Annotated in this window: 190 protein-coding genes, 3 tRNA genes, 8 pseudogenes and 1 riboswitch (2 of these 202 cut by a window edge); of the genes and pseudogenes, 91 read left to right on the forward strand and 110 right to left on the reverse strand. The window is 70.6% G+C overall.

Annotation, left to right across the window (positions count from 1 at the left end):
* From O7595_RS15715 to O7595_RS15725, 3 genes are all read left to right on the forward strand, one after another.
* Positions 1 to 10, forward strand: partial view of a DoxX family protein gene (locus O7595_RS15715; protein ID WP_269729310.1) — the end only. The gene continues 524 nt to the left of window position 1, outside the view; the window shows 10 of its 534 coding nt (coding positions 525–534); the start codon falls outside the window, past its left edge; its stop codon occupies positions 8 to 10.
* Positions 11 to 131: 121 nt separating this feature from the next.
* A complete protein-coding gene (locus tag O7595_RS15720) occupies positions 132 to 1,298 on the forward strand; it encodes a magnesium and cobalt transport protein CorA (protein WP_269729311.1) in 1,167 nt (388 codons plus the stop codon).
* Between the two features lie 108 nt (positions 1,299 to 1,406).
* Entirely contained in the window at positions 1,407 to 2,147 is a 741-nt protein-coding gene (locus tag O7595_RS15725) for a PP2C family protein-serine/threonine phosphatase (RefSeq protein ID WP_269729312.1), read from the forward strand.
* 123 nt (positions 2,148 to 2,270) lie between these two features.
* Here the strand turns inward: O7595_RS15725 and O7595_RS15730 are convergent, their stop codons facing one another.
* Both O7595_RS15730 and O7595_RS15735 read right to left on the reverse strand, forming a co-directional pair.
* The gene (locus O7595_RS15730; protein ID WP_269729313.1) at positions 2,271 to 2,792 is read right to left on the reverse strand and encodes a hypothetical protein; all 522 of its coding nucleotides are present in this window, start codon (positions 2,790 to 2,792) and stop codon (positions 2,271 to 2,273) included.
* Between the two features lie 236 nt (positions 2,793 to 3,028).
* A complete protein-coding gene (locus O7595_RS15735) occupies positions 3,029 to 3,442 on the reverse strand; it encodes an STAS domain-containing protein (RefSeq protein WP_269729314.1) in 414 nt (137 codons plus the stop codon).
* A 382-nt stretch (positions 3,443 to 3,824) separates the two neighbouring features.
* Here O7595_RS15735 and O7595_RS15740 point away from each other — a divergent pair, with 382 nt between their 5' ends.
* The 4 genes from O7595_RS15740 (at position 3,825) to O7595_RS15755 (ending at position 7,650) form a co-directional block, all read left to right on the forward strand.
* Positions 3,825 to 4,067: a hypothetical protein gene (locus tag O7595_RS15740; protein WP_269729315.1), complete on the forward strand. Its 243-nt coding sequence runs from the start codon at positions 3,825 to 3,827 to the stop codon at positions 4,065 to 4,067.
* Between the two features lie 239 nt (positions 4,068 to 4,306).
* A complete protein-coding gene (locus O7595_RS15745) occupies positions 4,307 to 5,107 on the forward strand; it encodes a hypothetical protein (RefSeq protein ID WP_269729316.1) in 801 nt (266 codons plus the stop codon).
* A gap of 58 nt (positions 5,108 to 5,165) precedes the next feature.
* Entirely contained in the window at positions 5,166 to 6,287 is a 1,122-nt protein-coding gene (locus O7595_RS15750; RefSeq protein WP_269729317.1) for a sulfite oxidase, read from the forward strand.
* A gap of 79 nt (positions 6,288 to 6,366) precedes the next feature.
* The gene (locus O7595_RS15755; protein ID WP_269729318.1) at positions 6,367 to 7,650 is read left to right on the forward strand and encodes a phosphoribosyltransferase family protein; all 1,284 of its coding nucleotides are present in this window, start codon (positions 6,367 to 6,369) and stop codon (positions 7,648 to 7,650) included.
* A 215-nt stretch (positions 7,651 to 7,865) separates the two neighbouring features.
* On the opposite strand, the pseudogene O7595_RS33860 reads toward O7595_RS15755, so the two are convergent.
* The 4 genes and pseudogenes from O7595_RS33860 to O7595_RS33870 all read right to left on the reverse strand — a co-directional run.
* Positions 7,866 to 7,913, reverse strand: a pseudogene (locus O7595_RS33860) (hypothetical protein); the annotation flags it as partial.
* A gap of 38 nt (positions 7,914 to 7,951) precedes the next feature.
* A complete protein-coding gene (locus O7595_RS33865) occupies positions 7,952 to 8,086 on the reverse strand; it encodes a hypothetical protein (protein ID WP_443071632.1) in 135 nt (44 codons plus the stop codon).
* Between the two features lie 88 nt (positions 8,087 to 8,174).
* Positions 8,175 to 9,365: a thiolase family protein gene (locus tag O7595_RS15765; RefSeq protein WP_269729319.1), complete on the reverse strand. Its 1,191-nt coding sequence runs from the start codon at positions 9,363 to 9,365 to the stop codon at positions 8,175 to 8,177.
* A gap of 6 nt (positions 9,366 to 9,371) precedes the next feature.
* Complete coding sequence (locus O7595_RS33870) at positions 9,372 to 9,872, reverse strand: CoA-transferase (RefSeq protein WP_443071633.1); 501 nt, start codon at positions 9,870 to 9,872, stop codon at positions 9,372 to 9,374.
* Positions 9,873 to 9,975: 103 nt separating this feature from the next.
* On the opposite strand from O7595_RS33870, the gene O7595_RS15775 reads away from it, so the two are divergent.
* Entirely contained in the window at positions 9,976 to 11,613 is a 1,638-nt protein-coding gene (locus O7595_RS15775; RefSeq protein ID WP_269729320.1) for an IclR family transcriptional regulator domain-containing protein, read from the forward strand.
* A 16-nt stretch (positions 11,614 to 11,629) separates the two neighbouring features.
* Here the strand turns inward: O7595_RS15775 and O7595_RS15780 are convergent, their stop codons facing one another.
* The 5 genes from O7595_RS15780 to O7595_RS15800 form a co-directional block, all read right to left on the reverse strand.
* Positions 11,630 to 12,268, reverse strand: a complete 639-nt coding sequence (locus tag O7595_RS15780) for a vitamin K epoxide reductase family protein (protein ID WP_332328171.1) — start codon at positions 12,266 to 12,268, stop codon at positions 11,630 to 11,632.
* A 376-nt stretch (positions 12,269 to 12,644) separates the two neighbouring features.
* Positions 12,645 to 13,148, reverse strand: coding sequence for a DUF5949 family protein (locus O7595_RS15785; protein WP_269729321.1), 504 nt, complete (start codon positions 13,146 to 13,148; stop codon positions 12,645 to 12,647).
* A 214-nt stretch (positions 13,149 to 13,362) separates the two neighbouring features.
* Positions 13,363 to 13,650, reverse strand: coding sequence for a hypothetical protein (locus O7595_RS15790; RefSeq protein ID WP_269729322.1), 288 nt, complete (start codon positions 13,648 to 13,650; stop codon positions 13,363 to 13,365).
* Positions 13,651 to 13,978: 328 nt separating this feature from the next.
* Positions 13,979 to 14,218, reverse strand: coding sequence for a chaplin (locus tag O7595_RS15795; RefSeq protein ID WP_269729323.1), 240 nt, complete (start codon positions 14,216 to 14,218; stop codon positions 13,979 to 13,981).
* A 167-nt stretch (positions 14,219 to 14,385) separates the two neighbouring features.
* Complete coding sequence (locus tag O7595_RS15800; RefSeq protein ID WP_093653916.1) at positions 14,386 to 14,625, reverse strand: chaplin; 240 nt, start codon at positions 14,623 to 14,625, stop codon at positions 14,386 to 14,388.
* A 298-nt stretch (positions 14,626 to 14,923) separates the two neighbouring features.
* On the opposite strand from O7595_RS15800, the gene O7595_RS15805 reads away from it, so the two are divergent.
* Positions 14,924 to 16,177, forward strand: a complete 1,254-nt coding sequence (locus O7595_RS15805; protein WP_443071634.1) for a glycosyltransferase family 4 protein — start codon at positions 14,924 to 14,926, stop codon at positions 16,175 to 16,177.
* Between the two features lie 173 nt (positions 16,178 to 16,350).
* Here the strand turns inward: O7595_RS15805 and O7595_RS15810 are convergent, their stop codons facing one another.
* The 3 genes from O7595_RS15810 to O7595_RS15820 form a co-directional block, all read right to left on the reverse strand.
* On the reverse strand, positions 16,351 to 17,169 hold the full coding sequence (locus O7595_RS15810; RefSeq protein WP_269729324.1) for a chaplin: 819 nt from the start codon (positions 17,167 to 17,169) through the stop codon (positions 16,351 to 16,353).
* Between the two features lie 112 nt (positions 17,170 to 17,281).
* Entirely contained in the window at positions 17,282 to 17,515 is a 234-nt protein-coding gene (locus O7595_RS15815; protein ID WP_269729325.1) for a chaplin, read from the reverse strand.
* A 176-nt stretch (positions 17,516 to 17,691) separates the two neighbouring features.
* On the reverse strand, positions 17,692 to 18,102 hold the full coding sequence (locus tag O7595_RS15820) for a rodlin (protein WP_027734391.1): 411 nt from the start codon (positions 18,100 to 18,102) through the stop codon (positions 17,692 to 17,694).
* Between the two features lie 331 nt (positions 18,103 to 18,433).
* Between O7595_RS15820 and O7595_RS15825 the strand changes: the two genes are divergently transcribed.
* Complete coding sequence (locus O7595_RS15825; RefSeq protein ID WP_269729326.1) at positions 18,434 to 18,844, forward strand: rodlin; 411 nt, start codon at positions 18,434 to 18,436, stop codon at positions 18,842 to 18,844.
* A 139-nt stretch (positions 18,845 to 18,983) separates the two neighbouring features.
* Here the strand turns inward: O7595_RS15825 and O7595_RS15830 are convergent, their stop codons facing one another.
* Positions 18,984 to 19,226 (reverse strand): hypothetical protein, encoded by a 243-nt coding sequence (locus O7595_RS15830; protein ID WP_269729327.1) that lies wholly within the window; start codon positions 19,224 to 19,226, stop codon positions 18,984 to 18,986.
* A gap of 201 nt (positions 19,227 to 19,427) precedes the next feature.
* On the opposite strand from O7595_RS15830, the gene O7595_RS15835 reads away from it, so the two are divergent.
* On the forward strand, positions 19,428 to 19,835 hold the full coding sequence (locus O7595_RS15835) for a rodlin (protein WP_269729328.1): 408 nt from the start codon (positions 19,428 to 19,430) through the stop codon (positions 19,833 to 19,835).
* A gap of 128 nt (positions 19,836 to 19,963) precedes the next feature.
* Here O7595_RS15835 and O7595_RS15840 read toward each other — a convergent pair whose 3' ends face one another.
* The 4 genes from O7595_RS15840 to cobN all read right to left on the reverse strand — a co-directional run bounded on the left by O7595_RS15840 (position 19,964) and on the right by cobN (position 27,616).
* Positions 19,964 to 21,124 (reverse strand): methyltransferase, encoded by a 1,161-nt coding sequence (locus O7595_RS15840; RefSeq protein WP_269729329.1) that lies wholly within the window; start codon positions 21,122 to 21,124, stop codon positions 19,964 to 19,966.
* Positions 21,125 to 21,136: 12 nt separating this feature from the next.
* A complete protein-coding gene (locus tag O7595_RS15845) occupies positions 21,137 to 21,709 on the reverse strand; it encodes a DM13 domain-containing protein (RefSeq protein WP_269729330.1) in 573 nt (190 codons plus the stop codon).
* A 58-nt stretch (positions 21,710 to 21,767) separates the two neighbouring features.
* Entirely contained in the window at positions 21,768 to 23,753 is a 1,986-nt protein-coding gene (locus O7595_RS15850; RefSeq protein WP_269729331.1) for a TerD family protein, read from the reverse strand.
* Positions 23,754 to 23,977: 224 nt separating this feature from the next.
* Positions 23,978 to 27,616 (reverse strand): cobaltochelatase subunit CobN, encoded by a 3,639-nt coding sequence (gene cobN / locus O7595_RS15855; protein WP_269729332.1) that lies wholly within the window; start codon positions 27,614 to 27,616, stop codon positions 23,978 to 23,980.
* Between the two features lie 37 nt (positions 27,617 to 27,653).
* Positions 27,654 to 27,790, reverse strand: a riboswitch (cobalamin riboswitch).
* 57 nt (positions 27,791 to 27,847) lie between these two features.
* Between cobN and O7595_RS15860 the strand changes: the two genes are divergently transcribed.
* From O7595_RS15860 to O7595_RS15870, 3 genes are read left to right on the forward strand one after another with little or no spacing between them, the layout of a single operon-like run.
* Positions 27,848 to 29,164, forward strand: coding sequence for a hypothetical protein (locus tag O7595_RS15860; protein ID WP_269729333.1), 1,317 nt, complete (start codon positions 27,848 to 27,850; stop codon positions 29,162 to 29,164).
* Positions 29,161 to 29,802, forward strand: a complete 642-nt coding sequence (locus O7595_RS15865; protein WP_269729334.1) for a precorrin-8X methylmutase — start codon at positions 29,161 to 29,163, stop codon at positions 29,800 to 29,802. The genes O7595_RS15860 and O7595_RS15865 overlap by 4 nt, the downstream gene beginning before the upstream one ends.
* Positions 29,799 to 31,340, forward strand: coding sequence for a precorrin-2 C(20)-methyltransferase (locus O7595_RS15870; protein WP_269729335.1), 1,542 nt, complete (start codon positions 29,799 to 29,801; stop codon positions 31,338 to 31,340). Before O7595_RS15865 ends, O7595_RS15870 begins: the two co-directional genes overlap by 4 nt.
* A 316-nt stretch (positions 31,341 to 31,656) precedes the next feature.
* Here the strand turns inward: O7595_RS15870 and O7595_RS15875 are convergent, their stop codons facing one another.
* Positions 31,657 to 32,784 carry a cobalt-precorrin-5B (C(1))-methyltransferase gene (locus O7595_RS15875; RefSeq protein WP_269729336.1) on the reverse strand — a complete coding sequence of 376 codons (1,128 nt, stop codon included), beginning with the start codon at positions 32,782 to 32,784 and terminating at the stop codon, positions 31,657 to 31,659.
* Positions 32,785 to 32,795: 11 nt separating this feature from the next.
* Here O7595_RS15875 and O7595_RS15880 point away from each other — a divergent pair, with 11 nt between their 5' ends.
* Positions 32,796 to 33,542 carry a cobalt-precorrin-6A reductase gene (locus O7595_RS15880; protein WP_269729337.1) on the forward strand — a complete coding sequence of 249 codons (747 nt, stop codon included), beginning with the start codon at positions 32,796 to 32,798 and terminating at the stop codon, positions 33,540 to 33,542.
* A gap of 16 nt (positions 33,543 to 33,558) precedes the next feature.
* Here the strand turns inward: O7595_RS15880 and cobM are convergent, their stop codons facing one another.
* Positions 33,559 to 34,308 carry a precorrin-4 C(11)-methyltransferase gene (gene cobM / locus O7595_RS15885; protein WP_269729338.1) on the reverse strand — a complete coding sequence of 250 codons (750 nt, stop codon included), beginning with the start codon at positions 34,306 to 34,308 and terminating at the stop codon, positions 33,559 to 33,561.
* Positions 34,305 to 35,549, reverse strand: a complete 1,245-nt coding sequence (gene cbiE, locus O7595_RS15890; RefSeq protein WP_269729339.1) for a precorrin-6y C5,15-methyltransferase (decarboxylating) subunit CbiE — start codon at positions 35,547 to 35,549, stop codon at positions 34,305 to 34,307. Before cbiE ends, cobM begins: the two co-directional genes overlap by 4 nt.
* 171 nt (positions 35,550 to 35,720) lie before the next feature.
* On the opposite strand from cbiE, the gene O7595_RS15895 reads away from it, so the two are divergent.
* Positions 35,721 to 36,224 carry a cation:proton antiporter regulatory subunit gene (locus O7595_RS15895; protein ID WP_269729340.1) on the forward strand — a complete coding sequence of 168 codons (504 nt, stop codon included), beginning with the start codon at positions 35,721 to 35,723 and terminating at the stop codon, positions 36,222 to 36,224.
* 2 nt (positions 36,225 to 36,226) lie between these two features.
* Positions 36,227 to 37,468, forward strand: a complete 1,242-nt coding sequence (locus O7595_RS15900) for a cation:proton antiporter (protein ID WP_269729341.1) — start codon at positions 36,227 to 36,229, stop codon at positions 37,466 to 37,468.
* Positions 37,469 to 37,614: 146 nt separating this feature from the next.
* Here O7595_RS15900 and O7595_RS15905 read toward each other — a convergent pair whose 3' ends face one another.
* Positions 37,615 to 37,767: a DUF6126 family protein gene (locus O7595_RS15905; RefSeq protein WP_269729342.1), complete on the reverse strand. Its 153-nt coding sequence runs from the start codon at positions 37,765 to 37,767 to the stop codon at positions 37,615 to 37,617.
* Between the two features lie 137 nt (positions 37,768 to 37,904).
* Here O7595_RS15905 and O7595_RS15910 point away from each other — a divergent pair, with 137 nt between their 5' ends.
* The 3 genes from O7595_RS15910 to O7595_RS15920 all read left to right on the forward strand — a co-directional run bounded on the left by O7595_RS15910 (position 37,905) and on the right by O7595_RS15920 (position 43,951).
* Positions 37,905 to 39,044 (forward strand): LLM class flavin-dependent oxidoreductase, encoded by a 1,140-nt coding sequence (locus O7595_RS15910; RefSeq protein ID WP_269729343.1) that lies wholly within the window; start codon positions 37,905 to 37,907, stop codon positions 39,042 to 39,044.
* Positions 39,045 to 39,046: 2 nt separating this feature from the next.
* A complete protein-coding gene (locus O7595_RS15915) occupies positions 39,047 to 39,670 on the forward strand; it encodes an FMN reductase (protein WP_269729344.1) in 624 nt (207 codons plus the stop codon).
* A gap of 531 nt (positions 39,671 to 40,201) precedes the next feature.
* Entirely contained in the window at positions 40,202 to 43,951 is a 3,750-nt protein-coding gene (locus tag O7595_RS15920) for an AAA family ATPase (protein ID WP_269729345.1), read from the forward strand.
* Between the two features lie 155 nt (positions 43,952 to 44,106).
* On the opposite strand, the gene O7595_RS15925 is transcribed toward O7595_RS15920, so the two are convergent.
* From O7595_RS15925 to O7595_RS15940, 4 genes are all read right to left on the reverse strand, one after another.
* Positions 44,107 to 44,961: an ABC transporter permease gene (locus tag O7595_RS15925; RefSeq protein WP_269729346.1), complete on the reverse strand. Its 855-nt coding sequence runs from the start codon at positions 44,959 to 44,961 to the stop codon at positions 44,107 to 44,109.
* A complete protein-coding gene (locus O7595_RS15930; RefSeq protein WP_269729347.1) occupies positions 44,958 to 45,944 on the reverse strand; it encodes an ATP-binding cassette domain-containing protein in 987 nt (328 codons plus the stop codon). The genes O7595_RS15925 and O7595_RS15930 overlap by 4 nt, the downstream gene beginning before the upstream one ends.
* A 148-nt stretch (positions 45,945 to 46,092) precedes the next feature.
* On the reverse strand, positions 46,093 to 46,659 hold the full coding sequence (locus O7595_RS15935) for an NADPH-dependent FMN reductase (RefSeq protein WP_269732507.1): 567 nt from the start codon (positions 46,657 to 46,659) through the stop codon (positions 46,093 to 46,095).
* 310 nt (positions 46,660 to 46,969) lie between these two features.
* Positions 46,970 to 47,347, reverse strand: coding sequence for a hypothetical protein (locus O7595_RS15940; RefSeq protein ID WP_269729348.1), 378 nt, complete (start codon positions 47,345 to 47,347; stop codon positions 46,970 to 46,972).
* A 355-nt stretch (positions 47,348 to 47,702) separates the two neighbouring features.
* Here O7595_RS15940 and O7595_RS15945 point away from each other — a divergent pair, with 355 nt between their 5' ends.
* On the forward strand, positions 47,703 to 48,125 hold the full coding sequence (locus O7595_RS15945) for a DUF7144 family membrane protein (protein ID WP_269729349.1): 423 nt from the start codon (positions 47,703 to 47,705) through the stop codon (positions 48,123 to 48,125).
* 336 nt (positions 48,126 to 48,461) lie between these two features.
* Here the strand turns inward: O7595_RS15945 and O7595_RS15950 are convergent, their stop codons facing one another.
* Positions 48,462 to 49,289: an MBL fold metallo-hydrolase gene (locus tag O7595_RS15950; RefSeq protein ID WP_269729350.1), complete on the reverse strand. Its 828-nt coding sequence runs from the start codon at positions 49,287 to 49,289 to the stop codon at positions 48,462 to 48,464.
* Positions 49,290 to 49,572: 283 nt separating this feature from the next.
* On the opposite strand from O7595_RS15950, the gene O7595_RS15955 reads away from it, so the two are divergent.
* The 4 genes from O7595_RS15955 to O7595_RS15970 all read left to right on the forward strand — a co-directional run bounded on the left by O7595_RS15955 (position 49,573) and on the right by O7595_RS15970 (position 53,897).
* A complete protein-coding gene (locus tag O7595_RS15955) occupies positions 49,573 to 50,259 on the forward strand; it encodes a TetR/AcrR family transcriptional regulator C-terminal domain-containing protein (protein WP_269729351.1) in 687 nt (228 codons plus the stop codon).
* Between the two features lie 149 nt (positions 50,260 to 50,408).
* Complete coding sequence (locus O7595_RS15960) at positions 50,409 to 50,867, forward strand: hypothetical protein (RefSeq protein ID WP_269729352.1); 459 nt, start codon at positions 50,409 to 50,411, stop codon at positions 50,865 to 50,867.
* Between the two features lie 109 nt (positions 50,868 to 50,976).
* Positions 50,977 to 51,942 (forward strand): endonuclease/exonuclease/phosphatase family protein, encoded by a 966-nt coding sequence (locus tag O7595_RS15965; protein WP_269729353.1) that lies wholly within the window; start codon positions 50,977 to 50,979, stop codon positions 51,940 to 51,942.
* A 41-nt stretch (positions 51,943 to 51,983) separates the two neighbouring features.
* Positions 51,984 to 53,897 carry an FUSC family protein gene (locus tag O7595_RS15970; RefSeq protein ID WP_269732508.1) on the forward strand — a complete coding sequence of 638 codons (1,914 nt, stop codon included), beginning with the start codon at positions 51,984 to 51,986 and terminating at the stop codon, positions 53,895 to 53,897.
* Between the two features lie 188 nt (positions 53,898 to 54,085).
* Here the strand turns inward: O7595_RS15970 and O7595_RS15975 are convergent, their stop codons facing one another.
* Complete coding sequence (locus tag O7595_RS15975) at positions 54,086 to 54,496, reverse strand: RNA-binding S4 domain-containing protein (protein ID WP_269729354.1); 411 nt, start codon at positions 54,494 to 54,496, stop codon at positions 54,086 to 54,088.
* A gap of 119 nt (positions 54,497 to 54,615) precedes the next feature.
* On the opposite strand from O7595_RS15975, the gene O7595_RS15980 reads away from it, so the two are divergent.
* Together O7595_RS15980 and O7595_RS15985 are read left to right on the forward strand one after the other, a co-directional pair.
* Positions 54,616 to 56,091, forward strand: coding sequence for an APC family permease (locus O7595_RS15980; protein WP_269729355.1), 1,476 nt, complete (start codon positions 54,616 to 54,618; stop codon positions 56,089 to 56,091).
* 21 nt (positions 56,092 to 56,112) lie between these two features.
* A complete protein-coding gene (locus O7595_RS15985; protein ID WP_269729356.1) occupies positions 56,113 to 57,075 on the forward strand; it encodes a hypothetical protein in 963 nt (320 codons plus the stop codon).
* A gap of 91 nt (positions 57,076 to 57,166) precedes the next feature.
* Here the strand turns inward: O7595_RS15985 and O7595_RS15990 are convergent, their stop codons facing one another.
* Positions 57,167 to 59,236: a PhoX family protein gene (locus tag O7595_RS15990; protein ID WP_269729357.1), complete on the reverse strand. Its 2,070-nt coding sequence runs from the start codon at positions 59,234 to 59,236 to the stop codon at positions 57,167 to 57,169.
* 316 nt (positions 59,237 to 59,552) lie between these two features.
* Between O7595_RS15990 and O7595_RS15995 the strand changes: the two genes are divergently transcribed.
* Together O7595_RS15995 and metG are read left to right on the forward strand one after the other, a co-directional pair.
* Positions 59,553 to 61,610, forward strand: a complete 2,058-nt coding sequence (locus O7595_RS15995) for a VWA domain-containing protein (protein ID WP_269729358.1) — start codon at positions 59,553 to 59,555, stop codon at positions 61,608 to 61,610.
* 243 nt (positions 61,611 to 61,853) lie between these two features.
* Positions 61,854 to 63,509 (forward strand): methionine--tRNA ligase, encoded by a 1,656-nt coding sequence (gene metG / locus O7595_RS16000; RefSeq protein WP_269729359.1) that lies wholly within the window; start codon positions 61,854 to 61,856, stop codon positions 63,507 to 63,509.
* 426 nt (positions 63,510 to 63,935) lie between these two features.
* Here the strand turns inward: metG and O7595_RS16005 are convergent, their stop codons facing one another.
* On the reverse strand, positions 63,936 to 64,730 hold the full coding sequence (locus O7595_RS16005; protein ID WP_269729360.1) for a hypothetical protein: 795 nt from the start codon (positions 64,728 to 64,730) through the stop codon (positions 63,936 to 63,938).
* Positions 64,731 to 65,094: 364 nt separating this feature from the next.
* Positions 65,095 to 66,915: an aspartate--tRNA ligase gene (aspS, locus tag O7595_RS16010; RefSeq protein ID WP_269729361.1), complete on the reverse strand. Its 1,821-nt coding sequence runs from the start codon at positions 66,913 to 66,915 to the stop codon at positions 65,095 to 65,097.
* 188 nt (positions 66,916 to 67,103) lie between these two features.
* Here aspS and O7595_RS16015 point away from each other — a divergent pair, with 188 nt between their 5' ends.
* Positions 67,104 to 69,293 carry an ATP-binding SpoIIE family protein phosphatase gene (locus tag O7595_RS16015; protein WP_269729362.1) on the forward strand — a complete coding sequence of 730 codons (2,190 nt, stop codon included), beginning with the start codon at positions 67,104 to 67,106 and terminating at the stop codon, positions 69,291 to 69,293.
* On the opposite strand, the gene O7595_RS16020 is transcribed toward O7595_RS16015, so the two are convergent.
* The 6 genes from O7595_RS16020 to O7595_RS16045 form a co-directional block, all read right to left on the reverse strand.
* Positions 69,215 to 70,321: an AI-2E family transporter gene (locus tag O7595_RS16020; protein ID WP_269729363.1), complete on the reverse strand. Its 1,107-nt coding sequence runs from the start codon at positions 70,319 to 70,321 to the stop codon at positions 69,215 to 69,217. The two genes, O7595_RS16015 and O7595_RS16020, sit on opposite strands and share 79 nt — an antisense overlap.
* A gap of 211 nt (positions 70,322 to 70,532) precedes the next feature.
* Positions 70,533 to 71,975, reverse strand: a complete 1,443-nt coding sequence (locus tag O7595_RS16025; RefSeq protein ID WP_269729364.1) for a right-handed parallel beta-helix repeat-containing protein — start codon at positions 71,973 to 71,975, stop codon at positions 70,533 to 70,535.
* A 234-nt stretch (positions 71,976 to 72,209) separates the two neighbouring features.
* Entirely contained in the window at positions 72,210 to 73,166 is a 957-nt protein-coding gene (locus O7595_RS16030) for a pirin family protein (protein ID WP_269729365.1), read from the reverse strand.
* Positions 73,167 to 73,380: 214 nt separating this feature from the next.
* Entirely contained in the window at positions 73,381 to 73,878 is a 498-nt protein-coding gene (locus tag O7595_RS16035) for an SseB family protein (protein WP_093653707.1), read from the reverse strand.
* A gap of 54 nt (positions 73,879 to 73,932) precedes the next feature.
* Positions 73,933 to 74,148 (reverse strand): DUF397 domain-containing protein, encoded by a 216-nt coding sequence (locus O7595_RS16040; protein WP_269729366.1) that lies wholly within the window; start codon positions 74,146 to 74,148, stop codon positions 73,933 to 73,935.
* The gene (locus tag O7595_RS16045; protein ID WP_269729367.1) at positions 74,129 to 74,980 is read right to left on the reverse strand and encodes a helix-turn-helix domain-containing protein; all 852 of its coding nucleotides are present in this window, start codon (positions 74,978 to 74,980) and stop codon (positions 74,129 to 74,131) included. Before O7595_RS16045 ends, O7595_RS16040 begins: the two co-directional genes overlap by 20 nt.
* A 157-nt stretch (positions 74,981 to 75,137) precedes the next feature.
* Here O7595_RS16045 and O7595_RS16050 point away from each other — a divergent pair, with 157 nt between their 5' ends.
* The 5 genes and pseudogenes from O7595_RS16050 (at position 75,138) to O7595_RS16070 (ending at position 79,439) form a co-directional block, all read left to right on the forward strand.
* Positions 75,138 to 75,293 (forward strand): hypothetical protein, encoded by a 156-nt coding sequence (locus tag O7595_RS16050; protein WP_269729368.1) that lies wholly within the window; start codon positions 75,138 to 75,140, stop codon positions 75,291 to 75,293.
* On the forward strand, positions 75,290 to 75,724 hold the full coding sequence (locus tag O7595_RS16055; protein WP_269729369.1) for an ATP-binding protein: 435 nt from the start codon (positions 75,290 to 75,292) through the stop codon (positions 75,722 to 75,724). Before O7595_RS16050 ends, O7595_RS16055 begins: the two co-directional genes overlap by 4 nt.
* Positions 75,725 to 75,798: 74 nt before the next feature.
* Positions 75,799 to 77,626: pseudogene (locus O7595_RS16060) on the forward strand (acyl-CoA dehydrogenase).
* A 156-nt stretch (positions 77,627 to 77,782) separates the two neighbouring features.
* A complete protein-coding gene (locus O7595_RS16065; protein ID WP_269729370.1) occupies positions 77,783 to 79,096 on the forward strand; it encodes a M18 family aminopeptidase in 1,314 nt (437 codons plus the stop codon).
* A gap of 112 nt (positions 79,097 to 79,208) precedes the next feature.
* On the forward strand, positions 79,209 to 79,439 hold the full coding sequence (locus tag O7595_RS16070) for a DUF6458 family protein (protein WP_269729371.1): 231 nt from the start codon (positions 79,209 to 79,211) through the stop codon (positions 79,437 to 79,439).
* Between the two features lie 241 nt (positions 79,440 to 79,680).
* On the opposite strand, the gene O7595_RS16075 is transcribed toward O7595_RS16070, so the two are convergent.
* Together O7595_RS16075 and O7595_RS16080 are read right to left on the reverse strand one after the other, a co-directional pair.
* Entirely contained in the window at positions 79,681 to 81,474 is a 1,794-nt protein-coding gene (locus O7595_RS16075) for an NHL domain-containing thioredoxin family protein (protein ID WP_269729372.1), read from the reverse strand.
* A gap of 117 nt (positions 81,475 to 81,591) precedes the next feature.
* On the reverse strand, positions 81,592 to 82,395 hold the full coding sequence (locus O7595_RS16080; RefSeq protein ID WP_269729373.1) for a carbon-nitrogen family hydrolase: 804 nt from the start codon (positions 82,393 to 82,395) through the stop codon (positions 81,592 to 81,594).
* Between the two features lie 165 nt (positions 82,396 to 82,560).
* On the opposite strand from O7595_RS16080, the gene O7595_RS16085 reads away from it, so the two are divergent.
* Positions 82,561 to 83,385 (forward strand): maleylpyruvate isomerase family mycothiol-dependent enzyme, encoded by an 825-nt coding sequence (locus tag O7595_RS16085; protein ID WP_269729374.1) that lies wholly within the window; start codon positions 82,561 to 82,563, stop codon positions 83,383 to 83,385.
* Between the two features lie 150 nt (positions 83,386 to 83,535).
* Here the strand turns inward: O7595_RS16085 and O7595_RS16090 are convergent, their stop codons facing one another.
* On the reverse strand, positions 83,536 to 84,834 hold the full coding sequence (locus O7595_RS16090; protein ID WP_269729375.1) for an MFS transporter: 1,299 nt from the start codon (positions 84,832 to 84,834) through the stop codon (positions 83,536 to 83,538).
* Positions 84,831 to 85,484 (reverse strand): GntR family transcriptional regulator, encoded by a 654-nt coding sequence (locus tag O7595_RS16095; RefSeq protein WP_269729376.1) that lies wholly within the window; start codon positions 85,482 to 85,484, stop codon positions 84,831 to 84,833. Before O7595_RS16095 ends, O7595_RS16090 begins: the two co-directional genes overlap by 4 nt.
* Before the next feature lie 286 nt (positions 85,485 to 85,770).
* Here O7595_RS16095 and O7595_RS16100 point away from each other — a divergent pair, with 286 nt between their 5' ends.
* Positions 85,771 to 86,694 (forward strand): D-alanyl-D-alanine carboxypeptidase family protein, encoded by a 924-nt coding sequence (locus O7595_RS16100; RefSeq protein ID WP_269732509.1) that lies wholly within the window; start codon positions 85,771 to 85,773, stop codon positions 86,692 to 86,694.
* A 90-nt stretch (positions 86,695 to 86,784) separates the two neighbouring features.
* Here O7595_RS16100 and O7595_RS16105 read toward each other — a convergent pair whose 3' ends face one another.
* The 3 genes from O7595_RS16105 to pdhA (O7595_RS16115) are packed head-to-tail and all read right to left on the reverse strand — an operon-like array spanning position 86,785 to position 90,378.
* On the reverse strand, positions 86,785 to 88,221 hold the full coding sequence (locus O7595_RS16105; protein ID WP_269729377.1) for a dihydrolipoamide acetyltransferase family protein: 1,437 nt from the start codon (positions 88,219 to 88,221) through the stop codon (positions 86,785 to 86,787).
* 10 nt (positions 88,222 to 88,231) lie between these two features.
* Positions 88,232 to 89,212: an alpha-ketoacid dehydrogenase subunit beta gene (locus O7595_RS16110; RefSeq protein ID WP_269729378.1), complete on the reverse strand. Its 981-nt coding sequence runs from the start codon at positions 89,210 to 89,212 to the stop codon at positions 88,232 to 88,234.
* Positions 89,213 to 89,214: 2 nt separating this feature from the next.
* Positions 89,215 to 90,378: a pyruvate dehydrogenase (acetyl-transferring) E1 component subunit alpha gene (gene pdhA, locus O7595_RS16115; protein WP_269729379.1), complete on the reverse strand. Its 1,164-nt coding sequence runs from the start codon at positions 90,376 to 90,378 to the stop codon at positions 89,215 to 89,217.
* Positions 90,379 to 90,700: 322 nt separating this feature from the next.
* Between pdhA (O7595_RS16115) and O7595_RS16120 the strand changes: the two genes are divergently transcribed.
* Both O7595_RS16120 and O7595_RS16125 read left to right on the forward strand, forming a co-directional pair.
* Entirely contained in the window at positions 90,701 to 91,360 is a 660-nt protein-coding gene (locus O7595_RS16120; RefSeq protein WP_269729380.1) for a response regulator, read from the forward strand.
* Between the two features lie 276 nt (positions 91,361 to 91,636).
* Positions 91,637 to 92,716: a phosphotransferase gene (locus O7595_RS16125; protein ID WP_269729381.1), complete on the forward strand. Its 1,080-nt coding sequence runs from the start codon at positions 91,637 to 91,639 to the stop codon at positions 92,714 to 92,716.
* Between the two features lie 30 nt (positions 92,717 to 92,746).
* Here O7595_RS16125 and O7595_RS16130 read toward each other — a convergent pair whose 3' ends face one another.
* Positions 92,747 to 94,366 (reverse strand): protein kinase domain-containing protein, encoded by a 1,620-nt coding sequence (locus tag O7595_RS16130; protein WP_269729382.1) that lies wholly within the window; start codon positions 94,364 to 94,366, stop codon positions 92,747 to 92,749.
* A 309-nt stretch (positions 94,367 to 94,675) separates the two neighbouring features.
* Between O7595_RS16130 and O7595_RS16135 the strand changes: the two genes are divergently transcribed.
* The 6 genes from O7595_RS16135 (at position 94,676) to O7595_RS16160 (ending at position 102,704) form a co-directional block, all read left to right on the forward strand.
* Positions 94,676 to 96,298, forward strand: coding sequence for a protein kinase domain-containing protein (locus O7595_RS16135; protein WP_269729383.1), 1,623 nt, complete (start codon positions 94,676 to 94,678; stop codon positions 96,296 to 96,298).
* A gap of 224 nt (positions 96,299 to 96,522) precedes the next feature.
* Positions 96,523 to 97,428 carry a hypothetical protein gene (locus O7595_RS16140; protein ID WP_269729384.1) on the forward strand — a complete coding sequence of 302 codons (906 nt, stop codon included), beginning with the start codon at positions 96,523 to 96,525 and terminating at the stop codon, positions 97,426 to 97,428.
* A gap of 186 nt (positions 97,429 to 97,614) precedes the next feature.
* Positions 97,615 to 98,229: a PadR family transcriptional regulator gene (locus O7595_RS16145; RefSeq protein WP_269729385.1), complete on the forward strand. Its 615-nt coding sequence runs from the start codon at positions 97,615 to 97,617 to the stop codon at positions 98,227 to 98,229.
* Between the two features lie 220 nt (positions 98,230 to 98,449).
* Positions 98,450 to 99,199, forward strand: a complete 750-nt coding sequence (locus tag O7595_RS16150) for an ABC transporter ATP-binding protein (RefSeq protein ID WP_269729386.1) — start codon at positions 98,450 to 98,452, stop codon at positions 99,197 to 99,199.
* Entirely contained in the window at positions 99,196 to 102,057 is a 2,862-nt protein-coding gene (locus O7595_RS16155) for an ABC transporter permease (protein ID WP_269729387.1), read from the forward strand. The genes O7595_RS16150 and O7595_RS16155 overlap by 4 nt, the downstream gene beginning before the upstream one ends.
* A 107-nt stretch (positions 102,058 to 102,164) precedes the next feature.
* A complete protein-coding gene (locus O7595_RS16160; protein WP_269729388.1) occupies positions 102,165 to 102,704 on the forward strand; it encodes a bacterial proteasome activator family protein in 540 nt (179 codons plus the stop codon).
* A gap of 123 nt (positions 102,705 to 102,827) precedes the next feature.
* Here O7595_RS16160 and O7595_RS16165 read toward each other — a convergent pair whose 3' ends face one another.
* The 7 genes from O7595_RS16165 to pdhA (O7595_RS16195) all read right to left on the reverse strand — a co-directional run bounded on the left by O7595_RS16165 (position 102,828) and on the right by pdhA (O7595_RS16195) (position 111,138).
* Positions 102,828 to 103,820 (reverse strand): NAD(P)H-quinone oxidoreductase, encoded by a 993-nt coding sequence (locus O7595_RS16165; RefSeq protein WP_269729389.1) that lies wholly within the window; start codon positions 103,818 to 103,820, stop codon positions 102,828 to 102,830.
* Positions 103,821 to 103,830: 10 nt separating this feature from the next.
* Entirely contained in the window at positions 103,831 to 104,907 is a 1,077-nt protein-coding gene (locus O7595_RS16170) for a potassium channel family protein (RefSeq protein WP_269732510.1), read from the reverse strand.
* A gap of 20 nt (positions 104,908 to 104,927) precedes the next feature.
* The gene (locus tag O7595_RS16175; protein ID WP_269729390.1) at positions 104,928 to 106,424 is read right to left on the reverse strand and encodes a molybdopterin molybdotransferase MoeA; all 1,497 of its coding nucleotides are present in this window, start codon (positions 106,422 to 106,424) and stop codon (positions 104,928 to 104,930) included.
* Entirely contained in the window at positions 106,421 to 107,356 is a 936-nt protein-coding gene (locus O7595_RS16180; protein ID WP_269729391.1) for an NTP transferase domain-containing protein, read from the reverse strand. The genes O7595_RS16175 and O7595_RS16180 overlap by 4 nt, the downstream gene beginning before the upstream one ends.
* Positions 107,357 to 107,432: 76 nt before the next feature.
* Complete coding sequence (locus tag O7595_RS16185; RefSeq protein ID WP_269729392.1) at positions 107,433 to 108,968, reverse strand: dihydrolipoamide acetyltransferase family protein; 1,536 nt, start codon at positions 108,966 to 108,968, stop codon at positions 107,433 to 107,435.
* Positions 108,968 to 109,981: an alpha-ketoacid dehydrogenase subunit beta gene (locus O7595_RS16190; protein WP_269729393.1), complete on the reverse strand. Its 1,014-nt coding sequence runs from the start codon at positions 109,979 to 109,981 to the stop codon at positions 108,968 to 108,970. The genes O7595_RS16185 and O7595_RS16190 overlap by 1 nt, the downstream gene beginning before the upstream one ends.
* A complete protein-coding gene (gene pdhA / locus O7595_RS16195) occupies positions 109,978 to 111,138 on the reverse strand; it encodes a pyruvate dehydrogenase (acetyl-transferring) E1 component subunit alpha (protein ID WP_269732511.1) in 1,161 nt (386 codons plus the stop codon). Before pdhA (O7595_RS16195) ends, O7595_RS16190 begins: the two co-directional genes overlap by 4 nt.
* Positions 111,139 to 111,352: 214 nt before the next feature.
* Here pdhA (O7595_RS16195) and O7595_RS16200 point away from each other — a divergent pair, with 214 nt between their 5' ends.
* Entirely contained in the window at positions 111,353 to 111,868 is a 516-nt protein-coding gene (locus O7595_RS16200; protein WP_269732512.1) for an Lrp/AsnC family transcriptional regulator, read from the forward strand.
* A 179-nt stretch (positions 111,869 to 112,047) separates the two neighbouring features.
* Here the strand turns inward: O7595_RS16200 and O7595_RS16205 are convergent, their stop codons facing one another.
* Both O7595_RS16205 and O7595_RS16210 read right to left on the reverse strand, forming a co-directional pair.
* Positions 112,048 to 112,641: a TetR/AcrR family transcriptional regulator gene (locus O7595_RS16205; RefSeq protein ID WP_269729394.1), complete on the reverse strand. Its 594-nt coding sequence runs from the start codon at positions 112,639 to 112,641 to the stop codon at positions 112,048 to 112,050.
* A complete protein-coding gene (locus O7595_RS16210; protein ID WP_269729395.1) occupies positions 112,638 to 114,188 on the reverse strand; it encodes a 3-hydroxyacyl-CoA dehydrogenase in 1,551 nt (516 codons plus the stop codon). Before O7595_RS16210 ends, O7595_RS16205 begins: the two co-directional genes overlap by 4 nt.
* Before the next feature lie 124 nt (positions 114,189 to 114,312).
* Here O7595_RS16210 and paaN point away from each other — a divergent pair, with 124 nt between their 5' ends.
* Positions 114,313 to 115,974 (forward strand): phenylacetic acid degradation protein PaaN, encoded by a 1,662-nt coding sequence (gene paaN / locus O7595_RS16215; RefSeq protein WP_269729396.1) that lies wholly within the window; start codon positions 114,313 to 114,315, stop codon positions 115,972 to 115,974.
* Between the two features lie 75 nt (positions 115,975 to 116,049).
* Here the strand turns inward: paaN and O7595_RS16220 are convergent.
* The 5 genes and pseudogenes from O7595_RS16220 to O7595_RS16240 all read right to left on the reverse strand — a co-directional run.
* Positions 116,050 to 116,241, reverse strand: a pseudogene (locus O7595_RS16220) (hypothetical protein); the annotation flags it as partial.
* 7 nt (positions 116,242 to 116,248) lie between these two features.
* The gene (locus O7595_RS16225) at positions 116,249 to 117,031 is read right to left on the reverse strand and encodes a TrmH family RNA methyltransferase (protein ID WP_269729397.1); all 783 of its coding nucleotides are present in this window, start codon (positions 117,029 to 117,031) and stop codon (positions 116,249 to 116,251) included.
* 233 nt (positions 117,032 to 117,264) lie between these two features.
* Positions 117,265 to 117,486 (reverse strand): annotated as a pseudogene (locus O7595_RS16230) (rRNA methyltransferase); the annotation flags it as partial.
* A gap of 10 nt (positions 117,487 to 117,496) precedes the next feature.
* Complete coding sequence (locus O7595_RS16235) at positions 117,497 to 118,693, reverse strand: HTTM domain-containing protein (RefSeq protein WP_269729398.1); 1,197 nt, start codon at positions 118,691 to 118,693, stop codon at positions 117,497 to 117,499.
* Positions 118,690 to 119,580, reverse strand: a complete 891-nt coding sequence (locus tag O7595_RS16240) for a DUF5819 family protein (protein WP_269729399.1) — start codon at positions 119,578 to 119,580, stop codon at positions 118,690 to 118,692. Before O7595_RS16240 ends, O7595_RS16235 begins: the two co-directional genes overlap by 4 nt.
* A gap of 111 nt (positions 119,581 to 119,691) precedes the next feature.
* On the opposite strand from O7595_RS16240, the gene paaA reads away from it, so the two are divergent.
* From paaA to O7595_RS16270, 6 genes are all read left to right on the forward strand, one after another.
* A complete protein-coding gene (gene paaA, locus O7595_RS16245; RefSeq protein WP_269729400.1) occupies positions 119,692 to 120,726 on the forward strand; it encodes a 1,2-phenylacetyl-CoA epoxidase subunit PaaA in 1,035 nt (344 codons plus the stop codon).
* Entirely contained in the window at positions 120,723 to 121,013 is a 291-nt protein-coding gene (paaB, locus tag O7595_RS16250) for a 1,2-phenylacetyl-CoA epoxidase subunit PaaB (RefSeq protein WP_266380441.1), read from the forward strand. The genes paaA and paaB overlap by 4 nt, the downstream gene beginning before the upstream one ends.
* Entirely contained in the window at positions 121,010 to 121,711 is a 702-nt protein-coding gene (paaC, locus tag O7595_RS16255; RefSeq protein ID WP_269729401.1) for a 1,2-phenylacetyl-CoA epoxidase subunit PaaC, read from the forward strand. The genes paaB and paaC overlap by 4 nt, the downstream gene beginning before the upstream one ends.
* Positions 121,705 to 122,205, forward strand: a complete 501-nt coding sequence (gene paaD, locus O7595_RS16260; protein ID WP_269729402.1) for a 1,2-phenylacetyl-CoA epoxidase subunit PaaD — start codon at positions 121,705 to 121,707, stop codon at positions 122,203 to 122,205. The genes paaC and paaD overlap by 7 nt, the downstream gene beginning before the upstream one ends.
* Positions 122,206 to 123,258 (forward strand): 2Fe-2S iron-sulfur cluster-binding protein, encoded by a 1,053-nt coding sequence (locus O7595_RS16265; RefSeq protein WP_269729403.1) that lies wholly within the window; start codon positions 122,206 to 122,208, stop codon positions 123,256 to 123,258.
* 78 nt (positions 123,259 to 123,336) lie between these two features.
* Entirely contained in the window at positions 123,337 to 124,494 is a 1,158-nt protein-coding gene (locus O7595_RS16270; protein WP_269729404.1) for an acyl-CoA dehydrogenase family protein, read from the forward strand.
* A 104-nt stretch (positions 124,495 to 124,598) separates the two neighbouring features.
* Here O7595_RS16270 and O7595_RS16275 read toward each other — a convergent pair whose 3' ends face one another.
* The 4 genes from O7595_RS16275 to O7595_RS16290 all read right to left on the reverse strand — a co-directional run bounded on the left by O7595_RS16275 (position 124,599) and on the right by O7595_RS16290 (position 128,020).
* Entirely contained in the window at positions 124,599 to 124,943 is a 345-nt protein-coding gene (locus tag O7595_RS16275) for a rhodanese-like domain-containing protein (RefSeq protein ID WP_269729405.1), read from the reverse strand.
* Positions 124,944 to 125,027: 84 nt separating this feature from the next.
* On the reverse strand, positions 125,028 to 125,951 hold the full coding sequence (locus O7595_RS16280; protein ID WP_269729406.1) for a J domain-containing protein: 924 nt from the start codon (positions 125,949 to 125,951) through the stop codon (positions 125,028 to 125,030).
* A 58-nt stretch (positions 125,952 to 126,009) separates the two neighbouring features.
* Positions 126,010 to 127,449 carry a DUF2252 domain-containing protein gene (locus O7595_RS16285; protein ID WP_269729407.1) on the reverse strand — a complete coding sequence of 480 codons (1,440 nt, stop codon included), beginning with the start codon at positions 127,447 to 127,449 and terminating at the stop codon, positions 126,010 to 126,012.
* Between the two features lie 217 nt (positions 127,450 to 127,666).
* On the reverse strand, positions 127,667 to 128,020 hold the full coding sequence (locus O7595_RS16290; protein WP_269729408.1) for a winged helix-turn-helix transcriptional regulator: 354 nt from the start codon (positions 128,018 to 128,020) through the stop codon (positions 127,667 to 127,669).
* A 132-nt stretch (positions 128,021 to 128,152) separates the two neighbouring features.
* Here O7595_RS16290 and O7595_RS16295 point away from each other — a divergent pair, with 132 nt between their 5' ends.
* The gene (locus O7595_RS16295; protein ID WP_269732513.1) at positions 128,153 to 128,767 is read left to right on the forward strand and encodes an FMN-dependent NADH-azoreductase; all 615 of its coding nucleotides are present in this window, start codon (positions 128,153 to 128,155) and stop codon (positions 128,765 to 128,767) included.
* Between the two features lie 125 nt (positions 128,768 to 128,892).
* Here O7595_RS16295 and O7595_RS16300 read toward each other — a convergent pair whose 3' ends face one another.
* The 3 genes and pseudogenes from O7595_RS16300 to O7595_RS16310 all read right to left on the reverse strand — a co-directional run bounded on the left by O7595_RS16300 (position 128,893) and on the right by O7595_RS16310 (position 133,255).
* Positions 128,893 to 129,552 carry a response regulator gene (locus tag O7595_RS16300; RefSeq protein WP_269729409.1) on the reverse strand — a complete coding sequence of 220 codons (660 nt, stop codon included), beginning with the start codon at positions 129,550 to 129,552 and terminating at the stop codon, positions 128,893 to 128,895.
* Between the two features lie 39 nt (positions 129,553 to 129,591).
* On the reverse strand, positions 129,592 to 131,274 hold the full coding sequence (locus tag O7595_RS16305; RefSeq protein WP_269732514.1) for a sensor histidine kinase: 1,683 nt from the start codon (positions 131,272 to 131,274) through the stop codon (positions 129,592 to 129,594).
* 401 nt (positions 131,275 to 131,675) lie between these two features.
* Positions 131,676 to 133,255 (reverse strand): annotated as a pseudogene (locus O7595_RS16310) (alpha/beta fold hydrolase).
* A 470-nt stretch (positions 133,256 to 133,725) separates the two neighbouring features.
* On the opposite strand from O7595_RS16310, the gene O7595_RS16315 reads away from it, so the two are divergent.
* Both O7595_RS16315 and O7595_RS16320 read left to right on the forward strand, forming a co-directional pair.
* Positions 133,726 to 134,232: a hypothetical protein gene (locus O7595_RS16315; RefSeq protein ID WP_269729410.1), complete on the forward strand. Its 507-nt coding sequence runs from the start codon at positions 133,726 to 133,728 to the stop codon at positions 134,230 to 134,232.
* Between the two features lie 34 nt (positions 134,233 to 134,266).
* Positions 134,267 to 134,632: a hypothetical protein gene (locus tag O7595_RS16320; RefSeq protein WP_269729411.1), complete on the forward strand. Its 366-nt coding sequence runs from the start codon at positions 134,267 to 134,269 to the stop codon at positions 134,630 to 134,632.
* A gap of 367 nt (positions 134,633 to 134,999) precedes the next feature.
* On the opposite strand, the gene O7595_RS33655 is transcribed toward O7595_RS16320, so the two are convergent.
* The 6 genes and pseudogenes from O7595_RS33655 to O7595_RS16345 all read right to left on the reverse strand — a co-directional run bounded on the left by O7595_RS33655 (position 135,000) and on the right by O7595_RS16345 (position 144,879).
* Positions 135,000 to 135,206 (reverse strand): hypothetical protein, encoded by a 207-nt coding sequence (locus tag O7595_RS33655; RefSeq protein WP_332328178.1) that lies wholly within the window; start codon positions 135,204 to 135,206, stop codon positions 135,000 to 135,002.
* An 85-nt stretch (positions 135,207 to 135,291) separates the two neighbouring features.
* Complete coding sequence (locus tag O7595_RS16325; protein WP_269729412.1) at positions 135,292 to 137,193, reverse strand: ATP-binding cassette domain-containing protein; 1,902 nt, start codon at positions 137,191 to 137,193, stop codon at positions 135,292 to 135,294.
* An 89-nt stretch (positions 137,194 to 137,282) separates the two neighbouring features.
* Entirely contained in the window at positions 137,283 to 138,467 is a 1,185-nt protein-coding gene (locus tag O7595_RS16330) for a thiopeptide-type bacteriocin biosynthesis protein (RefSeq protein WP_332328179.1), read from the reverse strand.
* Positions 138,468 to 138,484: 17 nt separating this feature from the next.
* Entirely contained in the window at positions 138,485 to 139,765 is a 1,281-nt protein-coding gene (locus O7595_RS16335; RefSeq protein ID WP_269729414.1) for a lanthionine synthetase C family protein, read from the reverse strand.
* Positions 139,762 to 142,935: a lantibiotic dehydratase gene (locus O7595_RS16340; RefSeq protein ID WP_269729415.1), complete on the reverse strand. Its 3,174-nt coding sequence runs from the start codon at positions 142,933 to 142,935 to the stop codon at positions 139,762 to 139,764. The genes O7595_RS16335 and O7595_RS16340 overlap by 4 nt, the downstream gene beginning before the upstream one ends.
* Before the next feature lie 568 nt (positions 142,936 to 143,503).
* Positions 143,504 to 144,879: pseudogene (locus O7595_RS16345) on the reverse strand (IS1380 family transposase).
* Between the two features lie 836 nt (positions 144,880 to 145,715).
* On the opposite strand from O7595_RS16345, the gene O7595_RS16350 reads away from it, so the two are divergent.
* From O7595_RS16350 to O7595_RS16370, 5 genes are all read left to right on the forward strand, one after another.
* The gene (locus O7595_RS16350; RefSeq protein ID WP_269729416.1) at positions 145,716 to 146,585 is read left to right on the forward strand and encodes a DUF4129 domain-containing protein; all 870 of its coding nucleotides are present in this window, start codon (positions 145,716 to 145,718) and stop codon (positions 146,583 to 146,585) included.
* A complete protein-coding gene (locus O7595_RS16355; protein ID WP_269729417.1) occupies positions 146,582 to 147,118 on the forward strand; it encodes a hypothetical protein in 537 nt (178 codons plus the stop codon). The genes O7595_RS16350 and O7595_RS16355 overlap by 4 nt, the downstream gene beginning before the upstream one ends.
* Before the next feature lie 65 nt (positions 147,119 to 147,183).
* Entirely contained in the window at positions 147,184 to 148,191 is a 1,008-nt protein-coding gene (locus O7595_RS16360; protein WP_269729418.1) for an AAA family ATPase, read from the forward strand.
* Positions 148,188 to 149,534, forward strand: a complete 1,347-nt coding sequence (locus tag O7595_RS16365) for a DUF58 domain-containing protein (RefSeq protein ID WP_269729419.1) — start codon at positions 148,188 to 148,190, stop codon at positions 149,532 to 149,534. Before O7595_RS16360 ends, O7595_RS16365 begins: the two co-directional genes overlap by 4 nt.
* Positions 149,531 to 150,133: a hypothetical protein gene (locus O7595_RS16370; RefSeq protein WP_269729420.1), complete on the forward strand. Its 603-nt coding sequence runs from the start codon at positions 149,531 to 149,533 to the stop codon at positions 150,131 to 150,133. Before O7595_RS16365 ends, O7595_RS16370 begins: the two co-directional genes overlap by 4 nt.
* Before the next feature lie 133 nt (positions 150,134 to 150,266).
* Here O7595_RS16370 and O7595_RS16375 read toward each other — a convergent pair whose 3' ends face one another.
* On the reverse strand, positions 150,267 to 151,286 hold the full coding sequence (locus O7595_RS16375; RefSeq protein WP_269729421.1) for a hypothetical protein: 1,020 nt from the start codon (positions 151,284 to 151,286) through the stop codon (positions 150,267 to 150,269).
* A gap of 138 nt (positions 151,287 to 151,424) precedes the next feature.
* On the opposite strand from O7595_RS16375, the gene O7595_RS16380 reads away from it, so the two are divergent.
* Together O7595_RS16380 and O7595_RS16385 are read left to right on the forward strand one after the other, a co-directional pair.
* A complete protein-coding gene (locus O7595_RS16380) occupies positions 151,425 to 151,730 on the forward strand; it encodes a helix-turn-helix domain-containing protein (RefSeq protein WP_269729422.1) in 306 nt (101 codons plus the stop codon).
* Positions 151,731 to 151,788: 58 nt separating this feature from the next.
* On the forward strand, positions 151,789 to 152,247 hold the full coding sequence (locus O7595_RS16385) for an ImmA/IrrE family metallo-endopeptidase (protein WP_269729423.1): 459 nt from the start codon (positions 151,789 to 151,791) through the stop codon (positions 152,245 to 152,247).
* A gap of 78 nt (positions 152,248 to 152,325) precedes the next feature.
* Here O7595_RS16385 and O7595_RS16390 read toward each other — a convergent pair whose 3' ends face one another.
* The 4 genes from O7595_RS16390 to O7595_RS16405 all read right to left on the reverse strand — a co-directional run bounded on the left by O7595_RS16390 (position 152,326) and on the right by O7595_RS16405 (position 160,610).
* Positions 152,326 to 155,604, reverse strand: a complete 3,279-nt coding sequence (locus O7595_RS16390; RefSeq protein ID WP_269729424.1) for a type I restriction endonuclease subunit R — start codon at positions 155,602 to 155,604, stop codon at positions 152,326 to 152,328.
* On the reverse strand, positions 155,601 to 156,662 hold the full coding sequence (locus O7595_RS16395) for a restriction endonuclease subunit S (protein WP_332328180.1): 1,062 nt from the start codon (positions 156,660 to 156,662) through the stop codon (positions 155,601 to 155,603). Before O7595_RS16395 ends, O7595_RS16390 begins: the two co-directional genes overlap by 4 nt.
* Before the next feature lie 160 nt (positions 156,663 to 156,822).
* Complete coding sequence (locus O7595_RS16400; RefSeq protein ID WP_269729426.1) at positions 156,823 to 158,445, reverse strand: class I SAM-dependent DNA methyltransferase; 1,623 nt, start codon at positions 158,443 to 158,445, stop codon at positions 156,823 to 156,825.
* Positions 158,446 to 158,462: 17 nt separating this feature from the next.
* Positions 158,463 to 160,610: a hypothetical protein gene (locus O7595_RS16405; RefSeq protein WP_269729427.1), complete on the reverse strand. Its 2,148-nt coding sequence runs from the start codon at positions 160,608 to 160,610 to the stop codon at positions 158,463 to 158,465.
* Between the two features lie 230 nt (positions 160,611 to 160,840).
* Here O7595_RS16405 and O7595_RS16410 point away from each other — a divergent pair, with 230 nt between their 5' ends.
* From O7595_RS16410 to O7595_RS16440, 7 genes and pseudogenes are all read left to right on the forward strand, one after another.
* Positions 160,841 to 161,452 carry a hypothetical protein gene (locus tag O7595_RS16410; RefSeq protein WP_269729428.1) on the forward strand — a complete coding sequence of 204 codons (612 nt, stop codon included), beginning with the start codon at positions 160,841 to 160,843 and terminating at the stop codon, positions 161,450 to 161,452.
* A gap of 106 nt (positions 161,453 to 161,558) precedes the next feature.
* On the forward strand, positions 161,559 to 162,233 hold the full coding sequence (locus tag O7595_RS16415) for a hypothetical protein (protein WP_269729429.1): 675 nt from the start codon (positions 161,559 to 161,561) through the stop codon (positions 162,231 to 162,233).
* A gap of 16 nt (positions 162,234 to 162,249) precedes the next feature.
* Positions 162,250 to 162,876 carry a hypothetical protein gene (locus O7595_RS16420; protein WP_269729430.1) on the forward strand — a complete coding sequence of 209 codons (627 nt, stop codon included), beginning with the start codon at positions 162,250 to 162,252 and terminating at the stop codon, positions 162,874 to 162,876.
* A 439-nt stretch (positions 162,877 to 163,315) separates the two neighbouring features.
* Positions 163,316 to 165,781, forward strand: coding sequence for an AAA family ATPase (locus tag O7595_RS16425; protein WP_269729431.1), 2,466 nt, complete (start codon positions 163,316 to 163,318; stop codon positions 165,779 to 165,781).
* Complete coding sequence (locus tag O7595_RS16430; RefSeq protein WP_269729432.1) at positions 165,781 to 166,152, forward strand: hypothetical protein; 372 nt, start codon at positions 165,781 to 165,783, stop codon at positions 166,150 to 166,152. Before O7595_RS16425 ends, O7595_RS16430 begins: the two co-directional genes overlap by 1 nt.
* A 95-nt stretch (positions 166,153 to 166,247) precedes the next feature.
* Positions 166,248 to 169,655 (forward strand): HelD family protein, encoded by a 3,408-nt coding sequence (locus tag O7595_RS16435; RefSeq protein ID WP_269729433.1) that lies wholly within the window; start codon positions 166,248 to 166,250, stop codon positions 169,653 to 169,655.
* Between the two features lie 90 nt (positions 169,656 to 169,745).
* Positions 169,746 to 169,898: pseudogene (locus O7595_RS16440) on the forward strand (IS5/IS1182 family transposase); the annotation flags it as partial.
* A gap of 470 nt (positions 169,899 to 170,368) precedes the next feature.
* Here the strand turns inward: O7595_RS16440 and O7595_RS16445 are convergent.
* A tRNA-Leu gene (locus tag O7595_RS16445) sits at positions 170,369 to 170,455 on the reverse strand.
* 575 nt (positions 170,456 to 171,030) lie between these two features.
* On the opposite strand from O7595_RS16445, the gene O7595_RS16450 reads away from it, so the two are divergent.
* From O7595_RS16450 to pknB, 6 genes are all read left to right on the forward strand, one after another.
* Positions 171,031 to 171,891, forward strand: a complete 861-nt coding sequence (locus tag O7595_RS16450) for an FhaA domain-containing protein (RefSeq protein WP_269729434.1) — start codon at positions 171,031 to 171,033, stop codon at positions 171,889 to 171,891.
* Between the two features lie 10 nt (positions 171,892 to 171,901).
* Positions 171,902 to 172,414 (forward strand): FHA domain-containing protein FhaB/FipA, encoded by a 513-nt coding sequence (locus O7595_RS16455; RefSeq protein WP_138054173.1) that lies wholly within the window; start codon positions 171,902 to 171,904, stop codon positions 172,412 to 172,414.
* Between the two features lie 159 nt (positions 172,415 to 172,573).
* Positions 172,574 to 174,073, forward strand: a complete 1,500-nt coding sequence (locus O7595_RS16460) for a PP2C family protein-serine/threonine phosphatase (protein WP_269729435.1) — start codon at positions 172,574 to 172,576, stop codon at positions 174,071 to 174,073.
* A gap of 27 nt (positions 174,074 to 174,100) precedes the next feature.
* Positions 174,101 to 175,528: an FtsW/RodA/SpoVE family cell cycle protein gene (locus tag O7595_RS16465; RefSeq protein ID WP_269729436.1), complete on the forward strand. Its 1,428-nt coding sequence runs from the start codon at positions 174,101 to 174,103 to the stop codon at positions 175,526 to 175,528.
* Positions 175,525 to 176,988: a peptidoglycan D,D-transpeptidase FtsI family protein gene (locus O7595_RS16470; protein WP_269729437.1), complete on the forward strand. Its 1,464-nt coding sequence runs from the start codon at positions 175,525 to 175,527 to the stop codon at positions 176,986 to 176,988. The genes O7595_RS16465 and O7595_RS16470 overlap by 4 nt, the downstream gene beginning before the upstream one ends.
* Before the next feature lie 181 nt (positions 176,989 to 177,169).
* Positions 177,170 to 179,164 (forward strand): Stk1 family PASTA domain-containing Ser/Thr kinase, encoded by a 1,995-nt coding sequence (gene pknB, locus O7595_RS16475; protein WP_269729438.1) that lies wholly within the window; start codon positions 177,170 to 177,172, stop codon positions 179,162 to 179,164.
* A gap of 653 nt (positions 179,165 to 179,817) precedes the next feature.
* Here the strand turns inward: pknB and O7595_RS16480 are convergent.
* Genes O7595_RS16480 through O7595_RS16505 form a run of 6 tightly spaced genes read right to left on the reverse strand, consistent with a single transcriptional unit; the run spans position 179,818 to position 184,098 of the window.
* Entirely contained in the window at positions 179,818 to 180,498 is a 681-nt protein-coding gene (locus O7595_RS16480; protein WP_269729439.1) for a class E sortase, read from the reverse strand.
* A 57-nt stretch (positions 180,499 to 180,555) separates the two neighbouring features.
* Complete coding sequence (locus O7595_RS16485; protein ID WP_269729440.1) at positions 180,556 to 181,737, reverse strand: class E sortase; 1,182 nt, start codon at positions 181,735 to 181,737, stop codon at positions 180,556 to 180,558.
* Entirely contained in the window at positions 181,734 to 182,372 is a 639-nt protein-coding gene (locus tag O7595_RS16490) for an aminodeoxychorismate/anthranilate synthase component II (RefSeq protein ID WP_269729441.1), read from the reverse strand. The genes O7595_RS16485 and O7595_RS16490 overlap by 4 nt, the downstream gene beginning before the upstream one ends.
* Entirely contained in the window at positions 182,369 to 182,530 is a 162-nt protein-coding gene (locus tag O7595_RS16495) for a hypothetical protein (protein ID WP_269729442.1), read from the reverse strand. The genes O7595_RS16490 and O7595_RS16495 overlap by 4 nt, the downstream gene beginning before the upstream one ends.
* 56 nt (positions 182,531 to 182,586) lie before the next feature.
* Positions 182,587 to 183,312, reverse strand: coding sequence for a class E sortase (locus O7595_RS16500; protein WP_269729443.1), 726 nt, complete (start codon positions 183,310 to 183,312; stop codon positions 182,587 to 182,589).
* A gap of 18 nt (positions 183,313 to 183,330) precedes the next feature.
* Positions 183,331 to 184,098, reverse strand: a complete 768-nt coding sequence (locus O7595_RS16505) for a DUF881 domain-containing protein (RefSeq protein WP_269729444.1) — start codon at positions 184,096 to 184,098, stop codon at positions 183,331 to 183,333.
* 141 nt (positions 184,099 to 184,239) lie between these two features.
* Between O7595_RS16505 and crgA the strand changes: the two genes are divergently transcribed.
* Positions 184,240 to 184,497 carry a cell division protein CrgA gene (gene crgA, locus O7595_RS16510; RefSeq protein WP_138054182.1) on the forward strand — a complete coding sequence of 86 codons (258 nt, stop codon included), beginning with the start codon at positions 184,240 to 184,242 and terminating at the stop codon, positions 184,495 to 184,497.
* A gap of 284 nt (positions 184,498 to 184,781) precedes the next feature.
* Here the strand turns inward: crgA and O7595_RS16515 are convergent, their stop codons facing one another.
* Both O7595_RS16515 and O7595_RS16520 read right to left on the reverse strand, forming a co-directional pair.
* Positions 184,782 to 185,681, reverse strand: a complete 900-nt coding sequence (locus O7595_RS16515; protein WP_269729445.1) for a rhomboid family intramembrane serine protease — start codon at positions 185,679 to 185,681, stop codon at positions 184,782 to 184,784.
* A 131-nt stretch (positions 185,682 to 185,812) separates the two neighbouring features.
* The gene (locus O7595_RS16520) at positions 185,813 to 186,346 is read right to left on the reverse strand and encodes a peptidylprolyl isomerase (RefSeq protein ID WP_269729446.1); all 534 of its coding nucleotides are present in this window, start codon (positions 186,344 to 186,346) and stop codon (positions 185,813 to 185,815) included.
* A 207-nt stretch (positions 186,347 to 186,553) separates the two neighbouring features.
* Between O7595_RS16520 and O7595_RS16525 the strand changes: the two genes are divergently transcribed.
* Positions 186,554 to 187,246, forward strand: a complete 693-nt coding sequence (locus O7595_RS16525) for a DUF5324 family protein (RefSeq protein ID WP_269729447.1) — start codon at positions 186,554 to 186,556, stop codon at positions 187,244 to 187,246.
* 405 nt (positions 187,247 to 187,651) lie between these two features.
* Here O7595_RS16525 and O7595_RS16530 read toward each other — a convergent pair whose 3' ends face one another.
* Positions 187,652 to 188,158 (reverse strand): DUF6344 domain-containing protein, encoded by a 507-nt coding sequence (locus O7595_RS16530; RefSeq protein WP_269729448.1) that lies wholly within the window; start codon positions 188,156 to 188,158, stop codon positions 187,652 to 187,654.
* A 515-nt stretch (positions 188,159 to 188,673) separates the two neighbouring features.
* Positions 188,674 to 188,746: transfer RNA gene (locus O7595_RS16535), tRNA-Ala, on the reverse strand.
* Between the two features lie 141 nt (positions 188,747 to 188,887).
* Between O7595_RS16535 and O7595_RS16540 the strand changes: the two genes are divergently transcribed.
* Both O7595_RS16540 and O7595_RS16545 read left to right on the forward strand, forming a co-directional pair.
* On the forward strand, positions 188,888 to 189,436 hold the full coding sequence (locus tag O7595_RS16540) for a helix-turn-helix domain-containing protein (RefSeq protein ID WP_269729449.1): 549 nt from the start codon (positions 188,888 to 188,890) through the stop codon (positions 189,434 to 189,436).
* An 85-nt stretch (positions 189,437 to 189,521) separates the two neighbouring features.
* On the forward strand, positions 189,522 to 191,060 hold the full coding sequence (locus O7595_RS16545) for a serine/threonine protein kinase (protein ID WP_269729450.1): 1,539 nt from the start codon (positions 189,522 to 189,524) through the stop codon (positions 191,058 to 191,060).
* A gap of 67 nt (positions 191,061 to 191,127) precedes the next feature.
* Here O7595_RS16545 and O7595_RS16550 read toward each other — a convergent pair whose 3' ends face one another.
* From O7595_RS16550 to dnaA, 11 genes are all read right to left on the reverse strand, one after another.
* Positions 191,128 to 192,639 carry a hypothetical protein gene (locus O7595_RS16550; protein WP_269729451.1) on the reverse strand — a complete coding sequence of 504 codons (1,512 nt, stop codon included), beginning with the start codon at positions 192,637 to 192,639 and terminating at the stop codon, positions 191,128 to 191,130.
* 362 nt (positions 192,640 to 193,001) lie between these two features.
* Positions 193,002 to 193,136, reverse strand: coding sequence for a DLW-39 family protein (locus tag O7595_RS16555; RefSeq protein WP_003958712.1), 135 nt, complete (start codon positions 193,134 to 193,136; stop codon positions 193,002 to 193,004).
* Between the two features lie 539 nt (positions 193,137 to 193,675).
* Positions 193,676 to 193,752 (reverse strand) — tRNA-Ile (locus O7595_RS16560).
* Positions 193,753 to 193,835: 83 nt separating this feature from the next.
* Complete coding sequence (locus O7595_RS16565) at positions 193,836 to 194,519, reverse strand: DUF3566 domain-containing protein (RefSeq protein WP_443071639.1); 684 nt, start codon at positions 194,517 to 194,519, stop codon at positions 193,836 to 193,838.
* A 3-nt stretch (positions 194,520 to 194,522) separates the two neighbouring features.
* Positions 194,523 to 197,177 (reverse strand): DNA gyrase subunit A, encoded by a 2,655-nt coding sequence (gyrA, locus tag O7595_RS16570; RefSeq protein ID WP_269729453.1) that lies wholly within the window; start codon positions 197,175 to 197,177, stop codon positions 194,523 to 194,525.
* 41 nt (positions 197,178 to 197,218) lie between these two features.
* Positions 197,219 to 199,294, reverse strand: a complete 2,076-nt coding sequence (gyrB, locus tag O7595_RS16575; protein ID WP_269729454.1) for a DNA topoisomerase (ATP-hydrolyzing) subunit B — start codon at positions 199,292 to 199,294, stop codon at positions 197,219 to 197,221.
* 683 nt (positions 199,295 to 199,977) lie between these two features.
* Positions 199,978 to 200,556, reverse strand: coding sequence for a DUF721 domain-containing protein (locus tag O7595_RS16580; RefSeq protein ID WP_269729455.1), 579 nt, complete (start codon positions 200,554 to 200,556; stop codon positions 199,978 to 199,980).
* Positions 200,553 to 201,677: a DNA replication/repair protein RecF gene (gene recF / locus O7595_RS16585; RefSeq protein ID WP_269732515.1), complete on the reverse strand. Its 1,125-nt coding sequence runs from the start codon at positions 201,675 to 201,677 to the stop codon at positions 200,553 to 200,555. Before recF ends, O7595_RS16580 begins: the two co-directional genes overlap by 4 nt.
* Before the next feature lie 71 nt (positions 201,678 to 201,748).
* Positions 201,749 to 202,624 carry a phosphogluconate dehydrogenase (NAD(+)-dependent, decarboxylating) gene (gene gnd, locus O7595_RS16590; protein WP_269729456.1) on the reverse strand — a complete coding sequence of 292 codons (876 nt, stop codon included), beginning with the start codon at positions 202,622 to 202,624 and terminating at the stop codon, positions 201,749 to 201,751.
* Positions 202,625 to 202,767: 143 nt separating this feature from the next.
* Positions 202,768 to 203,898: a DNA polymerase III subunit beta gene (gene dnaN / locus O7595_RS16595; RefSeq protein ID WP_269732516.1), complete on the reverse strand. Its 1,131-nt coding sequence runs from the start codon at positions 203,896 to 203,898 to the stop codon at positions 202,768 to 202,770.
* A 1,123-nt stretch (positions 203,899 to 205,021) separates the two neighbouring features.
* Entirely contained in the window at positions 205,022 to 206,806 is a 1,785-nt protein-coding gene (dnaA, locus tag O7595_RS16600; RefSeq protein WP_269729457.1) for a chromosomal replication initiator protein DnaA, read from the reverse strand.
* Positions 206,807 to 207,189: 383 nt separating this feature from the next.
* Between dnaA and rpmH the strand changes: the two genes are divergently transcribed.
* From rpmH to O7595_RS16645, 9 genes are all read left to right on the forward strand, one after another.
* Complete coding sequence (gene rpmH, locus O7595_RS16605; protein ID WP_003956500.1) at positions 207,190 to 207,327, forward strand: 50S ribosomal protein L34; 138 nt, start codon at positions 207,190 to 207,192, stop codon at positions 207,325 to 207,327.
* 20 nt (positions 207,328 to 207,347) lie between these two features.
* Positions 207,348 to 207,719, forward strand: a complete 372-nt coding sequence (gene rnpA / locus O7595_RS16610) for a ribonuclease P protein component (RefSeq protein WP_269729458.1) — start codon at positions 207,348 to 207,350, stop codon at positions 207,717 to 207,719.
* Positions 207,716 to 208,042 (forward strand): membrane protein insertion efficiency factor YidD, encoded by a 327-nt coding sequence (gene yidD / locus O7595_RS16615; protein WP_109295069.1) that lies wholly within the window; start codon positions 207,716 to 207,718, stop codon positions 208,040 to 208,042. Before rnpA ends, yidD begins: the two co-directional genes overlap by 4 nt.
* Positions 208,043 to 208,045: 3 nt before the next feature.
* Positions 208,046 to 209,278: a membrane protein insertase YidC gene (gene yidC, locus O7595_RS16620; protein WP_269729459.1), complete on the forward strand. Its 1,233-nt coding sequence runs from the start codon at positions 208,046 to 208,048 to the stop codon at positions 209,276 to 209,278.
* A gap of 14 nt (positions 209,279 to 209,292) precedes the next feature.
* Complete coding sequence (locus tag O7595_RS16625) at positions 209,293 to 209,805, forward strand: Jag family protein (RefSeq protein WP_269729460.1); 513 nt, start codon at positions 209,293 to 209,295, stop codon at positions 209,803 to 209,805.
* 104 nt (positions 209,806 to 209,909) lie between these two features.
* On the forward strand, positions 209,910 to 210,626 hold the full coding sequence (gene rsmG, locus O7595_RS16630; protein WP_269729461.1) for a 16S rRNA (guanine(527)-N(7))-methyltransferase RsmG: 717 nt from the start codon (positions 209,910 to 209,912) through the stop codon (positions 210,624 to 210,626).
* Positions 210,627 to 210,886: 260 nt separating this feature from the next.
* Entirely contained in the window at positions 210,887 to 211,963 is a 1,077-nt protein-coding gene (locus tag O7595_RS16635; protein WP_269732517.1) for a ParA family protein, read from the forward strand.
* The gene (locus tag O7595_RS16640) at positions 211,960 to 213,039 is read left to right on the forward strand and encodes a ParB/RepB/Spo0J family partition protein (RefSeq protein ID WP_269729462.1); all 1,080 of its coding nucleotides are present in this window, start codon (positions 211,960 to 211,962) and stop codon (positions 213,037 to 213,039) included. Before O7595_RS16635 ends, O7595_RS16640 begins: the two co-directional genes overlap by 4 nt.
* Before the next feature lie 301 nt (positions 213,040 to 213,340).
* Complete coding sequence (locus O7595_RS16645; protein WP_269729463.1) at positions 213,341 to 213,958, forward strand: GNAT family N-acetyltransferase; 618 nt, start codon at positions 213,341 to 213,343, stop codon at positions 213,956 to 213,958.
* 89 nt (positions 213,959 to 214,047) lie between these two features.
* Here O7595_RS16645 and trxA read toward each other — a convergent pair whose 3' ends face one another.
* The 7 genes and pseudogenes from trxA to O7595_RS16680 form a co-directional block, all read right to left on the reverse strand.
* A complete protein-coding gene (gene trxA, locus O7595_RS16650; RefSeq protein ID WP_093655607.1) occupies positions 214,048 to 214,389 on the reverse strand; it encodes a thioredoxin in 342 nt (113 codons plus the stop codon).
* Between the two features lie 43 nt (positions 214,390 to 214,432).
* Complete coding sequence (gene trxB, locus O7595_RS16655) at positions 214,433 to 215,395, reverse strand: thioredoxin-disulfide reductase (protein ID WP_269729464.1); 963 nt, start codon at positions 215,393 to 215,395, stop codon at positions 214,433 to 214,435.
* 120 nt (positions 215,396 to 215,515) lie between these two features.
* The gene (locus tag O7595_RS16660) at positions 215,516 to 216,433 is read right to left on the reverse strand and encodes a hypothetical protein (protein WP_269729465.1); all 918 of its coding nucleotides are present in this window, start codon (positions 216,431 to 216,433) and stop codon (positions 215,516 to 215,518) included.
* Positions 216,430 to 217,134, reverse strand: coding sequence for an RNA polymerase sigma factor SigM (gene sigM / locus O7595_RS16665; RefSeq protein ID WP_269729466.1), 705 nt, complete (start codon positions 217,132 to 217,134; stop codon positions 216,430 to 216,432). Before sigM ends, O7595_RS16660 begins: the two co-directional genes overlap by 4 nt.
* Before the next feature lie 31 nt (positions 217,135 to 217,165).
* Positions 217,166 to 218,890 carry a protein kinase family protein gene (locus O7595_RS16670; protein ID WP_269729467.1) on the reverse strand — a complete coding sequence of 575 codons (1,725 nt, stop codon included), beginning with the start codon at positions 218,888 to 218,890 and terminating at the stop codon, positions 217,166 to 217,168.
* Between the two features lie 121 nt (positions 218,891 to 219,011).
* A pseudogene (gene murJ / locus O7595_RS16675) lies at positions 219,012 to 221,226 on the reverse strand (murein biosynthesis integral membrane protein MurJ).
* A 43-nt stretch (positions 221,227 to 221,269) separates the two neighbouring features.
* Positions 221,270 to 223,591 (reverse strand): DUF6049 family protein, encoded by a 2,322-nt coding sequence (locus O7595_RS16680; RefSeq protein WP_269732518.1) that lies wholly within the window; start codon positions 223,589 to 223,591, stop codon positions 221,270 to 221,272.
* 181 nt (positions 223,592 to 223,772) lie between these two features.
* Between O7595_RS16680 and O7595_RS16685 the strand changes: the two genes are divergently transcribed.
* Positions 223,773 to 225,239: a CCA tRNA nucleotidyltransferase gene (locus O7595_RS16685; protein ID WP_269729468.1), complete on the forward strand. Its 1,467-nt coding sequence runs from the start codon at positions 223,773 to 223,775 to the stop codon at positions 225,237 to 225,239.
* A 105-nt stretch (positions 225,240 to 225,344) separates the two neighbouring features.
* Here the strand turns inward: O7595_RS16685 and O7595_RS16690 are convergent, their stop codons facing one another.
* From O7595_RS16690 to O7595_RS16700, 3 genes are all read right to left on the reverse strand, one after another.
* Positions 225,345 to 226,613: an MFS transporter gene (locus O7595_RS16690; RefSeq protein ID WP_269729469.1), complete on the reverse strand. Its 1,269-nt coding sequence runs from the start codon at positions 226,611 to 226,613 to the stop codon at positions 225,345 to 225,347.
* A gap of 96 nt (positions 226,614 to 226,709) precedes the next feature.
* Complete coding sequence (locus tag O7595_RS16695; RefSeq protein WP_269729470.1) at positions 226,710 to 227,792, reverse strand: inositol-3-phosphate synthase; 1,083 nt, start codon at positions 227,790 to 227,792, stop codon at positions 226,710 to 226,712.
* Positions 227,793 to 227,844: 52 nt separating this feature from the next.
* A complete protein-coding gene (locus O7595_RS16700) occupies positions 227,845 to 228,564 on the reverse strand; it encodes a PadR family transcriptional regulator (protein WP_269729471.1) in 720 nt (239 codons plus the stop codon).
* A gap of 361 nt (positions 228,565 to 228,925) precedes the next feature.
* On the opposite strand from O7595_RS16700, the gene O7595_RS16705 reads away from it, so the two are divergent.
* A protein-coding gene (locus O7595_RS16705; RefSeq protein ID WP_269729472.1) for a transglycosylase domain-containing protein crosses the window boundary here: on the forward strand, positions 228,926 to 230,686 show its 5' portion. It continues 966 nt past the right edge of the window; 1,761 of the gene's 2,727 nt are visible here — the first part of the coding sequence; its start codon is at positions 228,926 to 228,928; its stop codon lies beyond the right edge, outside the window.

A 230,686-nucleotide genomic window follows, 5' to 3' on the forward strand; every position in this document is an offset into this window, starting at 1 on the left:
GCTGAAGTAGCCGGGCGGCCCCCGGTCGGACCGCAGTGATCGCGGCCGCGGCGATCGCGAAATAATCTGTTCCGTGCCGGTTTGTTCGGCAGTACGGCGATCGAGCGACCCCGCCAGACGAGGTGCAGGCGATGTCCGACAGGCGTCCACGCGCGGTACGGGCGGGCAGGTGGCCGCTCCGGGGCTCCGGTCACGGCCGGCAGCCGGCCGACCCCGCCCCCGAGCACTCCATGGACCCGCGGGCGGAGCACGAGTCGCAGGAGCCGGCACCGCTGGAACGCAGCATCGTGGACGCGGCGCTCTACCGCGACGGGCGCCGGATGGAGACGCCCACCTCGCTGGCGGAGATCTACCACCGCCTCCCCGGAGAGCCGGGCACGATGGCCTGGATCGGGCTGTTCCGGCCCTCCCCCGCCCAGCTGTGGGAGGCGGCGGAGCAGTTCGGGCTGCACGAACTGGCCGTCGAGGACGCCATCGTCGCCCACCAACGCCCCAAGCTGGAGCGGTACGGGAAGACGCTCTTCGTCGTGCTGCGCCCGGCCCGGTACCTGGACGAGGCCGAGGAGGTGGACTTCGGCGAGATCCACGTCTTCGTCGGCCCCGAGTTCGTCCTCACCGTGCGGCACAGCCAGACCCCGGACCTCGCGGTCGTGCGCAGCCGGCTGGAGGCCGACCCGGATCTGCTGGCCCTCGGCCCCGAGGCGGTGCTGTACGCCATCCTGGACGCGGTCGTCGACGGCTACGCCCCGGTGATCGCGGGCCTCCAGCACGACATCGACGAGATCGAGACCGAGGTCTTCCGCGGCGACCCGAAGGTCTCCCGGCGGATCTACGAGCTGTCCCGCGAGGTCGTGGACTTCCAGCGGGCCACCCGACCGCTGCTGGCCATCATGAACGGGCTCCAGGCCGGCTTCCAGAAGTACGGCACGAACGAGGAGCTCCAGCGCTACCTCCGGGACGTGGCGGACCACGCCACCACCGTCGCCGAGCGGGTCAACGGCTTCCGGCAGGCGCTCGGCGACATCCTCACCGTCAACACCACCCTCGTCTCGCAGGCGCAGAACGAGGAGATGAAGATGCTCGCGGAGGCCGGCCACGCCCAGAACAACGAGATCAAGAAGATCTCCAGCTGGGCCGCCATCCTCTTCGCGCCCACCCTCATCGGCACCGTCTACGGGATGAACTTCGTCCACATGCCCGAGCTCGACTGGCGCTTCGGCTACCCGTTCGCCCTCGCGCTGATGCTGCTGGTGTGCATCAGCCTGTACCTCGTCTTCAAGCGCCGTGACTGGCTCTGACCCGACCGCATCCGGCCGCCCGGCGCCCGCCGCCGGACCCCGCGGAGGCCTTCGCGTCACAATGGGTGGTGAGGACATGCCGTCCACAGCGGTGAGGCGGGACCGAGGATGCCCTACATAGCCGTGACCGCCCTGAGCGACGTCGGGCTGATCCGCGAGCACAACGAGGACAGTCTCGTCGCCGGCCCCTGGACCCTGTGCGGCACCGTGACGGAGAACCCGCAGACGCTGCTCTTCCCGCTGGGCACCCCGCTCGTCGCCGCCGTCGCCGACGGGCTCGGCGGGCAGCCAGCCGGTGAGGTGGCCAGCGCGCTCGTCGTACGGCAGCTCGCCGCGCTCGGCCCCGCACTGGACGACGAGGACGCCGTCAACGAGGCGCTGAACATGTGCAACCACATGGTGTACTCGGCCGCCGACGACAACCCCGACCTGCTCACGATGGGCACCACGATCGCGGGCGTCGTCGTCCTGCGCGGCTCGGTGACGGTGTTCAACGTCGGCGACAGCAAGGTCTACGCCGCGGCCGAGGACGGACTGCGGCAGCTGAGCGTGGACGACAGCCCACCGGCGGCACCGGGACGGCGTGTCACGACGGCCGTCACCCAGACACTCGGCGGCGGTCCCTCCTACACCCCCGTCACGCCCCATGTCACGACCACCTCGCTGTCCCCGGGCGGCCGCTGCCTGGTGTGCACCGACGGGCTGACGGACCCGGTGCCGGACGAGGAACTCCACGCCCTGCTGCGGGTGCACGACGACGGCAGGGCCGCCTATGAACTGTGGAAGGCCGCCATCGAGGCGGGTGGACCGGACAACATCACGCTGGCGCTGGTCCGCATCGGCGAGTAGCGGCGGCCCACGCGCGGTCGGCCGCCGCCCGGAAACGGACGGTGCCCCGGAGCCGAGGCTCCGGGGCACCGTCCTCGTGCGCGGGTGGGGCGTGCATCCGGTGCCTCACCGCGTCACGCGGGACTACTCCACGTCGTGGCAGACCGCGAAGGCGGTGATCGTGCCGCCTGCGACGACGACCTCCGCGGACGCCCTCCATCCGGTGGCGGGGCCCGTGCCGACGAACACCGGCGCGCTGTCCTCGACCTCGATCGAGGTGAGGTCGCTGGTGTCGAAGCCACCGCCGATGGCGATGTCGTTGCCGAGGCAGAGGGCCGTCGACTCGACGTCCGTGCCGACGATGTCGCTGGTCGCGACCAGGCCGGTCACGACGTAGGTGTCGAGCTCACCCTCGGGGCCGGCCGGCCCGGGAGGGCCCTGCGGACCCTGCGGGCCACGCTCGCCACGCTCGCCGCGCTCACCACGGCGGTCGTCGTCGAAGCTCATCACCAGGGCGCCTGAGCCCGGCAGCGCGACGCTCTGCCCGGAGGGCAGTGTGTCGGCCACGGCAGCGGTGCTCGGGACGACACTGAGCAGGGCGGCGACGGCGCCGGCCGAGACCAGCGTGGCGGTCTTCGTGCGGGAACTACGGATTGTACGGCTCACCAGAGAACCTTCCTCGCGGAACTTGGAGTGACCGAACCACCGGCGTGCACGCACTCGGCAGTGCGCTTCGTCCGCCTGAGCGTCACGCAGTGCGTGGCCACGGGCCACAGTCTTCACTCTCCGCGATCGAGGCATTACCGATCGGCACGTGTCGCGGGCGCAATCACCCGTGCGGCTGCGAAACCCGGCAGCCCCCGTACTCAATTCGGACCTCTCGCGTTTCGCGCGCGCCCGCGTCAGCACTCCATCAGGTCCAGTGCGTGCTTGACCGAGAGGGCACAGAGAAAGAGCCGCCGGGAAATCTCGGCGGCAATCAGATCGCGTACCGGAGAGGACGGGTGGACCAGGACGATGTTCCGCTCGTGGCGCTTCCAGGAAAGAAGGAGATCCAGCAACTCGTTGTCGCACTCGGTGATTTCCGCGCAGTCGACGACGAGCCGCGAGTACCCGGACTTCACGGCGACGGTCAGCATCAGCCGCAGGGGGTAGACGCTCTCGCGGTCGACCACTCCCCGGAGGGCGATGACCAGTGTGCGGTCGATGGTCCGGCAGTAGGAGATGGCCGGTGGGTCGTTCCGCCGCCCGGGAGTGCCGCAGGGGCCAGGGTCCGCGGTATCCGAATGCACCGCGACCGACTCTGCGACTGTCATGCTGCTGTACCCCTTCGCGGTGTGCCGCCCGAATGCCGCTCTACAACTACCGTAAAAGTGCCGGGAACTGCACCCGGGGAGCGATCCATACGGGTGACGGCAACCGGTTCCAGCAGGCCGGCGGAGATCTGCTTTCCTTATCAACTGGCATCTCCGGTGCACCGGCCGGGTCGCGCCCCGGGCGCCGACGTGTCCATCGGCGCGGGAAATCGTTTTGTCGTCGATGAATTCTTCCAACGCTTCGCCGCCTCCCGGGTCTTCGGACCCCCTGGCCCCACCGGCCCCCCACGCCGGAGTCCTGGCGTGGGAGCGCCGTCCCGGTTCCGGGCGGTCCGGCCCCCGTCACCGCGGCGCGGACGAACTCGCCCAGACACCGGTGTACGTGCAACTGGTGTCCGAGTGGCGGGCGCGCGGGGCGATGCTGCCGGGCGCACGCGATCCGCAGTGGGACCGGCTCGTCTCCCTCCGCGCGTTCGAGGAGGACACCCGGCGCACGCTCCGCATGCTCCGGCTGGAGCGGGATCCGCCGCCGCTGCTGCCCGACACGGAGGCGCGGCCGACCGCCGGGGACACCGACCACCCGTCCGTACCGGGCGCGGTCGCGCACCTCCCGGGGCCCCGCTGAGGGCCGTCCCGCGAACCCCGGCCCGGACCAGCCGGCCCGGCTCCGCCCGCCGGCACCACCCGTCCTCGTGGCTACGACCCTGAATCGTGAAAACTTGAGCCATTGGAGCTCATCGTGTGAATTCTCGGGAGAGCGCGAGTCCAGGACCCGGGCGAAGCGTTTGTGCGTATGTGGAACCGCGAGAGTTGTGGGAAAGAAATACAGTCCTTGCGAATGCCTTCTGCACCAGCGACGACCGGGTGCGGCTGGCCCAGAGCGCACTCGACGAGGCCCAGGCCGACCGTACGAGGATGCTGGCCGCATTCGCGGTGGTCGTCGGCGACGACGGCACCGTCGCCGGCATGATGGGCCTGCCGGAACGAGAGGTCAGGGTTGCCCGCAGGACCGTCGGCCGGGAAGGCGCGCGTACCGTCGCGGCCAATCTACTGACACGAATGTCGGATCAGTCCGCCGATATGGGCGGGGAACCCGTGCAGACGGCCGGGGAGACCACGGCGTCTTTTCCCCGGGCGGAGCCGGCCGCGGTGCCGGTCTCGGCTCCGCCCGTGTCCCCGTACACCACCGCACAGCCGTCCCAGCAGACCGGTACCTATTCGGTTCCAGTGGTCGAGGAACAGATCTGGGCCGAACCCGTCCCGCCCGTCCAACCCGTCCAGCCCGTTCCGTCCACGCAGCCCGCAAGTCCCGTCTGGTCTCCCTCGATGGATTCCGTTCTGGTGTGGAGCTGGCACTCCGGGCTGGATCTCCAGGTCGTCGCGAACGAACTCGGTCTGGAACTGCGAACGGTTCTCCAGCGCGTACAGACCCTCGCCGCGGACGGCCAGCTCGTGAAAGCCGACCAGGTCGCGCCGCGGGACTACTCGAGTGGCTCACGGGACCACTCGGTCCCGTCGAGGGACTACGCGAACGGTTCGAGGGAGTACGCGACCGGTTCGAGGGAGTACTCGGGCCGGCACCGGCGGCACGAGGAGCCGATGGAGTTCTCCGACACCGGATCGTTCGGACTGGGCGGACTTTTCTCCAGCGCTTCCTGGTCCTGAGCGCCCACTGGCGCTCGCGCGTGCTGCCGCCCGACGGCGGGCGGCGCACGATGGAGGCATGGACCGCGACCTCGCGGCCGTCAGCCTTCCCGGGCGGGTCGCCGGCCCCGACGAGGGGATCAGCCCCGAGGAGCTGGCCCTCGCCGCCCGCAACCACGGAATGCCGCTGGAGGCACTCCGGTACGGGCTGACGCCCCCGGGGCTGCACTACGTCCTCGTCCACTACGACATACCCGCCGCCGAGGCCGCCGACTGGCGGATCGGCGTCGGCGGGCTGGTGCGGACACCGCTGCGGCTGGACGTGGCGGACCTCAGGTCGTACCCGTCCGTCACGCTGCGCGTCACGATGGAGTGCGCGGGGAACGGGCGGGCCCGGCTCACCCCCCGGCCGGTGAGCCAGCCGTGGCTGGTGGAGGCGGTGGGCACCGCGGAGTGGACCGGCGTACCGCTGCGCACCCTGCTGCGGGAGGCCCGAGTGGAGCCCGGCGCCGTCGAGGCGGTGTTCACCGGCGCCGACCACGGCGTGGAGCGCGGTGTCGAACAGGACTACCGCCGCAGCCTGCCGCTGAGCGTGGCCATGGGAGACGACCCGGAGGTGCTGGTCGCCTACGCGATGAACGGCGGTCCGCTGCCGCCGCAGCACGGCCACCCCGTGCGGCTCGTCGTCCCCGGCTGGTACGGCATGGCCCAGGTGAAGTGGCTGTGCGACATCAACCTGACCGACACCCCCTTCACCGGCTTCCAGCAGTCCGTCGCGTACCGCTACCGACAGTCCGCGGACGAGCCCGGCGAGCCGGTCACCCGCATCGCCCCGCGCGCCCTGATGATCCCGCCGGGCTTCCCCGACTTCATGTCCCGCACCAGGGTGCTGCGCCCCGGCCGGACCGGGCTGGAGGGCCGTGCCTGGTCCGGCCACGCGCCGGTCGTGCGGGTGGAGGTCAGCACCGACGACGGGCGGAGCTGGCACGACGCGGCGCTCGACGTCCCGGAGGGCGGCACCTGGGCCTGGCGCCACTGGCACACGGCCTGGACGGCGACCCCCGGCAGCCATGTGCTCGTCGCGCGCGCCACCGACGCCGACGGCCGCACCCAGCCCCTCGACCAGCCGTGGAACCGGGGCGGCTTCGGGAACAACCTGGTGCAGCGGATCCCCGTCGTGTGCCTGCCGGAGGGTGCCTGAGGCGCGCTCCGGCCCGACTTGCGAAGCGGCCCCCCATGGGGTTGGTTCGAAGGAGAACCCCTGTTGGGGGTGAGCCACTGTGCTGTTCACCGATCGCGTCGACGCGGGGCAGCGCCTCGCCGGGGCACTCGGGCATCTTCGGGAGGCCGATCCCGTCGTGCTCGGGCTGCCGAGGGGCGGAGTACCGGTGGCCTTCCAGGTGGCGCGGGCACTGGGCGCGCCGCTGGACGTGATCGTCGTACGCAAGCTGGGCGTGCCGTACCACCGGGAGCTGGGGTTCGGCGCCATCGGCGAGGGCGGCATCCGGGTCATCAGCGACGACATCGTCCGCCGGGGCCATGTCTCCGAGAAGGACGTCGCGTCGGTGGAACGGGCCGAGGCCGCCGAACTGACCCGGCAGGCCGAGCGGTTCAGGGCCGACCGGCCGCGCGTCGACATCAGGGGCCGGACCGTGATCGTCGTGGACGACGGGATCGCGACCGGGGCCACGGCCGCCGCGGCCTGCGAGGTCGTCCGTGCGCAGGGAGCGGCTCGGGTGGTGCTCGCCGCCCCCGTCGCGCCCCCGGACGCGGTGTCCTGGCTGCGTACCGAGGCGGACGAGGTGGTGTGCCTGTCGACACCGAGGGCGTTCTCGGCCGTGGGTGAGTGGTACCAGGACTTCTCGCAGACGCCGGACGAGGAGGTCGTCGCGCTGCTGGCGCAGTCGGCAGCAGACCCGCCGAGCGCCGCCAAGACCGAGGACGTCGAGGTGGAGGTGGGCACCGTGCGGCTCGCCGGGGAACTCGCCCTGCCGGAGGACGCCGCCGCAGTGGTGATGTTCGCCCACGGCTCCGGGAGCAGCCGGCACAGCCCGCGCAACCGGACCGTGGCGGCGGCCCTGAACACCGCAGGTCTCGGCACCCTGCTGTTCGACCTGCTCACCGAGCCGGAGGCCGCCGACCGCAGGAACGTCTTCGACATCGAGGTGCTGGCCGACCGGCTCTCTGGGGCCACCGCGTGGCTGCGCACCCGCACTCCCGTCCCCATCGGCTACTTCGGTGCGTCGACCGGTGCCGCCGCGGCGCTCTGGGCGGCGTCGAGCGCAGGTCCCGAGGTCGGTGCCGTCGTCTCGCGCGGCGGCCGTCCCGACCTGGCCGGGTCACGGCTGCCAGGGGTGCGCGCCCCGACATTGCTGATCGTCGGGGGGCGTGACACGACCGTCCTCGACCTCAACCGCCAGGCGCAGTCGGCGCTGCGCTGCGAGTGCCGTCTGGTGGTCGTCCCGGGTGCGACGCATCTCTTCGAGGAGCCGGGGGCGCTCGACGAGGTGTCCGATCTGGCCCGCGACTGGTTCAGGCTGCACATGACCCCGCGGGAGCCGTAGGGCCGCGATCGCCCCGGCGCCCGCTTCCCCGTTCTTCGACGTGCCTCGACGTGCCTCGACGCGCTTCGACTCCAGGCGTCCGCCCGCCGGACGGAACCGTCCGGCGAGCCGGTCTCCCGCCACCGCACCCCGGCCCGGGCCGGCACGATCGCATCGGCGGCCGGATTGAGCCCCTTGGCCCCGACCGGCAGGACGATGTGCGTCGCGTCGCCCGCCAGGAAGACCCGGACGTAGCGCATCGGCTCGGTGAGATGGCTGCGCATCGGAAGCACCGCCTTGGACGTGACCGCCCGCGCTCCAGTTACCGGCCGGCGACCGGGCGGTCGCTCCCGGCGCCCTCGACGGAGGTCGCCTCGGCGCCGAACAGGAGCGGGCCGCCGTCGGCGAGCCGAGGGGCGATCAGGTCCTTCACCACCTTCGTCTGCGCGTACGCCATGGCACTCCGGCCCCCGGTGAGGGAGGACAGGTCGAGGCGATGGGCGCGGGGGCCGAAGCGGAGTTCGACGGCCCCCGATCCGGTCCCGTCACCTCTCCAGGACCAGGGCCAGCCCCTGCCCGACGCCGATGCACAGCGCCGCGAGGCCCGTACCCGAGCCCGCGGCCGCGAGCTGGTGGGCGACGGCCCCGGTGAGCCGGGCGCCGGAGGCGCCGAGCGGATGGCCGATGGCGATGGCACCGCCGCGCGGGTTGACGCGGGCCGCATCGAGGTCCGGCCACTGGCGCAGACAGGCCAGCGCCTGCGCGGCGAACGCCTCGTTGAGCTCCACCGTCTGCAGCTCGCCGAACTCGCGGCCGGCCTTCTTCAGCGCACGCCGGGCGGCCTCGACCGGGCCCGCGCCGAAGTACTGCGGCTCGATACCGGTGACGGCCGAGGCGCCGACGCGGGCGAGCGGCTCCCGGCCGGTGGCGCGCAGCCCGTCCTCGTCCACGAGCAGCAGCGCGGCGGCGCCGTCGTTGAGCGGCGAGGAGTTGCCCGCGGTGACGGTGCCGTCCTCGCGGAAGACCGGCTTCAGCGCGGCCAGGGCCTCGGTGGAGGTGGTGTCACGGATGCACTCGTCCCGGGTCAGGTCCACTCCGTCGACGGGGACCACCTCGCCGTCGTACAGCCCGTCGGCCCAGGCGCGGGCGGCGTTGCGGTGGCTGGCGAGGGCGAACGCGTCCTGTTCGTCGCGACCGATGCCGTACCGGTCGGCCAGCAGCTCGGCGCCCTCGCCGAGGCCCACCGTCCACTCCTGCGGCATCCGCGGATTGACCATCCGCCAACCCAGCGTGGTCGAGTGCAGCTGCTGGTGGGCGGCGGGGAAGCCGCGCTCGGGCTTCTGCAGCACCCAGGGCGCGCGGCTCATGGACTCGACGCCGCCCGCGACGGCGATGGACGCGTCGCCGACGGCGACGGCGCGCGCGGCCTGGATGACGGCCTCCATGCCGGAGCCGCACAACCGGTTGACGGTCGTGCCGGGCACGGTGACCGGCAGGCCGGCGAGCAGCACGGCCATCCGCGCCACGTCCCGGTTGTCCTCGCCCGCGCCGTTGGCGTCGCCGAAGAAGACGTCGTCGATCCGTGCCGGGTCGAGCTCGGGCGTACGGGAGACGAGGGCGCCGAGCACCCCGGCGGCCAGGTCGTCGGGCCGCACCCCGGCGAGGGCGCCCCCGTACTTGCCGATGGGGGTGCGGACGGCGTCCACGACGTAGACGTCACGGAGGCGGTCGGTCATGACGGCTCAGCTCCTGTCTTGTCTCGTACCTCGTCGGGGATGACCCCGGGGGCGGTCTCGACGAGTGCGAACCCGGCGGCGTTGGTGTCCGGCGCCCCGAGGTCGGTGAAGACCCGGTGCACACCTCCGGCCCGTGAGGGGGAGCGTGCAGGCACGGACGAGTTCCGGGGAGCCGTCCTCGGCGGTGCGGTCGGTGCGGACCACGACCCGGTGGGCGCCGTGGACGAGGTCCGTCGCGCCTCCCGCTCCCCTGACCGTTCCTCCGGGGACGGCCCGGTCGGCGAGGTCCCCCCGCTCGGAGACCTGCACGGCTCCCAGCACCACGGTGTCGTGGCGGTCCCCGCGGGCGACCCGCACCAGGGGGAAGTCGGTGGTGATGCCGTGCTCGAGGGCGTGGTCGCGGTCGTCGAAGGCGCCGACCTCCTCGGGCGGCGACGCGACGGCGAGCGACGCACGGTCCGCGGCGTCGCCCACCGCCTCGGCGGCGGACCGCTTGACTCTGTCCATGGAGACTTCCACTCGATCCGTTCGCCATATGAACTAGAGTTCATCTTCGGCTCGCCATGAGTCTGCGTGCACCCGGCACACGTGTCAACGCCCTGGAGAACCGATGCCAGCCGCTCCCCCCGCAGAGGCCGTGGCTCCGCTGATGCGCGGTATCGCCGTGCTGCGCGCACTCAGCGACGCGGGCGGCCGGATGGACCTCAGCGACCTCGCGCGCTCCACGGGGCTGGCCCGCTCGACCGCCGACCGCGTCGCGGCGACGCTGGCGCGGATGGGGTACGTACGCCTCCGGGCCCATGAGGTCCGGCTCGCCCCACGGCTCATGGAACTGGGGAACGCCTACCTCGCCGCGCTGTCCCTGCCGCGCCGGCTCGGCCCACTCGCCGAGCGTCTCGCCGACGAGCTCGACGAACCGGTCTCGCTCGCCGTCCCCGACCGCGACGGCATCCGCCTCGTCCACCAGACCGCCCGGCGGCGAGCCATGTCGCCCACCTTCCGGATCGGCGACCTGCTGCCGTACGAACGCACCGCCGCGGGAGCGGTGTTCGCGGCCGGATGGACGGACGGCACATGGGCAGCCCGAAGCGGTGACGCCCCCGGAGCCGAGGACGGAGCCCCGCCCGACGGGGCCGGAAGGACCGCCGACGCGGAGGAGGCGTTCCGGCGACGGGCAGCACGCTCCGGCGAGGCCGGCTGGGCCGTGGACGACCAGCTCATCGAGCCGGGACTGGTCGCCATCGCCCTGCCCGTGCACGACCGCGAGGGCTCCGTCGTCTGCGCGGTGAGCGTGGTCGGCCACACCAGCCGGCACACCGCGGACTCCCTCGGCCGCGCCGTGCTGCCCGTGGTGCGGGAGACGGTCGCCGCGATGGAGGAGGAGTTGCGCCGGGACCGCCCGGCCTCGCGGGCACCCTCGCCGAACGGCCTCGCTCACTGGACCACGGCCTCCAAGCAGGAACTCGGCGCTGAGTTCGTGGAGTCGCTGGCCAGGGGGCTCACCGTGATCACCGCCTTCGGCGAGGGCCGTCCCGAACTGTCCCTCACCGCAGTGGCCGAGGCCACCGGCCTGGCCCGGGCCACCGCCCGCCGTGCGCTCATCACCCTGGAACACCTCGGCTACGTCGGCTCGGGGGACCGCGTCTTCCGGCTCACTCCGCGCGTGCTGTCCCTCGGCCTCCCCGCACTGTCCCGGACGACGCTCCCCGACGTCGCCGTACCGCACATGGCCGAACTGGTGCGTCGCGTGCACGACTCCGCGTCCCTCGCGGTTCTCGACGGGGACGACATCCGCTACACCGCGCGCGTCGCCACCGAGCGGATCACGAGCGTCGACATCACCATCGGCACCCGCTTCCCCGCGTACGCCGCCTCCATGGGGCGGGTCCTGCTGGCCGGGCTCCCCGCCGGGGAGCGTGCGGACCGTCTCGCCCGCACCGCACTGCGCCCGCTCACCTCACGTACCGTCACCGAACCGCCGCGCCTGCTCGGGCTCCTCGACCGCGTCCACGACGAGGGGTTCGCGCTGGTCGACGAGGAGCTGGAGGAGGGGCTCCGTTCGCTGGCCGTCCCCGTGCGGGACCACACGGGCCGCACCGTCGCCGCGCTGAACGTCGCCATGCACACGGCCCGCCGCACGACCGGCGAGTGCCTCACCGAGGTCCTCCCCGCTCTCCGGGCCACGGCCGCCGCGATCGAGTCCGACCTCCACATCGCGGGTCGATTCGCCCGCGTCCCCGAGGTCTGACCACCGCCCGGCGGACTCAGCCGGTCCAGAAGTCCCACCAGCGAGTGAGCACCAGCATGCCGATGATCCCCGTCCACGCGGCCGGCGGCAGCCAGCCGAACTCCCGCAGCCCGTCCCGCAGCCCGGCCGGCGCCGGCAGCATCCGGTGCCCGACGGTGTGCCGCGTCACCCGGCAGAACAGGACGATCGTGGCGACCCACGCGAGACAGCACCACAGGCAGAGGGCACCGATCCGGTACAGCGACTGGAACTGCAGCCAGGTGCAGAAGGCGACCCCGAAGAGCGCTCCCCCGTTGAGCGCGAGCCAGAACCAGCGCCGGTACCGGGCCCCCGCCAGCAGCCCGGCGCCCACCGCGATCACCACGGCGTACGAGACGAGCCCCAGCATCGGGTTGGGGAAGCCGAAGACGGCCGCCTGCTCGCTCTTCATGATGCTCCCGCACGACACGACGGGGTTGAGGCTGCACCCGGGGGTGAAGCCCGGGTCCTCCAGCAGCCGGAACTTGTCGAGCGTGATGGCCCAGGAGGCGAGCAGCCCCGCCGCGCCCGTGACCACGAGCATCAGGGCGAAGCCCCGGCTCGCGCCCACCCCGGTCGCGGGGGCGTCCGGTGCCGTCACGGGACGCGCGACGCGCCTTCTGGCTCGTGTCCCCATGTCTCTCCAGACTCCCTCTCCGGCCGGATCCGTCCGGCTGATTCCCCGGCCCTCCGTCACCTGGGCCGATGCGCACACGCAGTAATCGCCGCCCCGCTCGACACGACGGATCGTCAGATGCGGACTAGCGTCGCGGGTGTCCACAACCCCCTCTGACAGGAGGCCACCGTGAAGCTGACGCTTCCTCACCCGGCGGCGGCCGCCGCCGCGGGCACCGGAATACGACTCAGGCTCGCCGGGACAGCCCGGGCGGACGCGCACCGCGCGCCCTCCCGCCCGGCGAGCGGTGTCCGGCAGCTCTGACCAGCAAGGTGTGAACCAGGCCCGGCCGGCGGTCGTACCGCCGTTGCCGGGCCTCTTGCCGCCCGGTGACGGCTCAGCCACGCAGCTGACGGACCGGCAGCAGGCAGTGCGCCGCTGTCGACAGCACGGACTCGTCACCGACGAACTCCCGGAGCCTGTCCTCGGTGACCGGAACCCCCGGCGCGGCGTCCGGCCAGGGCCGCGTCGCGAAGATGAAGTACACGTGCCCCCGGTCCCGTACCGCGGCCAGCCACTCCTGCGGCACCGTGCACTGCGCGGTGAGGTGAGGCATCGTCAGCACGGCCTGGCCCGCCTCCACCAGCAACGTGACGGGAAACCCGGCGGACTCGGCGGCGTCCACGAACTCGGTCCCGACCGGCAGACCCACGTCGTCGAGCAGCTGCCGGGCCGCGGCCTCGGCCCCCTCCGGTCCGCCGTCGCCGTCGCCGAGTGCGTAGGCCAGCAGGAAGGGCATGTCGCGCTCGTCGTCGGGGTGCTCCCCGCTCCAGGCGATGACGACGAGGGTGCCCAGTCGGGCCGGGCGGAAGGCGCGTACCGCGCCGCGGGTTGAGGTCACGTTCGGGACCATAGCGACTTAGCCGAACCCTTCGGGCACCCATGTCACACGCGCGGGGGAGCCCACCGCCGGATTAGCCCGAAGGGGTCGCACTCGCTCAACCGTGCGCAGACCCGCCGCGGCCGGCGGACCGGCGGCGGCAGGGCCCGGGAGGCGGGGAAGGCCCGGCGGAATCCTTCCGCCGGGCCTTCCGGGACCGTACCGGGGACGCCGCTCAGGCGCCCAGGGGGAGCCCACCGAGGAGCTGCTGCGGGGCGCCCGCCTTGCTCCTGTTCAGGTCGTCGGCGGTGCCCTGGACCGTGTTCAGCAGCGAGCCGTCCCGCTCCGTGTCCAGCGTCCTGTTCGTGAGGGGCTCCACGGCACCCGTGGTCTCGCTCGCGACGGTACCCAGCGCGCCGTTCAGACTGGTCGGAGCGAGCTCGGAAGCGGCGAAAGCCGGGGCCGAGGCACCCGCGGCGACCAGCGAACCGGCGACGACCGCAGCGACCTTCATGGGCTTCATCAGTGAATATCTCCTTCGGCAACGCGTGTCGCGCGCACAAGTGGCGGAGGCTTGGGGCACATTGCGGATGCCCGGCATGCCCTGTCGTGCTTTTCTGTGCTGTTACGTCTTCTGTAACGATCCGTCACCCGGGCCGGAAACCCCGAGAACCGGGGATTCTCCCGGCCCACCCGAATGAAGCTCCCCGTTCGGATGTTCCTATCGGAGTCCTCTCGCCGGTCACGGGCGGGGACGGCGGCCGGTCCGGGCCCCGTGAACGCACCCGGCACGAGAAGGCCGCCCTTCCCGCCGCGGCGGGAAGGGCGGCCCGAGGCGCCCGTGCAGGCGATCAGTCGTTGACGCAGGCGTTGCCGAAGGCCGGGTTCAGCAGACCGACGACGTCGGCGGTGTTGCCGCAGACGTTGACCGGAACGTGGACCGGAACCTGGGCCAAGTTGCCGGAGAGCACGCCCGGCGAGTTCGCCGCTGCGGCCTCCGCGCCGCTGTCGGCGGCGGCGATGCCGGTGGAACCCGCAACAGCGGCGGCGGCGAGGGTGGACAGGACGAAAGCCTTCGCGGTACGCGACATGGAGAAGCACTCCTTGGTCAAAATGTTCAGTGGCCGTGCGTGACTGCCCGGTCCGATGGTTCAACGGCAGCGAGGTCTGCCAGGTTGTGCGGCCGAAGGAGTGAACAACCGGTCGGCGCACAGGGTTGCGGGCGTCCAGCGGCGTGCCCGCCGGACGCCCGCACGCGTCAGTCGTTGGCGCAGACGTTGCCGAAGGCCGGGTTCAGCAGACCGACGACGTCGACGGTGTTGCCGCAGACGCCCACCGGGACGTGGACCGGAACCTGGGCCACGTTGCCGGACGCGACGCCGGGCGAGCCCTCGGCGGCACCGGCCGCGCCGCTGTCCGCGACGGCCATGCCCGCACCGCCCATGATCAGGGCGACGCCCGTGCCCGCAAACACGACCGACTTCGCGATTCGCTTCATTATTTCTTCCTTCCGGGGGGTTAGTGATGCGGCGCAAGCAACAACGAGGGCACCCGAAGTCCGGACACGGAGGAACGCCAAAAGGATTAATCCGCACCCTGACGTTCCGGTCCGGACAGGGAAAGAACGGTCCGGCGCCGGAATGAATTAGGGCTAGAGTCACCTCTCGCGCCGGCTCCGCGAAGAGCGCACGAAGCCGCCCCCCACCGGCCCGCTCATGTGAATAGCCTTGGATATGAATCGGAATCGACGATCCGCGCAGCATGCTGAGTCCCGGCAGCAGCCGGATCACCTTCCGATGCCCCGTGCACCGGAATTCCCGCCGGCCCTTCCGTCCGGAGAGGGCCCCGACCCGGTCCGGCGCACCGTCCAGCGCCCGCCGTCCGGCCCGGGCTCGGCCCCGCGTGCGGGCCGGACGGTCGTGCTCCACGTCGTCCAGCAGGCCGACGGCGGGATGGCCCGGGTCGTCCTGGACCTGGTGGCCCATCAGGTCCGCGGAGGAATCCCGGTGGCGGTGGCCTGCCCGGGCGGCGGCATGCTCGCGGACGCCGTGCTCGCGCTCGGTGCCGGTGTCCACCGGTGGCGTGCCGGCAAGAGGGCCGGCCCACTGCTGCCCCGCGAGGTGGGGCAACTCTCGAGGATCGTCGCCGTGGCGGGCCCACGGCTGGTGCACGCCCACGGGCCCAAGGCCGGGCTCGCCGCCCGGCTCGCGCTGCGCGGCCGGATCCCCACCGTCTTCCAGCCGCACGTCTGGTCGTTCGGTCAGGCCGGCGGCGTCCTGGCCGGTCCAGCCCGCCGCTGGGAGCGTTACGGGGCCCGCTGGGCGGACCGGATCGTCTGCGTCAGCGAGACGGAGCGGCGCAGAGGCGCGGCGGCCGGCGTCGAGGCGCTGTGGACCGTCGTCCCCAACGGCGTGGACACCGAGCGGTTCCGGCCCGCCGCGGACGGAGCGCGGCGGAACCTTCCGCCGCTGGTCGCCGACCTGCCCGCGTCCGCGCCGCTCGTGGTGTGCGTGGGACGGCTGTGCCGGCAGAAGGGGCAGGACGTGTTGCTGGCGGCATGGGAGCAGGTCCTGCGCAGACTGCCGAACGCCCGCCTCGTGCTGGTCGGGGACGGCCCCGGGGCCGACGCCCTGCACGCGTCGGCCCCGGCGTCCGTCCGGTTCGCGGGCGACCAGCCGGACTCCGCGCCCTGGTACCGGGCGGCTGACCTGGTCGTCGTCCCGTCGCGCTGGGAGGGCATGGCCCTGACGCCCCTGGAGGCGATGGCCTGCGGCCGGCCGGTCGTGGTCACGGATGTCGCGGGAACACGGGAGAGCCTGCCCCCGGGGCACGCGCTGTTCTGCACGACGCCCCCGCAGGATCCGTACGCCCTGGCCACGGCCGTGGGCGACCTGCTGCTCAACGGCCCGCTGCGCAGGACGCTCGGTCGCCAGGGCCGCCAGCACGTCCTCGCCGCACACGACGTACGGCACAGCGCCTCCGCGATCGCGAACGTCTACCGCGAGGTGTCGGCCGCCCGGCCCGCGGTCGGCGGCACGACGGGAGACTGACGACCGCGCTCGAGCACCCCGGCCCGTAGGCGGGGCCGTTCCCGGAACGCGTCCGCCCGGCGAGGGCCCGCCCCGGGCCCGTCGTCGGCCGGACGGTCCGTCCGGACGCGAAACGGCCGGGAGGGTCCGATGAGGGGACTCTCCCGGCCGGGTTCACACGGGGGCGCGGCCGTTCAGCGACGCGCGGCGGCCGTCCCGCGGCGGTACAGCAGGGCGCCGCCGGCCAGCAGACCGACCGCGGCGGCACCGGCCGCCAGCGTGCCGGCGTTGCCGCCGGTCTGGGCCAGCTGCTCCGTCGTCGAGGAGTCGACGACCCGGTCGTCGACCGGGGTGTCCACCACGGGGACCAGGACCTCGGGCACCTCGGGGATCTCGGGCACCTCGGGCACCTCGGGGATCTCGGGGGTGACCGGGATCTCCGGCGTCTCGGGCGTCTCGGGGGACTCCGGCGTGACCGGGGTCTCGGGCACCTCCGGCGACTCCGGCGTGACCGGGGTCTCGGGCACCTCCGGCGACTCCGGCGTGACCGGGGTCTCGGGCACCTCCGGCGTCAGCGGCGTCTCGGCCGTGCCGTTGCCGCAGTTGTTGCCGCCCGCCGGGTTCAGGGCGCCGATGACGTCGATGGTGTTCCCGCAGGCGTTGACCGGGATGTCCACCGGCACCTGGACGTTGTTGCCGGAGGCGACGCCCGGGGAGCCCACAGCGGCACCGTCCGCGGACGCGCCCGCGGATCCGGCCGCGCCCTCGTCGGAGGCGTTGACGCAGGCGTTGCCGAACGCGGGGTTGAGGACCCCGACCACGTTCAGGGAATTCCCGCAGACGTTGACCGGCACGTGCACGGGGGCCTGGACGTTGTTGCCCGACAGTACGCCGGGCGAGTTCGCGGCCTCGGCGTCGGCCTGGGAGTCGGCGCTGGCGTACACACTGGTCAAGGACAGAATCCCGGTGGCCGCCGCGGCCGTCAGAATTCCCTTGCTGATGACCTGTCGCATGTTGTTGTTCTTCCCGCTTTCGCTTCGCGAGCCGATCCCGGGGCGGTGCCGCAGGGCACGCCCCAGGACCGACGGAAAACGACCCTTCAGGGCTGTATGCGAGGACTGGATGTCAGTCGTTCACACAGAGGTTGCCGAACGCAGGGTTCAGCACGGCAATGAGATTGACGGAGTTGCCGCAGGCATTCACCGGAATGTGTACCGGAATCTGGATGACGTTCCCGGAGAGCACTCCCGGCGAGCCGGCCGCGACACCGGTCGCACCGGAGTCCGCGAGCGCGGGCGAAGCCATTCCCATGGCCATCACGAGTCCCGCCAGCACCGTCGTGGTCCTTCTGAACTTCATATCGGATTCCTTCTGTTCGGCGGTCGGAGTGAGTGCCGTGGAAATGCACGGGCAATGCCACGACGCTCTGCCAACGAGCCGTGCCGACCGAAGAAACCCTTCTGCGGCCCGGGACCCCGCTCAATTCACTCGAATGCCCGGACGGCCGAACCCGACGACCGGGCCGGAACGGGTGCTCAGCCGTTGCCCTCGCCGTTGCCCGAGAGCACCGGGATGTCGGAGAGGATGTGCGACAGGGCCTCGTCGCCCTTGGCCTGGGTCGAGTTCTCCGTGCACTGCTGGGCCTGCGGGCTCGACAGGACGTTGAGGTCCTGGACGCCGACCGGCACCAGACCGACGAGCGAACCGGCGTTGGCCTTGGCGGGCAGGCCCACGCAGGGCTTGTTCAGCGAACCCTGGACCAGGGCGAGCTGCGGGCTCTGGGCGCCGTAGGTGGCCGAGTTGCCGAACACCTGCGAGGCACCGACGCCACTGGCGGACGTCGTACCGGTGTCGTCGCCGATGGCCAGGGCCTGGGGGGCGGCGGCGGCCGAGGCACCGATTACGGAGGCCGTGACCGCAGCCGCAGCCATAACCTTCTTGATCATCACTTGCTTGCCTTTCTGCAGGAACACTCCAGCTCGTCTGCGCACCGACTCAAACTGGACGGAGGACGTTTGGTTGCGGGGCTTCACCCGAACAGCCCTCATGACGCGTCGTTCGCGACGCGCGCCCGAAGGCCGCCGGCGGGTGAGGGAACCGCCTGGCCGGAGGGCACGCGGACCGCCGTCGGCACCGTCCTTTGGAGTGAAGCGGAGGAACCAAGTCCGCTGGTCCGAGTTGGTCAGGAGGCTCCGGGAAACGGGCACCTCAGTCCCCTCTCAGAACCCCGGGAACCCGGAACCCCAAGGACCCTGAACCCAGGAAAGGGATCAACTCGTGCTGAAGAAGGCTATGGCGGCTGCGGCCGTCACCGCGTCGGTCGTCGGCGCCTCGGCCGCGGCGGCGCCGCAGGCCCTGGCCGTCGGCAATGACACGGGCACCACGTCGGCCAGTGGTGTCGGCGCGTCGCAGGTGTTCGGCAACTCCGCCACGTACGGCAACATGAGCCCGCAGATGGCACTCGTCCAGGGTTCGCTGAACAAGCCCTGCGTGGGCCTGCCCGCCAAGCTGAACGCCGGTTCGCTCGTCGGTCTGGTGCCGGTCGGCGTCCAGGACCTCAACGTCCTGTCGAGCCCGCAGGCCCAGCAGTGCACGGAGAACTCGACCCAGGCCAAGGGCGACGAGGCCCTGTCGCACATCCTCTCCGACATCCCGGTGCTCTCGGCCAACGGTCAGAGCAACGGCTGACCCTCGGCCACGCCGACCGGGCCGGGCCGTTCGCGGTGCTCCGCGGCGGCCCGGCCCGTTCGCGTGGGCGCCCGGAGCCCTGTCGGAGGCCGTGTCGCCGCGCCGACGTACCGCGCCCGCCGGTGGGAGCGGCGGCCGCTCACCAGCGGGGCCAGGACCAGGAGACGAGGTCGGACCACTCACGGTCATGGACGCCGGGAACGGCCCTCCCCTGGGCGTACCAACTGGCCATGAGAGACGCGTAGATGGGCTCCACCGAGCGGTCCGCGACCGGCCGGGCCGCCGGCCTCACCCGGTCCACCGGCTCCCTCGCGCCTTCCGGTTCCCTGCGGCTCGCCGGAATCAGCCCCTGCCGTTCCCAACGGCCCTTGTGCTCCGCCATGCCCCCAATATCCCTTACCGCCCGGGCTCGTTGGTGCGAAAGAACCGAACGTCCCGAACAGCGCCCTCCGCGCTGGGCCGATCGGGTTACAGGCCGCAACCGGGGCGCGCAGGCCGGTGTTGATCACTGCGTCCATCATTCACCGGTGGAGTGCGCATCCCGACGCCCCGAACATCGCGAACCTCCCCGAAGGGAATCACCATGAAGAAGCTGTGGGCAGCAGCAGCCGTGACCGCGTCCGTGGCCGGAGCCGCGCTGACCGCCGCCCCGCAGGCAATGGCCATCGGCGACGACGGCGGCACCACGTCGCTGAGCGGCAACGACGCCGCGCAGGTCTACGGCAACTCGGCCACCTACGGCGCCCAGAGCCCGCAGCTCAGCGCCGTTCAGGGTTCGCTGAACAAGCTGTGCGTGGGCCTGCCCGCCAAGCTGAACGCCGGTTCGCTCGTCGGTCTGGTGCCGGTCGGCGTCCAGGACCTCAGCGTCCTGGCCAACCCGCAGGACCAGCAGTGCGCCGAGAACTCGACCCAGGCCAAGGGCGACGAGCCGCTGTCGCACGTCCTGGACGACGTCCCGGTGCTCTCCGGCAACGGCGTCAACAACCACTGATCCCGTACACGCCACGGTTCAGGGCCCAGGGGCCCGGCTCGGCCGACCGCTACTCGCGGTTCGGCGGGCCGGGCCCCCGCGCGTAGGTCCCGGACCGGCTCCCGGCCTCCGGCTCGGCGTCCCGCCCGTCAGCCGCGCTTCACCGCGCGCAGTACCACGAACTTCGGATTGCTCGCGACGGTCTCGCAGTTCCCGAAGATCCGGCGCAGTTTGACGTGGTAGCCGAGGTGCCGGTTGCCGATCACCCACAGCTCGCCGCCGGGGCGCAGGGCCCTGCGGGCGCCGGTGAACATGCGCCACGAGGTGCTGTCGGTCAGCGCCCGGTGGGTGTGGAAGGGGGGGTTGTTCAACACCAGGTCGACGGACTCGCGCTCGGTCCCGGACAGCCCGTCGCCGACGGCGAAGGCGGCACCGGCGGACGGCCCGGTGTTCGCCCGGAAGGTGGCCTCGGCCGAGGCGACGGCCTGGAACGACTCGTCCGTGAACACCACCTCGGCCTCCGGGTTGGCGACCGCCACGGCCGTACCGACCACGCCGTTGCCGCAGCCCAGGTCCACGACGCGGAGCGGACCGCGGCGGTCGGGGAGGTGTTCGAGGAAGAAGCGGGTGCCGATGTCCAGGCGGTCGGCGCAGAAGATCCCCGCGTGATTGGTCACCGGGCGTCCCGACATGACGCCGATGCCGGCCGGAAGCGTGTAGCTGCGGGGCCAGGGGGCGTCCGGGACGGCCGCGGGTCCGGTGCGGTCCGGTTCGGGGGCGCAGTGGATGAGCCTGGCCTTCTTGACCGCCAGTGATGTGCGGGTGGGGCCGATGATCCGCTCGAAGAGCTTCAGCGTGGAGGTGTGGATCTCCGTCACCATGCCCGTGCCGACCACGAGCGTGTCGGCGGTCAGCCGGGGCGCGAGCCGCTGGAGCTGGTCCTCGAGCAGCGCGAGGCTCTTGGGGACGCGGACCAGCAGTACGTCGATCCGGTCCGGCGGGGTGTCCTGGGTCGACAGCAGCCGTACGCCGTCGGCCTCGGCGGCGGAGCGGTTGCGGACGAGATTGGCGCGGGTCGCCCGCTGGGTGAGAAAGGAGTCGGTGATCTGCACGGGCCGGTGCGCCGCGAGTGCCGTGACCAGCGCTCCCCAGCGGTCGCCCACCACGACCACGGTGCCGCCGAGCGTCTCGCCCTCCAGGTGGCGCAGCAGGTACTCGTCCGAGGCGTCCCAGGCGCGGAGCCGGTCACGGGGGTCCTCGGGGAAGCGGGTGAGCCCGAGGTCGCCCCATGACGTGGTGAAGATGTTCATCGTGCTCTCAGGCTACGCGGCCGCCTTGCCGAGCTCCGCGGCGCCGAAGGAGACGTCGAAGCGGTCGCACCAGATGGTGACGCTGGTCAGGCGGTTGAGATCGGCGTCGGCGGGCAGCGCGTAGTTCTGGTCGCCCTTGTTGCCCTTCAGCTTGCCGAGGCTGACGTACTGCCCGTCGTCGAAGACGTGCCAGCCGTCCTTGCCCTCCTTCACCGGCGCGTCGGTGAGCCAGACGCGCAGGTCGGGGCCGCTGCTGGTGTCCAGGCCCTCGATCCGGAGGGTGCGGGAGCCGTCCGCGAGCCGGACGATCTTCACACTGCCGTTCGTGGCGTGCTCATGGCTAATGAAGCTTCCCGTGGCCAGCACCTCCGGCGCGGACGCGGCCGGCGGCGCCGTGTCCGCGGACGCCCCCGGTCCGTCCGGCGAGGCCGGTGCGGCCGGGGCGGCCGCGGGCAGTTCCTCGCGCACGGTCTCGTCCACCCAGAGCTTCCAGGGCTGGAACCAATACAGCCCGGCGACGGCCACCACCGCGACCACCACCAGCCCCACGATCACCACGGGTCTGCGTACCACCGATGTCCTCATGGCTCCATTCAAGTCGCACAGGACCGCGAAAGGAACGTTCCCGGTGGTGACGGAAGTCTTACGCCCGCCGACCGCTCCGCCGGTCGAGCTGGGTCACCACGCCGGCGTGGAAGCGGTCGACGGCCCGGTCGACGCTGCGGATGAACCCGGATTCCGCGTTGCCGCGGGTGTTGCCCATGCTCTTGAACAGCGAGAGCCGGAAGCCGGTGATCTGCGCGTCGTCCCGGGGGAGGATGTCGCCCGGCTCCGGACGCAGGCGTTCCAGGGTGCCGCGCGGGCCTCCCGCCGATCCGTCGGTCAGCGTCTCGACATGGAGGTCGGCGGGGGCCTCGGCCAACTGCCGCACGAGCCGCTTCGCCCATGTCAGTGGGTACCCCTGCTCGGGCGCCGGGATCTCGATGGACGTACGGAGTTTCCCGGTCCGCAGATCAGCGGTGATCGCCATGATGCCGGGAGTCCCCTCGATGCGCAGTTCGGCGGTGAGCCGTCCCTCCGTGCAGAGGTCGTCCGCGAGCCCCGCACGGCGGAAATCGGGGTCGGTGCCGCGCTTCGCGCGCTGCACGGGCAGGACCTTCTGGCCGAGTTCACCGCCGAGCCGGAGACAGACCTGCCGTATCAGCCTCTCCCAGTTCTCGACGACCTCCACGGCGCGCCGGTCGCCCTGGCACAGGGTCTCCTCGTCGATGCCCCGTCGTACGGGGACCCAGGCGGGCCCCATGTTCTGGAAGCCGTGGCAACCGGAGTTCTCGTGCTGGAGGTAGTGCAGCAGCTCCTGAAGGAGCCAGGCGTGGGCGGCGTTGCCCACGCCCTCGTGCCGGATCAGCATCTGCGCCTGGTGGGCGACCTCGGCCCAGGAGAGGTGCCACAGCGCGACCTTGTTCCTGCGACGCCCGTCGATCTTCACGTCGACGAGTGGCCGGCCCTCCAGGGCCACGTCGTTCGTGAGCGTGATCACGGCCTCGTAGCCGCGACGTGCGGCGATGTCGACGTAGTCCTGGACCTGGTCCGGCTTCAGGGCGTTGCCGTTGGTCTTCGTCTCGATGAGCGCCGTCCACAGCTTGCCCGCACGTTCCATCCGGATCACCCCGTCCGGCCTCCGGGGTGTGTCGCCGTGCGGCAGTGAGACCTCCGTGAACGTCTCCGCCCGCCCGGCGGGTGCGCCGAAGCCGGCCGTGAGCCGCCGGCCGAACTCCGGAACCTGGGACATCACCGACAACAGGACGGAGGTGGCGCGCATTTCGCGCTCACGGTCGCTCTTCAGCACGGAAACGGGGAACAGACGAGCGGTCCTCCAGGAGTCGTTCTCGGCGAGGGACTTCCTCGCCGCCTTCGGCAGGGTGACCTTCTTCCTGACCGTGCGGGTCCGGTGTCCGGAGGGCTTGCCGGCGGTGGTCTCCCGGGCCGGCTGCCCGGTCCGGGGCAGCGCCGTCTCCGGCGCGGGCTCCTGCGCGGTGGGCGCCGACGCGGCCTCCGTGGCGTCGTCCCGCCCGTCGTCCGTGTCGTCCTCGATCGCGATCCCGAAGTCGGTGGCGAGCCCGGCCAGTCCGGAGGCGTACCCCTGACCGACGGCACGGAACTTCCAGCTCTCGCCGCGCCGGTAGAGCTCCCCGAAGATGAGCGCGCTCACGTCGCCGGCGTCCGGGACGGCATAGCTCAGCAGCCGTTCGCCGGTGCGGTCGGCGAGGGTGAGCCGGAGCCCGTCGAGCTCGCTGAACCGGGCGCCCTCGTAGCGGCTCGCAGTCACCACGATCCGGTCGACGTCCGCGGGGATCGCGGCCAGATCGAGGGTGATGCGGTCCTCGTCGCCCTCCTCCGCCGGGATCTTGCCCAGTAGCTGGACGGAACCGTCCGCGGCCGTGGGGTTGTTGTAGAAGAAGAAGTCCGCGTCGCTGCGGACCTTGCCGTCCGCCCCGAGCAGCAGCACCGACACGTCGGCGTCACCGTCACCGGCCGGGCTGCTCCATCTCAGGCTGACGATGACCGCCTGGGCCTCGTCGCCGAGAGCAGCCAGATCGATGTTGGCTCCGCTGACCATCTCACGCATGAGGCCCCCCTGATGCACGCTGCTTCCGGCTCACCGGGCAGCCCGAAAGACACGCGGGGTGACCCACCTCACACCCCGGCACGTGAGTGAACCCTAGCGCTCCGTACAGGGAATTCGGGGTGTCCCAGACAAAAACGGAAGCACTCCGGCCGTCGCCGGTCCGGTCCGGACATCGCCGGGCGGTGGCCGGGTACGGCCGGAGTGCTTCCGCGGTGGGGCCCCGGTCAGCCGTCGCCCTCCAGGTCGCCCTCCGTCTCGAGGAAGACCTGGCGCAGGGCGTCGACGACCACCGGGTCGGGCTTCTCCCACATACCGCGGGACTCCGCCTCCAGCAGTCGTTCCGCGATGCCGTGGAGGGCCCAGGGGTTGGCCTGCTGGAGGAACTCGCGGTTCTCCGGGTCCAGGACGTACGCCTGGGCGAGCTTGTCGTACATCCAGTCGGCGACCACGCCCGTCGTGGCGTCGTAGCCGAACAAGTAGTCCACTGTGGCGGCGAGTTCGAAGGCGCCCTTGTAGCCGTGGCGGCGCATCGCCTCGATCCACCTGGGATTGACCACGCGGGCCCGGAAGACGCGGGAGGTCTCCTCGACGAGGGTGCGGGTGCGGACCGTCTCCGGGCGGGTGGAGTCGCCGATGTACGCCTCCGGCGCGGTGCCGCGCAAGGCGCGCACGGTGGCGACCATGCCGCCGTGGTACTGGAAGTAGTCGTCGGAGTCGGCGATGTCGTGCTCACGGGTGTCGGTGTTCTTCGCCGCGACCGCGATCCGCTTGTACGCCGTCTCCATCTCCTCCCGCGCCGCCCGGCCTTCGAGGCCGCGGCCGTAGGCGTAGCCACCCCACACCGTGTAGACCTCGGCGAGGTCGGCGTCGGTGCGCCAGTCGCGGGAGTCGATCAGCTGCAGCAGTCCGGCGCCGTACGTGCCCGGGCGGGAGCCGAAGATACGGGTGGTGGCGCGCCGTTCGTCACCGTGCTCGGCGAGGTCGGCCTGGGCGTGGGCGCGTACGAAGTTGTCGTCGGCGGGCTCGTCGAGCGAGGCGGCCAGCCGGACCGCGTCGTCGAGGAGGCCGATCACGTGCGGGAACGCGTCGCGGAAGAAGCCCGAGATGCGCAGGGTGACGTCGATGCGGGGGCGACCGAGCTCGGCGAGCGGGACCGGTTCGAGGCCGTTGACGCGGCGGGAGGCGTCGTCCCAGACGGGGCGGACGCCGAGCAGCGCCAGCGCCTCGGCCACGTCGTCGCCGGCGGTGCGCATCGCGCTCGTGCCCCACAGGGACAGTCCGACGGACGTCGGCCAGGAGCCGTTGTCCGTGCGGTAGCGCTCCAGGAGGGATTCGGCGAGGGCCTGACCGGTCTCCCAGGCGAGGCGGGAGGGCACGGCCTTGGGGTCGACGGAGTAGAAGTTCCGGCCCGTCGGTAGGACGTTGACCAGGCCGCGCAGCGGCGAGCCGGACGGTCCGGCCGGGACGAAGCCGCCGTTCAGCGCGTGGACGGCGTGGTCGAGTTCGTCGGTGGTGGCGGCGAGGCGCGGGACGACCTCCCGGGCGGCGAAGTCGAGGATGTCGGCGACGGCCCCGCCGTGGCCCTCGGCCACGGCGGCGACGGCGGCCGGGTCCCAGCCGGCGTCCTCCATCGCCTCGACCAGGGCGCGGGCCCTGGCCTCGGCCTCGTCGGCGGTGGTCCGGGTCGCGGCGGACTCGTCGAGGCCGAGCGCCTCGCGCAGTCCGGGCAGGGCGGTCGTGCCGCCCCAGATCTGCCGGGCACGCAGGATCGACAGGACGAGGTTGACCCGCTCGGGGCCGGTGGGCGCGCTGCCGAGGACGTGCAGTCCGTCGCGGATCTGGGCGTCCTTGACCTCGCAGAGCCAGCCGTCGACGTGCAGCAGGAAGTCGTCGAAGCCGTCGTCGTCGGGGCGGTCCTGCATCCCGAGGTCGTGGTCGAGCTTCGCCGCTTGGATCAGGGTCCAGATCTGGGCGCGGATCGCGGGCAGCTTCGCCGGGTCCATGGCGGAGATCTGGGCGTACTCGTCGAGCAGTTGCTCCAGGCGCGCGATGTCGCCGTAGGAGTCGGCGCGGGCCATCGGCGGGACGAGGTGGTCGACGAGGGTGGCGTGGACGCGGCGCTTGGCCTGGGTGCCTTCTCCCGGGTCGTTGACCAGGAACGGGTACACCAGCGGCAGGTCGCCGAGCGCGGCGTCGGGCGCGCAGGCCGCGGACAGCCCGGCGTTCTTGCCGGGCAGCCACTCCAGGTTGCCGTGCTTGCCGAGGTGGACCATCGCGTCCGCGCCGAACCCTCCCCCAGAGCCTTCGGCCTGGGAGGCACCCCCATTCGACTGCGGGGACGCGATCCAGCGGTAGGCGGCGAGGTAGTGGTGCGAGGGCGGCAGATCGGGGTCGTGGTAGATCGCGATCGGGTTCTCGCCGAATCCGCGTGGCGGCTGGATGACGATCAGCAGGTTGCCGCGGCGCAGGGCGGCCAGGACGATGTCGCCCTCCGGGTTGCGGGAGCGGTCCAGGAACATCTCGCCGGGCGCCGGGCCCCAGTGCTCCTCGACGTGCTCGCGCAGTTCCTGCGGCAGGGTCGCGTACCAGCGCTTGTAGTCGGCGGCCGGGATGCGGACCGGGTTCCGGGCGAGCTGCTCCTCCGTGAGCCAGTCCTGGTCGTGGCCGCCGGCCTCGATGAGCGCGCGGATCAGTTCGTCGCCGTCGCCGGACGCCAGGCCGGGGATCTCCTCGGTACCGAAGTCGTAGCCCTCGTCGCGGAGCCGGCGCAGCAGCGCCACGGCGGAGGCCGGGGTGTCGAGGCCGACGGCGTTGCCGATGCGGGAGTGCTTCGTCGGGTACGCGGAGAGGACGAGCGCGAGGCGCTTCTCGGCGTTGGGGATGTGCCGCAGCCGGGCGTGGCGCACGGCGATGCCCGCGACGCGGGCGGCGCGCTCGGGGTCGGCGACGTACGCCGGGAGGCCGTCCTCGTCGATCTCCTTGAACGAGAACGGCACGGTGATGAGGCGACCGTCGAACTCGGGGACGGCGACCTGGCCAGCGGCGTCCAGCGGGGACAGCCCTTCGTCGCTCTCCTCCCAGGCGCTGCGCGGCCCGGTCAGGCACAGGGCCTGCAGCACGGGCACGTCGAGCGAGGCGAGCGCGCCCGCGTCCCACGCCTCGTCGTTCCCTCCGGCCTGGGCCTCGGCGGGTCGGGTGCCGCCGGCGGCGAGGACGGTGGTGACGACGGCGTCGGCGTCGCGGAGCCGTTCCAGCAGCTCCGGCTCGGGGGCGCGCAGCGAGGCGACGTAGAGCGGGAGGGCCCGGCCGCCGGCGTCCTCGACGGCGTCGCACAGGGCGCCGACGAAGGCGGTGTTGCCGCTCATGTGGTGGGCCCGGTAGTAGAGCACGGCGACGACCGGGCCGCTGTCGCGACGCGGGGTGCGCTCCAGCTCGCCCCACGTGGGGGCGGGCGCGGGCGGTGCGAAGCCGTGGCCGGTGAGCAGGACGGTGTCCGACAGGAACCGGGCGAGCTGCTCCAGGTTGTCCGGGCCGCCGTGGGCGAGGTAGGCGTGGGCCTCGGCCGCGATGCCGATGGGGACGGTGGACGTCTCCATCAGCTGGGCGTCCGGGGCCTGTTCGCCGGTGAGGACGACCACCGGCCGGCCCTGCGCCGACAGCGCGTCGAGGCCCTCCTGCCAGGCGCGGACACCGCCGAGGAGGCGCACGACGACCAGATCGATGCCGTCGAGGAGCTCGGGGAGCCGGTCGAGTGGGAGGCGGGAGGGGTTCCCGAAGCGGTACCGGACCGGGCCCTCGGCGGCGCGGGCGCTGAGCAGGTCGGTGTCGGAGGTCGACAGCAGCAGGATCGTCGCGTGCGTCATCGCGTGCGCAGGCCTTCCTCGGGGTTTCCGCGCCCCGGGTGGTCGTGGTCGGCGGGAGTTCCTGACTCACCGGACCCCGTCGCCGGGACCCGGTTCACAGTGGCGGGACCGCGCCGGATTCCCACCGGGCTTCCTCCCTAGGGCCCTGGGACCCTGTGCCGTTCTGCATAGTAGAGGCTGCGGCCCGCCGGCAGGGCGGCCACCTGGAAGGACGTGGGTATGCTCGCCGCCATGCCGCCCACACCCACAACACCCCCGGACCGGGGCGAACCCCGCATACGGGACCGGAGTGACGCCTGCCCGGGCGCGCTGCGGCTGCATGCGGCGGACGACGGGCGGCTGGCCCGACTCCGCCTTCCCGGCGGTTTGCTGACCGAGCATCAGCTGCGTGTGCTGGCCACCGCGGCCGAGCGACTGGGCGACGGGGCTCTGAGCGTCACCTCCCGGGGGAACGCCGAGCTGCGCGGCCTGGCGGACGGCTGCGGGGCGGAACTGGCGGAACTGCTGCGTGACGCCGGGCTGCTGCCCGCCGAGGCCCATGAGCGGGTGCGCAACGTCGTGGCCTCGCCGCTGGCCGGACTGGACGGACTCGGCAGCGCCGACGTGCAGTTGTGGGCCCGGGAGCTGGACGCCCTGCTGTGCGCGAGCGACCGGGCGGCGAGGCTCTCGGGCCGGTTCCTGTTCGCCCTGGACGACGGCCGGGGCGATGTCGCCGGACTCGGCGCGGATGTGACGTTGCTCGCAGGGACGGACGGGCGCGCGGTGCTGCGGGTCGGGCGCCACGCCTTCCGTGTACGTGCCACCGACGCCGCACGCGCGGCGCTCGCCGCGGCGGAGGCGTTCCTGACCGCGGCCGCCGGGGCGGGCACGGGCGCGTGGCGCGTGCGGGAGCTGCCGGAGGGGCAGGACATCGACGTGGACGGGTGGCTGGTGCGAGCGGGGGTGGCGGCGGAACCGCTCCCCCTCCTCACCGGAACGGAATGCTCCACCCCGGATCCGGCCCCGGGCCCGCCTGTGGATCGGCCCGAGGGGCCCGGCACCGGACCGCTGCCCGGTGTCGTGGAGGGACCGGACGGCTGGACCGTGTCCGTCGCCGCTCCACTCGGTCGGCTCACCGTCGCGCAACTGCGGCAGCTGCTGCCGGCGCCCGCGGACGAGGTGCGGCTGACCCCGTGGCGCGGGGTCGTCGTGCCGGGGTTCGCGGACCGCGGCACGGCGCGGGCGCGGCTCGACACCCTCGGGCGGGCGGGTCTCGTCACCGGCACCGACTCGCCCTGGTGGGGGGTGGGCGCGTGCACCGGCCGGCCCGGATGCGCCAAGTCCCTGGCCGACGTGCGGGCCGACGTGACCCCCGGCCGGGGCGGCCTGCCCGTGTACTGGTCGGGCTGCGAGCGGCGCTGCGGCCGTCCGCAGGGGGAGTACGTGGACGTCGTGGCCACCGGGGACGGCGCGTACCGGGTGACCGCGCACGGCACTTCCGTACCCGTGCCGTCCCGCGCCGAGCTCGAAGGCACCATCGCCACAGCCCGAACCCGTACGACGAAATGAGCGACAAGACCGTGTTCGACTACGAGAAGGACGGCGCGGAGATCTACCGCCAGTCCTTTGCCACGATCCGCGCAGAGGCCGCGCTCGACGCGCTCCCGGCCGACGTCGGCCAGGTCGCGGTGCGGATGATCCACGCCTGCGGCATGGTCGACCTCGTCCGCGACCTCGCGTACTCGCCCGGGGTGGTGGCCCGGGCCCGAGAGGCGCTGCGCTCAGGGGCCCCGATCCTGTGCGACGCGCAGATGGTCGCCAGCGGCGTCACCCGCAAGCGGCTGCCCGCGGGCAACGAGGTGATCTGCACGCTGTCCGAGCCGTCCGTGCCGGAACTGGCCGCACGGCTCGGCACGACCCGCAGCGCCGCCGCGCTCGAACTGTGGCGGGACCGCCTCGAAGGCTCCGTGGTCGCCGTCGGCAACGCCCCCACCGCGCTCTTCCGGCTGCTGGAGATGATCGACGAGGGAGCGCCCCGCCCGGCCGCCGTCATCGGCGTGCCGGTGGGCTTCATAGGCGCGGCCGAGTCCAAGGACGCCCTCGCCGCGCACGGGGGTGGTCCGGAGTACCTGGTGGTGCGCGGCCGGCGCGGCGGCAGCGCCATGGCCGCGGCCGCGATCAACGCGATGGCGAGTGAGGCGGAGTGAGCACACAGCGGACCGGAAGGCTGTACGGCGTCGGGCTCGGCCCCGGGGACCCGTCGCTGATGACGCTCCGGGCGGCCCGGGTCGTCGCGGAGGCGGACGTCGTGGCGTACCACTGCGCCCGGCACGGCCGTTCCATCGCCCGCTCGATCGTGGCGGAGCACCTGCGCCCCGACCACATCGAGGAGCGGCTGATGTACCCGATCACCGTCGAGACCACCGACCACCCCGGCGGCTACCGGGGGGCGCTCGACGACTTCTACGAGGAGGCCGCGGCCACGCTCGCGGCGCATCTCGACGCCGGGCGGACGGTGGCCGTGCTCGCGGAGGGCGATCCGCTCTTCTACGGCTCCTACCAGCACATGCACAAGCGGCTCGCCCATCGGTACCCGACCGAGGTGATCCCCGGCGTGACCTCGGTGAGCGCGGCGGCCGCGCGGCTCGGGGAGCCGCTGTGCGAGGCGGAGGAGGTGCTGACGATCGTCCCGGGCACACTGCCCGAGGAGGAGCTGGCGGCCCGTCTCGCCGCCACCGACTCGGCGGTGGTGATGAAGCTCGGCCGGACCTTCCCCGCCGTGCGGCGGGCACTGGAGCGGGCGGGCCGGCTGGAGGACGCGCGCTACGTGGAGCGGGCCACGATGGCCGGCGAGCGCACGGAGCGGCTGGCGGAGGTGGACCCGGAGTCGGTGCCGTACTTCTCGGTGGCGGTGCTGCCGAGCCGGATCGACGAGGTGCGGCCGGAGGCGCGGCCCCGGGGCGAGGTCGTCGTCGTGGGCACCGGACCGGCCGGGCCGCTGTGGCTGACGCCCGAGACCCGCGGCGCGCTCGCCGCCGCCGACGACCTGGTCGGCTACACGACCTATCTGGACCGGGTGCCGGTGCGGGCGGGGCAGCGCCGCCACGGCTCGGACAACAAGGTGGAGTCCGAGCGGGCGGAGTTCGCCCTCGACCTCGCCCGGCGCGGCCGCCGGGTGGCCGTGGTGTCGGGCGGCGACCCCGGGATCTTCGCCATGGCCACGGCCGTGCTGGAGGTCGCGGCGCAGGAGCCGTACGCGGACGTGCCCGTGCGCGTGCTGCCGGGCCTCACCGCGGCGAATGCCGCCGCGGCGCGCGCCGGGGCACCGTTGGGGCACGACTACGCCACCATCTCCCTCTCCGACCGGCTGAAGCCGTGGGAGGTCATCGCGGAGCGGCTGACGGTGGCGGCCCGTGCCGATCTCGTCCTGGCCCTCTACAACCCCGGTTCACGCAGCCGGACCTGGCAGGTCGCCAAGGCCCGTGAACTGCTGCTCGGCCACCGCGCTCCGGACACCCCGGTCGTCGTCGCGCGCGATGTGGGCGGTCCGGAGGAGAGCGTGCGGATCGTGCGGCTCGGCGAACTCGACCCGTCGGTGGTGGACATGAGGACCCTGCTGCTGGTCGGCTCGTCGCAGACCCGTACGGTGCGCCGCGGTTCGGGCGAGGAGATCGTCTGGACCCCGCGGACGTACCCGGATCCGGACACCGCACACGTACCCGTGGACGACTCGGCACTGGAGTGAGACCGCGCCGGGCGAGGTCCGGCGGGGGAACGGGATTCGAAGGCGGCGGAGGCTCGGGGCCGGTTCGGGTCCGGGCCCAGGTCCGGTACCGCCCGGTGCCGGTCCGCCGGTACCGCCCGGGTCCGCCGGTCCGGCGCGGTGCGGGTCCGCCCTTCCGGTACGGGTCCGCCGGTACGGCGCGGTCCGGTGCGGTCCGGTGCGGTGCGGGTCCGGTTCGACCGGGGGTGGGGCCGGGCGCGGGCGGCGTACCCGGACGGGGTGAGCGGGCTCCTTCGGCGTCGGTACCCCTGGAGTTCGCCGTCCGGGGCCCTTGGTGTCAGGGGCCCTTCGGCGCCGAGCGGCCGACCACCGTGCCCGCGCGGTCGACGCATACCACGTCCACCGTGACCGGTGCGCCCCGCAGCACCTCCAGTGCCTGGTCACGGGCGGTCACTGCCACGAGATCGCCCAGCGGGACCGCGCGGGCCGCGCACGACCGCAACGCCGCGAGACCGGTGTTGGCGGCGGCGACCTCGGCCGCCAGCATCTCGTCCGCCCCACCCCGGCGGGCCAGCTCCGCGAGGAAGCCCTTGTCCACCTGGGAGCGGGCCGAGTGCAGATCCATGTGCCCCGCCGCCAGTTTGGACAGCTTCGCGAAGCCGCCGCAGACGGTGAGCCGGTCGACGGGGTGCCTGCGGACGTACTTGAGCACCGCGCCCGCGAAGTCGCCCATGTCGAGCAGCGCGTCCTCGGGAAGCCCGTACAGGGCGACGACCGTCTTCTCCGAGGTCGAGCCCGTGCACCCGGCGAGATGGGTGCGGCCCGCCGCCCTGGCCACGTCCACACCGCGGCGGATCGAGTCGATCCACGCCGAGCAGGAGTAGGGCACGACGACGCCGGTCGTGCCGAGGACGGACAGCCCGCCGAGAATGCCGAGCCGCGGGTTCCAGGTGGAGCGCGCGATCTCCTCGCCGTGGTCCACGGAGACCGTGATCTCGACGTCGCCCGAGCCGCCGTACCGGGCGGCGGCCTCCGTGACGTGCTCCCGCATCAGCTGCCGGGGCACCGGGTTGATCGCCGGCTCTCCGACGTCCAGTGGCAGCCCGGGGCGGGTGACGGTACCGACGCCCGGTCCGGCACGGAACACCACTCCCGAACCGGCGGGCAGGATCCGCACGGTCGCACGGATCAGCGCGCCGTGCGTGACGTCCGGGTCGTCACCGGCGTCCTTCACCACGCCCGCCGTCGCGTGCCCGTCCGCCAGTTCCTCCACGGCCAGCGCGAAGGCGGGCCTCTGGCCCTTGGGCAGCGTGATCGTCACCGGGTCCGGGAAGTCCCCGGTGAGCAGCGCGGTGTACGCGGCGGTCGTCGCGGCTGTGGCGCAGGCCCCGGTGGTCCAGCCGGGCCGGAGACCGGTGTGCTTGAGTTGGGCGCTGCGTCCGCCCACGGGCGCCGGTTCACCCATGGAGGTCCCCCGTGCACGTCCTGGTCCTCGGCGGTACGACGGAGGCGCGCGCCCTCGCCGAGTCGCTGCACGCGCGGGGGGAGCGGGTGACCACGTCGCTCGCGGGACGGGTCGCGGCGCCGAGACTGCCGCGGGGCGAGGTGCGGATCGGCGGCTTCGGCGGGGCGGAGGGCCTCGCCGCCTGGCTGCGCGAGCACCAGGTGGACGTGCTCATCGACGCCACCCATCCTTTCGCCGGGACGATCAGTTTCAACGCGGCGCACGCCGCGGACCAGGCCCATGTTCCCCTGCTCGCGCTGAGGCGGCCCGGGTGGGTCCCGGTGGCGGGCGACGACTGGCATCCGGTCGACTCCCTCTCGCAGGCGGCCGAGAGGCTGCCCTCCCTGGGGCGCCGGGTCTTCCTGACGACGGGCCGCATGGGTCTGGCGTCCTTCGCGCACCTGGACGACCTGTGGTTCCTGGTCCGCTCCGTCGACCCGCCCGAGCAGCCGCATCCCGCGCGGATGCGGGTGCTCCTCGACCGCGGCCCCTTCACCCTCGAGGGCGAACGGGCGCTGCTCGCCGACCACGCCGTCGACGTCCTGGTGACCAAGGACAGCGGCGCCGCCGCGACCTCGCCCAAGCTCACCGCGGCCCGCGAGGCGGGCCTCCCGGTCGTCGTGGTCCGCCGGCCGGCCGTGCCCGAGGACGTCCCCGCGGCGACGGGGGTGGCGGAGGCGCTGGCGTGGGTGACGGCACTGGGGCCGCTGCCGGGGTAGGCGGGCCGGTGTGCCGTCAGCAGACGTGCCGGTCCCGCGCCGGGTCGTACAGGTGGCTGTCACGGAACTGGGAGGCTGCCAGGGTGCGGCCCACCAGGATGACCGCCGTCTTCGTGACGCCCGCCTCCTTCGTCAGCCCGGCGATCTCGTCGAGCGTGCCCCGGAGGACCAGCTCGTCCGGGCGGCTGGCCATGGCCACCACCGCGGCGGGGCAGTCGGGTCCGTAGTGCGGCAGCAGTTCGTCGACCAGGCGGTCGACGTAGCGGGCGGCGAGGTGCAGGACGAGCAGTGCGCCGCTGCGGCCCAGGGTGGCCAGGTCCTCTCCGTCGGGCATGGGGGTCGCCTGCTGGGCGACGCGGGTCAGGATGACCGTCTGGCCGACCGTCGGTACGGTCAGCTCCCGCTTCAGCGCGGCCGCCGCGGCCGCGAACGCCGGAACGCCGGGAACGACCTCGTACGGAATGCCCGCCGCGTCGAGCCGCCGCATCTGCTCCGCCACCGCGCTGAACACGGACGGGTCGCCCGAGTGCAGCCGGGCCACGTCGTGCCCCTCCGCGTGGGCGCGGACGAACTCCTCGGTGATCGCGTCCAGATCGAGGTCCGCCGTGTCCACGAGGCGCGCGTCCGGCGGGCATTCGGCGAGGAGCTCGGCCGGGACGAGCGAGCCCGCGTAGAGGCAGACCCGGCACGAAGCCAGCGTCCGCGCGCCGCGCAGGGTGATCAGATCGGCCGCACCGGGTCCGGCGCCGATGAAGTAGACGGTCATGAGGATTCTCCCGCGGGGGATTTGGTGACGGACCATTGCGTGACGGGCATCGCCTGCCGCCAGCCGGTGAACCCGCCCACCGGTACGGCGTGCGCCACGGCGAGCCGCACCAGCTCGCCGCCGTGCCGACGGTAGCGCTCCGCCAGCAGCGCCTCCGACTCGAGCGTCACGGTGTTCGCGACCAGCCGTCCGCCCTCCGGCAGCGCGTCCCAGCAGGCGTCGAGCAGTCCCGGCGCGGTGAGCCCGCCGCCGATGAACACCGCGTCGGGGACGGGCAGTCCGGCCAGACCGTCCGGCGCCGCCGCCGTGACGACCCGCAGTCCGGGCACGCCGAGCCTCTCCGCGTTGCGCTCGATGCGCCGTGCCCGTTCCGCGTCCCGCTCGACGGTGACCGCCCGGCACGAGCGGTGCGTACGCATCCACTCGATCCCGATCGAGCCGGAGCCGCCGCCGACGTCCCACAGCAGTTCGCCCGGCGCGGGCGCGAGCGCGGCCAGCGTCGCGGCGCGCACATGGCGCTTGGTCAGCTGGCCGTCGTTCTCGTACGCCTCGTCGGGCAATCCGGGCACGGCGCCGAGCCGGGGCCCGCCGGGCTCGCGGACGCAGTCCACGGCGACGACGTTCAGGGGGTCGCCGGGCGGCCGGTCCCAGCCGGAGGCGGTACCGGCGACCAGGCGCTCCCGCCCGGAGCCGAGTTGCTCCAGCACCCGCAGCCGGCTGGGGCCGAAGCCCCTCGCGGCCAGCAGTTCGGCCACCTCCGCCGGAGTCGTGGCGCCGGCGCTCAGCACCAGCAGCCGCCGGCCGTGGTGGAGCGCGGCGCCGAGCCCCGCGACGGGCCTGCCGACCGTCGTGACCACCTCGGTCTCCTCGACCGGCCAGCCGAGGCGGGCACAGGCGTACGAGACGGAGGACGGGTGCGGCAGTACGCGAAGTGCGTCAGGGCCGGCGATCTCGGAGAGGGTGCGGCCGATGCCGTAGAACATGGGGTCGCCGCTCGCGAGGACGGCGAGGCGCCGGCCGGCGTGCTCGGCGAGAAGCGCGGGCACGGCGGGGCGCAGCGGCGACGGCCACGCCACGCGCTCGCCCGCGCATTCGTGGGCGGGCAGCAGGGCGAGCTGGCGTGCGCCGCCGACGAGCACGTCGGCGGCGCACAGCGCGGCGCGGGAGGTATCGGGCAGTCCGTCCCAGCCGTCGGCACCGATCCCGACGACGGACACGGCGGGGCGGGGGTCGGGCGTCACGGACGGGACTCTACTGTCCGCGCAGGTGGTCTCCGGTTCGCGGGGGGACGGGACACCGGTCACCGGCGCGCGGAGCCCCCAAGATCACGTAATACTGAAGTGGAGAACGAGCCCCTGGTCCCGGCCCCGCCACGCGCGCCTCATCGTCCGACTCGGCTCCGGGAGGCAGCCATGGCCACTCGACGCACTCCCCTGCCGGGCGTCGGTACGCAGTACGACATCACCTCGGAGAGCGGTCACCACCTCTCGCTGGTCGTCCACCAGGACGGCCGACGGTTCCTCGGCTTCTACTCCGCGGACGATCCCGACGAGTGGGCGGCTTCCGTGCCGCTGACGCCCGAGGAGGCCGGCGGGCTCGCCCGGCTGCTGGACCCGACCCCCGTCGAGGGCGTGCGCACCGACGGCCTCGACCTGGTGACCGAGCACATCCCGGTCCCGGCCCGCTCCCCGTACTCCGGACGGCCGCTCGGTGACACCCGGGCCCGTACCCGCACGGGCGCCTCGATCGTCGCCGTCCGGCGCCCGAGCAGTGTGCACCCCTCGCCGGGGCCGGGCTTCCGGCTGATGATCGGTGACACGCTCGTCGTCGTCGGCACCAGGGAGGGCGTGGACGCGCTCGCCGGGATCATCGAGGGCTCCGGGGACGAACCGGACGCCTCCGGAGCCGGAGGCTGACCGTGCACGGCACGACGATGCTCCTCGTCGAACTCGGCGCGATCATCCTCACCCTGGGGCTGATCGGCCGGTTCGCCGGACGCCTCGGCCTGTCCCCGATCCCCCTCTATCTGCTCGCCGGTCTCGCCTTCGGCACGGGCGGGTTGCTGCCGCTCAGCGCCAGCGGGGGCTTCATCGCCGTCGGCGCCGAGATCGGCGTCATCCTGCTGCTCCTGCTGCTGGGCCTGGAGTACAGCGCCTCCGAACTGGTGACGAGCCTGCGCACCCAGTACCCCTCGGGCCTGGTGGACTTCCTGCTCAACGCCCCGCCGGGCGCGGCGGCCGCGCTCCTGCTCGGCTGGGGGCCGGTGGGGGCGGTGGCGCTGGCCGGCGTCACCTGGATCTCGTCGTCGGGCGTGATCGCGAAGATCCTCACGGACCTGGGACGGCTGGGCAACCGCGAGACCCCGGTGATCCTCGGCGTCCTGGTCATCGAGGACCTGTCGATGGCGGTCTACTTGCCCCTGCTGACCGCGCTGCTCGCGGGACTCGGCCTGGCCGGCGGCAGCATCACCCTGCTGATCGCCGTCGGCACGGTCTCCCTGGTCCTCTTCCTGGCGGTCCGCCACGGCCGGCACCTCAGCCGGGCGGTCTCCTCCGACGACCCGGAGATGCTCCTGCTGGTGGTACTGGGCCTCACCCTGCTGGTCGCGGGTGCGGCGCAGGAGCTGCAGGTGTCGGCGGCGGTGGGCGCGTTCCTGGTGGGCATCGCCCTGTCGGGTGAGGTCGCGGAGGGGGCGAGACGCCTGCTCAGCCCGCTCCGCGATCTCTTCGCGGCGGTGTTCTTCGTCTTCTTCGGGCTGTCGACCGACCCGACGGCGATCCCGCCGGTGCTGCTGCCGGCACTGCTGCTCGCCGTGGCCACCAGCCTGACCAAGATCGCGACCGGCTGGTACGCGGCCGGCCGCGCCGGCATCGGCCCGCGCGGCCGTCTCCGGGCGGGCGGCACCCTCGTCCCCCGTGGGGAGTTCTCCATCGTCATCGCCGGACTGGTGGCCTCAACCGAGCCGCGCGTCGTGCCGCTTGCCACCGCGTACGTGCTGATCCTGGTGATCCTGGGCCCGCTCGCGGCCCGCTGGACCGAGCCCGCGGTCCACACCGTCCGGTCCTGGCTCCGCCACAGCCCGCGGCCAAGGCCGCCGGGGGGCGCGGAGCGTGCGGCGTCCGTGACGGACGGAGCGGTGGCGCCGGCGGCGGGCGGCTGATCGTCTCCGGCCCCTCGCACGCGCGGTCCGGTCGTCTCGAACGCCGGCCTCTGAGCCGGTGCTCCGCGCGGCGCCACGGTACGCGGCGGGGCACGGTGGGCGGTGAGCACGGTGGGCGACCTCGGCGCCGGCCTACGGGGCGCCGATCACTTCTGGGCGTTCTGCCCCACATGGAAGAGCAGCCAGACGAAGCCCGCGAAGGCATGTGTGGCGAAGACGTACACGAAGACGCGCAGTGCGACGCCGCGCTCCTTCCAGCGCTCGCTCTCACGCTCGCTCTCACGCGCGGTCTCGCTCATCGGCGGTATCCTCCCGGACCCGGACCCGTGCACGGTGCTCCGGGGACTCCAGCGTACGGGCGGAATAGTTCCGGGACGGCGTCCGTTCCAGGTGGCAGTTTAATGTTCAACCAAACGGCTCCTGGAGGCGACGCCCGATGCAGTTCGGAATCTTCACCGTCGGTGACGTGACCACCGATCCGACCGACGGTCGCACCCCGACCGAGAACGAGCGGATCAAGGCGATGGTCGCCATCGCGCTGAAGGCCGAGGAGGTCGGTCTCGACGTCTTCGCGACGGGCGAGCACCACAACCCGCCGTTCGTGCCGTCGTCCCCGACCACGATGCTGGGGCACATCGCGGCGCGCACCGAGAACCTGATCCTGTCCACCTCGACGACGCTGATCACCACCAACGACCCGGTGAAGATCGCCGAGGACTACGCGATGCTCCAACACCTGGCGGACGGCCGCGTCGACCTGATGATGGGCCGCGGCAACACCGGACCGGTCTATCCCTGGTTCGGGCAGGACATCCGCCAGGGCATACCGCTCGCCATCGAGAACTACGCCCTCCTCCACAAGCTGTGGAGGGAGGACGTCGTCGACTGGGAGGGCAAGTTCCGTACGCCGCTGCAGGGCTTCACGTCCACGCCGCGGCCGTTGGACGGTGTCCCGCCGTTCGTGTGGCACGGCTCGATCCGCTCGCCGGAGATCGCCGAGCAGGCCGCGTTCTACGGCGACGGTTTCTTCCACAACAACATCTTCTGGCCGGCGGAGCACACCAGGCGGATGGTCGCGCTCTACCGGAAGCGGTACGCGCACTACGGACACGGCACCCCGGAGCAGGCCGTCGTGGGTCTCGGCGGACAGGTGTTCATGCGCGGGAACTCCCAGGACGCGGTCAGGGAGTTCCGCCCGTACTTCGACAACGCGCCCGTCTACGGGCACGGCCCGTCGCTGGAGGACTTCACCGATCAGACGCCGCTGACCGTCGGCTCCCCGCAGCAGGTCATCGAGCGGACCCTCGGCTTCCGTGAGGTCGTCGGCGACTACCAGCGCCAGCTGTTCCTGATGGACCACGCGGGACTTCCGCTGAAGACCGTCCTGGAGCAGCTCGACATCCTCGGCGAGGAGGTCGTCCCGGTACTGCGCAAGGAGTTCGCCGGCCTGCGGCCCGCCGGAGTGCCGGACGCCCCGGTCCACCCGGCCGTGGCCGCCGCCCGCGGCACCGGCGACGACGCAGTCACCGCCTACCGCACCGGCGGATACGACACCGGCAGCGGCGAGGAGGACTGACCATGGCGCAACTGAAGCTCGTCGCCGTGTCGGCGGGGCTGAGCAGTCCCTCGTCCACCCGGCTGCTGGCCGACCGGCTGGCCGAGGCGGCCCGGCATCGGCTGGCGGAGCAGGACCGGAAGGTGGAGGTCGAGGTCGTCGAGCTGCGCGATCTGGCCACCGCCATAGCCAACAACCTGGTGACCGGCTTCCCCTCGCCGACGCTGGGCGCGGCCGTCGACGCGGTGACGAGGGCGGACGGTGTGATCGCCGTGTCGCCGGTCTTCACGGCCTCGTACAGCGGACTCTTCAAGTCGTTCTTCGACCTGGTGGACCCGCGGGCGCTGACCGGCAAGCCCGTCCTCGTCGCGGCGACCGGTGGCACCGCACGGCACTCCCTCGTCCTCGACCACGCCATGCGGCCGCTCTTCGCCTATCTGCGGGCGCTGGTCGTTCCGACAGCCGTGTACGCGGCGTCGGAGGACTGGGGCTCCAGTGGCGACGAGTACACCGAGGGGCTGCCCACCCGGATCCGCAGGGCCGGCCGGGAGCTGGCCGAGCTGATGGCCGACCGGCCCGCCCACGAGGAGGGGGCGGACGAGCTGGCGGAGCTCGAGCGGCAGCTCGCGGACCTCCGCTTCGACTGACCGGCGCGGTCCGCGTTCGGCGACTCCGACGGCGAACGACGGGCCCGAGGCGACGGGCACGGGGACGAGGCGACGCACGGGGGACGGCGGACGACGCACGGCGGACGGCGGACGCAAGGCGACGGGCACGGGGACGAGGCGACGCACGGCGGACGGCGGACGCAAGGCGACGGGCACGGGGACGAGGCGACGGACGGCGGCGATCGCACCGGACGATCCGGCCGGGCGGTCCCGCCGGGCAATCCGGCCGACGGGCCGCTCCGGGGTCCGGGCCGGGTCGTGGTCCGGGCCGGGTCGTGGTCCGCGTCGGCCGCGGCGAGCTGTCCCCGGCGGGGACGCGCGGGCGTCGGGTGGTTCAACCAGCCGTCGATCACCGCAGAACCGTCGAGACGGCGCCCGTCGGCGGCCGGTTCGGTCGGTGGCCCCGCCGTGCCGGAAGGATCGGACCCGACGCATCCCACGCGGCCCCCGAGGGTCCCGAGGGGCCGCCGCCGAAGCCGAGTGTCAGTGCCGCCTCCTATCGTTTCCGCCATGAGTCCCGCACTCATCGGGCGTGAGCACCCCGTGGGCGTCCTCCGGGCCGAGATCGGCCGGGCGACGGACAGCCACGGGGGTCTTGTCCTGGTCACGGGTGAGGCGGGCATCGGCAAGACGACCCTCGTGACCCAGGCCGCCCAGGAGGCCCGGCGGCACGGGGCGCTGGTGCTCGGCGGATCGTGCTGGGACTCCGACAGCGCACCCGGGTACTGGCCGTGGGTCCAGGTGGTCCGGGCACTGCGCCGGGCCGTCGGCGAGGAGGAGTGGGCGCGGGTCGAGGAGGCGGCGGGCGGACGCCTGACCGTCCTCCTGGGGGAGACCTCCGGCTCCCGCGGCCGCCCGGGCGACGCCGCGCGTGGCGGCGACGGGCCCGAGGAGCGGTTCGCGGCGGACGGGGACAAGGAGCCGTTCGCCGTGTACGACGCGGTGACGACCGCGCTGGTCACCGTCTCGCAGAGCCGTCCCGTCGTGGTCGTGCTCGACGATCTGCACTGGTCGGACCCCGCGTCGCTGAAGCTGCTCGAATTCGCGGCGCAGCACGCCTGGTTCGAGCGGCTGCTGCTCGTCGGCACGTACCGGGACGTCGAGTTGGAGACACCCGGCCACCCGCTCCAGCAGCTGATGCTGCCGCTCGCCTCACGGGCGACGACGCTGACGCTCACCGGCCTGGAGCGCGACGAGGTGGGGGTGTTGATGGCCGTCACCGCCGGTCGCGAACCGGAGCCCGCGCTCGTCGCGGAGGTGCACCGGCGCACCGGCGGCAATCCGTTCTTCGTGGAGCAGACCGCCCGGCTGTGGCACAGCGGCAGCCCGGTCACCGCCGTGGCGCCCGGCGTGCGGGTGGCGGTGCGGCGGCGGCTGGGCCTGCTGCCGGGACCCGTCGGCGCGCTGCTGACCACGGCCGCGGTGCTGGGGCGCGACTTCCACCGGCAGGTGCTGGCCCTGGTGGCCGGGGCGCCGGTCGCGCATGTGGACCGGCTGCTGGACCGGGCGGTGGCGGCCAGGCTGGTCACGGCCCGGGAGTCGGGGAGGTTCACGTTCTCCCACGACCTGGTGCGGGAGACGCTGTACGACGCGCTGGACGAGTCCGAGGCGCGGGCCCGCCACGCAGCGGTCGTCCGGGCGCTGGGCGAGACGGCCGGGCTGCCGCAGCAGGTGCGGATCCTGCCCGGCGACCTCGCGGGTCACGCCTACCTGGCGGGCGACGAACTGGCGCCCGGGCGCCGCATCGAACTGCTGGTGGAGGCGGCCCGCGACGCCGGCGGCCGGCTGGCCTCGGAGGAGGCGGTGGGCCACTACCGCCGGGCCCTGGAGATCGCGGAGTCGGCGGCGGAACACGCGACGTCCGGGGCGTCGGCCGGTGCCGTCGGGCACGGCCGGTCCGGCGGGCGGGCTCCCGCGGCGCCTCCCGGAACCGCGCACGCGGAGCGGGGCGGATCGGCAGAGGCGGCGGCCACGGCACCCGGCGGGAACACCCCGCCGCGTACGGACCCGCTCGGTGCCGGACGAGCGGCCGCCGGCGACGGCGACCGCACCGGCCGCGCGGACCGGCCGGAGGCAGGCGATGCCGGCGCGGCGAGGGCGCTCCGACGGCGGGCCGCACTGGTGGCCCTGGACCTCGGCGGGGAGCTGCACCACAGTCGCGAGGACGCCGAGGCCTGGGTGGCCTTCGACAGGGCGGCGGCGCTCGCGGCCACGCTGGACGACGGCGAGCTGCTCGCCCGGGTCGCCATGACCCTGTACTCGCACACCGCCCTGGCTGACGGCCCCACCCGCACCCGCAGCACGGCGCTGCTGCGCGCTGCGTACCGCGCGCTGACCGGCGGCGGGTCCGACCCCGGCCGGCCGGACCCCGACAGGCTGCCTCCCGAGCTGATCGCCCAGGAACTCGCGGGGCTGACCACGACCCTCGCCCGGCGCGGCGAGGACGACGACGCCCTCGCCTTCTCGCTCTGGGCCAGGCACGACTCCATCTGGGGGCTCGGCACGTCCGAGGAGCGGCTCGCCCTCACGGACGAGATGGCGGCGGTGGCGCGCCGCACGAGGAACCGGGACATGGAGTTCCACGCCACCTCGATGCGCTGGGTCACCTTGCTGGAACTGGACGACCCCCGCTATCTGGACCAGCTCCGGATCGCCCGGGCCGTCGCCGAGCGGATGGGTGTGCGCCGCACGGATCTCGGCCTCGCCGTGGACCGGTGCCTCGTCGCAGCGTTCAACGGTCGCTTCGACGAGGCCGAGACGCATCTCGCGCAGGTCACCGACCTGGGCCACGAGCATCCCCCCTTCACCTTCATGGCGCTGCACATCGTGTGGGGGCTGCGGCTGCTCCAGGGGCGGTTCGCGCAGGCGGAGGAGGTCCTGGAGCGGCTCGCCCCGGCCGGGCACCCGTATCCGGGGCTGCTGCGGGGCATCACGGCCGCGGAGGTCGGCGACCGGGCCCGTACGCTCCGGGCGGTGGCCGAGCTGGACGCTCTGCCCGAGCCGTTCCCGCGGATCTTCGAGCCGCTGTGGATCCGTCTGCGGGCGCAGGCAGCCGCCCTGTCGGGCGACGAGGAGCTCATCGCGTCGGCGCGGAGCGCCCTGGAGGGATACCGCGGCCATTGGGTCGTGTCGCTGTACGGCTGTGACATCAGCGGTCCCGTCGATCTGTGGCTCGGTCTGCTCGATGCCGCCGCCGGCCGCTGGGACGAGGCCGTCGGGGAGCTCGACTCGGCGGTCGCCTCGGCGGACCGGCTCAGCGCCCGACCGTGGGCGTTGCGTGCGAGATCGGCCCTGGTCGGGGCCTTGCGCTGCCGTGCCTCGGAGCCGGACCTGGCCCGGGTGGGGGAGCTCGAAGCCAGGGTGGCCGAGGAGGCGAAGTCCCTCGGCGTGGAGGCGCCCTTCGCAGCCCCGACGGCCCGGGCGTCGTCCGGGTGGTCGCGGCCGGGGAAGCCGGGTGCCGAAGCGCCGGGCGGCGCACCGGGCGAACGGCCCGTGGCGCGGGCACAGTCCGGGCCGCACGACCTGCCGACCCGCCCCGACGCGTCGCAGGGCGGGCGGTCCCAGCGGCCCGGGGCGCCCGCGCGGGCCGGGACGCCACAGGCACCGCGGTCCCCCGAGTCCTCCAGGTCGGGGCAGTCGGCCCGGCCCGCGGCGTTCTCCCCGGCGCACCGACCAGTACGGGAGCCGCGCTCCGGAGCCCCGGGGCAGTGCGCGCAGGGCGTGTTCCGCCGCGAGGGACCGGTCTGGCTGCTGGTCTGGGAGGGCCGCACGGTCCATGTCCCCGACGCCAAGGGCCTGCGCGACCTCGCGGCTCTGCTGGCGGTGCCGGGCACCGATGTCCCGGCCGTCCGGCTCCTCGCCGCGGGGTCCGGCGAAACCGCCTTCGCCGCGCGGAGTTTCGGCGGTGATCCGGTGCTGGACGAGGAGGCCAGGACCCAGTACCGGCGGCGCCTGGAACAGCTCGACGACGCCATAGACCGTGCGACGGCCTCGGGCGACGACGAACGCGCCGCCGCTTACGACCGCGAACGTGCGGCGCTCCTCGACGAACTCCGCAGCGCCGCCGGGCTGGGCGGACGCAGCCGCCGGCTCGGCGACGAGGCCGAACGGGCCCGGAAGGCGGTCACGGCCCGCATCCGCGACACGCTCCGCAAACTCGGCGCCACGCACCCGGAATTGGCCGCCCACCTGTGTGCGTCCGTCTCCACGGGATCCGCGTGCGCGTACCGGCCGGGGCAGCAGGTCCGATGGCGGCTCTGAGCCGCGCCTCCCCGGCAGACCGTCCACGGCCCGCCCGCCCGTGTCCCATGTCCGGACGGAGCTCGTGTGTCACCGGCGGAAAGCGCTGGGGTCCGGGCTCCCGGCACCGGCCGGCCGCCGTGCAGCAGCCACCGGCACCGGGCACCGGCTCGGGCTCAGCGGCGGTTGTACAGGCGCATGGTGATGGCGCCGAAACCGACCACGAACAGCGCTGCCCAGCCCAGGGTCCAGGCGATGTCGGCGGTCGGCCAATTGCCCGCCATCAGCTCCCGCACCGCCGTCGCCAGATGGGTGACCGGGCTGTTGTTGACGAACGCCTGCAGCCAGCCCGGCATCGTCCTCGGCTCGACGAAGACATTGCTCAGGAAGGTCAGCGGGAAGATCACCATCATGCTGACGCCCATGACGGACTTCTCCGTGCGCAGCAGCAGCCCGAACATGGTCCAGATCCAGGAGAAGGCGAAGGAGAACAGCAGCAGCAGGGCCACGCCGAGCAGGACTCCGACCGGTCCGCCCTCCGGCCGATAGCCGATGATCATGCCGACCGTCAGCATCACGGCAGAGGCCATGACATAGCGGACGGCGTCGCCGAGGAGATAGCCGACCATCGGCGCGGGACGCCAGATCGGCAGCGTGCGGAAGCGGTCGAAGACGCCCTTGTCGATGTCGGTGTTGAGGGCGACGCCCGTGTACATCGTGATCATCACGACGCTCATCACCAGGATGCCGGGGAGCAGGAACTGGATGTACGCGTCGACCGACCCGGCCAGCGCCCCTCCGAAGAGGTACGTGTACATCAGCACCATCATGATCGGGAACGCCGTGACGTCGAAGAGCTGTTCCGGCACGTGCTTGATCTTGAGCATGGCGCGCCAGCCGAAGGTCACGGAGGCCGCGAGGGCGCTCGGCCGCGCCGGACGCTCCCCGGCGACGAGCAGGGCCGCCAGGGACTCCGTCTTCGGCGCGGTGAAGGTGAGGTCCTCTGTTTCCCGGGTCACTGCGGTGCTCATGCGACGGCTTCCTTCTCGGTGACGGGCTTGCGGTCGGTGAGGGCGAGGAAGACCTCGTCCAGGCTGGGCTGGCCCAGCGCGAAGTTGTCGACGGTGATCCCCTCGCGGGCCAGTTCGGCCAGGGCTCGGGCGGCCTGCTCCGCCGCGCCGAGCTCCGTGCCGTGGCCGTTGACCCGGGCCGTCAGGGCTACGGGGTCGGTCTCGAGCTGGACCGAGGCGTTCAGCGCGACGGTCAGGACGCGCTCGGCGTCCGGGCGCCGGTCGGCGTCGCGCAGCCGCACATGAACGGCTCCGGCGCCGACGGACGCCTTCAGTTCCCCCTTGGTGCCCTCGGCGACCACCCGGCCGTGGTCGATGACGGCGACCCGGGAGGCCAGTTGGTCGGCCTCGTCCAGGTACTGCGTGGTGAGCAGGACGGTCGTGCCCTGGGCGACGACGGCCCGCACGATGTCCCAGACCTGGTTGCGGCTGCGCGGGTCGAGACCGGTGGTCGGCTCGTCCAGGAACAGCAGGTCCGGCGTGTTGAGGATGGACGCGGCGATGTCGATGCGGCGCCGCATTCCGCCCGAGTACTTCTTCACCTGGCGGCCGGCGGCTTCCGTCAGCCCGAACGCTTCGAGCAGCTGCCCCGCCCGTTCGCGGGACGCCCGCTTCCCGTGGCCGAGGAGCCGGCCCAGCAGGATCAGGTTCTCCGTGCCGGTCAGGTCCTCGTCCACCGAGGCGTACTGCCCGGTGAGGCTGACCCTGCCGCGCACCGTGTCGGCGTCCTTCAGCACGTCGCTGCCGAAGACCAGCGCCTCGCCGCCGTCCGGCCTGAGGAGGGTGGCCAGCATCTTCACCGTGGTCGTCTTGCCGGCGCCGTTCGGCCCCAGGAGGCCGTAGACGGTGCCGGCGGGCACACGGAGATCGACGCCGTCGACGGCCCGGTTGTCGCCGAACACCTTCACCAGGCCGTTCGTCTCAATGGCCAGATCTGTACTCATCGTCGAGTTCCTTCGGTTCCTTCGCTGTGGCGGTCGCGGTCTGGGGCCGCGGATTGGTCGTAATGGCGGGACGGCAGGGACGGTCGGGAGGCAGGGACGGTCGATTCGGTGAGCGTTCGGGTCGGTGGGTCGTGGTCCGGTTGGGGGCTCAGGAGATGTACGGCCGGGTGGCACGCGCGTCGCGGAGCGCGAGGCCCCACCAGGCGAGCTGGTCGAGCATCGGTCCCACGGACCTGTCCTGGTCCGGCTCGAACAGGTCGTCCAGGAGGTTCAGACCGACGCCGTTGCGCAAACTCACCGCATGCAGCTCGGTGAAAACGGAACGCAGCTGCTCGACCGCGTACAGTCCGCGCGAACCGTGGCCGTAGCTCACGAAGGCGACCGGCTTGGCCCGCCACTCGTCGTACGCGTAGTCGATGGCCTGCTTCAGCGAAGCCGGGAACGAGCGGTTGTACTCCGGCGTGACGACGACGAACGCGTCGGCGCGTGCGACCTCGTCGGTGAACTCCCTGATCCCGGTGGTGGCCCGGTCCGGGTAGTGGGCCGGGAAGTCGTAGTCGATCAGGTCGACGACGGAGAGCTCCAGATCGTCTCGCGGGGCCGCCCGCTCGGCGAACCACCGTCCCACGGCCTCACCGACCCGGCCCTCGCGCGTACTTCCGATGATGACGGCGACGCGCAGCGGTGCCTCCGGCTCCGGGTCGCGAGGCTGCATGTCGCGAGCCTCCCCGCCCTCCGCTTCCCGGTGCTCCCCACCCCGGTGCCGGGTCTCCGGAGCCCGGCCGTTGCGTCCGCCGAGGTCCCCACCGCCCTGGCCCCGATCCCGGTCCCGGTGCTCGCGCCGGTCCTGGTGCCGGTCCTGGTCCTGGTCCTGGTCCTGGTCGTGCACGAGGCGCCTCCTCCCGTCTCCCCGGGGCCCCGGCCGTCCTCCCCGGTCCCACCCCATGGGCGCGAGAACGCGGGGCGCGGCCGCCAGATCGGATCTGGCGGCCGCGCCCCGCGAGGTGCCCCAGGACGAGGGGAGATCAGTCCTCGTGCACGTAGAAGGTGTAGAACATCACGCAGAACGTGGCCGCCGCGATGATCACGGACAGGACGACCGACGTGAGGATGCTGTCGCCGGACAGGCTGTTGAGGTAGCCGACCGAGCAGCCGACGAGCGCCGCGTACGCCACCGCGCGCAGCTCCCGCGGAAGGCTGTGCTGGTAGCGGCCCAGCGCGTAGCAGAGCCCGGCGATCGCCAGGCAGGAGATCAGCCCGATCGCGAACTGTGCGCCCGCGGACTCTCCGGACATGCGGGCGATGAAGGACGTGTAGAGGCCGTAGATCACGCCGATCACGGCCGGCAACACGATGCCGAGGGTGGTGCCGTGGTGCCGCTCGGGCACCGCCGCGTGGACCATGGCAGGGCTCCTTCCGCTGCCCCCGATTCCCCTTCCCACCAGCGCACACCCGGCCGGCGGGTGCGGCAAGTGGATCAGGCGGGAGCGCGGCGGACCCGGGACCGGGCACGGATCAGGCGGGAGCCCCGGAGGACCCGCGACCCGGGACCGGGCGGCGGCACGGCGCCGCCCCGGGCGAACAGGCGGGGACGGACCGGGCGGCCGTCCGGGCGACCACGTGCCCGTCCCCGGGCGGGCGTCCCGGCCCCGGCGCCGCACGGCGCGGGGCACCCCGCCCGGTTCCGCCGCCCGCGTGCGTACCGCGAACGGCTCAACAGAAATGTCCGCGATCGACCGTGCGGCCCATGCTGACGCCATGAGCCAACACACTGCACGGAGCACGCCCGGAGCGGGTCCGGACGCCGGCTGGGCGGCGGGGGGCACGCTCTTCGCCGGCGTCCTGATGATGGTCACGGGCATCATCAGCATCTTCGAGGGGATCGCCGGGATCGTCGAGGACGAGGTCTACGCCCGGGTCGGCAGCTACGTCTTCTCGTGGGACCTCACCGCCTGGGGCTGGGTCCATCTGGTCCTCGGGATCCTGGTGGCGGTCACCGGCTGGGGGATCCTCAAGAACATGGAGTGGTCGCGCTATCTGGGCGTCGCCCTGGCGTCGCTGAACATCATCGTCCAGTTCCTGTTCCTGCCCTACCAGCCGGTGTGGGCGATCTTCTCGATGGCCGTCTCGGTGTTCATCATCTGGGCGCTGGTGACCACGGAGTCGCGCACCGCGGCCTGACCGGGCGATCCGTCCGTGGGCGGCTCTCCTCTGCACGAGCCCCCGCAAGGACTGCGGAGTCCGGCTTCCCGCACCGCGCACCGGGGGCCTGTCGTGCCCCGGTGGCGCTCGCCGGCCGCCGGGCGGGCACGGTACGAACACGCCGAGGGGGCTCGAACGCTCCGAGAGCCCCCTCGGCGTCCCCCCGCGTGTCCGCGCCCGGGGCACGGGCGCTTCCGCGGACCGGCCGGCGGTCAGGAGCCGGTGCGCGAGGGCGAGCCGGGGCGTGGTGGCCCGCTGGGTGCCCTGCTCCAGCCGGTCGTGGGCCGTCCACTGCCCGGGAGTCCCGCCCGGCTCTCAGCCTCCGTTCGCCATCAGCTCGAACTCGAACGGGTCGTGCGACGAGAAGATCCGCACGAGACGTGGATGGGCCCGGCGCAGCCGCATCAGCCGCTCCAACTGGCCCAGGCGCATCTCGTGGTCGTCGGCGACGAGCCGCTGGTGCAGCGCGAGCGGCCGGGGGCAGCGCGGTCGACGCAGGTCGATCTCGCCGTGGAAGAAATAGGCGTCGCCCGCGTGCAGCAGCCAGCGGTCCGGCTCCTGGACCGCCACCGCGCTGTGGCCGCGGGTGTGACCGGGCAGCGGCACCAGCAGGATGTCGGGGGCGCGCAGCACCCGGGAGGCCGAAAAGCCCATCCAGTCCGAGTCGGCGTGGTCGTGGACGACCCAGTCGACGCCGTGCGCCCACTGGGCGGGCAGGTAGCGGTTCGCCTCGAGGCGGGTGTCGCGCCGCATGGCCGCGCGGTACTCGTCGGCCATCACGTGGACCCGGGCGTGCGGGAAGTCCGCGAGGCCGCCGGCATGGTCCAGGTCGAGATGGGTGATAACGATGTCCTTCACGTCGTACGGGTCGTAGCCCAGCGCCCGGACCTGGTGGACGGCCGTGCGCGACAGGTCCAGCTCCGGCCGCATCGTGCGGCGGAAGAGAGTGCCGAGCCGCCGGGGATCGGAGACCTCCGCGGCGCCGAGGCCGGTGTCGACGAGGACGAGCCCGCTCCCGGTCGCGATCAGGAGGCAGTGCGCCACGAGCGGGCCACCGCCCAGGGGGCGCATCGGCGCGCAGTCGAGGTGGTGGATGGTGATGGCCGAGCGCCGCTGACGGGTCGGGGTCGTACGCACAGACATCTGTGCCTCCTGCTCACAGGGGGATACCCGGCGCGAGGCGGCCGGGCTGGGAGAGGATGGTGGCTGTGCTGTTGTGCTCGGCGGACCGTTCGCTCGTGGCTCCGGTCCCGGAAGGCGCTCATACGGACGGCCGCGTCGTGCGCGGCCGTTCCGTCTTGCATCTCGCCCTGCCTCCACAGCAGTTGCGCCACTTACACCGTAAGTACGAGACAGGAGCGAAGCACTTACGCTGTAAGTCGTCAAGCGTTACCGCACGTAGCCACCCGAAAGAGGAGCCTCGTCCATGGCCCGAGGAGCACGACCTGAAGTCCCCGGCCCTCGCGAGCCGTTGAGTCGGGACCGGATCGTCGGGGCGGCACTGGTGATCATCGACGAGGAGGGCGTGGAGGCGCTGTCCATGCGCCGTATCGCGGCCCGCCTCGGCGTCCAGGCCATGTCCCTCTACAACCATGTGCGGAGCAAGGACGACATCCTGGACGGGGTGACCGATTTCATCACCACCGACATGCGGATGCCGCGCCGGGTGACGGGTGGCTGGGAGGAGGGCATCCGCGACATCGCGTACGGCTTCCGCAGGGCGTCCCTGCGGCACCCGCGGGCCTGCGAACTGGTGCTGATGCGGCAGTTGTCCACCCCCACCGCGCTCGCGCCGGTGGACACGATGATCGCGATGATGCTCGACCACGGCTTCGACGCGGAGATCGCGGTGCACGTGCTGCGGCTGTTCATCTCCTTCCAGGTCGGCACCCTCCTGCAGGAGGTCCGCAGCGCACCGGGATCGGGCCGCGAGGGCCGGGGTCCGGACGAGAGACTGGCCACCCGCACCGCCTACTTCGCGGGCTCCGGCTTCCCCGCCGTCGCGAAGGTCGCACCGATCCTGGCCGTGAACGACCACGAGGCCGAGTTCGCCTTCGGCGTCGAACTGCTCATCTCGGCACTGCGCGGACTGGCTCCGGTGGCGCAGGACTGACACGGCCGGCCGGCGCCGCGGGGCCACGGCCCGCCCACCCGTCCCAAGGCTCGGCGGGCCCCGCGCGGGCGCAGGCTGGAGCAGCGGTCCGGTCTCCGCACCGGTCCACCGAGTGGCCGAACCCTGGCCGGGGGCGCACCCTGGTGCGTATGAGATCGAGCCATGGCACACGGAACGCCGTCATGGCCGCCGCGGCCGCCGTCGCGCTCGCGGCCGGGATGACCGGCTGTGCGAACGACAGTGGCGAGACGCCGAAGTCGGTGGCGTCCAAGGCGGGTGAGGCCGTCGAGTCGGCAACTGCGGCAGCGGCCTCCGAGATGGCGAAGATCAAAGGCGGTCTGAACGCGAAGGCCGACGTGAAGGCCGGGCCCACGGAGGCCGTGAACAACCGCCTTTCCAACGAGATCACCGCGACGAACCCCACCGACGCGGCCGCCGACTACACGGTCCTGGTCAACTGGAAGGACAGCAGCGGGAATCTGCTGGACGCGACCGTCGTGTCGATCGACGCGGTTCCGCCCGGCGGCACGAAGTCGGCGACGGCGCAGACCCATCGGGACCTGTCCGGTACGCCGCCGGCCGAGATCGGGCAGGCGCTACGGCACTGAGGGGCCGGCACGGCGGCCCCGCCACGAGCCCGGCCCCCGTGGGCCGACCGGGCGGGCGGGCCGCCGGTCCCGTGCCGAACTCTGCCGGGCCGTGGGCCGTTGGCCGGTCATGGAGCCGGGAATCGCAGTGCGGCGCGCCGCCGCGTGGACCGCGGGAGCGCTGCTCGCCGTGGTGTCGGTGGTCGTCGGCTGCCGGGCGCTCGACGTCGACGGCCCGACGCCCGTGCCGCAGTTGCTCGCGTTCCTGCCGTGGCTGCTGCCGCCGGCCGGACTCGCCCTGCTGATGGCCGCGTTCACCCGTCGTCCGGTGCTCCTGGCCTGGGCGCTGGTCGCGCTCGCCGTCACGGGCTGGTTCGTGCGGCCCTACGGACCCGAGCCCGGGCCGCCGCGCGGGCCCGTCGTCGCCCGGCTCGACGTACTCACCGCCAACGTGGGGTTCGGGCGGGCCACCCCGGACCTGATCGACGCCGTCCGGCGAGAGCGCCCCGACCTCGTCTTCGTCCAGGAATGCGACCGCGTCTGCTCCGCCGCGCTCGCGTCGGGCCTCCCGCGCCGGGACTACCCGTACCGCCGGATCGTGGAGGGCGATCTCGCGGCGGGCTCCGCCATCCTCTCCGTGCATCCGCTCAGCGGCACCGCCGGGATCCCGGGCGCGCTCGCCATGCCGGGCGCCGAGGCGCCCATCGGCGGGCGCACGGTCGGGCTGCAGCTCGCCCATCCGCTGCCGCCCGTCCCCGGCGGTCTCGGCGCCTGGCGGGCGGGCCTGGACCGGGTACGGGCCTGGGCGTCCGGCAACCGGGGGACCCCGGCCATCCTCGCGGGCGACTTCAACGCCGGACAGGACCACGCCGCTTTCCGCCGAGTCCTCGACGCGGGCGGGCTGCACGACAGCGCCCGGCTCGGCGGCGCCTTCCGCACCCCGTCCTGGCCGGCCGCCGCACCCCGGCCGCTGGGCACACAGATCGACCATGTGCTGGTGAGCGATGATTTCGGCGTACGCGGCGCACGGTTCCTCGACCTCCGAGGAACGGACCACCGCGCGCTGCTCGTCGCTCTCGACCTGCACAAGGGGTGACCGTGAAGGAGCGAGTACGGCTGACGCCGCCGACGTGGCTGGTGTCGGGGCTGCGCCCGCAGCCCACACCGGTCAACCGGGCGGCGGTCGTCCGCGCCGCCGTGGCGCTGTCGGCTCCGTTGGCCGTGGGCTTCGCCGTGGACCGGCCGGTGCACGGGGCGCTGGTGTCGATGGGCGCGCTCTCGGGAGTCATCGGCGACACCGCCGACGCCTACCGGATGCGGATCTTCAACATCGCCGTGCCCCAGGCTTTCGGCGCCGTCGGCGTCACGCTCGGCACGCTGGTGTACGCCCAGGGGTGGCTCACCGTCGCCGTCCTCACGACGGTGGCCCTCGTCTCCGGAATGATCTCGTCGATCGGTGCGGTCGCCTCGGCCTCGGGACTGCTGCTGCTGCTCAACGCGGTCATCGGGTCGGGGCTGCCGCTGCCCCGGCCCTGGTGGACGGCACCACTACTCCTCGGGCTCGGCGGTCTGCTCGTGCTCGCGCTGGCCCTGCTCGGCTGGCCGCTGCGCGGGGGCGCGCCCGAGCGGTCGGCGGTCGCCCGCGCCTACCGGGCGGTCGCGGACCTGCTGGCGGCGGCCGGCGGGAGCACGTACGACGAGCGCCGCCGGGCCGTCACGCAGTCGCTCGACGACTCGTACGACCTGATCCTCGCCCGCCGCGCCCGCGACCACGGCCGCAATCCCACGCTGGTCCGGCTGCTGGCGCAGCTCAACGCCCTGGTCCCGGTGGTCGAGGCGGCGCCCGCCGCGCACCAGCGGGGCCACCCGCTGCCCACCGCGATCCCCGCGGCGGTACGGACGCTCGCGGACGCCGTCGAACGTGGCCGCACGGGCCCGTACGAGCCGCACCTGCCGCTGCCCGCCACACCCACCGAGCGGGCGGTCGACCACGCCCTGCGGCACGCGACGACCGTCGTCCTGGGGCCGGAACCCGATCCCCACCACGTGGACGACCGCCTCGGCCGGCCCGCCGCGCTCGGGACCCGTGTCCGCCGCACGGCGCGCGATGTGCTGTTCTCCGAGGCGTCCTGGCGCTACGGACTGCGGCTCGCGCTCTGCATCGGCCTCGCCCAGGCGCTGGTCTCGATCGTGGAACTGGACCGGTCCTACTGGGTCGCCCTCACCGTCACCTTCGTCATGAAGCCGGACTTCGGCTCGGTCTTCTCCCGCGCTGTGGGACGCGGACTGGGGACGGTGGCGGGCCTGGTGGTCGCGGCCGCCGTACTGGCCGAGGTGCCGCGCGGCTGGTGGGACGTGCCCGTCATGTTCCTCCTCGGCGGCCTCATCCCCGCGTTCTCGGCGAAGGGGTACGCCTTCCAGACGGCGGCGATCACCCCGGTGATCCTGCTGCTGTCCGACCTGCTCAACCGCCAGGGGATCGGGCTGGTAAGGGCACGGCTCGTGGACAGCCTGATCGGCTGTGCGATCGCGCTGGTCGCGGGGTACCTGTTGTGGCCGGAGAGCTGGCACAGCCGCATCGGGGACCGGCTCGCGGACTCGGTCGACCAGGCCGCGAACCATGTGGCGCTGGCGTTCGGCACCGATGCCGAACGGGGCGAGCGGGCACGGTCCCGGCGCCGGCTGTACCGGGACCTGTCGGCCGTGCGCTCGGAGTTCCAGCGGGCGCTCACCGAGCCGCCGCCCACGGGCACGCGCGCGGCGGCGTGGTGGCCGCTCGTCGTCGCCGTCGAGCGGATCGCGGACGCGACGACCGCGGCCCGGGTCCGGGTGGACCACGGCGCCCCGCCGCCCACGCGGAGCGAGGTCGACGAGGTCGTACGGCACCTGCGCGAACTCGCCGGGGACATCCGCTCCCGGGGGGAACCCGCCGCGGTGCGGGCGCCGCTGGAGGGCGACGAGTCCGGCGTCCTCGAACCGCTGCGCCAGGAGGTGACTGCGGCCCGCACGATCGCGTCGCCGTCCCCGGCGTCCGGTACGCAGGGGCCGTGACGGCGGGGACGGACGGTCCGGACGGGAGGCCCCGGTACGTGGCGGTGCCACGGCGCCCGGGCGAGGCGCACCGTGCCCAGGGGCCGGACCTACGGGACCGTCCTCGGCACCGCCCCCGCAAACCCTCACTCCACCGGACACAGACCGGACCCGGCACCGACCGGCGGCGTCCCCGTCCCCCGTCCTCGTCACCGGGACGGGTGGCCGCGGCCGTGGAGGCGCTCCATCTCCCGCCGGTCGCGCTTCGTCGGCCGGCCCGCGCCCCGGTCCCGCACGCCCGTCGGTGCGGTGAGTTCCCGTGGCGGGGGCGGCGGGCTGTTGTCCACGTAGCACTGCACCGCGGCGGGCGCCCCGACCCGCTTGCGGATGATGCGGGAGACCACCACGATCCGCTCCCGTCCCGCGTGGAGGAGGCGCACCTCGTCCCCGGCCTTCAGCGCGTGCGCGGGCTTGACGCGCTCCCCGTTGACCCGGACATGGCCTCCACGGCAGGCGGTGGCCGCCTGCGAGCGGGTCTTGGTCAGCCGCACGGACCAGATCCAGCTGTCGACCCGCACCGTCCCTTCCGCGGCCCCCGGGGCCCCCGCGTCATCCGCCATACCACCGAGGGTACGGCGGACGACTACGATGCGCTCCGTCCCCCCGTCGCGGAACCACCCCTTCAGCGCGGCCGAGACCCTGATCCATCGCCACATGCCCTGCCATACAAGGACATTCGATGAGCAGCAACCCCGGCAGAGGGCTCCAGCCCAACGTCCTCGGTACGTTCGACACCATCGTGATGGCGGTCGCCGGCAGCGCCCCCGCCTACTCGCTCGCCGCGACCACCGCCGTCCTGGTGGGCGCCGTGGGCCTGGCCGCTCCCGCCGCCCTGCTGTACTGCGCGATACCCATGCTGGGCATCGTCCTGGCCTTCGGCCGCCTCGGCCGGATCGACGTCAACGCCGGAGCCGGCTACTCATGGGTGGGCCGCACGCTCCACCCGTTCCTCGGCTTCCTCTCCGGCTGGGCCCTGGTCGTCTCCGCGACGATCTTCATGGTGGCCGGCTCCCTGCCGGCCGGTGCGATGACCCTCGCGCTCTTCGACCCGGGCCTCGCCGACGACAGCGGGCCGGCGGCGCTGGTGGGCGCCTGCTGGTTCCTGGTGATGCTGCTGGTGGTCCTCGGCGGGGCACGGCTGACCGTGCGGGCACAGCTGCTGATGACCGGCGTCGAGGTGCTGCTGCTGGTGCTGTTCCTGCTGGCCGCGCTCCTGCACAAGGGTTCAGCGGCCGCCTTCGACTGGTCCTGGCTGGGCTTCTCTCACTTCGACGGTGCCTCCGGTTTCGCCTCGGGCGCGCTCATCGCCGCGTTCTACTACTGGGGCTGGGACGTCACCAGCAACCTCAGCGAGGAGACGCGCGACAGCCGCAGGACCGCCGGTGTCGCGAGCCTCGTCGGCGTCGGCGTGGTGCTGTTGTTCTTCGTGGCGTTCACGGTCGCCGTCAACGTCATCCTCACGTCGGAGCAGAGCCGGGCGGGCGGCGGCAACGTCCTCGGCGTGCTGGGCGACGAGATCTGGCCCGGCGTGGGCGGCAAGCTGCTGATCGTCGCGGTGATGCTGTCGACGGTGGCCACCCTGGAGACCACCCTGATCCAGGTCACCCGCTCGCTGTTCGCGATGGGCCGGGACCGCACGATGCCCCCCGCCCTCGGCGCCGTGCACGAGCGCTGGAACACCCCCTGGGTCGCGATCGCCGTGGTGGGGGCGGTCGCGCTGGTGATGCTCTTCGCCGCGACGGCACTCGGCTCGGTCGGCGACGTCCTCTCCGACGCCGTCAACGCGATCTCCCTCCAGATCGCGGTGTACTACGGCCTCGCGGGTATCGCCGCCGTCGCCGCGTACCGCGGCATGGTGCTGACGTCGGTGAAGGACTTCCTGCTCGGCGGGGCGTGGCCGCTGCTCGGCTCGGCCTTCATGTTCTGGATCTTCTTCGAGTCGCTGAGCGAGCTGAGCACCGCCTCGATCGTGATCGGCCTCGGCGGGCTGGCGGCCGGGGTGGTCCCGATGCTCTGGTACTGGCGGCGGGGCAGCACGTACTACCGGCCCGCGAAGCTGGACGCGGCACGGGTCATCGAGGCGGAGTTCGCGTACTCCGGGGCCGCCTCCGCCCGGCACGACGGACCTCGCGACGCCATGGCGACGGACTTCTGACCGCGGAAGGCAGGCTGGGACATGGTTGCCGACCGCCGCCGTTTCGAGCCGGTCCTCGACCCGGACTTCGGTGACCGCGCGCTGACGGAGGCCCGCCACGACATCGTGATCGGGCGCTGGCAGGGGGTGCGCGACCTGCTGCACGCCACCGGGCCCGACTGGCCGCGCCGTACCCACCGGCTGCGGCAGCTCTCGCACGCCGCGGCGGGGTCCTCGGCCGTCGAGGCCTGGTGGGCGGCCGAACCGGAGAACCCGGACGCGGCCGTGCTGCGCGCCGCGACCGCGGTGGTCCGGGTCTTCGACGACGCCATCGCGCGGGGCCGGGGCACCTCCGTGGACCGCGACCGGATCGACGTGGCGGTGATGGCCTGCATCGGTGCCGCCGAGGCGGCCCCCTCGGACCCGATGCCCTGGGTGTCGTTGCTGACGGTGGCCCGGCTCTACGACGGCGGTGTCGGACGGCGTCAACTGCGTTCCTGGTGGGACGAGTTGCGACGGCGCGACCCGGACAACATCGAGGGCCACGTGCAGTTGCTGCGCTACTGGTCGGCACGCTGGCACGGCACGCACGGCTCGATGTACGACATCGCCCGCGACGCGGCGGGCGCGGCCCCGCCCGGCTCCCCGCTTCCGGTGCTCGTGCAGATCGCCAGGGTGGAGGAGTTCCGTTACGTGGCGGAGGGCTCCCGCGGCCGGGCCCCGGTCCGCGACTTCGGCCAGCACTGGAAGCACGAGCTCGCGGTGACCGAGGTGCGGCGCACCTGGGAACGCTGGATCGGCGCCCGGCCGCCGGGCCCGGTCCTCCCCGAGGAGGTGGGCGAGCTCAACCATCTGACGCACGCCGCCTGTTACGCGGGCGAGACGGACGTGGCGCGCCGGCTGTTCGAGATGCTGGGCACCCGGGCGGCACGGGTCCCCTGGTCGTACACGGGCGATCCCGCCGAGCAGTTCGCCCGGTTCCGCGCGGCGACCGCCTCGGACTGACGCCCCGGCCGGCGCGCAGTGCCGCCGCGGACGGGCGCGGCCTCCCCCGTGGGCCCGGCGGGAGCGGCCGGGCCCACGGGGCTCACCGGGGTCAGACGCCGATGCCGCGGCCGTCCTTGCGGTAGACGGCGACGACCGACGGGCGCACGAGGCGGCCCGGTCCGTCGGGCCACACCGAGGCGGGCTTCTCGACGGTCGCCCCGTCGACCTCTCCCGGATGCTGGACCGCCACGATCACCCGGCGGTCCTGGATGATCGGACCGCAGGTCTCGGCACCCTTCGGCACCGTGAGGAACTGCCTCAGCTCACCCCGGCGCTCACCGGTGGTCGCGACCCCGAACAGTCCGTCGTGCGAGCCGAGCTGGGCGCCGTCGGTGGAGATCCACAGGTTGCCGTGCGGGTCGAAGGCCACGTTGTCCGGGCAGGAGATCGGGCTGACCTTCTCCTTCGGATAGCCGGCGAAATACGTGGCCGGGTCCTCCGGGTCTCCCGCGACCAGGAACAGCCGCCAGGCGAAGCCGTCGGAGGACGGGTCGTCCCAGTGCTCGGCGAGTTCCAGGATCTGGCCGTGCTTGTTGAGGTTGCGGGGGTTGGCCTCGTCCGCGCCCGGCTTGCCGGTCTTGCCCCGGTCGCTGTTGTTGGTCAGTGCGACGTACACGCGGCCTGTGCGCGGGCTCGGCTCGACGTCCTCGGGGCGGTCCATCTTGGTGGCGCCGACCTTGTCGCCGGCGAGGCGGGTGAAGACGTACACCTCCTCGGCGGTCATGCCCGGGACGTGCGAGACGTCACCGGTGGCCAGCGGGATCCACACGCCGCTGCCGTCGAACTCGCCGTCGTTCGGGAGCTTGCCGGTGCCGTCGATGTCCTGGGGGGAGTCGCCGGTGAGTTTCGCGACGTACAGCGTGCCCTCGTCCAGCAGCGTGAGGTTGTGCGCGCGGGCGGCACGGCTGTCGCCCTTCTTCATCCGCTTCGACGAGACGAACTTGTAGAAGTAGTCGAATCGCTCGTCGTCGCCCATGTAGACCACCGGGCGGCCGTCCCGGGTCAGCCGGGGCTGCGCGGCCTCGTGCTTGAAGCGGCCGAGGGCCGTGCGCTTGCGGGGCGTGGAGTCCGGGTCGTACGGGTCGAGCTCGACGACCCAGCCGAAGCGGTGCGACTCATTGGGCTCCCGGGCCGCGTCGAAGCGCTTGTCGAAGCGCTCCCACTTGCGCTCGGTGGCACCGGTGGTGAGGCCGTAGCGCTTGTCGGTGGCGCTGGTGCCGTTGGCGAAGTACTGGTTGAAGTTCTCCTCGCCGTGGAGCGTGGTGCCCCAGGGGGTCGTGCCGCCCGCGCAGTTGTTGAGCGTGCCGAGGACCTTGGTGCCGGTCGGGTCGGCGGACGTCTTGAGCAGGTCGCTGCCCGCGGCGGGGCCCGTGAGGCGGAACTCGCTCGTGGCCGTCAGACGGCGGTTGAGCCAGTGGCGGGTGACGGGCGTGAGCTTGCCGCTCCTGCGCTCCTCCTGGACGACGACCACGGACAGGCCGTGCGCGGCCCAGGCGATCTCGACCTGCTCGCGGGTCGGGTTGGCGGCGTCGTAGCCCTTGAACATCAGCTGCTCGTCCGTGTACTCGTGGTTGGCCACGAGCACCTGGCGGCCGTGCTCGCGCAGCGGCAGCAGGCTGAGGAAGTCGTTGTTGTAGCCGAACTGGCCGGCCTGCGCCCTGGCCGTCTGCCGGTCGGCGTCGAACGCGGGCGCGCCGCGCAGGATCGGCTCGCCCCAGCGGATCACCACGTTCTGGGCGTAGCCCTCGGGAACGGTCACCTTGTCGGCGGTGTTGGGCTCGACCGGCGTGAAGCGCAGACCGCGGGCGCCGTCGCGTGTGCCGCCTCCGTGCCCGCCGCCGTGGCGGGCGTCACCGGCGGCGGGCACGGCGGCGGCCTGCGCGGACGGTGCGTTCTGCGCGACGACGGCACCACCGGCGGCGGTGGCGACGGTCACGACCGCGGCGGTACGCATCATCGAACGCCGCGACAGCGTCCCGGCGATGACATCACCGGCGTACTCGTTGTCGCTGGTGTTCGGCACCTCGTGGAAGCAGGCGTCACCGCAGCGGTACCGGCAGGTGAGAGCGGAACGACCGCCCGGGTGGTTCGAGCTCAGGAGCGGCAGCATTCTGCGCACGTCTTCCCCTATCCCCTCGGCGCCCCGCGCCGACATCGTGTCGGAATGTCTCCGGCCGCGACGGTAGGGGCACATGTGTGCAGTGCGGCGGCAGCCAGGTGAACGCGGGATGAATCCGGAGCGACCGGGGCGCTCTTGACGCGGGAGGGGCTTGCGCCCGTACGGAAGAGGCGGCCGCTAACCTTACGTGTCCGCGCTGGCCGGAGCTGCGGCGTTGCCACAGACGAGCCGGACAATGCCGGAAAATGCGGACATTGATCGCACCCAATTCACGCGAAAGGCCTCGCTCATGGGCATTCGGAGCTTGCTGCGAAAGGTGTTTGGACGCGAGCGTACGGAGTCGTCCTCACCGGCCTCCACGACGACCCCGACCGTCCCCGCCTCCGTCCCGCCCCAGGCCGAGGCCCCCAACCCGCAGGACCGTGCGGCGGATCTGGTGGCGGCGGCGTTCGACACTCCCCCGGGCACGCGCCCGACGATCCCCCCGGCCCGGACGCCGTCCACGCCGGATGCCGCCGCGGCGGGCGAGAATGCGCCGGACGCGGCCGCGGGGACGGAACCGGCCGATACGGCCGGACGGGACAAGCCCGCCGAGGACGGTGCCACCGCGATCGCCCCGGCTGCGGGGACCGAGGACGCTCCGGCCGCCGGGACGGCTTCCGCCTCGGCGGAAGCGCCCGCGGCGGAAGCGGCGGAAGCGGAGACGAAGCCGACCACCGAGGACGCGGACGGCGCGGTGCCCGAGACCGCACCGGCCGATGCGGCCGTCTCCGCCGGGGCCGGGGCCGCGACGTCCGGGACCGCAGTGGACGAACCCGCTCCTGCCTCCGGCGCGAGCACGGACGCGGAGGAGGCCGAACCGCTCGCGGGTGGGGCGACCGCCGAGACCGAACCGGCGGCCGGGACGGCTACGCACGCCGACGCCGCGGTCGCGAAGCCCGCGAAGCCCGCGAAGGAAGACACGGCCGAGGCCGAAGCCGCAGCGGACGCGAGCGACGCCGAGGGGCCCGCCACCGAGGCGGACACCGCTACCGACACGGCGAAGGCGGAGCCCGCCACCGCGGCCGACAGCAAGGCGGACACCACCGCGGCCGACACCGCTCCCACGACGCCGGAGCCCGTCGCCGCCGACGACGACGGCGCCGAGACGGCCCCTGCCTCCGACGGGGCCGCGGCCGAGGAGCCGGCCGCCGACGCGGACCCGGCCCCCGCCGCGGACGCGACCGTCGAGGCCGAGGCGAAGTCAGCCCACGCGACCGTCGAGGCCAAGCCCGAAGCCGCGAACTCCACCGTCGAGCCGAAGCCCTCGGTCGACGTCGCCGCCCCTGAGCCGGTCGCCACCGCGGCCGACCCCGAGCCCGAGCTCGCCGCCGACCCCGAGCCCCAGGCCACCGCCGAGGCGGGGACCACCGCGACGGCCGCCGACCCCGAGCCCCAGGCCGCCGCCCAGGCCGCCGCCGAGGCGGGGACCACCGCCGAGCCCGAGCGCGAGTCCCAGGCCGCCGCCGACCCCGAAACCGACGCCGCCGAGAAGCCCGTCCCCTCACCCACCGACGCCGGGAAGAACCCCGGGTCGATCGCCCCCGAGCCGACCCCGGAGCCCGAAGCCGAGCCCGAGCCGATCGCCGCCGAGGCGGGGACCACCGCGACCCCCCTCACCAGCGGCGACACCGCCGCCACCGGCAAGCCCGCCTTCTCCCTCGCGCGCGTCAAGGCGCGGGCCGCGGCGCTCGTCGGCGCCTACAAGGCGGCCGGGGCGGCGCTCAAGGAGGCGGGGGCGGCCGGGGCACGGGCGAAGGTGTACCTCGTGCTGGACCGGTCCGGGTCGATGCGGCCGTACTACAAGGACGGCAGCGCACAGCAGCTCGGCGAGCAGACCCTCGCGCTCGCCGCCCACCTCGACGAGGACGCGTCCGTCCACGTCGTGTTCTTCTCGACGGACGTCGACGGCACCGGCGAGCTGACGCTCGCCGAGCACGAAGGCCGCGTCGACGAACTGCACGCGGGCCTCGGGCACATGGGACGTACCAGCTACCACCGGGCCGTCGAGGAGGTCGTCGCGCACTTCGAGAAGTCCGGCGCCGACGGCCCCGCGCTCGTCGTCTTCCAGACCGACGGCGCGCCCGACGCCAAGCAGCCCGCGAGGCAGGCGTTGGCGGAGGCGGCCGGAAAGCCGCTGTTCTGGCAGTTCGTGGCGTTCGGCGAGTACGACGCCAAGGGCTTCGACTTCCTGCGCAAGCTCGATGCCGACGCCTCCGTGGAGAACGCCGCGTTCTTCCACGCGGGCCCGGACCCCCGCGAGCTCACCGACGAGGAGCTCTACGAGGGTCTGCTCGGCGCGTTCCCGAAGTGGCTGGACCGCCGCGGCGGCTGATCGCGTCGACCCGACCGGTGCGGCCGTCCGGCCGCACCGGTCGGGTGGCGGGACTCCACGCCCGAGACGCGGCCCGGTCGAAGGCCCGGACCCCCGAGCCCCGGCTCCGCCCGTACCGTCCCGCTGCGGCGCCTTCCGCACTGCCCGCGGGGGCCCGGTCCGGTGGGCGCCCGCCCGCCCGGATCGGGTGGACGCGATTCATGCGTGTGAGTCGATCTTCCGGCGGCCGTTAGGATTTCGACCATGGCGGCCACTGGATCCGAGAAGCAGGGGACGAGCGAAGGCGTGAAGGCCTTCTACGTATCGACCCCCATCTACTACGTCAACGACGCTCCTCACCTGGGCCACGCCTACACGACCGTCGCAGGCGACGTGCTCACGCGCTGGCACCGTCAGCGCGGCGAGAAGGTGTGGTACCTCACCGGCACGGACGAGCACGGTCAGAAGATCATGCGCACCGCGGAGGCGAACGGCGTCACCCCGCAGGAATGGTGCGACAAGCTCGTGGAGGAAGCGTGGAAGCCCCTCTGGGAGCACCTGGAGATCGCGAACGACGACTTCATCCGCACGACCGAGCGCCGGCACACCGACCGCGTCCAGGAGTTCGTGCAGGACCTGTACGACAAGGGCGAGATCTACAAGGGCGGGTACGAAGGCCCGTACTGCGTGGGCTGTGAGGAGTACAAGCTCCCCGGCGAGCTGCTGGACGGCGAGGGGGACTTCGCCGGCGAGAAGCTGTGCCCCGTGCACAAGAAGCCGGTGGAGATCCTCAAGGAGGAGAACTACTTCTTCAAACTGAGCGAGTACGGTCCGAGGCTGCTGGAGCTCTACGAGGCCAACCCCGGCTTCATCCAGCCCGAGTCCGCCCGCAACGAGGTCGTGAACTTCGTCAAGCAGGGGCTGCAGGACCTGTCGATCTCCCGGTCGACGTTCGACTGGGGCATCCCGATCCCGTGGGACGAGAAGCACGTCATCTACGTGTGGGTCGACGCCCTGCTGAACTACGCGACGGCGGTCGGCTACAACGAGAACCCGGCGAAGTTCGCGGACACGTTCCCCGCGAACGTCCACCTCGTCGGCAAGGACATCCTCCGCTTCCACGCGATCATCTGGCCCGCGATGCTGATGGCGCAGGGCCTTCCGGTGCCCGGCAGGGTCGCGGCCAACGGCTGGCTGATGGTCGGCGGCGAGAAGATGTCGAAGTCGAACCTGACCGGCATCAAGCCCCAGGACCTGACCTCGCACTTCGGCGTGGACGCGTACCGCTGGTACTTCCTGCGCGCGATCGCGTTCGGCCAGGACGGCTCGTTCTCGTGGGAGGACTTCTCCGCCCGCTACACGAGCGAGCTCGCCAACGACTACGGCAACCTGGCGTCGCGGGTCGCCGCGATGGTGGGCAAGTACTTCGGCGGCTCGCTGCCCGGGGCCACCGCGAACGGCGAGGCCGAGAAGGCGATCCAGGAGGGCCTGGCGAAGGCCGTGGCCGAGGCCGACCGCAGGATCGGCGAGGAGCTGGACTTCCAGGGCGGCATCCTGGCGGTCTTCGACTTCGTGAAGCAGGTCAACGGCTACATCACGGAGCAGGAGCCGTGGAAGGTCGCCAAGACTGCATTTGATCATGCTGCTGGCGCAGCGGGCTCCGAGGAGGGCCGCGCCCGCCTCGCGACCATCCTCTACACGGCGGCCGAGTCGTTGCGGGCCGTGGCCGTGCTGCTGAACCCGGTCATGCCGGACACCTCGCAGAAGCTGTGGGACTCCCTGGGCGCGGAGGCGTCGCTGGGCGCCCTGGCCGGTCAGCGGGTCCAGGACGCCGCGGAGTGGGGCGGGCTGCCGGCCGGCTCGACGGTGACGAAGGGCGCGGTGCTCTTCCCGCGTCTCGAGGAGCCCAACAAGGCCTGAGCAGCCCGGGGGTGCCCGCGGAGCCGACGCCTCCGGTGCGCACGCGCACCCGACCGGCCCCGCCGGAAACCGGCCGCGGCACGTCCGAGCGCATGGCAGGGCCGGGGAGACACGGTTTCCCCGGCCCTGCCGCGTGTCCGCCCTGCCTCGTGTCCGCTGCCGCGTAACCGCCCGGCAGCGGGGCGACGGGCCGACGCGCAACGAGGCCGAACCCCGGCGTGCGGTGCGCAGCGGGGCCGACGCGCACCGAGCGACACCCCAGCCGCCGACGCGCAACGGGGCCGACACACCCCCAGCCGCCGACACGCAACGCTGCGGACGGCCCGGCGGGCGACGCACAACGAGGCCGACACTCCAGCGGGCGGCGCGCCCACCGGCTGTGCCCACCGTTCTGCGGCCGGGGGCCGCCGCCGGCCCGCCGGCCGCTCAGCGCGCCAGTGAGGCGCTGTCGCCCATCACGACCACCGGCCGCTTGTCCGGATCCAGCCGGCGCAGCAGGTCGGCCATCCGGTCCAGTCCGAGCGAGACGCAGCCCTGGGTCGGTCCGTCGTGGTCGACGTGGATCCAGACGCCCCCACCCCGGTCCCAGCCCAGGGGTCGCCGCTCGTCGAGCGGGGTCAGTCCGGACTCCCGGTTGTAGTTGATCGCGACGACGTAGTCGAAGGAACCCCGCAGGGTCTCGCCCCGGAATCCGGTGCCGATGGCCACGAACTCCTCGGACTGGTGGTACGGGAGTTTCGTGCCCGGGTCGGGCAGCCGGCCGCCGGCGTCGGTGAGCCCGAAGACGCCGATCGGCGAGCGGTGGTCCCCGGCCCAGTGCTCGTCGGTCCATCCCTTCAGGGCGTTGTGCGCGGGCCACGGGCCGGCGACGGCCCTCCAGCGCCCGTTCTCGTCGCGCTCGTAGAGCGTGGCCGTGGACTCGCTGGAGTTCGTCGATCTCCCGCTCACCAGGAACGCCTGGTCGGTGGCGTCGGGAACGAGCTCACTGGTCCTGGGCCCGAGTCCGGGGAGCCCGGCGGTTCCCGCACGGTCGGCGGCGGGCGGGCCGGGGTGTGGTGCCGCGGGGGAACCGGCCGGGCCGGCGTGCGGCGCTCCGGCGTGCGGCGCCGCGGGGAGGGGGCCGGCGACGGGGGGCGGCGCCGAGGGCTTCGCGCAGCCCCCGAGCAGCAGTCCCGCGGCCAGCAGTGGCAGCGCTGCTCTGGTCAGTACGGTGCTGAGCACTCCGCGATGTCCTCTCGTGATCCTCGTGCGGTGCGAGCGGCCGGACGGTCCGGGCGATTCACACGGCGCGTGCGGTCCGGGCGGCCCCTGCGGCGCGTCCCGCGCCCGGTGGCCGGCTCCCGGTGGGCCGTCGACGGCTCCACGCGTGCATTCCCGCCGGCGTGCCGCCCGTCGTCGGCGCGGCGCCGTGAACGACTCGGAAGGAGCACGAAAACAACGCGGAAGGGCCCGGAACCCGAGGACGCCGTGGGGCGTCCCCGATGGTTCCGGGCCCTTCCGCGATCACTGCCGCGCCGGCGCCGTCGTGCGGCGGGCCCGCTCGGCGGGCCCGTCCCTCACCGGGCGGACGGGTGCGGCACCGACCTCACTTGGTGGGCTTGTACGGCGTCGGCTTCGCCGGCCCCTTGTAGATGCCGATGTGCAGCTCCTTCAGACGCGCTTCCTCGACCTCCGCGGGGGCGCCCATCAGCAGGTCCTGCGCGTTCTGGTTCAGCGGGAACGCGATGGTCTCGCGGATGTTCGGCTCGTCGGCCAGCAGCATCACGATGCGGTCGACGCCCGGGGCGATGCCGCCGTGCGGCGGGGCGCCGTACTGGAAGGCGCGGAGCATTCCGGAGAACTCGCGCTCGACGGTCTCACGGTCGTAGCCCGCGATCTCGAAGGCCTTGAACATGATGTCGGGCTCGTGGTTCCGGATGGCGCCGGAGGACAGCTCTACGCCGTTGCAGACGATGTCGTACTGCCAGCCGAGGACGTCCAGCGGGTCCTGCGTCTCCAGTGCCTCCAGACCGCCCTGCGGCATGGAGAAGGGGTTGTGCGAGAAGTCGAGCTTCCCGGTCTCCGGGTCCTTCTCGTACATCGGGAAGTCGACGATCCAGCAGAACCGGAAGACGTTCTCCTCGAAGTGACCGGAGCGGCGCGCGGCCTCGACCCGCACCGCACCCATGATCTTGGAGACCTCGTCGAACTCGCCGGCGCCGAAGAACACCGCGTGTCCGGTCTTGAGGCCCAGACGCTCGGTGAGGACCTTGACGTTCTCCTCGGTGAGGAACTTGGCGATCGGGCCGGAGAGCGTGGGGGTACCTCCCAGGCCCTCGGGGCCGTGGGGGCCTTCGTCACCGACGCGGACCCAGGCCAGGCCCTTGGCGCCCTGCTCCACGGCGTACTCGCCGAGCTGGTCGAAGAACTTCCGCGGCTGGTCCTGGACGGCCGGCACCGGAAGGGCGCGGACGTGCTTGCCCGCGAAGGCCTTGAACTCGGAGCCCTCGAAGACGTCGGTGATGTCGACGAGCTCCAGCTGCGCCCGCAGGTCCGGCTTGTCGGAGCCGTACTTGAGCATCGCCTCACGGAACGGGATCCGCGGGAACGGCGAGGTGACGTGGCGGCCACCGCCGAACTCCTCGAAGAGCTCCGTCATCAGCCTCTCGACGGGGCGGAAGACGTCCTCCTGCTCGACGAAGCTCATCTCGATGTCGAGCTGGTAGAACTCGCCGGGCGAGCGGTCCGCGCGGGCGTCCTCGTCGCGGAAGCAGGGCGCGATCTGGAAGTAGCGGTCGAAGCCCGCGATCATCAGCAGCTGCTTGAACTGCTGCGGCGCCTGCGGCAGCGCGTAGAACTTGCCGGGGTTCAGCCGGGACGGCACCAGGAAGTCACGGGCGCCCTCGGGGGAGGTCGCCGTGAGGATCGGGGTGGCCATCTCGTTGAAGCCGAGCGCGGTCATCTTGTGCCGGATGGCGGAGATGACGGCGGTGCGCAGCATGATGTTGCGGTGCATGCGCTCGCGGCGCAGGTCCAGGAAGCGGTACTCCAGGCGCCGCTCCTCGTTGACGCCGTCGTCCGTGTTGATCGTGAAGGGCACCTGGGCCGAGGAGCCGAGCACCTCGACGTCGGTGACCTCGATCTCGATCTCGCCGGTCGGCAGGTCCGGGTTGACGTTGTCCGTGCCACGGGCGGATACCTTGCCGTCCACGCGGACGACGGACTCCTTGCTGAGGTGGCTCAGGGCCTCGTTGGCCGGGGTGCCGGGGCGGGCGACGAGCTGGACCAGACCGTAGTGGTCGCGCAGATCGATGAAGAGGATGCCACCCAGGTCTCGGCGATTGTGCAGCCAGCCGCTCAGCCGGACGTCGGTGCCGACGTCAGAGGCGCGGAGCTCGCCGCAGGTGTGGGACCTGTACCGATGCATCGTCGTTCATCCAGTCTTCGCGGTGGGGGATGTGGGCGGACCCACCCAGGTTACCGCCCGGCCCGTGGTCGCCCTCCCGGATTACGGCGCGGTGCCGGGCGTCCCGGCGGCACCACGGATCCACGGTGACCGGCCGGCCCCTCCGACCCAGCGGGTGTGGGCCGGAGCAACCTGAATACAGTAGGAAAATGCGCACCGAGGACGTCCTGGCCGCGACGGCGACCGGCCTGTGGAGCTGGGACAACACGGCCGGGACCGTGAGCCTCGACGCGGAGGCCGCCCGGCTGCTCGGGCTGCCCGGCGGGGGCGGCACGTACACCACCTCGGCCGTGCGCTCGCGTCTGCACCCCGTCGACTGGAACGAGGTCAGCGGCATCATCGGGCTCGCCGTGGCCGAGGGGACCCTCGCCGAGTCCCGGGTGCGGGTCGTCGACGTGGAGGGACGGGTGCTGCGCACCGTGCGCAGCCGGTCCAGGCCGGTGGTCGAGGGCGACGGCTACCACCTGTTCGGCACGATCCAGGAGGTCCCGGAGCCGCAGCCGGGCACGAGCGCGCACACCCCGGTCACCGGCGACTGGCGGCGCTCCCGCGAGGCGTTCCTGCTGGACGCGGGACGGGCGCTGGCCGAGGCCCGGTCCACCGCCGAGGTGCTGCGGGTCGCCGCGTCGCTGTCGATGCCGGGCTTCTCCCCCGACGGGCTCGCCGTCTTCGGCGTCACGGCGGACCGGCTCAAGGTCCTCGGGCACCACGGCTACGACGAGCACGAGGCCGGGCCGCTCGCCGACATGCCGCTCGACACCGAGTACCCGGCCGCCGAGGTCATCCGCACGGGGCGGGCCCTCTACGTGCCGACGCCGGAGGACTACCGGCGCCGTTACCCCACGATGTGGCCGCTGATCGAGGTCTACGGCAGGCAGTCGTGGGCCTTCCTTCCGCTGATCGTCGCGGGTCGCACGATGGGCACCTGGATGGCCGCGTTCAGCCATCCCGTCGCCTTCACGCCCGACGAACGCTCGGTCCTGACCACGGTCGCCCGGATGCTGGCGCAGGCGCTGGCCCGCGCCGGGGTGGCCGAGAGCGAACGGGAGCTGTCGCGGGGACTCCAGCGCTCGATGATGCCGTCGCTGGGACCGGGCATCCCGGGCATGTCGGTGGCGGCCCGGTACGTGCCGACCGGCGGCGGCCTCCAGGTGGGCGGCGACTGGTACGACCTGATCCCGCTGCCCGGCGGCTCCCGTGCCGACGGGGCGGGCGGTGGGAGGATCGCCCTGGTCATCGGCGACGTCCAGGGCCATGACGTACGGGCGGCCGGGCTGATGGGGCAGCTGCGGACCGCCCTGCGCGCGTACGCCTCCGAGGGCCACCGCCCCGACGCGGTGCTGGCCCGGGCGTCGCGCTTCCTGGCCGGGCTGCACTCCTACACGGAGAGCGAGGTGTACGACGACGGCGACCCCGTGGGCGGCCACACCGCCCCGCGCTTCGCGACCTGCCTCTATCTGGAGTGCGACCCGGCGACCGGCACGATCGAGATCGCCCGGGCGGGGCACCCCGATCCGGCGATCAGGATGGCCGACGGCACGGTGATCCTGCGGCCCACGGCCGGCGGTCTGCCGCTGGGCATCGACCCGGACTCCGACTACCCGACGACGCAGATCGTGCTGGAGCCCGGCGAGACGATCATGATCTGCACGGACGGGCTGCTGGAGACCGGCGGGCACGACCTGGACAGCGGGTGGGCACGGGTCCGGTCCGTGCTGGAGGAGCACCGGGACGAGGCAGGCTCGCTGGAGAAGCTCGCGGACGCGCTGGTGCAGGCAGTGCACGGGCCTGCCTCGCACCACACCATCGGTCCGCTGTCGGACCGCCGCGAGGACGACATCGCGGTCGTGCTGCTCTCCCGGCACGGCAGGCCCGCACGCCGGGCCCCGCGGCGCACGGTCCTGACCGTCCGCCAGGCCGAGCCCGAGCGGATCTCGTTGGCGCGGCGGCAGATGCGGGACCTGCTGTACGACTGGGCCGACGACGAGCAGATCGACTCGGCGGTGCTGATGGTCTCCGAGATGGTCACCAATGTGCTCGTGCACACGGACGGGGACGCGCTGATGGTGGCGGAGGCGGCCGGGGAGCACGGTTGCCGGCGGTTGCGGGTGGAGGTCTCGGACACCAGCGACGAACTGCCGCACAAGCGGCGCCCGGGCGAGCTGGCCTCGTCCGGCCGGGGCCTGGTGCTGATGGAGATGCTCGCCGACGTCTGGGGCGTGGACCCGAGGGGCGAGGGCAAGTCGATCTGGTTCGAGCTCTACGAGCCCGGGCCGGAGGAAGGGCCCCCGGAGGCGGTGCCGCCGGGTCCCTGCGTCGGCTCGCCCACGGCCTCGTAGCGGCTGCGCAGCTCCCCGACGATCCCGAACGCGGCCGCCGTCAGCGGCACGGCCAGCAGCATCCCGAGGATCCCGGCGATGCCCGCGCCCGCGGTGATCGCCAGCATCACGACGGCCGGATGCATCTGGACGGTGCGGCTCTGGATCATCGGCTGCAGCACATGGCCCTCCAGCACCTGTACGGCGAGGACGACACCGAGCGCCCAGAGCGCGATCACGAAGCCCCGGTCGGCGAGCGCCACGAGCACGGCCATCGATCCGGAGATGAAGGCCCCCAGATAGGGGATGTAGGCGAAGACGAAGACGAGCGCGCCCAGTCCGACCGCCCCGGGCACCCGCAGGATCAGCAGGCCCACGGTGATGCAGACGGCGTCGATCAGGGCGATGAACGTGGTGCCGCGCATGAAGCCCTCGACCGCCCCGAAGGCCCGCCGCCCCATCGCCTCCGCCATGTCGCCGGTCGACCGCGGCACGAGGGAGCGCAGGGTGGACACCGCGCGGTCGGAATCGCGGAGGAAGAAGAAGATCAGCAGCAGGGCGAGGACCGCGATGGCGATCATCTCGCCCACGACGCTGATCCCGGAGATCACCCCGGACGCGGCCGTGCCGCCGAACTTGGAGAGCAGCTCCCTGGAGTTGGTCGCCAGGTCGTCGAGCGAGGTACCCGCGGCGCCGAAGTGCCTGGCGAGATCCGCCGCGGCCCGCCTGAGGGAGGCGATGATCTGGTCCCCGGACTCGATCAGCGCGTTCACGACGATGTACATCGCCCCGCCGACCACCGCGACGACGGCCGCACAGGTGATCCCGGCGGCGAGGGAACGCTGCACCTTCATCCTGACCAGGCGCCGGTGCAGCGGACCGAGCAGCGCGGTGCCCAGCAGCGCGAGCAGCAGGGGCGTGACGGCGGTCTTGAACTCGACGACCAGCCACACGCCGACGGCGGCGACCCCCGCGACGAGCAGGGCGACGGCGCACCAAGCGGCGAGACGCTGCACGGTCCGGGGGAGAAGGGTCTGCGGCGGCGGCACGGCTCCAGCCGATCACGCCCGGCGCGACCCGTCCCGTCCGTGGGGTCCGGACGGGTGACGGCTCGTCAGAGGAGGAGCGGCGCTCGTCGCGAAGGGGGAGCGGCCCGCCGCCCGGTCCGCCGGACCCGGGCGGACGGTATCGGTCGCCGCCCGCCGGAGCGGACGTCGGAGGGGCCGAGGATCACGTCCCGTGGACGGCCGGGCGCCGGGCTCAGCCGGTGCAGCCGGGTACGGCTCCGGGCGGGGCGCAGTTGTCGGGGGTGTTGTCGGTGACCGCGGTCTGGTCGAGGGTGACGGTGCTGCCGGGCTCTTCGTAGATGCCGCCGCCGCTGGTGGCCTCGTTCCTGGTGACCTTGGAGCCGGTCAGGGTCGCGGTGCCGTCGCCGTTGTACAGGCCGCCGCCGAAGGCACCGGCAGTGTTGTTCCTGATGGAGGTCTTCTCGATCTCGAGGGTGGCGAAGTTCGCGATGCCGCCGCCGCCCACGTCACCGGGAGCCGTGTTCCCGCTGACGCGGCTGTCGCGGAGGGTGAGGTCGCCGCCGTTGAGGATGCCGGCGCCGAGCGGTGAGATGTCGGCGAGTGTGTTGTTGCTGACGTGGGTGGACTGCAGGGTGGTGGTGCCGCCGTTGTTGAAGATGCCTGCGCCCAGGATGATGCCGGTGTTGCCGTTGATCTCGCTTCGCCAGAAGGTCGTGACGGTGCCTTCGCCGGCGAGGATCGCGATGCCCGCGCCGGTGATCGCGCCGGTGTTCCGGTTCACCTGGCTGCGGATGAACGTCGCGGGGGCGTCTTCGGCGAAGATTCCGCCCCCCACCTCGTTGCGGGACGTGTTCTCGTTGACGGTGCTGTCGGTGAGGGAGAGGCTGCTTCTCTCGGCGTGGATGCCGCCCCCGTCGTCGCCGGTGTTGCCGTTCACGCTGCTCCGCTTGAGAGACAGCGTCGTCCCGTCGGTGAAGATGCCCCCGCCGTGGTCGGTCGCGGTGTTGCCGTCCACATGGCTGGAGGTTGCGGTGACGTCGGCGCCGCTCTCGGCGTAGACCGCGCCGCCACTGTCGGCGGCGTTGTTGCCGGTGAGGGTGGTGCACTTCAGGGTCAGGCCGCGGTCGTCGTCGACGAGGACGGCGCCGCCGTCGTCGGTGCTGCTGCCGCCGCGGACGGTCAGGCCCGAGCCGCTCCGGCAGTCCCGGTCCCGGTCGTCCCGGTCCCGGTCGCGGTCGACGCCGCCGAGGGCCGAGGCGGCGCTCACGCCGTCGCCGCGGCCCTTCCCGCGGGCGGTGCCGTCGAGAGTGAGGGCGCCTGCCGGGCCGGTGACCTCGAAGACGCGGAACTGGGGAGCGGTGGCGGCCCGTTCGATGACCGTGTCCTCGCCGCCCTTGAGCGTGACGGGGGTGGTGATGAGCGGCAGGCCGTTGGGGTCGCCGCTGGGACCGGTGTTGTCCACTGCCGTGAGCGTATAGGTGCACCTGGGAGCCAGCCGGACGGTGCCGCCGCCCGCGGCGTTGGCGGCGTCGACGGCCGCCTTCAGGGCCTCGACGTCACAGGCGATGGCATCGGAGGGTCTGGACGGGTCGGCCTGCGCGGACAGTGCCGGGACGAAGGCGAGGCCGAGGGCCAGGGCAGCGCGGACGCCGCCCGCTCTCGAAACGGATCTCATGGCAGCTCCATCGGTGTGGGGACCAGCACCGTAGGCGCCACGTCCCGGCCCCGCTCCCAACACACCACAGGAGCGAGGCGGCACCACACCGATGCCCCACCGCAGCACCCGGGCGGTCGGGGCGCTCGCGGAGGCGGTCCGGACCGACGGGTGCCGCCGCGCCCGCCCCACCGGGGCCCCGGGGCAGGCGGCGTCGACCGCACGCCCGCCGGGTCGCGAACCCGGGCCCGGGAGTCACATCCCGTGGACGGCCGGGACGGTGCCGAGGCGGCCCTTCTGGAAGTCGTCGAACGCCTGCTGGAGCTCCTCGCGGGTGTTCATGACGAACGGCCCGTAGTGCGCCATGGGCTCCCGGATCGGCCGCCCGCCGAGCAGCACGACCTCCAGGTCCGGGGTGTGTGAGTCCTGCTTCTCGTCCGCACGGACGGTCAGCGAGCCGCCGGCACCGAAGACCGCGGTCTGGCCCAGATGGATCGGACGACGCTCGGCACCGACCGAGCCCTTGCCCGCCAGCACATACGCCAGCCCGTTGAAGTCCTCCCGCCACGGCAGTGTGACCTCCGCACCCGGCGCCACCGTCGCATGGATCATCGTGATCGGCGTGTGCGTGATGCCGGGACCGGCATGCCCGTCCAGCTCACCGGCGATCACTCGCAGCAGCGCGCCGCCGTCGGGCGTGGTCAGCAGCTGGACGTTGCCGCCGCGGATGTCCTGGTAGCGCGGAGGCATCATCTTGTCCTTGGCCGGCAGGTTCACCCACAGCTGGAGGCCGTGGAACAGACCGCCGGACACGACCAGGTGCTCCGGCGGCGCCTCGATGTGCAGCAGGCCCGCGCCCGCCGTCATCCACTGCGTGTCCCCATTGGTGATGGTGCCGCCACCGCCCTGGGAGTCCTGGTGGTCGAAGATCCCGTCGATGATGTACGTGACGGTCTCGAAGCCGCGGTGCGGGTGCCAGGGGGTGCCCTTCGGCTCGCCCGGCGCGTACTCCACCTCGCCCATCTGGTCCATCATGATGAACGGGTCGAGGTGCTTGTAGTTGATCCCGGCGAACGCGCGGCGCACCGGGAAACCCTCCCCCTCGTATCCCTGGGGCGCCGTGGTCACGGCGAGCACGGGCCGCTGGACGGCGCCGTCGGCCGCGGTGACGCGCGGCAGGGTCAGGGGGTTTTCGACGGTCACTGCAGGCATGGGGGGACCTCCTTGTGCGTCCAGGTTAGTTGAATCCTGAACTTCTCGCCACCCCCAACACGGATCCCTCCGGACGCATTCCCGGAGACCCCGCCCTGGACGGGCTCCGCGCCGCCCGGAGAAGGCCCCACGCACGGTGCCCCCCGCACACAGACGACCGGCGAGCACCTCGGAGGATGCTCGCCGGTCGTCGGACGGAGAGAGGCTGCGGGGACTACCCGTACATGCGCCGCATCGCGAAGTCGACCATCTGCTCGACGGCCTTGGCGTCGAAGACCATCCGGTGCTCGCCCTCCATGTCGAGGACGAAGCCGTACCCGGTGGGCAGCAGGTCGATCACCTCGGCACCGGTGATCACGAAGTACTTGGACTCCTTGCCCGCGTAGCGGCGCAGCTCCTTGAGCGAGCTGAACATCGGGATCACCGGCTGCTGTGTGTTGTGCAGCGCCAGGAAGCCGGGATTGTCCCCACGCGGGCAGTACACCTTCGACGTCGCGAAGACCTGCTGGAAGTCCTCCGCGGAGAGCGACCCCGTCGTGAAGGCCCGCACCGCGTCCGCGAGCGAAGGGGGTGACGGCTCGGGGTACAGCGGCTGCTCACCGTAGCCCGCTCCGGGCATCCCGGCACCGGGCATGCCCGCGCCCGACATCGGCTGCTGCGGCGGGGGGCCGTAGTGCTGCTGACCGCCGGGGGTCTGGTCGTAGCCGTACATGGGCGCAAGCCTACCGAGGCTCCGCCGGGAGCGGGTCCGGCCGCCGGTCCCGCCTCAGCGGCCGAGCCCCCCGGTCCTGATCGCGCCCACGAAGGACGACCACGCGCCGGCACCGACCGCGAGGACGGGACCGTGGGGCGTCTTCGAGTCGCGGACGGGGACGACGCGGGAGAAGCCTTCGGCGACTTCCAGGCACTCGCCGCCCGTTCCGTTGCTGTAGCTGCTCTTGCGCCAGCGAACGTTGCTCAAGTCAACGTGTGTTTTTGCCATTTCGGAAGTCCTCTGCCGCAGCCTCGACCATGGCCAGGGACGCCTCAGGCGGCAGTGCGGCGGCCCTCAGCAGATCGTACGACTGCCGGTACTGCTTCACGAGCCGTGGATAGTCGACGAGTTGACCGCTGTGGAGGCTCTCCAGATAGACCACGGGGGGCGCGTCCGGGAACGTCATGATCCTTGTCATTCCCATCATGAACGGATGGGCGGACGTGGTTTCCGGGACGATCTGCAGAATGGACCGGGTCTCTCTGATCGTCGTCGCCAAGTGTGACAGCAAAACCGTCATCTCCCGGGGCGCGAGGACGGGCCGGCGGATCACCGACTCGTCGAGGACCGCCCAGAGCGACGGCGGCGAAGCCTGGCCGAAGAGCGTCGCACGTGTTACGCGGGCAGCGACCTTCTCCTCCACCACCTCCTCCGGCGCCCGTGGCATGGCGGCCCGGACGATGGCGCGTGCGTACGCCTCCGTCTGCAGCAGCCCCGGCACCAGCATCGGGGCCCAGTCCTCGATCGTCTCGGCGAACCGCTCCATCTCGGCCACGTCAGCGAAGTACTCCGCGTGCCCGGACTGCTTGGCCTTCCGCGCGTCTTCACAGCGGCGCTGGAAAAAGCCGTCCGTGCCCAGCCGCTCGTCCACGTGCCGGGCGAGGTCCGCGGGCATCCGCCGCTCGCCGCGCTCGATCTGGCTGAGGAACGGCACGCCGCGGAAACTGCCGTCGGCCAGCTGCTCCAGCGTGAGCCCCGCCTCCTCCCGCTTGTACCGCAGCTCGGCGCCGTAGAAGGACGGGACGCCCACCGAAGCGTCGGGGTCCTTGCGAGGGGGCACGACTCACCACCGCCAATTTGCCAGTCACGCAGCGCAACCCGAAGTGCTTTCCACGGTACGCACGGCGACGCCACTGTGTGAGGCGTTCGTCACAGACCGCACGGAAGGTGTACGCAGTGCCCGTTGCCCATCCCACGAGTCCGACGCCACGGAGTGCGTGGCGCAGTTGCGCGCCGCGCTCGCCGAGCACGGCATCACGCTGCCCTCGCTCGGCAGCGACCACCGGACCCCGCCGCTCGTCACCCTCGGCAACTGCAACACGGCCACGGCCCGCGCCCTCGCCGCCGCGCTCCGCGGGGCGGCCGGGCGGTGAGGCGGCTGGATGTCACGCTCCTCGCGGCTCCGGACGAGGTCCCGGCGCTCCGCCGGACCGTGCGAGGGCACGTGGGGGCCGAGTGGCCGGAACTCCAGCTGTGCGTCAGCGAGCTGGTGACGAACGTGATCGCCCACCTCGGGGAGGGCACGCCCGTGACGGTGAGCGTCTCCGTCGCGGACGACGGCCGGACGCGGGTCGCGGTCACCGATCCGTACCCGCTGCGGTGGCCCGTCCCGCGCCCGGCCGAAGGCGATGACGAGTCCGGACGCGGCCTCGCACTGCTGGACGCGGTCAGTATGCGCTGGGGTGTGGACCGGGGCCCGGACGGCAAGACAGTCTGGTGCGAGCCGGCGGGCCCGGAAGTGCCGTGGGATGCGGGCCGCGTCACAGATGTCCGTGAGGGGTTGCTTCTTATTACCGACGGGTAGCATCATCGTGGCTACTTGCTGGTAGATGTACGAGGAACCCTGCCTCCTCCCCGATCCGTTACGGAGCCGTCGCCATGGGGCACTACAAGTCGAATCTCCGCGACATCGAGTTCAACCTCTTCGAGGTCCTCGGGCGCGACAAGCTGTACGGCACCGGCCCGTTCGCGGAGATGGACGTCGAGACCGCCAAGAGCATCCTCGACGAGATCGCCCGCCTCGCGGAGAACGACCTCGCCGAGTCCTTCGCCGACGCCGACCGCAACCCGCCGGTCTTCGACCCCGAGACCAACACCGCCCCGGTGCCGGCGAGCTTCAAGAAGAGCTACAAGGCCTTCATGGACTCCGAGTACTGGCGCCTCGGCCTCCCCGAGGAGATCGGTGGCACCACCGCGCCGCGCTCCCTCGTCTGGTCCTACGCCGAACTGCTCCTCGGCTCGAACCCGGCGATATGGATGTACTCCTCGGGCCCGGCGTTCGCCGGCATCCTCCACGACGAGGGCAACGAGGCCCAGAAGAAGATCGCCCAGATCGCGGTCGAGAAGCAGTGGGGCTCCACCATGGTCCTCACCGAGCCCGACGCGGGCTCGGACGTGGGCGCCGGACGCACCAAGGCGATCCAGCAGGACGACGGCTCCTGGCACATCGAGGGCGTGAAGCGCTTCATCACCTCCGGTGAGCACGACATGGAGGAGAACATCCTCCACTACGTCCTCGCCCGCCCCGAGGGCCACGGCCCGGGCACCAAGGGCCTGTCCCTCTTCCTCGTGCCGAAGTTCCACTTCGACTGGGAGACCGGTGAGCTGGGCGAGCGCAACGGCGTCTACGCCACCAACGTCGAGCACAAGATGGGCCTCAAGGCGTCCAACACGTGCGAGATGACCTTCGGCGACAAGCACCCCGCCAAGGGCTGGCTGATCGGCGACAAGCACGACGGCATCCGCCAGATGTTCATGATCATCGAGTTCGCCCGCATGATGGTCGGCACGAAGGCGATCTCCACGCTGTCGACGGGCTACCTCAACGCGCTGGAGTACGCCAAGGAGCGCGTCCAGGGTCCCGACCTGGCGAACTTCATGGACAAGACCGCGCCCAAGGTCACCATCACCCACCACCCCGACGTGCGCCGCTCGCTGATGACGCAGAAGGCGTACGCGGAGGGCATGCGCTCCCTCGTCCTCTACACCGCCGCGGTGCAGGACGAGATCGCGTTCAAGGAGGCCGCGGGCGAGGACGCCAAGTCCCTGCACGGCCTGAACGACCTGCTGCTGCCGATCGTGAAGGGCTACGGCTCCGAGAAGGCGTACGAGCAGCTCGCCCAGTCGCTGCAGATCTTCGGCGGCTCCGGGTACCTGCAGGAGTACCCGATCGAGCAGTACATCCGCGACGCCAAGATCGACACCCTCTACGAGGGCACCACCGCGATCCAGGGCCAGGACTACTTCTTCCGGAAGATCGTCCGCGACCAGGGCGCGTCGCTGAACCTGCTGGCCGAGGAGATCAAGAAGTTCCTCGCGGTCGGCACCGGCGGCGACGAGCTGGCCGGCGCCCGCGACGCCCTCTCCAAGGGCCGCCGTGGACCTGGAGGCGATCGTCGGCCGGATGCTCACCGACCTCACCGCCACCGGCGAGGACGTCAAGAACATCTACAAGGTCGGCCTCAACACCACGCGCCTGCTGCTCGCCTCCGGCGACGTCGTCGTCGGCTACCTGCTGCTGCGCGGTGCGGCCGTCGCCGCCGAGAAGCTGGAGACCGCCTCCGCCAAGGACAAGGCGTTCTACCAGGGCAAGATCGCGGCCGCGAAGTTCTTCGCCGCCAACGTCCTGCCCGGCGTCTCGCTCGCCCGCGAGATCGCCGAGGGCGTCGACAACGACCTGATGGAACTGGACGAGGCGGCCTTCTAGTCCGCGCTCGCACCACACCGCCGCGAAGGCCCGCTCCCGTCCCGTCCCGGAGCGGGCCTTCCGCCGTACCGTGGCCCCCACCCCCGTACCGCGCGCGGAAGCCCCGTCCCACCGGGCGTACCGGGCCCTCGGGGAACGCTCGTTAAGGTGAACACCATGAGCAGCCGTGCAGCCTCCCCGTCACACGCCGCCTTCGACCGCGGCCACACCGAGGACATGATGTCCTTCCTGACGGCGAGCCCCTCGCCCTACCACGCCGTGGCGAACGCCGCCGAGCGGCTGGACAAGGCCGGATTCCGGCAGGTCGAGGAGACCGACGCCTGGGACGGGACCAGCGGCGGCAAGTACGTGCTCCGGGGCGGCGCGATCATCGCCTGGTACGTGCCGGAGGGCGCACCGGCCCACACCCCCTTCCGCATCGTCGGCGCCCACACCGACTCCCCCAACCTCCGAGTCAAGCCCGAGCCGGACATGGGAGCGCACGGCTGGCGGCAGATCGCCGTGGAGATCTACGGCGGACCGCTGCTCAACTCCTGGCTCGACCGCGACCTCGGCCTCGCCGGCCGGCTCACGCTGCGGGACGGCTCCACCCGCCTGGTCAACGTCGACCGCCCCCTGCTGCGCGTGCCCCAGCTCGCCATCCACATGGACCGCTCGATCTACGAGAAGGGGCTGCAGCTCGACAAGCAGAAGCACATGCAGCCCATCTGGGGCCTCGGCGACACCGTCAGGGAGGGCGACCTGATCTCCTTCCTGGAGGAGGAGAGCGGACTCGCGCCCGGCGAGGTCACCGGCTGGGACCTGATGACCCACGCCCTGGAGGCCCCCGCGTTCCTCGGCCGCCACCGCGAACTCGTCGCCGGTCCACGGATGGACAACCTCCTCTCCGTGCACGCCGGCACCGCGGCGCTCGCCGCCGTCTCCGGCCGGGACGGTCTGGCGTACATCCCCGTCCTCGCCGCCTTCGACCACGAGGAGAACGGCTCCCAGGCCGACACCGGCGCCGACGGCCCTCTCCTCGGATCGGTGCTGGAGCGCTCGGTGTTCGCCCGGGGTGGCACCTACGAGGACCGCGCCCGGGCCTTCGCCGGCACGGTCTGCCTCTCCTCCGACACCGGCCACGCCGTGCACCCCAACTACGCGGAGCGCCACGACCCCACGCACCACCCCCGCCCCAACCGTGGCCCCATCCTGAAGGTCAACGTCAACCAGCGGTACGCGACGGACGGCAGCGGCCGGGCCGTGTTCGCCGCCGCCTGCGAACGCGCCGGCGTGGAGTGGCAGACGTTCGTCTCCAACAACGCGATGCCGTGCGGCACCACGATCGGGCCGATCACCGCCGCCCGCCACGGGATCCGCACCGTCGACATCGGCGTCGCGATCCTCTCGATGCACAGCGCCCGCGAACTCTGCGGCGCGGACGACCCGTACCTGCTGGCCAACGCACTGCTGGCGTTCCTCGAAGGCTGACCCCGCGCGGCCCTTCCGCCGGGTGCCGCGCGGACGTCGTGCCGGCTTTCCCGCGTAGGTGTCGCCCGCCGGGGTACCCGGAGGTCCTACATCGACACAGGAGGCGGAGATCATGGGCCTGGGAGGCTGCATCCTGCTGATCGGCGCGGGGGCGATACTCACCTTCGCGACCGACTGGCAGACCGAGAGCGTCAACCTCGACCTGGTCGGGCTGATCATGATGGCGGTCGGCATCATCGGCGTCGCCACCTTCACGAGCATCGCGCGCCGCCGCCGGGCGGTCGTCCCCCCGGTCGCCCCGACCGTGGTGGAGGAGCCCCGGCACAGCGGCTACGAGCGCTGACGCGCCGACGGCCCGATCCGGTCGGCGGCGGCACGCCCGGCGCCGACCACGCCCCGGGGCCGGTGTCCGTCGGCATCCGCCGGCGCCGACATCCGCGGAACACCGTGCCGGGCACGGTGTTCCGCATGGTTCTCCTGGGACGGGGAACGGCCCTCGTGCACCGTCGCGGTCCGTCCCGGAAGAAGCGCGCCGCCGTACCCGACGCGGCGACCGCCGTCGTCGTCACGCTCGCCGGGAACGGCTACGCGTCGTCCATGCCCGCGAGCACCAGCGGCAGCCGGGCCACCCCGTCCCGCGTCACCCGGACCGGAACACCCCAGTCCTGCTGGTGCACATGGCACGCCGGGTACGGGTTCGCGGGATCGTCGTCGCACGAGGCCGCCATCGCCGACACATGCAGCACGCCCTCCGTCACCGCCGGATTCAGCTCCAGCTCCCGGCAGAGGTCGGTGCCCGCGCCCTCGCCCCCGGCCAGCAGCTCCGGCGGGGTCGACGACACCAGCAGCCGGGTCGACGGGCCGTAACGGGTGTCGAGCTTCTGCCCCTCGGGAGCCTGGAAGACCACGTCGAGCCGCAGCGCCCCCGGCGCCACCTCGGTGGCCGCACGCTGCGTGCGGTGCGCCACGGCCTCGACGCGGACCGCCTCCTCGGGCAGCCGCAGCCGCGTCAGCCGGTGCCGCGCCGACTCCACGACGACGATCTCCTCGCCGTCCAGGACCGCGCCGGACGGCTCGCGCAGATCGGTCGCGAGAGTCGTCACCTCGTCCGTCGCCGGGTCGTAGCGGCGGAGGGCGTGGTTGTACGTGTCGGACACCGCCACCGAGCCGTCCGGCAGCGCGGTGACGCCCAACGGGTGCTGGAGCAGGGCCTGTTCGGCGGCCCCGTCGCGGTGGCCGAAGTCGAAGAGGCCCGTGCCGACGGCGGTGCGCACGATGCCGTCGGTGCCGATCCAACGCAGCGCGGACGTCTCCGAGTCCGCGATCCACAGCCGGTCCCCGGCCGCGGCCAGCCCGGACGGCTGCGCGAACCACGCCTCGGCCGCCGGCCCGTCCACCAGGCCCTCGTTGGTCGTGCCCGCGGCGACCCCGACCGTGCCGGTCTCCGGGTCGTACGTCCACAGCTGGTGGACGCCGGCCATCGCGATCCACACCTTGCCCTGCCACCAGGCCACGTCCCACGGCGAGGACAGGTCCACCTCCAGCGCCGGCCCCGACGTCGGCGACCCCTGCCACCACTGCCGCCCCGTCCCCGCGACCCGCTCGATCACGCCGGTCCCGGGGTCGAACGTCCGCAGCGCGTGGTTCACGGTGTCGGCGACGACCACCTTCCCCGACGGCAGCAGCGCGAGCCCCTGCGGCTCCCGGAAGTCGCCGTCGCCGATCCGGCGTACGACGGTCTCCCCGTCCGCCTCCAGCTCGACGAGCTGGTGCCGCGTCGAGTCGGAGACCAGGAAGCGCCCGGAGGGCAGCCGCACGGCCTTCCCCGGGAAACGCAGATCCGTGGCGACCGGCTCCGGCGGCACGTACGGCCCGTCCCCGCGCCGCAGCGTCCCCTTCGCCTCGTGCTCGATCTCCAACTGCTCCACGAGGCGCTCGATCGCGTGCGCGTGGCCCTCACCGGCGTGCTGGGCGACGACGTACCCCTCGGGATCGATCACCACGAGCGTGGGCCAGGCCCGTACCGCGTACTGCTTCCAGGTCGCGAGCTCGGGGTCGTCGAGGACGGGGTGGTGCACCTCGTACCGCTCGACGGCGTCGACGACGGCCCGGTGCTCGGCCTCGTGAGCGAACTTCGGCGAGTGGACACCGATGATCACCGTGGTGTCGCGGTGCTTCTCCTCGAGCTCGCGCAGCTCGTCCAGGACGTGCAGACAGTTGATGCAGCAGAACGTCCAAAAGTCGAGGATCAATGTGCGACCTCGGACGTCGGCGAGCTTCAGATCCTTCCCACCGGTGTTGATCCAACCGCCCTTGCCGATCAGCTCGGGGGCACGGACACGGGCACGGCGGCGGGGCGCGGGGGCAGCGGCGTTCATGCGTTCAAGGGTGCCACTTGTGGAGTGACCGGCTCCGGCCGGTCCGGGGCAGGCCGGAGGGTGCCGCCCCTCCCGGAACGGCGGCCGCGGCGGGGCGGGAGGGACGGCTCCGGAGCGTCAGGCCCTGGGCCCCGCCGGCGGTGCCAGGCCCAGGCGGCGGTCCTTGAGGGCCGGGAACTGGTCACGGGTCGCGGCGGGCTTCTTCGGGTCGAGGTCGGCCGTGAGGACCTCCTCCCCGCCGCCCGCCTCGGCGAGGACCTCGCCCCAGGGGTCGACGACGATGCTGTGGCCCGCCTGCTCCGTGCCCGCGTGGGTACCGGCGGTGCCGCAGGCGAGGACGTACGCCTGGTTCTCGACCGCCCGGGCCCGCGCCAGGAGGGACCAGTGGGCACGGCGCCGCTCCGGCCAGCCGGCGGGGACGACCAGGACGTCGGCGCCGGCGTCGACCAGGCCGCGGAAGAGCTCGGGGAAGCGCAGGTCGTAGCAGGTGCCGAGGCCGAGGGTGACCTCGGGGAGCCGTACCGTCACCAGGTCCTCGCCCGCGGCCATCATCACGGCCTCGCCCGTGTCGAACCCGAAGCGGTGGATCTTCCGGTAGACCCCCGCGAGGCGGCCCTCGGGGGAGAGGACGAGCGCGGTGTTGAAGAGGCGCCCGTCGGGGGCCCGTTCGACGACGGACCCGGCGTGCAGCCAGACGCCCGCGTCGGCGGCCGCCTGCGCCATGACCTGGCGCGTGGGTCCGTCCAGCGTCTCGGCCTCAGCCTCGAAGGACTCGTACGCGAAGGCCCCTACGGGCCAGAGTTCGGGGAGGACGACGAGGTCGGATCCGCGCTGCTCCCGGACCAGTTCGGCCGCTCGGCTGCGGCGTGAATCCACCGATTCGTCCCGGTCTACTGCGATCTGGATGAGTGAGGCGCGCACACTACCACCGTCCTGGCATTCGAGCCGTCAACACGGGCCTACGATCGTCACACGAAAGCACTGCCGGGGTGCCCAAGGGCAGCGTACTGTTCTCTCCCGGGGGTCACCCCCAGGACCCCCGGCAGCCGCCTGCACCCAGCCCGCGCACGACCGCCGAGGGGTTCCGTGACCGTCCATCCCAGTCTCCAGACCTACGCCGACGCCTGGGCCCACTCCGTCGAAGCCATATCCGAGCTGGTGCAGCCGCTCGCCGAGGGCGACTGGAACCGTGCGACGCCGTGCCCCGGCTGGTCGGTGCGCGACATCGTGTCGCACGTGATCGGCATGGAGTGCGAGATGCTCGGTGATCCCCGGCCGATCCACACACTGCCGCGCGATCTCTACCATGTCCGCAGCGAGTTCGCCCGCTACATGGAGATGCAGGTCGATGTGCGCCGCCACCATACGGCTCCGGAGATGACCTCCGAGCTCGAGTACACGATCATCCGGCGGAACCGGCAGTTGCGGAACGAGAACCGTGCGCCCGACACGATGGTGCGCGCCCCGCTGGGCGCGGAGCAGACGCTGGAACTGGCCTACCGTATGCGGGCGTTCGACATCTGGGTGCACGAACAGGACCTGCGCGCCGCGCTGAACAGGCCGGGCAACCTCGACTCCCCCGGCGCACTCGTCGCCCGCGACAACTTCCTCGCGGTGCTGCCGAGGGTCGTCGCCAAGGACGCCGGCGCCCCGCCGCATTCGGCGGTGGTCTTCGACGTGCACGGTCCGGTGGAGTTCCTGCGGACGGTGCGGGTCGACGCGGACGGACGCGGCACCATCGACGGCGCGCCCTCGCTGGGCCCGGCCGCGACGCTGGCGCTGGACTGGGAGACGTACGTCCGGCTGGCGGCGGGCCGGGTCAGGCCCGCGGCCGTCGCCGACCGGATCAAGATCGAGGGGGACGCCGACCTCGCGTGGGCGATCCTGGACTCGTTCGCGGTGACGCCCTAGCGGGTGGTGTTCCCGGGCCCGCCGTGCCCGGGCCGCCGTTCGGCGGTGCCCCGGGCAGCCGTGACCGGTGACCGGGCCGCCGTTCGGCGGTGCCCGTCGCGGGGCGCCTTGGACGGCGGGTCGCGCACGCCCCGGCGTGACCACTGCGCCTCACACCGGGACGTGCACCGCCTCGACCCGGCTCGACACCAGCCGCTCCCGCTCCCGTCGCACCGTGCGCGCCCGCAGTCTCAGGATCTGCGTCACGCCCAGCGCCTCGAGGACGAAGACGGAGGAGAACGCGATCCGGTAGTCGCCGCCGGTCGCGTCCAGCAGTACGCCCACCGCCAGCAGCGTGGTCATGGAGGCCACGAAACCGCCCATGTTGACGATGCCGGACGCCGTCCCCTGGCGTTCCGGCGGATTGGCGGGCCGGGCGAAGTCGAAGCCGATCATCGACGCGGGTCCGCATGCGCCGAGGACCGCGCACAGGGTGATGAGCAGCCACATCGGGGCCGGGCCGGGGTGGGCGAGGACGGCGGCCCACAGCGTGGCGGTCGCCCCGACCGTGCCGACGGCGAGCGGCGCCCGTGCGGCGTGGTGCCGGGCGATGACCTGGCCGTAGACCAGTCCCACCACCATGTTGGAGACGACCACGAGGGTGAGCAGCCCGCCCGCGGTCTCCCGGGGGAGCCGCTGGGCCTCGACGAGGAACGGCAGCCCCCACAGCAGCAGGAACACCATCGCGGGGAACTGGGTGGTGAAGTGCACCCACAACCCGAGACGGGTACCGGGCTCGCGCCAGGAGAGGGCGATCTGCCGGCGGACGAAGGCCGCCCCGGCGTGCTCGGCGGGTGGCCGCTCCCAGCCCTCGGGGTGGTCCTTGAGGAAGAGGACGAGCAGGACGAGGACGACCGCTCCGGCCGCGGCGCTGCCCGCGAACGTCGCGGTCCAGCCGAGGCCGTCCAGCATCCGGGAGACCACGATCGTGGAGACCAGGTTGCCCGCCATGCCGAACAGCGCCGCGACCTGGGCGACGAACGGTCCCCGCCGGGCGGGGAACCAGCGGGAGCCGAGTCGCAACACGCTGATGAAGGTCATCGCGTCGCCGCAGCCGAGGAGGGCGCGTGCGCCGAGGGCCGTGCCGTACGAGGGGGAGAGGGCGAAGCCGAGCTGTCCCGCGGTGAAGAGGACGACGCCGATGGTCAGCACCTTCTTGGTGCCGAGCCGGTCGACCATGAGGCCGACGGGTATCTGCATGCCGGCGTAGACGAGCAGTTGGAGTATGGAGAAGGTCGACAGCGCGGACGCGTTGACGTCGAAGCGGTCGGCGGCGTCGAGTCCGGCGACGCCCAGCGACGTACGGAAGATGACGGCGACGAAGTAGACGGCGACGCCGATGCCCCAGACGAGGGCGGCCCGGCGTCCGCCCGGGGGATCGCCGGGCAGTGCGGCGGACTCCCGGCTCATCGCTCCTCACCCCGGACCAGCACCTTGACCCAGCCCAGGTGCTGGTGCACACAGGACGCGGCCCGCTCGGTGTCACCGGCCCTGATGGCGTCCAGCATCTCGGCGTGCTCGGCGATGTTCTTGGCGATGCGGTCGGGGTGCGAGTGCATGACGGCGACCCCCATCCGCAGCTGGCGGTCGCGCAGCTGGTCGTAGAGGCGGGAGAGGATCTCGTTCCCGGCGTGCCGGACGATCTCCGCGTGGAAGCAGCGGTCGGTGACGGCCACCTCGGCGAGGTCGCCGGACTCGGCGCGCCGCTTCTGCTCCTCGAGCAGTTCCTCCAGGCGCTCGATCAGCCGGGGCGGGGCGGGTACGGCCCGGCGGACGGCGAACTCCTCGACCAGCAGCCGGGTTTCGACGACGTCGGCGATCTCCTGTGCGGAGACGGCGAGGACGAGCGCGCCCTTCTTCGGGTAGAGCTTGAGGAGCCCTTCCATCTCCAGCTTGAGGAGCGCCTCGCGGACGGGAGTGCGGGACACCCCGACGGCCTCGGCGAGTTCGCCCTCGGTGAGGAGGGTGCCGCCCTCGTAGCGTCGTTCGAGGACGGCCTGCTTGATGTGGGTGTAGACGCGGTCGGCGGCGGGGGGCTGTTTCACGGGGGCGGCGGGCATGCGCACAGCATAGATACAACAGGTGTGCATCAGCTGCAGGTGTCCGCCATTCAGGACGGCGCGACGGAGGGGACCGGACGCGCCGGCCGGAGCGTGCACCGGCCCGGGAAAAGGGTCGGGGCGACCTGGCCGAGACGCGTGCCACAGCCGTGCATCCATTCACGCCCCTCAGGTGTCTTATATCGGGATCGTTCTTTCTCCGGATCCCCAACTGACTGTGAAAGCCAGGCTTTCGACGCATACGCGACTATTCGGAGCGTTTCCTTTGAAAACCAGCCACAAGGGCCTGCGCCGCGCCGCCACCGTCGCTCTCGCGGGTGGTCTGCTGCTGACGGCCTCGCCCCTGGCCGCCCCGGCACAGGCGGCCACGCCGATCCCGTCCATCACCGCCAAGGGCGGATTCCTGCTGGACCAGGCGGACGGCAAGCCCGTGTACGGCAAGGCCAACAACACGCGCCGCCAGATGGCGAGCACGACGAAGCTGGTGACGGCCATCACGGTCCTCACCATCCCGGGCGTCGACCTGAACAAGAAGGTCACGGTCAAGGCGGAGTACCGCAACTACGTCACCCGCGAGGGCGCCAGCACCGCGGACCTGCGCACCGGTGACAAGCTGACCGTCCGCCAGCTGCTGTCCGGGCTGATGCTGCCGTCCGGCTGCGACGCCGCGTACGCCCTCGCCGACACCTTCGGCACGGGTACGACGACCTCGGCCCGCACGAAGTCCTTCATCGGCAAGATGAACGCCAAGGCCAAGCAGCTCGGTCTGGTCAACACCAAGTTCGACTCGTTCGACGGCATCTCCACGACCGGGAACAACTACACGACCCCTTGGGACCTGGCGAAGCTGGCCCGTCACGCGATGAGCAGCTCCGTCTTCCGCGACGTCGTCAAGCCCACGTCGTACAAGGCCCCGGCCACGACCAGCACCGGCGGCACCCGCACCTACACCTGGTACAACACCAACAAGCTGCTGGGCTCCTACAACGGCGCCATCGGAGTGAAGACCGGCACGGGCACGGCGGCGGGCCCCTGCCTCGTCTTCGCCGCGACGCGCAACGGCAAGACCTACACCGGTGTCGTCCTGGCCTCGTCCACCGGCGACAACCGCTTCAAGGACGCGGCGAAGCTGCTCGACTTCGGCTTCGCCTCCACCAGCGCCCGCTCGATGGAGCTGCGTTCGCTCCCGGCCGGCGCCCAGCGCGACTGATCGACGCGCTCACCGACCGACGGGAAGGTCCCGGGACGCGGCGGCGTCCCGGGACCTTCCTCGTGCGGTGTCGCGTGGTGTACCGGCCGATCAGGCCCAGGTGATGAGCCTCTTCGGCTGCTCCAGCACGGCGGCGACGTCCGCCAGGACCTTGGAGCCCAGTTCGCCGTCGACGAGTCGGTGGTCGAAGGAGAGCGCGAGCGTGGTGACCTGGCGGGGCTTGATCTTGCCCTTGTGGACCCAGGGCTGCAGCTTGATCGCGCCGACCGCGAGGATGGCCGACTCCCCGGGGTTGAGGATCGGCGTGCCGGTGTCGACCCCGAAGACGCCCACGTTGGTGATCGTCACCGTGCCGCCCTGCATGGCGGCCGGGGTCGTCTTCCCTTCACGGGCCGTGGACACCAGCTCGCCGAGGGCCCCGGCGAGCTGCGGCAGGGTCTTGTCGTGCGCGTCCTTGATGTTCGGCACGATCAGACCGCGCGGGGTGGCCGCGGCGATGCCCAGGTTGACGTAGTGCTTGAGGACGATCTCCTGGTTCGCCTCGTCCCAGGCGGCGTTGACCTCCGGGTTGCGCTTGATCGCGACCAGCAGCGCCTTGGCGATGAGCAGCAGGGGGTTCACCCGCAGCCCGGCCATGTCCTTGTCGGACTTCAGCTCCTCGACCAGCTTCATCGTGCGCGTGACGTCGACCGTGATGAACTCGGTGACGTGCGGCGCGGTGAAGGCGGAGCCGACCATCGCCGAGGCGGTGGCCTTCCGGACGCCCTTGATCGGGATCCGGGTCTCGCGGGCGCCGGCCGCCGGCGCCCCCGCGGGCGCCGTCGCGGTCTCGGCGACCACGGGCTCGGGTGCCGCGGCGGGCGCGGGTGCCTCGGCCGGGGCCACGGCAGCACGGACGTCGTCGCGGGTGATGATCCCGTCGGGACCGCTCGGCACGACCGTGGCGAGGTCCACCCCGAGGTCCTTGGCCAGCTTGCGGACCGGGGGCTTGGCCAGCGGGCGGGGCGCGGCGGGCGCCGCCGTCCCGTGACCGTTCAGCTCGGCCTGCACGGCAGCCGCGGCCCGCGCGCCCGGCTCGGCCTGCCCGGGCACCGAAGTGCCCTTGCGCGGACGGCGCTTGGTGGAGGACTCGGCCACGCCGTAGCCGACCAGCACGGGCCGGCGGCCGGTGGGCTCGTCCTTCGCCTCGGCCTCCGGCTCGGCGGCCGCGACCGCGGGCTCGGTGGCCGCCGGCGGCGGTGCCTCGACCGGTCCGGAGCCCGGCGCCACGTCCACGGTGATGATCGCGGTGCCGACGTCCACGGTGGTGCCCTCGTCGAACCGGAGCTCGTGCACCACTCCGTCGTACGGGATGGGCAGCTCCACCGCGGCCTTGGCGGTCTCGACCTCGCACACGACCTGGCCGTCGGTGACGGCGTCGCCCGGCTGGACGTACCACTTGAGGATCTCGGCCTCGGTGAGTCCCTCGCCCACGTCGGGCATCTTGAACTCCCGGAAGCGGGCGGAAGCGTCAGTCATCGTCGTCACGACCCTCTCCTCAGTACGCCAGCGAGCGGTCGACGGCGTCGAGCACCCGGTCCAGTCCCGGAAGGTACTCCTCCTCCAGCCGGGCCGGCGGGTACGGAGCGTGGAATCCTCCGACCCGCAGGACCGGCGCCTCCAGGTGGTAGAAGCACCGCTCCGTGATGCGGGCGGCGATCTCCGCGCCCGAGCCGTAGAACACCGGGGCCTCGTGGACGACGACCAGCCGGCCCGTCCTCTCCACCGACCGCTGCACGGCGTCGAAGTCGATCGGGGACATCGAGCGCAGGTCCAGGACCTCGACCGACTTGCCCTCCTCCTCGGCGGCCGCGGCGGCCTCCAGGCAGACCTTCACCATCGGGCCGTAGGCGGCGAGGGTGATGTCCGTGCCGGCGCGGGCGACGCGGGCGGCGTGCAGCGGGTCCGGGATGGACTCGGTGTCGACCTCGCCCTTGTCCCAGTAGCGCCGCTTGGGCTCGAAGAAGATCACCGGGTCGTCGCTCTGGATGGCCTGCTGGAGCATCCAGTAGCCGTCGGCCGCGTTCGAGGGGGAGACGACCTTGAGACCGGCCACGTGGGCGAACAGCGCCTCGGGCGACTCGGAGTGGTGCTCGACCGCGCCGATGCCGCCGCCGTAGGGGATGCGGACGACGACCGGCAGCTTGACCTTGCCGAGCGCGCGGGCGTGCATCTTCGCGAGCTGCGTGACGATCTGGTCGTACGCGGGGAACACGAAGCCGTCGAACTGGATCTCGACGACGGGACGGTAGCCGCGCAGGGCGAGACCGATCGCGGTGCCGACGATGCCGGACTCGGCGAGCGGGGTGTCGATGACCCGCTCCTCGCCGAAGTCCTTCTGGAGCCCGTCGGTGATGCGGAAGACTCCGCCGAGCTTGCCGACGTCCTCGCCCATGACGAGGACCTTGGGGTCGGTGTCGAGAGCCTTGCGCAGCGACTCGTTGAGCGCCTTGGCAAGCGACATCTTCTCTACGGCCATGGCTACTTGACCTCCTGCGCGTCGGCGAACGACGCCTGGTACGCGGCGAACTGCGCGCGCTCCTCGTCGACGAGGGCGTGCCCGTCGGCGTAGACGTGGTCGAACATCGCCATGTCGTCCGGGTCGGGCATGGCGCGCACCGCCTCGCGGACGCGCTTGGCGAGCGCGTCGCTCTCCGCGTCGAGCTCGGTGAAGAAGGCCTCGTCGGCGTGGCCCTGCGCGGCCAGGTACTTCCGGAGCCGCAGGATCGGGTCCTTGGCCTCCCAGGCCACCCGCTCGTCGTCGTGGCGGTAGCGGGTCGGGTCGTCGGAGGTGGTGTGGGCGCCCATGCGGTACGTGAACGCCTCGACCAGCGTCGGGCCCTCGCCCCGGCGGGCGCGCTCCAGCGCGGACCGGGTCACGGCCAGGCACGCGAGCACGTCGTTGCCGTCGACGCGGACACCGGGGAAGCCGTAGCCCTGGGCGCGCTGGTAGAGCGGCACCCGGGTCTGGCGCTCGGTGGGCTCGGAGATCGCCCACTGGTTGTTCTGGCAGAAGAACACGACCGGGGCGTTGTAGACCGCGGAGAAGGTGAACGACTCCGCCACGTCGCCCTGGCTGGAGGCGCCGTCGCCGAAGTACGCGATCACCGCGGAGTCGGCGCCGTCCTTGGCGACCCCCATCGCGTAGCCGGTGGCGTGCAGCGTCTGCGAGCCGATGACGATGGTGTACAGGTGGAAGTTGTTGCTGTTCGGGTCCCAGCCGCCGTGGTTCACACCGCGGAACATCCCGAGCAGGTTCGTCGGGTCGACCCCGCGGCACCAGGCGACGCCGTGCTCGCGGTAGGTCGGGAAGACGTAGTCGTCGTCGCGCAGGGCGCGGCCGGAGCCGATCTGGGCGGCCTCCTGGCCGAGCAGCGAGGCCCACAGGCCCAGCTCGCCCTGGCGCTGCAGCGCCGTGGCCTCGGCGTCGAAACGTCGGGTGAGGACCATGTCCCGGTAGAGCCCGCGGAGCTCGTCGGGGCCGAGATCGGCGACATGGCGGTCGTAGTCCGGGTGCTCGACCCGCTCACCCTCGGGCGTCAGCAGTTGTACGAGCTGGGGCTCGGAACCCGTTGGCTTCTTCGCTGCGCTGACGCGCTTACTGCTGCGGCGCGGTTTGCGCGCGGCAGTGTTCTCCACGGTCACGTGCGTGCTCCTCCGTCTGTCCGGCTCCCGGGGTCCGCCGGGGTCCAGTGCGGCTCGCCTGTGTCCCTACGGTGCACGGGGTGGGTGCGGCTCGGCCGGGAACAGGCGTGACAGGTGCCCCGGCGAGCGCCTGCCAAAGGCACGTTACCCAGTGGGGCGCATTCCTGCGAAACCCCATTTGACCTGCGATTTTGCTTGGATTTCCAAGTAAATCGAGAAATACGGGAACAACCACTGGTCACAGCCTTGCCGGCTGCCGGAACACGGGCACGTTATCCCGGTCACCCCGGCATGGGAAGAGTGAGTATGTGAGACTTGGGCCGTGCACGAAGAAGGAAAAATCACCGTATTCCTGGTGGACGACCACGAGGTCGTGCGTCGCGGCGTGTACGAACTGCTCTCCGCCGAGGACGACATCGAGGTCGTCGGCGAGGCCGGTACGGCGGCAGATGCCCTGGTCAGGATCCCTGCGGTGCGCCCCGATGTGGCGATCCTCGATGTGCGCCTGCCCGACGGAAGCGGGGTAGAGGTCTGCCGGGAGGTCCGTTCGCAGAACGAGGACATCAAATGTCTGATGCTCACCTCGTACGCGGACGACGAGGCACTCTTCGACGCGATCATGGCGGGGGCCTCGGGCTACGTCCTCAAGGCGATCCGCGGCGCCGAGCTGCTGACGGCGGTGCGGGACGTGGCGGCGGGCAGGTCCCTGCTCGACCCGGCTGCCACCGCGCGCGTCCTGGAGCGGCTGCGGGACGGGAACGCCCCCAAGACCGACGACAGACTGGCGAGCCTGACCGATCAGGAGCGCAGGATCCTGGACCTGATCGGCGAGGGCCTGACCAACCGGGCCATCGGCGAACGGCTGCACCTGGCGGAGAAGACCATCAAGAACTACGTCTCCGGCCTGCTCGCGAAGCTGGGCATGGAACGGCGCTCCCAGGCCGCCGCGTATGTGGCACGGCTCCAGGCCGAACGGCACTGAGGCGCTCGCACACCCCGGGGCACGGGATTCCACCCGGTCGGCGCGAAGCCGTCCGGGTGAGGTGTGTCCGAAGGCCGGGAGAGCGCCTGCGGACCGGTTCGTCGGCGGTCGCACAGCCGACCCTCGTCCGGTGGCCGTCCCCCGGGCCCGGCCACCGCGTCCGCCCCGTGCGCGCCCGGCCCACGGGCGCCCACGCTCCGCCTCGTCACGGTGCGCACCCTGGACCGCCCCGGGCAGCGACATCGGCGACACGCTGGGTGATCTAACATCTGACGGGTGCCGCGCTCATCTGCTATTGCCCCACCCCCCCTTGCTCTTGCCCCACCCCCCATCGGCCCACCCCCTCTCAACGCGCTGCTGCGCCGGTACGAGGACGCCGGTGAACCCCTCTCCTGCGAACCCGTCACCCAGGGCCTGCTGAACCGCGGCTACCGGCTCTCCACCACACGCGGCGCCTACTTCCTCAAGCAGCACGTCGACGAGCCGACCGCCGACCGCGAGACCATCGCCCGCCAGCACCGGGCGGTCCGCCGCCTGCAGTCGCTCGGCGTTCCCGTCGCGCCGCCCGTGGCCGACGGGTCCGGCGACACGGTGGCCGTGATCGGCGGCCGCTGCTACGCCCTGCACCCCTGGGTGGACGGCCGTCACCGCCGCGGGGCCCAGCTCACCACCCTCGAGTCCCGCCGGCTGGGCGCCCTCCTCGGCCTGGTCCACACCGGCCTGGAGCGGGTCATGGACGTGGAGCCGGGCGGGCGCCGGACCACGGTGCGGCCGCACGAGAGCGCGGACCCCGAGGAGACCTTCGCCCTCATCGACGCCCTGCTGGAGCTGGCCCGCGCCCATCGCCCCAGGGACAGCTTCGACGCCCTCGCCGAGCACCGGCTGCTGGAGCGCCGCGCCCTGCTGGAAGGCCATGCGCACCGGCGGCCGCCCCCGGCCGCGGCCGGGGGCTGGGTGCACGGCGACTTCCACCCGCTCAACCTGCTGTACCGGGGCGACCACCGGGGTGCGGAGCCGGCCGCGATCGTCGACTGGGACCGGCTGGGCGTCCAGCCGCGGGCCGAGGAGGCCGTGAGGGCCGCGGCGATCTTCTTCGTCCGGCCCTCGGGCCGGCTGGAACTGGGGAAGGTGCGGGCCTACGCGCGCGCCTACCGGCGGGCGGCCGGGGCCGACGCGACGGAACTCGCCGCCGCCGTGCACCGGGTGTGGTGGGAGCGGCTCAACGACTTCTGGATACTGCGCTGGCGCTACCAGCTGCACGATCGAAGGGCCGACCCGCAGTTCCCTGCGGTGTCGGCCCTGGCGGTGTGGTGGACGCGGGAGTACGAGGCGGTGTGCGAGGCCTTCGCCGGCTGACGGCGCCGGCCGGGCGGGCCGCCCTCCGGGTCAGGTGCCGGTGTTTCCGGTGGTGGTGCCGGTGGACGTCCCCTCGGTCGCTCCGTCCGTCGTGCCCGTGGTGGTGCCGGTGGACGTCCCCTCGCTCGTGCCCTCCGTCGTGCCCTCCGTCGTGCCCTCGCTGGTGTTGCCCTCCGTCGTCCCGTCCGTCGTGCCCTCGCTGGTGTTGCCCTCCGTCGTCCCGTCCGTGGTGCCCTCGGTGTCCGACGGGGTGTCGCTCGGGTCGTGGCTCGGGCTCTGCGGCTGCGACGGCGGCGGTTCCTGCTGGGAAGGACGGTCACTCGGCGGCCATCCGCCCTGGTTGCCGTTCGTGCCCTGGTCCGGCTCCTCTTCCTCCTCGGACTGCTCCTCCGAGGGGGTCGGCGAAAGGTCGGACTCGGTCGGGGTGTTGGAGACCTTCTGGTCGTCCTTCGGCTGCGTGCCCGGGTTGCCCGCCCGGTCCAGCGCGAAGGCCACACCGGCCACGACCGCGATCACCGCGAGCGCGACGAACAGCCACACCTTGCCCTTGCCGCCCCTGCCGCCGCCGGGCCCGGCGGCGTACGCGCCGTCCTCCGGATTGCGCGGCGGGAGGAGCGGGCCCTTCGAGGTCTCCCCGTGGTGCGGATGCCCCATGACCGCCGTCGCGCCCATGCCCTGCGCCGGAGTGTGGCCGCCCTCGTGCATCTCGACCGGGCCGGTGTTCCAGGCACCCGTGTGGCTGCCCTGCTGCTGCAGCATCTGCAGCCCGTACTGCACGAGCGCCCGCATCTCCTCGGCGCTCTGGAACCGGTCGTCGGGGTCCTTGGCCAGCGCGCGCATCGCGAGCCCGTCCAGCTCCGGCGGGGCCACGTCGGAGACCTCGGAGGGGGGCACCGGCATGTCCTGAACGTGCTGGTAGACGACGGACAACGGTGTCTCGCCGGTGAACGGCGGGCGCAGCGCGAGCAGTTCGTAGAGCAGACAGCCCGTGGCGTACAGGTCCGAGCGGTGGTCGACGGCCTTGCCGAGCGCCTGCTCCGGCGAGAGGTACTGGGGCGTGCCCATGACCATGCCGGTCTGGGTCATCGTCGTCGAAGCGCCGTGCAGCGCACGGGCGATGCCGAAGTCCATCACCTTGACCGCGCCGCCGTTGGTGATGATGACGTTCGCCGGCTTGATGTCGCGGTGGACGATGCCGTGCTGGTGCGAGTACGCGAGTGCCTCGAGGACGCCGGAGACGATGATGAGCGCCTGCTCCGGCGGCGGCGCCTCGGCGTTGATCAGCAGATCGCGGATGGTGTGGCCCTCGACCAGCTCCATCACGATGTACGGCACGGACTGGCCGTCCACGACGTCCTCGCCGGAGTCGTACACGGCCACGATGGCATGGTGGTTGAGGCCCGCGACGGACTGGGCCTCACGCGTGAAGCGCGCCTTGGACACCGGGTCCTCGGCCAGATCGGCCCGGAGCAGTTTCACGGCGACGGTGCGACCGAGGCGGACGTCCTCCGCCGCGAACACCTCGGCCATACCGCCCCGGCCGAGACGGTGGGTCAGCCGGTACCGGCCGTCGCCGACGAGCCCGCCGACGCCCCAGGAGTCAGCAGCATCCGACACTCCGCCGCCATGTGGTCCGGATTCGGGTGCCATCAGTCCTCGCCGTCGTGTCTTGCCGCGCCGCGCGCTGCGCGCGAGCGGCGTCTCTCGCTGGTTCGACACGTCACGCTACAGGCTTCCGGCGACACGCCGGTCCGAGATGGACCGGTCGTCGGACCCGTTCCCGGTGCGCCGGAGCACACACGTCCGGTTCCTGTAACGCTTGCGAGACGCTTCTTGTGCGTACGGTCACGGAACGGGCACCCGGCTTGACGTGTCACTGCCCTCGGGCAGACTTGCCACGTAATCCGGATCACCGCGGCCACCGCTCCACGGTGTGCGTGCCTAGGGGGAAGCACAGTCATGAGCCAGGACGGCGCACAGCGCGGCCGCTACGCGGGCGGTTCGGTAGCGGGCGGCCGGTACCAGCTTCGCGACCTGCTCGGCGAAGGCGGGATGGCGTCGGTGTACCTCGCGTACGACAGCGCGCTGGACCGGCAGGTCGCCATCAAGACGCTCCACACCGAACTCGGCCGGGAACAGTCCTTCCGCGAGCGTTTCCGGCGCGAGGCCCAGGCCGTCGCCAAGCTGTCCCACACGAACGTCGTCTCCGTCTTCGACACCGGTGAGGACGAGCTCAACGGCGCGCTGATGCCGTACATCGTCATGGAGTACGTGGAAGGCAAGCCGCTCGGCTCCGTCCTCCAGGAGGACATCCGGCAGTTCGGCGCGATGCCGGCCGACAAGGCGCTCAAGGTCACCGCCGACGTGCTGGCGGCGCTGGAGACCAGCCATGAGATGGGCCTGGTCCACCGGGACATCAAGCCGGGCAACGTGATGATGACGAAGCGCGGCGTCGTCAAGGTCATGGACTTCGGTATCGCCCGCGCCATGCAGTCGGGCGTCACGTCGATGACGCAGACCGGAATGGTCGTCGGCACTCCGCAGTACCTGTCTCCCGAGCAGGCCCTCGGACGCGGCGTCGACGCCCGCTCCGACCTGTACTCGGTCGGCATCATGCTCTTCCAGTTGCTGACGGGCCGGTTGCCGTTCGACGCGGACTCTCCGCTGGCGATCGCCTACGCGCACGTCCAGGAGGAGCCGGTCGCCCCGTCCTCCATCAACCGCTCGGTGACCCCGGCGATGGACGCCCTGGTCGCACGGGCTCTGAAGAAGAACCCGAACGAGCGTTTCCCGAGCGCCGCCGCCATGCGCGACGAGTGCCTGCGGGTCGCGGGCGCGGGCCAGACGCACGCCCCGGTGATCGTGCAGGGCGCTCCGACGACGAACAGCGGCTCGGGCGTCGCGTCCGCGGTGTTCCCGCCGGTGGACCAGTCCGCCCCGGCCCCGGGCCCGCACAGCGTCCAGCAGCCCTACCAGCCCGGCCCCTACGGCCCGTCGACGCCGGCCCCCGGACCGGTGCACGGCCCCGCCCCGGGCTACGGCTATCCGCAGCAGGCCCCGGCCTACCAGACCACGGCCCCGGTGCCCCCGGCGTACCAGCTCTCCCCCCGGCAGGCCGGCGCCCCCGCACCGTCCGGCGGCGGCAGGCGGGGCATGCCGCTGATCGTCGGCTCGATCGTGGTGGCGCTCCTCGCGGTCGGCGGAGTGATCACGGCGCTCGCCCTGAACGGCGGCGACGACGAGGGCGGAGGCGGCGCCGACCCGTCGGTCTCGGAGTCGGCGGTCGCGGGCCACAAGCCCCCGGAGCGCAACCGCACGATGGACACGGACGAGTGCACGGACGCGCAGGAGGACAGCGACGACCCGGCGAAGGTCCGGGCGCCCAGCTTCACCTACAAGGACGTGATCTCCGTCAAGTCGTGCCTGCAGGCCGCGGGCTGGAAGTTCAAGGTCACGGAGAAGGACGACCCCCAGTTCGCCGAGGACCAGGTCATCGACCAGTTCCCGACGGAGGGCACCGCGGTGGTGCCGGGCAACCAGACCTTCGAGTTGACGGTCGGCACGGGGAACCCGGGGTATTAGGGACCGCGACGAGCGACCACACGACGAGGCGGGCTTCTGCCCCGAGAGCGAACCGCCCCGGGTGTGAACGGCCCGGCACACGTCGGGAGTGAGCGGCCGGGCATGCGTTCGTGCCGGTCCGCTCTCCGCCGGACGGTCCGGTTCCGCCCGGGATGCCGGAAGTTCCCGGCCATGTGACGCTGAGTCCGAAACCTCGGCGACCCGGCTCGGGAGGGGGTCACCCCGTGACTCCGAAGCTCCGCACGCACTGCGCGACGACTCTCGCGGCACTGGTGCTCGCCCTGCCCGTGGCGACGTACGCCTACGGCGACGGCCCCCTGACCCACTCCGCGGACTCCCGCAGGGACGGCGAGGACCGTGGGCTGGGCGGCGAGGGCGGCAGGGACGGCCGGTACGACGGGTCCGGGCGGTACGGCGGCGAGGAGCGCGGTGAACGCGGTCCGTACGGGGGTGAGGGGGGCGGTGAGAGCCGCCGGTACGGCCAGAGCACGCACGTCGAGGAGCGCGCGCGTTCCCGGGCCCCGGTGGGAGGTGCGGACGACACCGGCCCTGACCTGCGGACACCCGGCGCCGGCGGCCCGGCGCACGGCGCACCCCAGCGGCGGGCCGACGGCGCACCGGAATCGGGCGGGGGCACGGACCGGGATCGTCCGCCGACGGACCACGGACGCTCCGGGGTGGCGCACGCACCGCAGGGGAAGACCGCCGAGCGGCCCGATCCGTCGCCCACCGCGTCGCTGGCCGGGCGTCAGGCCGGTGAGGGCCGACCGCGCCCCGGCCGGACCTCCGCGCCCTCGCCCGGCGCGTCGACACCCTCCGGTCCGCCCCACGACGCCCATGACGGCGTGTTCGAACACGGCCGCGACGAAGAGGCCGCGACCGAGGAGGACACGACGCCGCAGGACGAGAACGAGAACGACGCCGAGGACGAGTCCCACGCCGTGCCGGACTCCTCGTCGCCCTCGGAGCCCACCCCCACGGACGCGTCTCCCGCAGCCGCGGGCAGGTCCCACCCGCATCCCGTGTCCCAGCCGCTCGAACGGCAGATCCCGGCGCTGACGCTGGGCGCCGGCTGCGCCCTCATGGGGCTGGGGCTCGGCTACATGGGGCTGCGGCTGCGTCGCGACTGAGCCCGGCAGCGACGTTCCCGCGCCTTCCCGGTCCGCCCGTCCAGGCGGTGCGCGTGGTGCCGTTTCGTCCGGGTGCGTACGGCGGTGTCGTCCTCCCCAGGTCCGCGTGTCCCCCGTACGGCCTACGCCGGACGTCCGCCTCAGGGCGGTTGGCCGTCCTCGACATACCCGGTATACATACTCGGTATGTCGATCCGGCACGGGCTCCTCGCCCTCCTCGAACACGGTCCCCGCTACGGTTCCCAGCTCCGCACGGAGTTCGAATCCCGTACGGGGGCGACCTGGCCGCTCAACGTGGGCCAGGTCTACACGACCCTCAACCGGCTGGAGCGCGACGGCATGGTCACGCAGGACGGCGAGGACGAGGCCGGCCACACGCTCTACGCCATCACCGCCGCCGGGCGAACGGAGCTGCGGGCCTGGTTCGAACGGCCCGTCGACCGAACCAGCCCCGCGCGTGACGAGTTGGCCATCAAGCTCGCCATGGCGGTCGGGGCGCCGGCCGTCGACATCCGCGATGTCATCCAGTCCCAGCGCCGCCACACCGTGAAGGCGATGCAGGACTACACGCGTCTGAAGGCCCAGGCTCTGGAACCGGCGCCCGCCGACCGCGACGAGATCGCCTGGCTGCTCGTGCTGGAGCAGCTCATCTTCCAGACCGAGGCGGAAGCCCGCTGGCTCGACCACTGCGAGGCCCGGCTCATCCGGCTCTCCGCGGCGGCGGAGCAGCAACCGGAGCCCGCACCCCCACCCGCCCCGGCTCCGGCACCCGTCCACGGGCACCGGAGGAGGCCCGGCTGAGCCCCGCCCCTGCTCGTCAGGGGGCTGCGTCCAGATCCGGCGCCGATCCACCGGCGCCCTGCGGGGCGAGGGAGGCGCCGTACGCCAGGCGGCGCTCGACCCCCTTCTCCCGGCCTTCGCCGGAGGCCCGTTCGGGCCGTCCCGTCCCGGTGCCTCCCAGGCACTCGCCTTCCACATCCGCTCATGTACGCCTCATGCGTACGCCCAAGGGGGACCTCTGATGTCCGACCATTCCCACCAGCCTCAGCAGCCCGTCCTGCAACTACGGAACCTGACCCGGGTGCACGGCAGCGGTGCCACCGAAGTGCATGCGCTGCGCGGTATCGACCTCGATGTGTTCCCCGGTGAACTCGTCGCCGTCATGGGCCCGTCCGGCTCCGGGAAGTCCACGCTGCTGACGATCGCGGGCGGCCTCGACACACCGACGTCGGGCCAGGTGATCGTCGAGAACACCGACATCACCACCGCCGACCGCAGGACACTCGCCGCGCTGCGCCGGCGCAGCATCGGGTACGTCTTCCAGGACTACAACCTCATACCGGCGCTGACCGCCGCGGAGAACATCGCGCTGCCCCGCGAACTCGACGGCCGCTCCGCCCGCAAGGCGCGGAACGAGGCCGTCGCGGCCCTCGACGAGATGGGTCTCGGCCACCTCGCCGACCGGTTCCCCGACGAGATGTCCGGCGGCCAGCAGCAGCGGGTGGCCATCGCCCGCGCGCTCGTCGGCGACCGCCGCCTGGTGCTCGCCGACGAACCGACCGGCGCTCTGGACTCCGAAACCGGTGAGTCCGTCCTCGCACTGCTGCGCACCCGCTGCGACGCGGGAGCGGCGGGCATCCTCGTCACCCATGAGCCCCGCTTCGCCGCATGGGCGGACCGGGTCGTCTTCCTCCGCGACGGCGCGGTGGTCGACCAGACCGTCCGCAGCGACGCGGACTCCCTGCTGAGTGGTCAGGCGGCCGAGCGGTGAGGAACTGGTACCACTCCTGGCGCGCCGCGGTCCGTATCGCCCGCCGCGACGCCCTCCGCTCCAAGGGACGCAGCTTCCTCGTCCTCGCGATGATCGCCCTCCCGATCCTCGGCGTGAGCGCCGCCGATCTGACCCTGCGCAGCGCCGAGCTCTCCACCGAGCAGTCCCTGGAGCGTAAACTCGGCCGCGCCGACGCCCAGGTGAGCGATGCCCAGACCGGTGGTGTGCCGATCCACCAGACCCCGGACGGCGAGGGCTACGACCCGGTCGGGGACTTCGCGGACAAGCCCTGGCCCGAGGGCAACACGGATGTCCGCAAGGCGCTCCCGGCCGGCACGAAGTTCCTCGAGGACTCGTCCGGTTCCGGGAAGCTGCGCACCGCGCACGGGCTGCTGAACGCCGAGATCCGGGAGCTCAAGGCCGTTGATCCGTTGGCCGAGGGCATCATGACGCCGGTCAGCGGCCGCTTCCCGAAGTCGCCGGACGAGGTGGCGGCGACGACCCACTTCCTGGAGTCCAGCGGGCTGAGCGTGGGCTCGAAGCTGGTGGCGCGCGGGCTGGACCGCGAGTACACGATCACCGGCTCCTACGAACTGCCGGACTCGTTGAAGAGCGACCAGGTCAACGCGCTCCCCGGCGCACTGCTGGACCCGCTCGACAAGGCGCTCACCGCAGACGGGCTGCCGGGCACCGAGAAGTCCACGAACTACCTGGTGAGCCTGTCCGGCGGTTTCACGTGGAACATGGTCCAGGAGATCAACGCCAAGGGCGTCCTGGTGCTGTCACGCGCCGTGCAGCTCTCCCCGCCGGCCGATGCGGACGTGCCGCTGTACGAGCACAAGGGCTGGGACAACAGGGACTACGAGCAGAGCACCGCCGCCCAGGCCGCCGCGCTCGCGGCGGTCGGCACGGTCGTCGGTCTGGCCATGCTGGAGATCTGTCTGCTGGCAGGGCCCGCCTTCGCGGTGGGTGCCCGGCGCTCGCGCCGCCAGCTCGGGCTGGTCGGCGCCAACGGCGGCGACCGCAGCCACGTCCGGGCCATCGTCCTGGCCGGCGGGCTGGTGATCGGCGTCGCCTCCGCGGTCGTGGGCACGGTCCTCGGCCTGGTGCTGACCTTCGCGCTCCGCCCCCTGCTGGAGGACTACATCGGTGCGCGCTTCGGCAGCTTCGACATCCGTCCTCTCGAACTGCTCGGCATCGGGCTGCTCGCCGTGGTCACCGGTCTGCTGGCCGCGATCGTCCCCGCGGTGACCGCTTCCCGGCAGACCGTTCTGGCCTCGCTCACCGGCCGCCGCGGTATCCGCCGCAGCAACCGGGTACTGCCCGTGCTCGGACTGGTCGCGGTGGTACTCGGCGCGGCGATCGCCCTCTACGGCTCACTGCTCACCGAGCAGTTCGTCATCGTCGCGGGCGGCAGCGCCCTCGCGGAGCTCGGCGTGGTTGCCATGACGCCCGCGCTGGTCGGCCTGTTCGGCCGCTCCGGCCGCTGGCTGCCGCTGTCGCCGCGGCTCGCGCTGCGGGACGCGGTGCGCAACCGGGGGCGCACGGCACCGGCGGTGGCCGCCGTGCTCGCCGCGGTCGCCGGAACCGTCGCCGTGGCCACGTACGCCACCAGTAGTGACGCCCAGTCGGAGGCCTCGTACGAGGCGCGGTTGCCGCACGGTGCGGTCTCGATGGTCATCGCCGACGGCGGCGGCGGACGGGATGTGCCGGCGGCCCGCGCCGCGGTGCAGAAGTACCTGCCGGTGGACGTGCGCGCCGATGTGGACCGGATCGTCGTCGGGAACGTCAACTGCCCGCCGTTCGGCGGCGGCAAGGAATGCGGCAGCTACGAGATCGTCGTACCCGAGCCGAACCGGTGTCCGCTGTGGAGTACCTCCGACGGACAGGATCCCTCCGAGAAGTTCACCAAGGCCCAGCGGCGCGCACTGGCCAAGGACTGGCGGTGCAAGGAGAGCTCCGGCATGACCTACACGGAGAACGGGGTGCTCGTCGCCGACGAGAAGCTGCTGGAGGTGCTCGCCGTCGACGATCCCGCCGCCGCGAAGGCCCTGGCGGACGGCAAGGCAGTCTCCTTCGACAAGCGCAACCTCGACGGAAGCGGTGCGGTCGGCATCCGGCTGATCACCGACATGGAGGCTGCCAACCGGGCGATGGAGAACGACAAGGAGGTCCCCGGCACGGTCAAGTCCTTCCCCGTCCATCAGACGGCCGACGACGTCGATGCCTATGGCGTGGCCATGATCCTTCCGCCGGCGGCGGCCAAGGCGGCCGGCATCACCACCGTCCCGCTCGGTGCGTACTACTCCACGGACCGGATGCCCAGCAGCGAGCAGCGCCAGAAGCTCGACGGTGAGCTCGACAAGTCGGCCGCCAACATCGACCTGCACCTCGAGGAGGGCTACACCAGCGACAACAGCATCGTCCTGCTGGCGCTGACCGTCTTCGCCGGGCTGATCACGATCGGGGCGGCCGGTATCGCCACCGGGCTCGCGCAGGCCGACGCGGAGGCCGACCTCAAGACGCTGGCGGCCGTTGGGGCCCCGCCCCGGGTCCGTCGCACGCTGAGCGGATTCCAGTGCGGCGTCATCGCCGCGATGGGCGTGGTCCTCGGCTCGGCCGCCGGAGTCCTGCCCGCGATGGGCCTGCGGCTCACCGAGCACCGCCAGGAGCTGAAGTGGTACGAGGAGGCACTGGACGCCGGCTGGGGCGGGAACCTGACCCCGCCGGTGTCCACGATCGTCATCCCGTGGGAGACGCTGGCCGCCCTGCTGGTCGCGGTGCCGCTCGGCGCGGCCCTGCTGGCGGCACTGGTCACCCGCTCCCGGGGGGCGCTGGCCCGCCGCGAGGCGACCTGAGCCCCTTCGGGACGCGCCCGGCGAAATCGTGCCCCCGCACCAGGGTGGATCACCCCGGTGCGGGGGCACACCGTGGGGGGAACCACAGGTGCGAGAGAATGGACGGCATGGAGATGCCGAGGAATGAACGGTCGCAGGAGAGCCCCCCGGTCCTCATCGTGGGACAGAACGGGATGGCGCTCGGCGGCGGTGAAGGTGACGGCGAGCCTCGCGAGGTCCCGGTGACGGAGATGGTCGAACAGCCCGCGAAGGTCATGCGGATCGGCAGCATGATCAAGCAGCTGCTGGAGGAGGTGCGCGCGGCACCTCTGGACGAGGCGAGCCGGGTCCGGCTGAAGGAGATCCATGCGAGTTCGGTGAAGGAGCTCGAGGAAGGGCTGGCCCCGGAGCTGGTCGAGGAGCTGGAGCGGCTGTCGCTTCCGTTCACCGACGAGGCCGTGCCCTCGGAGGCCGAGCTGCGCATCGCCCAGGCCCAGCTGGTCGGCTGGCTCGAGGGGCTCTTCCACGGCATCCAGACGGCGCTGTTCGCCCAGCAGATGGCGGCCCGCGCCCAGCTGGAGCAGATGCGCCGTGCGCTCCCCCCGGGCGCTCCGACCGACGACGAGTCCCTCCACGGCGGCGCCGCCCGCTCGGGCCCCTACCTCTGAATCCCTCACGCAGAGCGGCCCCGCCCCCGGAAGGGGCGGGGCCGTCGTCATCGGTACACGGTCCGCACGGGCATGGAGCCGGACGGTGGGGGCCCGGTCCCCGGTCCGGGTGGGTCCCCGGGTTCAGCGCCGCCCGGCCGGGGCCACCAGCAGCACCTTGCCCACATGGGCGCCGGACTCCAGGATCCGGTGCGCCTCGGCCGCGTCCGGCATCGGGAGGGCACGGTCCACCACGGGCTTCACCGCCCCCGCCTCGATGAGCGGCCAGACGTGCTCCCGCACGGCCGCGACGATCGCCGTCTTCTCGTGCAGCGGCCGCCCGCGCAGCGATGTGGCGGTCACCGCGCCCCGCTTGCCCAGCAGCACCCCCAGGTTCAGCTCGCCCTTCACCCCGCCCTGCAGCCCGATCACGGCCAGGCGCCCGTTGACCGCCAGCGCACGTACATTCCTGTCCAGGTACTTGGCGCCGATGATGTCCAGAATGACATCGGCCCCGGCCCCGTCGGTCGCCTTCCGCAGCTCCTCGACGAAGTCCTGCTCGCGGTAGTCGATCAGGATGTCGGCTCCCAGCTCTGCGCAACGCGCCAGCTTCTCCGGCCCCCCGGCGGTGACGGCCACACGTGCACCCACGGCCTTCCCCAACTGGATGGCCATCGTGCCGATCCCGCTCGCGCCGCCGTGTGCCAGCAGCGTCTCACCGGGCCGCAGATGGGCGACCATGAACACATTGGACCAGACGGTGCACGTGACCTCGGGCAGTGCCGCCGCCGTGATCAGGTCGACGCCTTTGGGTACCGGGAGCAGCTGGCCGGCGGGCACCGCCACCCGCTCCGCGTATCCACCGCCGGACAGCAGCGCGCACACCTCGTCGCCCACTCTCCATCCGGAGACTCCGGGGCCGATGGACACGATCCGGCCCGAGCACTCCAGCCCCGGATGCGGGGACGCGCCGGGCGGCGGGTCGTAGAAGCCCTGCCGCTGGAGGAGGTCCGCGCGATTGACCGCGCTCGCGGCAACCTCGACGAGGACCTCCCCCTGACCGGGTTCCGGGTCCGCTGCCTCCGCCCAGACCAGCGCCTCGGGACCACCTGGTTCGGGAATCGTGATCGCATGCATGGGCGCGAGGCTACTCCGGCTTGGTGCTGCCGCTGCCCCGCACCGCACCGGGCAGCGCCTTCGTCGCCCGCACGATGGTGATGACCCGGTCCGTCAGCTGGAGCGGGCTGGCCTCGGGGTCGTCATAACCGAGCAGCCGGTGCCCGCGCAGGACGCTGACCACCAGGTCTTCCACCTCCCGGACGTTCTTGCCGACCTCGCTCTTTATCACCGGCCGCTCAACGATGTCGAGCCCGCTGCCCTGCTGGATCAGGTCCTCCATCACCGTGCCCGCGTACGGGCTGAGCACGGACAGTCCGAGGAGCCGCCCCGCCGCGCTGGCGCTGGTGATCACCGCGTCGGCGCCGGACTGGCGCAGCAGAGGCGCGTTCTCCTCCTCGCGGACCGCGGCCACGATCTTCGCTCCCCGGTTGAGCTGCCGGGCGGTGAGCGCGACCAGGACCGCCGTGTCGTCGCGCTGGGTGGCGATGATGATCTGCCGTGCCCTCTGCACCTCGGCCCGGAGCAGCACATCACTCCGGGTCGCGTCGCCGATGACCCCCGTGAATCCGTCCGCGTTCGCCGCCTCGATCACCTTGGAGCTCGGGTCGACGATGACGATCTGTGCCTTCTGCAGACCCGTCGCACACAGGGTCAGGAGTGCGGAACGCCCCTTCGTGCCGAAGCCGATGACGACGGTGTGGTCACGCAAGGTGGACCTCCAACGGTTCAGCCGCCACTCCTCCCGGGTCCGTTCCGTGAGGACCTCGAGAGTGGTACCGACCAGAATGATCAGGAACAGCACGCGCAGCGGCGTCACCAGCAGCACATTGACCAGTCGCGCACTGTCGCTGTGCGGAACGATGTCGCCGTAACCCGTGGTGGAGAGCGTCACGGTGGAGTAGTAGACGGCGTCGAGGAAGTCGACCTTCTCATCGGCGTTGTCGTAGTAGCCGCCGCGGTCCAGCCAGACGATGAGGACCGTCAGCACGAGGACGAGCAAGGCCAGCAACAGCCGCTTGGTCACCTGCCGCAGCGGTTTTTCGACGGTCTGCTTGGGCAGGTGCACCCGCGACACGGCCAGTTGTTCGTCCGCTTGCCGGGCCATCGCGTCATGGCCGGGAAGTTTCACGTGAAACACCCTTCGGAGCTCGGCGGCCAGGGGAGATCGAGGATCTCCAGCTCGTCGCCGGGCCGCCCTCCCCCGGGAGGCACCACGGCGAGACCGTGTGCGGCGGCGATTCCCCGCAGCATGGCCGGACCGCGATAGTGCAGCGGTACGACCTTGTCGCCGCGGTGCACCACCGGCACCAGCCGGGTGTCCTGCGGATGCCCGTGGACCTCCTCCCTCAGGGACGCGCGATACGGCGCCGGGGTTGCCTGCCCGGACCGTCGGCGCAGCAGGGGCTCCGCGAGCGTGAGCAGTCCGGAGACGGCGGCGAGCGGATTCCCGGGCAGTCCCACCAGATGGCGGCCCGGAGCGAGCCTGGCCAGGAGCATCGGATGCCCGGGCCGTACGGCGACGCCGTCGACCAGCAGCTCGGCACCCGCCTTGCGCAGCACGGGATGGACGTGGTCCACCGGTCCCGCGGCCGTCCCGCCCGTGGTGATGACCAGATCGGCGGCTGATTCGGAGACGGCCCGCTGCAGGGCGTCCGCGTCGTCGCCGATCCTGCGGGTACCGGTCACGTCGGCCCCGAGGGCACGCAGCCAGGGAGCGATCATCGGCCCGAGCGCATCACGGATCAGCCCGTCGTACGGCAACCCTTCGGTGAGCAGCTCATCGCCCAGGACGAGCACCTCCACCGTCGGACGGAGCACCGTGAGGAGTTCGTCGTAGCCGGCGGCGGCTGCGAGACCGAGTACGGCAGGGGTGACCAGCGTCCCGTCGGGCAGCAGTTGGTCGCCGGAGCGACATTCCTGGCCCCGGGGCCTGATGTCCTGACCGTGCAACACCCGTCGCTGGGCGTACAGATGGCCGCTGTCGTCGGTCCGGGCGTGCTCGGTACGGATCACCGCGGTGGCGCCGGGCGGGACGCGGGCGCCGGTCGCGATCCGTACGGCCGTGCCGTCCGAGAGAGCCCCGGCCTCCCCGTGCCCGGCGAGTATGCCGCTGTCGCCGGACACCACCGTCCACGGTCCCGGGCCCGCGACCGCCCAGCCGTCCATGGCGGAGGTGTCGAACGACGGCAGATCGACGAACGCGGTGAGAGGGGTGGCGAGCACCCTGCCGAGGGAGGCGGCGAGGGGATCGCGGTGGGTGCGCAGCACCCCGGCACGTCCGGCGCGGGACGCGACGGCGCGTGCCTCGTCCCAGGGTGTGCCGCGGCGCTGTCCGTGCGGGGCGTCCCGTCCCGGTGCGGACGGCTCCCGACGCCGTGACGAGGTCGCCGACCGTCTTCCCACCAGCGCGAGGGCGTCCTCCACGCCGTCGTCGACCTCCGCCATCGGGGCGGCGGCACGGTCATCGGACCGGCCGCGGGGCACGGGGCCGGGCGCCGGCTCACCGGTGCCGCCCTGCCCGGTGCCGCCCTGCCCGGTGCCGCCCTGCCCGGTGCCGCCCTGCCCGGTGGCGCCCTGCCCGGTGGCGCCGGAAGCGCCGAGATCATGGTCCTGTGCGGTCATCGGCTACCGGCCCCGTCGCTACGTTCCGGACCGTTCCGGTGGTCCTCAGGTCCGTCCGCCCCTGACTCGGCGACCGCTGTCCCGTCCGCCTCGGCCGCCCACCGTGCGGCGAGTGCCGAGGCCCTGCGGGCCGCCTCGGCGACCGCCCGGGCTTCGTCACCGCCGGCTCTCGCCGCCGCATAGCCGACGAGAAAGGTGGTCAGCGGAGCCGCGGGCCGGGCTACGCCATGCGCGGCGTCCCGGGCGAGGTCGAGCAGCAGCCCCGTGTCCACCTCGAGGTCGATGCCGAGTTCGTCCTTGACTGCGGTGATCCATTCATCCAGCACATTCCCATGCTCCCTGATCCTGGCCCGGGCCGTGACGATGTCCTCCCAGGTGTCGCAGTCGTACGCGGCCATCGGTCCGGCGGCCACCCGGTCCAGGTCGAGTTCAGCCGTCAGCAGCCTCAGCGGCAGCCCTGAGAGACCGCCGTGCTCGGCGGCGATCAGAGCCAGTTCGCGATGGAGTGGTTCCGCCCGGTACGCCGCGACGAGCGGCTGGTCCCGTCCGTCGGCATCGACGAGGAGCGCGCCCTCCCGTCCTCCGGTATGCAGGGCGTCGACCAGCCGCCGTACGGTCCCGTCGTCGAGGAAGGGAAGATCAGCGGAGAGCACCACGACGGTGCGGGCGCCGGTCCGGCGGAGACCCGCGTGGAGCGCGGCGAGCGGCCCGCCGCCCGGCGGGGTTTCGCGCGTCCAGGTCACCGGGCGCGCGGTCGGCCGCCGCCCGCCGACGACGACCGTGCGCCCGGCACCCCGGCTTGCCGTCAGCACCCGGTCGAGCAGCGTCCGGCCGCCGACGCTCACCCCCGGCTTGTCCGCGCCGCCGAGCCGCTCGGCGGCGCCTCCGGCGAGCACGATGGCGTCGTAGTCCGCTTCCGCATCGGCAGTCACCCCAGAAGTATGGGCCGTGACCGCCGATACGGAACCCTTGGGCCCCTCGGACGCGGTTTCCCGCGCTACCTCGTGATCAGAGGGTGCGCAGCAGCACCGCGGGCTGCTCCACGCAGTCCGCCACGTACCGGAGGAAGCCGCCGGCCGTGCCTCCGTCGCACACCCGGTGGTCGAACGTGAGCGAGAGCTGCACGACCTGGCGGACGGCGAGCTGTCCCTCGTGCACCCAGGGCTTGGGCACGATACGGCCGACACCGAGCATGGCCGCCTCCGGGTGGTTGATGATCGGCGTGGAGCCGTCGACCCCGAACACCCCGTAGTTGTTCAGCGTGAACGTGCCGCCCGTGAGGTCGCCCGGAGTGAGGCTGCCCTGGCGGGCCTTGTCGGTGAGCCGCGCGAACTCCTCGGTGAGCGACTCCGCCGTGCGGTCCTGCGCGTCACGGACGACCGGGACGACCAGGCCCCGGTCGGTCTGGGCGGCGAAGCCGAGATGGACCCCCGGCAGCCGCACGATCTCCCTCGTATCAAGATCCACCGTGGAGTTGAGCTCCGGGTGGCGGGCGAGCGCCGCCGTGCAGATACGGGCCAGCAGGGCGAGCAGCGAGATCTTCGGCCCGCCCGCCGCGTTCATGGCCTTGCGGGCGGCCATGAGTTCGGTGGCGTCCGCGTCGACCCAGCAGGTCGCGTCCGGGATCTCCCGGCGGCTGCGGGACAGCTTGTCCGCGACGGCGCCGCGCACCCCGCGCAGGGGAATCCGCTCACCGGTGGCCGGGCCGCGCGCGGCGGCGGGCGCCGGTGCGGGCTCGGTGGCGGCAGCGGTGGTGGCAACCGGCGGCTGTGGCGCGACATGGTGCTCGGCCGCGCCGGCACTGGCCCGTACGGCGTGCTCCACGTCCACGCGCAGGATCAGCCCGTCCGGCCCTGATCCCCGCAGCGCCCGCAGATCGACCCCGTTGTCCCGGGCCAGCCGCCGCACCAGCGGCGAGATGACCGCGACCGGACCTTCGTGGGCGTACGGGACGGCTTCGAGGACGACGTCGCCCTGTGCGGGGGTGCCGCGCGGCGCGTCGGGCGCCGGGCTCTCCACGGCGCTGTCCCAGACCGGTTCGTGCGCCGCGGGCGACGCCCCCGACTTCCCCCCGGGCAAAGGACCGGGAGCCGACGGGACGGGTCCCGGACCGCTCGCGGTACGCGCGTCGCCCGTGGCGGCGGACCTCTCGCCGGTGAGCGCCGCCGGGCGGACCCTCCGGCGGCGTGCCGCCGGTGCGCCCGTGCCGTAGCCCACGAGGACGTTGCCCGAGGACTCCGCCTCCTGGCTCGCGGCGCTGCCGGCACCCTCGGCGGAGCCGTCGGGGGCGGGCTCCGTCGCGCCCACCGCGACGGTGAGCAGGGGAGCCCCGACGGGAAGCTCCGCCCCTTCGTCACCGAAGCGCTGCGTGACCACGCCCGCGTACGGGCAGGGCACCTCGACCATCGCCTTGGCCGTCTCGACCTCGACGACCGGCTGGTCGATGGCGACGACGTCGCCCACGTCCACCAGCCAGCGGACGATCTCCGCCTCGGTCAGTCCCTCACCGAGGTCCGGCAGCCTGAATTCGAGCACCTGGGCCATCAGCTCTCCGCCTCCCACTGCAGCCGTGCCACGGCGTCCAGTACCCGGTCCACACCCGGCAGGTGGTGACGCTCCAGCATCGGCGGCGGATAGGGAATGTCGAAACCGGCCACCCTCAGCACGGGGGCCTCGAGGTGGTGGAAACAGCGCTCGGTCACCCTGGCCGCGATCTCGCCGCCAGGACCGCCGAAGCCCGTGGACTCGTGGACGACGACGGCCCGGCCCGTGCGGCGCACGGAGGCGCACACGGTCTCGTCGTCGAACGGCACGAGCGAACGCAGATCCACGACCTCCAGGTCCCAGCCCTCGGCCTCGGCGGCCTCCGCCGCCTCCATGCAGACCGGCACGGAGGGACCGTAGGTGATGAGCGTGGCGCTGCGACCCTGGCGGCGCACCACCGCGCGGCCGATGGGTTCCACGGCCGCCGGGGCGTCCGGCGACCAGTCTGCCTTGGACCAGTAAAGCCGCTTCGGTTCCAGGAAGACCACGGGGTCGTCGGAGGCGATGGCCTCCCGCAGCAGCCCGTACGCGTCCTCGACCGTCGCCGGCGTGACGACATGGAGCCCCGGAGTCGCCATGTAGTACGCCTCGGAGGAGTCGCTGTGGTGCTCGACGCCGCCGATGCCGCCGCCGTAGGGCACCCGCACGGTGATCGGCAGCGGCATCGCCCCGCGCGTCCGGTTCCGCATCCGGGAGACATGGCTGATCAGCTGCTCGAACGCCGGATAGGCGAAGGCGTCGAACTGCATCTCGACGACGGGACGCAGCCCGTACATCGCCATGCCGACGGCCGTGCCGAGGATGCCCGCCTCGGCGAGCGGGGTGTCTGTGCACCGGTCCTCGCCGAACTCCTTGGCGAGCCCGTCCGTGACCCGGAAGACCCCGCCGAGGGTGCCGACGTCCTCGCCCATGACGTGGACGGTCGGGTCCTCGGCCATGGCGTCGCGCATCGCACGCTGGAGGGCCTGCGCCATCGTGGCGGGCTTGGCCTGCCGTGCGGTTGCCGTGCTCATCGTGCGTCACCTTCCGCGCCGTGGGCGCCCTCTCCGCTCTCGGCTTCCAGCTCGGCGCGCAGCTGCGCGGCCTGCTCCCGCAGCTGACCGGTCTGCTCGGCGTAGACGTGCTCGAACAGGTCCATCGGGTTCAGCACGGGATCCGCGTTCATCCGCTCCCTCAGCCGGGCGGCCATCGCCTCGGCTGCCTCGGCGGCCGACCGCACTCCGTCCTCGTCGAGCAGCCCCCGGCCCGTCAGCTCCGTCTCCAGCAGCCGGATCGGGTCGTGCTCACGCCAGGCCTCGACCTCGCTGTCGCCCCGGTACCGGGTGGCGTCGTCGGCGTTCGTGTGCGCGTCGATGCGGTAGGTGATCGCCTCGACGAGGGTCGGGCCGCCGCCCCGGCGGGCCCGTGCGACGGCCTCGCCGAGCACCTCGTGCACCGCCGCCGCGTCGTTGCCGTCGACGAGCCGGCCGGGCATTCCGTATCCCACGGCCTTGTGCGCGAGGGACGGGGCCGCGGTCTGCTTGGACAGCGGCACGGAGATCGCGAAGCCGTTGTTCTGCACGAGGAAGACGACCGGCGCCCGCCAGACGGCGGCGAAGTTGAGCGCCTCGTGGAAGTCGCCCTCGCTGGTGCCGCCGTCGCCGACCATGGCGAGCGCCACGACGTCGTCGCCCTTGAGCCGCGCGGCGTGGGCCAGACCCACGGCGTGGGGAAGCTGGGTGGCGAGCGGGGTGGACAGCGGGGCGATGCGGTGCTCGTACGGGTCGTAACCGGTGTGCCAGTCACCGCGCAGGAGCGTCAGTGCCTGTACCGGGTCGAGCCCGCGGGCCACGGCGGCGAGGGTGTCCCGGTAGCTCGGGAACAGCCAGTCGCGCTCCTCCAGCGCGAGGGCGGCGGCGACCTCGCAGGCCTCCTGACCGGTGCTCGACGGATACACGGCGAGCCTGCCCTGCTTGGTGAGGGCGGTCGCCTGCGCGTTGTACCTGCGGCCGCGGACCAGCTCCGCGTACAGCCGCAGAAGCAGCTCGGGGTCGGCACCGCCCGCGGCGTCGGTGCCGAGGACCCGGTACGGCTCCGGGTCGGGAAGCAGCGGCGCAGGGTCGGTGCGCGGCTTCCAGGCGGGCGGCGGGGTGGGCCGGTAGGCCGCACCCGGCCGCTCCTGGACCGTCATGCTGCTCTTCTTCAACGCGAGCACCTCCTCGTGGGAGCGGGCATAAGGACCCATGAAGGGCGCGGAGTGTGAGGCGCCTCACCTACCGATTGTTCGGTCGTGGGCGCATTTTGGCTACAGGCACCTTCAGCCTGTGGACAAACGGTTCTCCACAGCCTGGGATAGGAGCAGGTCGTCCACGGCGGAAAGGTGGGGGGACGTGACAGCTGAACAAATGGCCGACGACGGGGACCGCACGGTCTACGAAACGGTGCCCGGCGCGGACCAGGGGCCGCCGGCGCGCACCCTGGACGCGATCGACCGCGACATCCTCCGCATCCTCCAGACGGACGGCCGCGCCTCGATACGGTCCGTGGCCGAACGCGTCCATGTGTCGCGGGCCAACGCCTACGCCCGCATCAACCGGCTGATCGACGACGGAGTGATCCGGGGCTTCAGCGCACGGGTGAACCACGAACGCGCAGGCCACGGCGCCTCGGCCTACATCACCCTCAAGATCGTCCAGAACTCGTGGCGGACGGTGCGCGAGCAGCTCCAGGAACTCCCCGGGGCCGCCCACATAGCGCTGGTCAGCGGCGACTTCGACGTGCTGCTCCTGGTTCACACGCCGGACAACCGCACCCTGCGGGAACTCGTACTGACCAGGCTCCAGGCGATCCCCGAGGTGCTCTCCACCCGCACCCTGCTGGTCTTCGAGGAGACGGACCTGGATCCGGACCCGGCGCGCTGAGGCCGTACCGGCGCTCCGTCGCCGCACCCGGCCCGCTGCGGTGCCCCGACGGTCCGGGCAGGGCGAGGCCGTCCGGTCCCGGAGCACCGCCGGATCCGGGCGCGATCCGGGCCCGCGACGCCGTACGCCCGCGGCGCACGACGCCTCACTCCCGCGGTGCCGGAGCGCGGGCCGCCGGATCAGGACGCCGTGCGCAGCCCGTCGAAGGCCAGCCGGACCACCGCGTCCGCGACCTGCTGCCGGTCGTACCCGGTACCGGCCTGCGGCCTGTACCACTCCACCAGGGAGTTGACCATGCCGAACAGCAGCCGCGTCGCCAGCCTCGTGTCCACGTCCGCGCGCAGGTCGCCGTCCGCCGCGGCCGCCTTGAGCAGATCGGCGACCCGGTGGTCGAACTCGCGGCGCCGCTCCATGGCCCACCGCTCGGTCCTGGTGTTGCCCCGGACCCGAAGCAGCAGCGTGACGTAGGGCAGCTCCGCCATCAGCACCTCGACGGTCCGGCGGGTGACGTACTCCACCCGCTCCAGCGCCCGTCCGCGCGTCGCGCCCGGCTCCTCGAGGATCCCGAAGAGCCCGTCGAGGGCGCGGCTGACGGCCCGCCTCAGCAGTTCCTCCTTGCCGGCCACGTGGTGGTATATCGACGACTTGGAGATGCCCGCGGCCTTGGAGAGATGCTCCATGGAAGTGCCGTCGTAGCCGCGTTCGTTGAAGACCCCGACGGCGACGGACAGCAGGGTCTCCGGGGTGTACGTGTCGCGCTTCGCGGTCGTCATGAGGCCTGCTCGCCCTTCATCCGGACGTACGACTGGCGATAGAGGCCCAGTGACGGCGCATAGCGGCCGGTCGGCACGCGCGCGTGGAGCTCGTCGAGGAGCTCGTGCGCCCAGGCGCGGCCCAGCCGATGGCCCCATTCCACCGGGCCGACCGGGTAGTTGACCCCGAGCCGCATGGCGGTGTCGATGTCCTCCGGGGACGCCACCCCCTTGGCGACGGCGTCGGCAGCGGCGTCCACGAGCATCGCGACCGTCCGCGCGACGATCATGCCGGGCACGTCGCCGATGACGCTGACCTTCTTGCCGAGGGCCTGGAAGAGGCCGATCGACTGCCGCAGCGTCTCCCAGCCGGTGACCTCCGACGCGGACAGGGCGATCCTGGTCGCCGACCGGTAGTCGAGGGCCAGGTCGAAGTAGACGACGTCACGGAACTCCGCCGACGTCTGCCCGTCCGCGAGCGCGAGCTGCCCGCCGCTCGGGAGCAGGATGCGGGTCCCGCGGTCCTCGTCCTCCTCGTACACCGTGACACCGGCCTCCCGGCACAACGTGATCAGGGCCCCGGCCGGCCCCAGGTCGCCCTCCACCGTGATGTGCGGCGGGGGCTCGGTCGCCGGGGCGGTGTGCGGCTCGGGGCGCTCCGCGCCGTCCTCGTAGACGTACCACCCGCGGCCCGACTTGCGTCCCAGGCGGCCCGACTCCACGAGGCGGCGCTGGGCGAGCGACGGCGCGAACTTGGGGCTCCGGAAGAACGACTCCCACACGGAGCGGGTGACCGCCTCGTTGACGTCCTGGCCGATCAGATCGGTGAGCTCGAACGGGCCCATCCTGAAGCCGCCGCACTCGCGCAGGACCGCGTCGATGGTGGCGGGGTCGGCTCCGCGCTCCTCGTGGACCGCGAAGGCCTCGGCGTAGAACGGCCGGGCGATGCGGTTGACGATGAACCCGGGGGTGTCCGCGCAGCGGACCGGGGTCTTGCCCCACGCCTTCGCCGTATCGTGGGCGCGGGCGGCCGCGTCCTCGTCGGTGGCGAAGCCGCTGACGACCTCGACCAGCGGAAGGAGCGGCGCCGGGTTGAAGAAGTGCAGTCCGACGAAGCGTCCGGGCCTTCGCAGCACACCCGCGACGGCGGTGACGGACAGGGAGGAGGTGTTGGTGGCGAGGAGGCAGTCGTCGGCGACGACCTCCTCGAGCGCGCGGAAGAGCTCCTGCTTGACGGCGAGGTCCTCGACGACGGCCTCGATCACGAGCGCGCTGTCCGCGAGATCGGCGATCTCCGTCGCACGCGTCAGCCGGAGGGCGGCCGCGCCGAGGGCATCCTCCTCCAGCCGCCCCTTCTCGGCCAGCCGGTCCAGGCGGGTCAGGATCGCGCCGGTGCCGGCCTCCGCCTGGCCGGGGGCGACGTCGTAGAGGCGCACACGATGGCCGGCGAGCAGCGCGACCTGCGCGATGCCCTGCCCCATGGTGCCGGCGCCCACGACGGCGACGGTGCGGCTGGGGGCGATGGCGTCGGTGCCGCTGGGGCCGCCGGCGGCGTCGGTGACGGTCATGGCAGTGATCCTCCCCTACGAGTCATCCACAGGATCTGCGGACCCCCCTTGTCCCGACCGATCGTTCGGTTACTCTAACTCTGTCCGCGTTCCCCTGCCCAGCTCACCGAGGAGTTGGTCTTCCATGCAGCTGACCGAGACCCACCGGCCGACGCTCGACCGGGCTCTCGAGGCGATCCGCACCCGGGCGTACTGGTCGCCCCACCCCGAGCATCCGAAGGCGTACGGCGAGACCGGCGCGGCGGACGGCCTCGCGGCGTACCAGGCCCTGCTCGGCTCGCGTTTCGAGCTCGACCAGCCCGGCACCGACGGCTGGACCGGCGGGGAGGTGTCGCCGTACGGACCGGAGCTGGGGATCGAGTATCCGCACCCGGACCTCGACGTCCTGCTGCCCGCGATGCGCGCGGGCACGGCGACCTGGCGCGACGCGGGCCCGGAGACGCGCGCCCTGGTCTGCCTGGAGATCCTGTCGCGGATCAGCGCCCGCACCCATGAGTTCGCCCACGCGGTCATGCACACGAGTGGCCAGGCGTTCATGATGGCGCTCCAGGCCGGCGGCCCGCACGCCCAGGACCGCGGTCTGGAGGCGGTGGCGTACGCCTACGAGGAGCAGACGCGCACGCCGCAGACCGCCGACTGGTCCAAGCCCCAGGGCAAGCGGGACCCGCTGGAGCTGCGGAAGGTCTTCACGGCCGCCCCGCGCGGTATCGCGCTGTTGATCGGCTGCAACACCTTCCCGACGTGGAACGGCTACCCGGGCCTGTTCGCCTCGCTGGCCACCGGCAACCCCGTGCTGGTGAAGCCCCACCCGCGCGCGGTCCTCCCCCTCGCCATGACGGTCCGGATCGCCCGTGAGGTGCTGGGCGAGGCGGGCTTCGACCCGAACCTGGTGGCCCTGGCCGCCGAGCGCCCCGGCGAGGGCATCGCCAAGACGCTCGCGCTGCGCCCGGAGATCAAGATCATCGACTACACGGGGTCGACCGAGTTCGGCAACTGGCTGGAGGAGAACGCCCGCCAGGCACAGGTCTACACGGAGAAGGCCGGCGTCAACACGGTGGTGATCGACTCCACCGACGACTACAAGGGGATGCTGTCGAACCTGGCGTTCTCGCTGTCCCTGTACAGCGGCCAGATGTGCACCACCCCGCAGAACCTGCTCATCCCCCGCGACGGCATCACCACGGACGCCGGCCCCAAGTCGTACGACGAGGTCGTCGCCGATCTCGCGGCCTCCGTGAGCGGTCTGCTCGGCGACGACGGCCGGGCGAACGCCCTGCTGGGCGCCCTGGTGAACCCGGATGTGAAGGCCCGGCTCGAGGCCGCGGCGGGTCTGGGCGAGGTGGCGCTGGCCTCCCGCGAGGTCGCCAATCCGGAGTTCCCCGGCGCCGTCGTGCGCACACCCGTGATCGTGAAGCTGGACGGTGCCAAGCCGGACGACGAGGCGTCCTTCATGTCCGAGTGCTTCGGGCCGGTGTCCTTCGCCGTCGCGGTCGACTCGACGAGCGACGCGCTGGAGCTGCTGCGACGCACGGTGCGCGACAAGGGCGCGATGACGGTCGGCGCTTACACGACCTCGGCGGAGACCGAGCGGGCGGTCGAGGAGGTCTGCCTGGAGGAGTCGGCGCAGCTCTCCCTGAACCTCACGGGCGGCGTCTATGTGAACCAGACCGCGGCGTTCTCGGACTTCCACGGCTCCGGCGGCAACCCCGCGGCCAACGCGGCCCTGTGCGACGGGGCCTTCGTGTCGAACCGCTTCCGCATGGTGGAGGTCCGCCGACAGGCCTGACCTCCGGTTCTTGCCGCCCGCCCGCCCGCCCGGCTCGCTCGCGCGGGCCGGGCGGGCGGCGCTCTCATGGGCGGGTCAGGACGCCGTGGGGATGTCCGCGTACCGCTGGATCCAGGAGGGCATGGCGATCGCGGCGGCCGCGCCGGCGTTGATCGAGCGGGTGGAGCCGAACTGGGCGATCGAGCACACCCAGCGCCGCCGCCCCGCGATGTGGATCTCCTTGGCCAGGAAGGCGTTGGCGGTCCTGACCACGGAGCCGATGTTGAAGTATCGGTTACACAGCGGGTCCGGAGAGCAATGCGTCGTCTTGGGGACCTCCCCAGTGGAACAAAGCCATGGCCACGCTGGTCGCCAGGTTGTAGCTCGACACCTGGGGCCGCATGGGAAGGGCCAGCAGTTCGGTTGCCCGGCTTCGGAGCTCAGGCGAGACCCCGTGCCGCTCGGAGCCGAACACGAGCAGCGCGTCACCGGGGATGGCCACAGACCTGATGTCCTCCCCCTCGGGGTCCAGGGCATACATCGGGCCTGGTGGAAGATCGTCGAAGGGAAGCCGTTCGACGGCGGTCGCAAAGTGGAGACCCGCGCCCGCCCTCACCGCGTTGGGGTGCCAGGGGTCCACGTCACCGGTGGTGACGACGCCTGTCGCCCCGAAACCGGCAGCCAGACGAACCACGGCCCCGACATTCCCAAGATTGCGCGGGTTGTCCAGAACGACGATCGGTGACGTCCGTGGCAACCGAACCAGCCCCGCCAAGTTCGCCTGCCGGCTTCGCCTGGTGGCCAGAGAGGCCACCTCCGTAGGGTGAACCCTCGGCACCAGTTTCCGCAGGGTTTGCCCGGGTACCTCGACGACAAGATCCCTGATGCGGTCCGTCACGTCGTCGGCGAGCGAATCGGCCAACGCCAGGGCGGCTTCCTTGTCGCTGGTGACTGCGACTCGTACGTCCGCTCCGAAACGGAGCGCGTGTTTCAGCGCATGGAAGCCGTCAAGCAGCACAGCGTCAGGTGCGGCCTCACTCCACTGCCGTACAGCCCTCGAGGCCTCGTCATCGCTCATCGACTCAGGCTACGGTGCCAGTCAGCCGCTTTCCCCCATCGCACAACGCCCTCGGGGCCCGCTCCGTGGCCCGTATCCCGCCTGCATCGCAGCTCCGCCTCGGCGCGCGAGTCTCTGGCCACGGGGCGCCACCACCAGCGTGCGGTTACCCGCGTCCGTTGCAGGTCTCTTCGGGCTCCGTGGTCTCCATGACCACGACGCCGGACCTCAGCACCGCCTCCGTATGCGCAAGTGAAGTCGTGGCCCCGGTTCTCCACGGCCACGTGGAGGTCGTGCCGCCGGGCGTCCAGGTCGGCGACGATCGCCTCCCGCGTCCGGTGCCGGTACCGGTCGACCACGCTGCGCCGGTCCCGGCCGCGAGCAGTTCGGGATCGTACGCGCCCGTCCGGCCACGCCGGATGGGGCCCGACGCCAGCCTCCGGGCCGTGGCCGCCGTGGTACTGAACGGGTTCCCGGTTCTGGTGATCACCCGACGAGGGTGCGGGTGGCCTGCTCCTCCGGCGTAGCGCGCTGCTCGGGGATCCGTACCGCCCGCCGCAGCACCCGGTCCCGGGCGCCGGCCACCCAGCCGCCGAGCCGGCGCAGGAAGGAGGTGGGCAGGAAGACGGCGTCGGCGGCGATCATCGCGAGGGAGAAGAAGGGCAGTCCGAGCAGGAGGGCGATGCCGGCGTGCTCCAGCATCATCGCCACCAGCAGGACGTTCTTGACCTTGCGGTTGAACAGCGTGAAGGGGAACGCGACCTGCACCATCACCGTGCCGTAGGTCAGCACCATCACCATCAGCCCGCTGTTGGCGAGGACGTCGGAGAGCGCGGGCCAGGGCGTGAAGTAGTCGAGCTTGAGCGGGTAGTACAGCGCGCTGCCGTCCTGCCACCGGGAGCCCTGGATCTTGTACCAGCCGGCCGTGGCGTAGATCAGGCAGACCTCCGCCATGATCACCACGAGGGCGGCGTTGTGGGCGAGGTTGGCGAGGACGTCGAGCAGGGTGCGGGGCTCGCCGTGCGGCGCGCGGCGGTTCACCGCCCACCACACGCCCTGGCAGCCCCACAGGCCCCAGAGCAGGAGGGCCAGCCACCACTCCCCGCCGGTCCGGTGCGTGAGCGACCCGAGGAGGAGCAGCAGTCCGAGCACCACCCAGAGCGCCGGCCCCCAGCGGTCCGGCGCCCGGTCCGCGGTGTCCGTCGTGCGCCGCGCCCGCCGGGCGTCCAGGGACCAGACCTGGCCGCAGCGGGTGAACACGAGATAGATCGCCATCAGGTGGATCACGTTGTCGCCGCCGTCGCCCATGAAGATGGACCGGTTCTGCAGCGACAGCACGCCGACCATGAAGACCACCGACATGGCGCGGGTGCGCCAGCCGAGCAGCAGCAGCACGGCGGACAGCACCGCGACGGCGTACACGGTCTCGAACCAGACGGCGCTGTCCGACCACATGAGCGCGGTGAACGCGTGGTTCTCGGCGATCAGCTGCTGGGCCATGTCCCAGCCCCAGGGGCCGTCCGGGCCGTACAGCTCGCGGCGGTGCGGGAACTCGCGCAGCAGGAACAGCAGCCAGGTCAGGGAGAAGCCGATACGGACGATCGCACTCTGGTACGGGCCGAGGGCCGTGGAGGTCACTCGCTGGACGGCGGCGGCGAGTCGGCGGTCGAGTGGCTGGGTCACCGTCCCGCCTCCTTGTCGCCCGCGCCGTTGCGCACGTCGAGGGGCAGATCGGCGGTGGTCACGGTCCACCACGGGAGCACCCGGTAGTACGGGCGGGTGTCGATCTTCTCGCGGCTCCACGGAGGCGCCTTGACGGAGCGGGTGGTGGAGCGGAGCTGGATGCGCTCTACGCGTCCGCCCAGGTCGTTCTTGTCCAGGCGCGTCATCACGATGCGGCGGACGTAGCGCTCGGAGAGCTGACCGCGCAGACCGTTGGGCTTGTTGTCGTCCGTGTGCGAGTTGCTGTAGAAGTCCCAGCCCCTGCGGAGTTCGTTCTGGTGCACATGGCTGGGGAGGAGGTTGCCCCGGATCGCCTCGCCGTCCTCGGCCGAGAGGTCGATCCAGTCGCTCGTCCGGCGGCTGCCGTCACGTCCGGCGACCTCGGCGCGCACCTGGACCGCGATGTTCTGCTGGAGCGGGTTGGGCGCGAAGAGCTTCCAGTTCTGCTCGAACTCGGGGTAGATCCACTCGTCGATCCCCTTGCCGTGCTGCTTGGTCAGCGTGTTCGACGGCGCGACGTGCAGGAACACCATGGCCAGGTGGACGCATGCGAGGACGGCGACGAGCCCGAGGGCGACCGCGGCCACGACCTGGTAGGGGAGGGACAGGGCCGCGATACCGCCGGACGGGCGCTCCCGGAGCGGTGCCTCGCCCGGGTCGCCGGCGCCGGTCGCGTCGTCCGGGGGGCGGACAGTCGTGGTCGTTCCCGGGTCACCGGTCGCGCCCTCACCGGTCGCCACACCGCGCCGGTGCGGACCGCCTGAGCTGCCCGAATCACGTATCGCGCCCGGCACGACGGGCGGAACCGCTCCGGCGCCCTCGGCGCCGTCGCCGTCGTACGAGTCCATCCCGCCCCGATCCCCTTGGTCCACCGCGGCTATCCACAGGGTTGACACCTTACGGGCCGCCGACTCACCATTGAAGTCATTCAACCGAACGATCGGTCGGTAGGGGGTCCGATGACGGCAGTGACAGCAGGGACGGCTGCGGCTTCGACGCACCAGGCGCGGTTCGACGCTGCCGTGGCCGCCGACGAGCGCATCGAACCCCGCGACTGGATGCCCGACGACTACCGCGCCTCGCTGGTCCGCCAGATGGCACAGCACGCGCACTCGGAGATCATCGGCATGCAGCCCGAGGCGAACTGGATCACACGCGCGCCCTCGTTGCGCCGCAAGGCCATTCTCATGGCCAAGGTCCAGGACGAGGCCGGCCACGGCCTGTACCTGTACAGCGCCACGGAGACGCTGGGTGCGAGCCGGGACGAGCTGCTCGGCAAGCTCCACTCGGGCCGCCAGAAGTACTCCTCGATCTTCAACTACCCGACGCTGACCTGGGCCGACGTCGGCGCGATCGGCTGGCTGGTCGATGGCGCCGCCATCACCAACCAGGTTCCGCTCTGCCGCTGCTCCTACGGTCCGTACGCCCGCGCGATGGTCCGGATCTGCAAGGAGGAGTCCTTCCACCAGCGCCAGGGGTACGAACTCCTCCTGGCCCTCTCCCAGGGCACGCCCGCACAGCACGAGATGGCCCAGGACGCGGTGGACCGCTGGTGGTGGCCGTCCCTGATGATGTTCGGCCCCCCGGACGACGCGTCGGCACACTCCGCACAGTCCATGGCCTGGAAGATCAAGCGACATTCCAACGACGAGCTGCGCCAGCGGTTCGTGGACATCTGCGTCCCACAGGCGGAGGCCCTGGGCCTGACCCTGCCGGACCCGGACCTGCGCTGGAACGAGGAGCGCGGTCACCACGACTTCGGCGCGATCGACTGGGACGAGTTCTGGCAGGTCCTCAAGGGCAACGGACCGTGCAACGAGCAGCGGATCTCACAGCGCCGCAAGGCCCACGAGGACGGCGCCTGGGTGCGCGAGGCAGCCGCGGCGCATGCCGCCAAGCGCGCCTTCGGCCGCTCCGGGGCGCCGCACGAGTCAGCAGCGTCGGACGGGTCGGGCACGGAGTCCGACGAGGCACAGGTGGAGGCGACGGCATGAGCAGCTCGACGGACTGGCCGCTGTGGGAGGTCTTCGTGCGCTCGCGCCGCGGCCTGTCCCACACCCACGCCGGCAGCCTGCACGCGCCCGACGCCGAGATGGCCCTGCGCAACGCCCGCGACCTCTACACCCGGCGCAACGAGGGCGTGTCGATCTGGGTGGTTCCTTCCACGGCGATCACCGCCTCCTCGCCCGACGAGAAGGACCCCTTCTTCGAGCCCTCCGCCGACAAGCCCTACCGCCACCCGACCTTCTACGAGATCCCGGAGGGGGTGAAGCACCTGTGACCGCCGCACTCGCCCTGGGCGACGACGCGCTGGTGCTCTCACACCGGCTGGGGGAGTGGGCCGGTCACGCCCCGGTCCTCGAGGAAGAGGTCGCCCTGGCCAATATCGCGCTGGACCTGCTGGGGCAGGCCCGGACGCTGCTCTCGCTCGTCGGCGACGAGGACGAGCTGGCCTATCTGCGCGAGGAGCGAGCCTTCCGAAACCTCCAGCTGGTGGAGCAGCCGAACGGCGACTTCGCACACACCATCGCCCGCCAGCTCTACTTCTCCACCTACCAGCGGCTGCTGTACGGGCAGCTGGCGGCGGGGGACAGCGAGTTCTCCGGGCTCGCCGCCAAGGCCGTCAAGGAGGTCGCCTACCACCAGGACCACGCGGAGCAGTGGACGCTGCGCCTGGGCGACGGCACCGCCGAGAGCCATGAGCGGATGCAGCGTGCCTGCGATGCCCTGTGGCGGTTCACCGGCGAGATGTTCCAGCCCGTCGAGGGCCTGGACGTGGACCGGGAGGCGCTGCGGTCGGCCTGGCTGGAGTCGGTCACGACCGTGCTCAAGCGGGCCACCCTGACCGTGCCCGACACCGCGGACACCGGTGCCTGGGCGGCCGGCGCGGGGCGCCAGGGGCTGCACACGGAACCGTTCGGACGGATGCTGGCCGAGATGCAGCATCTGCACCGGAGCCACCCGGGGGCGTCATGGTGACCGGGACCGACACCGCTCTCGAGGCGGAGCTGCGCCGGCTGGCCGGCTCCGTGCCCGACCCCGAGCTGCCGGTGCTGACCTTGGAGGAACTCGGTGTCCTGCGCGGAGTGCAGATCCTCGGCCCGGGCAGGGTCGAGGTCGAGCTGACCCCCACCTACACCGGCTGCCCCGCCATCGAGGCGATGACCTCCGACATCGAGCGGGTGCTGCACGAGCACGGCGTGGCCGAGGTGTCGGTCGTCAAGGTGCTCTCCCCCGCCTGGTCCACGGACGACATCAGCGCGGACGGCAGGCGCAAGCTGGCGGAGTTCGGGATAGCCCCGCCGCGGCCGACCGCCGTGGACGGTCCCGTTCCGCTCACGCTCACGGTGCGCTGTCCGCACTGCGGTTCCACGGACACGGAGCTGCTGAGCCGCTTCTCCTCCACCGCGTGCAAGGCGCTGCGCCGCTGTGTCGGCTGCCGCGAACCGTTCGACCACTTCAAGGAGCTGTAGATGTTCCATCCGCTCCGAGTCAGCGAGGTCGAGCGGCTCACGGACGATTCCGTGGCCGTCACCCTCACGGTGCCCGCCGAGCTCCGTGAGGCCTTCCGCCACACACCGGGCCAGCACATCGCCGTCCGCCGCACGGGAGCGAACGGCGAGGAGATCCGCCGTACGTACTCGATCTGCTCCCCGGCCGCCGCTGCCGGGGAGGAGGCCGTGCTGCGCGTGGGCATCAGGCTGGTCGACGGCGGCGACTTCTCCTCCTACGCCCTCAAGGAGCTCTCGGCCGGCGACACGCTCGAGGTCATGCAGCCGACGGGCCGGTTCGTCCTGGAGCCGCGCGCCGGCCACTTCGCGGCGATCGTCGGCGGCAGCGGAATCACCCCGGTCCTCTCGATGGCGGCAACGTTGCTGGCAAGGGAGCCGGAAGCCAGGTTCTGTCTGGTCCGCGGCGACCGTACGGCGGCCTCCACGATGTTCCTGGACGAGGTGGCCGATCTCAAGGACCGCTATCCGGACCGCTTTCAGCTGGTGACGGCGCTGTCCCGGGAGGAGCAGCAGGCAGGGCTGCCCTCGGGCCGGCTCGACCGGGAGCGGCTGACGGGTCTGCTGCCCGCTCTGCTCGATGTGCCGGAGGTGGACGGCTGGTTCCTGTGCGGGCCCTACGGCCTGGTCCAGGGCGCCGAGCAGGCGCTGCGCGAGCTGGGCGTCCAGCGGAGCCGCATCCACGAAGAGATCTTCCATGTGGACGACGTGCCCACCCCCGCCCCGGTCGCGGCGCCCGTGCACAGCAGGCTGACGGCCACGTTGGACGGACGCTCCGGTTCCTGGCCCGTGGAGGAGGGCGAGTCGCTGCTGGAAACGGTGTTGCGCGCCCGCTCCGACGCTCCGTACGCCTGCAAGGGCGGAGTATGCGGGACATGCCGGGCCTTCGTGGTGTCGGGCGAGGTCAGGATGGACCGGAACTTCGCCCTCGAGCCGGAGGAGACGGAAGCCGGCTATGTGCTGGCCTGCCAGTCCCATCCGGTGACCTCGGACGTGGAACTGGATTTCGACCGCTGACGACGCCATTCCCTTCCCCGGGAACCTGCCCTATCTTGACGGACCGTCAGATAGCCGGTGCACGGGAGGGACTGGGCTGTGGACTTCACCTTCAACGAGGAGCAGCAAGCGGCAGCCGAAGCGGCCAGGGCGGTCTTCGCGGACGTCGCTCCCGACACGGTACCGAGTCCCGCCCTCACCGCGGGTGCCGTGGCGGAGGACATCGACCGCGCGCTGTGGGCCAGGCTGGCCGCAGCGGATCTGCTGAGCCTGCTCCTCGGTCCCGAGCACGGCGGTGCCGGCCTGGATCCCCTCGCGCTCTGCCTGGTCCTGCGTGAATCGGCGAGAGTGCTGGCTCGGGTGCCGTTGCTGGAGACCGGCGCGGTCTCGGCCGCCGTCGGGCGGTTCGGGGGCTCCGAGTGCGCGTCGCGGCTGCTTCCACGGGTCGGCCGCGGCGAGCTCGTACTGACGGCCGGCGCCAGTGGGCGCACCGGTCACGACCCCGCCGAGCTCGCCGTCACCGCGCGCCGCGCTCCCGGCGGGGACTCCTGGCTCATCGACGGGGTACAGACCGCCGTGCCATGGGCCCAGTGCGCGGACGTCATCGCCGTGCCCGCGCACGCCGAGGACTGCCGAGCCGTGATCGCCCTGGTCCCCCGGATCCGGGAAGGAGTGTCACTCGCCGGGCAGGTCTCCACCAGCGGAGAACTGTTCGCCGAGGTGCGGCTCGACGGCGTGCGGATCGACGGCGGCGATGTGATCGCCGCCGAGGGCGCCTGGGAGTGGCTGCGCGACCTGCTGACCACCGGCACCTGTGCGCTGGCCCTCGGCCTCGGGGAACGTGTGCTGTCCATGACCAGCGATTACACGGGGAAGCGCGAGCAGTTCGGTTTCCCCATCGCCACCTTCCAGGCCGTGGCCGTGCAGGCTGCCGACCGGTACATCGACCTGCGGGCGATGGAGGCGACGCTCATGCAGGCGGCCTGGCGGCTCGGCGCACCCGCTGGCCGGAGCGCAACCCGGGGCGGCCCCCTGCCCGTGGCCGGTGATGTGGCTGTGGCGAAGATCTGGGCGTCCGAGGGGGTCCGTCGAGTCGTCCAGACCGCACAGCACCTGCACGGTGGATTCGGCGCCGACACCGACTACGCGCTGCACCGGTACCACGCCTGGGCCAAGCAGCTGGAGCTGTCCCTCGGGCCGGCCGCGGCTCACGAGGAGGCCCTGGGGGACATGCTCGCGGCGCACCCGCTCGGCTGACTGCGGGATGTCCCACCCGGGGATGCGGGCGTGGCCGGACCGGGTCGCGGGACGACGGCCTCGTCGCGGGGGCGGGCCCGGCAGTCCGCCTTCGGGACCGCCGTCTAGAGCACGAAGGCCGGGTCGCCGCTGTCCGTGACCATCGGACGGCCGGCGGCGTCCCAGGCCTGCATCCCGCCGTCGATGTTCACCGCGTCGATGCCCTGCTGCACCAGGTACTGGGTGACCTGGGCGGAGCGGCCGCCCACCCGGCACATCACATAGGCCCGCCGGCCGCCCGCCACGGCCTCGGTGACCTCACCGAAGCGGGCCACGAAGTCGCTGATCGGAATGTGCACCGCGCCCTCGACATGGCCGGCCGCCCACTCGTCGTCCTCCCGGACGTCGAGCACCAGACCGCCGGCAGGCACGGAAGCTGCGTCCACCGAGGGCAGCTGGGCGAAGTTCATGGTCGGGCCTTCTCTCCTCGACTCGTACTGTCTCCCGCCCGCCGTACGTCCCGGCGCGGGCGGGTGGGCAACCTCTCGGAAAACCTACTGCACCAGCCCGGCAAGCTCGGCCTCTCGCTCCGCGACCTGGGCCAGCAGCTGCTCCGCGATCTCCTCGAGCAGCCGGTCGGGGTCGTCCGGCGCCATCCGCAGCATCGCGCCGATCGCGCTCTCCTCCAGTTCCTGGGCGACCGCGGTCAGCAGTTCCTTGCGTCGCGCGAGCCACTCGAGGCGGGCGTAGAGCTCCTCGGCCTCGCCGAGCCGTGCCTCCTCGGGCGCGGGCCCCGCCTCCCACTCCCGGGTCAGCTCCCGCAGCAGCGCCTCGTCACCGCGCCCGTACGCGGCGTTGACCCGGGTGATGAACTCATCCCGGCGCGCCCGCTCCTTGTCCTCCTGGGCGAGATCGGGGTGGGCCTTGCGTGCGAGCTCGCGGTAGAGCCTGCGGGCCTCGTCCGTGGGCCGCACCCGCTTGGGAGGCTGCACGGGCCGGTCGGTGAGCATGGCCGCGGCCTCGGCTGACAGCCCCTCGGAGTCGATCCAGCTGTGGAAGAGCTCCTCGACGCCGGGCATCGGCATCACGATCGCCCGGGCCTCCCGGGCCTTGCGCAGATCCTCCGGGTCTCCGCTGCGAGCCGCCCGCGCCTCGGCGATCAGCGCGTCCAGTTCGTCCAGACGCGAGTACATCGGCCCGAGCTTCTGGTGGTGCAGCCGGGAGAAGTTCTCCACCTCGACCCGGAAGGTCTCGACCGCGATCTCGAACTCGATCAGGGCCTGCTCCGCGGCGCGTACGGCCTTCTCCAGCCGTGCCTCGGGGCGCTCGGGCTCCTCCGCGGCGTCCTCGCGCACACCGTCGACACCGGGCGGCTCCTGCGCCGCCCGAGCGTCCTTCACGTTCTGATCGTCCACGCGGTGGTCGTCCTGCTCGTCCTCGTTCCGGGTGGCCGGGCCCCCGGGAGCGTCCTGGGTCACCCGCCCAGCGTATGGCAGAGCACCGGCCGCTCCGGCGGGCGGACGGATTGTGCGCCCGTCACACACCCAGTTCGGCGGCTATCCGTCCGCTGCGGACCGCGGCGACCAGATCGGCGTGATCGGCCTCGGTCCGGTCCGCGTAGACCACCGCGAAGCCGGCCACGGCCTCGTCCAGCTCCTCGCTCTTGCCGCAGTAGCCGGCGACCAACCGCGGATCGACGCTGTGCGCGTGGGCCCTGGCCAGCAGCGCACCCGTCATACGGGCGTAGTCGTCCACGTGGTCCGCCGCGAGGGCGGCGGGATCCACGCTGCCCTTGCGGTTGCGGAACTGCCGCACCTGGAAGGGGCGGCCCTCCACCGTCGTCCAGCCCAGCAGGTTGTCGCTGACCACCTGCATCCGCTTCTGGCCCATCACCACACGGCGCCCCTCGTGCGGGACCGCGGGGACCTCGAAGCCGGCGGCGGCCAGATGCGGCACCAGCACGGAGGGCCGTGCCTCCTTCACCTGCAGCACGAGCGGCTCACCCCGGTGGTCCAGCAGCAGCACCACATACGACCGCGTTCCCACGCTGCCGGTACCGACGACCCGGAAGGCCACATCGTGGATCGCGTAACGCGCGAGCAGCGGCAGCCGGTCCTCCGAGACGGTCTCCAGATACCCGGCGAGTGACGTGGCGACGGCCGCGGCCTCCGCGTCGGAGACCCGGCGCAGCACCGGCCTGGCGTCCACGAAGCGCCGGCCGCCGTCCTCCGACGCCTCGGTCGACTTGGCGGCGAAGCGTGCGCTCGTGTTGTTCTTGGCCTTCTCCGAGACCCGCTCCAGCGTGCCCACCAGGTCGCGTGCGTCGGCATGCGAGACGAGCTCCTCGTCCGCGATGGCGTTCCACGCGTCCAGCACCGAGAGCTTCGCCAGCAGCCGCATCGTGCGCCGGTACGACCCGGCCACGTCGAACGCGGCCTTGCGGCAGACGTCCTCGTCGGCGCCGGCCTCACGGCCGGCGAGCACGAGCGAGGTGGCCAGCCGCTTGAGGTCCCACTCCCAGGGGCCGACTGCGGTCTCGTCGAAGTCGTTGAGGTCGATCACGAGACTGCCGCGCGCATCGCCGTACAGACCGAAGTTGCCCGCGTGCGCGTCGCCGCAGATCTGCGCCGCGACACCCGTGACCGGCGTGCCCGCCAGGTCATGGGCCATCAGCCCGGCGGAGCCGCGCAGGAAGGCGAAGGGGGCGGCCGCCATCCTTCCCACGCGGATCGGCGTGAGCCCGGGGACCCTGCCCCGGCTGGACTCCTCCACGGCCCGCACCGCGTCGGGCCGCCCCATGGAAATCACCATCGTGGCGTGGGAACGACGCGGCACCTCCAGGCGCAGCGCCTTGCCGTCCCGCTTGGGGGAGTCCGGCACACCGCCCGGCACACGGCGGGCGAAACCGGTGACCTCCGGTATGCGCGCCTCGGCCGGCGCCGTCCGCCGGTACGCCACCGTTTCGGTCCCACTCATGGCGTGACCGCCTCCCCCCGCTGTGGTGCAACATCAAGTGCCCACGACCGTACCGTCCGACCAGGCCGCCGTCTCCCCCTGTGGAAAACCGCGGCCGTCGCCCGTTCCACCGACTCCGGAGCGCCACCCGTATCCGAAGTCGGGGTGCCGGGACGTCACCGGTGGCGGAGGCCCCGGAACGACCGTCCGGGCTCGCGGGACGTCATGGACGACGCCCTCAGCAGGCTCCGCCCTCCGCGCCGCCCGGAAGGTGCGACTCCGCCCAGCGGCCGAGTTCCTTGAGCGCGGGCTCAAGCGCCGCGCCGGCGTCGGTGAGCCGGTAGGCGACACGCAGCGGCGGACCCTCGTCGACCTCGCGCACTACCAGCCCGGCCGCCGAGAGTTCCGTCAGCCGGTCGGACAGCATGCGCTCGCTGATCCCCGGGATGGCCCGTCGAAGCTCGGCGAAGTAGACCGGCCGCTGCATCAGCACCGACACGATCAGGCCGGTCCAGCGTTTTCCGAACAGCCCGAAGACACGCGTGATCCCCCCGTCGACCTGCTGGCACGCGTGCTCTCCGTGTTCCGCCATGCCTCCAGCGTACTGCCTCGCCGTGCGGAGGTGAAAAAAAGTAAGCACCTGTGTTATTTGTAGTTACGAATGGAACGGCAGCGGATGCTTTCCACCCTGCCGTCGACCCTCGATCCCTTCACGGAGAACCCCATGGCCACACTGCTGCACATCGATTCCGCCCTCTTCCCGCAGGGGTCCGCCTCGCGCGATGTCACCGCCACGTTTGTGAAGACCTGGCTGGAGGAGCACCCGGAGGGCAAGGTCGTCTATCGCGACCTGGCCGCGAACCCCCTGCCCCATCTGGACTTCGCCGCGGTGTCCGCCGGCGCGGACGACGCGCTCCGCGCCGAACTCGCCAACGAACTCGCCGATGCCGACGCCGTGTTGATCGGCGCACCGATGTACAACTTCACGATTCCGTCCACGCTCAAGGCATGGCTCGACCAGGTGATCATCGTGGGACACAACGCGGGCACTCCGGACGGGCCGCTGTCCGGCACTCCCTTCACCGTGGTCGCCAGCCGGGGCGGTTCGTACGCCCCCGGTACGCCCCGGGAGGACTTCGAGTTCGTCCAGAACTACCTGGAGAAGGTGTTCGCCGGGATGTTCGGGGCCACGGTGGACTTCATCGTTCCCGAACTCACCCTGGCGCCCAGCAAGCCCGAGATGGCCGAGCTCGTTCCGCTCGCCGAGGCGTCCCGTTCCAGGGCGTTCGTGGATGCCGCCCGGAAGGCCAAGGACCTGGCGGCACGACTCGCCGCGTAAGGGGAGTTCCGGGAGCACGAGCAGCTCTCACCGATGTTCCACGTGAAACCTCCGCCGCGGCCCTCGGGAGGGCCGTGGCGGAGGAATACGCCCGCAGAGACGGGCTCAGCGGCCGATGCCCGGCCCTACAGCCCGGCGTCCCGCGCCAGCAGTGCGGCCTGCACCCGGTTCTCGCAGTCGAGCTTGGCCAGGATCCGGCTCACATAGGTCTTCACCGTCGCCTCGCTCATGTGCAGCCGGCGCCCGGCGTCCGCGTTGGACAGGCCTTCCCCGAGCAGCGCGAGCACCTCGCGCTCACGGGCGCTCAGCGCCGCGACCCTGGCCCTGGCCTCCTCGTCACGCGTCGCCGCCCGCCCCGAGGCCAACTGCTCCACGACATGGCGCGTAGCGGCCGGCGAGAGATAGGCGTCGCCGGCCGCCGCCGCCCGCACCGCGCGAATCAGCTCTGCCGGAGCGGTGTCCTTGAGCAGGAATCCCGCACCGCCGTGCTCCAGCGCCCGTAGTACGTTGCCGCGCTCACCGAAGGTCGTGAGCACGATGACGCGTGCCGTGGGAACAGCGCGGCGCAGTTCGGGCAGCGCGGTGAGCCCGTCCATCACCGGCATCTGGATGTCCAGCAGCACCACGTCCGCCCGGTGCGACCGCGCCAGCTCGACGGCCTCACGACCGTTGGCCCCCTCGGCGACGACCTCGATCTCCTGATCGGAGGTGAGGATCATCCGGATCCCGGCCCGGATCAGCGGCTCGTCGTCGGCGATCACGACCCGGATCGGCGAACCGGTCACGGACCCCCCTCTGCTCCCCCAGCACCTGGGCGCCTACGCCTAGTGCTTGACCTCGTACGACTTCTTCTCGACCAGCTTGCCGTCCTTGAAGCAGAACCGGAACACCGGCTCCGCGTCCAGACTCTCCCCGATCTCGGAGGACATCAGCACCAGGCACCGCGAACCCTCCGGCTCCGTCGGCCCCTTGCCGTCCAGTCCCTCGGTGGCGATCGTGTCCCCGCTCGGCAACTGGTCCCGTACCGTCTTCTCGGCCGTTCCGACCTTGATCGCCTGGTATTCGGAGGGCTCGATCATGCCCTTCTCGAGGGAGCCGACCAGGAAGAACACCCCCACGAGCACGGCGACCCCCAGCAGCATCACGACACCCAGCGCGATACCGCACCCCATGGCCACCCCGCTGGACCTGCTGTGCCCGTCCCTGCCGCCCATCGTCCACTCACTCTCCGAAACGGTCCTGTCCATGACGGGAACACCGTCCCCGTAAGGGGTCTTCGCCGGCTGCCGCCGAAGGTCGTCCGTCGAGTCGACGAACGGCGACGCCTCCCCGATGCCGTACGGAAGGACCCCGGCCACTCGGAAACCGCCGTCGGGGACCGGACCCGCGTGGACCATTCCGCCCACCAGCCGGGCGCGCTCGTGCAGTCCCGTCAGTCCCTGCCCGCCGCTGACGACGTGGCCGATCGTGTTCGAGGCCGTTCCGTTGACGATCTCGACGACGAACGAGTCCGGTTCGTAGCGCAGGTCCACCGTGATCGGCGCACCGGGCGCGTGCTTGTAGGCGTTGGTGAGGGCCTCCTGGACGATGCGGTACGCCGCGTGGTCGGCGGCCGCCGCCAGCGGCCTGGCCTCCCCCGAGTACTTCAGCTCCACCGCGTTCCCCGCGGCCCTGGCCGCGTCGACGAGCGCCGCGACGCCTGCCGTGCCGCGGGCGGCCCGGCCCGACTCGTCCACGGACGCGGGCGCGGGCGCCTCCACCCCGTCCCTGAGGATCCCGACGACCTCGCGCAACTCGTGCATGGCGGTCACCGAGGCCTCCCGCAGCACCCCGACCACCTCGCGCTGCCGCGGCGTGAGTTCGCGGTCGACCTCGAGGGCCCCCGTGTGCACGGAGATGAGCGCAAGCCGGTGACCGAGGCTGTCGTGCATGTCCTGAGCGATGCGCTGCCGCTCCCTCAGCCGCGCCTGGCCGGCGACCATGGCGCGCTCGCGCAACAGCTGGTTGTTGCGCTCCTGCAGGGTGTGCAGAAGGGTCCGCCGCTGTGTCCAGTACCGGCTGGCCAGGCCGGGGACGACCGCGACCGCGAGGAAGTAGAGGGTGGTGAGCAGCACCAGCGTCAACGCGGTCGAGGGCGACCAGGTGTCGATCAGCGAGACGGTGACACAGAGTGCATAGGCGCCGGCGAACGCCGCCACGGCCCGGCCCGCCCCGGTGATCCGGCGCCCGGCCGACCACCCCGCGGCCATCATCAGCGGAAGGAACCCGTTGCCCACCGGCGTCAGCGCGGCGGTCACCGCCAGCACGGTCGCCGGCAGTCTCCGCCGCATCAGCGACAGGCCCGCGATCGCGACGGCCTCGGCCAGCACGGCCGCGACGGACGCCCCCAGCACCTGTCCCAGACCCACCGCCAGAAGGGCGAGCAGCAGCGCGACGGTCGCCTCACCCGCGAGTCTGCGCCGGGACCACAGCTCCGGCGGCGCCAGCCATCTGCCGCCCGCCCGCACCCCGGCCCATATCTTCGATGACGCGTCCACGACCGCACCCTAGGCAACCGTCTCGCCCCGTCACTGCCCACTTTCGTCGCACGCCCGTCCGACGAAGGTTGCGAGGCCCGCTCGAACCGGGGAGACAAAGCGCATATGAAAAGGATCTACCGGACGGTCGGAGTCCAATGAGGGCCGGCTCCGGGGGAACTCAGCCAGAAACGGGCCCCAGCAGGACTTTCGTCTCTGGTGAGAACCCGTTCCGTCGGTTTCTCACCGTGGGGCACCGACGGAATGCGCTGGTCAGCGGTGACGCAGAGGCTCCGAAGATCGTTTCCCGCGCTCGGGATGATCGTTTCCCACCGTGCAGGTAGCCCCCACGTTGTCTCCCGCAGGCGGAGGACCTCCAAGACGGCTGGCGGTCAGAAGCGGCTGACCATCCCCGGGACGCCCGGCGGTGTCGGGAGCGGCAGCCGGTTGGGGGTGTGGCGTTCGTCCGCGGCCGGAGCGGCCTTGCAGGTGACGTCCTTCGCGGGGAGCTTGCCGGTGGTCAGGTAGGTGGTGGCCGTCTTGTCGGCGCACGACTTGGTGCCGTAGATGCCGTGTCCGACGCCTCCGGCGACCGTGACCATCTTGGAGCCCTTCATGGCGCGGCGCAGGCCCTGGCCACTGGTCAGCTGCGTCTGGGAATCCCACTCGTTCTGGAGGATCAGCGCGCGTACCGTGTTGCCGATCCGGGTGGCAGGCTCGCTGCCGTTCTTCTTCCAGAAGGCGCACGGCTTGATGTGCGAGGCGAAGTCGCCGTACAGCGGGTACCTGGCCTTGTCCCGGATCGCGTCCTTGCGGTACTGCTCGGGGTCGCGCGGCCAGGCGCGGGTGTCGGCGCAGACGACGGCCCAGAAGCCGGCGTCGCCGTTGTCCTCGGGCACGGTCCGGCCGAAGGACGGCGGAACGGGCTCGGGCGTCTTGAGTTCCCGGTCGGCGGACTGGGGAGTTCCGGCGGCGGCCTTCTTCAGCTCGGCGACCGCTTCGGCGGCGTCGCGCGTGCCGAAGAACATGCCCCGGAAGCCTCCGCGGATGTCGTCGCCGGTCAGCAGCGTGCGTCAAGGTCGAAAGGCTTGCGGTCGGCCTGGGCGACCAGGCCGTAGAAGGTCCCCCGGACCGCCTCGGGAGTCCGGCCCAGCTTGTAAGTGGAGTGCCGTGCGGCGGTCCATTCGGTCCATCGGGTGAAGGCGGGCTCGGCGCCCTCCGCCCAGACCTGGATCATCCCGCGCCAGATACGGGCCGGGTCGACGGCGCTGTCCAGTACGAAGCGGTCGGCGCGTATCGGGAACATCTGCGTGTACACGGCGCCGAGGTAGGTGCCGTAGGAGTAGCCGAGATAGGAGATCTTCTTCTCGCCGAGCACGGCGCGGATGACGTCCATGTCCCGGGCGGTGTTGCGAGTGGTGATGTGGCGCAGCTTGTCGCCCTGCTTCTTGTCGCACTTCTCCGCGACGGTCCGGGCCCACTTCACGTCCTTGGTGAACGTCTCGGCTTTGTACGGCCGTTCCCAGTTCCGCTCGTCGGGCGTCAGGCCACAGCCGACGGGGGAGCTTTGGCCGATGCCCCGCGGGTCGAAGCCGACGAGGTCGTACTTGTTCTTCACGGATTTCGGCAGCTCGCCGGCCATGTACTGAGGCATGTCGACACCCGGCCCGCCCGGACCACCCGGGTTGAGCAGCAGCACACCGCGCCGTTCGTTCTTGGTGCTCGTCTTCGTCCTCAAAATCGCCAGGTCGAGCTTCTTGCCGCCAGGTCTGCCGTAGTCGAGCGGCACCTTGATGGTGGCGCACTGAAGGGAGGCGGGCAGCTCCTTGTCGCAGCGGTGCCAAGCCGGTTTCTGCTGGAGGTAAGGGCGCAGGGAGTTCTCGGCGGCGGACGCGGTGCCGGGGGTCAGCACGGGGACCAGCGGGGTGACGGCGCCGACCGCCAGGAAGAGGGCTATTCGGCTGTTGCGCACGCGCGTTGGGTCCTTGTGTCGATGCGTACGGGACGCACCCACCCTGCCGTGCGCGTTGTGCGGATTGATCCCTCCACAGGTCAGTGCTTCTCCCACCGTGGACGTACGGGGAGTTGGGGCGGATAGTGCTGGAGTCGGACAACCAGGCTCGGCTCTTTGCCATCTATCTCAAGTGGCGTTCTGAAAATAAAGTTGAGTCGTGTACAATCTCGATTGATCCGCGTTTCAGGAATTTCTTGGCTTCCTTGCGGTGCCAGTTGCGATTCCACCGGCGTCTTCACCAAGAGGCCTACTTCGAGCGGGTCGTTCCGGTCGGTAGTCGTGATCCTTTTCACGCGTCTTCTCTTATGCCGGACCTCCCTCGGGATGTCAGAGTCTCGTCCGTGGTCACCTCCACGCCCTGGAGGTGAGGACCACGGAACCGTCTCCCTGACCTGGAGACGAATGAACGACTACTGGGGAATCCCAACATGCGTAATACCCCCACGCGCCGCGTCTCTCTGGCCGGAATAGCCGCCGTCACCAGTGCCGCCCTGCTCGCCACCGCGGCTCCCAGCGCCACCGCCGCCGACGACAGCCGGGCAACGGCTCGTACCGTGGCTGCCTCCTCCGCGACGCAGGCTCCTGAACTGACGTCCGAGCAGCGCCAGTTCATCGAGCAGGAGATGGGCCCGGAGGCGCTGGCCGAGATGGAGAGGGCCATGAGCCGGAACGGGGGCTTCGCCTTCCCGATCGCCGCGGCGGCCATCGGTGCCGCGGCGTGGTGCGCGAAGGGCGCGCTGGCCAGCATCCCCACCTCGGTGCTCAGCGACATCGCGGCAGGCAAGGCCTCAAGCAAGAAGACCTACGTCAGGAACGCCGTCATCGGCTGCCTCGGAGGCGAGATCGGGGGCGTCGTCTGGAAGTTCCTGCCGGGCTGGGTCAAGAACAAGGCCATCAACATGACGATCGCCTTCATCATCAAGTACATCCGCTGACGCCGCTCGGCACCGCGACAACCCCGGGGCATCCATGGCCTACATCTTCATCTTCGGTTGCTTCCTCGTGCTGGGCCTGGCCGCTTCGCTGGCCGCACGCACCGGGTACCGGGGCAAGGTCTGTGACCGGTCCGACGGGTACGAGGTCCCCGCGGAGGTCAAGTCCGACCCCGGCCTGAGGAAACGGGCGAATGACCTGGTGGCATTCTGGTGCACCGGGGCCGCGGTGCTCAGCTTCGCCCCGCTGGTGCCGATCGGCACGGTCATCATGAGCGGCGGTGGCCGAACGGTCGGAACCTGGGGACTTGTAGTCCTCGCCGTCTACGGCCTGGCCGTGGTGACGGTGGGCGCCTACCCCTTCGAGAAGATCAAGAGCCTGGGGCGGTCCACCGAACGGTGAACAGAGCAAGGGCTGCTGCGTCGTGCGGCCGGCGGGAGCGACTGTCGCCCTGAGCACCAGACCGGGACCGACTGCCCTGCCCCGTGGCGAAGACCGTGTTGGTGGCCGTGTATGCCGCCAGGGAGCTCGGCCACGACGTCGTGAGTGCCTGACGCTGTCGGGGATCTTGGAAGTTGAGCGTGATCGACGTACTGCTGAAGCGGTCCATTTTCCCTTATCAGAGCGACGCCAGTAGGTCGGCTAGACTCCGAGAGGCTGTAGCGGTGGGTCGGTGACCGTTGGGCGAACGCTTCGGGCTCGGCTCCCAGTGGCTGTGATCCCGCGGCGATGTCGCCGCCAGTGGTGAAGGCGGTGGCTGCGGCGTCGATCACCGTGATTTCTGCGGCCAGCCAGCACGGGCCCAGCAGGGCGCTGACGACACGGGCCGCGTTGCCCCAGGGTGAGGTGGTGCTCTTTTGGCCCTTGCGGAAAGCAAGAGCGGTCTGCTGACATCCTCGTGCGGTTCGAGTCCGCGCAAGCAGGTGTTGACGACGAGCGTCTTGCCGAAGCCTGCACCGCCGTGGATACAAATCATCGCTCGGGCGGCAACAGTGTCGATGATGTTCTCCCGCGCATGAGCAGGGCGCGCGTGGTGACCACGGACGCGTCTAAATATCCTGTTATCGATCCTGCGTTAGGGTTAGCAGTTCAGCAAAGAGACCATTAGCGCTAACGAGGGAGTTGTAGTCGCCCTGCTCGACGATGCGGCCGTCCTCCATGCAGATGATACGGTCGGCGATCTTGGTGTTCTCCAAACGGTGCGTCACCACGATGGTGATGCAGCCGTTGGAGTGAGCCTTGATTTTTTCGAAGATGCTGTGCTCTCCTCGCGGGTCCATGTTGGAGGTGGGTTCATCCAGAACGAGGAGCGCAGGCTTGCGGTAGAGCGCTCGCGAGCAAGCCAGGCGTTGCCACTGGCCGCCGGAGAGCTCCACTCCGCCGTAGACCTCGCGGGCGAGGAGCGTATCGAGGGCGTTAGGGAGCTGCTCGACCACCTCACGCATACCGACGGCGTCGATCGCTTCCCACACGCATGCATCGCCGGAGGTGCGAGGTTGACCGAGAGTTACGTTCTCGCGGACCGTCAGCGGCCACTGTGCGAAGAGCTGGGGCACCAGGCCTGTGTTCCGCCATACGCTCGAGGGGTCGGCGAGAGCTAGGTCAGTGCCGTTCCAAGTAACGCGCCCCTCGCCAGCCAGATGAATTCCAGCGATTAGACGGGTCAGCGTCGACTTGCCGGACCCATTCGTTCCGACGATCGCGAGGATCTCACCCCGGCGCAGGGTCAGTGACACTCGGTCGACGGCTGGTGCGCTCCTGCCTGGGTACTGGTAGGACACGTTCTCCAGCCCGATTTTCTCCAGTGGCACAGAGACGTTTAGCTCGCCCCGTCGGGAGGCATGCTGCTCGGCAATGTCCAAAAACGTTTGCATGTCGTTCAAATACAGGCTCGTATGGAATACAGCCGCTCCATTAGTCACGATCTGAGACAGAGCGGCCAGGATCGTCTGTACAGCGACGACTGCCGTGGCGGCGATTGCCGGCGCCACGCGCCCGGTCACCGCCAGCCAGCCGAGCACGGTCCAGGTGGCTATGAGGAGGAGGCCGCCGACTGCCGAGGCCACCAGACCAATGCGCAGCGTGCGGGGAGCAGCGGTGATGGTGCGATGGTCAACCCGCTCGGACAGTGACCGATGCCAGAACAGCAGGTAGTCGGCCATATTGTTGGCACGCACTTCATCGGCGAAATTCGAACTCGTCGCCCACCAGCGCATCATGCCGCGCACATTTCGATCTGCCACATTCGCATAGTGGATCTCGTAGTCCACCCGAGCGGACCGTACGGCCCCTATGCCGGCCGGGAGCACCGCGAGAACCAGCAGCGGGAGCATCAGCGGATGCAGCACTGATAGCACCCCGCTGGCCGTGACCAGACGAATCAGAGCAGTCATGAATCGCTGGGCGTCGTTGATCATGGCATGAGTGCGCGTCACGCCCATCTCGGCCGCTTCCTGCCGGTCCGCAAAGCCGTCGACCGCATATGCGTCGGCCTCAACACGGCAGATTGCCTCTACCAAGGCGGCATCCGCTTCAGTCACGAGCCTAGGGGTGATGCGACGCTCACCGTACATCGCCAGGGCGCCGGCGAGTCGGGCGAGAGCGGCGGCAGCCGCAACGATCAGCAGAGCGGGCACCGCGTTCCGCAGCCGCTCCTCGACCGGGCCGGAACCGAGGAGAGGCTGCATAACATCGGCCGTGGCGGACAGCAGGACTCCAGCGGCTACGCCGGTCGCTAGCTGGCAAGCTAGCAACAGCAGTACGCCCCACGGATCAATCCGCCAGGCCATCCGCGCAATGCTCCGCATTACAGAGGGAAGTTTCGAGCATAGGTGCTTGAATGACACCTGTTCGAGAGGGTTCCTGAGGTGTTCACTGCTGTACTTGATTTCGGCTGGGGGCGGCGGGGGAAGCGATTCAGGATAGGTTGTGACTGGCGTTGCGGCCTCGGCGTTGACAGGCATCAAGTGGGCTCCTGAAATGGGTTGACTGCGTAGGCTTACGTGTGAAAATGGGCTAGGGATTGTCGTACGCGGTGTACTTTCCTCGCTCGTCAGCAAGCCAATACGTCTGCAGCGGCAAACAACTGTAAGCACAAGCCATCTTTTCTGGGCCGCCCACTCGAGTACCCAACTCGCCATTCACACCGGACGGCGACTTGACGATGCACACCGCTCACCATTGATAGGAAACTCTTCGGTTTCCTCCTTTTAGGCCGCTGACCTGCAGTGTCGCGCGCTAATGGCAGGAACCGCAAGAGTTTTCCATCAATAGGTGCTGCCGCTAGTTCCTTGCAAGTCGGGAGCGATCGGCTAGGGCTTCGGTGATGAGTATTTGCCGGGCGAACTCCAAACCAGCGCGGTTCCAGTGGTAGACGGTGAGGAACGCCGCGGCTTCGCAGGGGGCCGATGAGAGCGTGCTCGGCGTGGAAGTAGTCAGGAATCCACTGCCCGCACACCTCGCCGACGGATTGGGCAAAGTCGGCGAGGAGTTGACGTGTAGGGATATCGAGCAGCGACTCGAGGCGGTCGGGGTGCGACCAGAGCGCCGCTATCTTGGTAGCGGAGGTGGTGAAGGCGTCCGACGGAGGGCTTGCGAGGCGGCGGTTTGCGGAACGACGGCAGTGCTCCCATACTTCCAGGTCCTCCCAGCCGGTGATGCCCATGGCTTCGAAGAGGGCGTGAAGCATGTTGAGGGAGACAATCCACGGTGAGGTGGAAGATGTGCTGCTGGCATGGTGGCGCAGCCAGGCGATTGAGTCGGCGGTGAAGAGGCGATGCACGCCGGTCATGGCGCTCTTACCGCCGAAGAGGTGGGTCTCGGGTTCGTAGACGGCGAAATGCCATGCGTCGATTAAGGCGTCGTGCTGTAGGCGCGCCATGTCCCTGCGGAGACGTTCGGTTAGCTGGCGGATTCCTGCCGGTCCGGCGTGAAATCGTATGCGCAGGCCGGGGGGCTTGGACATAAAGAAGAAGTCCTGAAACAGGTCATTATCCAAGCCGTTAGTGACTAGGTCCAGCAGCCGTGTCGGCAACTGGCCAGGTCGTGTTGCACCCCCGATGGTCAGGCGGCATTCAACCCATTCGCGCGCTGTGGGTTGCGGCCAACCCTCTATGCTGAGTGCGGTACCCCCCTCCCGACAGACGTCCATGGCTGGCTGGATGGATTGCGAAACTGGGTCGAGAGCGTCAGCCCAGTGCCGCAGTGTCTGCGCAATTGCTGAACGAGCGGGTTTCATCGGGCGTCCTGTTGGATTCAGTTGACCAAGAGTGCGGTGTCCCACGCGACTGCTTGCGCACGGCCAGCATAGGCGTCAAGGGCAAGGGCTAGACCGGCGGCGCCTTCCAAATATCCGGCGACATCTACGTGAGGGCCGTCGGGGTGGGTAACGCGGAAGGTAGGGATGTTGTCTGCGAAGCGGGAAATGATGCGTTGCGCTACCTGATCACGAGCTTTGCTTACCTGGACGCCGATACGGCTCTTCTCAAAGAACGACAACAGGTGTAAAACGCCGGCTTCGCCATGGCAGATCGACCAGTGCTCGGTCTGCCATCGCGGAGGCGGGGTGTCGAGCATGCCAGCGATCGCGTTCTCGGCGGACGCATGCAAGTGGGTGCTGTCGAGTGCGGTAGCGGCCAGTTGTAGCGCGCGCGCAATTCCGGGAGTTCCATAGCACCATGCGCTTCGACCGCGGCGTCCTGTGGAGGCTCGTCCTTGCCATTGTGCGAGGCTGATGTATGGAGGCCAGTGTTGGCCGTATTCGTCCTTGGCCGACTGCGACAGCAGGAGTTCGGCGAGTTCCTCGATGGCCGCGCGCTGCCCTTCCACCTCACAGCCCTCGATGACGGCCAGGGCCATCAAAGCTAGAGGCCCGGCGATGCCGTGGGCCAGGCCGAGGTTGAGATGGCCGGCACTCCAGTCCTGGTCGGGCGGCGCAAACTGCGATGTCGGGGGGGTTGATGACCAGAAGCCGGGAACACGGCTGTTGTTGCGGTAAGGGCGTAGGGCAGTCATCACTACTAGGGCGTCCAAGACCGCCTCTAGATCGGTGCGGCGTTGGCGCAACAAAAGGTAACGACCGATACCGGCAATGCCAGAGATAGTGTCGAAACGCATAACAGAGCCGATCGGGTCGGCGTGGAGCGTTGCGGTCACAGCGCATACGCGCCGACTGATCATCGCGTCTAGGGTTGTGAGGGCACTCGCGTAGTCACCAGTTGCGCGGCAGGTTAACTCCAGGGCGAAGCCGAGACCTTCGAGAGGGCCGTAGATCCCGGACTGGCGCAGTTCCTGTCGGGACAGCCCCTCCCTGGCCCGTTGGAGGAAGCGGTGAGCTGTCGTGATTGCGGTGGGATCCACAAGACTTCGGGCCAGATGCAGCAACGCGATGCCGCTTTGCCCCCGCCCAAGCGAGACCAGCGTGCCCGGCAAGGTTGACGCTGATTCCAGGCCTTTCGTCATGTCATTCGGGTCGGTCAACCTGGCCGTAATTTCATCGGCTAGGGCTGCGGCCACGGCTGCATGCTCGGCGCTCATCCTCGGTCTACCTGAACGTGAGGCCGGCGGCCCAGGGACCGGGAGACGTGGCTCAGCAGCATGAGACTGGATTCCTCGGCGGCCGTGTCTATACCGAACAGCCGATTGTGCTGCATGTGCAACAAACTTTGCAGCGAGTACGCAGCGGCGCTGCCGTCGGCCGGACCGGTTCCTGTCGCGCCAAACGCCTTCCCCAGGCGGCGACCTTCGGACGAGGACTGCCACGCGTCCAGGAAGGACCCGTCACCGTAGGCGTCCTCAAGGAACGCGACGGGAGAGGATGCGGTGAAGATCTGATGAGTCAGGTCGATCTCGTGACGCTCCAACCGTCCGTCATTGCGCAGGCGAAGCGCCCGATGAGACCACTGCCGCCAGTCCCACTCGCCGAGCGCGTCCAACAACAACGCGTAGTTTGCTACGCACAACACGCTACGCGAGAGGCGGCTACGCGCGGCTGCGCGAGACGGGCGCAATTGTTCCACCGCCATCCGGCTATCGAGATGGAACAGATCCTCTGCGAACGACATGACCTCGAGGCTGCCGCCATAGCGGTCCACTTCCGGCTCGTAGGGAAGAATCCGGAATCCGCTGCACAACCCATCATCCTGCCAGGAGTCCAAGGCCCGCAGCAGACGCGGCCACACCGTTTCGGTGACAGAGTCCGAGTGTCCCTGGATCCGCAGCCTTAGGTGATCGTCTGGTACCTGGTAGCGGACGAAATGCCAACGGCGCGCCTGGTCACCTAGGTCGCCCAGGAACGGCGAGATCCGGTCGACCAGGAGGTCGTTTTGTATTGCGGCATCCACAGCGATTTGGACGTAGGCCCAACTACCACCCGGCAAGCGGCGCGGTCGGTGGGCGGTGCGCTGCCAGCGGCGTCCCGGAGCGGTGGCGGGTGTGTGGCTGTCCGCGACGTGTGCCCTGAAGGGCATGACCAGTTCTGTCGCTCTACCCTGGGCCCACCCGAAGGCGTCACCACCGGCCAGGACGTGCGGGCTTTCGGTGATGATTAGTTGAGATCTCGCGGCGACATCACGACGCAACATCTCCGACTGGAAACGGTTGTCGAGATTGATCTCGTAACCGAGGTCCCGATAGCGGACCATGACACGCTCGTGTACGCCGAATTCCTCGCGCCACTCCCCCAAAGCCGCGTGCCACGTCCCTGCGTCCGTACTCTCGGCTGCCCTCCGTAGTTCGCTGCTGATTGCCCAAGTTAGTGGGGAGAGAACTGTACGTCCCATCCTGACACGTGGTAGCACCGGAATGTGCCTGAATTCGGCCCAGTCCCACGGTCCCCAGGACTTGTGCTTGTCGGTGAAGCGCAGGTCTGTCAACAGACGTGCCACGTCAGGCGCGTGGGTGGCCAGAGTGACGTTACTCAACATCAATGGCAAGACCTCGCGCGAGCCATCGGGAAGGTAACAGCGCAGCCGCTTGCCATCATCGGCGATCAACAACTCCGGCCATTCCAAAGCTTCCGTGGCATCCGACTCGGCGTATATCCCGACCGGGATGTGCGCCGGGGTGATTATCGCTGTCGACATAACATTGCGGACCCGGCGCTTGGCGGGAAGAAAAGTCACCTGGGCGGGCAGTGCCTGTGGGTGCGCATCCTGGATTCCTCGCAGGATGTCGTCGGCATGGGCACCGAGGTGATGGGTGAAGCGACCAGTCGTGGCACCGGCTAGGTGGGTGCCGGCGGTCGGTGACGGGACGAGGAGATACTCACCGCGATCGATGGCGTGCACGTCCTTCGCGAGCAATTGCACGAACGCCTCGATAGTGTCGAAGGCAGGGTGATCCTTCTCGGTACGCAAGGCGTCCAGTTCCGTCCCGGTCAGGTGGACCTCGCGTGTGGGGGCTGTGAGGCCGCGGTGGACCAAGGCGGCCAGCGCATCGGCCCGCCCGCGGTGTGCTTCCGCTCCGCCCTCATGCCCCCAGTGCTGCCCGGCCGCATTCCGTTCGCGGTAGGAAATGGGGAAGCCTAATCCTCGAGCGGAGTCAACGAGGTCGCCCAATCGCACCGCGCCGAAGGCTCCGTACTTCTCCAAGAACGCTTGGCGGTACGCGCGAAGCGGCGCGTACCGTCCCGCCGGAGCGATTGCCCACAAAACGTTCACGTATCGCTCCACCTCCCGTAGTACGGAATGCGGCAGCGTGACGTGAGCATCGGAGCAGAGGTCGATGTGGAGGTTGGACTGTGCCTGGCCTGGCGAATGGGTTCCGCCCGTCAAGGCCGTCCAGGCTTCGAGACCGCCTCCTACCGGCTTTCGTTCATAAGCGTCACTGAGCGTCAAGACGGCCTTCAGGTCGCACAGGGGTGACGACGGGGACGTGCTCGCCGTCGAGTGGTTCGTCCAGGTCTTCTCGACGCGGCTGGCGAGGTCGTCTAGAAGGACTTCTTGCTCCAGCAGTCCGGACAGGTACCGATCGACTGCATCTTCGGTACTTTGCGGCATCATCTGCTGAAGTCGGGCGCACAGATCGGCGTAGCCGATAGGAGTGCGCGCGGCTTCCAGGGTCGCGCGTAGCACACCCGTCAACTTGATCTTGGTCTGTCGGCCACCCGCCGATTCTCCCGCCTGGGCTCGGACGTAGGGCAACAAGAGACGATCGCCCCGCACCTGAGCTAGGTTGTTCGCAACCACGCGCAGCCCGTCCCGAGCCTGCCGATCACCCCGCCATCGACGCACGAGGTCATCCAACCATTCCCCATCCGGCCTGATGCCCTTGCGTGCCACACCTGTCGTATAGAAAGCGGCCGTCCGCTCAAACTTTGCCCGTCCCACACCAGCGTGCAGGCCAAAGGGCGTTGCCCGTCCCGTGATACGCAAGGCGTACCGGGTCACCGACTGAGCTAGCTTGAGTAGGCGGCGGTAGCTGAGTTGGTGCCCGGCAGCAACCCCCTGTAGCGCCTGCGCGAGCGACGTGCTGGAGACCGCGACGGCTTCGAGGAGAACCGGATCACCAGCCAGTTCGCGTACGTATTTCTCCAACACTGTCCTCGCAGGCCGCGCCTCAGCCGCCAACTGGTCCACGATCCGCCGGAATCGTGTATCGGGGAGAGTCGAGGACCTAAACGTGCAGATTCCAAATGGGATGTAATCCGGTGTCAAGGGTTTTCCCAATAGCGGTTTCGAAGCATCGGCGATGACCGTGCAGGCCATGCCCAAAGGGGCATGGCCTGCACGACAAGACGGTCAACTTTTCAGCAACACGGCGGGTTACATCCCCCGGTTGCCGCCAACGACGTGTATCCGTCGGATTCGCATGTCCAGTGCGTTACGGCCATGTCGGGTGACGACGAAGTCGCAACAACGACCTCTTCAATCTCCAGCTCCAGCTCCGTGAGATCGAAGTCCATGATCGGGGTCGTTGGCGTGGCAGTACTCACATTGACTCCCTGAGATTTAATGCTCGAATGATGCCGGATCGGTCGGTCGAGTGATCTCGAAGGAGGCTAGGTTGATATTTGATCAAGCGTCAATAAGATTCCTCAACAGTGGCCGATTTTCGACCGGGTCTATCAGAGTGCGGAACGTGAGTTCTTGTCCGTTTCGTGCTTGAGGTTAACCTCGAAGTTTCGTGACGGGCCGCCGACGGAGTCGGTGGTCCGTTTCCGTGCTGTGGGTTGAGTCTGTGCAGGCTGAGGGGCCGAGTGTCGTCTCGGGGTGGCGCCGGGTTCCACTGCTCCGGGTGGTGAGGGGCTGTCGTAGGGGCGGGTGGATCCGCTGGTCAGCCGGGGTTCGGCAGGAGTGCGAGCCGTTTGAGGGCTGCGGTGATGTGGGCGGTGAAGGGCCAGTGCTGGGCGAGGCGGAGGATCCGCCGGCGGCCGGTGGTGACGAGCTGTCCGGCCGTGGTGAACAGGCGGAGCCGCAGGCGGCGGGGCTCCCAGAGCCGGGCCTTGCCGGTCAGCGCAAGCATGGGCATCCAGGCCAGCAGGTCGAGGGCGATCTGGACGATCTCGAGCCAGACTTTGTTCTGGGCTGTGGTGTGGAGGGGCAGGTTGCGCAGGCCGGTGGCCCGGGCGGCCCGGATCCTGTCCTCGGCCCGGGCCCGCAGCCGGTGACGGCGCTCGAGCTCGGCGATCGGCCGGTCAGCAGTGTTGGTGGCGAAGCAGGTGATCCGCATGCCGTCCGCGTCCGTGATCCTCAACTGGGCGCCAGGGTGGGGCCGTTCCTTTCGAACGATCAGCCGCATTCCCTTGGGCCAGCCGTCCAGTAGCTTGCCCGTGAGCTCGGCGACCAGGCCCCGTCACGGACCTCACCACTGGTCTCCACGGCCGGTGTCCAGGCCGATGCGGGGACCTTCAGCACGTGTTCGTGGATCGCCTCGGTCACCGTCATGCCGACCGAGTAGGACAGCCATCGTCCGCGTTTCGCGAGCCAGGACACGAAGTCGTGGGTGCCGCCCGCGGAGTCCGTGCGGACAAGCGTCTGCCGCCCGCGCCGGTACTTCTTCGGCATCTGGGCCAGGGCCGGCTGGGCGGTGGTGATGTGGTCAGCGGCCGTGTTCGAGCCGGCGTTCCCCGGCCTGAGGAGGGCGGCGACCGGTTCGCCGGTTCCGCCCGGTCCGTGGTCGACGAAGGCCGTCAGCGGATGGTGGCCGTAGCTCTTCTTCCAGGTCGCGGCCGCGTCCTCCTTGTCGGAGTGCGCGATCACCAGGACACCGTCGAGGTCGACCGTGACCTGTCCGTCGGCGTCCGGGGCGTCCTTGCCCGCCAAGGACCAGACTCGGTCACGGACTTCGGAGCGTGCGGACCGGACGGCCCGCAAAGCCTTCTCGCCGGAGGCGGCGAGGGCGTCGATCAGACGGGAGACGGTCGGATCGGAGGCAACCGGGCCGAAGACGGCCGGCTCGCACCGCAGCACGGCGATGTCCGCGAGGCAGTCCCCGCCCAGTGCGACCGCCAGGGCGACGTCCAGCAGGACCTTGCCCGGGTGGTGGACGGCCCGCGGCTTGCGCCACGGCGCCAGCGCCTTCGATATCGCCTGATCCAGACCGGTCTTGCGGACCGTCTCCAGCAACAGGACCGAGCCGGCCTGCGAGACCACCTGGCGGCCATCCCCCTGGACACGGACACGCGGGTACGACGCGGTAGGCTCTCTCACCTGGAAAGTGCTCTTTTCCTTGCAGCCAACGGGACCCTCAGCAAGTCCTATCGTTGCAGGTCAAGAGCACTTTCTGCGTTTCTGATCAGCCACTGGACAGGCCACCTCGTGAAAGCGCGAGGTTAAGGAAGGACCGCTGGTCGCGAGTGGGAGGTCGTCCTCAGTCGTCGTGCGGGCGAACAGGCCGGGTTCGGTTTCGCCGAGGACGCCTCGGCTGACCCCCGTTTCAGTTTGGGATGTCCGGCCGCCAGACCAGCACCAGCGGGCTGCAGGAAGACCGCACCGACACCGTCGGCGTCGGCGGCGAGCACGGAGGCCGCACCTTCGGTGTCGGCGGAGGACTGTACCGGCCGGTGAGCGTTATGGCAGGAATCCGAGGTCGCTAGGAAACGTGCGCTGCACGCGCGGCAACCGCTTCGGCAGCGAGCCTGTGGTCTGCGAGAATCGCACAGGATTTCTCGAGCCCCCACGCGCGGCCGAGCACCTGCCAGGAAGCCCGAACCCTCTTTACCCCAGCGCACTGGGCCCAGCCCCCAGCCCGCCTGGAAGATCGCCTCCTAGATCCTGGACCGCGAGACTCCAAACGAATTGCGCCTCCGCAACACCACAAAGCAGACCGACCATCTCCGGGTCATAGACAAGCGTCTCGGGCCAGCGTGGACGCAACCTGCCCCCTGCTGACACGCTGTCGACCGGTGTGCGATGCTCCCGATCACAAGGGAAGGGGTGTGGCGGTGAGGCGTGAGCGTACGGATGGCCAAGGACGGCGCAAGATCGGCGCCGCTCAGGCCAGGTTAACGGCGCTGGTGGTGGGCGGAGCGGCCCTGGGAGCACTGTTGCTGCACCCCGACACGGGCCTCTTAGCCAAGGGCCGCGGGCCGCTCGGCGGCAACCCCGTCCTCGTGGTCGGCCTCGCCCTGCTGTCGCTCATTGGCGGCTTGGCGCTGCGCGACAAGTACCAGGGTCAGGTCGGCGCCGCCCGGTCACTCAACCGCGTAGAACAGCGGATGGTTGACGGCGTGAGTCGAGTCCTGCTGGCCGCGACGCTGGTCGTCCCGCTGCTCGTCATAGTCCTGCACCAGTTCAGTTCGTCCGACAGCAGCCACGGTGGCGGCCACGAGTCGTTACCGCTTCCCAGCCCGCGGCAAGACCCGGTACCGACCTCGCTCCCCTCACAGCCTGCCGAGCACGCTGACCACAGCATGCACTTCGGGCTGACGCGCATCCTGCTCGGTCTCGGCATCGCCCTGCTTGCCGTGGTCGTCGTGATCGCCGGGCTGCATCTGTGGCGGTATCTGACCCGGCCACCGGCGCCCGAGGCCCCGGCGACGTACGCGACGCTCGACGACGAGCAGGAGCGCCTGGCCCAGGCCGTGGGCTCCGGGCGCCGTGCCCTACTGGACGGCACCGACGCCCGCGCAGCCGTCATCGCCTGCTATGCCGCCATGGAGAAGTCGCTCGCCGACTCCGGCGTAACCCGGCGCGCCTCGGACAGCCCACAGGACCTGCTGGAGCGGGCCGTCGCCGACGGCCTGCCCACGGGGGCGGCCGCCGCCGCGCTCACAGCGCTGTTCCGCGAGGCCCGATACTCCACACACCCGATGGACGGCAGCCACCGCGACCGGGCCGCGTTTGCGCTCGCCGAGATCGCCGACGGCCTGCGCTCGCGGACGCCTGGCCCCGAAGCCGTGACGGGTACATCATGAGGGCGCCCGTCCGGATACGGGCCATCGTCAACTCCTCACTCGGAGCGCCCGGTTCGGTCCGCCACTCGCTGGCCGTACTGGGCATCGTCGCAGTTGCAACCACAGTGCTGCTGGCCCTGGCCAACGGTGCTGCCGCGGCCGCCACCGGCCTCGCCCTCATCACCGCAGTCGTGCTGGCCCTGGGGCGCTATGCCGTGGGCGGCCCCGCCCAGGACAGCGGCCATCACAAGCCGGTGCGCCTGTTGGACAGCCAGGCCCCGGCTCTCGGCGGATGGCAACGCATCGTGGCCAACACCTTCGCGGACGACGGCGAAGTGCACTTCGACACCGTCATGCGACCGCAGTTGCAGCGGCTTTTCGCCGCTCGGCTGGCCGAACGACACGGCGTCGCAATGTACCGGAACCCGAAGCGGGCCCGGGCGCTGATCGGAGCTGAGCTGTGGCCGTGGATCGATCCTGAGGCGACCGCTCCGCAGCCCACTCTCCCCGAGCCTGTCCTGCGCTCCCTGCTCGACCGTCTGGAAGCCCTGTGACGGTGGCGCTGTGGCCGACCCCGCAGCCCGCGCACCCCCGCCCCCTGCCCCGTGAGGAACTGACTGTGACCAGTCCACAACCTAGCTCGGACCACGACGCCCTGACTCCCCGACAGGCGGGCGAACGGGCTGCGGCCGTGATCGATGAGATCCGCACTGCTGTGGTCGGCAAGGCGGAACCGCTGGAGCTGGTAATGCTCGGCATCCTCGCCGGTGGCCACGTCCTCATTGAGGACCTGCCGGGACTCGGGAAGACGCTGCTGGCACGTTCCTTCGCCACCACTCTCGGCCTGGACTTCCGCCGCATCCAGTTCACCCCCGACCTGCTGCCCTCCGACGTCACCGGAGCTCCGTTCTACGACCAACGGACTGCCGAGATGGTCTTCCGGCCTGGACCGGTCTTCACCCACCTGCTGCTCGCCGACGAGATCAATCGCACCCCGCCCAAGACCCAGGCCGCGCTGCTGGAGGCGATGGCCGAGTCCCAGGTGTCCATCGATGGAAGTACCCGGTCACTGCCGAAGCCCTTCGTGGTCGTCGCCACCGCCAACCCCATCGAGTACGAGGGCACGTACACCTTGCCCGAGGCACAGCTCGACCGGTTCTTGCTGCGGGTTCGCATGGGCTATCTGGCGGCGGCCGAGGAGGCAGGCATGCTGCGCGCGCGTGTCGATCGAGCGGCGCCCGAGGCTGTGCTGCGCACGTTCAGCGGACCGGACGAGATGCTGGCCATGCGGGCCGCCGTTGACCGCGTCGAGGTGGACGACGACCTGCTGGAGTATGTCGTCGCGCTGGTCCATGCCACCCGGGCCCATCCTCATATCCAGGTCGGCGCCTCTCCGCGCGGGGGCTTGGCCCTGGTGCAGCTCGCCCGCGCTCGTGCTGTCCTGGACCTGCGGGACTATGTGACCCCTGAGGACGTCAAGTTTGTGGCGGTGCCGGCCCTCGCGCACCGCGTCACCCTCAAGCCAGAGCTGTGGGTCCGGCAGATCGACGCCGACGACGTGATCCGCGAGATCGTGCAATCCGTGCACGCACCGCAGACCTTGCCGCGCACGCCGATCGCGTCATGACGGAGCCCATGCCGGCCCGCAAAGCGGCCACCGCCATTCAACGGGCCCTGGACGACCGCCACGGCGCAACAACCCAACCCCCGCCGCCACCTCCACCCGGGTGGCGCGCCGGTGAACGCGCGCTGCGGTGGGCCACGTTGGCCGTCGTTGCGCTGGCCGCCGCGCTGGTCACCGGGCACGCCTGGGTACTCGCCCTCGCCGCCACACCCTTGGTGCTGCTCGCCCTCGCCCTGCCGAGCGGGCCGCGACCGGAGACGGTGACGGCCGAGGCCAACGTGGAGCCGCGGCAGTGCTTCGAAGGCGAGCAGCTAACGGTGCGGATCACACTGTCCTACGACGGTGAACCCGCCCGTCTGGATCCCGGAGTCATGCTCGGTCACGGGGTCCGGCTCGATCACCTCGCGGTCGGCCCGCACCGCGTCGATCTCGTCCTGACAGCGCAGCGCTGGGGCCGCTGGACACTCGGCACCGTCGACGTCGACGTCTACGACCCCGGCGGGCTGGCCCTGCGCACCGTGCGAGCCGAACTCGGTGAGATCGCCGTCTTCCCACTGTCCACACACGCCAGCCTCACGCCCATCCCCGTCCGGCTGCCGCAGCGGCTCGGCGAGCACACCGCCGTGCAGCGCGGCGAGGGCGTCGAGGTCATCGGCGTGCACCCGTATGTACGCGGCGAACGGCAGCGGCGGATCCACTGGCCGGCCACCACCCGCCGCGGCGCCCTGCAAGTCCACCAGTTCGCCGCGGAGCGCACCGCCGACACCGTGGTGCTGCTGGATGTGCTCGCCGACGTAGTCGACCCGGTCACCGGTTCGTCCTCGCTCGACGAGACCTTCCGAGCCGCTGCCGGGCTGGTCCGCGCCTACCTGCGCACCCACGACCGGGTCGGCGTCGTGTCGATCGGTGGCGCGACCCGCTGGCTGCAACCCGGAAGCGGCCACGGGTACTTTTACCGCATCGTCGAGAGCGTGCTGGAGGTCCGCAAGGACCGCGCGTACCGCACGGAGGGACTCAGCCTGCTCCCACCACCTGCGTTGCCCGAAGGAGCGCTGGTGTACGTCATCACGCCGTTGACCGACCAGCGGATTTTCGACATCCTGCACCAGGTGCGCGGACGGGCCAACCCGATGGTCGTGGTCGAGATCCCCACTGGCCAGCCGGTCCTGGAACCTGGCGACACCGAGGGCGAACTCGCGCTGCGGCTGTGGCGGGCCGACCGCAATGCTATGCGCTTCGCCTTGGTGAAACGCGGCATCGCGCTCGTCGCCCACCGGCCCGGCGAGACCCTCGACATCGCCCTTGCGCCGCTGCTGCGCACCCGCATCCACGGGGGGGCCCGATGACCACCGCCCCCGCCCGGATCGTCCGGCCAGGCACACCCCCGGCTGACAGCCGAGCCGCCCTCCTCGTCACTCGTCTCACCTCCCGCATCACCGACCGCTTGCTCGGAACGGCCCTTGCCGTCGCCGCCTGCAACCCACCGGCCGCACTGCATGCACCGCTGCCGGTCAGGGTGCTGGTGGTCGGAGCGGCGGCGGCCGCGTGGTGGGCCGCTCCAATGGTCGACGCACGCCCCGTCTCGACCTCCATGCGCTGGCGGACCGTCGCGGCCCGCCGCAGGACGACCGTGCTGCCGGCGGCGGCGATCGCGGTCGCCGCGGCCACCGGCCCCCCGGTCTGGCTGGTCGTCTGCATCGCCGCCCTGCTGCTTGCCTACCTGCTCGTCACCGATGCATGGACAGCCGGTGTCACTGCCCCGCCCGGCCGCCCGCAGGCGACACCCGCACTGGCGGCCGCCGCCGCGACCGCAGTGGTACTGCTCGCCGCTCAGGCGCCGGTCGCGGGCACCTCATGGGCACGTCTGCCCGCCTCACTCGCCGTCGCGGCGACCACGGTTTGCCTGGTACTGGCGCTGCGCACCCGTCGCAGCCCGCCCGGCTGACCGCCGAGCGCGCTTGGCCGTACCGTCGGCATCGTTGAAGGATCGCACACTGCACCGGGGAGTGGTCCTTACGGTTGGAGGCGCTCGAGCGGCGCCCACCATTCGAGCCGAGCTCCATACCAGAGGCCCACGGTCACGCCGCCCAGGCGCGAGTCTGCGTTGGCCGAGGGATGGCCAGCCCAAGGCTGGCGAGAGCCGTGCCTGACGTCGCGAGACGACGAAGCCTCGCGGCCTCCTCCTCGGTGGCGTCAGCATCGGGCACGATCTCGGGCAACACCTGATGGAGCGCGTGCTGTGCGCTGAGCGGCCGCCCTTCGACCTGATGCTCGATGGCACGGTCCACGTAGTCGCGTGCTGTACGCAGTCGCTTGCGTACCTCATTGATCGGCATCCCCAGCGGAATATCTCCAGCGACTCCAGCAGGATCCGGGGTGGGACCGGCTTCGAGCTGTTCGGCAGCATGCGTGAAGAAGACCTGCAGCGCTTCGATGAGGGGCATCGGTGTCTCGATGCAGTCCAGGGCCAGCGCCTTGATATTCCAGGAGCACAGTGGCTTGCTGTGCTTGCAGTTCCAATGCTTAAGCAGTCTCACGGCCCTGGCGAACACCACGTCGGTGGACTCGATGGCACGAAGAACCATCTCGGTGTGGGCGACGGGGTCGGCATGATCCCACTTGGCGGCGATCTCCATGTTGGGGATGTACAACCCCTTCCCGGACGGGTGAGGGACCGCCGTCATGACGTCCGCCGTGAAGTCCTCCTGCTGCTTGGTGACGGGGTCACCGAAGCGGACAAGCACAGCGCGACGCCTACCGGCAACCTCAACCGTCAGCCGGTGAAACTCGTCTTCGAGGTCTTCACGAATCACGTCGCGTGCGCGCTCCATCAGGGACAACGCATCGTGGCCGTCCGGACCGTAGCCTGCGGCGTCTGCTCTGCTAAGGACCGCGCCGAGGTCCACGTCAGTCAGAGGCGAGTTGGCGTCGCCGTGGGCAACGCTCCCGTTGAAGTAGGTCTTCGCCCCAGGGAAGGCCCGTCGCAAGGCTTTCGCCAAGAGACCCCTACGGCGCTTGGCCTCAGCCAGCTCCTCGTCAGTCACCTGAATCTCGCGACGCCCCTCTTCAAGAAGAGTCGCAAGCGACTTGCCGCTCATCCGAGCTCCCTTCAGTCACGGCTGCTCTCCCCTCGATACCCGTGATCGCCATCTTCGCAAACTCCAGGCGATTCCAGTCTTACAAACAGCGTTTGGCAGGATGGAACACCCAGCGCCAGTCAGCGAGGATGTGAACTGATGGACGATTTCTACGAAGCCTTCGGCGACCGGGTGCGACGAGCCCGTACGGCTCTTGGGCTGAATCAACAGTCACTTGGTAGGGCAGTCGGTCTCAACCGCACGTCAATCAGCAACATTGAGCAGGGCTGCCAGCGGGTGGCTCTACACATGCTCTACGCGTTCGCGATGGCCCTGAAGGTGGAACCCGAAGCATTGCTCCCCGGTTCCACGGGACAGCCTGATGTCCTCGATGAGCTTCCGGAAGACGCCCGGATGTGGGCCCAGAACGTGCTCGCGAACGCGGAGGAGACCAATCATGGCTAGGCGCGCAGAATCGCTGGCTTCCCGACTACTGACCGACGGAGGCGTCTCCGCTCCACCGGTGAACGTCGAGCAGCTCGCCGCCGACCATGGCGCCCTCGTGTCGGCGAGCCCTTTCAGGGACGGCGACGTGTCCGGCATGCTTCTCCGCCGCGAGGGGCAGCCTCCGGTGATCGGTGTCAATGGGGCACACCCAGAGCGTCGCCAGCGTTTCACCATCGCCCATGAGCTCGGACACTTGCTGCTGCATCCAGGGCGGGAGATCGTCTTGGACAGGCCGGTGCGAGTCAACCTCAGGGACAAGACGTCCAGCATGGCTACCGATCAGGAAGAGATCGAGGCCAATGCGTTCGCCGCGAGCCTGCTGATGCCGGCCGAGATGGTCCGCCGAGAGTTGGTGAAACTCAGCCCGGCAGTACGTCAGGACCCTGACGACTGCACGGCTCGTCTCGCAGACGTGTTCCAGGTGAGCACAGCAGCGATGGGTTTCCGGCTGATCAACCTCGGAATGTTGAGCTAGCGCCCCTGCGCCGGACAGCCCCGGCATAAGACACTCCTGCCGGGGCGAAATCTTGGCCGCACAGTGCCGGAGACGACGTCAGTTGTCCGGGACGCCGTTCGTGGACCACTCGTTGGCGAAGTGCTCCATCTGCTTCAGGACGAGGTTGATGGCCTCGGCTTCCTGGTCCGGCGGGTACTTGTGTCGGGCGAGGAGGCGCTTGATGGCGCTGCGGAGGCGGGCGCGGACCGGTTCGCGGGCGATCCAGTCCGGCTTGAGCTTGCTGCGGACCTCTGCGACCAGCTCGCGGGCGATGCCGGCCAGCACCTCGTCGCCCATCACCGAGCGTGCCGTGCCGTGATCGGCCACGGCGTCGTAGAAGGCGAGCTCGCGCCAGTCCAACGGCGGCTCGAACTTCTCGCCGCGGCGGGCGTCGTCCATGACCTCCTTCGCCATCTCGACGAGCTTGGCGATGAGCTCCGCGCTCGTGTACTGCTGCCGCATATACCGGACCATCAGGTCCTGGAGCCGTTCGGAGAACGTGGTGCGGCGAACGATGTTGTGCCGCGTCACCTCGCGCATCTTCCGCTCGATGAGTCGCCGCAGTGCCTCCGCCGCCAGGTGCGGGGTCTCACTGTTCTGCAGCTGGGCGACGAGCGCGTCGTTCAGGTGCGTCAGGTCGGCGGTCTCCAGGCCTGCCTCGGCAAACAGGTCCGTCACGCCGCCGGTCTCGACGACCGAGGAGGTCAGCTGCGCGAGGTACAGCTCGACGTCGCGGGCGACGGGCAGACCGCGGGCCTCGCGATCCATCGCGTCGTACTTCGCCATGTAGGCGCGGACCTCGACGAAGTACTGGATGTCGCGCCGCCAGGCGGGGTGGTCCGGGAAGCGCTCGCCGATGTTCTTGGCGCTGGCAGACAGCGCGTAGAAGCGCTCCAGGCGGTGGGCGTGCTCGCGGAAGCGCCGGCCGAGCGTCTGGCGGGGGTCGTCCAGCTTGTCCGGGTCGTTGCCAGCCGTACGCGGATCGCGCAGATAGTTGGCGGCCCTGATGGCAGCGTCGATGAATGCCGTCCTGGACGGCATGGCCAGCCGTGCCTGCCAGTCGAAGCCGCGCAGGATGTCGGTGAGGATGTCGTACTCGTTGCGCAGTTCGTCCAGCGCCCGGTCGAGGTCCTGGCCGAGCGTGCGGTCCTGCTTGTCGGCTTCGGTGTACTCGGCGATCGCCCGCTGGAGGTTCTCGGTCAGCGGTGCGTACCCAACGAGGAGGCCGTCCTCCTTGGCGCGGAAGCGGCGGTTGACGCGGGCCAGGGCTTGCATCAGGTTGGCGCCCTTGAGCGGCCGGTCCAGGTACATCGTGTGGACGGGCGGAGCATCGAAGCCGGTCAGGAGCATGTTGTTGACGATGAGCAGCTCCAGCTCGTCGTCGGGATCCTTCGCCCGGTTGATGACCGTCTTGCGCTGGCTGTCGCGGAGGGCATGGGCGCGCAGGTGGTCGGGATCCTTACGGGAATCCGAGGAGAAGACGATCTTCATGGCGCCCTTGTCGACCTCGTTGCTGTGCCACTCGGGCCGCAGCTCGCGCAGGGCGTCATAGACACGGACGCAGATCTCGCGGGTCGCACACACGACCATCGCCTTGCCAGCCGCGCCGGCCTTGTCGGAGACGCCTACGAACGGCTTCATACGCTCGCGCCGTCCCTCCCAGTGCTCGACCAGGTCCGCGGCGAGGTCCCGTATGCGGGCGGGCGCGCCGTACATCGCATTCATGGTGGCGACGGCCTGTTCGACGCGGCGGCGCTCGACGTCGTCGAGGCCATCGGTGATGCGGTCCGCCTCCTCGTCGATCGTCGTCGGATCTACGCCCTTGTCCATCACGAGCTGGATGACGCGGCTCTCGTGGAAGACCTTGACGGTGGCGCCGTCGTCGGCCGCACGCTTGAGGTCGTAGACGTCGATGTAGCCGTTGTAGTCGCCCTTGTCGCCGAACACCTCGCGGGTGTTGCGGTCGGCCTGGGATAGCGGGGTGCCGGTGAAGGCGAGGAGCGTGGCGTGCGGGAGCGCGTCGCGCAGGTGGCGGGCGTAGCCGTTGAGGGAGTCGTAGTGGCTGCGATGTGCCTCGTCGACCACGACCACGATGTTGCGCCGGTCCGACAGCAGCGGGTGCTCCGCGCCGGACTGCTTCTCCTCCTTGGTGCGGCCGAACTTCTGCAGCGTGGTGAAGAGGATGCCGCCGACCCGCTTGGCGGCAAGTTCCTCGCGCAGCTCGGCCCGGGTGAGGACCTGCTTGGGCGCCTCCGGGAGGATCTCGCTCTCCAGGAAGGTCGAGAACAGCTGGTCGTCGAGGTCCGTGCGGTCCGTGATGACGACGACCGTCGGGTTCAGAAGCGCCGGGTCCTTCATCACCATGGTCGTGGTGAGGACCATCTCCTCGGACTTGCCCGAACCCTGGGTGTGCCAGACAACGCCGGCCCTCCCGTCGCTCGCCGCGGCCTGGCGCACGGCCCCCGCGGCGCGGGTCACCGCGTGGTATTGGTGCGGCTTCGCGATGCGCTTCATCCGCCTCGACGGGACGAAGTTGACGAAGGACCGGATGAGGGCGAGGAACCGCGGCTGAGTGAACAGGCCGTGTACAGCCAGGTTCTGGCCCGAGTCCCATATCCCCTCGGCGTCAAGCGGGTCGACGCGCGCGCCGAACTCGTCCGTGTTCCAAGGCGCGAAGTGCTCGTACGGGGTGAAGGGTGTGCCGTACTTGGCGGTGATGCCGTCCGAGAGCAGGATGACCGCGTTGTACCGGAAGGCAGTCGGAAACTCCTTGACGTAGCGGGTGACCTGCGAGTGCGCGGTCTGGAGCGTGGCGTCTTCGTCGCCAGCGCGCTTGAGCTCCAGAACGGCGAGCGGCAGGCCGTTTACATACAGGACGACATCGAAGCGGCGGATACGCTCGCCGTCGATGACGGTCACCTGGTTGAGGGCGCGGTAGACGTTCGCGTCCGGGTCGTCCAGGTCGACGAGACGGACGGTGGGGTTGTGCTCGGCGCCGAAGGCGTCGGTGTACGTAACGGACCGGATGCCGGTCGTCAGAAAGCCGTGGGCGGTGCGGTTCTCTTCATACGTGTCCTGGGACGTCGGCGTCGCGGCGACGGCGACGGCGTCGCGGACGGCGTCTAGAGGCAGCTCGGAGTTGAGCCGCTCGATCGCCTCGCGGAGGTCCGGATACAGAATCAGGTCGTCCCACGACTTGCGGTGGCCGGAGCCGGGGGCGAGCTCATTGCCGGGGGTGTGCTGCCAGGCGAGCTCGCCGAGCTCGTCGAGGGCGAGAAGCTCCCAGTCAGACTCGTGGGGGCGGTGGCGCTTGTTATCGTCGTCGGGGGGCGTCATGTGTTGTCCTCGACAATCTTCTCAGCATCTTTGATGCGGAGCAGGCCGGACGTGAGTTGGGGGAGGAGCGTGTCGCGGAGGGTGGCGAGGGTTCGATTCTCATTGGAGGTGTGGACGGCGGTTGCATGCAACGGCGCGACTGTGTGAGCGAACTCCTCCAACCGTGTAGCGTCCGGCAGGCGAATCCGCATGGCTTTGAAGTTTTTACGACTGAGCTCGAGAAATGTGGATCCGTTTGCCAGACTAATCATTTCACTTACACGGGAGCGCATCTCATGCAAGAGCCACCAACGCATTTCCTCGTTCGGGGGCACCACTACAATGAAACCTTGATTCACAGCCGCAGGAACCTGTGGCAGCGCGAAGGCCCCAATCGTGGCGCGAGAAGTCATGAAGATTGATGTCGTCGGATAAAGCTGAGAGGCGCAGTTCTCGAGGCCGCGCCGCGTAATGCTCCGACTGGTCTCAAAGAGATACGGAGACGGGAGGGCCGTCACATCAGAAGGAGTCGTCCAGAAAATTCCCCCGCCCCAGTATTCCTCAACTTTAGTACTGGGAGTCCCTCCGCCAGCGACCGTAGCCATCGATCCGAAGGTCTCATTACCGAACTCAAGCTGACCTGCCAACTGCTTGAATCGCATGTCAGCCAGTTCAAGGACCTTGCTCGCAATTCGCTCATTGACGGCGATCTTTTCATCCAGTGCGCCTAGCACCGCCACCGCTGCGCGCTGTACCGGAAGGGGTGGATGGGGAACCTTGAACGATTTCACGGTGGCAACGGGTTGAACCAGCCCTGGGACACCAACGGTTGACACGTGTTGCAGAATTTCATATTGCCCAGCCGGCGAAGAAAGCCAGTAGTAGTAGAACTCGGGAATGGCTCGCGAGATATCAAGCCGGGCTTTCACCTGACTAGTAGACAAGACGTAGCGGCCATACTTTGGCGATCTCGGAATCATTGACACCTGACCAATGGTTCCTCGATGCGTGATCACCAGGTCTCCTGCGGTCAGGTTCGCGCCAGGCAGACTGTCTGCTTTCTTCTCGGTGATAAACACAAATTCATCGTCGTGAAATCGACCGGTACCCAGATTTACGCCTCGCACCAGTGGGACGCCAGAAGGGACATAGTCGTCCTTCGTGTAAGCCGATCCGTATGGCTTCGAGAAAGCGCTCTTCTCGGGTGCTGCGAGTTCCTCGAATCGCACAATAGGCCACTTAGACATCGATCCTCCCCAACTGCTCCCGGACCGTCATCTCCAGCTCCACCGACTTCTTGAACAGTCCGTACAACTCCTCGGTCAATGTGGCGATCTTTCCCGCCACCGCTTCCGGGTCATCTTCATCCGCCTCGACGGCCCCCACGTACCGTCCAGGCGTCAGCACGTACCCGTGCTCGCGCACGGTCTCCAGGTCGGCCGAGAAGCAGAATCCAGACTCGTCCTGGTACGTCAGCCTCTCCTCACGCGCCGACGCGGTACCTCGCCAGGCGTGGTACGTGCCGGCGATCTTCGTGAGATCGGCATCTGTCAGGATGCGCTCAGTCCGGTCGGCCATCTCGCCCATGCTGCGGGCGTCGATGAAGAGGATCTCGCCGCGCCGGTCTTCTAGGTGCTTCGCACCCTGAGGGGTTTTGTCCTTGGCCAGGAACCACAGGCAGGCCGGGATCTGGGTGGTACGGAAGAGCTGGGACGGCAGGGCGACCATGCAGGCCACCAGATCCGCCTCCACCATCGCCTGGCGGATCTCCCCCTCGCCGCTCGACTGGGAGCTCATCGAGCCGTTCGCCAGGACGATGCCGGCCGTGCCGCGCTCACCCAGTTTGGAGACCATGTGCTGGAGCCAGGCATAGTTGGCGTTGCTCTTCGGCGGAACCCCGAACTTCCACCTCGGGTCGCCTTCGTCCCGCGCCCAGTCCTTGATGTTGAAGGGTGGGTTGGCCATTACGAAGTCGGCCTTGAGGTCGGGGTGCTTGTCGTCGGCGAAGGTGTCGCCCCAGCGGCCGGCAAGATTGCCGTCGATGCCGTGAATAGCGAGGTTCATCTTGGCCAGACGCCAGGTGCGCTCGTTGAGCTCCTGGCCGTAGACCGCGATGTCGGCCTTGTGGCCGCGCCCCCGGTGTGCCTCGATGAACTTGCTCGCCTGGACGAACATGCCGCCCGATCCGCACGCGGGGTCATACACGCGCCCGCCGTACGGCTCCAGGATCTCCACGATGAGGCGGACCACCGACTGCGGCGTGTAGAACTCGCCACCCCGCTTGCCCTCCGCACGCGCGAAGTTGCCGAGGAAGTACTCGTACACCTCGCCCAGCACGTCTTGCGCGGCCTTGTCCTCGTTGCCGCCGAAACGGGCGTCGCTGATGAGGTCGACGAGCTCGGCCAAGCGCTTCTGGTCGACGTTGTCGCGGTTGAAGATCTTCGGGAGGACGCCAGTCAGGGAGGCGTTCTCCCGCATGACGGCGTCCATCGCCTCGTCAAGGAGCTTGCCGACGCCCTGGCTCTTGGCGTTGGCGGCGATCCACGACCAGCGGGCCGTCTCCGGAACCCAGAAGACGTGGGCGCCGGTGTACTCGTCCCGGTCCTCCAAGAAGTCGTCGAGCCGGTCCTCGGAGATGCCATCCTCGGCGAGTTCCTTGGCTAGCTCGGCACGGCGCTCGTCGAAGGCGTCGGAGACGTACTTCAGGAAGATCAGGCCGAGGACGAACTCCTTGTACTGCGCGGCGTCGATCGAGCCGCGCAGCTTGTCCGCGGCCTTCCACAGGATCGCCTGGATCTCCTTGGCGGTGGAGGCACTGAACAGCTCCGCCTGGTCGGCGGCCTTCTTCGTAGCGGTAGCCATCAGGCAGACCGTCTCCTTCAGTCGTCGGTTCCGGGAAGATTCTGAATGGCCAGCGTGCCGTCGGCGATGCCGGCGGCCGTTATGCGGACCAGGTCGTCGAGTGCGGCGGACTGTTGCCGCAGGAGCGCCGCCCGGTCCTCGATCTCGGCGAGCGCGGCGTCGTATAGTTCCGCCTCCGCCCGCCCCAGGTCAGGGATGCTCAGGTCCTCGATGCTGCGCGACGCCCGCACGGCTCCCCTGGTGCGCGCATACTCGGCGGCTGCCGCCCGCAGCAGCGCCGCCAGCACCCGCGGCTGGACCGGCGGGTCGGCGTCGGGGCGGACACGCAGGATGCGGGCTGGGGCAGCGACCACCGACAGGCCGCCCGTGTCGACGTGTACGCCGAAGCGCGGGCTGGCGGTGACGACGATGTCGCCGGGCTCAGTGAACTGGGCGTGCTCGTACGCAGTGAGGAGTAAACCGCGGTCGATACGGCGGCTGCCGTGCCTCACGGTGCCGAGGATCTCGTCCGGGCCGAGCACCGGATAGTGGCCCTCTACCGACAGGTGTTCGGGCGCGATGCGGTGGCCGGGGCGCTTGCGGAGGCGGCGCTCCTCAAGGAGCCGGCGGACCGTGGTGCGCCGCACCGGCTGATCCTCCGAGCGCAAGACAGCCTGGATGCGCATCGCCGCGCGCAGGTCGGTCTGCTGTCGGCGGGCCTGCTCCTGGAGCTCCGTCAGGTGCTGCTCGAGTTCGCTGATGCGGGCCGGGCGCTCGATGACCGGGCGCGTGTAGCGGGCCTCGGCGGAGCGCTGGTTGGGGGTGAAGGCGGTGCCCGGCCGGTCGTTGAGTTCCTTCGCGGGGACGATCACAGCGTGGCGGGGCTCGTGCCGGCGGTCCCCACGCCAGCCGGAAGAGCGCCAGATGGCGATGTCCTCGGCGAGCGTGTCGAGAACCGGCTCGGTGAGCGGTCGCGCGGAGAGGTCGGCGAGGAGGACCCGGCCCGTGCGCTCCTCCTCCGGGGTGCGGGCAAGGACCCACACCGCGGTGCGGTAGCCGGGCCGGTACGGCATTACGCCGTCGGGAAGGTTGATCACGGCCTTCAGCAGGCCAGGGCGGAGGAAGGAGCGGCGCAGCCGGTCGGCCTCGCCGTGCCGCGGCAGCGGGTGTACGAGTACGTCGGCAGGACCGAGGACGACGGCTGTGGAGCCGGTGCCAAGGTAGTCGGTGAGCTCCTGCACCTGCTCCAGGACGGCCTCGGGGCTGCGGGTCTCCGCGGCCTCGTAAGGGAGGACGCAGACCAGCAGGTTCGGGTATCCCCACTCGTCGACGGAGACGGACAGGTCCTCGCCCTGCATGACGTCGAGTTGAAACTCGTACACCCCTCGTACGAGCATCCGGCGGCGAACGAGGCGGACGCGGCCCGGGTCGGGGTCGGCGGCGAGGTACGTGTGGCCGGAGCTCTCGGGGGCGTGGGCGTGCAGTGCGGCAAGGAGGTCGCCGGTGCGGGCGTGCGGGGTGGCGACGACGGACTCCTCACCGAGGGTGTCGACGCCGGACAGGGCGGCAAGGGCCCGGGCGACGGCCGGGGTGGGTTCGTCGGCGGCCAGCTCGTGGGAGCCGAGACGGCGGCGGGCCTCGAGGACCCAGTCGAAGGCCTCGGCCGGGGTGTAGGCGGCCTCGGTCAGGTCGTCCGCGAGAGCGGCGAGGCCGGGGCCGATGCGCTCCGGGTCGGGTACGGCGCGCAGCTCGGAGAGGAGGAACTGGTCCTCGGCGTCCAGGTCGGCGGCCCTGGTCATGAGAGCTTCCCAGTCCTGGTCGGCGACCGCTGAGTCGTACTGCTGGCGCAGGCAGATCAAGGCAGTCAGGGCCCCCACCAGTACGGATGACGAAAGTGCGGGGGTCCGCCAGGCGGACAGTGTGTGCAGGGCGAGCTCCGCGCGTAGGTGGCGAGGGTCGGCGTTGCCGCGGCCCGTCGTCGTTAGCCAGTCGACGACGGCGCGGGCGTCGAACAGGGGGCGGCCGTCCTCGTGGGCGACAGGCGCGGGGAAGTCCGGGTGCCGACGGCTCCATGTAGTGGGGACAGGCCGCTTCACCTGGGCGAGGGAGGCGATTTCGGCATAAGTGATCCGCCAGGCCGGCATCTCGGGCACGATGGGCGATGTCGCTTCGCGCGCTGTGGCCACAGCCCGTCCCCTTCGAATCAGACCTGTTGTCCTGCGTGCGGGCCTCGGTCGAACCCCCTGAGCCCGGTACCACGGCAGGTGTCAGAACTTTACAGCGCTAGGCGTGATCAGATTCTGGTCGACCTGATAACAGGGGTTATCAGCCTTCATCAGACTCAAAGAAGGCAACGTGCCTCACCTTGGGTGGCCCATCGCCCTACCAGGGGCGCTCAAGCCTGGAGGTCCGACACATGACCAGCTCTCCCTCGATACCGCCCGCCGGCCATCAGCCCGGCGCGGACGGCGGGACCCCTTCGTGGAGTGCGGTGCCGTCGCCGGGTTCGCCGGCGTACGTTCCGCAGCCGCCCTCGACGCCGTCCAGGAGCAAGGCGTGGCTCACCCACGGTGCGGCGGCGTTCGTCGCGCTGATCTTCGGCGCTGCGATCGGCGGCGGGGAGTCCAGTGGCACGGCCGACACCGCCCGTCCCGCGCCGACCGTCACCGTCACGAAGACGGCCCGTGCCGCGGCGCCCGATGCCAAGCCGGCCAACGAGGCGGGTACGGCCAAGGAGACGGGCACGGCCAAGCCGAAGCCGGCCAAGAAGCCCGGACCGCCCTCCAGCATCGACAGCGACGGCACGTTCCTCGTCGGCGAGGACATCCAGGCCGGTACCTACAAGTCCGCCGGTCCCGAGGACGACAACTTCGGCCTCGGCTGCTACTGGGCCCGGCACAAGGACGCCTCCGGCGAACTGACCGGGATCATCGCCAACGACAACATCACCGGCCAGACCCGGGTGACGGTCAACAAGGGCGAGTACTTCGAGACGAAGGGCTGCCTGGAGTGGCAGAAGGTCGGCTGACCAGCCGCTGTACAGGGTCAGACGCCGCGCTTCCCCCATGGGCGACGGACGGCCCGGCCGTCCGTCGCCACCCATCCGCTGCACTCCGTGAATCAGGAGGAACCCCATGGGCCGTCGCTCTCCGCTCGCCTATGTACACCACTCCGACACCCGTGTACGCCGTGGGGTGCAGGTCAGCGGCAAGGTCAGGGCCGTACCCGGACCGATCGTCCTGGCCACCGACGCGTCCGTCGGCAGGGACCGCGTCGCCGCCGGTTTCATCGCCACCACCGGTCATGCCGGACTACGTGCCCACCTCTACCCGGTGCACCTGGCCGCTCCCCGCACACGAATCGTTGTCACGGAACTGCGGGCCGCCTATTGGAGCCTGAAGCCGGTTCTCGCCGCTCACCCCGGCGCACCCGTTCAAGTGCGCCTCGACAGCCTCGATGCGCTCGGCTACCTGCACGCCTGGCAGAGCGGCAGCACGCGCATGCCGGAGGGCTACGACACCCGCCTGCGTTCCCAAGGCCGGATGCCCACGCTCATGAAGCTCCAAATGCTCGCGGAGTACACCCCGGACCTGACGTTCGTCCACGAGAAGGCCCACGTCGGCAATCCGTTGAACGAGGCTGCGGATTCCCTGACCAAGCTCGGCCTGCGCGCCATCCACAGCAAGGTCCCCGCGAGCGAGATTCCGCGCCTCGTTCCCCTGGGCCGTCGGCGCCCTCGACGACTACCGCCGGAGCGGCACAGGACCCACCCGCCTCGACTGCGCCGGCGGTCTATCCACCCGCTCTGAGAGAGGAACCCTCGCGATGTCCGAACCCGAGCCGTTGCCCCCCGTCCCGCCCAAGGGCATGGAACCGGAGCCCGGATCCGCCGCGCCGGTGCCGGCGATGCCGGACCATGCACCCTCCATTCCGCCCGCGCCCCGGACCGGCTCCCGCTGGGCGGGACTGTCACGCCGCACGGTCCTGTTGCTCGGCGTCGCGATCGGAGCGGCAGCGGTGGGGGCCGGCTGGCTGGCCACGTCCCTCCTCGGAAGCGACGGGGACGAGGCGGGCGAGGGTGTCACCTCTGCCAGCGCGACCTCGGCTGATGAGAAGGATGGACCGGAGACATTCAAGACGGACGGCACGATTACGCTCACCTCGGTCGGTACGGGACTTGAGGACGGGGCGCTGTGCTCCGGCACGGGCGGCTACTCAGACATCGACATCGGTACCCAGGTCAACATCACCGACGCGGCTGGGACCCTCGTCGCCCACGGTTCTCTCGGCCTGGGCGAGAAGACCGAGGCGGGGTGCACGTTCCCGTTCACGGTCGACGACATCACCCCGGGGTCGAAGTTCTACACCGTAGAGGTGTCCCATCGCGGCGGCCTTACACAGACCGAGACCGAACTTCGCGCGGGCGGACTCGCATTCACACTCGGCGACTGATCGTCTCCCCAGAGCTCGGTAGGGACGGGGCGCTGCTGTTCACCACCGCCTGCCCGCTGGCGATGCCGGTCCGTAGGGCGCCCTCCGCGGCGGTGATGTCACCGAGCCCGGGCGGCGGCGTGCTCGCACCGATGAAAGACGCTGCGACCCACGTACGCCGACAGAGATACATGATCCTTCAATTCGGCCACTGCAGTCGGAACGATCCGTCCGGCCTGCACGGCGGAGGGCAAGGCGGGCACGGGCGTCCAGCCAAGAGCAACTGACCAATGCGTTCTGACAAGTTGATAACCCGGGTTATCAACTCATTGGCGCAACTCTTTGTTCCGTCTCCCTATCGTTCCGTCCCGTCGGCGAGCAGTGCAGCAGGCACCGGCCGCACCGCCGCTCGCCCCGCCCGTCCCCTCCGCACCACCGACCGGCGCCCGGGAGGCACCTCATGACCGATATGGAACAGCCCGAGGAGAACCTGCACCACTCCACCGACATCACGCGGCCGAACCCCGCGGACCAGCCCGCGACCGTGGCCGAGCTGGTGCAGCTCCGTCTCGAGGAGTCGTCGCTCAGCGAGCCCGTGAAGGTGCTCCTGCAGGAGGCGCTGGGCCGCGGGGAGGAGCGGGGGACGTCCTCTGTCGGCCGGATCTACCTCGAATCCGTCGCCGTCACCGGATTCCGCGGCATCGGGCCCCGGACCTGGCTGGGCCTCAGCCCCCGGCCCGGCGTGAACCTCGTCGTCGGCCGCAACGGCTCGGGGAAGTCCAGCATCGCCGAGGGCATCGAAACGGCCTTCACCGGCGTCAACATGAGATGGCACGGTCTGCACGCCTCGCGCAGCAGCAACTGGCGCAACCTCCACCACGGCGGCGGAAATCCGGAGATCGAGGTCAAGCTCGCCATCGAGGGCGACGCCGGCCGCAGCACGCTCACCCGCACCTGGGACGGGGAGGACTTCGGCGCCTCCCGGGGCGAGCTCAAGCGGCCGGGACACGGCCGCGTCCCCGTCGACCGGGTCGACTGGAAGCAGGCCATGGAGGACTACCGGCCCTTCCTGTCGTACGTCGATCTCGACCGCATGATCAGCGGTAAGCCCGCGCAGATGTACGACGCCATCGCCTCGATCCTCGGTCTCAGGCATCTCAGCGCGGCCGACGGCCGGCTCCGGACGGAAGAGAAGGCACTCGACGACGCGGCCAAGGCGGCGAAAGCGGAGGTGCCGGAGCTCACGGCCGCCCTCTATGACCTGGAGGACGACGAGCGGGCGGTCCACGCGCTCCTGGCCATCGACACCCCGGGCAGCCCGGACTTCAGCGCACTCGGGGGGCTCGTGGCCGGGCTGCCCGACGACTCCGACGAGGGACTTCTCGCCGAGCTGCGCCTCGCGGCCGGTGTTCAGGGGCCCGACATGGAGCGGGTCGACGCGGCGGTGGCCCGGCTGGCCAAGGCCCTCGCCGACGCGGAGGACGTGCGCGGCACCAGCGCCGAGGATGCCCACCAGCGCGCCGACCTCCTCTCCAAGGCCCTGTCCCACCACGACCGGCACGCCGATGAGGAAACCTGCCCGGTCTGCGGGACGGACGGTGCTCTGGACGCGGACTGGGCAGCGCGCGCCGCCGCGCAGATCGCCGTCCTCAGACAGGAGGCGAAGGCCGCCGACGACGCACGCAGCGAACTGCGCTCGGCTGCCCGGTCCGTGCAGGACCTCGCGTACAGGCCTCAGCGGATCCCGTCCGCTCTGACCGATCCGTGGGATGCCTGGACTGCCTGCCGGACGATCAGCGATCCGGGCGAGCTGGCCCGCCGTGCGCGTGAGACCGCCGCGCCCCTGGCCGATGCCTGCGCCGTGGTCAAGGAGAGCGCTGTGAAGGAGCTCGAGAGGCGGGACGAGCGCTGGCGCCTGCTCGTCATCCGCCTCGCCGCCTGGGCGGAAAGGGCCCGGGCCGCCGAGGAGAACGCACCGCGGCTCAGGGACATCCGCAAGGCCCGTGCATGGATCAAGAAGCTGTCCACCGAGCTTCGGGAGCGGCGCATGGAGGGATTCGCCGACCATTCGCAGCAGATCTGGGAGAAGCTCCGCCAGGAGAGCGACATCGAACTCAACGGCGTGAGCCTGCGGGGCAGCGAGAAGGCTGCCGTCCGCTCGCTCGTCATGGACGTCTCCGTCGACGGCCAGGACGCCTCTGCCCTCGGTGTCATGAGCCAGGGGGAACTGCACTCCCTCGCGCTCTCCCTGTTCCTCCCCCGCGCCGTCACGGCCGACAGCCCCTTCGGTTTCATCGTCATCGACGACCCCGTGCAGTCCATGGACCCCGCCAAGGTCAACGGACTCGCCCAGGTCCTGCACGAGCTCGGCAAGCATCGGCAGGTCGTCGTGTTCACCCACGACACCCGGCTCCAGAGGGCATTCACCAGCCAGGAGCTGCCGGTGACGGTGTTCCAGGTCGAGCGTGGCCAGGCGTCCAGGGTGAAGGTCACCCGGGTGAACGACCCGGTCGCGCAGGCGCTCGCCGACGCGATGGCCATCGCCGCAACTCCGAACCTTCCTGTCACGGCACGCAGCCACGTGCTGCCCAGCCTGTGCCGTATCGCCCTCGAGAACGCCTTCCTGGAAGCCGCTTGGATCCGGCACCACCGTCGCGGCGGACCCGAGCAGGAACTGCACGCCGCAGTCGACGACGCCGAGAAGTTCCGGAAGGTCGCGGCGCTCGCCCTCTTCGGTGACGTCCGGAAGGCCGGCGACGTGGATGCGGAGGTGCGCGCCCGTTACGGGGCGCAGGCGGCCCAGCTCGTCCGGCAGTGCCAGAGCGGCGCGCACCCGGGAGGCGCGCAGATCCCGGACGCTCGGCGCTTCGTCGACGACGTCGATGCCCTGGTGCAGAAGGTGCGCAGGCCGGAGGTGGACGCGTGATGAGTGCTCCCGCCGCCTCCGTCACGGACCTCCTGCTGACGGCCGACCGACTGATCGCCGGTGACCTTGCCGGCACCTCGGTCGGTGGCCGCCACCGTGGTGCCTCCATCGCGCTGCGGACGGCCCTGGAGATCTCCATCGACCGGGTGCTGGACGCCGCGGTGCCCGGGCTGTCCCGCACCACGGGCCGGGCCAAGCTGCTCTGCCTGCGCTGCTACACGGCGGCGGAGACCGCCCGCCGCGCCAAGGCCGTCTGGTCCCATCTCTGCCTCGGGTGCCACTACCACCAGTACGAGATCGGCCCCACGCACGACCAGGTCCGCACCTGGCGTGCCGAGGTCCGGGAACTGATCGGCCGCCTTTCGCACTGACCGTTCGTTACCGGTCGGTCTCTGATAGTTGTTTGGACGGGGTACGGGCGCATTGCCCGTAGCGGTGTCCCAGGACGCCGCAGGGAGGGATGCAGATGAGCACCACCACGCGCGAAGAGGTCCTCGCCGGCGAGCAGAATGCGGTGGACCACGCGTACGACTGCTACACCGCGCGGCTGGCCGAGATGAGCGGGACCTCGGCCGCCACGGCGTCGGCGAGCGGCAAGGACGGCATAGCCAATCGGAAGGACGCGGAGGCACGGGCCGCGGCGTACGGCGGGCTCGGCGACGAGGCCCTGGTCTTCTCCCGGGTCGACGCGCCGGAGGAGCCCGGAGGGGAGCCTCGCCCCTGGTACATCGGCCGGCGGGGCGTGCGTGACTCGCAGAACGACCCGGTGGTCCTGCTGTGGAGCAGCGACCTCGCCAGGAAGTGGTCCGAGGCGCTCCCGGAGGCGCCGGGGGACGTGGTTCTGCGGCGCCGGTTGCAGTGCGTGCAGCGCGTCGTCGAAGACTACTTCGACGAGATCGCCCCGGCGTCGCCGTCACCCGCGCCCATGGCGGCCCTTCCGAGGCCGCGGTCCGAGGACGACCCACGGACGGCAGCTCCGCCCGAGGACCTCTCCGAGACCCGGCCCGAACCGGCCACCCGGCAGGGCGAGGACCGGCTGCCGTCTCCAACGCCCGGCGACGTCGCCCGCATCCAGCGCCGCAAGCCGCTCCAGCCGGACGACTTCCTGCTGCGCGAGCTGCAGCGATCGCGCAGCGGCCGGATGCGGGACATCGTCGAGACCATCCGCCGCGACCAGATGGACCTGGTCGCCGGCTCTCCGTCCGACATCCTCGTGGTGCAAGGCGGCCCGGGCACGGGCAAGTCCGCCGTCGGTCTGCACCGTGTGACCTGGCTCGTCAACAACGAGCACTTCAAGGCGCAGGACGTCCTCGTCATCGGCCCCCACCAGCGGTTCCTCGACTATGTGAGCCGGGTCCTGCCCGCCCTCGGCACACGGGACGTCAACGCCGTCCAACTGAGCCGTCTTTGGGACGGAGAGGTGCTCGGCACCGACACCCCGCAGGCGCGGCTGGTGAAGTCCGACGAGCGCATGGCGGCCGTCCTGCGGCGCCGGGTCGAGCGCGACTGCCGCCCCGAGGTCCTCGACGAACTCACCACCGCGCCGTCCTTCGAGGGTGACGAGCCCGCCGTCGTCGTCACCGCCGGAAGCACGACCCTGCGCGTCCCCCGGTCCAAGGTGGCCGCCCTCCTCGACGAGGCCCGAAACGGCGACGGACCGTACCGGCAGCGCCGTGAACGCTTCCGCAATCTGTTCGTCGACCTCCTCCTCCAGGAGCTCGCCGCCATCGCCCCGCGCCGCGGACAGGGCGGTACGATCCGCCGCGACCTGGAACGCAACCGCCGGGTCGAGCGGCTCGTCGAACGGGTCTGGCCGTCGCCGGGTGCCAGGGAAGCCCTGCGCAGCCTCTACGACTCGCCCGAACTCCTCCGAGCCTGCGCCGAAGGCGTTCTGGACGACGACGAGCAAGCCGCCCTGCACCGGCCCCGGGCCGTCACCGCCGACGCCGACGCCTGGACCCTCGACGACCACGTCTGCCTCGAGGAACTCGGATACCTCATCGCCGGGGAGACCCCCGGCCGCTACGGGCACATCGTCGTCGACGAGGCACAGGACCTCACCCCCATGCAGGCCCGCGCGCTGCGCCGCCGCTGCGCGGTGGGCGGTTCCATGACGGTGCTCGGAGACCTCGCCCAGGCCACCGGCCCCCACACCCACACCAGCTGGGACCGTCTCGGCACGCTCCTGTCCGACCACGGCGACTGGCGCGTCGCCGAACTGAGCACCAGTTACCGCGTGCCGGCGGAGATCATGGAATTCGTCGCGCCACTGGCCCGTGCGATCGCCCCGGCGCTGCCGTACCCCCGAGCCGTGCGCGAGGTGGGTGAGGACGCCGTACGAACCGTGGCGACCGAGCCGTGGAAGCTCCTCGAGGACACCGTCGCCCAAGTGACCCGCCTGGTGGGCACCAGCGACGGCACCACCCTGCGATCCATCGCCGTGATCGTCCCCGACGACTCCGGCTGGCTCGACGAGATCACCCGTCACCTCGACCAGAGCGCCGGCATCACCGGGCCGCGCCGAGAAGCGGTGTCCGTACTCGCCGCAGCCCAGGCCAAGGGCATGGAGTACGACCACGTCCTGGTCGTCGAACCCGCCACGATCGCCGACCGCGGTGCGGCCGGGCTGCGCCAGCTCTACATCGCCCTCACCCGCAGCACCCAGAGCCTGACCATGCTGCACACCTCACCGATCCCGGAGACCCTCACGAACAACCCCGACAGCGACGAGCAGTTCCCTGCCCGGACGGAATCCGACGCGGCCTCCGGCGACGTACCGGACATCGGGACGGACATCCGCGTGCGCGTCATCGGCCCCGCACCGGGCGGCCGCTACCGGGTCGAGGCACTTTCCCCCACCACCGACCGCCCGCTGGTCCTGACCGTCCGACACGGCTCCACTCCGCCGCGCCCGGGTACGGAACTGGACTGCTGGGTCTTCGGCAACGAGACCAACCACAGCGTGCTCACCGCCGATCAGCGCGGCCGCCGGCCGATCTCGCCCACGATGGCGGAACGCTATGCGGCGGCACTCGGCGTACTCGACGACCTGGTGGCCGGAGGGGGAGACGTGCCGCAGGACGCACGCAGCCGACTCTCCGAACTCCAGGGCATGGCCAACCGCGTCCTCCGCCGCGACCAGGCGGACTGGGTGGACGTACGACGCGTTCTCGGTTCCCCGGACAGACACCGCCTGGGCGTGCTGCGCGACCTCGCGGCGAGCACCAACCGCGTACTCAAGGACCACGCACTGGACGTTCGCGGCCTCCAGGACCAACTCGCCGACTCGGGTTGGGCCGACGCGCTACTCGAGGCACGCGAGACGATCCGCACCCGGCTGGCCGAGGCCGCAGAACCGGACCAGCAGAACGCACCCACGCATCAGCCCGAGCGGGAGGAACCCGAGTCCGTGACCACCGTCGACGAATCTCCCGCCGCACCGTCAACAGCGACGAAAGACGACTTCCTGCGCGAGTTGGAGGCCTCCGCGGCCGTCGACCGCACGTGCAAGAAGCACGAGGCCGTGCGCCACGCCCTGAAGTCGGCACTGCTGTGGGCGGACATCCAGCCGTCCGACTCACCGGTCATCGACGTCAGCTGCGTCACGGACCGAGGCCTGTTCGTTTACGAAGTCCTGGGCGCCGGCCGCTCCACCTACCAGGACCTCCGCTCCGGAGCGACCCGCCTCCTCGAGATCAACCACACCCTGCCGGCACCGGCCGACCGCCTTTACCTGGTTCTCTGCGAAGCACCCGCCGAGGCATGGTCGGCCGATACCGTCCGCGACGTGTTCAACGTCCAGGTCCTGTGGCGCAGCCCCAACGGATGGAGCGGCCAGGACTCGGAAACCGCGTTGGGCTCCTCCGGGGCGTGATGCCGAAGTGAATCGGCCCGGACGCGATACGCGTCCGGGCTCACTTTCAGGAGCTCGGCGCGGTTGTCGAAGGCCCGCGGTCTGACCAATCCGCTGGTGAAAGGTAAACCGTCGATCCGCTCTCGCCGCGGCCGACGACGGCGCAAGCCGGGCAAGCGCCACGCCGACAAGGGATACGACTGGGACCACCTGCGGCGATGGTTACGGCAGCGCGGGATCGCCCACCGCATCGAAGCCCGCAAGGCGTACCGCCTCATGCCCAAGGAACTCGAGGACGACGACGGCCACCAGCGCGTGATGTGCCCGGCAGCGGCCGCGAAGGCCCAGTGCTCCCCTCAAGCCGCGCAGCCTCGGTCGCGGTGTCCACCCGCCCTTGGTGGGCCCCTGGCCGAGCCCCGCAGGCCCCCTCAAGGCCTGCCGCCGGCGCAGCATCACCCTCGCCCGGGCGCAGGACCAGCCACTGGGCACGTGGACCCCCACCGGCCACCTCGCACCGACCGGCTGGCGACCGGCGCGAGCCGCGCCAGCTGAAGATCAACAGAAGATCAGGGCCACATCGTGACAAGAGCCACGGTGTGGGCTCTTTCACGTAAAATCGCCCACAGTGGTGTCGCACACAGGATCCATACACCGACCGAACCCCGCCGGACAACGAGAAACGGGCCCCCACCAGGACTTTCGTCTCTGGTGAGAACCCGTTTCATCGGTTTTCATGGTGCGCGAGGGGGGAGTTGAACCCCCACGCCCTTGCGGGCACTGGAACCTGAATCCAGCGCGTCTGCCTATTCCGCCACCCGCGCATTTGGGTGTTGCCCCCTGCCCCCTCACCTGTTCGGTGCGAGCGCCTGGCGACATGCAGAAGATTAGCACGCTGAGGAGGGTGGATTCACATCCGTTGTTTCGGGCGGCTCCCGACGGCGGAGGAAGACAGCAGAGGCCTGCCGGGGCACGCCTCGTACCGCTTCCGGTGCCGGTTCCGGGCACCGCATCGGCCGCGGGACGGGCACCCTCACGGACCCCCGCGACGTTGAAGGAGCGAAGGCGGCAGCCCACCGCACCACCACCCGGCGGGCACCGGCCACGGAAACGGAACCCGCGGAGGAGAAGAGGCAGGGCTGGAGGACGACGACACGGACAACCGGAGAGGGACAGACGAAGGAACGCAGCGCGGCCGCCGGCACTCCTCCCGGGTGCACCTCCCCCCGCTCCCCCGGGGTGCACCCCGGGTGCGGGACACTGTCAGGAGGCCGCCTCTACGATCCGTGTGAGAGGTGACACTCATCGACGGGGCAGACAAGGGGAACCAGCCGATTTCCCGACGCGTGGATACGATCAGTAAGCAGTACCAGGACGACACCGACGGAGGAGGTGCCCCATGGGAGTTCTGAAGCGTTTCGAGCAGCGGCTCGAAGGCCTGGTCAACGGCACCTTCGCCAAGGTCTTCAAGTCCGAGGTCCAGCCGGTCGAGATCGCGGGCGCCCTCCAGCGCGAGTGCGACAACAACGCGACCATCTGGAACCGGGACCGCACGGTCGTCCCCAACGACTTCATCGTGGAGCTGAGCGCGCCCGACTACGAGCGACTCAGCCCCTACTCCGGCCAGCTCGGCGACGAGCTCTCCGGCCTGGTCCGGGACTACGCCAAGCAGCAGCGCTACACCTTCATGGGCCCGATCAAGGTCCATCTGGAGAAGGCCGACGACCTCGACACCGGTCTGTACCGGGTGCGAAGCCGCACTCTCGCGTCGAGCACGTCACAGTCGCCCGACCGCGCCCCCGCCGGCCCGGAAGCGGGTCACGCGGGTGCCCCGCAGGGGCCCCAGCGCGGCGGGTACGGCTACCCTCCTGTCGGTGCGCCTCCCATGCCGTCCGCCCCGCCGCCCGGCGGAGGCAGGCCCGGCCCGGGAGCAGCCCACGGCGGGCGTCCGACGGCATCCGGTCCGATGCCGGGCGCCCAGGTGCGCCGCTGGATCGAGATCAACGGCACACGCCACCAGATCTCCCGCCCGACGATGGTGCTGGGCCGCAGCACCGACGCCGACGTGCGGATCGACGACCCCGGCGTCTCCCGCCGGCACTGCGAGATCCGGACCGGAACGCCCTCGACGATCCAGGATCTCGGGTCCACCAACGGCATCGTGGTGGACGGGCAGCACACCACCCGCGCTACGCTCCGCGACGGCTCGCGGATCGTCGTGGGCAGCACCACCATCGTTTACCGGCAAGCCGAAGGGTGAAGCGGGGGCAATGTCAGAGCTGACCCTGACGGTCATGCGGCTGGGTTTCCTGGCCGTTCTGTGGCTGTTCGTCATCGTGGCCGTCCAGGTCATCCGTAGCGACCTGTTCGGCACCCGCGTCACGCAGCGCGGCTCGCGCCGCAACGCCGACGCTCGGCCGCAGCAGGCCGCGCGCCAGGCGGCCGCGCCTCCTCAGCAGCGCCAGCAGGCGACGCGCCAGCGCCGGGGGGCGCCCACCAAGCTGGTCGTCACCGAAGGCTCCCTCACCGGCACCACGGTCGCGCTGCAGGGTCAGACGATCACGCTGGGCCGTGCGCACGATTCCACCATCGTGCTGGACGACGACTACGCCTCCAGTCGGCATGCCAGGATCTACCCGGACCGTGACGGCCAGTGGATCGTCGAGGACCTCGGGTCCACCAACGGCACGTATCTCGACCGGACCCGGCTCACCACCCCGACACCGATTCCGCCGGGCGCGCCGATCCGCATCGGCAAGACCGTCATCGAGCTGCGGAAGTAGTACGACAATGAGCGAGCGGAGCGAGCGAGCCGCGGCGGTCCGCACGGAGGACCCCGCAGCGGTCCCGGCGACGGACCGGGGCAGGCTCCCGACCGGAGGGTGGGCAGTGTGGCTCGAGACCGGCTGTACCCCGAGGCAGCGTCGACAGGGCAGGTGCGCATGAGTCTGTCACTGCGCTTCGCCGCCGGATCGCACAAGGGCATGATCCGGGAGGGCAACGAGGACTCCGGCTACGCCGGTCCCCGTCTTCTCGCGATCGCCGACGGCATGGGCGGCCAGGCGGCCGGCGAGGTCGCCTCGTCGGAGGTCATCTCCACGCTCGTCCAGCTCGACGACGACATCCCGGGCTCGGACATCCTCACCTCGCTCGGTACCGCCGTGCAGCGGGCCAACGAGCAGCTGCGCCTGATGGTCGAGGAGGACCCCCAGCTCGAGGGCATGGGCACCACGCTGACCGCGCTGCTGTGGACCGGACAGCGGCTCGGCCTCGTGCACGTCGGCGACTCCCGCGCGTACCTGCTCCGCGACGGGGTGCTGACCCAGATCACGCAGGACCACACCTGGGTGCAGCGGCTCGTCGACGAGGGCCGGATCACCGAGGAGGAGGCCACCACCCATCCGCAGCGCGCCCTGCTGATGCGCGCACTGGGCAGTGGCGACCACGTCGAGCCCGATCTCTCCATCCGCGAGGTGAGGGCCGGCGACCGTTATCTGATCTGCTCCGACGGACTGTCCGGCGTCGTGTCCCACCAGACGCTGGAGGACGCCCTCGCCAGCTACCAGGGCCCGCAGGAGACCGTGCAGGAGCTGATCCAGCTCGCCCTGCGCGGCGGCGGCCCCGACAACATCACCTGCATCGTCGCGGACGTGCTCGACACGGACTCCGGAGACACCCTCGCCGGCGCGCTGAGCGACACCCCGGTCGTCGTCGGCGCCGTGGCCGAGAACCAGGCGCAGCTGGGTGACGGCGGGGCGATGCAGACCCCCGCCGGCCGCGCGTCCGGCCTGGGCCGGCCCGCCGCGCCGCCGCAGGGCGGCAACTTCGGTCCGCCCGGGAGCGGCGACGACGTCGGTTACGGCGGGATGCCGCCGGAGGGCAGCTACGGCGCGTACACGGACGAGGACTTCGTCAAGCCGCGCCGCGGCCGGAAGTGGCTGAAGAGATCCTTCTTCATCGCGCTCGCGCTGGGAGTCGTGGGCGGCGGTCTCTACGGCGGTTACCGCTGGACGCAGACCCAGTACTACGTCGGCGCGAACGAGGACCACGTCGCGCTGTACCGGGGCATCAGCCAGGACCTGGCCTGGCTCTCGCTCTCGAAGGTCGAGAAGGACCACCCCGAGATCGAACTCAAGTACCTGCCGCCCTACCAGCAGAAGCAGGTCAAGGCGACCATCACCGAGGGCAGCCTCGGCGATGCCCGCGACAAGATCCAGGAGCTCGGCGCGCAGGCCGCCGTCTGCAAGAAGGACGAGCAGCGCCGGGCCGCCGCGGACCGGGCCGCGGGCACGCCGCCGGGTGAGGGCCAGGCCGGCGGTACGACCGGCACGAAGCCCTCGACCCAGTCCGCCCAGACCAAGCCGACCGCAGCGTCTCCCTCTCCGGGCCCCACCCTCTCGGAGGAGGAGCAGAAGCTGGCCTCGAACTGCGGCAAGCAGTAAGCACCCGTAGGGGGGCCTTTCTCCACCATGAGCGTTGTCACCAACACGACCACCATCGGCGCGATCGACGCACCGAGCCGCCGCAACACCGAGCTCGTGCTGCTCGCGTTCGCCGTCGCCATCCCGGTGTTCGCGTATCTCAACGTGGGCCTCGCGCTCAACGGCGAGGTGCCGTCCGGCATGCTCGGCTACGGGCTCGGCCTCGGACTGATGGCCTCCGTCGCCCATATCGTCGTACGGAAGTTCGCCAGGTACGCGGACCCGCTGCTGCTGCCCCTGGCGACACTGCTCAACGGGCTCGGGCTGGTGCTGATCTGGCGGCTGGACCAGTCGCCGCGGCTGAACGCACGCCCCGACTTCGCCCCGCAGGCGACGAACCAGCTGATGTACTCGGCGCTCGGCATCGCGCTGTTCGTCGGCGTGCTGATGATCCTGAAGGACCACCGCGTCCTCCAGCGCTTCACGTACATCTCGATGGCGGCGGCGCTGGTCCTGCTGATCCTGCCGATCGTGCCGGGGCTCGGTGCCGATGTCTTCGGCGCGAAGATCTGGATCCGGGTGGGCGGGTTCTCCATCCAGCCCGGCGAGTTCGCGAAGATCGTCATCGCGGTCTTCTTCTCGGGCTATCTGATGGTGAAACGGGACGCGCTCGCCCTGGCCAGCCGCCGGTTCATGGGCCTGTACCTGCCGCGCGGCCGCGACCTCGGCCCGATCCTCACGATCTGGGCGATGAGCCTGCTCATCCTGGTCTTCGAGAACGACCTCGGCACCTCGCTGCTGTTCTTCGGCATGTTCGTGGTCATGCTGTACGTGGCCACCGAGCGGACGAGCTGGATCGTCATGGGCCTGCTGATGTCGGCGGGCGGCGCCGTGGTCGTCGCGCAGTTCGCGAGTCACGTCCAGTCCCGCGTCGCGGCCTGGCTCGACCCCTTCGGGTGCCTGGAGACCGCGCCCGAGGGCTCCAACATGATCAACGCCTGTGACCAGATGACCCAGGTCCTGATGTCGTTCGGCGCCGGCGGCACCCTCGGCACCGGCCTCGGCCAGGGCAACTCCGACCTCATCAGCTTCGCCGCGAACTCGGACTTCATCTTCGCCACCGTCGGCGAGGAGCTCGGCCTGACCGGCGTCATGGCGTTCCTGCTGCTGTACGGCCTGATCATCGAGCGCGGCATCCGCACGGCCCTGGCCGCCCGGGACCCGTTCGGCAAGCTGTTCGCCGTCGGTCTCTCCGGCGCCTTCGCCCTCCAGGTCTTCGTCGTGGCCGGCGGTGTGATGGGACTCATCCCGCTGACCGGTATGACCATGCCGTTCCTCGCGGCCGGTGGCTCCTCCGTCATCGCCAACTGGGCCCTGATCGGCATCCTCATCCGTATCAGCGACACCGCGCGCCGTCCGGCGCCGGCTCCCGCCCCGTCCCCCGATGCCGAGATGACCCAGGTGGTCCGACCGTGAACAAGCCCCTGCGCCGCATCGCGATCTTCTGCGGCCTCCTGGTCCTCGCCCTGCTCATCCGGGACAACTGGCTCCAGTACGTCCGCGCGGACGAGCTCAACACGCACAAGCTCAACCGCCGGGTGCAGATCGAGCGTTACGCCCACGAGCGCGGCAACATCATCGTCGACGGCAAGCCGATCACCGGCTCGGTCGAGACGAAGGGCAGCGACTTCAAGTACAAGCGCACGTACACCAACGGCCGCATGTGGGCACCCGTCACCGGTTTCGCCTCGCAGGCGTTCGACGCCAACCAGATCGAGAAGCTCGAGGACGGGATACTGACCGGCAACGACGACCGGCTGTTCTTCGACCGCACGATGGCGATGTTCACGGGCGAGAAGAAGAAGGGCGGCGACGTCGTCACCACCCTGAGCGGCAGGGCCCAGGAGGCCGCGTTCAAGGGACTCGGCGACAAGAAGGGCGCCGTCGCGGCGATCGACCCGCAGTCCGGCAGGATCCTGGCGCTGGCCTCGACCCCGTCGTACGACCCGTCGGTCTTCGCGGGCAACTCGATCAAGGACTCCGAGAACCGCCAGAAGCTGCTCAACGACAAAGACAAGCCGATGGTGAACCGCGCACTGCGCGAGACCTACCCGCCCGGATCCACGTTCAAGGTCGTCACCGCGGCCGCCGCGCTCGAGAACGGCGTGGTCGAGGACATCGACGCGCCGACGGACACCCCCGAGCCCTACCTGATCCCGCTCTCGCGGACGCCGATGAAGAACTCGCACGGCGGCTGTGAGAAGGCGAGCCTGAACGCGGCCATGGAGGTGTCCTGCAACTCCGTCTTCGCCAACCTCGGTGACAAGGTGTCCCGGGACAAGATGGTGGAGATGGCCCAGAAGTTCGGCTTCAACAACGCCGAGATCGACACCCCGGTCCGGGCCTCCGCGTCCGTCTACAACAAGACCATGGACCGCGGCGGCAACGCGCTCTCCTCGATCGGCCAGTTCGACACCGCCGCGACGCCGCTGCAGATGGCCATGGTCACCGCGGCGATCGCCAACGACGGCAAGCTGATGAAGCCGTACATGATCGACCAGCTGCGGGCGCCCAACCTGGACGTGATCCAGACCTTCGAGCCGGAGGAGATGAGCCGGCCGGTCTCGCAGGAGAACGCGCAGCTCCTCCAGCAGATGATGGAGAACGTCGTCGAGAAGGGCACCGGCACCAAGGCGCAGATCAACGGCGTCACCGTCGGCGGCAAGACCGGTACCGCCCAGCACGGTGTCGGCAACAGCAAGCGCCCGTACGCGTGGTTCATCTCGTACGCCAAGACCGACAACGGTTCGCCGGTCGCGGTCGCCGTGGTCGTGGAGGACTCCAGCGGCACCGCGCGCGACGACATCAGCGGTGGCGGACTCGCCGCTCCGATCGCGCGCGACGTGATGAAGGCGGTGCTCGACGGCAAGGAGTGACGGATGTCACTGTCCTGGCCTCTTCCCGCCTCATACCCGCACAATGCGATACCGGTCGCGTATCAGGTCCCGGCCATGGGCGGATGAGGAGCCCCGTGGCCGGTAGCGTATGCGCGAACAGCACACCGCCGGAGCACACACACGGGTGCGGTCGGGACTGACGGAGAGGGCTGGAACAGTTATGGAAGAGCCGCGTCGCCTCGGCGGCCGGTACGAGCTGGGCTCGGTGCTCGGCCGTGGTGGCATGGCCGAGGTCTACCTCGCCCACGACACCCGGCTCGGTCGCACCGTTGCCGTGAAGACGCTGCGGGCCGATCTCGCCCGTGACCCGTCCTTCCAGGCCCGGTTCCGCCGTGAGGCCCAGTCGGCCGCCTCGCTGAATCATCCCGCGATCGTCGCCGTGTACGACACCGGCGAGGACTACGTGGACGGCGTCTCCATCCCGTACATCGTGATGGAGTACGTGGACGGCTCCACGCTCAGAGAGCTGCTGCACTCCGGGCGCAAGCTGCTGCCCGAGCGCACGCTCGAGATGACCATCGGCATCCTCCAGGCCCTCGAGTACTCGCACCGCAACGGCATCGTGCACCGCGACATCAAGCCGGCGAACGTCATGCTGACGCGCACCGGCCAGGTCAAGGTGATGGACTTCGGCATCGCGCGCGCCATGGGCGACTCGGGCATGACCATGACCCAGACCGCGGCCGTGATCGGCACCGCCCAGTACCTCTCCCCGGAACAGGCCAAGGGGGAGCAGGTCGACGCCCGGTCCGACCTGTACTCCACCGGCTGTCTGCTCTACGAGCTGCTGACGGTCCGGCCGCCGTTCGTCGGGGACTCCCCGGTGGCGGTCGCGTACCAGCACGTTCGGGAGGAGCCGCAGGCACCGAGCGTCTTCGACCCCGAGATCACGCCCGAGATGGACGCGATCGTCCTGAAGGCGCTGGTCAAGGACCCGGACTACCGCTACCAGTCCGCCGACGAGATGCGGGCCGACATCGAGGCGTGCCTCGACGGCCAGCCGGTCGCGGCGACCGCGGCGATGGGCGCCGTCGGCTACGGCGGCGCGTACGGCGCCCAGCAGGGCCGCGGCGGCGAGCAGCCGACGACGGCGCTGCGCCAGGCGGACCCGGGCGGCCAGACGTCGATGCTGCCGCCCATGAACCCGGACGACGGCGGATTCGGCGGGTACGACGACCGCCCGGACCGCCGCCGCCAGAAGAAGTCGAACACCTCCACGATCCTGCTCGTCGTCGCCGGCATCCTCGTGCTCGTCGGCGCGATCCTGATCGGCAAGGCGGTTTTCAGTCAGACCGAGGGCGGCGGCAAGGTCGACGTGCCGCAGCTGGTCGGCAAGCCGTTCGAGGAGGCCAAGCAACTCGGCGAGAACGCCAAGGTCGAGGTCGTCCGGTCCGGCACCGATCGCTGCGACCAGCCCAAGGACAGTATCTGCAGCCAGACCCCGGCCAGCGGTCAGATGAACCAGGGCGACACCGTCCAGGTGGTCGTCTCCGAGGGCGCCCCGCTCGTCAAGGTACCGGACGTCACGAAGGACTCCGAAGAGGACGCCACCAAGGAGCTGAAGGACAAGGGCTTCGAGGTCGAGACCGAGTCGGTCGAGTCCGACCAGGAGGCCGGCACGGTCGTCGAGCAGGACCCCGAGGGCGGCACCCGGGTGGAGAAGGGTGAGACCGTCACCCTGAAGATCGCCAAGCAGGCCACCAGGACGGTGCCGGACGTGGTGGGCAAGCCCTTCGACCAGGCCAACCAGCAGCTGACGCTCCTGGGCTACACGGTGGTACGGCAGGACGTGGACTCCGACGAGGCCGCAGGCCAGGTCACCGCCCAGAGCCCGGCGGCGGGTTCCAAGGAGGCCAAGGGCGTCACGATCACCCTCCAGGTCTCCAAGGGCCCGCAGACACCGCAGAGCCAGGTGCCTGAGGTGCGGAACCGCACTCTGGGCGAGGCCAGGGCCCTGCTGCAGCAGGCCGGATTCAACAACATCCAGGTGCAGGGCGACCAGAACGACAACGCCCGGGTGATCCAGCAGACCCCGCAGCCGGGAACCCAGGGTGACCCCGCTCAGACCCAGGTGGTGCTGTTCACGCTCCCCGGTGGTGACGGCAACGGCGGGGGCAACAACGGCGGCGGATTCATCGGCGGACGCGACGACTGACCACCCGGCCACCGCACGCGCGGGACACGGGAAGAGGCCCCGGCACCTGATCTTGGGTTCTCACGGTCCTCGCAACATCCATGATCTGTGGGAGTTGCGAGGACCGTGGGCGTTGAGTGTGATGATCTTGCCGGGTTGCGGGAGCGTTTCTTTGCACGGCTGGATGTCGTGGGGAACGTGACCGTGGTGGCGCGGGAGCAGGGGGTGAACCGGAACACTGCCTTCGGCTGGGCCCGGAAGGCCGGACGGAGTTCGGTGCGCCTGCCGCACCGGCATCCTCGGCGGGACGATGACGAGCGACTTCGGACCGAGGGTGTCCCACGCCGGGTGGCGGCCGGGCAGGTCGGTGTGAACGAGCACACGGCCAAGGATGGGTGCCGGGGCCTTCCCCTGTCCGAACGGCGGTCCTCAGGCTCGCGCGTGCGAGCCCCTGCCGCGCTCGCCGCGCCCCTCGGGCACCCGATCGCGGTCTCCCCCGGCAGCGGCACGCGGTATCACGCGCCGGGGCCTGCTCCGGGCCCCCATGGCGTACGGTGACGCGGCGCACGTGGGCGAGGTCACGATCTCCCCCGGCCACCCGGTCCGGCCCTGGGGCGCGGAGCGCGGGTCACGGCGCGGGCGGATTCGCCGCGCCGCGCTCGCAGCGGCCTCGCTCATGACTGCCGCAGCTCCGCCGGCGGTGTGCGGTCCCGGTCGACCTTCTCCGTGCGCTCGAGTTCGCCCCACACGATGTAGCGGTAGTCCGAGGTGTAGATCGGCGTGCAGGTCGTCAGCGTGATGTAGCGGCCCGGCTTCGTCCGGCCCGACTCCTTCGGCACGGGCTGGAGCACGTCCACGTTGTACTTGGACGTCTCCTTGAGGTCCTTGAAGACCTTGTAGATGTACCAGGTGTCCACGGTCTCGAAGACGATCGAGTCGCCCGTCTTGACCTTGTGGATGTTGTGGAACTTGGCGCCGTGGCCGTCCCGGTGGGCGGCGAGGGTGAAGTTGCCCTGCTTGTCGGCCGGCAGAGCCGACTCGATGGGGTCGACGTAGTAGCCCGCCACCCCGTTGTTCAGGGTCTTGGGATCGGTGCCCTTCTTGACCAGGACCTCGCCGTTGTTCATGGCGGGCACATGGAGGAAGCCGATGCCGTCCTTGGTGTCGAGCGCACCGGGACCCCCGGCCCAGCGGTCGCGGACGCGCTCGCCCTGCTCCGCGGCCTCGCGGTCGGCGATGACGTTCGTCCACCACAGCGAGTAGACGACGAAGAGGGCCAGCACCAGCCCCGCGGTGATCAGCAGCTCGCCGAAGACACTGATGACGCCGGCGATCCGGCTGCGCGCACGTGCCACTGCACCTGTCCCTGTCCCAGTCCCTGTGGTTCTCTCGCCCGGAGCCACGCCCGTCCGTCAGCCGACGAGCGCGTCCGGCTTGCCCTTGCTGCGCGGGCGTTCGTCGACCATCTTGCCCCACACGATCATGCGGTACGTACTCGTGAACTCGGGCGTGCAGGTCGTGAGCGTGATGTACCGGCCGGGCCCGGTGAAACCGGAGCCGACCGGCACGGGGGCGATCACCCCGACGTTGGAGGGCGAGGTCTGCGGCAGGATGCTGTGCATCTCGTACGTGTAGTAAGTGTCCTGCGTCTCGACGACGATCGGGTCGCCCTGTGCGAGCCGGTTGATGTACCGGAAAGGCTCGCCGTGGGTGTTGCGGTGGCCCGCGACCGCGAAGTTGCCCTGCTTGTCCTCGGGCATCGCCGTCTTGAGCCCGCCCTCGGCGTAGTGGCCGACCATGCCCCGGTCCAGCACCCGGTGCTTGTCGATGCCCTCGGCGATCGGCACGACGACGTCGAGCTTGGGGATGTGCATGATGGCGAATCCCTGGCCCGGTTCGAACGCGCCCGGGGCCCGGCCCTTCGCCCAATCGTCCTGGATCTTGCTCGCCGCGGCGTTGGCCTGCTGGCCGGCCAGGATGTTGGTCCACCACAGCTGGTACGTGACGAACAGCAGCATCAGGACGCCGATGGTGATGAACAGCTCGCCGAAGGCACGGCTGGCGATCACGGCCGGGCTGTCCTTGGCCGCCCGGGCCGCCCGTCGAGCCTCCACGCGGGAGAGCGGGGCCCCGGTCTCCGAGGGTTTCGGCGTCACGGGCGGGGCGGTCGGTGCCCGGCGTCTGCGGCCCCGTCCCCGTGCCTTGGCCGCCTTGCGGCGCTCGGCGCGGCCTCCGGTGGGCCGCTCGGGCTCCGAAGGGCCCGTGCCGGGCACCCGGAGCGCCGCGGTCTCGTCCTCGGGCGGGAAGAACGGCGACGGAACGGCCGCGGTCGGACGGTCGGCTCCCGTCCCCGACGGCGGCGGGTACCCCGACCCCGTCACGGAGCCGGTCCCGCCCCGGGCACGGGACTGCTCCTGGAGCCGGTTCTCCTCCTGGACCTGGGGATACGCCTGCTGTCCGTACCAGTCCTCCTGGTACGCCGCCGCGGGGTACTGGCCGTGGTCGGGCCACTCCTGCGGCGTGGACTGCCGAGGCCCGCGCTGTCCGGGAACATCCGGAGCGCGGTACCACGGCGGTCCCCCCTCGCCGTTCACGCCAGGGCCTTGCCCACCACCGGCGCGAGCCCGGCCGACCGGCCCACGGCCCCCGTGTCACCGCATTCCACCAGCCAGTTGGCCAGCATCAGATGGCCGTGCTCCGTGAGCACCGACTCGGGGTGGAACTGCACACCCTCGACCCGCTTCTGCCTGTGGCGCAGGCCCATGATGATTCCGTCCTCCGTGCGGGCCGTGACCTCGAGCTCGTCCGGTACGGTCTCCGGCTCCGCCGCCAGCGAGTGGTAGCGCGTCGCCGTGAAGGGAGAGGGCAGCCCGGTGAACACGCCCTTGCCCTCGTGCCGTACGAGCGAGGTCTTGCCGTGGAGCAGTTCGGGCGCCCGGTCGACCACCCCGCCGTAGGCCACGGCCATCGACTGCATGCCGAGGCAGACGCCGAAGACGGGGACGTCGGTGGCGGCGCAGTGGCGGACCATCTCGATGCACACACCGGCCTGTTCGGGCGCACCCGGCCCGGGGGACAGCAGCACCCCGTCGAAACCGTCCTGCGCATGCGCGGTGGACACCTGGTCGTTGCGCACGACCTCGCACTCGGCGCCCAACTGGTACAGGTACTGGACGAGGTTGAAGACGAAGCTGTCGTAGTTGTCGACGACGAGAATCCGCGCGCTCACTGGCCGTCCACCGTCACGTCGTTGAACGGAAGCAGAGGCTCCGCCCAGGGGAACACGTACTGGAAGAGCGCGTACACGACCGCGAGGACCAGCACGAGCGAGATGAACGCCCGTACCCACGCGTTGCCCGGCAGATGCCGCCAGATCCAGCCGTACATGCCGTCCCTTTCCTTTCGGTACGGGACCAGATTAAAGGGCGCGGGGGGCCTGTGGGTCAGCTGTGGAGAGCTTCCGGTTTGCCGTGGGTCACAGGCCGCGTGGCGTCGAGGTGCGCCCACACCACCAGTCGGTGGCTGCTGCCCCACTCGGGATCGCAGGTGGTGAGGGTGAGGTAGCGGCCCGGTCCGTCGAATCCGGACTTCACCGGAACGGCGTCGACGACTCCCACGTCGCCGGGCACGGTGCGGTACGGCTTGTTCCGTATGCGGTAGGTGAACCATGTCGTCCCGTCGTTGAGGACGACCGCGTCGCCCGGACGCAGCCGCGGGAAGTCCTTGAACGGGTCCCCGTAGGTACGGCGGTGGCCGGCCACCGAGAAGTTCCCCGTCGCGCCGAGCCGGGCGCTGCCCGCGTAGTGCCCGAGCCCCTTCTTCAGGGTCTCCGCCTCGGTGCCCTCCAGTACCGGCCGGTCCCAGCCGGCGCCGAAGCGCGGCACGTACATCACCGCGAAGGGCCTGCCGGGCTCGTACGGCCTCGCCTCCGGCGGAGCGGGATCCGCGGCGGGCGGCGGGGACACGGCGGGTCCGCTCGCCTCCGGTGCCGCGGACGGCGCCGGTGCTCGCCTCGCCCATTCCTCGTGGAGCCGGACGATCTCCTCGGCGGTCGCGCCGTCGGCCTTCACACCGGTCCAGAACAGCACGTACGCCACGAACAGCACGATCACTGCGCCGGTGGTGATGCATATCTCACTGAACGTCCGGACGATCAGTCGCACCGACACGGGCCGCCCTCCCCGGGACTACTGCACGGGCTTCGCGTAGTGGAGATCCACTGTGCCCGAGTAGCCGGGGAGAGTCACCGCCTCGCGCTCGTCGACTTTCCAGCCCAGCCCGTACGCCTTCACGTAGAGCTGGTAGTTCTGGATCGCCGGGGAGGCGGTCAGCGCCCGCTTGAGCCGGTCCGGGTCGCCCACGGCGGTGACCTTGTACGGCGGCGAGTAGACCCTGCCCTGCAGGATCAGCGTGTTGCCCACACAGCGCACGGCGCTGGTGGAGATCAGCCGCTGGTCCATGACCTGGATGCCGCGGGCGCCGCCCTGCCAGAGGGCGTTGACCACGGCCTGCAGGTCCTGCTGGTGGATGACGAGGTCGTTGGCCTGCGGTTCCGGGTAACCGGGTGCCGCCTGGGCGTTCGGGGGAGCATCATTGAGGGTGACGGAGACCGCCCGGCCGCTGAGTTCCTCGGTCCCCGCGGCTGTCTCCAGCGCCCGGAGCTTCTCGTCCTCGGCCGCGGTGGAGCCGTCGTCACGCCGGGCGAGGGCGTCGACGTCCTCGCGGACCGTCGACGTGGACTCGTCGAGTTCGGCGTTCTCGTGGCTGCGCTGCTGGATCAGGTCGGAGAGCTTCAGCAGTGAGTCGTCGGTCCGGAGGTTGGTGCCCTTGGCCGTGTTGAAGCTGGTGACGAAGATCAGTCCGGCGAGCGCGAAAACGGCAGCGGTCAGCAGCCGGACCGGCCGCCACGAGGAGCGACGGACCGGCCCACCGGGGGAGTCGGCAGAATTGCTCAACGTACCCTTACCCTTCAGGCGCTGCGGAAGGACTACGCTAACGGACGCCCGGGGGAGGACCAGGTCCCCCTCATCCCCCCGCCGGCGCCAGCCACAGTTTCCCCTGCGCGGTCACGCAGCGCATCGACAGGAGAGTCCCTCGTGCCGAAGTCACGTATCCGCAAGAAGGCCGACTTCACGCCTCCGCCGTCCTCCAAGCAGGCGACCAGCATCAAGCTGACCAACCGCAGCTGGGTGGCCCCCGTGATGCTGGCGCTGTTCCTGATCGGGCTGGCGTGGATCGTCGTCTTCTACGTCACCGACGGCTCGTTGCCCGTGAAGACCCTCGGCAACTGGAACATCGTGGTCGGCTTCGGCTTCATCGCGGGCGGCTTCGCGGTCTCCACCCAGTGGAAGTAGCGGCGACCGACGGGGCAGCGGGCGGACCGGCCGCTGTCACGCTCTGCCCCTAAATTATCCACAGCGTCGTCCACAGATGAGGAAAAGGTCTGACGATCTGTGGATAACTCTCCGGTTGTTGACGCCGATGTGACCACTGGGGCCGATCCAGCGACGATCCCCCACCCTGTGCGCCCCTTGTCCCTCCTGGGAAAACCCAGGTCAGGGACAGGGGGCACAGTTGTTCCCCACAAGGCGCACAAGATCCGCCACACGCTGTGGACAACTTTGGGGAAAGCTCACGCTCAGGTGAGCAGCGACTGGGTCCTGAGCACGATGGACAGGACCGAGGCGACCAGGACGAGGGCGCAGACACCGACCTGCACCAGGCCCCTCCGCTCACGAGGGGCGTGCACCATACCGAACGCGATCACCGTGCCGCCGACCAGGCCGCCGACGTGGGCCTCCCAGGAGATGCCGGGCATGGTGAAGGTGATGAGCAGGTTCAGCGCCAGGAGCGCGATCACCGGACGCAGGTCGTAGTCGAGCCGGCGCAGCAGAACGGCCGTGGCCCCGAGCAGACCCCAGATCGCCCCGGAGGCGCCGAGCGCACCCCGGTTCGGCTCCTCCAGCAGATAGACCAGCGCGCTTCCCGCCACTCCGGAGAGCAGGTACAGCGCGAGATAGCGCACCCGGCCGAGCGCCGCCTCCAGTGGTCCGCCCAGCCACCAGAGCCCCAGCATGTTGAAGGCGATGTGCCAGATCTCCTGGTGCAGGAACATCGAGGTCACCAGGCGGTACCACTCGCCGTCGGCGACTCCCACGACCTCCTGGATCCGCGGGTTGAACGCCAGCCCGATCAGATCGAGCCGGTCCGCGATGGTTCGGTCGGCGAGCACCGCCAGGAACACCGCGGCGTTGACGCCCAGAAGGATCTTGGTGACGAGCCGGGGGTCGCCCGAGGTGAGCTCGGCCCCCGCGATCGTGCGGGGACGGCTCGCGGACGGGGCGTACCCGGTGCCCGAACCCGTACGCACGCACTCCGGGCACTGGAAGCCGACCGATGCGCTGACCATGCAGTCGGGGCAGATCGGCCGCTCGCATCGGGTGCAGCTGATACCGGTCTCCCGGCCCGGGTGCCGGTAGCAGCTGGGCAGTCCGTGCGCGGCCCGGGGCCGGTCCGGGCTTCCTGGCGCCTGATCCATGAGGTCCCCTCGTCTTCCGCGCGGGCTCCCGCGCAATGCTTCGCCCCGCTCGTCTTACGGACGAGCGGGGCGCAAAGGTTCCCGTACGGAACCCGGCCTCCGCAGACGATTCCCGCCGCGGCCTCCTGGGGTCAGCCCTGGCGGGTCTCGATCACGACGGATTCGATCACCACGTCGTTCATCGGGCGGTCGGTGCGCGGGTTGGTCGGAGCACCCGCGATGGCGTCCACGACCTTCCGGCTGGCCTCGTCCGTGACCTCGCCGAAGATCGTGTGCTTGCGGGTCAGCCAGGCGGTCGGGGCCACGGTGATGAAGAACTGCGAGCCGTTGGTGCCCGGGCCGGCATTGGCCATGGCCAGCAGGTAGGGCCGGTCGAAGGCCAGGTCGGGGTGGAACTCGTCGGCGAACTCGTAGCCCGGGCCGCCGGTGCCGTTGCCCAGCGGGTCGCCGCCCTGGATCATGAAGCCACTGATCACCCGGTGGAAGACCGTGCCGTCGTACAGCCTGTCCGTCGACTTCTTCCCGGTCGCCGGATTGGTCCACTCCCGCTCACCCGTGGCGAGCTCGACGAAGTTCTTCACCGTCTTCGGCGCGTGGTTCGGCAGAAGCCGGATGTCGATGTCGCCGTGGTTGGTCTTCAGGGTGGCGTGGAGCTGCTCGGCCACGATCTGCCTTCCGTAAGTCTTCTCTGACGTCCTCAGATCCTCCCACGGAGGAGCCGTGGACGCGGAAAATGACCCGGATGCCCGTCCCGCATGCCGTGCCGTCCCCCAGCGGGCATGATTTCGAAAAGGGTGGAAAGGCGGATGGTGCCTTTGCTGGGTCGACAAACGCCCCAGACGCCCGCGAACGCCACCGAGGAGGAGGATCCCGTGACCCGCATGGACAGCGTGCGCGCCGCGACGGACACGGCCAAGGAGAGCGTGCTGCACGCCGCGGAAGCGGTGGCGCCATACGCCGGCACGGCCAAGGACCAGGCCGCGGTCTACGCCCACCAGGCTCGTGTCGCCCTCGAGCCCAAGGTGAAGAAGGCCGCTCGCCAGGCGCGTCATCAGGCCCGCGTCCAGTACAAGTCCCATGTCGCACCGCACGTTCCGCCGCAGGTGGACGACGCGGCTCACCGGGCCGCCGTCATGACCCGGAATGCCGCACGCCAAGCGGCGGACTACACGACTCCGCGCCTCGAGCACGCCGTCGCGGTGGCCCAGCCCGTGGGGCAGGAGGCCGTCACCCGGTCCGCCGCCGCACTGGCCGCGCTGCGCGGTTCGGTCACGGCCGAGGACATCAAGAAGCTCGCGAGGAAGAACGAGCGGCGTGCGAAGTGCGGTCGCGCCGCGAAGGGCGCGCTGGTGGTCGGCGCCGTCGCCGCGGGGCTGTTCGCCGTGTGGAAGTGGTGGGACAAGCAGGCGAATCCGGACTGGCTGGTGGAGCCTCCCGCCGCGACCGAGGTCCCGGACCGTTCGCCGTCGTCGGTCGACGGGAGCGATCAGTCGGTGCTGGACCCGGAGGTTCAGGCCAAGCAGGCGGAGAACGAGGCGGAGTCGGACCGGGAGGACCGTCGCTGACCTTCCGGGACATCCGTCACCGGCGTACTCCTGGCAGGACTGTCACCGGCTGGTCCTGCGGACCGCTGGTGGTGGTCCCGCCGGAACTCTGCCGCACGGCTTCGGCGGACCGTCGTGGCGTCGGCCCTGAGGACCGTCGCCCGTCCTGGCCGGGCGATTCCCGCCGGGGATCGCGGGAGGATCCGCACCGGCCGGCCTCGGAGGGCCGTGGCCCACACCCATCGACCTCGCCGGCCCCGACAGTGCCCGCCTGACCCGTCCCGGCAGTGCCGGCCTGCCTCCACCGATCGGCCCGGGCGGCAGTGGTTCCGGCCGCCTCCCACCGTCCTGGCCGCACACGACTATCGCTGACGACGTGTGGTACCGGACGATCGGCTTCGGGCAGGCAGAGGGCTTCCCGGCGCCTCATGCCGCCGCCGGAACGCGCGCCTCGTCCTCGAAGTGCGAGGACTCCCGCCGCGCTTCGGCCGCGTCGTTCAGGGTGGGCACCTTCCGGACGGCGGGCGAGGCGCCGTGGGCCTCGGCGCGGATCCGCTGCTTGATGGTCGGCGGCAGAGCGCGGTCGCGAGGGGTCCTCTGGCGCACCACCTCGTACCAGAAGCCGTGTACGGCCGTGGTCCCGTACGCCCCCGCGGCCGCGGGAAGGGTGCGCGCCCCGGCGGGACGCTCGTGCGCACCCGCTCTCTTCCCCGCGCTCCGCGCGCCGACGGGATGCTCGTGGGCACCCGCTCTGCTGCCCGCGCTCCGCGCGCCGGGGACGGTGGGCTTCTGCTCCGCCGGGCCCTCAGGCTGACGGGGGCCGGCCGACTGCTCGGCGGCCCTGGCGGAGGGGGCGAAGCCGAGGGAGGTGAGCAGGGTGACGATCAGGGAGACGAAGGCGGTCCACAAAGAGGTGACCTTGACGGCGGCCATGGCTCCTCGCTTTCGGATTGGGCGTTTTACATACGTTCCTCATGATGTGGACGCACCTCGAAAATCGTGGGACCTCGGCGCCGGGTCGGCGGATCTTCCGATGAACACCACCCGCGCGGCCTACCGGCCCTGAGCCGCCGTCAGGACGGAACAGAGCAGCCCACCCCCTCCCGGCCTGCGGAAACAGCCCGTGCCGGCGCCTGGGCGATGCCTAACGCGGCGCCACGCATCCCGCAACCCGGAACGGATACCGCCCGCTGCTCCGGACGGGCATCGGAGCGGGGCGCGCGGGAGGCCGCCGCCCGGCCGGGTGGTGGCCCCGGGCACGGGGCATTCCCCGCGGCGGACAGCGCACGGGGCGTCCCCGTGCCCGGCTGGACGAGCGGGCCGGGAGGTGCACGCCCGCCGGGGCGACGGGGGACGCTCCGGCCGCTCCCGCTCCGTCCCCGGGGGGCTCTCCTCATGCAAAATGCCCTCTGACCTGCGTTCTCGCAGGTCAGAGGGCATTCACCGGGTGGAGCCTAGGGGAGTCGAACCCCTGACATCTGCCATGCAAAGACAGCGCTCTACCAACTGAGCTAAGGCCCCGGAACGGAGACCAGAGTACCGGGTAACCCCCGGGATCTTCCAAAAGGATTAGGGCTCCCGGTATTCGACCACTCTCCGTAGGATGCTCGTCGGGTTCGCACCAGCGAAGCCACGCCAGGGGAAGCGATGGGGAGACGCAACATGGATGCAGCACAGCAGGAAGCGACCGCGAGAGCGAGAGAGCTCCAGCGCAGCTGGTACGGGGAGCCGCTGGGGGCGCTCTTCCGCCGGCTCATCGACGATCTGGGCCTCAACCAGGCCCGTCTTGCCGCGGTGCTCGGGCTGTCGGCTCCGATGCTCTCCCAGCTGATGAGCGGCCAGCGCGCCAAGATCGGCAACCCGGCGGTCGTCCAGCGCGTCCAGGCCCTGCAGGAGCTGGCCGGGCAGGTCGCCGACGGCAGCGTCAGCGCGGCCGAGGCCACGGATCGCATGGACGAGATCAAGAAGTCCCAGGGTGGCTCCGTGCTCACCGGCACGGGGCAGTCCACGACGAGTTCGGGAGCTCCGACCGTGCGCCGGGTCGTGCGGGAGATCCAGTCGCTGCTCCGTTCGGTGGCGGCGGCGGGCGACATCATCGACGCGGCCGACTCGCTCGCCCTCACCCATCCGGAACTGGCAGAGTTCCTCCGGGTGTACGGCGCCGGGCGCACCGCGGAGGCGGTCGCCCACTACGAGTCGCACCAGAGCTGATCGAGGCGGGACGCGGGCGGCGGGGCGGGAAGCACACCGGACGAAGCAGGACGCCGGAACAGGGAACCGGGAGCGGGCGCAGCGCATGGGTGAGGTCTTCGCTGGTCGGTACGAGCTGATCGACCCGATCGGACGCGGTGGGGTCGGCGCCGTGTGGCGCGCCTGGGACCATCGGCGGCGGCGCTACGTGGCCGCCAAGGTCCTGCAGCAGAGCGACGCCCACTCGCTGCTGCGCTTCGTCCGCGAGCAGGCCCTCCGCATCGATCACCCGCACGTCCTCGCCCCGGCCAGCTGGGCCGCGGACGACGACAAGGTGCTGTTCACCATGGACCTGGTGAGCGGCGGGTCGCTGGCGCACGTCATCGGCGACTACGGCCCGCTGCCGCCGCGGTTCGTCTGCACCCTGCTCGACCAGCTGCTGTCGGGGCTCGCCGCGGTGCACGCCGAGGGGGTCGTGCACCGCGACATCAAGCCCGCGAACATCCTGCTGGAGGCCACCGGCACCGGGCGGCCGCATCTGCGGCTGTCCGATTTCGGCATCTCGATGCGGAAGGGCGAACCGCGGCTGACCGAGACGAACTACGTGCTGGGGACGCCCGGTTACTTCGCACCCGAGCAGATGCTGGGCGCGGAGCCGGACTTCCCCGCCGACCTGTTCGCCGTGGGGCTCGTGGCCCTGTATCTGCTCCAGGGCCAGAAGCCCGATTCCCGGGCCCTGGTCGAGCACTTCGCCGCGCACGGCACCCCGGGCGCCCCGCAAGGGATTCCGGAACCCTTGTGGCAGGTCCTGGCCGGCCTGCTCCAGCCCGATCCACACGCCCGCTTCCGTACGGCGACCGGCGCGCGGAAGGCCCTCACCTCGGCCGTCGAGCTGCTGCCGGAACCCGCCATCGACGACGAGCCGGTCGAGGTCTTCGACCAACTGGGTCCGCTGCCCTCGGGCTTCGGCCCCGACGGCCCAGCGGGAAGCGGACCGGGCGGGCCGCGGACCGACGCCGCGCCGACCGGGGAACCGACGGGCGGCCACACGAGCCGCAACGGGCGTACGGACAGCACCGGGCAGGCGCAGGAAGCCGCACTGGGCGACGACGCGGACTCCCGGTCGCGCCCACCCCGGCCGGATCCGGAGCCGCAGCCCCGGCCCACGCCCCAGCAGACCGGACAGGCGCTCCAGGACGGGCTCGGCTCCCACGGCTCGCAGGGGGCTCCCCTGCCGACGCCGTCGGAGACCGGCTCCTTCCATCTGCCCCCGCCGCCCAATCGGCCGGCGCCGTCCCCCGCCGGGGATCCGCCGTCCGCCTCCGCGCCGCCCGGAACCCCCGCACCGGTACCCACCCATGCCGGCTTCCCGCAGTGGCATCAACCGCCGGCACAGGACTTCGCCCAGGCGCCGACCGCTGCGGTTCCGCACGAACAGCCCCTCACCCGCCGGTACACCGGCCACGGGCCCCAGGTGCCGGGTCAGGCGCATCCGGTGCCGTACGCGCCGCCCCGTGCCCCCTCGTCCGTGCCTCTGCCCACGGCACGGAAACGACCGGGACCGCCCCCGAAGGTGGCGGTCCCCGTGCTGCTCGTCGCGCTGATCTGTTTCGCGGTGGGGATCTGGGCCCTCGCCCAGGCCTGAGAATTCCCGCGGGCACGTGGAGTGCGGTCGCCGCGCGGCAGGCGGGTTCACCGAGCGGAGGGCGGGCTCACCAGGCGGGAGGCGGGCCGTAGTCCGTCCGTGCCGTACCGTCGGCCTGCCCCGTACCCCCCGGACGACCGGATCCGGCGGCGGGCCCGTACCCGTGACCGTGTCCGTACGGAGAATCGGTGCCCGGAGTCTGCGTCCCGCCGGGGCCGACCGGGGGACCGGGCGTGCGGAGCGGGGTGCCCGCCGGGACCCGTGGTGTGCCGGGCCCCTGTCCGGCACCGGCGGACGGCCCGCCCTGCGGCGGTGCGGCGGCGCGCCGCCGCGCCAGCAGCGTCCAGGCGCCCAGGCCCAGGACCAGCACCGTCCCCGTGCCCACTCCGGCCACGCCGACCAGCCGCATCGCGTCGCTCTTCTCGGCCTTCTCGCCCTCGGAGACGCCGAGGTCGCCGACCGGCTCCGCGTACGGCGGCGCGGCCTTGGCCTCGCCCTCGACATTGACCCGGAGCGTCACGCCGAACTGCTTCTTGCCGAACTTCTGCTCCAGTTGGGGATTCAGGCTGACGGCAAGGTAGTAGTCGCCCTTGAGCCGCATGCCTTCCACGTGGTCGCCGTTGCCGAACCGGTTCTCGTAGGCGACCTCCGGCAGCGGGTCCAGTACGGCCTGCTTCTGCCGGCCGTCGTACGACCTCGTACCGGCGTCCTCGACCAGACCGCGCACGGGGTTGTACAGCCGCATGGTCAGGGCCTCGCTGACGAAGACGGAGCCCTTGGTGTTGGTGCTCCCCAGGGAGGCGGTACCGAAGATCCGCTGCCCCCAGTCGAGCTTGACCCGGTAGAAGTAGGTGCGCCCCGCATCCAAGCGGCCGCTCCACTCGCCCTCGGCGATCTCGGCCGCGTCGTTGAACCCCGTTCCGCCGACGGCCTCCCTCGTCCCGCCCCCGGGCAGTCCGGGTGAGGCGGAGGGCCAATCGGTGGGGGCCTCGGTGGGCCCCTGCTGCTTCAGCCCGGGCTCGGTGACATGGCGGATCTCCAACTCCCAGTCGCCGGGGACGGAGGCGCCGGCGGACGCGGAGTCCGCGTCTCCGGTCCTCTCCACGACCACGTTGTAGGCGCCGCCCTCCTGGCAGGTCGAACGGCCGTTCCCGATCGTGCGGTGCGCGGTGGCGGCGAGCGGTCTGGCGAACCTCCCCGGCCCCACCTTGTCGTCGGCGCTGCTGCAGTCGGCACCCTGGCCGTTCTGGAGGGTGACCTCGATGCCGGAGTTGTACGCGAGCCCGGTCCCAGGGCCGGGGACGGCCACGACCGAGACGTACGCGTTCCGCTCGGCGTCCAGATCGACGCGGAAATTGAGCTTCCCGCCCGGCCCGATCGAGGAGCGGTAGGTCGTACCGGCCTTCAGCTCCTCGGCGTCGGAGCTGCTCTCCGCGCCCTCGATCCGCTGCGCGCCCGTACCGAAGACATACGGGTCCGGCCGGTCGGCCGCCCGAGCCGGGACGGTGACCACTGCCGCCGCCGCGCACACCGCCGCCGTCACGACCGGCGCCACCCTGCCCCTGCTGCGCTGCCTCATCTCCGCGCTTCCCCTTGTCGTCTCCGTCGTCGCCCCGGGGACGCCGGCGTGCCCGTAAGGCCCGTGACGGCGCTCATGGATCGTGGTCGCGATCCACCGGGCGGGACCGCCCGCCGCCGGGGCGGTCGTGGTGCCGGTCCATCCTGCCCCGCCGTCCGGGCCGCTGTCTTCGCGCGGTCCCGAATCGCCGCCCCTGTCGCACGCGCCCCGCGGAGGGTGCCCGGGCACGGTCGACTTCACTCATGCAAGCAATCTATTTGCTCAAGCGAATCCGAGGGGTCGCGGGGCTACAGCGGCATGGACAGCACGGAGCCCCGGCCGCTCGGCGGCCGGGGCTCCGTCACTCTCAGACTGTCTGCGTCTCACACACCCGAACCTGCGGGCACGGAGTCGGTCGCCTCCGTCCACAGATCCTGCTCGGCGCGATCCGCCTGGATCTGGCGGTACACGAGGAGCCCGCCGATGGCGGCCAGTGCGACCAGGAGAAGCTTCTTCACCGCGCGACCTCGTCTTTCCTTGACGTAGGGGACTTCTGGCGCCCGACTATACACACCGATCGATACCGATCGGTGACCTGCGTACGCCCCGGCCGGAGCCTCCCGAGCGGCCAACTACCCCCACCGCCACCAGGGATGGCCCTCCCGGGGGCACCGCGGATCCCGCCACGTTACGTCACAGGTTGTGAACGGCGGCCCCGCCCTCCTCCTTCCCGCCCCGCGCACCGCCGTCGGGCCGTAGGGAACCGTCGCGGCCCGCCCGGCGCACCACGGGCGCCGGAGACGGCCCTCGGGGCCCGAATCCGCCCGGGCAGGCCCCACACGGTCACGCGCGGCGCCTCATCGAGGACGGGCAGGTATCGCGGTCCGCAAAGCCGTCTTGTTCGGTACGGAACGGTCGGCCCCGGAGATGCGCAGCTCTCTCGGCCCGCTCATGAGCGATCAGGGCTGCCGACCGAACCCGGCCGGTCCACTCGTCGGCTGATGTCAGCCATGAACGCCGAAGACCCCCAACCATGATCGGTTGAGGGTCTCCGTGCTGGTGGGGCTAACAGGATTTGAACCTGTGGCCTCATCCTTATCAGGGATGCGCTCTAACCAACTGAGCTATAGCCCCGCCGCGCTGCGCGCTGACCCCTGAAGGTTAGCGCACCTGGGGGGCAGTCCCAAAATCGGTTCTCCACCCCCCGGGACCTCGGGCTATTCGTCCTCGGCCAGCGTGAGCTCGACCCCGCCCACGAACCCGGCGGAGAGGTTGTAGATGAAGGCGCCCAGCGTCGCCAGCGCCGTGGCCAGCACCACGTCGATGACCGCGATCACCGACGTGAAGAGGAGGACACGGGGAAGCGAGAGGAACGACTGGAGGTCGAAGCCGTTGCTCTCGTTCGAGCCCGTCGCCTCGCTGATCGTCCCGCCGACCGTCGAGAAGACGCCCATGGCGTCCATGACCATCCACAGCACGGCCGCGGCGACGATCGTGCAGATGCCCAGGGCGATCGAGAGCAGGAAGCTGACCTTCATCACCGACCACGGGTCGGCCTTGGCCACCCGCAGTCGGGCCTTGCGCGTACGGGGCTGTGTGGTCGCCCCGGTGCGCGGCCGGCGGACCGCCGCGCCCGCAGTCGTCTGCTGGCCGCCCTGCGTCCCTCCAGGAGGAGAGGGGTACGCCTGGGGCGGGTGGTACGGCTGGGTTCCCTGCTGCACCGGTTGCTCCCCACCATAGGTTTCGTGCGGGGGCTGCGGCCCCCGGGTGTCGGTCACGGTCGTCCCCCTGCCCTCGGCGGGGGAGCCCCCAGCCGGGGAGTGCGAGGCGGAGCCACTGGCGCCGTTCGTTCCAGAAGCGTCGCCGGCATCGGCCGATCCGGCGCCGGTGGCTCCACTCACGCTCTACTCCTCGTCGTGCTCTGAGGCCGAGGGCTCCGCACCCTGGCCGTTCCCGGCGTCTGCGGTGGCCTCGGGGGTCCCGGCCTCGGCACCCTCTTCGGCGCCCTCGACCCCGTCGACCTCCTCGGCCTCGCGGCCGGCCTCCGCGTTGCGCGCGATACCCACGACGGCATCCCGCTTGCCGAGGTTGATCAGTTGGACGCCCATGGTGTCACGGCCCGTCTCCCTGACTTCATTGACTCGCGTACGAATCACACCACCGGACAACGTGATGGCGAGGATCTCGTCGGTCTCCTCGACCACCAGCGCGCCGACCAGCGAACCGCGGTCCTCCACGATCTTGGCGGCCTTGATGCCGAGGCCACCGCGGCCCTGGACGCGGTACTCGTCGACGGCGGTCCGCTTGGCGTACCCGCCGTCCGTGGCAGTGAACACGAAAGTACCGGGCCGCACCACATTCATCGACAGGAGTTCGTCGCCCTCGCGGAAACTCATGCCCTTCACCCCCGACGTGGCACGGCCCATCGGCCGCAGCGCTTCGTCCGTCGCGGTGAACCGGATCGACTGGGCCTTCCTGCTGATCAGCAGCAGATCGTCCTCGGCCGACACCAGCTCGGCGCCGATCAGCTCGTCATCCCTGCCGTCCTCCGTCTCGCGGAGGTTGATCGCGATGACGCCGCCGGAGCGCGGGGAGTCGTAGTCCTTCAGCGGGGTCTTCTTCACCAGGCCCGCCTTGGTGGCGAGGACCAGGTAGGGCGCGGCCTCGTAGTCGCGGATCGCGAGGATCTCGGCGATCTGCTCGTCCGGCTGGAAGGCCAGCAGGTTGGCGACGTGCTGGCCGCGGGCGTCGCGGCCGGCGTCCGGCAGCTCGTACGCCTTGGCCCGGTAGACCCGTCCCTTGTTGGTGAAGAACAGCAGCCAGTGGTGCGTGGTGGAGACGAAGAAGTGGTCGACGATGTCGTCTTCCTTGAGCTTCGTGCCCCGCACGCCCTTGCCGCCGCGCTTCTGCGAGCGGTAGTCGTCGGTCTTCGTGCGCTTCACATAGCCGCCACGCGTGATCGTGACGACGATGTCCTCCTCGGCGATCAGGTCCTCGATGGACATGTCGCCGTCGAAGGGCACGAGCTTGGAGCGCCGGTCGTCGCCGAACTTCTCGACGAGGGCGGCCAGTTCCTCACTGACGATGCCGCGCTGCTTCTCGGGGGAGGCGAGGATCCGGTTGTACTCGTTGATCTTCGCCTGGAGCTCGTCGTGCTCCTGCACGATCTTCTGGCGCTCCAGGGCGGCCAGCCGGCGCAGCTGCATCTCGAGGATCGCGTTGGCCTGGATCTCGTCGATCTCCAGCAGGCCCATCAGGCCCTCGCGTGCGACCTCGACCGTCTCGCTGCGCCGGATCAGCGCGATGACCTCGTCGATCGCGTCGAGTGCCTTGAGCAGACCGCGCAGGATGTGGGCGCGCTCCTCGGCCTTGCGCAGCCGGAACTTCGTCCGGCGGACGATGACCTCGATCTGATGCGTCACCCAGTGGCGGATGAACGCGTCCAGCGACAGCGTGCGCGGCACCCCGTCGACCAGCGCCAGCATGTTGGCGCCGAAGTTCGTCTGCAGGTCGGTGTGCTTGTACAGGTTGTTGAGGACGACCTTGGCGACGGCGTCGCGCTTCAGCACGATGACGAGGCGCTGACCCGTGCGGGACGAGGTCTCGTCCCGGACGTCGGCGATGCCGCCGACCTTGCCGTCCTTCACCAGGTCGGCGATCTTCTGCGCGAGGTTGTCCGGGTTGACCTGGTAGGGAAGCTCCGTGACCACCAGGCACTGGCGGTTCTGGATCTCCTCGACCTCGACGACCGCGCGCATCGTGATGGAGCCGCGACCGGTGCGGTACGCCTCCTCGATGCCCTTGCGGCCCACGACCAGCGCACCGGTCGGGAAGTCAGGGCCCTTGATCCGCTCGATCAGCGCGTCGAGGAGCTCCTCGTGAGTGGCCTCCGGGTGCTCCAGGGCCCATTGGGCTCCGGCCGCGACCTCGCGCAGATTGTGCGGAGGGATGTTGGTGGCCATACCGACGGCGATACCGGCGCTGCCGTTGACCAGCAGGTTCGGGAAGCGTGACGGCAGGACCGTCGGCTCCTGGTTGCGGCCGTCGTAGTTGTCCTGGAAGTCGACGGTCTCCTCGTCGATGTCCCGGAGCATCTCCATGGACAGCGGCGCCATCTTGCACTCGGTGTAGCGCATGGCGGCCGCCGGGTCGTTGCCCGGGGAACCGAAGTTTCCGTTCGAGTCCACCAGCGGCATCCGCATCGACCACGGCTGCGCGAGACGGACCAGCGCGTCGTAGATCGAGGAGTCGCCGTGCGGGTGGTACGTACCCATGACGTCACCGACGACGCGGGCGCACTTGTAGAAGCCCTTCTCGGGCCGGTAGCCGCCGTCGTACATGGCGTACAGCACACGGCGGTGGACGGGCTTGAGGCCGTCCCGCACGTCGGGCAGCGCACGCGACACGATGACGGACATCGCGTAGTCGAGGTAGGAGCGCTGCATCTCCGTCTCGAGCCCGACGGGCTCGATCCGCAGCTGCGGGCCTTCCTCTTCGGTGCCGGTGGTGACGGGAGCGGGGGCGTCCCCGTTGGGGACGGGGGAGGTCTCGTCGGCCATTGCTGGTCTTCAGTCCTTTCGAGCGGTCAGCTGAGACCGACTCAGATGTCGAGGAAGCGGACGTCCTTGGCGTTGCGCTGGATGAAGGAGCGCCGTGCCTCGACGTCCTCGCCCATCAGCACCGAGAACAGGTCGTCCGCCTGCGCGGCGTCGTCCAGCGTGACCTGGCCGAGGACCCGGTGCTCGACGTCCATCGTGGTGACGCGCAGTTCCTCGGCGTTCATCTCACCAAGGCCCTTGAAGCGCTGGATCGAGTCTTCCTTGATCCGCTTGCCCTGCTGCTTGCCGAGCTCGACGAGGGCGTCGCGCTCCCGGTCCGAGTACGCGTACTCGAAGTCGTCGCGGCCCCACTTGATCTTGTAGAGCGGGGGACGGGAGAGGAACACGTGGCCCGCCTCGACCAGCGGCCGCATGAAGCGGAAGAGGAAGGTCAGCAGCAGGGTGTTGATGTGCTGGCCGTCGACGTCGGCGTCCGCCATCAGGATGATCTTGTGATAGCGAAGCTTCTCGATGTCGAAGTCTTCGTGGATACCGGTGCCGAAGGCCGAGATCAGGGCCTGGACCTCGGTGTTCTGGAGGATCTTGTCGACCCGCGCCTTCTCGACGTTCAGGATCTTGCCTCGGATCGGCAGGATGGCCTGGTACATCGGGTTGCGGCCGGACTTGGCCGAGCCGCCGGCGGAGTCACCCTCGACGATGAAGATCTCGCACTTGGTGGGGTCGTTCGACTGGCAGTCGGACAGCTTGCCCGGCAGCGAGGCGCTCTCCAGCAGGCCCTTGCGGCGCGTCAGGTCGCGGGCCTTGCGGGCGGCGACACGGGCCGTGGCGGCCTGGATGCCCTTGCGGACGATGTCCGCCGCCTCGTTGGGGTTGCGGTCGAACCAGTCGGTGAGGTGCTCGTTGACCACCTTCTGGACGAAGGTCTTCGCCTCCGTGTTGCCCAGCTTGGTCTTGGTCTGGCCCTCGAACTGGGGCTCGCCCAGCTTGACCGAGATGATCGCGGTCAGGCCTTCGCGGATGTCCTCACCGGTGAGGTTGTCGTCCTTCTCGCGCAGCAGCTTCCGGTCCCTGGCGTAACGGTTGACCAGACCCGTGAGCGCGGCGCGAAAGCCCTCCTCGTGGGTACCGCCCTCGTGCGTGTGGATCGTGTTCGCGAAGGAGTAGACACCCTCGCTGTACTGCGAGTTCCACTGCATCGCGACCTCGACGGAGAGCAGCCGCTCCTTGTCCTCGGCCTCGATGTCGATGACCGTGGGGTGGATCAGCTCGCCCTTGCGCGAGTTCAGGTACGTCACGAAGTCGACGATGCCGCCCTCGTAGTGGTACTTGACCGTGCGCGCCTGGGGCTCGGCCGCCGCCTCCGCGTCCGGGTCGTCCGCGCCGACGGTCGCCTTCGCGGACTCGCGCTCGTCCGTCAGCGTGAGAGTGAGGCCCTTGTTGAGGAAGGCCATCTCCTGGAAGCGACGCGAGAGCGTCTCGAAGGAGTACTCCGTCGTCTCGAAGATGTCCGGGTCGGCCCAGAACGTGACCGTGGTGCCCGAGTCCTCGACCGGTTCGTGCTTCGCCAGCGGGGCGGTGGGCACGCCCGTCTTGTAGTCCTGCGTCCACCGGTAGCCGTCACGCTTGATCTCCACCGAGACCCTGGTGGAGAGCGCGTTGACGACGCTCACACCGACGCCGTGCAGACCGCCGGACACGGCGTAGCCGCCGCCTCCGAACTTGCCGCCCGCGTGCAGGACGGTGAGGACGACCTCGACGGCCGGCTTCTTCTCCACGGGGTGGATGTCGACGGGGATGCCACGGCCGTTGTCCACGACCCTGACCCCGCCGTCGGCGAGGATCGTCACGTCGATCGTGTCCGCGTGCCCGGCCAGGGCCTCGTCCACGGAATTGTCGACGACCTCCTGGACGAGGTGATGAAGACCACGCTCACCGGTCGACCCGATGTACATGCCGGGGCGCTTGCGGACCGCGTCCAGACCCTCGAGGACGGTGATCGCGCTGGCGTCGTACGAGGACGGCCCCAGGCCCTCGCGGGTCTGGTCGGCGGCAGTGGAAGGAATGTTCTCGTTGGGGTTGCCGGAATCGGCCACGAAGCGCCCTTTCTGGCACAGCACAAACCGTTCTCCGGGCAAGCCGGACCGGCTGCGTCGTTCGGCTGTAATCGACGTGTCCCGCACAGTGGCGGGATTCTCTACCAGTCTACCGGTACCGCAGACACGAATGGGGGTTTGCCGGTACCTGAGTCCGCATGTGCCGCCCTCAACGGGCGGCTGCCGACTCCCCATATTCGGGAAGGGCCCCCAAGGGGCTCACACGGGCTTTGAGAGCTTCGGCCTGTCAACCTCCGGCTACGGTGAGGGACACCCCCTGAGCCCCACGAGCACCACCGCTCCCGAGAACGGGCCGGTGGGCGGCACGGGCACGGTGACCGGAGGCGCATCGGGAACGCTTGCAGGGCATCTGACCTGCGGCGATGATCTCCCTCGGCCGGCTCGGGGTCGCACGGCGGAGAGTGAGGGGCGCGGATGGGCACGGCGTTCCCCGGCTGACGTCCCGTCCGGATCCGGGGAGATCGGGGCACAGCGCCTCCGGAAGCGTGTGCGCCGGGCGGCTGTCCACAGGCTGGGGACCGAAATGCCGGACCCGCGCGGGAAACCGCCCGCGGCAGCCTTCGGCGGGAAGGGGCCACTGGCGCGTGTGATGCGGACCACTCCACGAAGGCGGCGGGGGAGACGGGCCGTCGGCCGTGGTGGCCCGCTGCGTACGGGACAAGCCGACGTCCCGACCCCCGGCGGGCTCAGCCGTAGGTGTCGCCGGGGCCCGTACTGCCGGGCGCGCGCAGGGGACCGAAGCGGCGGGCGGGGCCGCCGGGACCCAGAACCCTAATCATACGAACCGTGCCCTGGCCGAGATCCTCGTTCAGCCGGGCCACGAGCCGGGGCGCGAGCAGCCGCAGCTGGGTCGCCCACGCCGTCGAGTCGCACTGGACGGTGAGGACGCGCTCGTCCGGATCCTCGTCGTACCGCAGTGGAACGCAGTGCTTCGCCAGGTCCTCGCCCACGATCTGCGGCCAGCGGCCCATCACGCCGCCCACCGCCGCAGGCGTCTCCCAGCCCCGCTCCGTGATCAACCGGTTGATCGCCGCGCCCAGCGGCAAGGGGTCCCGGCCGTCCGCACGGGCCCCGGACCGCAATCCGCCGCCCCGCCTGGCCTGGCGTTTCTCCTGCGCGGCCGCACCCCGGGCGCGGGCCTGCTCCTTCGCCGCGCGCAGCGCCACACGTGCGAGATCGACACCGGAGGGCTCGGGCGCCGGGTTCGACGCCGGCCCGGACAGCGGGCCCGTCCCGGACGACGGCGGAATCTCGTTCCCGCTCATACGCGCTCCACCACTCCGTCCGCGACCCTGTACCGCGCCCCCGCCAGCACCCCCGGAACGTCGTCGTCCACCGCCGCCGTCACCAGCACCTGCTCGCCCGGAGCCACCAGCTCCGCCAGCCGCTCCCGCCGCCGGGCGTCGAGTTCGGCGAACACGTCGTCGAGCACCAGCACCGGTTCGTTCCCCTCGGCCCGCAGCAGGTCGTACGAGGCCAGCCGCAGCGCGAGCGCGTAGGACCAGCACTCGCCATGACTCGCGTAGCCCTTCGCCGGCATCTCGCCCAGCTTGAGCAGCAGCTCGTCGCGGTGCGGTCCGACGAGCGTGACCCCGCGCTCGATCTCCTGCCGGCGCGCTTCGCCCAGCGCGGCCACGAGCTGCTCGCACAGCTCCTCGCGCGACCGGGCCGGGCCGCCGCCCGCCGACCCGCGGTACTCCAGCGTGACCGGACCGCCCCCGGGAGCCAGCTGCTCGTAGGCCTTGTCGGTCAGCGGCTGCAGGGTGGCGATCAGATCCAGCCTTCGCGCCAGCAGCTCCGCTCCGGCCCGGGCCAGGTGCTGGTCCCAGACGTCCAGGGTCGACAGGTCCATGGAGCGGCCGCCGTGCCGGCGCGCCATCGCCGCCGACTTCAGCAGGGTGTTGCGCTGCTTGAGCACCCGCTCGTAGTCCGACCGCACTCCGGCCATCCGAGGAGAGCGTGCCGTGATCAGCTCGTCCAGGAAGCGCCGGCGTTCGCCGGGATCGCCCTTCACCAGGGCCAGGTCCTCCGGCGCGAACAGCACGGTCCTGACGATCCCCAGCACGTCCCGAGGCCTGACCTGCGAGGATCTATTGATCCGCGCCCGGTTCGCCTTCCCCGGGTTGAGCTCCAGCTCGATGAGCTGTGACCGCTCCCCCTGGGCGACCGCGGCCCTGATGACCGCCCGTTCCGCCCCCATCCGCACCAACGGCGCGTCCGAGGCGACGCGGTGGCTGCCGAGCGTCGCGAGATAGCCGACGGCTTCCACCAGATTGGTCTTGCCCTGCCCGTTGGCCCCCACGAAAGCGGTGACGCCCGGCTCGAGCGAGACCTCGACCCGGGCGTACGAGCGGAAGTCGGCCAGCGACAGATGCGTGACATGCATATGGACGCCGACCTCCCCCGGCCTACCGCTCATTGCTCCAGGACAGACCGTTTGCCGCAGTCTGTGGATGACTAGTTGCTCTCGACCGCGTGCCCGCCGAACTGGTTCCGCAGGGCGGCGATCATCTTCATCTGCGGGGAGTCGTCCTGACGGGACGCGAACCGCGCGAACAGGGACGCGGTGATCGCCGGAAGCGGCACCGCGTTGTCGATCGCGGCTTCCACGGTCCACCGGCCCTCGCCGGAGTCCTGCGCGTAACCGCGGATCTTCTCCAGGTGCTCGTCGTCGTCCAGCGCGTTGACCGCGAGGTCGAGCAGCCAGGAACGGATCACCGTGCCCTCCTGCCACGAGCGGAAGACCTCGCGCACATCGGTGACGGAGTCCACCTTCTCCAGCAGCTCCCAGCCCTCGGCGTAGGCCTGCATCATGGCGTACTCGATGCCGTTGTGGACCATCTTCGCGAAGTGCCCGGCGCCGGCCTTGCCCGCGTGCACCGCGCCGTACTCGCCCTCCGGCTTCAGCGCGTCGAAGACCGGCTGCACCTTGGCGACGTTCTCCTCCGAGCCGCCGTACATCAGCGCATAGCCGTTCTCCAGGCCCCAGACGCCTCCCGACACACCGCAGTCGACGAAGCCGATGCCCTTGATGCCCAGCTCGACGGCGTGCCTCTCGTCATCCGTCCAGCGGGAGTTGCCGCCGTCGACGACCACGTCACCGGGCGACAGCAGCCCGGCCAGCTCGTCGATGGTGGCCTGGGTCGCGGCGCCGGCGGGGACCATCACCCACACCACCCGCGGACCCTCGAGCCCGTCCACGAGTGCCTCGAGGCTGGGGACGTCGGAGAGGTCCGGGTTGCGGTCGTAACCGATGACGGTGTGGCCTGCGCGGCGGATACGCTCGCGCATGTTGCCGCCCATCTTGCCGAGGCCGACGAGACCGAGCTCCATCAGAAAGAATCCTTACGGTGTGGTGTTTCGTACCCGCGTCCGAGCCTACGCCGGGGGACGGGCACACACCTGTGGGGTCCAGCGCTCATAAGTACAGGCCGGACAAGGGCTGAAGCGGTCCGGCACTCCGGCCGGACCGGGGCTCAGCCGCTGAGGCGCACCGGCATGATCAGGTACTTGTACGCCTCGTCCGCCTCCGCGTCCACGGCGGGCTTGCCGCTGAGCAGCGCCGGCTTGGTGGAGGTGGTGAAGGAGAGCTGCGCGACCGGGGAGTCGATGGCGCTGAGCCCGTCCAGCAGGAACGTCGGGTTGAAGGCGATCGAGATGTCGTCGCCCTCCAATTGGGCGTCCACCCGCTCCACAGCCTGTGCGTCGTCGCTGGAACCGGCCTCCAGGATCAGCACGCCCTGCTCGAAGCTGAGCCGGACCGGCGTGTTGCGCTCGGCGACGAGGGCGACGCGCTTGACGGCCTCGACGAACGGGGCGGTCTCGATCACGGCCACCGAGTTGAACTCGGTGGGGAAGAGCGTCCGGTACTTCGGCAGGTCGCCCTCGAGCAGTCGCGTGGTCGTCCGCCGCCCGGCGCCCTCGAAACCGATCAGCCCCTCCCCGGAACCAGAGCCGGACAGCGCCAGCGTGACCGTGTCACCGCTGGTCAGGGCCTTGGCGGTGTCGAGCAGGGTCTTGGCGGGCACCAGGGCGACCGCGGAGGCGTCCGGGGACTCCGGCTTCCACAGGAACTCGCGGACCGCAAAGCGGTAGCGGTCGGTGGAGGCCAGGGTGACGGTGTCCCCCTCGATCTCGATCCGCACACCGGTGAGCACGGGCAGCGTGTCGTCGCGGCCGGCGGCGATGGCGACCTGGGCGGCGGCCGAGGCGAAGACCTCGCCGGGGACGGTGCCGGTCGCGGTGGGCATCTGCGGCAGCGCCGGGTACTCCTCCACAGGAAGGGTGTGGAGTGTGAAGCGGGAGGAACCGCAGACCACGGTCGCCCGTACGCCGTCTGTGGAAATCTCCACCGGGCGGTTGGGGAGGGCGCGGCAGATGTCGGCGAGAAGCCGGCCGGAGACGAGGACCGTCCCGTCCTCCTCGACCTCGGCCTCGACCGAGACCCTCGCGGAGACCTCGTAGTCGAAGCTGGAGAAGCTGAGCGCGCCGTCCTCCGCCTTCAGAAGAAGGCCCGCGAGAACGGGCGCCGGCGGACGTGCCGGGAGGCTCCGGGCCACCCACGCCACCGCCTCCGCGAGTACATCGCGCTCCACCCGGATCTTCACCGGAACCGCCTCCTGCTGTTGCTCGCTCGCCCTGCCGGCCTTCTTCGGCACCCGGCGCCCCGACCGGTGGTGGGGTCCGATGCCGGAGACCAGTCTGACGCACCGCACGGACACTCGGTGCGGCTCGGGGTCAAGTCGAGACGTGTGGCAGCCGGGGCTCCGGCAGCGAGTTGTGCACAGGCCCCCCTTCCAAGCGAATTCCCCGGTATCTCTGAGTGGGAGTAGTAGTAGGGGCTGTGGAAACCGTGGATAACGCCATCCACGCAGGTCAGACCCTAATTTTTGTCCACCGGCCCTGTGGGCGGGAGCAGTGGACAACCTGGGCGCGCTGTGGACATCGGAAAGTTCTGCACACCCGATGCACAGGCCACAGGGACTTCTCCCCAGCGCCGTCCCCAGCTTTACCCACGTTCCCCACAGCCCAACCCAGCGCCCTGGTGTGACGCCTTTCACTCGCTCCAGTGAGTTCGGGCGTTTCGTTGCCGAACAGTGGACAGGCGTGTGGAGAAGCTGTGGGCAACGCCGCCGTGCCTGTGGGCCGGGTGGGGACAACGCGGATCCCACCCTGTGGACGGCCTGTGCGTCCACAGCCTGTGGAGCCCGGTTGGACACAAATCCACAACCTGCTGACCAGCCATGATCAAGTCGAGACCGCCGCTCCTGTGGACGCAATCTGGACAACTCACGGGTCCCCAGGCTGTGGACGGAAGATTCCTCCCACATCTGTGGAGAACGGTCGTGACGTGCCATCTATTCGAACAGCGTGAGGGCGTCCGGGCGTCGGCGGCCAGGAGAAGGCTGGAGGAGGACGGGGCGGAGAGGCCGGATGCCGGCGGGGCGATCCGCAGACGTCGAGGCGCCGGACGCGGGGCCGTCCGCCCGGTACTACCGGCCGCGCGGGAATCGGAGCCGCCCGGCGCCCACCGGCCAATGGGGGATCGGAACCACGCGGGCAACGGCCCGGGCTGCCGCCCGCCGCCTCAGTGCGGGCGCCCGGCGCGGGTGTGGGTGCGGAGCCAGCCGTGTCCCCGCCGATCGGTGTGCCGGCGCTGGGCAGGGACGCGGTCGCCGTGCGCGGCCGGCCGGCGGAGGGGCTCGGGTGGCCGTGGCCCCGCCCGGTCTGTCAGCCGTTCTTGATGCGGTTGGTGAGCTCGGTGACCTGGTTGTAGATGGAGCGTCGCTCGGCCATCAGCGCGCGGATCTTCCGGTCCGCGTGCATCACCGTCGTGTGGTCACGCCCACCGAACTGCGCACCGATCTTCGGCAGCGACAGGTCCGTGAGCTCCCGGCACAGGTACATGGCGATCTGACGCGCGGTCACGAGGACCCGGCTGCGCGAGGAACCGCAGAGGTCCTCCACCGTCAGCCCGAAGTAGTCGGCGGTCGCCGCCATGATCGCGCTCGCGGTGATCTCCGGGGCGGAGTCCTCCCCGCCCGGGATGAGGTCCTTCAGGACGATCTCGGTGAGGCCGAGGTCCACCGGCTGCCGGTTCAGGCTCGCGAACGCCGTGACCCGGATCAGCGCGCCCTCCAGCTCGCGGATGTTCCGCGAGATCCGGGAGGCGATGAACTCCAGCACCTCCGGCGGCGCGTTGAGCTGTTCCTGTACCGCCTTCTTGCGCAGGATCGCGATGCGGGTCTCCAGCTCCGGCGGCTGGACGTCGGTGGTGAGACCCCACTCGAAGCGGTTCCGCAGCCGGTCCTCCAAGGTCATCAGCTGCTTGGGCGGCCGGTCGGAGGACAGCACGATCTGCTTGTTGGCGTTGTGGAGCGTGTTGAAGGTGTGGAAGAACTCCTCCTGCGTCGACTCCTTGCTCGCGAGGAACTGGATGTCGTCGACCAGCAGGATGTCCACGTCGCGGTAGCGCTTGCGGAAGGTGTCGCCCTTGCCGTCGCGGATCGAGTTGATGAACTCGTTGGTGAACTCCTCCGAGCTCACGTACCGCACCCGGGTGCCGGGGTAGAGGCTGCGCGCGTAGTGCCCGATGGCGTGCAGGAGATGGGTCTTGCCGAGCCCCGACTCCCCGTAGACGAAGAGGGGGTTGTACGCCTTCGCCGGTGCCTCGGCCACGGCGACGGCGGCCGCGTGGGCGAACCGGTTGGACGCGCCGATGACGAAGGTGTCGAAGAGGTACTTGGGGTTCAGCCGGGCGTGCGGCTCACCCGGCCCGGGGGCCGGCGCGGGCTGCGCGCCGAGAGGACCGGGCGCCCCACTGCCACCGGGCGCACCCGGCGCTCCGACCCCCGGGCCGCCGTGCCGGGGGGCCCCCGGGTCCGGGAGCTCGTGCCGGTCGCGGCGCTGGTGGTCGTACTGCCCGCGGTCGGGCATGGGCGAGCGGTAGTCGTGCTGCGGCTGCGGGGGGCGGGCCGTTGCGTAGGGGTCGCGCTCCTGGAAGCCGCCGAGCCGGGGCTGCTGCCAGGACAGGTCCTCCTGGGTGCGCGGCCAGGCGCCGGGCTCAGGGCGCTGCTGCTGGTACTCGGGATAGGCGGGGCGGGCGCTCGGCAGGCCGTCGTCGTCCCCGGACCGGTGGCCGTAGCCTTCGTAGGCGTCACCGTGGCGCGGCTCGTCGTGCTGCGGACCCTGGTAGCGGGGAGGCTGCTGCACGGGCGGCGCCGGCGCGGCGACGGGCTCGGCCGCGGAGTCGTCGACGGTGATCGCGATCCGGATCGGGCGTCCGCATTCGCGGCTGAGGGTGTCGCTGATCAGGGGCGCCAGTCTGCCTTCGAGCACGCGCTTGCCCCATTCGTTGGGGACGGCGAGGAGAGCGGTGTCGGCCACCAGCGCCAGCGGCTGGCAGCGTTCGATCCACTGCTTGTCCTTGGGCTCGATGCCCTGCTGGCCTTCTCCGAGAAGCTGTTCCAGCACTCGTGGCCACACTGCGGCAAGATCGGCAGGTACGTCAGCCACAAGGCACGCTCTCTCACAGGTCCCACGAATATGTGGTTCTCGGGACGGGTCGGTCAGGCCCGGCAGGCGGGTAGGAAAGGAATTCGAGTCCAGTCACGGTAGTCAGGGCGACCCGTGCGGTTCAAGTTGTTGTCCACAGCCTGTGTACAGTCGGTGCCGCAGTGACCCTGGTTTGACCGGATGGCGTAGCCGCGCGTACCGTAACCAGGTCGAGTTGTCGATGGCTGCTGCCGCCTGCCTCCGATGGGCAAAGATCACGATCAGTAGATCACGATCGGTGATTGTGAAGCGGTGCACTCGGGCGTATTGCGAGCTACTCGTGGGCGCACGGTGACAGCCAGGCGATGCCCCGCCACCACACGAATCATTACTGGAGCCCCCGAGTGAGCAAGCGCACCTTCCAGCCGAACAACCGTCGTCGCGCGAAGACCCACGGCTTCCGGCTGCGGATGCGCACCCGTGCCGGCCGCGCGATTCTCGCGTCCCGCCGCAGCAAGGGTCGCGCCCGCCTGTCCGCCTGATCTGCAGCACAGGTCATGACGTGCTGCCTACCGAAAATCGGCTGAGGCGGCGCGAGGACTTCGCGACCGCGGTACGCCGGGGACGCCGGGCCGGACGCCCGCTTCTCGTCGTCCATCTTCGCAGCGGTTCAACGGACCCGCACGCGCCTGGGGAGAGCGCTCCCCCGACGCGTGCGGGTTTCGTCGTGAGCAAGGCGGTAGGTGGTGCGGTGGTGCGGAACCGGGTGAAGCGCCGGCTACGCCACCTGATGCGCGAACGACTGTCCGAGCTGCCCCCCGGTAGCCTGGTGGTCGTACGGGCGCTGCCCGGAGCGGGCGACGCCGAGCATGCACAGCTGGCCCGAGACCTGGACGCCGCTCTCCAGCGGCTGCAGGGAGGGGGCGCGCGATGAAGTACCCGCTGCTGGCTCTGATCAAGCTGTACCAGTGGACGATCAGCCCGCTGCTGGGCCCCGTCTGCCGGTACTACCCGTCGTGCTCCCACTACGGGTACACCGCCATCGACCGGCATGGCGCGGTGAAAGGCACGGCACTGACTGCCTGGCGCATCCTGCGGTGCAACCCGTGGTCGCCTGGCGGTGTGGACCATGTCCCTCCCCGTAAACGACCTCGTTGGCACGAGCTGCTGCGCGACCACCTGCGCGGCGGCAAGGGCGGGCAACCCCCTGAGACCAGCCCGGCCGCAGAGACCTCGCCCAATGCTCAAGGAGCCTGATTAGTGGACACGATTGCCAGTCTCTTCAGCTTTATCACCACACCCGTCTCCTGGATCATCGTCCAGTTCCACAAGTTGTACGGGGCGATCTTCGGCCCGGACACGGGCTGGGCATGGGGACTGTCCATCGTGTCCCTGGTGGTGGTCATCCGTATCTGCCTGATCCCGCTCTTCGTGAAGCAGATCAAGTCGATGCGGAACATGCAGGCGCTCCAGCCCAAGATGAAGGCGATCCAGGAGCGCTACAAGAACGACCGACAGCGTCAGTCCGAAGAGATGATGAAGCTGTACAAGGACACGGGTACCAACCCGCTGTCCTCGTGCCTGCCCATCCTCGCGCAGTCGCCGTTCTTCTTCGCGCTGTACCACGTGCTGAGCAAGATCGCCTCGGGTGACACCATCGGCGTCCTCAACCAGCAGCTGGTGAACAGCGCGCGCGAGGCCCACATCTTCGGTGCACCGATCGCCGCGAAGTTCACGGACTCCGCGGAAAAGGTCGCAGCGCTCAACGCCTCTGTGACGGACGTCCGGGTCGTCACCGCGATCATGATCGTCCTGATGTCCGCGTCCCAGTTCTACACGCAGCGCCAGCTGATGCAGAAGAACGTGGACCTCACGGTCAAGACGCCGTACATGCAGCAGCAGAAGATGCTGATGTACATCTTCCCGGTGATCTTCGCCGTCACGGGTATCAACTTCCCGGTCGGTGTCCTCGTCTACTGGCTGACCACCAATGTGTGGACCATGGGCCAGCAGATGTACGTGATCAACCAGAACCCGACGCCCGGTTCCAAGGCACAGGACAACTATCTGCAGCGTCTGCTGAAGAGCGTCAGCTCTCACGGAGAGGTTCGTGGTCGTCGCAGGCGTTCGGTCGTCCAGGGCATCGTGGCCAAGGGCGCGGACCGCAATGACAACGAGCGCAAGTTCATCGCCGGCCTGACGAAGGCGGGCTTCGCGGCTCAGGCGGACGGCACCGTGATCAAGAGCGACATGGTCACGGCGGATGCCGAGACTGGCGCCGCCGCCCGGCGTCAGCAGCCCAAGCGTCAGAGCAAGGCCCAGCGTCAGTCGGGCGGTACCCATCAGACGGGCGAGACCAAGCCTTCGCTGGAGAAGCAGCAGGACACACCGCCGAAGCCGGCGGGCAAGAGCTCTCCCGGTACCCCTCGCCAAGCCAAGTCCGGACAGCGCAAGGGCTCGCAGCGGCCCAAGCACCCGTCGTCCAAGAAGTAAGAAGGAGTCCATCCGTGACGGAAGGCACCACCTCCGCCGCCGCCGAGGGTGGCGACACTCTGACCCGCCTGGAGCAGGAGGGGGAGATCGCCGCTGACTACCTCGAGGGCCTGCTCGATATCGCCGATCTCGACGGCGACATCGACATGGATGTCGAGGCGGACCGGGCCTCGGTATCGATCATCAGCGACTCGGGCAGCCGTGACCTGCAGAAGCTCGTGGGCCGCGACGGCGAGGTGCTGGAGGCGCTCCAGGAGCTGACCCGCCTTGCTGTGCACCGGGAGACCGGGGACCGCAGCCGCCTGATGCTGGACATCGCGGGCTTCCGTGCCAAGAAGCGTTCCGAACTCGCGGAGCTCGGCGCCAAGGCCGCGGCCGAGGTCAAGAGCACGGGTGAGCCCGTGAAGATGAAGCCGATGACTCCGTTCGAGCGGAAGGTCGTTCACGACGCGGTCGCGGCCGCCGGTCTGCGCAGCGAGTCCGAGGGCGAGGAGCCGCAGCGCTTCGTCGTCGTCCTCCCTGCCTGACCTACAGCATTCTGTCGGCCCCGTCTGTTCGCAGGCGGGGCCGAACTTTGTCAGCCTGATAATTCAGCCACTACAGCGCGGTGCGGTACGGAAGGACGGTTCCGGTGACGGAGGCAGCAGAGCTTCCCCAGGCGCCAGAAGAGGCGCGGACGGTATTCGGTGAGTTCTTCCCTGAGGCGGTCAGGTACGCGGAGCTGCTCGCGGATGCGGGAGTCAAGCGCGGCCTGATCGGTCCTCGTGAGGTGCCGCGGCTGTGGGAGCGGCACCTGCTGAACTGCGCGGTGCTGTCCGAGGTCGTCCCGGAGGGGGTGACGGTGTGCGACGTGGGTTCCGGTGCGGGACTGCCGGGCATTCCGCTGGCTCTGGTCCGGCCCGACCTCAAGATCACGCTGCTGGAGCCGCTGCTGCGTCGTACGAACTTCCTTCAGGAAGTCGTGGAGCTGCTGGGGCTGGACCATGTCACGGTAGTGCGTGGCCGGGCCGAGGAAATGCTCGGCAAGCTGCCCCCCGTGCATGTGGTCACCGCGCGCGCTGTGGCACCCCTGGACCGGTTGGCCGGTTGGGGCGTACCGCTGCTGCGGCCCTATGGGGAGATGCTCGCTCTCAAGGGCGACACCGCGCAGGAAGAGCTCGACGGGGCACGGGCGGCGCTGAGCAAGCTCGGCGTGGTGGAGACGTCCGTGGTTCAGGTCGGACAGGGAATCGTCGATCCCTTGTCCACGGTGGTCCGTGTCGAGGTCGGGGAGAGCCCGGGCGGGGTGCGGTTCGCCGCCAAGAGGGCCAAGGCCGCCCGCACCGGCCGCGTCCGTCGCCGCCGCTGATCTGTTCCGTCACTGCTGTCCGATTGAGGCCCGGTGTCCCCGGTACGTACGCATTTCGGAGTGTCGTAACGATGTGACCCTGCGGCGTGTGCATCGTGTTTCACGTGAAACGTCGCTCACTGCTGCAGGGAATCATCAGCCGTGGCCGTGCGGCCGCCGCGCCGCGTGACCGCAAGCCGCTCGCGAGGGTTACTGACTTGTCCACAGAGGTGGAATTCTCCACAGAACCACCGGCCTCGCTGGTTCGGGACCCCGAAACCATGGCAGGCTCTGTTCATCGCGAGCCTGAAGTCGAGGAGAGTGAATCCTTGCGGTCCGACGCCAACATCGCGGGACCGATGACCGATCCGGTCCCTGGTCCCCGTACCGAGTCGGCGGGGGAGGATGTTTCACGTGAAACACCACCGCCGATGGACGACACCCCCATTGGTCGTGCTGCCCAACTGGCGGTGGAGGCTCTGGGCCGTGCCGGCGAGGGTCTTCCCCGACCTGAGCAGACGCGCGTCATGGTCGTCGCCAACCAGAAGGGTGGGGTGGGTAAGACGACGACGACGGTCAACCTTGCTGCCTCGCTGGCGCTGCATGGTGCGCGAGTCCTTGTGATCGACCTCGACCCGCAGGGCAATGCATCCACAGCCCTGGGTATCGACCACCACGCCGAAGTGCCCTCGATCTATGACGTCCTTGTCGAGAGCAAGCCGCTCGCTGACGTGGTCCAGCCCGTCCCGGACGTCGAAGGACTCTTCTGTGCTCCGGCCACCATCGATCTCGCAGGTGCGGAGATCGAGTTGGTGTCCCTGGTGGCACGGGAGAGCAGACTGCAGCGAGCGATCCAGGCGTATGAACAGCCACTGGACTACATCCTGATCGACTGTCCGCCATCGCTCGGTCTGCTGACCGTCAATGCGCTCGTGGCGGGTGCCGAGGTGCTGATCCCGATCCAGTGCGAGTACTACGCGCTGGAGGGGCTGGGGCAGCTCCTGAGGAACGTCGATCTGGTGCGTGGACACCTCAACCCCGCGCTCCATGTCTCCACGATCCTGCTCACCATGTATGACGGTCGCACCAGGCTCGCCTCCCAGGTCGCGGAGGAGGTGCGCAGCCACTTCGGTGATGAGGTGCTGCGAACGAGCATTCCGAGATCCGTTCGCATCTCCGAGGCGCCCAGCTATGGGCAGACCGTTCTCACCTACGACCCGGGCTCCAGCGGCTCGCTGTCGTATCTTGAGGCTGCCCGTGAGATCGCGCTGCGCGGTGTGGGGATCCACTACGAGGCCCATCCCGCTCATGTGCTCAGCCAGAACAGCCAGCAGAGTTTGTCGGAGGGGATCCAGTGAGCGAGCGACGTAGAGGTCTGGGGCGTGGGCTCGGTGCACTGATCCCGGCAGCTCCACAGGAGAAGCCGGGCCCTTCGGATGCGGCAGCAGGCTCGCCGGTCCTGACGACGGACCGCGGTGTGGCCGCGGCCAAGGTCACCACGCTTCCCGCCGGCCTTCTCACGCCGGAGCAGCGTGTGGCCGAGCCGGAGCCGGAGGCCCTCTCCGAGCCGGGCCCGGCCGGTGCGCACTTCGCCGAGGTGCCGCTGGACGCCATCACTCCGAATCCTCGGCAGCCGCGCGAGGTGTTCGACGAGGACGCGCTCGCTGAGCTGGTGACCTCCATCAAGGAAGTGGGGCTTCTTCAGCCGGTTGTCGTACGGCAACTGGGACCAGAGCGGTACGAGCTCATCATGGGAGAGCGCCGCTGGCGAGCCTGCCGAGAGGCGGGTCTCGAGCGCATCCCTGCCATCGTGCGGGCAACCGACGACGAGAAGCTTCTTCTGGACGCACTCCTGGAGAATCTCCACCGGGCCCAGCTGAACCCGCTGGAAGAGGCAGCCGCCTACGACCAGTTGCTGAAGGACTTCAACTGCACCCACGACCAGCTGGCCGACCGGATCGGACGCTCGCGTCCTCAGGTTTCCAACACTCTGCGTCTGCTCCGCCTCTCCCCTCCCGTGCAGCGCCGGGTGGCGGCCGGCGTGCTGTCCGCAGGTCATGCCAGGGCACTGCTCTCGGTGGAGGACTCGGAGGAGCAGGACAAGCTGGCCCACCGCATCGTGGCCGAAGGCCTCTCGGTGCGAGCCGTGGAAGAGATCGTGACTCTGATGGGGTCCCGCCCCAAGAGCGCACCGAAGTCCAAGAGCCCTCGCGCAGGCGCACGCCTGTCCCCCGCACTCACCGATCTCGCATCCCGTCTCTCTGACCGCTTCGAGACCCGAGTGAAGGTCGACCTCGGCCAGAAGAAGGGCAAGATCGTCGTAGAGTTCGCCTCGATAGAGGATCTCGATCGCATCCTCGGCACGCTCGCCCCCGGTGAGGGGCGGGTCATGGAGAAGGGACTCTCCGAGGAGGCCGAGGGCGAGGAGGCCTGAGCCCTTGCCTCAGTCGATCGGGGCGGGTCGTGTCCGGTACTCAGCGGACACGACCCGCCCTTTGCCGTCTCACAGTAGGCGTGTCCCCGCTGGGTGGATACGATGCGTTCTGGTATGGCGCATCCACCTTGACCCATCTCAGAGGAAGGCGAGCCATGCGATCGGTGAGCCGCGGCCACCTACTGACAGCCGGACTGGGCATTGGCGCGGTCGGCGGATTCATCGGCAGCCTGCTCCGGGAGCGGAGTGCGCTGTCCGCTGCTCTTGGCGCGGCAGTCGAAGGAAGTGAGGAACAGCCTTCATGGGCCGTCGGCTCGTCCCGCTCACGCTGGACAACCTTTCAGACCTCCCCAAGCGCTGCCGAGCCTGTGTCTTCTGGGAGCTTGATCCAGTCAGCGGAGAAGCAGCAGTAAAGGCGGGCAGACCCGAGCTCGAGAAGGAGGCCTGGATCTCGGCCGTCCTGCTCGAGTGGGGATCGTGCGGCCGTGTCGTCTACGTCGACGACGTGCCCGTCGGCTTTGTGCTCTACGCCCCGCCCGCCTATGTTCCGCGTTCGACCGCCTTCCCCACCAGTCCGGTCTCCCCCGATGCCGTGCAGCTGATGACTGCATGGATCACTCCCGGCTACCAGGGGCAGGGGCTGGGGCGAGTGATGGTGCAGACAGTCGCCAAGGATTTGCTTCGTCGGGGCTTCAGGGCGATCGAGGCATTCGGGGACGCCCGCTGGAGCGAGCCGGCCTGTGTGCTGCCGGCCGATCATCTCTTGGCGGTGGGCTTCAAGACGGTCCGACCGCATCCCATTCACCCCCGGCTGAGGCTTGAGCTGCGTACGACGCTCTCCTGGAAGGAGGATGTGGAGCTGGCTCTCGACCGGCTTCTGGGCGCGGTACAGAAGGAACCGGCTCTGCGACCGCTGTAGGTGCTCCGCAGAGCGACGGACGCAGAGACGCCGAATGGGCCAACCCGCAGGGGATTGGCCCATTCGTGTTTCACGTGAAACGAAGAGCGTCAGGCCTTCGTGACCTCATCGCCGATGAAGGCGTCGAGCTCGCGGACGAGCATGGCCTTCGGCTTGGCACCGACGATCGTCTGGGCGACCTCACCGTTCTGGTAGACGTTCAGCGTCGGGATGGACATGACGCCGTACTTGGCGGCCGTGGCCGGGTTCTCGTCGATATTGAGCTTGACGACCTCGAGCTTTTCGCCGTGCTCAGCAGCGATGGCCTCCAGCGAAGGGGCGATCTGGCGGCACGGCCCGCACCACTCGGCCCAGAAGTCCACGAGCACGGGCTTGTCGCTCTTGAGGACTTCCTCTTCGAAGGTCGCATCGGTCACGGTCTTGAGGGCCACGGCGGACTCCTTAGCTTGCAGGGTGGGGTGGGATCGAGAGGTGTCAGACGGTCGCTGTCGCGGACTTCTCCTCGTCCGCGAGGGCGGCGAGAAAACGCTCGGCATCCAGGGCGGCGGAGCAGCCGGTACCGGCAGCGGTGATGGCCTGCCGGTAGGTGTGGTCGACCACGTCGCCGGCGGCGAAGACACCGGTGAGATTCGTGCGCGTCGACGGAGCATCCACCTGCAGATAGCCCTCCTCGTCCAGCTCCAACTGCCCCTTGAAAAGCTCGGTGCGCGGGTCGTGGCCGACGGCGATGAACAGTCCTGTGACCGACAGCTCACTGGTCTCGCAGGTCTTGGTGTTGCGCAGGGTCAGACCCGTGAGCTTCTGATCGCCGTGGATCTCTGCCACTTCGCTGTCCCAGGCGAACTTGATCTTCGGGTCGGCGAAGGCGCGCTCCTGCATGGCCTTGGAGGCACGGAGGCTGTCACGACGGTGGACGATGGTGACGGACTTGGCGAAGCGGGAGAGGAAGGTGGCTTCCTCCATCGCGGTGTCGCCGCCACCGACGACCGCGATGTCCTGGTCCTTGAAGAAGAAGCCGTCACAGGTGGCACACCAAGAGACGCCACGCCCCGAAAGGGTGTCCTCGTTCGGCAGGCCGAGCTTGCGGTGCTGGGAACCGGTGGTGACGATGACGGCCTTGGCGCGGTGCACCGTACCGGCGGTGTCCGTCACGGTCTTGATCTCGCCCGCCAGGTCGACGGCGACGACATCGTCCGGGACCAGCTCAGCACCGAAGCGCTCAGCCTGTGCCCGCATGTTGTCCATGAGATCCGGGCCCATGATCCCGTCGCGGAAACCGGGGAAGTTCTCCACATCGGTGGTGTTCATCAGTGCGCCACCGGCGGTCACGGCGCCCTCGAACACCAGCGGGTTCAGCGACGCACGCGCGGTGTACAGCGCGGCCGTGTAGCCGGCCGGCCCGGAGCCGATGATGATCACGTTACGGACGTCGCTCACGGGTTTGTTCCTCGTCTCTGCAGACTGCTGCCTACTGGGGCCGGTCAACGACTCTCACCCCACCCAACGGATCCTACGGGGCATGCATTCCCGCCATGGCAGAGCGGCACGGAGGCTGATTCAGGGGCGGGTGTAGGCATGAGTCAGCAGCAGTTCGCCCTTGCCTGCGGGGGCGGTTTCCACACACGCAGCTGCCACTACATAGGCCTGTACCCGTGAGGAGTCCTCGGCGTGCGGCAGTACCACGAGGAAGGCCGGTGTGCCCTCGAAAGTACCCTGATCGACCGCGATCGCCGCGTCGGTGCGTCCTGTGCCCTTCTGGACACACGGAGGCACCGGAACGGCCGGCGAGCGCAAGGGGGTGGCTTCCGCACCGACGGAGGTGTCCTTCTCCACCCGGGGGCCGGTCGCAGACCAGCTCCCGGAGTCCTTGGGAGCCCCCTCGGAGGAGAGGAGCGAGTGCACCCGTGTCTGCAGAGTCGCCGCCGTGAGGTCATGACCGCCTGACGCGGTGCTCGCGGCGGCGTCCGCCTTCTTCTCGGAGGTGTCGTTGCTAGGGCCTCCGAGAGTCTGCAGAAGCACAACACTCAGACCGACTGCGGCAGCGCTGAACGCGGCAGTGACCACGGTGACACGCCGCCGCCGACGGGCCGCAGGGGCGCGACCCGGTCCCGTGGCCGCACGGGCGTGTCCCACGGGGCGATCGGACGCCGAGGTAACAGGGCGCTGCGGCGTGGGTGCTGTTTCACGTGAAACGTCGGTTGGCTCTTCGGCCGGGGCGGTGGCGTTCAGCAGAGCCTCGGCCGCCAGTGCCGCGTCGATACAGCCGACGATATCGGCCGGCATGCGCTGCGGGCCGGGCAGGCTGCCGAGCAGACCGCGGATCTCCTCCAGCGAGGCGCGCACGTCGGCACACAGATCACAGCCTTCGAGATGCTTCCTCACGGCCGCTTGGCGGGTCGGTGGAAGAAGCCCTTCGGTGAGATCGGCGATCTCGGACACATCCGGGTGCTGAGCCGTGCCGGTCGTGGAGGTCACGTGCGTCCACCTCCGCCCTTCACAGCAGCAGGACCATTCGGCCCTGCGTCCCTTTCTCCGGTCGCCGGTGGGACGGATGCCCCAGGCGTCCGGTTCCTTCCCCCATCGTGGATGCCGTTATCCCTCGTATCGGCGCGTAGATGCGTGAGCAGGGGTACCAGGCGGGCACGGCCGCGGGCGCATCTGCTCTTCACGGTGCCCGTCGGGACGTCCAGCACACGGGCCGCCTCCGCAACCGGGTATCCCTGCATATCGACCAGCACCAGCGCAGCACGCTGGTCGACGGGAAGCGTGGCGAGCGCGGCCAGGAGCTCGCGATGGAGGTCCTGGCGCTCTGCGGGCGCCTCGGCGGACTCATGGGGCTCGAGGAGCTGCTCCAGCCGCTCGGTGTCGTCCACCGGTGAGGTCTTGCGGGACGCCGCCTTGCGGGCCCGGTCGAGACAGGCATTGACGGTGATGCGGTGGAGCCAGGTCGTCACGGCGGACTGTCCCCGGAACGTGTGGGCGGCCCGGAAGGCGGAGACGAGGGCGTCCTGCACGGCATCCGCGGCTTCCTCCCGGTCCCCCAGCGTGCGCAGGGCCACTGCCCAGAGCCGATCGCGGTGGCGCCGTACGAGCTCACCGAAGGCGTCCTGATCCCCGGCGACATGGCGATCCAGGAGTTCCTGGTCGTTTGCGCTGCCGAGTGTGGCGTTGTCCAACGGTGAGCCCCCTCCCCTCGTCGCGTTGGTGTCAGCCCGTGAACTTCACGTCGGTGATCGCCTGCTTGTAGCCGGCATTGCTGAAGCGGTCCTGCGGCGAGAAGGGCATCGCGGTCATCCACAGGAGCACATAGCGGCTCTTGACCGGTTCCGTGGCTGTGAGCTTCATCGATGTACTGCTGGTCTGACCATTCGCGATCTTCTTCATGGAGTCGACCGAGCCGGACGGGGACAAGGAGTCCGTCGCATACAGCGCGATCTTGGTGTAGGGGCCGCCATGGCGGAGCGTTATCGAGGCCGATGTGACGTCGCGCTCCGCGCCCAGGTCGTAGACGATGCCCACGCCCTTCTTGACCTGCGGATGCAGGTCCGGCCCGTCTCGGAAGCTATTGGTGCGCCAGTAGGAGCCGGGGTCGTCGTCGTGGGTGTTCCGGGCGTCTTCCGCGTTCTGAGGAGTGCGGTCCGGCGCGTACTCCTGGGCACCCTGGATGATCAGCGTCACCGGCTCCTTGGGCTTGTCGTCCTGCTTCTCGTCCGTGGTCTGGCTGTTCCCGGGTTCGTCGGGCGTCTGGTCACGGTCCAGCAGCTTGTCGGCGATCTGCCAGCTGCCCAGTCCCAGTGCGGCGATGAGCAGGGCGGACACCGTCCACTTCAGAAGCTTCCCGGTGCGGCTCTCCAGGGGCGCCGGCGGGACCACCACCGGCTGCGTGATGCCGCCGCCGGGGTGGGCCGACGTACGGCCGTACGTGCCCTGTTGGTACGTGGTGCGCTGGTAGTCCGGCGGGGCGGTGAAGGCCGGCTCCGGCGGGCGGATGCGAGGCATCGCCGCCACTGCCTTGGCCAGCTCGTCCGGAGTCGTGCAGGGCGGCTCCTGGCGGGATGCGGTGGCCCCGTCATTGACCAGGGCACGCATGGCCAGCTCGGACAGCCCACGATGGACGCCGGCACGCACCTGGTCGGGGGCGATCAGCCCGACGCCCTTGGGAAGCCCGGAGAGGCCGTACGCGTCGCTCTCGTAGGGCCAGCGCTGAGTCAGCGCGGCGTACAGCAGAGCCCCGATGGCCTCGGTGTCCGTCCGCTGCGGCCGGTCGGTGCTGATGCCTCGCAGAGCGGCGTTCACGGCGAGGCCGCGGATCCTGTACTGACCTGTGGAACTGCGCAGTACAGCGCCGGGAGTGAGCCTCAGATGGGCGAGACCCTCCCGATGGGCCGCTGCCATGGCCTGGGAGAGCTGGCTCACCAACTGGTAGGCGTCATGCGCCTCCATCGGCCCCGCGGCGAGCAGCGTGGTGAGCTCGGTGGCGTCGGGCAGCCACTCATGCACGACGTAGACGAGGTCGTTCTCCTCGACGGCGTCCAGCACCTGCACGAAACGGGGGTCGCCCAGCAGAGCCGCCGACCGGGCCGCGGCCAGCACGGATCGAGCCCGGGAGTGGTCGGCAGGCAGGATGTGCACGCCGACGGCGCGGCGCAGTTTCTCGTCGACAGCACGCCAACTGCTGAATCCGTCCAGACGGGTGACGCACTCTTCGAGCCGGTATCGTCTGGCGAGTTTGTGACCACTGTGCAGTTCGGGCGCGCTGATGGCCGACTGCTCCCGGGTCTTCCGTTCGCCGCCCGTGTCCTGAGCGCCCTGCTCCGCCGCCTCGTCGGCGTGCGCCTCCCCGTCGGTCGCGGCCTTGTCCGCCTGGGCGGCCAGCGGGTCGTCACCGCTGTTGTCGGCCACGTCGACGGCAGCCGTGCTACGTTCCGCCACCGTCGTTCCCTGCCTCCCCATCCGTTGCGCCAAATCCAACAGCCATGCCAATTGTGCCCACAGTCCGCTGCTATGCACGACACACGGTGGCGGACGATGGTTGTGCAGGGGCGGCCGGTCCCTACCGACCGAGTCGGCCGCGCACCATGCCGACCAGGGTGTTGAGCTCCTGGATCCTCATCCTTCTCGCCGCGACGAAGAAGACTCCGAGCAGGATCGCACCACCCGCGACGAGTGCGACGAGCGATCCGAGCGCGCCCTCGCCGAGGGCCTTCAGCACGAAGTAGCCCACGGCGCCGCCCGCCGCTGCCGCCGGCACGGATGCCAGGCACAGCCGGGCATAAGTGCGCACCACGTGGGTGCCGTCGAGGTCGCCGCCCAGCCTGTTCCGCAGCCGCCGCCAGGCGACCCCGACGCCGACCGCGTACGCGAGGCCGTAGGAGCCGGCCATGCCCACCACGGCCCACTGGGCCGGAAGGAGGAAGTAGCAGGCTGCCGAGGCGGCCGCATTCACCGCGGCCACGATCACGGTGTTGTAGAAGGGCGTGCGGGTGTCCTCGTAGGCGTAGAAGCCGCGGAGGACCACGTACTGGACCGAATAGGGGATCAGACCGAGGCCGAACGCCATCAGGATGAAGCCCATCGAGCGGGCCGCCTCGGTGCCGGCCGACGCGTACAGCAGGGTGCACATCGGGACGCCCAGCGCCAGGAAGGAGAACGCGACCGGCACGATCGCGACCGCCGAGTTCCGCAGCCCCTGGGAGATGTCGTCGCGGACCGCGCCGGGGTCGTCGTCGTGAGCGGCTCGGGAGATCCTCGGCAGCAGAGCCGCCATCACCGACACGGTGATGATCGCCTGCGGCATGCCCCAGATCAGCTGGGCGTTCGAGTAGGCGAGGAAGCCCGCTCCGTCCTTGCCGGACGCCGCACCGGCGGCGGTGGAGAGCTGGGTCACCACGAGCACGCCGGCCCTGGTTGGCGAGGACGAACAGCACCGTCCACTTGGCGAGCTTGATGGTCTTCCCCAGGCCCTGGCCCTTCCAGTCGAAGCGGGGTCGGAAGCGGAAACCCGTCTCTCGGAGGTAGGGAATCATCGCGAGCGCCTGGACGACGAGTCCGAGCAGGGTTCCGACGGCCAGCAGCCGCACGCCTTCCGGCGGGATCGTCCGGACGCTCATCTGCGACTCGGCGAAGCTGCCGTAGACCCAGATGAACAGGCCGAAGGTGAAGATGATGACGATGTTGTTGAGGACCGGCGTCCACATCATCGCGCCGAACCTGCCGCGGGCATTCAGGATCTGCCCCATGACCACGTGCACGCCCATGAAGAAGATCGTGGGCAGGCAGAAGCGGGCGAAGGTGACGGCGACGCTGTTCGCCGGGGGGTTGCCTGCGATCGTCGGTGACAGGGCCTTGATCAGCAGCGGGGCCGCGAACACGGCGATGAGGACGATCACGCCGAGGGCGACCATGACGAGGGTCAGCAGCCGGTTGGCATACGCCTCCCCGCCGTCCTTGTCGTTCTTCATGGCCCGGACGAGCTGCGGGACGAACACCGAGTTCAGTCCGCCACCCACCGTGAGGATGTAGATCATCGTCGGGAGGGTCAGGGCGATCGTGTAGGCGTCACCGAGCAGTGCGGCGCCGAGTGCAGCGGTGATCACCAGACTGCGGACGAAGCCGGTGAGGCGGGACACCATGGTTCCGGCGGCCATGACGGCGCTGGATTTCAGCAGGCTGGAGGCCCGGCCACCGCTCCCCTTCCCGGCGGCGGGCGCAGGGGTGGGCTCCGGCTCCCGCTCCGGTTCGGCGGGAGCCGTGGTCCGCCCGGTGGTCTGCTGGTCCCGGTAGAGGTGGGCGAACGCGTCGGGCTCCGACTTGTCCTCGCCGGCCCTGGTCACCAGGTCGTCCACGCCGGTGAACTGCACGGTCCGCGCATCGTCCCCGTAAGGCAGATGACGCGACGGGCCGTCCGGCTCGGGAGGCGGCGTCTGGGCCCAGATCCGGGGGTCCGGAGCGTGCTGCTGAGCCGGGGGTTGCTGATACAGCGGCTGAGGCTGCTGAACGCTGCCCGGCGGCGGTGGGGGATGCGCGGCGCGGTCGTAGAGCGCCTCCGACACGGGATCCTGGGCTGAGAGATCACGGGACCGGTACGGATCGTGGTCGTACGCGTCCTGGACGTACGGGTCGTCGGACGCCTCGCCGGCCTGCGGCGGCACCTGGGCCGCGGCGGGCTGCTCCGCCTGCTGAGGGCCGTGTGAGGGGTACGGAGCGCCCGAGGAGGGCGCGGTGCCGTCCGCGCCCTGCCCGCGGTCACCGTCGTACGGCGCGTTCATGGTTACCCCACCTCATCGTCCGGCCCGCCGGCCACGACATCGCTCAACGGTCCACCTTCTCACCCGCACCCGACGGGTCGGCGCTTTCCGGTCCGGTGTCCGGTGTCGGGTCACTCGGCTGCCCCGGGGTGTCGGCCGCCGCGCTGCCGTGGGCCTCATCAGCCGCTTCGCCCGCGGTGGCAGCCTCCCGGGCCGCCGCCCGCTTGCGCTGGGTGTACATCCTGACGCCTGCGAGGACGAGCAGGAGCACACCGCCGGCAATGACAAGCATCACGGTCGGAGTGATCTCGGAAGCCTTGACCGTGAAGGTCATCGGTCCGCCGTACAGCTTGCCGTCCTCGGTGTACAGCTGGGCCGTGACCTGAACCGGACCGTTGGCGTTGGCGGCCGCCGTGAACTTCACCGACTGACTGTGCCCGCCGTTGATCTTGATGGGCTGTTCGGCGATCACGCTGCCGTCGTCGAGCTTGAGCCGGGTCGGGTTCGAGGACTTCAGCCGGAGGACGAGGTTGTCGACCCCTTGGACCAGCTTGTTCTGCACCGTCACGGGAATCGTGGCGCTGCGGCCCGACAGGGTCAGAGCAGACTTCTGGATCAGCCGCACCTCGGTGGTGAGGTCCTCCAGGTAGGTCTGCACTCCGTTGCGGTACTGGGCAGCGACACCCGCCCTACCGCGCCAGGACGTGGACATCTCGCGGTTGATCGCGTTGCCGAACGGGGTCACGACCCGGTCCGGGGAGGTGAGGATGATCTTGAAGTTGTCCAGGGTCTCCTGCGTGCTCTTGATGTCCTGGAAGGTCTGGACGGGCAGCTCGCGGGCCCTGAGGTTCTTCGGGTACTGGGATGAGGCCGGTACCCGGGTGGTGGCGTCCGGGTCGGGCTTGGCCTCGGCGGCCGCGATCAGATCCAGCGGCTGGGTCCAGCGCTGGCCGGCCAGCCCCTGCAGCGCCTTGGCCATGGTCTGTGCCTGGCCTGCCGTCGGCATCCGCTGGGGAGCGACCACGATGCTCCGCTGGGCGTCCGGCGCCTGGTGCGTGAGAGCCAGTGACTGGGCCAGGAACTGCTGGACCGCGAGGGTTGAGGTACCGGCCTTGCTCAGGTCACCGTAGAAGGCCTTGGAGAGCCGTGCGTCCGCGACCACGGCCGTCGTGCCGCCGCCGATGGGGCGCGCGGCGGAAGGCGTGTACGAGACCGATCCGGTCTCTTTGAGGCTGTCGCTGCGGGCGATGATGTTGTGGGCGCCCGCAGACGTGGCGACGTCGACGATCGACGGATCGACGGCGCCTTCCACAGGCCAGGCGAAGTCCGTCGACGGCTTCACGTGGAGGACGGTCTCCACCGTCGTCTCCGCCACCGCCGTCGCCGGCTGCAGATGGCTGAGCGAGCCGGAGACGTCCTTGCCGCGGTGTGCGAGGGACGCCAGATCCGGGTCGGCGAACGGAAGCGCGACGACCTGGCGGTCCTGTACTGCCTGCTCCAGGGAGCTCAGCCACTGCTTGGCGACTGCCTGGCTCCGGCCCGGCACGGTGTCGCCCGTCTCCGTCCTGACCTCGTAGTTCCGGGTCATCGCATCGACCGTGGCGAGCAGATCCGGATCGATGACCCAGGTGATGGGGAGCTGACTGCCGAGGGAGACGAGCTGCTCCAGCCTGCCCCCGGGCGCGAGTTCGGCGGCGAGCGCGTCGTTCTCGAAGACCGGCGTCTGCTGCTCGTCCGATCCGGTCTCCGCCGACAGATGGGTGGTGGAGATCAAGGGCCAGAGGAAGGTGAGCTGGGTCCGCTTGTCCACGGACTCCGGCTGCCAGGGGAGGAAGGTGCGCTCGATGCCGAGGACCTGGTCGTATTCCCCGGCGGCCTGCCCGGAAAGCGAGACACCCAGCTGGTAGACCCCTGCCGCGTCCAGCTTCAGCTTGCTGACCGGGACGGTCAGCGTGAAGTCCTCGCTGATCCCGGTGGCGAGCCGGTCGATCTTGACGCTGTACGGACCGCCGAGTGCCTTGGCGTCGGCCTCCGGGCTGTAGCCGGTGGCCTTCGAGGCCTCGTCGATGTCAGGACGGCCCGACATACGAGGTCCGACGCGCAGATCGACCTCTGCGTCGGTGATGGTCTTCTTGCCCTTGTTGGTGACGGTGCCCGAGATGGTGAGCGTGTCGTCCTTCACAGGGACGCTGGGAGAGAGGCTGTTCAGCGTGACATCGACGGTGTCGGCGTCGCTCGCCCTGTCCGCGGCATGCGTGACCGGTGCCGTCGGCAGATACAGCAGACCGGCGAGCAACGGCGTTCCCGCGAGGAGGGCGGCCGCGCGCCGCAACCACCGGCGAGCAGGAGAGGGAGCCATCCCCTGGAATTCTGCCGCCTCGGCCACGCGCTCGTCCGTCCCTTGTCGTCTCTTGCCGTTGGTGGGTGTCACTAGGTGCGTCCCCGCATGGTAACGAGGTGCGCTGTGACGAAGTGCTCGGGACTGCTCCACATGATCGGAAGGGCGGTGCCGGCGGGCGGGAAACAGGGACGCCGCAGGGCGGTGGGTGCACGTACCCTTTTCTGTTGTGCCGAACGCCAACGAAGACAACCTCACCGAACTGAGCCAGGTGCAGCGCCGCGCCGTGAGCCAGCTGCTGCGCGTGTCCCCGGTCGCCGATGACCTCGCCCGTCGATTCCAGGATGCCGGATTCCGTCTGGCACTGGTCGGTGGCTCCGTACGGGACGCCTTGCTCGGCCGGCTCGGCAATGATCTCGACTTCACCACGGATGCCCGTCCTGACGACGTTCTGAAGATCGTCCGTCCCTGGGCGGACTCCGTGTGGGAAGTGGGCATCGCCTTCGGTACGGTCGGCTGCCAGAAGGACGGGCATGTCGGTGACGGTCTTCAGCGCTTTCAGATCGAGATCACGACCTACCGTTCCGAGGCCTACGACCGGACCTCACGCAAACCGGAGGTCTCCTACGGCGACTCCATCGAGGAAGACCTGGTCCGTCGGGACTTCACCGTGAACGCCATGGCCGTCGCCCTTCCGGAGAAGGAGTTCATCGACCCTCACGGAGGGTTGCAGGACCTTGCCTCGCAGGTGCTGCGTACCCCGGGGACGCCGGAGGACTCGTTCTCCGACGATCCGCTGCGCATGCTGCGTGCGGCACGGTTCGCCGCTCAGCTCGACTTCGAGGTTGCGCCTGAGGTCATCGCCGCGATGCAGGAGATGTCCGACCGTATCGACATCGTTTCGGCCGAGCGGGTCCGTGATGAGTTCAACAAGCTGATCCTCGCTCCCAACCCCCGCAAGGGTCTCGCGCTGCTCGTGGAGACGGGGCTCACCGAACGCTTCATGCCGGAACTGCCGGCGCTGCGGCTGGAGAGTGATGAGCACCATCGGCACAAGGACGTGTACGAGCACTCACTGATCGTGCTGGAACAAGCCATCGCCCTGGAGGGGAACGGGCCGGACCTCGTCCTGCGTCTCGCCGCCCTCCTCCATGACATCGGCAAGCCGAGGACCCGGCGCTTCGAGCCGGACGGGCGCGTCTCCTTTCACCACCACGAGGTGGTGGGTGCCAAGATGACGAAGAAGAGACTCACGGCGCTGAAGTACTCCAACGACATGGTCAAGGACATCGCCCGCCTCGTGGAGCTGCATCTGCGCTTCCACGGGTATGGCACCGGCGAGTGGACCGACTCGGCCGTGCGACGTTATGTGCGCGACGCCGGTCCGCTGCTCGAGCGCCTGCACAAGCTGACTCGCTCCGACTGCACCACGCGCAACAAGAGGAAGGCGAGTGCCCTTTCGCGCACTTACGACGGACTGGAGGAGCGGATTGCCGAGCTCCAGGAGCAGGAGGAGCTGGACGCGATCCGGCCGGACCTGGACGGCAACCAGATCATGGAGATCCTGGGGGTCGGCCCCGGACCCGTCGTCGGGAAGGCCTACGCGTTCCTGCTCGAGCTGCGGCTCGAGAACGGGCCGATGGGGCACGACGACGCAGTGGCGGCGCTCAAGGAGTGGTGGGCGACCCAGGGCTGACCGTGAGCGAGGGTGTGTTTCACGTGAAACATGCCCTGCGTCGAGGATCAACGGGCGATGTTTCACGTGAAACATCGCCCGTCCTCTTTCAAGGGATCAAGGGCGTCAACGGCTCGCTCCGGTTCGGCGCCAACGCAGAAGGGTCGCCGCACTCAGGCCGTAGAGCGCTGCGAGCAGGACGACCAGCGCTACGGATCGCCCGTCCGGCGGCAGCATCAGCGCAGTCATTCCGGCGGCGCCGACGAAGGCGACGTTGAAGAGCATGTCGTACAGCGAGAAGACCCGGCCCCGGTACTCATCGTCGACGGAGGTCTGCACGACCGTATCCGTCGTGATCTTGGAGCCTTGGGTGACCAGTCCCAGAACGAATGCGGCGATGAGGATCGGCGCGGGTGCGAAGGTCAGTCCCAGGGCCGGTTCCAGAACGGCCGCCGTGCCCGCGAGGGTCGCCATCCATCCGTAGTGGCCGAGCCGGTCGACCCCCCAGGGGGTGACGACGGCGGCGGCGAAGAATCCGGCGCCGGAGAGTGCCACGGCCACCCCGAGGAGCTTCAGGCCCTGCGACTCCGTCGAGGACCAGGTGTACCGGCAGAGCATGAGGACCATCACGGTCAGGCCTCCGTAGCAGAACCGCAGCATGGTCATCGCGGCAAGCGCCTGGGCGGCGGTGCGCCGCTCGGCCAGATGGCGTAGTCCGCTGACGAGGCCGCGGGCGGTCGAAGCCAGAGCAGCGCTGAGTCGGGGCTGCAGCAACCGCGGATCGGGGCCGAGGAGTTCGCGTCCCATGCGAAGGGAAGCGAGAGCCGCGCAGAGATAGAGCGTCGCGCCGAGGAGTACGACGATCGCATCCGAGTCGGAGCCGGCGATGCGTACGGCGAACGCGAGGCCGCCGCCGGCCGTGGCTGCGAGCGTGCCGGCTGTCGGTGAGAGTGAGTTGGCCATGACGAGCCGTTCCTCGTCCACTACCCGAGGAAGTGCCGCCGAGAGTCCCGCCAGGACGAAGCGGTTGACTGCCGTGACGCAGAGCGCTGAGGCGTAGAAGAGCCAATCCGGGACGGGTGTGAGCATCAGCATGGCCGTGCAACAGGCGAGGATCGCTCGCAGGAGATTCCCGTGGAGGAAGACCTGCCGGCGCGGCCATCGGTCCAGTAGGACGCCTGCGAACGGACCGATGAGGGAGTAGGGCAGGAGCAGCACCGCCATGGCTGCGGCGATCGCTCCGGGGGAGGCCTCCTTCTCCGGCGAGAAGACCACGTACGTGGCGAGCGCGACCTGGTACACGCCGTCGGCCGACTGCGACAGCAGCCGTACGGCGAGCAGACGGCGGAAGTTCGTCAGGCGCAGGAGTACGCGCAGATCACGTACGACAGGCATGTGGGCAAGCGTCACACACGAAGAGAGCCCCCGGGCAGATGCCACGGGGACTCTCGACAGGGCGGGAGGACGGCGAGTACGCGGTCCGGTGCCGAACTAGCGCTCGACCTCGCCCTTGATGAACTTCTCGACGTTCTCGCGGGCCACGTCGTCGAAGTACTGGACCGGAGGGGACTTCATGAAGTACGAGGACGCGGAGAGGATCGGGCCGCCGATGCCGCGGTCCTTGGCGATCTTCGCGGCGCGCAGCGCGTCGATGATGACGCCGGCGGAGTTCGGGGAGTCCCAGACCTCGAGCTTGTACTCCAGGTTCAGCGGGACGTCACCGAAGGCGCGGCCCTCCAGGCGGACGTAGGCCCACTTGCGGTCGTCCAGCCATGCGACGTAGTCGGACGGGCCGATGTGGACGTTCTTCTCGCCGAGCTCCCGGTCGGGGATCTGCGAGGTGACGGCCTGGGTCTTGGAGATCTTCTTGGACTCCAGCCGCTCGCGCTCGAGCATGTTCTTGAAGTCCATGTTTCCGCCGACGTTCAGCTGCATCGTGCGGTCCAGGACGACGCCCCGGTCCTCGAAGAGCTTCGCCATCACACGGTGCGTGATCGTGGCGCCGACCTGCGACTTGATGTCGTCACCGACGATCGGCACACCGGCGGCGGTGAACTTGTCCGCCCACTCCTTGGTGCCCGCGATGAACACCGGGAGGGCGTTGACGAAGGCGACCTTGGCATCGATGGCGCACTGGGCGTAGAACTTGGCGGCGTCCTCGGAGCCCACCGGCAGGTAGCAGACGAGAACGTCGACCTGCTTGTCCTTGAGGACCTGGACGACGTCGACCGGAGCCTCGGCGGACTCCTCGATGGTCTCGCGGTAGTACTTGCCGAGACCGTCGAGGGTGTGACCGCGCTGGACGGTCACGCCGGTGGACGGCACGTCGCAGATCTTGATGGTGTTGTTCTCGCTGGCACCGATGGCGTCCGCGAGGTCGAGACCGACCTTCTTCGCGTCGACGTCGAAGGCGGCGACGAACTCGACGTCACGAACGTGGTAGTCGCCGAACTGGACGTGCATCAGACCCGGCACCTTGCTGCCCGGGTCGGCGTCCTTGTAGTACTCGACGCCCTGCACCAGCGAGGCGGCGCAGTTGCCCACGCCGACGATGGCTACGCGAACCGAACCCATTCCGGCTGCTCCCTGTGTGTTCTCGTGCGAGACCCTGCTCAGGCGCGGGGTCTCAGTTGGTGGTGTCTTCGGACGGATCCGGCGGGGTGGGGTGCCGCGGCGCGGCACCCTCGGGGGACGCTTCGTCCCCGTGCCGGGGCAGGCCGCCCGACTCTCCAGATGTGTTGTCCTGCCGAGCGGCTTCCCCGGTGGCCGTGGACCGTCGCTGGTCCCGCCCCGCCCGCTCGCTCTCGATGAGTTCGTTCAGCCAGCGCACCTCGCGCTCGACGGACTCCATGCCGTGCCGTTGAAGCTCCAGCGTGTAGTCGTCCAGGCGCTCTCGTGTGCGGGCGAGGGAGGCGCGCATCTTCTCCAGACGCTCCTCCAGCCGACTGCGCCGGCCTTCCAGCACCCGCATCCGCACCTCGCGCTCCGTCTGGCCGAAGAACGCGAAGCGTGCCGCGAAGTGCTCGTCCTCCCAGGTGTCGGGGCCGGTGTGGGACAGGAGCTCTTCGAAATGCTCCTTGCCTTCGGCCGTCAGCCTGTAGACGATCTTGGCCCGGCGCCCCGCGAGCGAGGCGGCGAGGGCGTCCTCGGGAGCGCTGCCCGGCTCCTCGATCAACCAGCCGTTGGCGACCAGCGTCTTGAGGCAGGGGTAGAGGGTCCCGTAACTGAAGGCCCGGAAGATCCCCAGCGAGGTGTTGAGCCGCTTGCGCAGCTCGTACCCGTGCATGGGGGCCTCACGGAGCAGGCCGAGAACGGCGAACTCGAGGATGCCGGAACGTCGGCTCATCGATCGCCTCCTCTGCCTTCCCGGATGGTTATGCCGTGCTGATGTATCGAATCGATACATCCAGACGATAGAGGGACGCTTCTGTTGCGACAAGAGGGGCCCTTGTGACCGGCATCACATCGCCGATTTGCGGCAAGTGAGTTGCCTGATTTGGGGTGAATTACCACCCCGAGAGGTTTTTGTTCGTGCGTAGTCTGTGCGCCATGCAGACCACCGGGAACCGTGTGACACCAGGAGGCGTCCTCGTCCTGGATGCATTGCGGATGAGCCCTCCGCCGGGCTGGTCCGTATTGATGTCGGGGGGACCGGATCTCAACTGCCGCTTCCAGGCGTTCGCGCCTGCTCGAGGAGTAGTCGTTCGATGAGCGAGCACCGTCGCAAACCGCCGCAGCCCGAGGGCGGCGGACGTGCCGCGGCCCGACGCGCCGCCCAGCAGTCTCCGACCGGCCGCCGCGCGGCCCGGGGCGCAAGCACCAGCTCCCCCTCCGCGCCGCACGGAGAAGAACAACCGTACGAGGGCCGCGCTGCCGCCCGTCGCGCCGCCCAGCGTGGTGGGGGCGGCCGCAGAAGGGCCTCGGAGGCCGGCGGCGCCGGGATCGGCGGACACGGTGGTGGCCGCCGCGGTGGCGGCGGTCCGGGAGGACCGGGGCGCGGCCGGGGCGGCGACCCCGGGAAGAAGCGGCTGATCGACTACCCGCGCCGCGACAAGTACGGCTGGCGCCGCTGGGTGCCGTCGTGGAAGCTCGTGGCCGGCCTCTGCCTCGCTTTCCTCGGCAGCCTGATGACCGCCGGCACCATCGCGTACGCGGTGGTGGGCATTCCCGAGCAGGACAAGGCCGCCAAGGCGCAGAACAACGTCTACTACTGGGCCGACGGGTCGCAGATGGCCGCGACGGGCGGTGAGGTCAACCGTCAGATCATCTCGATCGACAACATCCCCACCCACATGCAGAACGCGGTGATCTCGGCCGAGAACAAGACCTTCGAGACCGACAAGGGCATCGACCCGATGGGTATCGGCCGTGCCGTGGTCAACATGGCGAAGGGCGGCCAGACCCAGGGTGGCTCGACCATCACCCAGCAGTTCGTGAAGAACGCCATGCTCGGCGACCAGTCCCAGACCTTGAGCCGCAAGGTCAAGGAGCTCTTCATCTCCATGAAGGTCGGGACCGAGGTCGACAAGCCCAAGATCATGGAGGGGTACCTCAACACGTCGTACTACGGCAGGGGCGCCTACGGGATCCAGGCCGCCGCCCGCACCTACTACGGCAAGAACGCGAAGGACCTCACCGCGAGCCAGTGCGCCTTCCTCGCCTCGCTCCTCAAGGGCGCGACGTACTACGATCCCGCCGGCGCGACGGAGATCGACCCCAAGGCCACGCCGAAGGCCAACACCGAGCGCGCCACCAAGCGCTGGATGTGGATCCTCGGCGAGATGCGCAAGGACAAGCGTCTGACGGACGCGGAGTACACGGAAGCCGTCAAGGTCTTCCCGAAGCCCCAGAAGCCGAAGAAGGACGCGCAGCTCGGCGGTCAGACCGGTTACCTGGTCGACCTCGCCAAGGCCTACTTCATCAACAACAACGACCAGGACATCACCGCCGAAGAACTCGCCAAGGGCGGCTACGAGATCCACACGACCTTCGACAAGAAGAAGGTCGACAAGCTGACCAAGGCCGTCGAGGCCGTCCGCAAGAAGAACATCGACGCGAAGAAGCGCCCGGAGACGGACACCCACGTCCAGTTCGGCGGCGCCTCCGTGAACCCGAAGACCGGCGCGATCGTCGCCATCTACGGCGGTGAGGACGCGACCAAGCACTTCACCAACAACGCGGACAAGACCGGGGCCCAGGTCGGCTCGACCTTCAAGCCCTTCGTGCTCGCCGCGGCCATGCGGGACGGTGTGCGCGACCCCAACTCCGGACCCGTCCAGGGCCCGGAGGAGCGCACGATCGTCGACCCGGACAAGAGCCGGTACAACGGCGTCAACAAGCTCAAGATCAAGCAGTACAACGGCAGCGTGTGGCGGAACGAGAACGGCGAGGAGTGGCTGCAGCGCAACGACGGTGACGAGTCCTACAAGGACATCAGCCTCCGCGAAGCGATGATCCACTCCGCCAAC

Origin of the sequence: Streptomyces sp. WMMC940, from assembly GCF_027460265.1 — a bacterium.
Taxonomy (GTDB): Bacteria; Actinomycetota; Actinomycetes; order Streptomycetales; family Streptomycetaceae; genus Streptomyces.

Bases quoted from the DNA above. Each gene is read 5' to 3' on its own strand.
- O7595_RS15720 (WP_269729311.1), top strand. From the start codon at position 132: ATGTCCGACAGGCGTCCACGCGCGGTACGGGCGGGCAGGTGGCCGCTC.
- O7595_RS15725 (WP_269729312.1), top strand. From the start codon at position 1,407: ATGCCCTACATAGCCGTGACCGCCCTGAGCGACGTCGGGCTGATCCGC.
- O7595_RS15735 (WP_269729314.1), bottom strand. From the start codon at position 3,442: ATGACAGTCGCAGAGTCGGTCGCGGTGCATTCGGATACCGCGGACCCT.
- O7595_RS15750 (WP_269729317.1), top strand. From the start codon at position 5,166: ATGGACCGCGACCTCGCGGCCGTCAGCCTTCCCGGGCGGGTCGCCGGC.
- O7595_RS33865 (WP_443071632.1), bottom strand. From the start codon at position 8,086: ATGGCGTACGCGCAGACGAAGGTGGTGAAGGACCTGATCGCCCCTCGG.
- O7595_RS15765 (WP_269729319.1), bottom strand. From the start codon at position 9,365: ATGACCGACCGCCTCCGTGACGTCTACGTCGTGGACGCCGTCCGCACC.
- O7595_RS33870 (WP_443071633.1), bottom strand. From the start codon at position 9,872: ATGGACAGAGTCAAGCGGTCCGCCGCCGAGGCGGTGGGCGACGCCGCG.
- O7595_RS15775 (WP_269729320.1), top strand. From the start codon at position 9,976: ATGCCAGCCGCTCCCCCCGCAGAGGCCGTGGCTCCGCTGATGCGCGGT.
- O7595_RS15780 (WP_332328171.1), bottom strand. From the start codon at position 12,268: ATGGGGACACGAGCCAGAAGGCGCGTCGCGCGTCCCGTGACGGCACCG.
- O7595_RS15790 (WP_269729322.1), bottom strand. From the start codon at position 13,650: ATGAAGCCCATGAAGGTCGCTGCGGTCGTCGCCGGTTCGCTGGTCGCC.
- O7595_RS15795 (WP_269729323.1), bottom strand. From the start codon at position 14,218: ATGTCGCGTACCGCGAAGGCTTTCGTCCTGTCCACCCTCGCCGCCGCC.
- O7595_RS15800 (WP_093653916.1), bottom strand. From the start codon at position 14,625: ATGAAGCGAATCGCGAAGTCGGTCGTGTTTGCGGGCACGGGCGTCGCC.
- O7595_RS15805 (WP_443071634.1), top strand. From the start codon at position 14,924: ATGCCCCGTGCACCGGAATTCCCGCCGGCCCTTCCGTCCGGAGAGGGC.
- O7595_RS15810 (WP_269729324.1), bottom strand. From the start codon at position 17,169: ATGCGACAGGTCATCAGCAAGGGAATTCTGACGGCCGCGGCGGCCACC.
- O7595_RS15815 (WP_269729325.1), bottom strand. From the start codon at position 17,515: ATGAAGTTCAGAAGGACCACGACGGTGCTGGCGGGACTCGTGATGGCC.
- O7595_RS15820 (WP_027734391.1), bottom strand. From the start codon at position 18,102: ATGATCAAGAAGGTTATGGCTGCGGCTGCGGTCACGGCCTCCGTAATC.
- O7595_RS15830 (WP_269729327.1), bottom strand. From the start codon at position 19,226: ATGGCGGAGCACAAGGGCCGTTGGGAACGGCAGGGGCTGATTCCGGCG.
- O7595_RS15835 (WP_269729328.1), top strand. From the start codon at position 19,428: ATGAAGAAGCTGTGGGCAGCAGCAGCCGTGACCGCGTCCGTGGCCGGA.
- O7595_RS15840 (WP_269729329.1), bottom strand. From the start codon at position 21,124: ATGAACATCTTCACCACGTCATGGGGCGACCTCGGGCTCACCCGCTTC.
- O7595_RS15845 (WP_269729330.1), bottom strand. From the start codon at position 21,709: ATGAGGACATCGGTGGTACGCAGACCCGTGGTGATCGTGGGGCTGGTG.
- O7595_RS15850 (WP_269729331.1), bottom strand. From the start codon at position 23,753: ATGCGTGAGATGGTCAGCGGAGCCAACATCGATCTGGCTGCTCTCGGC.
- cobN (WP_269729332.1), bottom strand. From the start codon at position 27,616: ATGACGCACGCGACGATCCTGCTGCTGTCGACCTCCGACACCGACCTG.
- O7595_RS15860 (WP_269729333.1), top strand. From the start codon at position 27,848: ATGCCGCCCACACCCACAACACCCCCGGACCGGGGCGAACCCCGCATA.
- O7595_RS15865 (WP_269729334.1), top strand. From the start codon at position 29,161: ATGAGCGACAAGACCGTGTTCGACTACGAGAAGGACGGCGCGGAGATC.
- O7595_RS15875 (WP_269729336.1), bottom strand. From the start codon at position 32,784: ATGGGTGAACCGGCGCCCGTGGGCGGACGCAGCGCCCAACTCAAGCAC.
- cobM (WP_269729338.1), bottom strand. From the start codon at position 34,308: ATGACCGTCTACTTCATCGGCGCCGGACCCGGTGCGGCCGATCTGATC.
- O7595_RS15895 (WP_269729340.1), top strand. From the start codon at position 35,721: ATGGCCACTCGACGCACTCCCCTGCCGGGCGTCGGTACGCAGTACGAC.
- O7595_RS15905 (WP_269729342.1), bottom strand. From the start codon at position 37,767: ATGAGCGAGACCGCGCGTGAGAGCGAGCGTGAGAGCGAGCGCTGGAAG.
- O7595_RS15910 (WP_269729343.1), top strand. From the start codon at position 37,905: ATGCAGTTCGGAATCTTCACCGTCGGTGACGTGACCACCGATCCGACC.
- O7595_RS15915 (WP_269729344.1), top strand. From the start codon at position 39,047: ATGGCGCAACTGAAGCTCGTCGCCGTGTCGGCGGGGCTGAGCAGTCCC.
- O7595_RS15920 (WP_269729345.1), top strand. From the start codon at position 40,202: ATGAGTCCCGCACTCATCGGGCGTGAGCACCCCGTGGGCGTCCTCCGG.
- O7595_RS15925 (WP_269729346.1), bottom strand. From the start codon at position 44,961: ATGAGCACCGCAGTGACCCGGGAAACAGAGGACCTCACCTTCACCGCG.
- O7595_RS15930 (WP_269729347.1), bottom strand. From the start codon at position 45,944: ATGAGTACAGATCTGGCCATTGAGACGAACGGCCTGGTGAAGGTGTTC.
- O7595_RS15935 (WP_269732507.1), bottom strand. From the start codon at position 46,659: ATGCAGCCTCGCGACCCGGAGCCGGAGGCACCGCTGCGCGTCGCCGTC.
- O7595_RS15940 (WP_269729348.1), bottom strand. From the start codon at position 47,347: ATGGTCCACGCGGCGGTGCCCGAGCGGCACCACGGCACCACCCTCGGC.
- O7595_RS15945 (WP_269729349.1), top strand. From the start codon at position 47,703: ATGAGCCAACACACTGCACGGAGCACGCCCGGAGCGGGTCCGGACGCC.
- O7595_RS15950 (WP_269729350.1), bottom strand. From the start codon at position 49,289: ATGTCTGTGCGTACGACCCCGACCCGTCAGCGGCGCTCGGCCATCACC.
- O7595_RS15955 (WP_269729351.1), top strand. From the start codon at position 49,573: ATGGCCCGAGGAGCACGACCTGAAGTCCCCGGCCCTCGCGAGCCGTTG.
- O7595_RS15960 (WP_269729352.1), top strand. From the start codon at position 50,409: ATGAGATCGAGCCATGGCACACGGAACGCCGTCATGGCCGCCGCGGCC.
- O7595_RS15965 (WP_269729353.1), top strand. From the start codon at position 50,977: ATGGAGCCGGGAATCGCAGTGCGGCGCGCCGCCGCGTGGACCGCGGGA.
- O7595_RS15975 (WP_269729354.1), bottom strand. From the start codon at position 54,496: ATGGCGGATGACGCGGGGGCCCCGGGGGCCGCGGAAGGGACGGTGCGG.
- O7595_RS15980 (WP_269729355.1), top strand. From the start codon at position 54,616: ATGAGCAGCAACCCCGGCAGAGGGCTCCAGCCCAACGTCCTCGGTACG.
- O7595_RS15985 (WP_269729356.1), top strand. From the start codon at position 56,113: ATGGTTGCCGACCGCCGCCGTTTCGAGCCGGTCCTCGACCCGGACTTC.
- metG (WP_269729359.1), top strand. From the start codon at position 61,854: ATGGCGGCCACTGGATCCGAGAAGCAGGGGACGAGCGAAGGCGTGAAG.
- aspS (WP_269729361.1), bottom strand. From the start codon at position 66,915: ATGCATCGGTACAGGTCCCACACCTGCGGCGAGCTCCGCGCCTCTGAC.
- O7595_RS16015 (WP_269729362.1), top strand. From the start codon at position 67,104: ATGCGCACCGAGGACGTCCTGGCCGCGACGGCGACCGGCCTGTGGAGC.
- O7595_RS16025 (WP_269729364.1), bottom strand. From the start codon at position 71,975: ATGAGATCCGTTTCGAGAGCGGGCGGCGTCCGCGCTGCCCTGGCCCTC.
- O7595_RS16030 (WP_269729365.1), bottom strand. From the start codon at position 73,166: ATGCCTGCAGTGACCGTCGAAAACCCCCTGACCCTGCCGCGCGTCACC.
- O7595_RS16035 (WP_093653707.1), bottom strand. From the start codon at position 73,878: ATGTACGGCTACGACCAGACCCCCGGCGGTCAGCAGCACTACGGCCCC.
- O7595_RS16040 (WP_269729366.1), bottom strand. From the start codon at position 74,148: ATGGCAAAAACACACGTTGACTTGAGCAACGTTCGCTGGCGCAAGAGC.
- O7595_RS16065 (WP_269729370.1), top strand. From the start codon at position 77,783: ATGAGCAGCCGTGCAGCCTCCCCGTCACACGCCGCCTTCGACCGCGGC.
- O7595_RS16070 (WP_269729371.1), top strand. From the start codon at position 79,209: ATGGGCCTGGGAGGCTGCATCCTGCTGATCGGCGCGGGGGCGATACTC.
- O7595_RS16075 (WP_269729372.1), bottom strand. From the start codon at position 81,474: ATGAACGCCGCTGCCCCCGCGCCCCGCCGCCGTGCCCGTGTCCGTGCC.
- O7595_RS16090 (WP_269729375.1), bottom strand. From the start codon at position 84,834: ATGAGCCGGGAGTCCGCCGCACTGCCCGGCGATCCCCCGGGCGGACGC.
- O7595_RS16095 (WP_269729376.1), bottom strand. From the start codon at position 85,484: ATGCCCGCCGCCCCCGTGAAACAGCCCCCCGCCGCCGACCGCGTCTAC.
- O7595_RS16110 (WP_269729378.1), bottom strand. From the start codon at position 89,212: ATGGCCGTAGAGAAGATGTCGCTTGCCAAGGCGCTCAACGAGTCGCTG.
- O7595_RS16130 (WP_269729382.1), bottom strand. From the start codon at position 94,366: ATGGCACCCGAATCCGGACCACATGGCGGCGGAGTGTCGGATGCTGCT.
- O7595_RS16135 (WP_269729383.1), top strand. From the start codon at position 94,676: ATGAGCCAGGACGGCGCACAGCGCGGCCGCTACGCGGGCGGTTCGGTA.
- O7595_RS16145 (WP_269729385.1), top strand. From the start codon at position 97,615: ATGTCGATCCGGCACGGGCTCCTCGCCCTCCTCGAACACGGTCCCCGC.
- O7595_RS16150 (WP_269729386.1), top strand. From the start codon at position 98,450: ATGTCCGACCATTCCCACCAGCCTCAGCAGCCCGTCCTGCAACTACGG.
- O7595_RS16160 (WP_269729388.1), top strand. From the start codon at position 102,165: ATGGAGATGCCGAGGAATGAACGGTCGCAGGAGAGCCCCCCGGTCCTC.
- O7595_RS16165 (WP_269729389.1), bottom strand. From the start codon at position 103,820: ATGCATGCGATCACGATTCCCGAACCAGGTGGTCCCGAGGCGCTGGTC.
- O7595_RS16170 (WP_269732510.1), bottom strand. From the start codon at position 104,907: ATGGCCCGGCAAGCGGACGAACAACTGGCCGTGTCGCGGGTGCACCTG.
- O7595_RS16175 (WP_269729390.1), bottom strand. From the start codon at position 106,424: ATGACCGCACAGGACCATGATCTCGGCGCTTCCGGCGCCACCGGGCAG.
- O7595_RS16185 (WP_269729392.1), bottom strand. From the start codon at position 108,968: ATGGCCCAGGTGCTCGAATTCAGGCTGCCGGACCTCGGTGAGGGACTG.
- O7595_RS16190 (WP_269729393.1), bottom strand. From the start codon at position 109,981: ATGAGCACGGCAACCGCACGGCAGGCCAAGCCCGCCACGATGGCGCAG.
- pdhA (WP_269732511.1), bottom strand. From the start codon at position 111,138: ATGACGGTCCAGGAGCGGCCGGGTGCGGCCTACCGGCCCACCCCGCCG.
- O7595_RS16200 (WP_269732512.1), top strand. From the start codon at position 111,353: ATGGCCGACGACGGGGACCGCACGGTCTACGAAACGGTGCCCGGCGCG.
- O7595_RS16205 (WP_269729394.1), bottom strand. From the start codon at position 112,641: ATGACGACCGCGAAGCGCGACACGTACACCCCGGAGACCCTGCTGTCC.
- O7595_RS16210 (WP_269729395.1), bottom strand. From the start codon at position 114,188: ATGACCGTCACCGACGCCGCCGGCGGCCCCAGCGGCACCGACGCCATC.
- paaN (WP_269729396.1), top strand. From the start codon at position 114,313: ATGCAGCTGACCGAGACCCACCGGCCGACGCTCGACCGGGCTCTCGAG.
- O7595_RS16225 (WP_269729397.1), bottom strand. From the start codon at position 117,031: ATGAGCGATGACGAGGCCTCGAGGGCTGTACGGCAGTGGAGTGAGGCC.
- O7595_RS16240 (WP_269729399.1), bottom strand. From the start codon at position 119,580: ATGGACTCGTACGACGGCGACGGCGCCGAGGGCGCCGGAGCGGTTCCG.
- paaA (WP_269729400.1), top strand. From the start codon at position 119,692: ATGACGGCAGTGACAGCAGGGACGGCTGCGGCTTCGACGCACCAGGCG.
- paaB (WP_266380441.1), top strand. From the start codon at position 120,723: ATGAGCAGCTCGACGGACTGGCCGCTGTGGGAGGTCTTCGTGCGCTCG.
- paaD (WP_269729402.1), top strand. From the start codon at position 121,705: ATGGTGACCGGGACCGACACCGCTCTCGAGGCGGAGCTGCGCCGGCTG.
- O7595_RS16265 (WP_269729403.1), top strand. From the start codon at position 122,206: ATGTTCCATCCGCTCCGAGTCAGCGAGGTCGAGCGGCTCACGGACGAT.
- O7595_RS16275 (WP_269729405.1), bottom strand. From the start codon at position 124,943: ATGAACTTCGCCCAGCTGCCCTCGGTGGACGCAGCTTCCGTGCCTGCC.
- O7595_RS16285 (WP_269729407.1), bottom strand. From the start codon at position 127,449: ATGAGTGGGACCGAAACGGTGGCGTACCGGCGGACGGCGCCGGCCGAG.
- O7595_RS16290 (WP_269729408.1), bottom strand. From the start codon at position 128,020: ATGGCGGAACACGGAGAGCACGCGTGCCAGCAGGTCGACGGGGGGATC.
- O7595_RS16295 (WP_269732513.1), top strand. From the start codon at position 128,153: ATGGCCACACTGCTGCACATCGATTCCGCCCTCTTCCCGCAGGGGTCC.
- O7595_RS16315 (WP_269729410.1), top strand. From the start codon at position 133,726: ATGCGTAATACCCCCACGCGCCGCGTCTCTCTGGCCGGAATAGCCGCC.
- O7595_RS16320 (WP_269729411.1), top strand. From the start codon at position 134,267: ATGGCCTACATCTTCATCTTCGGTTGCTTCCTCGTGCTGGGCCTGGCC.
- O7595_RS33655 (WP_332328178.1), bottom strand. From the start codon at position 135,206: ATGATTTGTATCCACGGCGGTGCAGGCTTCGGCAAGACGCTCGTCGTC.
- O7595_RS16325 (WP_269729412.1), bottom strand. From the start codon at position 137,193: ATGCCTGTCAACGCCGAGGCCGCAACGCCAGTCACAACCTATCCTGAA.
- O7595_RS16330 (WP_332328179.1), bottom strand. From the start codon at position 138,467: ATGAAACCCGCTCGTTCAGCAATTGCGCAGACACTGCGGCACTGGGCT.
- O7595_RS16335 (WP_269729414.1), bottom strand. From the start codon at position 139,765: ATGAGCGCCGAGCATGCAGCCGTGGCCGCAGCCCTAGCCGATGAAATT.
- O7595_RS16340 (WP_269729415.1), bottom strand. From the start codon at position 142,935: ATGGCCTGCACGGTCATCGCCGATGCTTCGAAACCGCTATTGGGAAAA.
- O7595_RS16355 (WP_269729417.1), top strand. From the start codon at position 146,582: ATGAGGGCGCCCGTCCGGATACGGGCCATCGTCAACTCCTCACTCGGA.
- O7595_RS16365 (WP_269729419.1), top strand. From the start codon at position 148,188: ATGACGGAGCCCATGCCGGCCCGCAAAGCGGCCACCGCCATTCAACGG.
- O7595_RS16370 (WP_269729420.1), top strand. From the start codon at position 149,531: ATGACCACCGCCCCCGCCCGGATCGTCCGGCCAGGCACACCCCCGGCT.
- O7595_RS16375 (WP_269729421.1), bottom strand. From the start codon at position 151,286: ATGAGCGGCAAGTCGCTTGCGACTCTTCTTGAAGAGGGGCGTCGCGAG.
- O7595_RS16380 (WP_269729422.1), top strand. From the start codon at position 151,425: ATGGACGATTTCTACGAAGCCTTCGGCGACCGGGTGCGACGAGCCCGT.
- O7595_RS16390 (WP_269729424.1), bottom strand. From the start codon at position 155,604: ATGACGCCCCCCGACGACGATAACAAGCGCCACCGCCCCCACGAGTCT.
- O7595_RS16400 (WP_269729426.1), bottom strand. From the start codon at position 158,445: ATGGCTACCGCTACGAAGAAGGCCGCCGACCAGGCGGAGCTGTTCAGT.
- O7595_RS16410 (WP_269729428.1), top strand. From the start codon at position 160,841: ATGACCAGCTCTCCCTCGATACCGCCCGCCGGCCATCAGCCCGGCGCG.
- O7595_RS16415 (WP_269729429.1), top strand. From the start codon at position 161,559: ATGGGCCGTCGCTCTCCGCTCGCCTATGTACACCACTCCGACACCCGT.
- O7595_RS16420 (WP_269729430.1), top strand. From the start codon at position 162,250: ATGTCCGAACCCGAGCCGTTGCCCCCCGTCCCGCCCAAGGGCATGGAA.
- O7595_RS16425 (WP_269729431.1), top strand. From the start codon at position 163,316: ATGACCGATATGGAACAGCCCGAGGAGAACCTGCACCACTCCACCGAC.
- O7595_RS16430 (WP_269729432.1), top strand. From the start codon at position 165,781: ATGAGTGCTCCCGCCGCCTCCGTCACGGACCTCCTGCTGACGGCCGAC.
- O7595_RS16435 (WP_269729433.1), top strand. From the start codon at position 166,248: ATGAGCACCACCACGCGCGAAGAGGTCCTCGCCGGCGAGCAGAATGCG.
- O7595_RS16450 (WP_269729434.1), top strand. From the start codon at position 171,031: ATGGGAGTTCTGAAGCGTTTCGAGCAGCGGCTCGAAGGCCTGGTCAAC.
- O7595_RS16455 (WP_138054173.1), top strand. From the start codon at position 171,902: ATGTCAGAGCTGACCCTGACGGTCATGCGGCTGGGTTTCCTGGCCGTT.
- O7595_RS16460 (WP_269729435.1), top strand. From the start codon at position 172,574: ATGAGTCTGTCACTGCGCTTCGCCGCCGGATCGCACAAGGGCATGATC.
- O7595_RS16465 (WP_269729436.1), top strand. From the start codon at position 174,101: ATGAGCGTTGTCACCAACACGACCACCATCGGCGCGATCGACGCACCG.
- pknB (WP_269729438.1), top strand. From the start codon at position 177,170: ATGGAAGAGCCGCGTCGCCTCGGCGGCCGGTACGAGCTGGGCTCGGTG.
- O7595_RS16495 (WP_269729442.1), bottom strand. From the start codon at position 182,530: ATGTACGGCTGGATCTGGCGGCATCTGCCGGGCAACGCGTGGGTACGG.
- O7595_RS16515 (WP_269729445.1), bottom strand. From the start codon at position 185,681: ATGGATCAGGCGCCAGGAAGCCCGGACCGGCCCCGGGCCGCGCACGGA.
- O7595_RS16530 (WP_269729448.1), bottom strand. From the start codon at position 188,158: ATGGCCGCCGTCAAGGTCACCTCTTTGTGGACCGCCTTCGTCTCCCTG.
- O7595_RS16540 (WP_269729449.1), top strand. From the start codon at position 188,888: ATGGATGCAGCACAGCAGGAAGCGACCGCGAGAGCGAGAGAGCTCCAG.
- O7595_RS16545 (WP_269729450.1), top strand. From the start codon at position 189,522: ATGGGTGAGGTCTTCGCTGGTCGGTACGAGCTGATCGACCCGATCGGA.
- O7595_RS16550 (WP_269729451.1), bottom strand. From the start codon at position 192,639: ATGAGGCAGCGCAGCAGGGGCAGGGTGGCGCCGGTCGTGACGGCGGCG.
- gyrA (WP_269729453.1), bottom strand. From the start codon at position 197,177: ATGGCCGACGAGACCTCCCCCGTCCCCAACGGGGACGCCCCCGCTCCC.
- O7595_RS16580 (WP_269729455.1), bottom strand. From the start codon at position 200,556: ATGAGCGGGAACGAGATTCCGCCGTCGTCCGGGACGGGCCCGCTGTCC.
- recF (WP_269732515.1), bottom strand. From the start codon at position 201,677: ATGCATGTCACGCATCTGTCGCTGGCCGACTTCCGCTCGTACGCCCGG.
- gnd (WP_269729456.1), bottom strand. From the start codon at position 202,624: ATGGAGCTCGGTCTCGTCGGCCTCGGCAAGATGGGCGGCAACATGCGC.
- yidD (WP_109295069.1), top strand. From the start codon at position 207,716: ATGAAGTACCCGCTGCTGGCTCTGATCAAGCTGTACCAGTGGACGATC.
- O7595_RS16635 (WP_269732517.1), top strand. From the start codon at position 210,887: ATGGCAGGCTCTGTTCATCGCGAGCCTGAAGTCGAGGAGAGTGAATCC.
- O7595_RS16645 (WP_269729463.1), top strand. From the start codon at position 213,341: ATGGGCCGTCGGCTCGTCCCGCTCACGCTGGACAACCTTTCAGACCTC.
- O7595_RS16690 (WP_269729469.1), bottom strand. From the start codon at position 226,613: ATGCCTGTCGTACGTGATCTGCGCGTACTCCTGCGCCTGACGAACTTC.
- O7595_RS16695 (WP_269729470.1), bottom strand. From the start codon at position 227,792: ATGGGTTCGGTTCGCGTAGCCATCGTCGGCGTGGGCAACTGCGCCGCC.
- O7595_RS16700 (WP_269729471.1), bottom strand. From the start codon at position 228,564: ATGAGCCGACGTTCCGGCATCCTCGAGTTCGCCGTTCTCGGCCTGCTC.